We start from the raw sequence: 202,943 nt of genomic DNA, 5'->3' as shown, positions 1-202,943 counted from the left end.
GATCAATGGTCTCCCCTAATTTAAGTAGCTCACCCATCCATTTGAGTTTATTCGTCTGTCTCTTCGTCATCATAAACCTCCTGGATAAATAACGGTGTTAAAGCATCAAGTGCTTGTTCTAATTCTTTTTCAGCGACCCTGTAATCATAGAAAATACCGGCGACCATAATAATTAAATACTCGGTTTGTTTGCCTGTCGCATTCTTTACATAAGTCTTTGCTTGAGTGATATAAAAAGAGAGCATGGTTTCGTCCATACCCTCTTCCCAATGTATATGAGATTTTAATTTCTCAATTAATTCATCCATATTAAGCCCCAGTTGTTGCTTTAACTTCATAACGATAAACTGTTGGTTCAAATGGTGAATAGATTAGTTGTGCATCAAGTAATGAATACAACTTAAACCCTACTCGGTTTGTATTAGTAAATAGTTCTCTTAATACTTCTAATTCTAGTGAACCAGTAACATCTTGAATTTTAAACGAAGAGAAGTCGCCAAAATAGAAAATAGGTGTATCTTCTTGTCCTTCTTTACTGATTTCTTCCTCTTCTTCCACAAGGTATCCTAATAACTTGTAATCACAACCATCTTGAGCCTGCTCTAAAGGTTTTAATAATGGGAAACCATCTTTAGTTTTCATCTTCTCAATTTTTGTAATTGCTGCTGTATTAAGTACCCAGCGGGCTTTTTTACGAACAACTTTTGGCACACTATTTTTCATTGAAACAAGTTGATCATATAATTCAACATCCTCTGCTGTTGGTTTATACTCTACTGCTTTTTTAGCTAGTGCCCCTGGATTGACATTATCAGTTTCATCACCATGAACCATATAACGAACTTCTTTACGAACATAAGCTTTCTTTAATTCATCCATGACAATTTGTTCAATTGGTAAACCTGATTGTTTTAATAATTTTTTCGTTACAGTTGCTAATGCATCAAATTCTGTAGGTTCAAGGTATACTTCATCGAATTCGATGTCTGTTTCAGGGATTGGATTTGAACCTGTACGTTCTTTCTTATGACCTTGCGCTGTAGCCTTCTTAACTAAAATTGGATATTTCATATTACCAGTTGTTTTTACACCTTGGCCAAGTCGACGCAAGAAGTTTTCTTCTTGAGCATAAGTAATAATTTCACTAGCAATGACTTCTGGAACTGTAACTGAGCCATTACCTGCTTCAATACCTAATGCACGTGCTTCCATTTCTGAAATGTTACCAACAACAAAGTTAGCAAATGCTGAACGAATTTCTTTTTCCTTCGCTTTAGTTGATTTTGCATTACGAGTAGATAATGCCGATTTAATAGCTGCCATTGCTGCTTGACGTTGTTCCGGACTTACACCGCCATTACCTGCTAGATTTCCAGACCTTCCTTCTCCACCTTCTCCAGATCCAGATGAGCCTTCATCTCCAGAAGAACCACCTTCATCGCCTTCTCCAGAACCCTCACCTTCGTCACCTTCACCACCATCGTCAATGTTTGCCAATTCATCAGCAACATCTTGTAATTGCTTATTAATTTCATCAATCTCTTCTTGAATAGCTGTTAAATCTTCAGCACGTAATTCTGGATTTTCAATTTGTGTACGTAATTCTGTCAATCTTTCGTTATTTCTTTTTTGTAATGCTAATAATAATTGTTTATTCATTTTAGTTTTCCCCCAGGATTTGATTTATTTGTTTAATCATTTTCATTCGTTGTTCTACTTCTTTACCAATCTCTTTACCACGAACTAATGATGCTTCAGTATCGTCATAAGCTGGTATTGAAACAACCGATATTTCATAAAGTTCTACTTCTTTAATAGTCCTTAATGCTGGTTCAACACTGTAATCCCAATTCTCTTCTGTTATCCAAAAACCAAATGAGCATTGGTTAATATCGCCCCTGGACATACTTTCTGCTAAATCTCGACCAACTGATGTATTAGGTAATTCAATTTCGAATTTCAGACCTTTTTCATCCTCTTCTAGTCTCAATGTACCGCTTTTTGTTCTACCCAAGACATTATCCCAGTTGTGATTGAATAACGCTCTAATATCACCATTCTCAGAAAGAGAACGAGCAAATGCACCAGGTTCAATAACTTCATCAAACCATCCACCAATAGTTGTCTTTGAATTAAACACAGCTGCATAACCCGTTATCTTGGAAGGTTGTTCTTCCGTAGCATCTCTGGTACTTAATTTGGTGATGTCAAATGTCCGTGTTTCCTTTGTCTTTGCCATTTCCATCACCTCCCTTCAATGAATCATCTGTAGCTTGTTTCTCACCAATTTTTGATAAATCATTTGAAATATAAATCGCTTGTGATTCAGGTGTATTTTGCATAGGGAATCCAAGCATATCAGCAACATTATCAGGTGATGTAATACCAGTTCTAACAATGTTGTAAGCAATGTTTGTTTTCATGCTATAAGTAACGAAATCAAGGATATTAATCTTGAATTTAATACGTTTGTCCGAATTTTTGCCGAAAAAAAGAAGACTCAAATGGTCTTCAAAATTTTTCATTATTGGTCTAACTGCCTTGTTATGCAAATACATCATTGCTTGCTCAAGGTCTTCCTTAATCAAAGCTGTATATGTATCCACATTTACACCCAAGAACTTACCTAAATCCTTTTTATATACATTTAGATATGCTAGGGTCTTTTCATCGTCTAGCGGGCTTTTAAGCGTCTCTATTGAATATCCTTTTCCGAGTGGAATCATTTTAACTGACCTTGCATCATCGATGGATTCCAATTGATCTAAAATCTTTTTAATTAATTTGGACTGTGCACCATTCTGTGGATTAATATGAGCATCTAACTTAAGTAAAAATGCTAGTAAACCACCTTTTTTATACTTGTCAGTTAAAGTTTTCTCAGCTGACATAACACCTTCAAGCGTATCCTTACCTAAATCAAGAATACCTTTACCTTTTAGATGATCGGCACCAATATTCTTCACATGTCGAACCATAAATGATGGAATTTCTTCTCCATTTACTTTAAAATGCTCTACCAATCTATCATCTAATTCCGTATAAACATTAGACGCTAAATGTAATTGGTCACCATCCAATACAGGGAAGGTTTCACCTTGAAGTAAATAGGTGTTAGTCATTAATTTAATGAATTCAGATTGTGTAAGATAATTGTTTGGATTTCGCAATACTTTAAGAGCAAAATCATTTTTAATCTCCTTACCATCTTTGTCTTCCACAACAATCTCAGCCAACATCATTTGATTACTTATATCTTGTAGTAATTCATAAACATCACTTGATTCCAAGATATTATCATCACCTGCATATCTACCACCATAACGAACAACATTGTTGAAGATGCCTTCAAACAAGCCGCGTTTTTCTGCTTGTTTAATTAAAAAATTTGAAAACCTATCCCTTAAACCCAATTTCTCACCGCCTTTCAATTAACGAACGTTAAAAGGATCCTAAGCAAGTTTTTGTTCGTATTCTAATTCTATTTTTTATTTGGCCAAAACTTTATAGTTCGTGTTTATCTATAAATATCATCTAAATATTCATCATACTCTCCATCAGGAATAGCATCTTCCATCATATTCAACGTTTCTTTATGGCCAATTAACATGGCTACAAAACCATCGATATGCTCCGGTGACTTACGTTTGGATGGTGTTTTTAAATTATTAATATTTGTGATTATTTTTGCGTTGCTTGCACAATAAATTAACAATTGATTATCAGTTTTAATTCGGTCCTGGAGCAATAAGATTTCAAAATCATCAAATGGCTCATTCATATGAGTTGGATACTGTGGAACTTCTATACATTGAATCCCAAGCATTTCCCACTTTTCAACAAGTTTTTCAGCAAGCGCTGGATCATAATTGATTTGCCGTAAGTCAAAATGTTCGAATACCCACTCCACATATTCATTTACCATTTCTTCATCAACTGTTTTACCAGGACAAATTGTAACGAATCCTTTTTTAGCTAATTCCCGATATGGTACATTTCTTTGCTGCTCTTTATCTTCAATTCCAAACTCCGGGATAAAATACATTTGTTTTACTTTTAGCAATGAAATACCATCATCGTTGAATGTTGGTATATTTATCGATACGCAAGTTAAATCGGTACGCCTTGATAAATCCACACCAATAACACAAGTCAGCCCTTCAACATCTCCCAAATGATCCACAAGCATTTTATCCAGTTGGTCTTTATCAAAATATGTTTCTGCATAGTTAACGAAAACATCCAAATGCTTTGATAAGAACTCGGCCTTATTGAAACTATTGTTTTGAGCTTCTTTAAAGGCATTTTCAAGAAACTCCATGTTAACTGATACATCCATGTTCGGATTAACCATTCGCCAAACATCACGGTCTTCCCAATCAAACTTTTTATTCGGCTCATAGATCATCATGAACCAAGAATCATCTTTGTCCTTATCCAAAACTTCTTTTGCATAGGTATAAATTTGAGTTCCAAGCGAGCCGGTATTCTTCCCTGCTGTGGAAGTGATGATGTTGAGTGGTTCTTCTTGGGCAATTTGCGCTGAACGTAAGTTATCGTATTGTTCACGGTCCATTTGAGCATGAACTTCATCAAAATAATTAATATACGGGTTTTTACCTTCATTACCAGCGTTATCTTTTGTAAGAACCTTGATTACATTTGCATATTTAATATCGTCTTCCACAAATGTATACTTAACTGATTTAATCGTGTCTTCTTTGCCTTTATAAATACGTGTATCTGGACGTAAATCAGGACTATTTTCAATCGTTAATGCAATTGGTCCAGCTGCATTTTGACATTGTTCAAATGTATTAGCGGAAATATAACAATCAGCGCCTTTTACACCTTCTCCGTACATCGCATAAATGACTGGTGAACCGCCCATGATTGTTTTTCCGTTTTTCTTTGGAACTTGCAAATAAGCCGTACGAATTACTCGCACCGCTTTACCATCTTCATTATATTTTTGCCAACCATAAATGTTAGCAAAGTAAAACTTTTGCCATGACTCCAAAATTAATGGCTGTCCTGCCCATTTTCCTTTTGCATGTTTCAAGAATGTTTCTGTGAAATAAATCATTGCATTCGCTTTTTCAACATCGAACCAAATATCTTTTCGTTTCTTCCATTTCTTATATCGTTTGATTGCTAATTTAATAGAATCGGGATATAAGTGCGGGGCTGCATCTACTTCAGAAACGAATGTATCTGCATAATTTGTTTCAAAATCAATCATCGGCTTTTCATCTTCCTAAATTGCAATAATTTGTTGTTATCAGTAGGCTCCGTGGATTCTTTCTCCGCTTTTCCTTTTTCGAGAAGAACACCACTTTTTTTAATTAAATCTTTGTTCTTTCCGTCCAGTCCCAATTGCCCCAAATACTTTGCTTTTTGTTTGGACCAGACTTCTACTTGTTGAGCCAGTGGATGCTTTGATTCTTTCACATCACCGTTTACATTCTTTGTTTTTTGGACAGTCGGAAAGTTTAAATTCTTCCAAAGGCCATATTTGACGGTGTATATCTCAACTGCATCAAGATAAACTTCAATCAATGGATCAAGCGCCGGTGAGTAAGTTCCGGCTTCAACCAAAACATCCATAATACGCTGCGCTTCGATTTCTTTTTTCTTTTCAGCTTCAATTACGACCTTCGATTTTCTGGCCATTCCTTAAATCACCACCTAAAAAAACGAATTTTTTTCAAAAAACCATTTTGAGGTGCGCGTTTGCACCCCCACTCCCTATCCCCCCAGACAGGCAAAGTCAACTTTTTTGATAGGGGGGCTTATAATTTCCAATCAAACTTTTTCTTCTTTTCATATTTTGCAATTGTTTCTCTTTCTACAATTGGATGACATTTAGAACAAAGTGTCATGATATTAGTTGCTTCTAACTTCAATGAAGGATTGATTTTAATTGGTACTATATGATGATGATGTGCTCTCTTACCAAAGACAAACCTTCCACATCGCTGACATAATCCTTTGTCTCGTTCATAACAGAACGCCTTTAAAGCTTCCCATGGTTTTGTACGATAGAATGATTTGTTCTTTGAATAGACAACTGTCTTCTTTTGTTTACGCCTATGATTTAAACAGTATCGTCCTTTATCGATTAATGTCTTGCAGCCTTGCTCAGCACAGTACTTCATGATAGTAATTCAATGATGTCTTCTTTCTTTTTAACATCAGCTGGAATCTCAACGTTAATCGATGCAGCATAATCGTGTAATTGCTTCACTGTCATACCATTTAAATTAACTACTGTCTTATCAGGTTCACTTGATAAATCCATTCCTAAGATCATACTCTCAGGATTAACAGTTACTTCGAATCCTGGTTCTTCACCTGTAGGAACAAATAGACTCTTCTTCTGTTTATTATCCCAATACTCTGTACCTGATATTGTTTTTCTAATTTCAGTAATCATTTTGTTTCACTCTCCTTTTTCTTATGAAACCAATTAGCAATGTTAAAAGTTAATAACACTGGCCATATTACAGTTAAGATACAAATTGTAATTAAACCCGATACTACTGTGATGTCCGCATTCTCTTTATCTTTTTCTACTTCTTTCCTTAAATGAGAATGAAGATCTAATGTAGCATAAACCATACCGAATATTAGATAAGCTAATAACCACAACATTGTCATTCACCACCTATGTAATTTTCGCATAATAAAAAGAGCAACCATGCATCAGTTGCCCTTTCGTCAATTTCTTATGTTATTACTATAATTCATATTTTCAAGAGTTAACATTCATAAAACTGGGTGTCAGTAAAGTGCAAGTTCTTCAGCGAACTTTATTCTTCTTATTATCTCGGCATGTTTCTTATAGATATAACTAGAACTGTAATTCATATCCTCAGCTATTTCTTCTAACGTCATTCCGTCCACATACTTCATTTTTAATATTCGATTGTCCAAACCCCTAAACTTACTAATTAAGATTTTCAATTTATACATATCATTCATCTTATGTGCTAATTCATATTCAATCGCTTCAATACGTTCTTCTACCTTTGCACCTTCCGATTCAGCAGTTAAACGCACTTCCCGCAAATCACCACTGACCCAGCGTTTTAATTCAGCTTTTGTTTTATCTAAGTTGTAATCTAAGTATGCGATTCGTTCTTCTAATTTCTGATAGTCTTTCAGCCAGTCAAACAAATGATGATTCACCTACTTCCTTTGGAGCTTCCACAATTCATTTCACAATACCAGCTTGTACAAAGATGTTTCTCCAAGCATTCTTGGCTCTATGCTTATCAATGGCTTTCGCACGACGAGCAAGATACTTCTTTAATTTCTTTTTCTTATGATTACTCATATCACTCACTCTCCTTCTATGTTTAATCCGTTGTCTTCTATATGAATTAATACGTTGATATTTTTTTACCGCTCGTACTATTTCTCTTATATGATCAAAAAGGGTTTTTACAATTTTAACAGTGCACTCCCAAAATTGTTTCATCATGTTATTGAATTCTTCCATTTCTGGACTGTCCATGATTTCTTGAATCATTTCCCTTTTCTTGTCCTCATCTGGTTCATATAATGCCAATATCATTTTCTCTTCCAAATAACCAAACATTTTCACACCTCATTTCTACTTAAAAACTACAAATCTCATAAAACACGTTTATTTGCCTTTCTAAGACGTTTTACCGTCCACATGACCAAATGTATTAAGAAAGAAGAACAACTTGGTTTTTTCTTAATTTAAAAAGCCATTTTTTCAGCAGATTGAAATTTAATAATGCTTTTCGATTAATATTCACATTCCGGCAAATGAATTAGATATTCTTCTTCATCTTCAAAACACTCTAAGCATTTTTTACAGTGATACATATGACCCACCTACCTTTCTATTCAAATAACGCTTTGGTTACAAGTTATTTAATGCTTCATCTATCACTTGCTTAATTTTCTTTTTACTTACTCCGTTGTTAACATCGTATTCGAAATTAAACCCACACTTACAAGTACGTTTGACTATATTTTCATCAACTTCTAATGTACCCTCACCATTGCCAACGAATTGATTACTACAATTCGGACAGTCGTTAATAAGTGGCGATATTCTCAAGAAATCCATTGCGTTCATTTTTCATCTTCCTCCTTCTACCAAATAACTATTTTGTTTAAAAATGATTTATTAATTCCAACTGAACATTGCTTAGTAATCTATCAGATATCTCTATATAACCAGGATTCAATTCAATACCAATAAAATTTCTATTATGCTTTGCAGCGACACGACCAACTGTTCCTGAACCGAAGAATGGATCCATAACAATTCCTTCAGCTGGCGCCCCAGCTAATATACACGGTTCAATTAATGCTTCCGGAAATGTAGCAAAGTGTGCTTCTTTTAATGGTTTTGTTGATACTGTCCAAACCGACCTTTTATTTCTCTTATCGCGAATTGCTCTAAATGCTTCATGGCCATATTTACCGTTAAAAGAACCTTTCTCTTTGTTTGCTCTTTTCGCTCTTTGTGGCGGGCCAAATGCACCTTCCGAACCTCGAACGTCTTGTTGGCCATAAACTGCTGGCTCTTTAATACTTTCGTGATCGTAATAGTATTTAGGTGACTTACTTAATAAGAAAATATATTCATGTGACTTGGTAGGTCTATCCCTTACACTCTCTGGCATTGCATTTGGCTTGTTCCAAACAATATCTTGTCTTAAATACCAACCATCTTGCTGTAATGCGAAAGCTACTCGCCAAGGTAAACCAATCAAATCCTTTGGTTTTAATCCATCTACTGATTTTGTGACTGAAACAATTCCAGTAACTTGTCCAACACTTTGAAAATGATTGTTACCTGGATTTCCTTTCCCATCTGCATTTCTTCCACGTCCACTTCCAGCGTATGCATCACCAAGATTTAGCCAGAGTGTTCCGTCATCCCTTAATACACGCTTTACTTCTCTAAATACAGATACAAGATTCGATACATACTCTTCTACCGTTTCCTCTAATCCAATCTGGCCATATACCCCGTAATCACGTAATCCCCAATATGGAGGACTCGTGACCACGGTACTCACAAAATTATCCGGAAAAGTTTTTAGTACGTCTAAACAATGTCCTGGATAAACTTTATTTAGCTCCATTCCTTTCCTCCCCTTTCCGACCAAATAACGCTTTTGTTAAATTTCTAGTAATGATTCAAGAAAACTGATTTCCATTTCCTTTGAGATAATGCTCCCTCTTATCCTGCCTAATGAACTATAACCGTGCTTTGTCAGTTCTTTAGTTTCATAAGCGTCCTCACGTTCTTCTAGTTCCTTTATTTTTCTATCAAGATATTGGATTCTTGCTTTTATTTTATCTTCCATAAGCGACTCTCCCTTTTTAATAAAATTCAAATTGTATTAATATCCTGAGCCAAAGCCCAGGACATTTATTTATTCAGCAACTTTTTCATCATCAATAATCTTTAATTGACCAGGAGCAACTTCCGTTGTTCCATCCGGATTAACTTTGTAATCTACACCTTCATGCGGTTCTTCATAGAATTCATCAATCGACATTTGAGAAGGTTCAAGAATGATAGAAACATTTTCACCAGCGAACGGATAAAGTTTGTTAATTTTATCTTTCGTATCACCTTTTACATTAAATTTAAGAACTGTTTTCTTGCTATCACGTTGAATAGAAACGAATTCCGCACCAATCGGTTCAACATCACTTTTCTCCACAGTTAGATGAACAATGGTACCTGGCATTTTTAATAATTCATCAGCATGTGGTAATTCATCACTTAATACATGGAACATTAAAACTTCCTTTTTATCGTCCTTTTGCATTTTCTTGAATAATACGTTCAATTTTACGTTTGTCATGGTTCAGGCTCCTTTTGTATTAGATTGATATTAGGACTAAAGTTTTCCTGTTATTTCTGTACGTTTCTAGCCTTAGAAAGTCTTTCAGCCGCTTTTTGTCTTTGCTCTTCTGTCAAAACTCGTAAATTCTTCATTGTTACTTGTTTTTCTTGAAGAACACCTTTAACAGCTGTTGGTCTTCCACCCTCTTCTTCTAAGGTTTGTAGTTCACATAAATTAGCTAGTTTTCGAATGTGTTTAGGAACAGTAGAGTAAACGTTCCACTCTCCTGTGCTATAGTCAAAAACCAATGTAGTTTCTTGTTCTTCACGAGAATATGCCATATTAAAAAGCTCCTGTTTTAAGATAATGTTTTGCTTGATAATAAAAGTGATAATATATCCAGTTACCGCTGTACTTATTATCTAAATACACAATTTCAAAGCCGTACTTCGCTTTAAATGTATTAAGTCTTCCAAGTAATGCTAACGGATTGTATTTCGAACGATACTGACCTTTTAACATTTTTTCATAGCCTTTAGGGTCTTCCACAATTAGAGTGAATGGAATGTCTTTCGAACGAATCAACTCATTTTCAAACGCTGTTTGAGTATCTTTTTGTAAGTTCCCTGTGATCTCATCCATGTGGGCTTTTCGTTCTACTCGGCTATCTAAATAGATATCACGAGGTATTCCTAACTCTTCACTTTTCGGAATCATACACCCATAATCGCCAGTATCTAATTTTTGAAGCTTTACTGGTATATCCTTTTGATGTAAGTAATCACGAATATGATCATTTACGTTTTCACGAGTATCAATCACGATTGTGAGTGTTTTAAGGATTTTATCTATTTCCTTATCTGTGTAATGGAAACGAATCATTTTGATTCCTCCAGTAACTCTGGGTTTTCATACGCTTGGAAGGAGACTTCTACTTCACCAGTTTTATAATTAACTTGTATACCAGCATTTTCCCTACTCAAATGTTCTATATCGTCGTAAAGTAAATGCTCTCCACAATACGGACACTTTTCCTTTCTGTAATCAAAACCGTACCCATGATTCCCATTTTCAAAAAACGTTTTCCCGCATAATTTATGTTTAATCTTATCCACTATCAATGTTTGTAGCCTTCTCATCTTCATGCTCCTTTCTTTGCATATAAAACCGCACGTTCATATATCTTTCTTGCCATTGCATTTGATTCATCATTTTCAAATTGACGATGATCGTCATAAACATCTATCCAACCGTTATTAGCAAGGACAATCGTCCAATCATAAAACAGCTGCAACGAATCTTCTTCATCAAGTAACCACTTATGTAATTTCTCGTTATGCTGCCATCCGCAAAAGTGATGAAATATCTTCATTAACGTGATTTTTTCCGAACTTTCATCTTTCCAAGATTTAAACCATTCATAAATAGCTTGATAGTTTTGTTCGGCAGCTTGCATAATTTCCGTTGGAATTAAATTTTGCTCTTTTATCGCAACTTGATTATCTTTTTCATCAAGATAGATATTTGCACCTGATTTCCAAATCGCACTTAAAATTAATAAAACCTGCAAATCTATCACCTCTGTTATCAAAAGTTACTTAGAAGTGTTACTAAAAAACACCGAAAATTAGCATGTGTTACTTTTTAGTAACCCACTTGAGCCTTAGAGCCCCAAGGGATTAAAGCACTTAGGTTACTAATGTTACCTATTTTGAGCATTAAGCCCCCTAATAGAATACTTATATATATATTATTTTTTTGTTTATATATATTTTTAGTAACAAAAGTAACAAAAAGAATATAAAAAGTACCTTTAGCCCTTATGTACCAAGGGTTTTAAGACATTTTAAATGGGTTACTTTTAGTAACACTTTTGCTATTTTCGTCGAAATTCAGTAACTTTTGCTGCTTAAAAGTATTTTTTCGGTCTGTTAAAGTAACACCTTTGATGTAATACTTATTTTTACTACCACGTTCTCTTTTGAATCCTTGGGATTCTAAAATTCGGTAAAATGCTCTATTTTTTAATTGATGCTCACCATTTCTAAAACACCAATTGGAATAAACTTCATATAATTCTTTTGCCTCAATTTGAACATCTTCTCTTTTGAAACAACATTCAAACATAAACGGGCCAAGTATATCCATTTCTTCTTTATAATCACCGGTTGCCTTCATTACAGTTGCTGGGTCATTCAGCCCCGATTTCTGCCACTTCAAGCAACCCTCAATCGCCCAATTTAGAATACCTGGCATTTCCAAGCTAATTTTTTCTGGTAATTTTTTATCACGTTTCTCTTTTGGTAGCTGCAGGTTAAACGGCACTAAACGGATACGTCTCCAAATACCTTCATCTACACCTTTAATTACTGGCTTATGGTTTGTAGTAAAGAACACTTTAAATTCTGGTATGAACTCAAAATACTCTTGTCTAAGGAAACGCGCCAATACTGGCTCTCCGCCTGTTATTTGCTTTACAAAAGCTTCTGAGAGTTGTTCCCCCTCTTCACTTTCAATTGCAGATACAAAGCGTGCTCCTACTAATCTAGCGATATCGTTATTGGCTCCAGTTTCTTTCTTCTTAATGAAAGTATCTGATTTAGCTTGTTTACCATATTCGCCTAAAAGGTCCTTAATTGTATTAATAAAGGTCGATTTTCCGTTGGAACCTCCACCAATTAGGAAGACCATTATTTGTTCTGTAATTTCTCCAGTGAGGGAATAACCGATTAATCGCTGCATGTATTCAGTTAGTTCCTTATCCCCTTGGAAAATTTGATCTAAGAAATTAAGCCATTCAGGACATTTTGCATTTTCATCAAACGCGATATTAGTGATTTTGGTTAATCCAAGTTCCCGATCATGTTGCTGCATCTTCCCTGTTTTTAAATCAACAATGCCGTTTTCAACATTGAATAAATATTTATACTTATCAAAGTCCTCACGCTCACCTGGAACCAATGGCATAAGATCCTTAATGCTATTCATTCGGATATTTCTTCTTTCGCACATTCGGGCCCATTTTGTTTCTAATTCATCTTCAGATTTATAAAGACTTCTAAGAACTTTTGCTGTAATTCTTTCAATCTCTTTTTTCGTGTCTAGCTTCCAACGTTTTCCGTCCCATATGTACCAACCGATGTCGCTAACATATTTAATTACATGGCCATATTCATATGCGATACGTTCAGCGTTTCCAAGTTCCGTTAAACGGAATTTCTTTTTCGGCTTGTCTTCCACAACTTCCGCAGCATCTTCATTCATGAAATCAAAAGAAAATTCTTCGAATTGCTGTTTGTTATCTAAAATAGTTGTGGAAGTAGAAGAAATGGCCGTTGCTATCGTTCTTTCACCGTATGTTTCGTTTGTATCACTAAAATGGATAACATCCCATTTATCACGTATAAGGCTTGATTCACGGAACATTGAATCCATTCGAATTGCTGAATTACCTGTCCAGAAAGCTAGGTGATTACATAAAGCAAGATCACTCGCTGAATGGTCCTCATTAACTAGGCTGCCATTGTATAATGAGCGAATTTCATCGCCATTCTTACTGCGGAACATTCTGTCCCATAAAGCTTCATTTGAAATTTTAATTTCATCTTTTTCAAACTCAGCTAAATTCACTCGACCTTGAATATCGCTATCATCAAAATATTTTTCGAATACTTCAGCCAGTTCATCCGTTCGCTCATATACATCATTGGAATTCTCACGATTTCCAGTAAAGGTAAAGAAGCGGCCGTATGAGTAAATTTCTAATCCATGCTTTGTATTCTTCCGTCCAGTACCTAAAACAGATTGTGGAAGGTTCCCTTTGATGATGATGTGAATTCCATTTCCTGACGGTGAAAACTCTGTATAGCTATCTAATGTATCGATAATTTCTGTTGAGAATGCATTTGTTTTTCCGTCCACAACACACTTATCAATATCAATTCCGATGTAATTGTCTTGCCTACTAAATACAAATCCTATCCCGTCATAGTTACCTTCTAAATAGAATTTGACCGCCGTCGCAAATGTTGACCAGGTACGTCTATTATTTGCTTGGGCCATTTCACCAGTTACCTGACACGGAACTTTAGTCTGCTTACCATTTCGTGTTTCGAACTTCCACAAAATCCATTGAGGAAGGGCCTTTAATTCAGCAGGGATTTCATTAAAATTGTATGGATTCTTTTTCATTTCGCCCTCCAAAGTTACTATTCAATAGGTTTATATAAATGAGGTACAATATATGGTTCTTTACCGTCTTCACTATCTTGTACTAACATTGACATTTCTTTAATGCGATGGTGTTTAGGTATTTCATTAACTAGAACTTCGTACCCATTTAATTCTTCAGAAACTTTAATGGTTTCATGCGTATAGTATTTTCCACTCTTTTTAAAGTAAGTAACGTTTACTGTTTTCATTTCAATTCCCCTCATTTCACTGATTTTGGGTATAAAAAAGAGAAGTCGACAAAACCGACCTCTCTATTAAGTTTTATTTAGAATGGTAAATCATCATCGCCAACAGTAATTGGTGGTCCACTTGGTTGAGGCGGAGTTACATTTGATGGTGCCACAAATTTGACTTTAGCAAATGTTTTACCATCCTTATTTGTTTCATGTTTGACATAAGTTAAAACCGTTTTACCTACAATCTCACGGACAACAACATTTAAATCTAAATTCTGTTTACCTTTGTATCCGCAAGCTTTCAAGAATGAGTTACGTTTCTTTTCAGTATCCTCTTTGTAATCCTCAATGTTCGTAGTTAGATATAGAGTGTTATATAGGATTTTTGCTCCTTGATGTTTTTGTTCAATATCTGAACGAATTTCTACATCAAATCCAATAGAGTATTGACCTTTCCATTCGTTTGCTTCAGCAGTGATAATTGTAACTTCATATTTCCCTTCCTCTACCAGACCAAATCCTTGTGATACATTTTCTTCATCGAAATTAATTTTGAAACTCATTATTATTTTCCTCCTTCATTAACTGTAGATGTCATTATTAATTCTTCTTGCACGCAACCTTGACGGTCATCTAATTGATTCTTCGCATATGTGCTATTGGTCGCACTTAGTACAAAACCACGCTCACCATCGCTCTTAACCATTAAACGCCCTACAACATCACATAATCCAAGAACGTTGTTCATGATTTTTTTATTGATTTGTGGATAGCTACGGTTATATTGTTGACCGCTACTATCAATGTATAAATCATCTGTTTCCCAAGCGGTCCATATTAGGTTTGCACCCAAATTCTTTAAGTATCGCAAACTATTAACCACTCGGAATTGCATATATTGATAATCTCCTTGAGATGGGACACCTTTATTTTTACCTTTACTTCCAAGATCAGATAATAAGCAGCGTTCTAATTCACTTATGTTGTCTACCACAATATTTTCGTAAACATTTTTATAATTCTTATCCAAATCAAGAATTAGCTTTTCCCACGCTTCCCATGTATTCGTATTTTCTACATACACAATGTCAATGTTTTCTTGACCTCTTAGTACCTTTGATGTACGATCCACATCTAGTACAAGTGTCTTTCCAGGAAAGTATTTAATAGATGTTGTTTTCCCCATACCAGGTGGGCCATAAATCAAATACGTTTTTTGTACATTTGTAATTTCACTGGCATTAGTTATTTGCATTTTTATACCTCCACAATTGACCGTCTTTTTATTCCAATAATCGGTTCCGTATATCCAGCAATCTCTAACTGTCTCTGAGCTTTTCTAAATACATAATCGATATTTTCATTTTCTTTTATGGATCCATCTGGATTTAAATGTTTATTAGGAATCCATACGTTTTGATTTGTTCCACCTAATGTGAATCGCTTTGCTGCATAGTTTTTGTAATTACGTTTAATAAGTTCTAGCCTTATCCCTTTGTAAACCTGAATCATTTCTAAACTTCCACACTATAAGAAATAGATTCAGGTTTAACCGTTACCCCTGGAACGATTTGTCCATCCTCATCCACAATTACTTTTTCATCACCGATTTTCTGGATTTTGAATTTTTTCTTTAACTCTCCCCATTTGATTTCAGTTTTAATGCAATCATCAAGTTCATTTTCAATGGCATAATCTAATAGTTTGGTTTCATCAGCCTTTTCCGGTGCTTCACTACTCTTTCGAGTCTTGGATTTACCGTAAGGTGTACTAATGGTTTTCTGCTTTGGATCCGCTGCAAGTTGTTCTGCATGATAACGTTGGATATGCCATTCAAAGAAACCAATGCTATCGTGGATGGGATTTAATTCACTTTTTTCCCAATTAGCAATACGTTCACGCTCAACATTTGCTAATTGTACAACCTCTTTTTCTTTATCTTTAAGAGCTGATATTTTACGAAATGCCCAGTTAAGACTTTCTAAATCACTAATTTCAAACTGTTGTTGCTCAGCCACTTGTAATTCATTTACTTCTGCTAATTCAATTGCTTGTAATGAGTTCATCGATATTACCTCCAAAGATATTTTTTATTTGGTTTTTAGTGTGAATAGAATAATAGGTTATGCCGTTTCGCTTAAAATTAGCTCGAAAAGGATAATCAGAACACTCACGTGTTACTACTTCCAAATCTCCTTTTTCGTTCAGAAGTTCTTCAAACAATTCATCAGTTACTTGTACTTCATTTCCAAAGATATTCATAATTCCGTTGTCATAAGCTTTGTTCGCGGCTTGTACATATTCTTCAATCGCTTTAATATCCATTACTGCCATTCCTCCCCTGCAGCTTTTAAGGCTGCTATGCATATGGCCATTGGAACAGTTTGTGCTTGCACTTCTATATCGCTGTATGTCCCATCGGTTTGCGAAACCGATACATTAACCCTATAAAAGCCATCACCATATCCTGTAACGCGCTCAATCGTATAAAAATCAAACTTCTCAATTATTAACCAAGCATCTTGAATGTTTGTACTAAACTTAGGTAATTGTGGATGAACAGCACCTATCGGTGTTTCTACCCACATTGCTTTCAGAATTGATGTTTCAGGTGGTTTAATCCATCCCATAACCTTTTCCGCGACTAATCCGTCAATTGGTTTATCGTTCATTTTTAAACCTCCTAATCTATGAATTTGGAATCATACGTGTTGCACCAGTAAAGCGATGTACCAGGTGCAATTCCTCATTTACCTTCTTAAAAATCAACCAATGTTCTGGATTTAATTTGTAGGACTGAATATGAATCTTTTCACGTTTATTTGGCTTCTTACCGTTCTTCACGCTTGTCCCTCCTTTACACGAAATCAATTCATGCTATAATGACTGTGAATATTTTTACTTAAATCACCTGTTGGCGCAGGTGGTTTTCTTTTTATACAGCTTTAAAACATTCAACATTTTGTTCCGAAATTAAGTATTCTGTTAGATTTCCTTCAAGTACGACATCCTGTCCAAACATAAAATACTTATCATCTTGCTGAATTTCACAACCATAGAAATCTTCAATTGGATGATCAGGTTCCTTAATCTTTTCCTCTTCAGGAATGTCTTCCACAAATATTGCATCGATATTACTAACCCCAATGTGGAATGGTACCTTTCCAGTTGCACCTTCATATTCAATTCCTGATAAAAAACCAAAGTTATTTTTAAATGTTTTAAATTGCGCTGCTGTAAAACTAACCTTTGCACCTGACTTAAAAATCAACGTTACTTCCTTCAATTAACTCACCTCCCTTCGAGCTGAAACCTCACGGTTCATTTCGTATATTCTGCGCTTTGCTTCTAATTCAGTAATAATTAACAACGCTGGATTATTACGCATCTCAGCACATTGCTGACGTACTTGAGATGCTTTCATTAATCTACTTGCGGATAATACTCCGTTCATTTTGTTCACCATCTTTCATCTATTTTTGATAAATAACGACTTCATTTTTCGACATTTTTAAGACAAAAAAATAAAATCCCCTAATCTGTTTTTTTGGTTGTTTTTTTACAGGTTATCCTCGTGTGTAATTTCCCATTTTCAACAAAAACTTCTCTATCATATTTCGACAAAACTTCTTCACGATTAATCGTTTCTACCTCGCCCGATACCCAGTAACCGGATCGAAGTAGAAACTCAGAAAAACCTTCTGGAATTGGGAACTCATACCCATCTAAAGTAATGCTCGTTACTTCAATACCTTCTCTGATTATCAAAATGTATCCCCTCTTCAAGTAGATAATTGAAATTCGCTATTTCTACTTAAAGTAGAGTTGGTATTAAAAAAAATTTGATCATAGCTGATTTCTAAAATCTCACATATCTTTTTCGCATTTCCTATAGTGACCTCGTCTGGATGTTCCTCCATTTTACGATAAGTTTGAACATGAACGTCAAGACTTTTGGCCATATCACGTTGCGTGATTCCTCTTACTAATCTCGCTTGTTTCAAAGTGAAAATCATCACTTTCACCTCTTTTCTTTTCGCTTGTAAACTCATAATAATCTACCTAAAGTAGAATGTCAACAATGAAAAACCGCTAGAATTCTACTTAATTCATTTGTTTTTCGATTTAAAAGTAGAATTTTTTCGACATTATATTGTATAAAATCTACTTTTAGTATAATATTATATATATAAAGTGTACGGAGGTCGCTACAATGAGCATAGGGAAAAATATTAAAAAACTAAGGGACAAGCATAATCTTAATCAAAAAGAAATGGGAGAAATCGCCGGTGTTTCAGATAAAGCTGTATCTACTTGGGAAAAAGGGTTAAAAGAACCAAGAATGGGAGCTATTCAAAAAATCGCTGATCATTTTGGAATTTTAAAAAGCGATATCATTGAGGATCAAGATGCTAAAGTCACTCACATTAGACCTAATCAACCTGAAATTAAAAATAATTGTAAAGCTGTTCCATTGCTTGGAGCAATATCAGCAGGCACTCCTCTTGAAATGGTTGCTGTGGAAGAATGGATTAATGTTCCTGTTGAAATTACAGATTGTCATCCTCATGCTTTTTTATTACGAGTAGTTGGCGATAGCATGAGTAAAGTAATACCACCAAATATGTTAGCGTTGATAGATCCAGATGTTGAAATTAAAAATGGAGATATTGCTGCAGTTGCGGTTAATGGATTCGATGCAACTCTAAAAAGATTTTATAAGTTCCAAGATGGAATTACTTTAGAACCTGAAAGTTATAATCCTGAATATAAAACACAATTTTTTGACTCTAAAACACAAGAACACACTCCTGTTGTAGTAAAAGGAAAATTAGTTTGGTATATGGCACCACTTAACGTTAAATTCTAATTGTAAGAGGTGATTGTTTTGACTAAAGCTGCTATATACATTCGTGTTAGTACTCAAGACCAAGTAGAAAATTATAGTATAGAAGTTCAAAGAGAACGGATAAGAGCATATTGTAAGGCAAAAGGTTGGGATATTTATGATGAATACATCGATGGTGGTTATTCAGGTTCTAATCTAGATCGTCCAGACATTAAAAGGCTTTTAAATGATTTAAAAAAAATCGATGTTGTTGTTGTATATAAATTAGACAGGTTATCTCGTTCACAAAGAGATACATTAGAATTGATTGAAGAACATTTCTTAAAAAATAATGTGGACTTTGTATCTATTACAGAAACATTAGATACATCTACACCGTTTGGAAAAGCAATGATTGGTATATTATCTGTATTTGCTCAATTAGAACGTGAGACAATTGCAGAGCGAATGAGAATGGGACATATTAAACGAGCAGAAAATGGTTTAAGAGGAAATGGTGGAGATTATGATCCATCTGGTTACACAAGAGTTGACGGACATTTAATATTAAATCCAAATGAAGCTAAGCATATTAAAAGAGCTTTTGATTTATATGAACAATACCATTCAATAACTAGAGTACAGGAAGTTTTAAAAGAAGAGGGATATACCATTTGGAGATTTCGAAGATATAGAGATGTTCTCTCTAATACTTTATATATAGGTCAAATAACCTTCGCTGGAAAAACATATAAGGGACAACATGAACCTATTGTTTCATTAGAGCAATTTAAACGTGTACAGGCGCTTTTAAAACGCCATAAAGGACATAATGCTCATAAAGCTAAACAAAGCCTATTATCAGGCTTAATAACATGTTCTTGTTGTGGTGAAAAGTTTGTGGCGTACAGTACTGGTAAATCCAAAGATATTGAATCCAAAAGATATTACTATTATATTTGTAGAGCTAAAAGATTCCCTTCCGAATACGATGAAAAATGCCTAAACAAAACATGGTCAAGAAAAAAACTTGAAGAAGTTATATTTGATGAATTAAAAAATCTAACAGTAAAAAAAAGCACTTCTCAAAAAAAAGAGAAAAAAATCAATTATGAGAAGTTGATTAAAGATATTGATAAAAAAATGGAGCGTCTTCTTGATTTATTCACAAATACTACTAATATCAGCAGACAACTTTTAGAAACAAAAATGGATAAATTAAATTTAGAGAAGGAGCATCTTATTCTAAAGCAACAGAGCTACGAACAAGAATTTTCAATCTCAAAAGATATGATTACAACAATTAATGAATCATTAGAAACAATGGATTTTAAAGCTAAACAAATTATGATTAATACTTTTATACAAGAAATTCACATTGATCATGATGTCGTTGATATAATTTGGAGATGACGTGTTTGACGTTATCTTTTTATGTATTCATTTCGGGCTATTCACACAGCCCAAATAAAAAAAGAGTCTTTCTTCTTAATAGCTTCTATAACACCTTGCGCTGCCAAATCCTGACCAGTAGACAAGGTCCCGTTCCACTGTAAAGAATTTAAGCCTTTTTCTCCTTTTCTTTCAGCGATCCCACGAACAAGTACAGCACATTCACTAACTCTCCCCATCGTTATACACTTTCGGCAATACGTACATACTTTACTGCACCTTTTACATAAAAATGATGCAAATAGCCGCTGCTCTATATTTCCGCAGCGCTGACACATATATTTAGAAGCCTTCTTTATTACACCTTGTACACATACGGCCTCTCTCTTCTTTTTCAAATCTTGTAATGTACCCCGTAAATCTGAAGAGAGTTCCTCTAATAGTAACTGTTTCCCTGTTAACATCAGCAACCACCTCCATCACTACTATAAACCCTTCTCATAATCTCGTAAAAAATCAAAAAAGCCGATAACCTACTTATAAAATAGTAAGCTATCGACTTTATACACATGTTTTATTCGTTTATAAATCCTAGAATCTACCGTATCCTAAGAAATGTTTTTGGTTGTAGCTACTGCTTAAGCTAGCGTAAGCAATCCCTTTATCACCAGCATGAATCATTTGGCCATTACCAACGTAAATACCGATGTGAGATGGACCTGGTTTATAAGTACCTTGGAAGAATACTAAATCTCCAGGTTGTGGGCTACTTACTTTAGAAACTGAATTCCAGTAACCATTAACATCTTGACGTCCTACACCGAAGACGTAAGAAATAAATCCACTACAGTCAAAACCACCGTTTGATGGAGATGCACTTCCCCAAACATATGGCATACCTAAGTATTGTTGTGCTTTACCAATTACGCCAGGAGCTGGAGCTGGGCCTGGTGTTGGTTCTGCTTTTTTCTCTTCTTTTTTAGGTGCTTCTTTTTTAGGTTCTTCCTTTTTAGGCTCTTCTTTTTGAGCTTGTCCACCATTGTTTGCTGGTGCTGCAGGTGCAGCTTGCTCTGCTGGTGCTTGTGCTGTAGGCGCTTGCGCATCTTTAGCAGCTTGTTCTGCTTGTTTTTGAGCAGCAGCTTCTTGTGCAGCTTTTTCTTGTGCTTCTTGTTCAGCAATACGTTGTAATTGTAGTGCTTGTTTTTCAAGATCTTTCAATTGACTTTCCGTACTTGTCATTGAAGTTACAACTGTATCCATTTTACCGCTTAAATCATTTACTGCTGTTGATTTTTTCGCTTTTTCAGCGTCAAGTTCTTTCTTAGCAGTTTCAATTTGAGCTTGTGCTTCTTTTAATTCTTTTTGCTTTGTTTTTACCGTTTCAACATCTTTTTTCACGTTCGCTTGATCTTCTTGTTGTGTTTTCATGATATCTTCGTCAGACTCAAGAATTTTAGAAACAGAAGTTAAACGATCAACTAAATCTGCAACGTTTTTAGAGTTTACAAGAACTTCTGTTACAACGTTCGTATTTGGTTGTTCTTGAAGTGCAACTAAACGTTTTCTTAATAACTCTTCACGTTTTGCAATTTTCGTTTGTAGTTCTGCAATATCTTTATTTTTATTTTCGATTAATTGCTCAGTATCCGCAACTTTTTTCGTTGTTTCATCAAGTTTTGAAGCATTCTCTTGAACAGATTTATCCAAACCTTGAATTGTTTTGTTTAAGTCATTCATTTGTTTTTGTAATACATCACGTTCTTGTTGTTGTTTATGTAAAGTGTCATTTTGTGTATTAATTTGTGATTTCACGTCAGAAATTTTATCTTCTGCAAATACATTTGGTGTTAGTCCTGAAAACATTAACCCTGCAACTAATGCGCAAGATGCCATTTTTAGCTTTTTCATTTTATTTTTTACACCGCTTTCTTTTGTCTTTTTTCCGTATATAACCTATAAAATTTATACCATAATTCGGGATTTTTTTTGCTAATGTTACGCTATTGTAAAACAAATGTAATATTATATGTAACTCTATCGCAAAATATGCATATTTTTGTATATATGTGTAGAATTTTAAAAGCTTTTTATAAGCAAAGAAAAAACGCAAGGTTTCCCTTACGTTTTGTTAAATACACTAATACGAATGAAATCAAAACGTTATTTCATCCATTGCTCAGCCCACTTTTGGACTTCATCCATAACACTTTCTAATGCTTTCCCTTTTTCAGTTAAGCCGTACTCGATTCGAACTGGTACTTCCGGATAAACATTACGAACTACAATGCCTTCGCTTTCCAATTCCTTTAAACGCTCTGATAACATACGATCGCTCATATTCGGTATAATATCTGCGATTTCTCTAAAACGTTTTGACTCTTCAAGCAAAGATTTAATAATTAAGCCAGTCCATTTTTTACTAAGCAAAGTAAAAGCTGACTCAAACTTTGGACATAAACAAGAATTATGCTCCATATGTTTCACCTCTCTTCTATTATAATATAGTTTCTTGTAAAAAGTAAGTTATAAAACTTTCCTCATTATTTTATTTTACGCACATTTTATAATTTCCAAATATTAACTTGTCAACTACACGTAAAATATCCGTAAAAAAACCCTCTTCAAAAAGAGAGCTTTTTATATCTTATTACTTCGTATACCATCCAAGACCTAGTGCACCTTCACCTAAATGCGTACCAATTACAGCACCGAAATAACCTGTGCGGATTGTAACATGGGGATATTTTGCTTCTAATTCTGCCTTCCATTCATTCGCTTCCTCTTCACGTTGTGCATGAATGATAACTGCTTCCATAGGTACACCTTGACTTGCTTGCTCATCAAAAATTTCAACAATTCGTTTTAACGCTTTTTTACGTGTACGAATCTTTTCAAATGGAATAATGATTTTATCTCTAAAATATAAAACTGGCTTCACTTGTAACAAACTACCAATGAAAGCTTGTGCACTATTTAATCGTCCTCCACGTTGTAAATGATGTAAATCATCCACTACAAAATAAGCGTCCATCGTTTTCTTCATTTCATCAAAACGGGCAACGATCTCTTTCGGATTTTTTCCTTCGCTTGCTAGCTTTGCACCTTCACGTACATAGAATCCTTGTACTTCACAACTAATTTCAGAGTCGTACGTATATACATCAATACCCTCTACCATTTGCCCGGCTGTCGTTGCCGTTTGATATGTACCACTAATCCCACTTGAAAGATGAATGCTAATAACCGCATCATAATCCTTAGATAGTTCTTCAAATAACTCAACAAACTTTCCGATTGCTGGCTGAGAAGTTTTCGGAAGTTCTTCTTGCTCACGTACTTTTACATAGAAATCATCTACTGAAATTTCAGCTTCTTCTTGATAAGATTCCGTTCCAAACACAACGTTTAATGGAATCATATATATATTGAGTTCATCACGAATATGCTTCGGTATATATGCTGTACTATCAGTAACAATAGCTGTTTTCATTTGCGTACCTGCCTTATAAAAAAGTTTTTATTCCCTAAGTTTACACGAAAACTAAAAATGGTGCATCCATACATAAAAATGCCGATTTGAAATAATACTTACCATCTCGACAAATTACAACAAAAAGTTGAAATACTCACCAAAAATTTTAACTTATTTATAAAAAATGTTTGAATATAAAAACGCTCGCTTTTAAAATGTAAAGTACTAGTCATTTTGGTAGATAGGGGCGTATACGAGTGTTATTACAATATTTAACAATCAAAGACTACGGTGAGCACGAAATTGTCATTCAAAAATCAAGATTTATTTGTTATGTTAGCAGAGCTACAACCGAAGCAGAAGCTCAAGAATTTATACAAAAAATAAAAAAACAAAATTGGAATGCCACACATAATTGTTCTGCGTATTTGATTGGCGAACAAGATCAAATCCAAAAAGCAAATGATGACGGAGAACCTAGCGGTACAGCTGGCGTACCTATGTTAGAGGTACTAAAAAAACGCGGTTTAAAAGATACCGTCGTTGTCGTTACACGCTATTTTGGTGGCATCAAACTTGGCGCAGGTGGATTAATTCGCGCATATGGAAAATGTACAAGCGAAGGCATTAATCATGTCGGTGTTGTTCAGCGAAAACTAATGCGTGTTATGCAGACCGAAATTGATTACACATTACTTGGCAAAATTGAAAATGAATTACGTAATTCGAAATATGCCATTAAAGATATACATTATCTCGAAAATGTCACATTTGATACGTATGTAGAAGAAGACGGAAAACAAGCATTCACAGATTGGATGATTGAGTTAACAAATGGGAAATGTACAATTACAGAAGGAGATATGTTGTACTTAGAACAAGATGTTATCTAAGAATAACTACATCCTCACCTTTAAAGATTAATGTAGTGAATTACTTTCCTACAAATGAACTAAGGAGATTATATATGGAAGAACGTTATTATCATCTCCAAAATAGCAGAATAAAAAAGAAACGAAGAAGAAAGTTTTTCTACTTCCTTATTTTCGTATTTTTATTTGGTGGTGTAGGACTTTATATATTAAATTCCTACTCTTCTCTCATGGGGATGTATAGTGGTTTTACTCGTCAAAAATCGGACTTGAGAACCGAAGATGTAGAAATTACAAAGGAGCCTTTTACACTCCTCATTATGGGTATAGAAGATTATGCAACGGACGGTCAAAACGGTCGTACAGATTCATTAATGTTTGCGACCGTCAATCCTAAAACTAAAAAGATTTCGCTTATGAGTATCCCTCGTGATAGTCGCGTTCCAATTGTTGGTAAGAACAAAGAGGACAAAATTAACGCTGCGCACGCTTACGGCGGAGAAGAAATGGCAATCAAAACTGTCGAAGGTTTTCTAAAAGTTCCTGTAGACCATTATATTAAAATTGATTTCCAAGGCTTTAAAGGAATTGTTGATGCTGTTGGCGGTGTTACTGTTGATGTCCCATTCGATTTTTGGGAGCGTTCAGACGTGGATTACTACAAAAAAATCGAATTTAAGCAAGGACAACAAGACTTAAATGGGGAAGAAGCACTCGCATACGTACGTATGCGAAAGCAGGATCCAAACGGCGATTATGGTCGGGCCGCTAGACAAAGACAATTACTAGCCGCTGTTGCTCAAAAACTAAATTCAGCCTCTACCGTATTTAAAATTAAAGATTTAACAGCAGTCGTTGGAAAATATATAAAAACTGACATTCCTATTTCAGACGGACTGGCTCTTTACAATAAACTATCTGGATTTGATCCTTCTACAATGCAAACGTTCAAACTTGAAGGAGAAGACAAAAAAATAGGTGGTATTTATTACTTCCTTCCAGATCCAATCGGTGTAGAGACAGTACGTAACGAAATTAAAAAAGAATTAGGAGAAACAGCAAACACTCAAGAAAATCCAACTACAAAAACCGAATCAAACCATTCTTCAAATTCTAACTCTGACGAAAAGGCAAAGAAAGAAACGAATCAGAATCAGAACAAAGCACCAACTGAACCACCTCCTTCTACGAATGCTCATGCAGAGTGGATTATGAGAAATCAGCAATAACAAAAAGAGCCAAATCGCATATGATTTGGCTCTTTTTTATTTACTTATTAAAGTGTTGTAAAATTGCTTCTACAATGCGCTCTGATGCACGGCCATCACCGTAAGGATTAGATGCTTTTGACATCTTATCATGAGCTTCTTTATCTGATAACAACTCATCAGCAAGACCAAAGATTGTCTCTTCGTCTGTTCCTGCTAATTTCAATGTACCTGCTTCAATACCTTCTGGGCGCTCTGTTGTATCACGAAGAACAAGAACCGGTACACCAAGTGACGGCGCTTCCTCTTGTACACCACCAGAATCAGTTAACATTAAGTATGAACGAGCTGCAACATTGTGGAAATCAATTACATCTAGCGGCTCAATTAAATGAATTCGGCTATGATCGCCTAAAATATCATTCGCTGTCTCACGAACAACTGGGTTCATATGAACCGGATACACAACTTGTACGTCTTCATGCTTATCAACAAGACGTTTAATTGCACGGAACATATTACGCATTGGCTCTCCTAAGTTTTCACGGCGGTGAGCTGTCATAAGTACAAGACGATCGTTTCCAAGTGTCTCTAGTACAGGATGACTATATGTTTCTTTTACAGTCGTTTTTAGTGCGTCAATCGCTGTATTCCCTGTTATGAAAATGCGTGACTCATCTTTATTTTCTTTCTGTAAGTTCGTTGCTGATTTTGTTGTAGGTGAGAAATGAAGATCTGCCATGACGCCTGTTAATTGGCGATTCATCTCTTCTGGGTATGGAGAATATTTATCCCATGTACGAAGTCCTGCTTCAACATGCCCTACTGGAATTTGATTGTAGAAAGCAGCTAAACTCGCAATAAATGTTGTCGTTGTATCACCATGTACAAGTACAATATCCGGCTTTGCTTCTTTCATTACTTTATCCAAACCTTCTAAACCACGCGTTGTAATATCAATTAAAGTTTGGCGGTCTTTCATAATATTCAAATCGAAATCTGGCGTAATTCCAAAGATACTTAATACTTGGTCTAACATTTGACGATGTTGCGCTGTTACAGTCACAATCGACTCAATTTTTTCTGGATGTTTTTGCAACTCTAACACAAGAGGTGCCATTTTAATTGCTTCTGGACGTGTCCCGAAAATTGTCATTACTTTTAAACGTTCAGTCATTTCATTGCCTCTTTTCTTTCACTAGTTACAACTTCTATTATGACATATAAGAATATACATGAATACATGCCTTTTTAACGAATAACGGAAAATTCCCTCTTACAAATACTTTCTCTTCCAACCGAATAATAATCTATCTCTTGCTTCTTGACATCCTCAATAGTATAACAATTTCTTCCATCTAATAAAATAGGTTCTCTCATAAGTTGTGCGTACCTTTCTAACGGATAAGCTCGGATAGCCTCCCATTCTGTCATGATAAAAGCCGCACTCGCTCCTCTAATCGATTCATCTATACATTCGCTATATTGTATAGTCTCTCCAAAGATATTTTTCATATTTGGAATCGCTTTTGGGTCATATAGAACTACATCCGCACCTATATGAATTAATTCTTGTATCATAATAAGGGACGGTGCGTCTCTTATATCATCAGTATTCGGTTTAAATGCCGCTCCCAGCACCGCAATCCGCTTCTTGTTCATATTTAATACTTTCTTCGCTTTCTCAATCAATAACAACTGTTGTTTATTATTCACTTCAATGACTGCTTTTAACAAGCGAAAATCATGCGCCACATTCCCTGCAATTTGCACAAGGGCTTTCGTATCTTTCGGAAAACACGAACCCCCATAACCAATGCCAGCATTTAAAAAAGACGCCCCAATTCTCTTATCCATTCCCATCCCTTGTGCAACGTCTAATACATTGGCTCCTACCTTCTCACATATATTTGAAATTTCATTGATAAAACTAATTTTTGTCGCTAAAAAAGCATTCGATGCATATTTAATCATCTCTGCACTTTTTATATTTGTAACATACGTTTTTAAGCGTAATTCACTATACAAATTCTCCACTTTTCGTGCCGCTTCCTCATTATCTGCTCCAATTACAATACGATCTCCCTGAAAAAAATCGTAAATCCCTGAACCTTCCCGTAAAAATTCAGGATTCGATACGATATGTAATTCATATCTATTTTGTAATTTCTCCTCAATCCATCCCCTCATAACATCATTTGTACCTACAGGAACCGTACTTTTCGTAACGACAATAATGTCATTCGTCGCATATGTTCCAATATCGTCACAAGCACTTCGAATATATGTTAAATCCGCTGTCCCATCTAATAAAGATGGCGTTCCAACTGCAATAAATATAAATTCTGCATCGTAAAATGCTTTTACTCTATTTGTTGTAAAAGTTAAACAGTCATTCTCACATGCATCATTTATTAATTCATATAAACCCGCTTCATAAATAGGCAGATCTCCTTGCTTTATCCGTTCAATTTTCTCATCATTTATATCAAAACATGTGACTGAATGGCCTAACATTGCCAATCCTACTCCTGTAATTAATCCAACGTATCCGGTACCTATTATCGTAATTTTCATTTCCTTTTCGCACAGGAATATACAATAGAAAATATACGAATACATAGAATTCTCCCTGTGCTTCCCCCTCTCACATTAAAAATGAGAAAACTCTTTTACTTCTTTATTATATGAATTACTTTTTCCATTCTTTTTTAAGTTTTTGTAAAATTACATGTAAGAATATAAAATGAAACTTTATTCAGTAAGGGGCATCCATCCCCGGCTAATTATTAGTTAAACCAATCAGGCTTTTACAGGAATTAAGATCCCCACCTAACTTCTTTTCTCCAACTGAATTTTGAGGTGCGAACCTTACTGCCCGTTCATGCGGATAAATTCCCACATTTTAACACGGAACTTACTCATTTCTAGGTGTAACACTTATAATACTGAAATAAAAATATTCATTATCGAAAAAAGAGAAAATGTCATATTCTAAAGTCCAATACAATTAACCTTCTCAAACGATTCAACATTCTGTATACAATTGTCATATATTCTATCCGCTTCCATTTACCACACAAAGAAAAAAAGATTGAATTCTAATCTTTTTGTGATACCATATGTTATGAGCCTGTAAATAAACATCATAATTTTCAGATAAATATATTTAAAAAAATTACGTTAGACTATAAAAGGGTGGGGTATTAATGGACTCACAAGTGATTTATGCCATCTTGGCATCTTTCATCACTGTACTCGTCGTTACTCCTTTAGTTATTAAGTTAGCTTTTAAAATAGGAGCAACAGATAAGCCAAACGCTCGTAAAGTGCATCAAAAGATTATGCCTCGTCTTGGCGGGTTAGCGATATTTATTGGTGTAGCTGTAGGATTTGTTGTCGGCGGCTTATACGAACAAAGAATGTTATCGATAACGCTAGGTGCGATTATCATTGTAATCATCGGTATTTTAGATGATATGTACGAGTTATCTGCGAAGGTAAAATTCGGTGGGCAACTACTAGTTGCCATGATGATTGTAAAAAGTGGATTATTAGTGCAAGTATTATATATCCCAATCCTCGGGGATACTGAACTTGGATGGCTTGCTTATCCAATTACAGTATTTTGGATTGTAGGTATTACAAATGCAATCAACTTAATTGATGGCTTAGATGGGTTATCTGCTGGTATTTCATCTATCGTACTTGCAACGCTAGCATATATGGCCTTCACTAGCCCATGGGGCACTGGAGCCGCTATTATCTTACCACTAGCATTAATTACATTAGCAAGTACAATTGGATTTTTATTCTACAACTTCCATCCAGCAAAAATTTTCATGGGAGATACAGGCGCGCTATTTTTAGGATACTGTATTTCTGTTATATCGTTACTTGGATTATACAAAAGTGTAACGTTATTCAGCTTTATCGTTCCAGTTATCATTTTAGGCGTACCTGTATTTGATACGACATTTGCAATTATCCGTCGTATCGTAAATAAAAAACCTATTTCAGCACCAGATAAATCGCATTTACATCACCGTTTACTTGCAATGGGCTTCTCTCATCGTAAAACGGTACTAATTATATACGCATTCGGTATTTTCTTTAGTGTAAATGCAATCATTTTCTCTAGTGCGACATTATGGTTATCCATTATTCTTCTTTTCGTTTTAATCTTCTTTACAGAAATCATTGCTGAAGTAATTGGGCTTGTACATGAACGTTACAAACCACTTATTTCCTTTTATAAAAAAGTGAAAAAACGTGAAGACTAATTGTAGTATAGCCTTTACAATTATGAAATATTCAAATAGCATCCTCTTTCTTATAAGAGGATGCTATTTTTTATTCATCATTTTATATTTCCAAAATATAGATTGTTTGAGAGCCCCACTATTGGAGAAAGATATACATAATAAGAAAAGGATTATATTTTCTTTTTTACATCTTGATTGTCAAACTGAGGGTGAATGTTATGATCAAGCGAGTATTTCAATACGTTATTTTATTTTTAACAATTACTATGTACGCGTCATCTCATGCAGGAGCAACTACAATGACCCCTGCTGAACATCATCCAAATACTGAAACTACCTCTCCTACAAAAAAAATCGCGTACTTAACATTTGATGACGGACCAAACAAATATACTACGCAAATTTTAAACATCTTAAAGGAAAAGAACGGAAAAGCAACTTTCTTTGTTATTGGTGGAAAAGTACCACATTATAAAAAAACAATGCAACGATTAATTCAAGAGGGGCATTATATCGGACTTCACAGTATGTCACACGATGTAAAACGCCTTTACACTGGTGATCCATCCGCTTTAATTACAGAAATGGAACAAACACAAAATATTGTTCAGCAAGTTACAAAATTAAATTCACATCTCGTTCGTGTCCCGTATGGTAGCATGCCTTACTTAAAAAAGAATTACCGTGATGCACTTGTATCCGCCCAGTATAAAATGTGGGATTGGACAATCGATACATATGACTGGAAAAGCTATGACAATCCTTCTGCCATACTAGAAAGAGTACGTAATCAGAGCGATGAACAAGTCGAAGTGATTTTAATGCATGATTCGAGTGTAACCGTACAAATACTGCCTAAAGTAATTGATTACTTACAGTCACAAGGATACAAACTTCTTCCCTATAATCCATCTTCTCACCTCGAAGTGAACTTTTGGAAAGACACAAGATTGTAACAGCTTTAGTGCCTATTTGCTAAAGCTGTTTTATTTTTCTCTTCCCACCCTTCCCATTTTTGTGTAAAATTTTAAATAGTGATGAAGTTTCGAGGTGAATAGAAATGAAACGAATAGATCTCATTTTTAACGCAATACAAGAAGGCAATTATATAGAAGGTGTAACCGCATCAGAACTCGCTACCCTGTTGCAACTAGATCGTGCCAATGTAAGTAGCGACTTAAACAAACTTGTAAAAGATAAACGTTTATTAAAAACAAATACGCGTCCTGTTCGTTTTTATATAGAAACGAACGCTTCGTTGGAAACGCATTCAAAGAAAATGACTTCATTAGATACATTTGCAATTGAAAATACAAGCCTTAAAATCGCAATCGAAAAAGCGAAAGCTTCTATTCTCTATCCTCCAAACGGTATGCATACTTTACTGCTAGGAGAAACAGGGGTCGGAAAATCTATGTTCGCTTCTTTAATGCACGAATATGCAATTGAAGTTGAACAACTTCCTAAAAATGCACCATTTATCGTCTTTAACTGTGCCGATTACGCAAATAATCCACAGCTACTACTGGGGCAGTTATTTGGGATTAAAAAAGGAGCTTATACAGGGGCAAGTGATCAAAAAGGGTTAATTGAAAAAGCACATGAAGGGATCCTTTTCTTAGATGAAGTACATCGCCTTCCTCCAGAGGGACAAGAAATGCTTTTCACCTTTATTGACCGCGGGGTATACCGCCGCCTTGGAGAAACAGAAAACGAGCGTAAAGCACAAGTATTAATCATTACTGCAACAACAGAAGAACCAAATTCATTTTTATTAAAAACATTTACAAGACGTATACCAATGACTGTTACGCTGCCACCACTTCGTGAGCGTACACATAAAGAACGATTTGCTTTACTGCAACTATTTTTCACAAATGAAGCAATCCGTCTGCGAAAAGAAATTCACGTTAGTCCGAATGCAATGCGCGCTTTCGTCTTTTACAATTGCCCCAATAACATCGGGCAATTAAAAACGGATGTACAAATTGCCTGTGCGAAAGCCTATTCTGACCTTGTGACAAAGAAACGTGATTCTGTCTACGTTTCAAGTACAGATTTACCTTGGTATATGAAAGAAGGGCTATTCATTGAAAGAAAGAGCCGTCATCTATACCAAATACCAAATGAAACATTTATATTTACAGGTGATGAAGGTTGGAGTAATCATAAAATAGAGAATGAAAAACGTTCTTCTATTTACGATTATATTGATTATAAATACGAAGAACTTCAAGCTCGCGGTATTGAAGAAGACGAATTAGAATTACTAATAGAAAATGATATTCAAAGCTTTTTCGTACAATATTTTAACCAAATTTCTAAAAAAACAAGTCATGAAAATGTTTTTAAAATTGTGGATCGTAATATCGTTTCCGTATGTGAAAGAATTGCGGAACTTGCTGAAAAGCATTTATCTAAGACGTTTGATGAAAAAGTATTTCTCGCTTTAAGCTTACATGTACAGACAACTCTACAACGTTTGCAAGCTGGGAAACAAATTCATCACCCACAATTAAATCAAATTCGTACGAAATATAAGGACGCTTTTTCCGTAGCTATGCAATGCATTCAACTACTGGAGGACGAATTACAAATAACAATGCCTATTGATGAAGCAGGCTTTTTAACAATGTTCTTCGTTGTTGATCCAATTCCTGCCTCACAAACAGAAGTAAAAGTATTAATATTAGCGCACGGCAACGGCATCGCAACAGAAATGGCAAACGTCGCAAACGAACTGCTCGGCATCGAGGAAGTAACCGGTATCGATATGCCGTTACATGAATCGCCGAAAGATTTCTTAGAGCGTGTGAAAGTGTATATGAAAACACTCCAAAATGTAAATGGACTTCTCTTACTCGTCGATATGGGCTCTCTCGCTTATATTGGTGATATATTAGAAACTGAGTTCAAAATTCCGGTACGTGTTCTTTCCATGACAAGCACTCCACATGCACTAGAAGCAGCTCGAAAAGCTCAACTTGGCTACTCGTTAGATGCATTATATGAAACAGTGAAGAACTTAACACCGTTTTACTTAAACGTACAAGAAGAAAAGAAAAAGCCACTATCACCAATGAAGTCTGTTATTTTAACAGCTTGTTTAACTGGGGAAGGCAGTGCTTTAGCTATTCAAAAAATGTTAGAGAACTATTTGCGATTTGACAAAGACTTAATTGAAATTATTCCGATTAGTATCGTCCATGAAAAAGATTTAACGAAAATGATTGAGAACATAAAAAAAGAGCGGAATATCATTTGTATCGTCACAAATTTCGATGTGCAGGTGCCATGCTTAACATACCATTTCCAAGACATTGTAAACTACACAGCGATTCAGCCAATTCAAGAATTAATTACGTATGAAGAAACATATGCAAAAATGGCTGATATTCTGGAACAACAAATGCAGCGGAACGACGGAGCATTACTTATTAAAACAATTCGTTACGCATTAAATACAATTCAAGAATTAATTTCCTTACAGCTAACTCCTGACAGCTTAATGGGTGTGATTCTGCATATGAGCTGTATGGTAGACCGTCTTCAAAAAGGAGAAAGCCTCCTCCCTCATCCAGATAAAGAGAAACGAAGACAAGATGAGTACTGGATGTATATGAAAGTGAAAAAAGCATTACAACCAATTGAAAATACATTTGAAATACAAATACCTGATGATGAAGTGTTTTATATCATGGACTTCTTCATTAAAAATCAGCCTGTAAAAAATTAATCGAAGCAGTTTTTTAAATATATCGACCGTAACGCGAATTATATTAGCGATTTTCACAATATATCGATTTACCGACAATAACCACTAAAATTTGTACCTTATAGGAAAAAGGGCTGTTCCAAAATATGGACAGCCTTTTTTCTACTTCTTTACTTTTCTGATTCTCCCCCTGATTTCGCCCTTCTTATTCGACTTCGTATAAACATTTACATATACATTTGCCTGAATGATTTCTTGAAGTAGGCTATCAAACGCTCTCCCCTGTAAAGGCCCTTCAAAATCTTCCACATTGACTACACCGGTCACGACTCCTTCATTTACACTAATACCTTGCTTTATTGGGCCAAACAAATTTAAAACCACTGGACCAATTTGATCCGCTTTCCCTAAATGAATTTGGCATGATGTAACTTTTTCGATGTTTTTCAATATGATCCGATATTGTAATTTCTTTAAATCATCACTAAATATAAACTCTGTTACACCATAAGCTTCTGTATTTACAGGAGGTAGTTCCCTCTTCCCTGTTAACCTCGCAAAGAAATGTGTTGTCATACAGGCATTCTCCTTATATAAATTTCCCAGCACTACTTCTACTACTTTATGGTTTATACATAATCATTTATGACTTTTTCAAGTTTTAATTACGAAGAAAAGATTCACATAATCTTTACATTAGAATCGTTCCTTTTTCTTTACTATCTCTTGTATAATGCACGTAGGAAAGCATTATAGGAGGTAGTTTTGAAAAATAACAAATATACTTTTCACACATTATTAGAGATTTTTCTCGTCTCATTTAAATTAGGACTTACTTCATTTGGTGGTCCTGTCGCCCATCTTGGCTATTTCCACCACGAATACATACAAAAAAGAAAATGGATGGATGAACGAAGCTATGGAGATTTAGTAGCACTATGCCAATTCCTTCCTGGTCCTGCTAGCAGTCAAGTCGGTATGGGGGTTGGATTATTAAGAGGCGGGGTATTAGGAGCTATTATTTCATGGATTGGATTCACTCTACCGTCTGTGCTTGTTTTAGTTTTCTTCGCCTCATTCCTTAATCAATTCGACCTTGGAAGTGCTGGCTGGATTCATGGACTAAAACTTGTAGCAGTCGCAATTGTTGCTCATGCCATATGGGGAATGGCGCAAAAATTAACGCCAGACCGAAATCGTGCGACGATTGCTATTGTAACTGCCGCAATCGCCTTATTATGGCCAAGTAGCTGGACACAAGTCATTCTCATTATAGTATCTGGCTTTATCGGCTGGTTTTTATATCGCAACCAACCAATTAGTCAATCTCAAAATATAAAAGTACCTATTTCAAAAACGATAGCAGTTTCTTGTCTCATCTTATTCTTCGGACTATTACTGTTGCTACCAATATTAAGACCGTTCTCATATTACATCGCTTTATTTGATAGTTTCTATCGCTCTGGCGCACTTGTATTTGGAGGCGGACACGTCGTGCTACCCCTTCTTGAAGGTGAGTTCGTACAAAACGGAATGATGACGAAAGAACAGTTCCTAGCTGGATACGGATTAACACAAGCCGTACCAGGTCCACTATTTACATTCGCTTCTTATATAGGAGCTGCGTTAAACGGGACGCTTGGGGCAATACTCGCAACAATTGCAATCTTTCTTCCTGCTTTCTTGCTCGTTATTGGTGTTTTACCATTTTGGGACAGTGTGAGAAAAATATCTTACATACAAGGCGCACTACTTGGAATCAATGCAGCTGTTGTCGGTATTTTATTAGCAGCTTTTTATGATCCTATTTGGACGAGCACAATTATGAACGCTGTAGATTTTGTTTTTGCATCTCTTCTATTTTGCTTGCTCGCTTTTTGGAAAACACCACCTTGGGTTATCGTTATACTCGGAGCCTTTGGCGGATATATCCTATCGATTTTGTAAATAAAAAAACGACGGCATTATGTAGCCGTCGTTTTTCTATTAAAACTTCACAAGTTCTATTCCTTCAGGCAACTCGCTCTCTGTTAAAATACGCAATTCTTTCACACGATCCATTACGTAAGAAGAACGCTTCACAAGCTCTGGATCAATATACGCTGGATGAACCATAATTTCTACCGTTTGTTCACCTTGTACTCTTTCTTTTAACTTCACAAAGTAATCTTCCGTCACACCATCCGCGTAAAAGTCACTGTAAAACACGTCAGAAAACGGGCGTACTGCTCGCTCTTCCTCACAACGACGAATTGGAACATTATATGTAGCCGCTAATCTCTCAAGAACATCGTGCAAGATCGGTAATCCATGCACGTGATGATGACTATCTAAATGAGTTGGTTTTAATCCGTAAGATAGGAATTTCTCAATTTGAGCAGTCCATTCTCTCTCAACTTCTTCTGCATTTAGCTTCCCTTCCCATACGACGCTTTGTTTATGAAACAATCCATCGCTATTTACAAGTGATGGTACGTCTCCAAGAAGAGGTTTCCCTGCCGTTAATACGAGATGTACGCCTACTCCGAGTAGGTTATATTCTTTTGCTAAGCGTACCGCATGCTCTGTTCCTGGCATATTCATCATCATCGTCGTTGAATTTACAAGTCCATTTATATGTCCATCAATAATGCCGTAATTTGTACCTTCTGTAAGACCAAAATCATCTGCGTTTACAATTAACTTAATCATCGTAATACCTCCTAATAGAATAAAAAAAGCGGGCTAAATAGCGCCGCTTTATTTCTCTACCTTTTTAAAGAACTGCGGAAGATATTCTTTATGTGCTTCCAACATTTCATCTAAAATTTGTTTTGCAACTTTATCTGATGGTACAAGTGGATTAATTGTCATAGCAAGCAGCGCTTTATGATAATCTCCTGTAACAGCAGCTTCAATTGTTGTGCGCTCAAATGATTTAATTTGTTGTACTAAACCGCGAACTGGTACGGGAAGATCTCCGACCGCAATTGGTTTTGGACCCTCTTTCGTAATAATACAGTTCACTTCAACAGCAGAATCATGCGGTAAGCTTGCAATTGTTCCATTGTTTCGTGTATTAACAGGCTGGATATCACCTTTATTATTGTAAATAGACGTAATTAAGCTACATGCTGCGTCACTATAATAAGCGCCGCCACGTTTTTCTAATTGTGGTGGTTTAATATCTAAGTTCGGGTCTTTATATAACTCGAATAAATCATCTTCTAATTGTTTTACTACTTCTGCACGTGTACCTTTTTCAACCGAAGCTTCTTTCTCTTCTTCTAACATTTCACGTGTTTTGTAGTAATAACGATGGTATGGACATGGAATTGCACGAAGACCGCGAATAAAGTCTGGCTCCCAGTTAAGTGCTGCAATATTTTCCATCGTAATTTGCTTTTCTGGATCTGTTACAAGCTCTAACACACGATCCATTACACTTACGCCATCTAAATATACGTCTAGTCCGTATACCATATGATTTAAACCTGCAAAATCAACGTGTACACGACTTGCATCTACTTCAAGTAATCTTGCAAGACCCATGCGGATTCCGATTGGAACGTTACATAGACCAACTACTCTTTGAATATTTGTATAACGAAGGACAGCTTCTGTTACCATACCAGCTGGGTTCGCGAAGTTAATTAACCATGCATTCGGACAAAGCTCCTCCATATCCTTACAAATATCTAAAATAACAGGAATCGTTCTCAGCGCTTTGAATAAACCACCAGGACCATTCGTTTCCTGACCAATTACATCATATTTTAATGGGATTGCTTCATCTTTTGCACGAGCTTCTAATAAACCTACGCGAAGCTGCGTTGTTACGAAGTCAGCATCTTTTAATGCTTCACGGCGATCAAGTGTTAAATGTACCTCGATTGGTAAACCAGATTTTTTCACCATACGCTTCGCTAAGTTACCAACGATTTCTAATTTTTCTTTTCCTGCCTCAATATCTACTAACCAAATTTCACGAACAGGAAGCTCATCATAACGTTTAATAAATCCTTCAATTAACTCTGGTGTATAACTAGATCCACCACCGATTGTAGCAATTTTAATTCCAGTCATGCTTTATTCCCCTTTCGCTTCTAATTTTTTATAAAGGTCAATAAATTCTGCTGCTAATTCTTTTACTGTAATCGCATTCATTAAATGATCTTGTGCATGAATTAAAAGAACACTAATCTCTGTTTTTTCTCCTCTTGCTTCTGATTGTATGAGCTCTGTTTGGAAATGATGCGCTTCATTAATCGCTTCTTTCGCCTTCACCATCGCTTCATCAGCCTCTGCCATTTTCCCCTGTTTGGCAAATTGAAGTGCCTCCATTGCAAAGCTTCGTGCATTACCACTATTTAAAATTAATTGGAATGGAATTTGTTCTGCTGTAGTCATCATAATTACCGCCCTCTCTATTATGGTTCAACCGATTGAAATACCCCTTCAGTTTGAACATTTCTATTACATTATTATTTTATGAATGATAGTTTGGTGTTCTTGTAGATGGATTTCATCTTTTTGAACATGATATAAAGGTAGTTGTTCTCACAGACAATCTTATCTGCGAGAACAACCTTTATGTTACATAGGTACAGAGTTGTTATTTCCTTGTGCTGCTGCTTTTTCAGTACGAACAACAGAACGATCGCATAATACAACAAATGGATAATAGATTACCATCGCAATTACAAAGTTGAATAACTGTAGGAGTGCACCTGAAAGATGTCCACCTGTTACAAGATAACCACTAATAATTGGTGGTGTTGCCCATGGAATCATCCCAACTGTTTTTGGTACCCAGCCAATAGATATAGCTGTATAAGAAGTAATTACTAATACAATTGGTGTTATGATAAACGGTAAGAATAAAATTGGATTTAAAATAATTGGTGTACCAAAGATTACTGGTTCGTTAATGTTAAATGCACCAGGACCAATTGATAAACGAGATACACTGCGTAATTGTGCACTTTTCGCTACAATTAACACAACTACTAAGAACGCTAATGTTGCACCAGAACCACCAAGATATACGAAAGTATCAAAGAATGGTTTTGTAACAATGTTTGGAACATCAAATGCAGATGTACCACCTTTGAATAACTTCATGTTTTCCTCTAATGCCGGTAAGTATAATGGCTCAATAATACCACCAACGATATTTGGACCATGTAAACCGAAGAACCAAAGAAGATGAACAAGGATTACAATGATAATTGCACTTGGTAATGTCCCTGCTAAACTTTGCAGTGGTGATTGAATCGTATTAAAGATAAATTCATGAACACTTGTACCAGCTAATTTCACTGCTAATTGAATACCTGCAACTACTGTTAAGATAACAAATGCTGGAACTATAGCTGCGAACGATCTTAAAACTGCTGGTGGTACTCCATCAGGCATTTTAAATGTAATGTTTCTTTGTACAAAGAAACGGAATACCTCAGTAACAAGGAGCGCCACAATAATTGCTACGAATAACCCTTGTGCACCTGTCCAAGCTAAGTTCAATCCGCCTTCTTTCGGTGTTGTTGGCGTAAGAATAATTAACGCACCAAATGAAATAATACCTGCTGACAAACCATCAACGCCGTAAGATTTTGCTAAGTTATAACTTGTTGTAAATGCTATGATTAGTGCTAGAATTGCGAAAGAACCAGTCCACATTCCACCGCCAACTTGTTTCCACGTTTCACCAAACAAACCTTTCATGAACTCTTGGAAAGCTTCAGACGGAAAACCATTAATTAGTGATGCCAATGCACCAACTAAGATAAGTGGCATAACTGCAATAAATCCGTCACGGATCGCAGCTAAGTGACGTTGCGATCCGATTTTACCAGCGACAGGAACAATATATTTCTCCATGAATGCAATAAACTTTTGCATTTCGCTTCCCCCCTAATTATTTTTTAAGTGTTAACGCGTGATCTAAAACTGCTTCTCCATTCATCATGCCGTAGTGCATTGGATTGATAACGTCGATTCCAACGTTTCTCTCATCAGCAAGCGTTTTCATTGAAGAAAGCATGTAACGAACTTGTGGTCCTAGTAATAATACATCTGCTTGATCGATATTTGTTTTTACTGCATCCCCAGATACAGCCCAAATCTTTCCTTCTAGACCGCGAGCTTTTGCAGCCGCTTCCATTTTTGTAACTAGTAAACTTGTAGACATCCCTGCTGAGCAACATAATAAAATATTCATTTGAAAATCCCCCTTGTGTAGTATAAAAAATTTATGTTTATTTATTTTTCTTTACGCTATTTATTAATGCAATTAGCGTGCCAACTTTTTAAAACCACTAAAATCAGCACTTTTTCGACTGTTTTCTTTGTGTGTTAACGCTTTCAATTAGTGTGTCACCAAAAAAACACACAGTGTGTTATAAAACAACACGCTTTTAACACATAACTGTATGAAAATAGATTAGTGTTTAGTTGTCTAGTTGTATTTAAAACAAAAAATACACTAAAAAAATTTTTTGCGCGTGAAAATCTAGTAAAAATAAACCTCTCTTCAATACACTCTTCTATCTATTGTCCAAGCCAACTCTACTAAATTACATAGAATAGAATAAAATAACACAATTCGAAAGGGGATTCCTATGCCAAAACATAGAAAACAGAACAAAATAAAGATTTATAGAATAACAAGCTATAAAAAAGACAAGCGCTCTGAATTAGACTCTGATAAATTTGAACTAGAACAACAGGAAATGGAAAATAAACAAGACAAGCAGGATAAACAGGACAAGCAAGATAAACAGGATAAGCAGAACAAACAAGAACAATCGGAAAATGTAATCATAGTACCCACAAATTCACACAGCTTAGATATATGGGATGAAATTTCTCTTAAAGAAATACAAGCTGGTGAGCATACAAATTTATTTGCAGAACAAAGTAATTATCAAAATATTACTTTGTTACAAGTAAGTGATGTCCGTTTATATTTGGACAAGCAATTACAATTTAGTTCCGTCGATGAGCAAATTTATCATGAAGCACTTGTTCATCCAATTATGTCAAAGGTAATTGATCCAAAACGTGTTCTTATATTAGGTGGTGGCGATGGTCTTGCTTTACGAGAAGTTTTAAAATATGAAACTGTGCTACATGTAGATCTTGTTGATTTAGACGAGGCAATGATTAATATGGCACGTAATGTTCCGGAAGTAGTTTCTTTAAATCAAAGTGCATTTTTTGATAGTCGTGTAAATGTACACGTATGCGATGCAAAAGAATTTCTAAATTCTTCTTCCTCTCTATACGATGTAATTATTATTGATTTTCCTGATCCAGCAACAGAAGTTTTAAGTACTTTATATACAAGCGAACTTTTTGCTCGGATAGCTACATTTTTAACAGAAGATGGAGCATTCGTCTGCCAATCTAATTCACCTGCTGATGCACCTCTTGTATATTGGAGCATCGGTAACACAATCGAACATGCTGGATTGACTGTGAAAAGTTATCATACAATCGTTCCTTCTTTCGGAACTGACTGGGGATTTCATATTGCTGCTAACTCTGCCTATGTACTCGATCAAATTGAACAATTATATGTTGTGCCAACTCCTCGAACATTACCTTCTCTTCTTGCTCCTTTGTTTCAATTTCAAGAAGAACATTTAGAACAACGTAATCTCGCTCTTTTAAACTCAGAATCAAACCTTATCCTACATCAATGTTACAAAAAAGAAATGGAGTTTTGACGATATTATAGTGAGGAGTGCTACTTTATGGAATACTCTACTTTCGGTAAGCATATAATAGTAGATTTATGGGGAGTGGACTTTTCTTTATTAGATGATGTTCACTTTTTAGAATATCATTTAGTTACTGCTGCTGATCGCTCTGGTGCCCATGTTTTAAACGTAAGTACAAAAGAATTCGATCCGCATGGCGTTACTGTTTTAGTTTTACTATCTGAAAGCCACCTTTCTATTCACACTTATCCAGAAAAAAACTTTGCAGCCATTGACTGCTATACGTGTGGTACGACTGTTGAACCGCAAATAGCGATTGATTATATCGTAAGTATATTAAAACCAAATGAGATGCATATAAAAAAGCTAATCCGTGGTATAGGGGAGATTGTTACTACCGATTAAATATCACTCTTACTCATTTGTAAAAAGGAGGATTATAAATACCATCAGTGGAACGAACACTCCACTGATGGTACAGACACATACATAAAAAAACCTTGCATACGCAAGGTTCATTCAGACATCGACATCTTCCTATATAATTCTACAAATTCACTCGCTAATTCCTTCACCGTAATCGCATTCATTAAATGATCTTGCGCGTGCACCATCAGAAGGGTGACTTCGGTCTTTTCACCACCAGCTTCTTTCTGTATGAGCTCCGTTTGTACACGGTGCGCCTCTTTTAATTCCTCTAACGCTTCTTGTAATTTAGCTTCTGCTTCTGTAAATTCTCCACGCTTTGCGCAATCAATTGCTTCCATTGAACAACTTCTCGCATTTCCTCCATGCAAAATTAAGTGAAAAGCCTTCGTTTCTATCGTATCCATTTTAGTTCTTTACTCCCCCTTTTCTTCCGCCAACTTTTGTTTATCCCATATTTTTAAGAACGGTAAATAAATGAAGAATGCCAGTGCAAAGTTAACGAGTTGCAAAATAACACCTGAAATTTTTCCACCTGATCCTAAATATCCACTAAACAGAATAGGTGTCGTCCAAGGTACAGCAGCTCCGCTCGGACGGGCAACTAACCCCCATTCCATCGCAAAGTAAGAAACAATCGTTAACACAACCGGAACCAATATAAATGGAATTAGTAAAATTGGGTTCATGACAATCGGCATACCAAAAGTTACCATCTCATTAATATTAAATATACCAGGTGCAATTGACAATCTACCTAAACTTTTTAATTGCTGACTTCGTGCAAACAATAACATTCCAATAACTAAAGCAAGTGTCGCACCAGATCCGCCCATATAAATCCATAAATCAAAAAACTGTGCAGTAATCGTATTTGGTATATCTTGCCCTGCTTGGTAAGCAACTCGGTTTTGATCCATTAACGACAACCAAACCGGACTCATTACACCACCAACAATAGTAGCTCCATGAATTCCACATGACCAAAGAACATGAACGAGAATAACAGCTATTATTGCACCCCAAAGACTAGCACCAAGTACACTAAGTGGTTCCTGTAAAATTTGCCCCACAATATTATGGATACTGCCAAAAGAAGTATTTTCTATAATTAAGCGTAAAATCCAAATAACCGTTACAACAATAAATCCTGGAACAAGCGCGGCAAATGAACGTGTCACAGCTGGCGGAACTGTCTCTGGCATCTTTATAATTATCTTTTTTTGTACAATAAACCGGTAAAGTTCAGTAGATATAAGTGCAATAATCATTGCTACAAATAACCCTTGGCTTCCCATTAATGCAGCTGGGATAGCACCTTCTACAAGTACACTCTCTTTTGTACTTGGTATAATATATGCAACTTGAAATGGCGTCGCAAGTAAAAATGTCACAAGCGACAATGCCCCGGATGCTAAAGCGTCCACTTTATAATATTCTCCAAGTCTGTAAGCGATTCCAAAAACAGCTATTAAAGCCATTATATTAAAAGTTGCACTAACTGGATACCCCAAAGCCCTCTGCCAATTCTCCCCAAACAAACCTGCCATAAAATCATTATAGCCTGGTATTGGTAAAGCACTAATGATGAGGAAAAATGATCCTATAATTAAGAAAGGCATCGTCAATACAAGTCCATCACGAATCGCTAGCAAGTGCCTCTGTTCTGCAACCTTCCCTGCTACTGGCATCACATATTTCTCTAAAAACCGTACCATCTATCCCACTCTCCTCATGGTTTCATTAACAAAGCTGCTTGCAGGATTGCTTCCCCATTACAAAGCCCGTAATGGACGGACTGAATGACATCAACAGGTATCCCTTTCCCTTTACATAACTCTTTCATTTTCGGTAATAAATAACGTACTTGTGGTCCAAGTAAAAGTACATCAGCTTCATCTATGTGACTATTTACTTCAGAACCTGATACTGCCCAAATCTTTACCTCTATCCCTCTTGCCTCTGCTGCTTTCTCCATTTTCGTAACAATTAAACTGGAAGACATTCCCGCTGCACAGCAAAGTAAAATATTCATCCCTTTTCCCTCCCCCTTTTTCCAAACCTAAGTTACGGTGCATCCTTTGCCACCACTAGGTTACAAATATATATGTCTAGATTTCCTGCTGTATGCCGAGCTTAAAAACAAAAATTTCTCGGTTTTCACGCTATTCCATCTATCATTATTCTCCTAGTAAAGAGGACTCTAACTCGCTATAATAATTCAGTATGATTTTTTTAATTGATAGGAGGATATATTTATGAAGGCATATCGCTTTCCACTTATTTTATTATCTTCTATCCTAATTGGTGGTTTCATTGGTTATTTCATGGGTGCCGATGCAGTTGCTTTAAAGCCGCTTGGTGACATTTTCTTAAACTTAATGTTTACGATTGTTGTACCTTTAGTGTTCTTTAGCATCGCGTCATCTATTGCTAATATGGATGGATTAAAACGTTTCGGTAAAATTATGTCTAGTATGGCTGGGACTTTCTTATTCACAAGTATTTTAGCTGCTATTTTTATGATTATTGTCGTGAAAGTATTCCCGCCAGCACAAGGTGTTGTATTAGAACTAACACAACCTGACAAAGCTGAAAAAGCGGTTAGTGTTGCGGATCAAATTGTTGGTATTATAACAGTATCTGATTTCTCGAAGTTACTATCTCGTGAAAATATGTTAGCTCTTATTTTCTTCTCTATTTTAATGGGGGTTGCAACTTCAGCAGTTGGTGAAAAAGGAAAGCCATTCGCTACATTCTTACAAGCTGGTGCAGAAATTTCAATGAAAGTTGTATCTTTCATTATGTACTACGCTCCAATCGGACTTGCTGCTTACTTCGCGGCATTAGTTGGTGAATTCGGACCACAACTTCTTGGAACTTACTTCCGAGCAGCAATGGTATACTATCCAGCGTCTCTAATTTACTTCTTTGTATTCTTCACGTTCTATGCATACCTTGCGGGTCGCAAACAAGGTGTACAAATATTTTGGAAGAACATGGTCTCTCCTACAGTTACATCACTAGCAACTTGTAGTAGTGCTGCTAGTATTCCAGCGAACTTGGAAGCAACGAAGAAAATGGGTATCTCTTCTGACGTTCGTGAAACAGTTGTCCTTCTTGGATCTACACTTCATAAAGATGGATCTGTTTTAGGTGGCGTATTAAAAATTGCTTTCTTATTCGGTATTTTCAACATGGAATTCGAAGGACCGAAAACATTAGCAATCGCACTTGTTGTTTCTCTATTAGTAGGAACAGTAATGGGCGCTATTCCAGGCGGCGGTATGATTGGTGAAATGTTAATCGTTTCTCTATACGGCTTCCCGCCAGAAGCATTGCCAATTATCGCAGCAATTAGTACAATCATTGACCCTCCTGCAACAGTGTTAAACGTAACAGGAGATAACGCTTGTGCCGTAATGACAGCTCGCCTTGTAGAAGGTAAGAACTGGATCAAAAATAAATTTGCTTAATAAATAGAAAGAGGATGCTCCAAACGAGCATCCTCTTTTTTATTTTAATAGATATATCGGAATAATCCATTCCGCCACAAATTTGTTATAATCTTCACAAATATTCTACATCCATTATCCATTCTCCGTACTATAATCATGTATGGAAAAGGAGATGGATCTAATGACTCAAAGCGCACCAGAATTTAAAGTTTTGCAAAGCATTGCATTCCTTGCTGTCGTTTTGCAAAGTTCCTTATTATATACAATGAATCAAGGAAATGTTTTACTTGAGCAATCCCTCATTATGGGCATGCTATTTAACCTTGCAAAATTCTCAGCACCTGCATTCATATTTATCGTCGGCTTTCACTTAATTCGGCAATATACGAAGCAACTGGCCTACACAGAATATATTTATGAAAAAGCCGCACATTTACTCATTCCTTATTTCTTCTGGTCTATTCTTTACTTATTAACAACAAACGATATGATTACACTACGAAGCGGAATCAAAAGTTTATTACTCGGAACAGCCGCGCCCCATCTTTGGTACGTTATTATGATGTTCCAAATTCACTTATTGTTCCCTTTGCTATGCACACTATTTTATTGGTTTCAAAAACGAACAGAAAATAAAAAAGACATATATAAATATATGACCATCTTTGCTTGTCTATATTTTCTCTTAATGTGGTATTCTTCCCACTACATTTTTAATGGAGAGAAATTGACTAACTCAACCATTTTACATTATACAGATCGTTCCTTCTTCTTCTACTCATTCTATTTCGTCATGGGAGGAATCGCTGCTGTCGCACTAAAAGCGTGGCGTACATTTGTCATGAAACATATCCCGCTTATAACAATGTTATTTTTCGTCTTATTTCTATTCATCAATTATGAGTTATTTAGTTTTTACGGAGCAAACTCTATTCATTTAACCGTTTCGACTTATTTAAAACCGTCTATGTTTTTATATATCGTATGCGAAATTATTATACTTTACGTGCTATCTATTACAATCGTACAACGACGAGGTTTCTTATATAAAGCATTACGATTTATTGGGAGTTACACGTATGGTGCTTATTTAGCTCATTTTTTCTTCTTGCAACTATGTACAAAATTTCTTTCTTTATTCACACTGCAAGAAAACACAATATTATATAGCTTATTATTATTTACAATAACGGCCACAATCTCGATTTCAGCAATGGTCATTTGCAGTACACTACCATTTCATACATGGATTACAGGGCCTTCCCCTACGACAAATATGAAATGGGCTAAGATTGTACTTCGGAAAAATCACGAAAAAGTATTCAAACCATATCTTTGATATAATAGAATTCCATACAAGAAAAGAAAGTAGGACACACCTATGATTAATCAAATTGGACAAATTATGTTATATGTAAATAATCAAGATGAAGCAGTACAATTTTGGACTGAGACAGTAGGATTCCAAATTATTGCGGAAGAAAATAACGGACAAGGCTTTCGCTGGATTGAAATTGCACCAACGAAAGAAGGAGGCACAAGCATCGTCCTTCACGATAAAGCGTTAATTGCGAAGATGCAACCTGAATTAAACTTAAATACACCTTCACTTATGTTCTTCTCTAGTAACTTAGATCAACTGTATAAAGATCTTTCTGAGAAAAACGTTACAGTTGGACAAGTTGTAGATTTACCTACAGGTAGAGCATTCAACTTTGCTGATAATGAAAACAATTACTTTGCGGTAATGGAGCGTAAATAAAAAAGAAGCTATCCTAAAAAAACGGATAGCTTCTTTCATTTTAAGAAACTTGTTCTGCATTCGTTTCCCTATGTTGTATATGACTCGTAATCCAAGCAATTCCGCCAGCAACAACGAGATAGCATAACAATATTAAAATTTGCATTTGTAATTGTGACCAATCTCCTAAAGAGATAACATCTTGTAATCCTCTAAGAGAATGGGACATTGGGAGAAACTGCCCAATTTTGCTAAGAACAGCTATATTTAATTCTCCTGGGAAAGTCCCCCCGCTCGTCGCTAATTGCAAGACTAGAAGCGTTACCGCTAAGAACTTTCCAACAAGACCAAATACCGTTACTAACATAAGAATAAACGTCATGAACGTAAAGGAAATAACGATACTTGATAAAACAAAGAGTGGCACACTTGCAACTTCTAATTTCATAACTCCTAGCACAGCCACATCCACAAGTAATGCTTGAATAAGTCCAATTAAATATACCAATCCTAGTTTATTAATAAAATGTACTGTTCCGCTTACCTTCATATTTTGTCTACGGCCAAGAGGTAAAATATTCGATGCCATAATTCCGCCAACATAAAATGCCAGTGATAAAAAGTATGGTGCAATGCCTGAACCGTAGTTAGGCACATCAGAAACTGTCGACTTCACTAACTGAACCGGCTCTGAGAACATCGTATTACGGGCATCATCATTGCGAACATCCGCTATCTTCTCTGCGCCCTCTCCTAATTTCGTAGAAAGTTCTTTCGCACCATCGTCAAGTTTAACAAGTCCGTCCTCTAACTTATTAGCACCATGATTCAGCTCTGTTCCGCCAATCGCAAGGTGATTTACACCTTCTTGTAATGTTGTAAATCCATTTCCCCACTTCGTAAATCCATTAGCTACATTCGCAGCACCATCTGCTATCTTTTTCGTTCCAGCAGTAGCTTCGCTTAACTTAACTCCGAATGTATTCATACCTTGTTCAATCTTATTCTGACCATCAGCAAGCTTCTTCGCACCTTGTGTCAATTGTTGTTGGCTATTATTTAAAGTGTTTACTGCTTTAGCTAATCCGTTAGAAGTAGCAATGATCTTTTGAAAAGCAGGATCTTGCTGCACTTCTGGATGACTTTTCACGTACTCTTCTAATTGTTGTTTTACACTATTTGCTGCATTGTCCGCTTTCACTTGCCCTTCAGCAAGTTTCTCACTTCCGTTCACCCATTCATTTGTACCAGCACTTAATTCACTAACCCCTGATTGTAAAGTTTTTTCACCTTGAGCTAATAACTCCATACCACTATGAAGTGAGGTTGCCCCTTCACTCAGCTCATTTGCGCCGCCACTTAAGGCAGATTGGCTAGAAGCAAGTTTTTCACTTCCCTCTTTCACTTTTGATGCCCCGTCACTTAAACGATGAATACCATCTGCAAGCTGATTCGCCCCATTTTTTGCATCTGTCGTTCCTTCATGCAGCTTCTCAGCACCATTACTTGCATCACTCAATCCTTGTGCCAAATCTTGAAACTTTGAAAAGACACCTTCTGTATAAGATTTCGTAATACTATTTGAAATTTTTGTTTTCATATTTTCAACAGCTGTCGTTCCAATTTGAGCTGCTACAAAGTTTTTACCCGGATTTACTTTGTACTGAAGCTGCGCTGGCTCTGGTTTCTCATCCATAAGTGTACTTACCTTTTTAGAGAAATCCTCTGGAATCGTAACGACCATATAATACTTATCTTCTTTTAACCCTTCATCAGCATTTTTTTCTGATACGAAATGAAAAGCTAGTTCCTTATTCTCTTTTAAATTTTTGACAAAATCTTCTCCTGCATGAATTGTTTTTTCATCCATCGCAGCACCTTTATCTAAATTTACAATTGCAACAGGTAATTTATCTAATCGTCCATATGGATCCCAATATCCAGCTAAAAAGAATCCTGAATAAATTAAAGGAACGATTAATAAAAAAATTAAAGCAATACGTCCATGTTTATGATGCCACATCGCTTTCCAATCTTTAAATATAAGTTGAATTCCCTTCATGAAACATACTCCTTCTCCTAATTTAACACCATTACAATGGTTTAACAGATTTACTATACACGCCCATTTTCATACTGTATAATACATCTTTAATTATCAATTCATTCCTTTTGGTCTATAGAAAGGAGAGTCAAAATGGAACTTCTTCAACTAAAATACTTTCAGACAGTCGCACGATTAGAACATATGACAAAAGCCGCTGAAGAACTGCATATCGCACAGCCTTCGCTTAGCAAAACAATCGCTAGATTAGAAAAGGACTTAGGCGTCCTATTATTTGATCGCCAAGGTCGACAGATTACATTAAACTCTTTTGGAAAAGTATTTTTAAAACGCGTAGAGCGCATTTTTCATGAATTAAGTGAAGGCGAACGAGAAATTAAAGATTTAGCTGAATTACAACAAGGCTCTATTACACTGGCCGTTTCTATTCCGAGAATATTACCAGAACTACTCGGTTCTTTTTTACTAGAACATCCTAACGTTCGATTCCAACAATTTCTCGCATCTACTCCTTCTATGAAGCGACAACTAGATAATATAGAAATTGACTTTTGCATTTCTTCTGTGCCAATTGAAGGCGAGGAAATTATGTGGGAACCGCTTATTACAGAAGAAATTTTCTTAGTTGTCCCTTCAGGTCATCGTTTATCAGGACGCGAAAGTATCCATCTGCATGAAGTAAAAGACGAACCATTTATTAGTATGAACACTGGTTACGGATTTCGGCACTTAACGGATGAATTTTGTAAAGAAGCTGGCTTCACTCCACATATCGCTTTTGAAGTAGATGAACCAACCGTGATTAGCGACCTTATTAAGCAAGGTCTCGGCATCGCCTTTGTCCCAAGTTTAACTTTATTAAAAAACTCTACTTTAGCATTAAATAAGTTACGTATTATTGAACCCAATTGCGAGCGGACTATCGGATTGAGTTGGTCGAAGAAACGCTACTTATCAAAAACCGCTCAGCAATTCCGTAGATTCGTAATTGACTACTTCTCCAATATTAGAACGTAAAATTATATCGACTTAGTAAAAAATAAAAGGTGCCACCTTCAGAGGATAGCACCTTCTATTTCTTACTCTTCTCCAATTCCATTTCCGCTAAAAGCGGCAATACGTTATCGAAAATATGCGTATTATTATTTTCACCTGTTACGTATCCACCGTAATATCTACTAAATATATTGTCATTTCGGAATGTGGCCATATGATCATATAATTCCTTTGCAAACTTTGTATCACCTGTTTGTAGTACGTACAAGATCGTTAGTCCGTATGCGGCTGGTGATTCATAATTCACAGTTTGTTTTCCCGTTTCTAAATTGTAACGACCGTATAGCTTTCCATCCTCCTGGAACTTCTTCTTGATAAATTCCAAATAAGCAGCTGATGAAAGGCCACCTAAACTTCGATGATATGCAACATATGATTGGTCAATAAGATTTACTTCTTTATCGTACGTAAATGTACCATCTTCTTTATACTCTTTTGGGAATGCCCAGCCATGCCTTGGATAATCCGCTAAAAATTGAACGACTTCCTGATATTGCTGTGCAGAAACTTTGCCGTACTTTTTCATATACGAGAATGCGTGTGGATTTAAGTATGATGTCGTTGCAAAATTATTTTGTTTCCCTGCATCTGCATCATAATAATCAACGTAATAATTATCTTTCTTATTATAACGAATTACAGCGTCACTCAATTGATCTGCCAAGTTTTTATAACGCTCTTCCTTGTACATTTCATAAGCACGATATAATTGTTCTATAATACGAAGATCATCTATAAGTGCATTTGTAGCTGACTGCATTTCTCCCTTTTCAGAGATTTTCCATATAACAATATGCTCCTTATGTACAAAGCTATTTTGAATAACCTTAACTTGTTCATCGAATAACGCTTGATCGTTTTTATCCAATGTATATTGTAGCCATAGTCCTGCTGATTCCGATAAAGCTTCACGGCCTTTCGCTTCACCCGTACCTGCCTGTGTATCCGCTAAACGATATGTGGCAAGCGTCCCATTTTCATTCACCATATGTCTTAAAATAAAATGTTCTGTACGGTTTCCTTGTATAGCTGACCAAAATACAATGCCACCTAAAGCGATTAAGAGAATAACTCCAATCCCTATATATAAACGTTTCCGCAATCTTTTCACCTCCCTAATAAGGCTAGCCTTAATTTTACCAGAACATACGTAAAATTAAAAAAGACAATCTATTAGATTGTCTCCCTTACCTCTATCCCTCACAAGCCTCTTTAGAAGGTCTATATAGCGATGCCACAAGTCGATCATATTCACGACGCGTAATTTCTTTATTATACAGCTTCAATAATAAATCTCTATGCTCTTTTGAAAATGCCATCTTTTTAATGACTTCAGGATACATAAAACATCCTCTCCATTTCACATAAACTTCTTCACCTCGAAAAACAGAACTTATGTTCGCATAAAAGATTATAAAATATTCCTTACTAAAAAACAAACAAAATATTATTAAACATTAACTTCTTTCTATTTAGAATATTCAAACATCATATTACCATATCCACTTTTTAAATACATATATATTTTTGGTAGTTTTTCTGAATAAATCTTCCAATTCAATCAGAAAATAATGGCAAAAAGAAGAGGAGTTTACATATGGATACGGTAACATTAGCAAGAGCATTTTTTGGTTCTTCATTAGCATTCCACATTATCTTTGCAACACTTGGTGTCGGACTTTCATTAATGATTTTTATAAGTGAAATACTCTATCACTGGAAGAAAGATTCCGATTACGCCATTATGGCGAAAAGATGGACGAAGGCTTTTGCCATCCTTCTCGGTGTAGCAATTCCAACTGGAACAATTGTCGGTGTGCAAATCTCACTTCTTTGGCCTGGTTTTGCCAAAATTGTTGGGCAGGTTATTTCTGTTCCCTTTCAAATTGAGATTTTCGCCTTCTTTTTAGAGGCGTTGTTCATGTCTATTTATGTATATGCAGCTGACAAACTACCTCCATTCATGAGATTAATCTCGCTATTCTTCGTCATGATTGGTGCCACGGCATCTGCCGTGCTTATTACATCGGCAAATACATGGATGAATACACCCGCAGGCTTTTCAATGGGGTCAGATGGATCAGTTTTTAACGTTGATCCATGGAAAGCTTTCTTTAATCCGAGTTTTGGTACAAGCGCATTCCACGTTGTGATTACAGCCTATACAACTGGAGCTGCCGTCATTGCCTCTATCGCTGGATTTAAATTATTAAAGAAGAACTTAAGTAAACGTGAAATTGCTTATCATAAAAAGGGACTACTGTTAGGACTCGTCGTGACATTTATTACAGGTGCTACGATGTGGCTTTCGGGACACGAATCAGCGATTGCCTTACATAAGCATTCTCCTGAAAAACTTGCATCTGCCGAAGCTTTATTTGAAACGACATCACATGCACCGTTATCAATTGGCGGAGTTGTAGACCCTAACACACTTGAACTAAACTATGCACTAGAAATTCCGAACATGCTTAGCCTACTAGTGGGACTCGACCCTAGCACCGTCGTAAAAGGACTAAAGGAATTCCCACAAGAAACATGGCCACCATTTTACACACATACACTATTCAACTTAATGGTCGGCACCGCTGCCTTTACTTTTGCAGTTGCAGCAATCGCCCTCTTATATTGGTACTTTGTTTACCGAAAAAAAGGTGCAGAATTACCGAAGTGGCTTCTTTGGGGAGCTGCAGCATGTGGACCAATTATGATGCTCGGTATTGAATTCGGGTGGATTTTCAGCTGTAGTGGTCGTCAACCATGGACCATTTATGGTATGCAACGGACAGTCGACGCTTCTACACGCGCTGATTTTGTCGGTCCTTTATTTATTCTATTCATCATTTTATATATTGGACTCGGCATTTTAACAGTTTTTGTACTACGGACATTCTTTAAGAAACATCCGCTTACAAATGATTTACATCACGAAGGAGGCGATTCTCGTGCATGAGGAAAGTATTGCAATCATCATCTTATGGGCTCTTATTTTCGTATACAGTATATTAGGGTCCATCGATTTTGGAGCAGGTTTTTGGGGCATGGTATACGCAAAACATCCAACGCTCGCTGCCAAACTTGCCAATCGATACTTATCACCAACTTGGGAAGTAACAAATACATTTCTCGTTTTTGTCGTTGTCGCTTTTCTCGGTTTCTTTCCGAAAGCTGCTTTCACCCTTGCGACAGTGATGTTCGTGCCAGTTATGTTAATTTTAATACTCATTGCAATTCGCAGTACATTCATGGTATTTGCTTACTCTCTGCCAAAGTATCAATTCCTCCTTCGGGTGATTTCAGGTATTACTGGGCTCTTAATTCCAGCCTTATTAATTACTGTTTTACCCGTTACAGAGGGGGCTTATATTACAATCTCTGAAGGAAAAGAAGTACTCCTGTATGGAAAACTTCTTTCTAGCCCGGTTATCTACTGCTATATGCTCTTTGGGCTAACTTCGGAACTATTTCTCTCCTCTCTCTTTCTTGCTGATTTTGCGAGAGAGCAAGGTTCAGAAGATTCGTATAGAATTTATAGAAGAAACGCCATCATCCTTGGTCCTGCAACACTCGTTACGGCGATTATCGCCCTCGTTGTAATGGATCCGGAAACACACTGGCTTATGCAAGGACTAATAAAGCAATTCCCATGGTTTACAGTTTCTATCGTTTTATTCGTTATCGGATACTCTTCTCTTTGGTGGACAAACAAGAAGTACGGCACACTAGGATACCCTCGCATCGCCGTTTTAGCGGTCGTCGCTCAATATGCATTTGCAAGTTACGCTTACGGTGTCGCGCATTTACCTTATATCATTTATCCTGATGTAACTGTATTTACAAGTTTTACAACGACAGAAACATTCTATGCATTGCTTATCCTATACGCAATTGGAATCGCAATTTTACTACCAGGATTTATTTTCTTCTGGAATTTATTCTTGAAGGATCGAACTTTTTTGAAGGAAAAATAATATATTCGGGGGAGTCTGTTCCAAAAGGCATTTTGGATGGGCTCCTTTTGTCATCTTTTGTCGATAAGTCGATATATTTTAAAAATCGCTGATATATTTTGAGTTGCGCTGATATATTTTAAGTTGCGCCGATATATCTCCATAATCGCTGATATATTTTGAGTTGCGCCAATATCTCTCCATAATCGCCCATATAAATTTCATTTACTATCTTACTGCCCCCCTAATTTATAGACTCCTCTCACAATAGTTATTTCACTATTCGTGACACTTGTCCTTTCGCTTGAAAAACACATATTCACTTTATTCCATTATATGTCTAGTTCTTCCTATTTTTCGCTGAATATACTACTAATACAAACCTTGAGACAAGCTACATTGGTTTAAGGAAAAGTAGAAAGGTAGGTAAAATATGAGCATTGAAATATGGATTACTATTATTGTATTCTTCTTAACGATGATTGTTATCTTTTGGCGACCCCGTGGCTTAAATGAGGCTTGGCCGGCAGCAATTGGCGCTGGCATTATCTTGATTACTGGACTTGTATCAAGACCAGACGTCATAGATATTATTAGTAAAATTGGCGGTGCCTCTATAACAATATTAGCGACCATCGTTATGGCGGTTATATTAGAAAGCTTCGGCTTCTTCCACTGGTCCGCAGCGAAACTTGCAAATTTAGCAAAAGGATCTGGTCGCCGTCTATACTGGTATATTCAATTATTATGTTTTCTTATGACTCTTTTATTTAATAACGACGGTAGTATTTTAATTACAACTCCAATTTTAATTCTTCTTCTAAAAAACCTTCAATTAAAACCACATCAACAAATTCCTTATTTATTAAGTGGTGCTTTAATCGCTACTGCATCTAGTGCACCAATTGGTGTAAGTAATATCGTAAACTTAATCGCATTAAATATCGTTAATATGACTCTTTACATGCATACTGCTATGATGTTTGTACCTGCAACACTAGGTTTATTATTTATGTCATGGCTCATGTATACAGTGTTAAAGAAAAAGCTTCCTAAAAAATTACCTGTTTCTTCTTATGACATTGAAGAGATTTTCTTCACAAAAAACTTCCATCCACTTAAAGGAACAAAATCTGTTAATACGAAACAAAAACGTACAAAATTTATGTTAAAAGTATTAGGTTTCGTCTTTCTTATGCGCTGTCTTCTATTCGTTGCATCCTTCTTATCGATTCCAATCGAAATTGTTGCTGTACTCGGTTCACTCGTTCTTCTCATCTGGAGATGGTACTACTTACGAACAAACCCAGTCGATATTTTGAAAAAGACACCGTGGCACATTTTAATTTTCGCTTTCTCTATGTATGTAATTATTTACGGGCTTCACAACGCAGGATTAACAACGGCGCTTGTAAATTGGCTTGAACCAGTTGTAAGTCAACATCTACTCTATGCTAGCTTTGCAATGGGCGGACTTGTATCTATCCTCTCTAACGTCTTTAATAATCACCCTGCACTTATGATTGGTACCATTACATTAACAGAAATGGGCCTAGATCCAGTCACATTAAAAACTATCTATCTCGCAAATATCATTGGTAGTGACATCGGTTCACTATTATTACCAATCGGTACGCTAGCTTCCCTCATTTGGATGTATATCCTAAGACAAAATAAAATTAAAGTGAAATGGAAAGATTATTTAAGCGTATCTCTCATCGTAATCCCACTCACAACAGCCGTCACATTATTCCTCTTATACTACTGGGTACAATTATTCTTCGCCTTATAGAAAATAGAAGCCCCCTTTGCTACCGTCTTAGCAAAGGGGGCTTCTTCTATATTTAAGTTAGGTACTACAGTGTGATCAATCAAGTAAAGAGGTGTAACGTGTTATTGGTATAAATGACTACCAGTGTCTTTAAATTCTTTCGCTTTCTCTTTCATCCCTTTTTCAATTGCTTCTGTCGTTTCTAAATCATTGTCTTTCGCATATTCACGAATATCATGTGAAATTCTCATACTACAAAACTTCGGTCCACACATTGAACAGAAATGAGCCGTTTTCGCGCCTTCTGCTGGCAATGTTTCATCGTGATATTCCATCGCACGTTCAGGGTCTAAAGATAAATTAAATTGATCGCGCCAACGGAATTCAAAGCGAGCTTTTGAAAGTGCATCATCACGCTGATGAGCCGTTTTGTGCCCTTTCGCAAGATCAGCTGCATGTGCAGCAATTTTGTACGTAATAACCCCCGTGCGAACATCATCTTTATTCGGTAAACCTAAATGTTCTTTCGGTGTTACATAACAAAGCATCGCCGTGCCAAACCAGCCAATCATCGCCGCTCCAATTGCCGATGTAATATGGTCATAACCTGGTGCAATATCTGTCGTTAACGGCCCAAGTGTATAGAACGGTGCGCCCTGACAAATATCAAGCTCTTTCTCCATATTCTCTTTAATTAAATGCATCGGTACATGCCCAGGTCCTTCAATCATCACTTGCACATCATGTTTCCAAGCAATCTTCGTTAATTCACCAAGTGTTTCAAGCTCAGAAAACTGTGCTTCGTCATTTGCATCTGCAATCGAACCTGGACGTAATCCATCTCCAAGAGAGAACGAAACGTCGTACTGCTTCATAATTTCACATATCTCTTCAAAATGAGTGTATAAGAAGTTTTCTTTATGATGGAATAAACACCACTGTGCCATAATTGAACCACCACGTGAAACGATACCTGTCGTACGCTTTGCAGTAATCGGAATGTAACGAAGTAATACGCCCGCGTGAATCGTAAAGTAATCCACACCTTGCTCCGCCTGCTCAATTAACGTATCACGATACACTTCCCACGTTAAATCTTCTGCAATTCCATTTACTTTTTCCAGCGCTTGATAAATCGGTACAGTTCCAACTGGTACAGGCGCGTTACGAATAATCCACTCACGCGTCGTATGAATATTTTTACCTGTAGATAAATCCATAATCGTATCCGCACCCCAACGCGTTGCCCACGTCATCTTCTCTACTTCTTCTGCAATTGAAGAAGATACAGCAGAGTTTCCGATATTTGCATTGACCTTCACATGAAAGTTACGGCCGATAATCATCGGTTCTGCTTCCGGATGGTTAATATTCGCTGGTAAAATGGCACGACCTTCCGCGATTTCCTTACGAACAAACTCAGGCTCTACTCCTTCACGAATCGCAACATATTCCATCTCAGACGTAATGATACCCTTACGTGCATAATGCATTTGCGTAACATTTCCACCTTGCTTTGCTCTAAGCGGCTGACGATCCATTTGCGGGAAAACAGGCGTATGTTTCAAAGCCACTTTCACACCGTCATCCTCTGGTTTTACTTCGCGCCCTTCGTATGCTTCTACATCTCCGCGCTCCAGGATCCAAGAGTGGCGCGGCGCCTGCAGCCCCTTTTCCAGTTCCACTTTATAAACAGGATCTGTATAAGGACCGCTCGTATCATATACACGAATTGGCGGATTCGGAATACCGTTCGTTTCGCTTTGTTCAATCTCGCGCATCGGCACTTTCATACCAGCGCGTGGTCCATCCACATACACTTTCTTACTTCCTGGTAAACTCGATTTCAATTCAATTTGCTCAGCTGAAACAGACTGTTTCATAACCTTTGTTGCCCCCCTGTACGTGACAAGGACAAGATATGGCCAGCGTATGCCAAAATAAAAAGAGCCAGGTCCATAAAAAAATAAGGACCTGGCTCATAAAGACATCATTATGTAAAGCCGTTAACTTCCCTACGCTGGTACGAGCCAGATCAGGTCCAAAGGGTTAAGAAGTTCACACGCTTCTCTCTCAGCCTACGCATACGTTAGGCACCCCTAGTTTATCACTGATTTAATTTTCAATACTTTCCCATCATACACGATAATCTGAAAAATGCAAAGTTTATTTCTTTTGTTGTTTATGGAATCATCCACGTTAAATAATATGCCTGTACATACGTCATAATACCAACAATAATTACGAAGAATAAACTATGCTTCACTGTAAAGCGGAATAAATCTGATTCTTTTCCAGCAAGTCCAACTGCCGCACAAGCAATTGCAATCGATTGCGGAGAAATCATTTTTCCTGTTACACCGCCCGTTGTATTTGCTGCAACGAGAAGTACTTCAGATACACCGACTTGCTGCGCTGTAATCGCTTGTAAATTCGAGAACAGTGCATTCGCTGACGTATCGGATCCTGTTAAAAATACACCGATCCAGCCTAGGAATGGTGAGAAGAACGGGAATAGTCCGCCAGTTCCTGCAAGTGCTAATGCTAATGTAGAAGATAGACCAGAATAGTTTGCGATAAACGCGAATCCTAATACGAATCCGATAGATAGAATTGGCATCTTAAGCTCATTTATCGTTTCTTTAAATGTTACTACTGCATCTTTTGCACTCATTTTCAAAATAAAGATAGAAATGATACAAGCAATTAAAATTGCTGTTCCCGTCGCTGATAAAATATCTAATTTCAAGATTGCTTCATAAGGCGTCGGTTTATTTACAATTGGCTCTGCTTTCATTACTAAATTGTGTAAGCCTGGAACTTCAAACTTAAACACAAGGCTTTCCAAAGCACCGCCTGGAGCAAATAACGCTTTAAAGAAACTTTGGCTCCAAATGACTACCATCACAGTTAAAATAATGAATGGAGACCATGCTTTTACTACTTTTCCTACCGTTAGTTTCGGCATAGATATCGCCGTTGCTGCTACTTCACTATTTGCTTCTTTAGACTGATAGATTTCTTTCGGCTGCCAAACTTTTAAGAATAGCGATAAACTCACTAAACTTACAAGTGCTGACGTAATATCCGGAAGTTCTGGCCCTAAGAACGTCGCTGTAATGAACTGCGTAATTGCAAATGAGCTACCTGCTACAAATAGAGCCGGCCATGTTTGTCTTACTCCTTTAAATCCATCCATTAAAAATACGATAAAGAACGGAACAAATAATGATAAGAACGGTAATTGATGCCCAGCCATTTGTCCAATTTTATGCGGATCAATACCTGTTACTTGTCCAGCAACTGTAATCGGAATTCCCATCGCTCCGAACGCTACTGGTGCCGTATTTGCGATTAAACACAGACCCGCTGCATATAAAGGATTTAACCCAAGACCTGCAAGAAGCGCTGCGGTAATCGCTACTGGTGCACCAAATCCTGCTGCCCCTTCCAAAAATGCTCCAAATGAAAAACCGATTAAAATAACGAGTAAACGATGGTCATTCGTAATGGATAATACAGATGCACGAATCACATCGAATTGACCTGTTTTCACAGATATTTTATATAAAAATACCGACATAATGATAATCCAAGCAATTGGCCATAGTCCGTATAAGAAACCATATCCCGTCGCTGCCATCGCCATCGTGAACGGCATCTTATAAGCGAATAACGCAACTAAAATTGTAAGTACGACTGTAATTAATCCTGCCACATACCCCTTCATGCGGAAAACTGCTAAAGCTAAGAAAAAAAAGATAATCGGAATAAGTGCGACCGCTGCCGAAATCCAAATGTTTCCGAACGGATCATAAACTTGTGTCCATGTGTTCATTGTTCTCTCCCCCTAAAGAATCCCCTTTTAAATAGAATAACCTCATCAATAGACTATCAGGTCATCATACCTTTAAACCTAAAATAAAAAAACGTCAAAGAAAACGTTTTCATTAATTTTATCACAACAATTTTCATTAAAAAAGATTTTTTTGAAAATTTTATTATTTATCATGAGAATCTTACAAAAACGTCACGTTCTTGTAATGTTCATCGATAGGAAGCTCGCTACATTTCCTGCATAATAAAGGTATAAAAACGGATATTATTTATGAGGTGATATATATGAACGGAAACAAAATATTAGCAGCTTTATCATACTTTAGTGTATTATTTGCCCCTATCTTATTCCCTATCATTGTGTGGATTGTGGGCGATTCTGAAACGAAACCGCACGCAAAACGCGCTCTATGGACACACATCATTCCAAGCATCGCGTCATTTATTGGATTTATTATTCTAGGAATTATGGGTATCGGATCGAATCAACCAGACGTAACACTTGGAATTGGAGCAATGATTGTCTTATGTATTTGTGGCATTATTAGCTTATACTACTTCATTTGGAACATCGTAAAAGGTATTAAAGTGCTGAAAGCTTAAGTTTAAACAAACGTTTGATTAAAACAGTACGCATCATAATAAATGAAATTTTATCGGCGATACGACAATCTTTTAATAAGAAAAAACCGTCCCAAAATACTTTTTGGGACGGTTTTTTTATCTTCTGCGTTTCTTCTTTTTTCTCATCATTTTTTTGCGGCGCGTATTCACTTTATCCGCTATAATGTGAAGCGTACTTGCTACAATAATTCCCATTACGAACGTTACAATTTCAACCTCATGTTCCTTCGCAATTTCTATTAAATTCCCATCAAGCGCGATTACATTTAATAGGAATAAAAACGGAGAAAACACAATTAACATGTATGCAATACGAATCACATCACCAAGTATAATTGTATGTGTAAAGAAGGATCGATGCGGCATGACCTTCTTATACGGATACCAAAATATACGTAGGAACCCCCATTTATTATACGCATTACTATATGTATCTAAATCCGGCGTTAAAAATGAAGTACCTACTAAAAAGCCAATTGCAAAAGTTAATAAAAAATCCAAGTTTGTTAATCCATACGAAAAGAGCATAAACAAAACAACCGGAAGGGATATTAAGTTTATTTTCGTATGCGTTCTTCCTGATGGCATAATGCACTTCCTCGCTTACGTTCGCCCTGTCACCATATGACAGTTCTCAACTACTGATCTAATTTCTGATCGATAAAGGATGTGTCTATATCCGAACCAAACCATTCTGCCAACTTCACTCGTGCCTTATCTTTCACCTCTTCATTGACGTATAACGACGCTTGTAATAGAGCAGCCATTAACGCCCCTAAATCATCTGTATAACCAACTCCAGCAATGAAATCTGGGATGGCATCAATTGGTGCAATAAAATAAGCAAGTGCTCCAATCACAATAATTTTCACTCGCTTTGGAACATCAGGTCTTTGCAAAACGTAAAACAATAATAAACTTGCATAAATGACCGACTGCCCTGCTTGCTTTGCAACATGTTTTGCTTTCTTCCAAAACGCTTCAACTGAAAATTTTTGTTCCATGTAAAAGCCTCCCTATTTTTTTAAAGAAATAAGCTACAATATGTTATCAGTAAAAGTTCATCAAAATTACACATAATCTATCAATGAACTTTCATTGTAACAAACAAACTAAAAAAGAACAAGTGTTCGTTAATTTTTACATACTTCCCTTCATATAATAGGTTTCTAGATAACCACTCACCCATTGTCATTTCTTATTTCTCAACAAGAAAATTTTCACTTTCACTGAACATTCTGCTCTACCTTTGTTATATTTTCTAGTTGACGGACATATAAACGAATGTTAAAGTTTTCTCTGGTAGTGACAAATCTCATACAAAAAATGTAAAATGTTATAGTGTTTCTCAGAAATGAATTTTGTTGTATAATACAGAAATGACGTTATGCTTATGAGCAGCACAAGAAACCAAAAGGGTATGCATAGTTATAGTCGTATATGGGTGAATATAGAACCTCTAATTATGGCCAAGAAAACTATGTATTTTTTATTTTAGCATTTTTCGCTCCAAAATCGACCAAGCCTGATAGAGAAAGGGTGGAAATGGATGAAAGAAACCTTGAAATCACAATTTCAAAATGTGCGTTTCACTGTATTCGTAGCTTTAGCTTTATGGCTGAAGACGTACCTTATTACACGCACAAGCTTTGATTTAAAACTTGAATCTTTCATGCAAGAATTCATTTTATTCCTTAGCCCATTAGCAGCATCATTACTGCTTGTTGGTCTTGCATTATTTGCAAAAGGGAAAAAACGTAACTATATAGCACTTGGAATTAATTTTGTTTTAACAATCGTTCTTGTTGGTAACGTAATGTTCTACGGATTCTACAATGACTTCGTTACTTTACCAGTACTAGGACAAACATCTAACTTTGGAAGTTTAGGTTCTAGTGTGAAAGAATTGTTTAACTACAAAATTATCCTTGCATTTGCTGATATTATTGTATTCTTCATTTTATTGAAGAAGATGAAGAATTTTGCACCGACAGAACGTGTAGCACGCCCAATGCGTTCCCTATACTTCGTGTCAACAGTTGCTATTTTCTTCGCAAACTTAGGACTTGCAGAAGCTGAGCGTCCTGAACTATTAACACGTTCATTCGACCGCGTTATGCTTGTTAAAAACTTAGGTTTATATGTACACCAAGTGTATGATCTTGGCTTACAAGCAAAATCAAGTTCACAAAAAGCTTTTGCTGACGGTAGTAAATTACAGGAAACAGAGAACTACGTAAAAACAACGCAAAGCAAACCAGATCCAAATATGTTTGGTACGGCAAAAGGGAAAAACGTAATTGTTGTCTCTCTTGAGTCATTACAAACATTCTTAATTGGTGCAACAGTTAACGGACAAGAAGTTACACCATTCTTAAACCAATTTACGAAAGAAAGTTATTACTTTGATAACTTCTTCCACCAAACTGGGCAAGGAAAAACATCTGATGCTGAATTCTTAGTAGATACTTCCATGTATCCACTAGACCGTGGTGCTGTATTCTTCACACACGGTAATAACGAATATACAGCAACACCAGAAATTTTACGTGAGCAAGGATATCACACATCGGTATTCCACGCGAACAACGCAACATTCTGGAACCGTAACATTATGTATCCGGCACTTGGTTATGATCGTTACTACAACGAGCTTGACTACAAGATTACGCCAGAAACGAAATTAAATTGGGGATTAAAAGATATCGAATACTTCGATCAATCTATCGATATGTTAAAAGAAGTGAAGCAACCGTTCTATACTCGCTTCCTTACTTTAACAAACCATTACCCATTCACTTATGATGACAGCACAAAATTAATCGATGAATACAATTCTGGTGATGGCGTATTTGACCGTTACATGGTAACTGCTCGCTATTTAGACGAAGCAATGAAACACTTTATTGAACGTCTAAAAGCAGAAGGTATTTACGACAACTCAGTTATCGTATTCTACGGTGACCACTATGGTATTTCTGAAAACCATAACCGTGCAATGGCACAGTTCTTAGGAAAAGAAGAAATCACTGCATTTGACCATATGAACTTACAAAAAACACCGATGTTTATTCACGTTCCAGGTCAAAAAGAAGGTAAAACAATTTCAAAACCAACTGGTGAAATTGACATTAAACCAACAATTCTAAACTTACTTGGTGTAGATTCTACGAATCAAGTTCAATTCGGTCATGATGTATTCTCACCAGAAAATAAAGGATTCGTTGTTCTTCGTGACGGTAGCTTCGTTACAGATAAGTACATGTACACGAACAGTACATTCTACGACCGTACTACTAGCGAAGTTGTACAATTACCAAAAGAAGAATCTCAACCACTCATTGATCGTGCCCAAAATGAATTGAACATGTCTGACAAAATCATTGAAGGTGACTTACTTCGCTTCTCTGAAAGTAATAAGACCAAAACCGGTGAAGTAAAGACAGCTATTAAAGAAGAAAAGAAGAGCGCTGAGTAATCTCAGCCTCTTTTTTTATATTTCTCCATACAATCACTTATATTCATTAACTTTAACATTACATAACCTTTACCAAATATTCACATAGGATTAACGAAACATCTCTATAATAAAATATGTAAGCAAGGTTCTATATATTTCTTATCTCTCATCTGTAATAAGATCCCTTAAAGAAATATATGAATCGTTTATTTCTACTTTCTTATAATTGTCTTTCAATATGTTTTGTTTCCATACACAAAACATTCAATAAGACGATGTCCCTATGAAAGATAGCTACCCTCCTTGTGCAGCATTCCATAAGAATGTTGCTTTTTTTTATTCAAAAGCAGGATTCTTATTTCTCATTTTCGAATTTGTATATACAAAATGCTGTAAATCACTACTACTTCTCTACCATTTACAAATACATATACGTCATATGTAAAGAAGTACTCACATAAAAATTACTATAGTGGTTTTTATTCCAAATGAATGAAAGCTTCACTTTACTTATGCACTTACGAAAGGATGGGACAGAAATTGGCATACGAAAAATTTGTACTATGGAATGATGCAGTTATTGATACAACAAAACATCGCGCGTACATAGAACTTGAAGAAAGAGGCTTGCAGTTTGGAGATGGTGTCTACGAAGTTATTCGCCTATATAAAGGGAACTTTCACTTATTAGATCCGCATATCACAAGATTATATCGCTCCATGGAAGAAATAGAATTATCACTCCCTTTCTCAAAAGCAGAACTTATTATCCTACTTTACAAACTAATTGAAAATAATAATTTCTATGAAGATGGAACGATTTATTTACAAGTATCTCGTGGTGTACAAGCTCGTACCCACACATTCTCATATGACGTCCCGCCGACAATCTATGCCTATATTACGAAGAAAGAAAGACCAGCGTTATGGATTGAATATGGTGTACGTGCTATATCAGAACCAGATACCCGCTGGCTACGCTGTGATATCAAATCATTAAATTTATTACCCAATGTATTAGCCGCTACGAAAGCTGAACGTAAAGGTTGTAAAGAGGCTCTTTTCGTACGAAATGGTACTGTAACTGAGGGAAGCTGTTCTAATTTCTTTCTCATAAAAAACGGAACTCTCTACACACATCCAGCCAATCACCTTATTTTAAATGGCATCATTCGTCAGTATGTCCTTTCTTTAGCGAAAACCCTTCGCATTCCAGTAAAAGAAGAACTGTTTAGCATTCGCGATGTTTATCAAGCGGATGAATGTTTCTTTACAGGAACGACGATTGAAATTTTGCCGATGACTCACCTTGATGGAACTGCCATCCAAGATGGTCAAGTTGGCACTATCACAAAAATGTTGCAAAGATCCTTTTCTCAAAGCTTGTTACAATCCAATATGTCATCTTCTTAAACGCGAATAATTTTTAACCTTTCTACATTCAATATATGTATTTAAATGGAAATCAAGGTGTAATTTATGCCTTGATTTTTTCTTGTAATCTTTTTGTCATATTCAGATTCCCGCATAAGTCTTGACAGTAATCGACATGCTCTTTAGAATTTTTAACAGTTGGTAAATATTTCTTCACTATATTACAGACAGAAAGGAATCGACAAATTATGAAAAAATACCTTGCCGGTCTTGCGGCAGTGTCTGTAGCAGGAGGAGCAGCACCTACACTTGATAGTGTTCAAGCTGCCCCTGAACAAAATACACAAAAAGCTGCTACACAAACTGTCCAAGCTTCCGCATCAAACAACTCATCTTATACGGTAAACACTAGCGTATTACATGTTCGTGCAGGATCAAGTACTTCTCACGACATCATCTCGCGTGTTTATAACGGTCAATCATTAAATGTGATTGGCGAAGAAAATGGTTGGTTCAAAATTAACATTAATGGAAAAACAGGATTTGTTAGTGGCGAATTTGTATCAAAAAATGGAGCAAGCAATTCTAATGTAAGTACAACAGGTGGGAACAATAAAGTTACTGCCGATGTATTACGTGTGCGTACAGCTCCTAACACTTCTAGTTCTGTTTCTGGGCGTGTATATGCAGGACAAACGTTAAACGTTGTCGGCCAAGAAAATGGTTGGGTGAAAATCAACCATAATGGACAAGTAGGTTATGTAAGTGGCGAATTCGTATCTGGCGTTTCTTCTAATGCTGGTTCTTCAAACAACAATACAAATAATAACAACCAAGAATCTGTAAAACCAGCAAGCGGAAACTATACAGTAAATGTATCTTCCCTACGTGTTCGTACAGGTCCTAGCACTTCTCATACAACTGTAGCTTCCGTTACAAAAGGACAAGTTGTGCAAGTTGTTGGAGAAGTTCAAGATTGGTTCAAAATCAATTATGCAGGACAAACTGCTTACGTAAGCAAAGACTACGTAACAAAAGGCGGTTCTAACGATAACGTTACACAAGGAAACAACCAAGATAACAAACAAGAACAAAACAATAATGTAACTGTTCAAACTGGCGGTACTTACGTTGTTAACGCAACATCTCTACGCGTTCGTACAGGCCCTGCTGCTTACCATAGTGTAATTGGTGGCGTGTTAAATGGTACTACATTAAACGTAGTTGGATCTGAAAACGGTTGGTTTAAAGTAAACTATCAAGGAAAAACAGGCTTCGTTAGTAGCGAGTTTGTAAAATTCGTTAAAGGTGGCTCTGCTACTCCTGAACAACCAAAACAACCTGATCAAGGTGCAATTGGTGACTACTACATTAATGCTTCTGCACTAAACGTACGTAGCGGCGAAGGTACAAATTATAGAATCATAGGGGCACTTCCACAAGGACAGAAGGTTCAAGTAATCTCTGAAAACTCTGGATGGAGCAAAATTAACTACAACGGTCAAACTGGTTACATCGGAACACGTTACCTTTCTAAAACACCAGTTGGTGGCGCGGTAGATAATAAGCCTAACAACAACCAAAATAACAATAACAACAATAACAACAATAATACAGGCAATAATAGTGGTGATAGTTCTTCCATACTTGCATATGCAAAAGGAATGCAAGGCGTACCATACGTTTGGGGTGGTACTTCTGCTACTGGTGTTGACTGCAGTGGTTACATCTACCACGTATTTAAGAAATTTGGTCATAACATTAGTCGTCAAAGTGTTGCAGGATATTGGGGTAGCCTACCACAAACTTCAAATCCACAACCAGGTGACTTAATTTATTTCAAAGATACTTATAAAGCAGGTCCTTCTCATATGGGTATTTACCTTGGAGGCGGATCATTTATCCAAGCCGGAGATAAAGGTGTAGCAATCGCTTCATTGAGTAACTCTTATTGGAAGAGCCATTTCTTAGGATACACAAAAGCACCTTAAGTTATATTTTTAGAGCCTTCTAGATTACTAGAAGGCTCTTTTTAATATATGTCACCTATATCCCCGAAAAAATAATGTATCTATTTCCCTATTTCATACACTATATTCTACAAAAACACTCCATAACGTTATCATAATGTATATTTTCACATAAAAAACATAACCTATTTCATGTTTAATCATTTTATATGTGTTTTTTTAAAGAATTTTCTTTTTATTTAAACTTTTCGTTAGACGTTTGACCTCCGATGTCCATTATGATAAGTTACTTAAGATGTTATATTCGTAAACGTATAGACAACTGGTTTATACACTTTTTTTACTATGAGGAAGGAGCATACACTGCATGAATCTTTTATGGGGAATTGGCGGCGTGATTGGAGTATTAGCAATTGCTTTCTTACTATCTTCCAACCGCAAAGCTATTAATTGGCGCACAATTTTAATCGCGCTAGCATTACAAATGTCATTTTCATTTATCGTATTACGATGGGATGCCGGAAAAGCAGGTTTAAAATACGCTGCAGATGGCGTTCAAGGATTAATTAATTTTTCTTACGAGGGAATTAAGTTCGTTGCTGGGGATTTAGTCAACGCAAAAGGCCCTTGGGGATTTGTTTTCTTCATTCAAGCACTACTTCCAATCGTATTTATTAGTTCATTAGTTGCAATCTTATATCATTTCGGTATTATGCAGAGATTTGTTAGTGTCGTTGGTGGCGCATTAAGTAAACTTCTTGGAACTTCTAAAGCAGAAAGTTTAAACTCAGTAACAACTGTATTTTTAGGACAAACTGAAGCTCCAATCTTAATTAAACCTTACTTAGCACGTTTAACAAATAGTGAATTCTTCACTATTATGGTAAGCGGTATGACAGCTGTTGCCGGATCAGTTCTTGTCGGCTATGCAGCAATGGGTATTCCGTTAGAACACTTATTAGCAGCAGCAATTATGGCAGCTCCATCAAGTTTATTAATTGCGAAATTAATTATGCCAGAAACAGAAAAAGTAGATAATAACGTTGAACTTTCTACAGAACGTGAAGATGCAAACGTTATTGACGCAGCGGCACGTGGTGCATCTGAAGGTATGCAACTTGTTATTAACGTAGCAGCAATGTTAATGGCTTTCATCGCATTAATCGCTTTATTAAATGGTCTGTTAGGATTAATTGGCTCTCTGTTCCATATTAAACTTAGCCTTGATTTAATCTTCGGTTACTTACTATCACCATTTGCAATCTTAATCGGGGTTTCTCCTGGTGAAGCTGTACAAGCAGCAAGCTTTATCGGTCAAAAACTTGCAATCAACGAATTCGTTGCATATGCAAACTTAGGACCACACATGGCAGAGTTCTCTGCAAAAACAAATTTAATTTTAACATTCGCAATCTGTGGATTCGCAAACTTCTCTTCTATCGCAATTCAATTAGGTGTAACAGGAACGTTAGCTCCTACTCGCCGTAAACAAATTGCACAGTTAGGGATTAAAGCAGTTATCGCTGGTACATTAGCAAACTTCTTAAATGCAGCAGTTGCAGGTATGATGTTCCTATAAAATGATGCAAAGTCTCCTCTTTCTAAAGAGGGGGCTTTTTATTATATGTTGTATATTTTTTCGATATATATTAAATACTTTATGCTTAAATATAAGAACATTATGATACAATAATTAGTAAGTCTGTTTATTTTTTCTTGCAAAAGAGAGATACTACTTGTTGTTGCTCTCTCCAAAAGAATCTAGTCATCCGGTCTATTTCTTAATAATTGTGCATACTACAAGTATCCTTGCATGAATTACCTTTAAGGAGGAAAGTTTTGTGAAAAATAACTTCTATAAAGTCCTCTCTATGTGGATTTTACAAATTTTATTTTATTTTACAACTGTACATGTAACGCAATATGAGCATGCTCTCATTTTTACAATTATATATGTAATTGTTAATGTACTATTTCTATTATTGACTGATAAAACCGCATTTGTTCTTTTTATATTAGGAACCATTACTTCGGTATTCTATCTGTTCTACCAAGCATGGCTTTACTTATGGAGTACATCGGAACAATGGGAATACATTATTACTCACTTCCTAATGGCAGCAAACTTCTTCATCGTATATATCTCAACTCATTTATTAAAGAAGGTTATTCATGAAAATCAAGAATTAACCAAACGTGTGAGAACGTTAGAACAATACATTGGAGAATCAAAATTATTAACAAGACAAGAATTCGAAAGACGACAAGCATTATTAATCACTGCAATGAATCGTCGTAATGAAACGGGTATTATTATTTACTTTGATTTCACTTCCTTTAGTAAATATACGAAGGAAAGTGTTATGAACCGTGTAGCTTCATTATTAGTTGAAACGATAAGAGATGACTTTGATCTTGCTGCTGAATACGATAATAATAAGCTAGTTATTTTATTACAAAACACAAATGAAGCCGGTGCTGACATTGTAATGAGCCGTCTAAAGCCAAAAATGGAGCAATGGCTTGCTGCTGAAGCGATCCAAGATATACAAATTTCACGCGAGCAAATTGGGAACAAAGGAAAGACGTTATTATGATGACACTCGTTATACTGCTTTTATTCCTTCTGTGTTGCGTACTCGTTTTTTGGATTAGTATCACATTTTCGATTAAGTATATACTTATCTTTACAGCCTTTCTATTCTCTGCCTTACTTGTTTACTATTCTTTCTTAACACTCGCAGGTTTAGTTCACCGAAATAGTAAACGAAAAGATCGTACGCTAGAACATTATCCAAGCGTCGACATTTTAATACCAGCCCACAATGAAGGGGTCGTTATTAAAGATACTTTAGAGGCGATGGCAAAGATTGAATATCCAGGTAAACTAACTGTTTATTTATTAAACGATAACTCTCAAGATGAGACACCTGAAATTGGTGACGATTTTGACAAAGCTTATGCTCATATTCGTCACATTCGTGTTCCAGCGGGTGAACCAAAAGGGAAATCGCGTGTATTAAACTATGGTCTTAGTATTTCAGATGGTGAATACTTCTGTGTGTATGATGCAGATAACCAGCCTGAACCACATGCACTGCGAATGCTTGTAGAACACGCTGAAACAACCGAGGATGCTGTTGGAGCTGTTGGTCACGTTCGTACTGTAAATGAAAACAGAAACTGGCTAACACGAATGATTTCATTAGAATTTCAAATCTTCCAGCTCCTTATGCAATCAGGACGCTGGTTACTATTCCAAACAGGTTCACTAACAGGAACAAATATGCTTCTTCGTCGCTCTGCATTAGAAGAACTTGGCGGCTATGACCCGTATGCAATTGCAGAAGACGCTGAATTAACATTACGAATTACACAAAAAGGCTATCTCTTACCGATCGTTCCAGAATCGATTACATGGGAACAAGAACCTGAGCATTTAAAAATCCTTATTAAGCAGCGTACACGTTGGCTCCAAGGGAACTTGTACATTTTAGAAAAAATGTTTTCTTCCTTAAGTTTCTTTAAAGGAAAACTTCTCGTCCATTCCTTACAACAAGCTTTAGTGTATGTTGTATTTTGGCTATTCTTAATCATTTCGAACGTTTGGTTTGTAATTGGGTTACTCGGGATATTCCAAATTCAATATAGCATTCCGCTACTATTTATGTGGTATGTCGCATATATTACATATGTTTCTCAATTATTTAGTGCCCAGAGTGTGGAACGAACCTTTACACCAACTAATATTTTTATTAGTGTTATCATGTACTTTACGTACGCACAGCTCTTTACGTACTTATTCATTCGCAGCTTAATTTTATACTTACGTGCAAAGAGCAAGAAACAAGTCATTGGCTGGGATAAAACAGTTCGATTCAAAAAAGAAAAGTAAAACTTTAATCAGTGGGAGTTCTCCCACTGATTTTTATTTTGTAAATAAAAATCAGCACAGAGCGCCGTATGCTCTGTGCTGATTTATTGCCGTATAAATTATATATATCAGACAATACCCCTTAGCTGAAAGTAATTTCACGTCCATCCCCCAACGAACGATTGACCTTCATTTATATACGAAAAAGTGATTGCTATTTTTGTAGAACCAATTGCTTCTCTTGCTGTTCTTTGCGCGTTTCAGTCTTAGGTTCCGTGCTTTCTTGGACACTACGATGTGCCACACGTTTCAAACAAATATGCTTCCACTTTCTTTCGTAACGTTTCATTATTCTAGATGTCCCCCTTGAATGCGCTTTAAAACTATTTGAAATCGCTTACAGGAAATAATATAGCACATATACATAAACGTGACAACACATTTCCGACAATTTTTTGTCAAAAATACAAATAGAATCCGCAAGATATCGAACATTGTCGAAATTCATCGATTTATCTTCACATAAAAGGCATACTACTTACATAGTAAAGTATTTTATTTCCCTGACTTGCAATTAGAATTCCTTCTATATAAAAAAGAGCTGATACAAAATCAGCTCTTTTTCCTTCTATTATTTATGACGCTTCATACGCCCCTCTTTTTGTAACTCTTTAAATAATGCTGCCATCATAAAGAAAATAACGAAGACAAATGGGAATGCCGCAATAATAGCTGCCGTTTGCAGTGCTTCTAATCCACCAATATATAATAAGGTAGAAGCTATCGATGCTAAAACGATACCCCAAACCATTTTAATGCGGTTTGGTGGATTTAAACTACCATGTGTCGTTAACATCCCTAAAACGAATGTCGCAGAGTCTGCAGATGTAATAAAGAATGTTGCAATAAGTAGAATACCTAATACCGATAAAGCTGATCCAAAGCTTCCCATCTGATCGAACATAGCGAATAACCCTACTTCTGTTCCCATCTCTTTCACTTTGTCGAAGATATGAGCATCACCAAACAGCTCCATATAAATACCAGTCCCGCCGAAAACAGAGAACCAAAGTGCACCAATTACGGTCGGTACGAGTAACACACCGATAACAAACTCACGAATGGTACGTCCTCGTGAAACACGTGCAATAAACGTACCTACGAATGGTGACCATGCAATCCACCATGCCCAATAGAAAATTGTCCATGACTGAATCCATTGATTTCCGCCTTCATCTAATGGACTTAAACGGAAGCTCATGCTTGGCAATTCCTGAATATAAGAACCAATTGTTGAAGTGAAGTAATTCATAATAAAGTTTGTTGGACCTGCAAATAATACAATAATCATAAGTGCAAACGCCAAAATAATATTCGCATTACTTAAATATTTAATTCCTTTATCAAGACCTGTTTGCGCAGATAACATGAAAAGAACGGTTACGATTGCAATAATAACTAACTGTGTCGGCAATGAGTTCGGGATAGATGTTAAATAACTAACACCACCAGCAATTTGTTTCGCACCAAGACCTAATGATGTTGCAACACCAAACACAGTTGCGAAAACAGCTAACACATCAAATGAATGAGCAATACGTCCATGTTCCCCGCCTTTAAATAACGGACCTACTGTCGCACTAATCGTACTTGCTTTTCCTTTTCTAAAAGTAAAGTAAGCAATACACAGCGCTACAAATGCATATAGTCCCCACGGATGTAATCCCCAATGGAAAAATGAAAAACGTAGTGCAAGACGCGCACTTTCCTCAGTTGCACCTTCTCCAAACGGAGGTGCGTACAAATGGTTTAATGGTTCGGCAACGCCCCAGAAAACTAAACCAATACCCATACCAGCGCTAAATAGCATAGCAAACCATGTCATATAACTATAATCAGGTTCATCATCATCTTTACCTAAACGAATAGAACCGTATTTCGAAACAATTAAAAAGATAGACACACCTAATATAATAGAAACAGAAATAATATAGAACCATCCAAACTTACTAACTAATGCAGTTTGAATTGCGGTTGTTACATTTCCTAAGCTACCTTTTCCAATAATAGATTCGGGAATAATCCCCCAAATTGTAAATGCAATACATAATGTTAATGAAACGATGAATGTTTTTGTCAGTTTCCTCATCAAATCCCCCTTCGTAGGTTTCACTTTTGTAAATAACATAAATTCCGATATGTAAAATCGGATAGAAAACTATAATTTTACGGTGATTTTCTTACTTTCACCTTCACCAACTAGAATTCTTATGGACAGCCTTACCTTCCGTATAATCTTTTTACTCTGCGAGAGCTATAAGATCGAAATACTGCTGTCAAATTGTGCGAGAAAAATGCGGATGGGAATGTGTTTTCCCAAAAAAGGATGTGTTACAGATTTAAAAAAGGGCATTTTTCTTCCTTGCAACCCTTTCTGTTTGTAACAATTATGCGGTTTTTTTGCTAGTATATAGCACGTGTTTATAGTTTCACAAACGAAATGTTTATGTTTATATAACTATATTACCCATAAAACGGTAAAATACTCAAGGAATGTAATCGTTTAGTAAACATCATGTAACACTCCTGTAATATTTTTATTTACACCGAAAAATATATGTTGTATTAAATATTTTGAATATAAGTAGAAACCTACTAATCACATAGAATGAAAAACGCTTTCCTATATTTTTTGTTATATTACAGGATGTTAACGACTGATTACGAATGGTTTGTAATTGTGTGTTTTCCCGAAATCCGAAAAAATCTGTTGCTATAATGAGGACACGAAAACAAACGCAATGGAGGCTATCATGAAAAAATTAATTGGAATAGCAACAGCAGCAGTTTTTGGTCTTGGGATTTTCACATCATCTGCTAATGCAGAAACTGTTGTAACAACAGACGTACTAAATGTACGCGAAAACCCTACTACGGAATCAAAAGTTGTCGGTAAATTACTAAACGGGAATAAAATAGATGTTCAAAATACAGAGAACGGATGGTCAAAAATCACTTTAGATGGTAAAGACGCATTCGTAAGTACAGAGTTTACAAAAAGCATCTACTACGTAACAGCTAACGTATTAAACGTACGTGCTGAAGCGAACACAAACTCAGAAGTTCTTGGAACGCTAAAGAAAGACGATATGATCGAAACAACGAACCAAGTACAAAATGAGTGGTTACAATTTGAATATAACGGGAAAACAGCTTATGTTCACGTTCCTTTCTTAACAGGTACAGCACCTGTTATCGAGAAACAAGAACAACCTGCTCCTGCTAAAACTGTAGCACCAGCTAAAGCACAAGCACCTGCAGCACAAGCAAAACCTGCTGCTAAGCCTGCTGTGAAAGCTGCTGAAACTAGCACACCTTCTGGTGGTCGTGAGTTAACAGTTGTAGCTACAGCATATACAGCTCATCCGAGCGAAAACGGTGGCACATACGGTGGCCGTGTATTAACTGCAATGGGTCATGACTTAACAGCGAACCCAAACATGAAAATGATCGCTGTTGACCCGAAAGTAATTCCATTAGGATCTAAAGTATGGGTTGAAGGTTACGGAGAAGCTATCGCTGGAGATACTGGCGGTGCAATTAAAGGTAACCGTATCGACATCCTACTTGGATCAGATAGCGCTGCTCAAAAATGGGGACGCAAAACTGTTAAAGTGAAAATTTTAAAATAACCAATGACTGCTAAAGCCGGTTCTCTTTGTTGAGAGCTGGCTTTTATTTTTTTATAATAACTATAAGGAGGTTATGTTCATGAATGTACAAGCAAAAGTAGACTGGATCGGTACACCAAAACCGTATATATATAAAGATGAAGTAACATACGACGCTACTTCCATTGACTTTTCACTCGCTGGCGATGACAATCGATATAAATTAATTGTGCTCAGCTTTGAAGAAAATACACACTACAAAATTGTCCAATATGGAATCAAACCCGGCTCACAAAAGCCATTTCCTATCGATATTCCATTCGAACAAAACATGTTACCAATTATAGAACAAATATTACATGATCCATATGTGCAAGCGATATTAAAGGAAACGCGCTCCTAATCGAAAAAAGACTATCTCATATATGAGATAGTCTTTTTATTAACGGTTCGGACCAGATACTTCCTCTGACTTAAGCGTATTATTCGCTCCAAGAGAATGGTACAATATCTTTCCATTTCCATTAACAGTAACGATATGTTCATTATTAAAGCTTTTGAACTTCACAGATCCATCACCATAACGAATATGGTACTCTTCATATGTCGTTACTTTATATTTCGTATCACTTTGATGCTCTACATTACGAATTTCCATTGTTAATAAATCTTCAGTAATTCCCTTTTTGTGTAGATATTGTATATAATCACGGTCTTCCTTATACGATTTCCCGCTCTTATCATAATTATTTTCAATTAGACTAAAATCATTTAATGAAATCGCACGTACGTTATTATAAATGTGATTTCGTACAAAATCACCAACTGCTGAGCTTGATGTTTCTTTCGGGAATTTTAAGTAATACGTGCTTTGGTCTCCAATTTTAACACTTTCAGATTTTATTACACCAAAATCAGTAGTTTTCTCTAAATGTACTTCTACTGTTTCATCTGTGGATACAGGACCCAGTTTATAATTACCATAACTTAATTTCCCACGTTTTTTACCATTTACAAATACGGTTGCATCATTTTCATCAGAAGAAATGCTTACATACTTTCCTTCAAGCGATAAATCTACATTCACTTTCTCGCTCTGTTCATCTGCTAAATCTACTTCTTTCTCTGTTTCTAATTCAGTAAGTTCTGTCTTCGCTGTTGCCTTGACAACATACGTACCTGGGAAGTATGGCCCTAACTCTTTCGAAGTTTTATCACTAGAAAGTTCTGTTTCTTTTTTATCATTCACATATATTTCTGCATTCTTTGCAGTTGTACTAACACTCATATAATAAGATTTCATGCTAAACTTATACTTTGGATATAAGAACCACTCTTTTCCCTCTGCTACAATTTCCCCATCTTTAAACGAATTTTTATCCTTTGTTAACTTTTGATCTACTGTCTCTTTCTGTAAATAAGACAATAATTGTTTATTGTAAGAAGGGTTCTCTTTTAAGTAACGCATGTACGCTTTAATATCCTCTGTCTTAATCTTTAAGCTTGAATCATTTGCTTTCACAAACTCATCAATTGCATTAATATCTTTCTTTTGGAATGCTTCAATCATTACATTTATTTGCTTTTCTTTTGAAAACTTATATGCTCCAAATTTATATGCCCCAAATAATAAAATAATAATAATGGCGAAACCAATAATTAAAAATAAATTTTTCTTACTTTTCACTGATTGTGTCTCGCTTTGTACTTCTGTATATGTAGCGGCAGTGTTATCGACGATTACTTCTACTTTACTCCCACACTCAGGACAAAAGTTCAAATGGTCTGCAACGTTCTTTTTACATGTTCCACAAAACTTCAACGTGCTCTCCTCCTATTTTTTAGCTAACTTCATTCCAACAAATGCTGCTACATATGTCACAATAAAACTACACAAAGTTAAATATACAAATGAATTTTGCATAGATAATACCGTTCCACTTGTTCCAAACAAACTTGTTACAGTCCCTGAAACATCAATTTGGAACTTAGAAATCATATTCATTACAATCATCATAATTGTGTAAGAACCACTGCATACTGCTAATGTAATATACATATTGGCAGTCGATAATTCAGCTAATTTTCTTCCCGCTCTAAACATAAGGAACAATGGAATAATAAGCAGTAATAAACCGTAATGGAATACGTTATTCACTTCATCAAATTCAGCAAGGCTTTCCTGACTTGCTCCTTTTGAAGTCATTATATCTCTAACCACTACGCCATTTACAGAGATGCCTGATATAAATGAAAACGATAATCTGCTCTCAGATGATTTTGATTTCTTACCAATTCCAGTAAACTCCTTACTAAGTGCTGGACTTGATACTTCTAACGGAGCAAAATGAGCCATACTCCATAATTGAGGTGTTAACTCTAATGCTAATAATGTACTTTCAGATTTTAAAGTTGTTATTTCTTTTAATGGTTCAATACTGTCTTCCTTATTTACTAACGCCATAATACAAACTACTACTGCTGTTACTAAAAGTCCTTTTATCATGGCTGAAATACCGTAATAAACAGACGCTCCATATGGCATTAACTCTTGAAATGCTGCTGCCATATTATTTTTGCTTGTATGAGCAATAAATCCTATTAAGATAAATAATGTCCCACATACAAAACCACTCAGTAAACTCTTAATCGCTGAATAGCCAACCGTAATCTTACCTGCTTCTGAAAATGGAATTGCGAAAGATTGTGATGCTATAAAACTTATAATGAATAAAAAGACACCATAAATAATACCAACTGTTGCTGCTATAAAGATTTGATCCTTAATCGTTTTTGCAACACGCTGCTTTCCTAACCAAATTCCTGTACCAGCGAAAATCATAAATGGAATGATTAATAGTAATGTAAATGGAGTATGCCATGATAAAGAAAATATCAATCCGCTATCGTCGCTAGCTGTAAAACCAAGTAAATGATAACTTAACATCGTAGAAGTTGCACTCAAATAAAAGCTTGGCAACATTTCTAATTCTTTCGCAAATTTACTAAACATCTCACTTAATATAGAAGCAAATAATACACTACCAATCCAACCAGCAATTAACATGAGAATACTTGCAACAGCCCCACCAATAAAACCTGTTTTTAAAACAGCTTTATCTGCTGTAAATTTAACTTCAGGCGTACCGTCCATTGTAGGCAATTTGATAGATTGTTCCTTTTTCTTCACAATAAATAAAGAATGCCCACACTTTTGGCAATATAAATTTTGCTGAGCATTTTCACTGCCACAACCTTTGCAGTATCTTGTTCTAACGTTACTGCCTCTATAGCTCCTGCAATCTCCATACTTCCTTCGTTAGGGCAATAGTTTACCTCTTCACCATGTTGATTTCCACATGTGCGACAATACATCTAATTCACTCCCCACTTTGCTTAATCCCACAAACCGGACAGTAAGTAGAGTTTTGATCGATATGTTCATTACATGAAATACAATTTGTCGTTTCACCTTCATGTTCTATCGCTAACATTGGATTAGGCTTTCCACACGAACCACAAAACTTATCATTTTTTGATAAAGGTCCACCACATTCACATGTAGCTTTCTCGCATTGTTGCTTTTGCAGTTCAACAATGCGTTTTCTTGCTTGATAAATAGCTACATCAAATTCTTGAACTGGAGCAATCCTTTCTTGTAGGCTCGCTTCATCTACTCCGTTTCCTCTTAATTGAACGTAGACTCGTTGTCCAATCTCTAATAGAACCTCTGCCTTTTTCTGCATTTGCACTTGCATTTCTTTTTTCAGTTGAGCGATTTCTTGCGCAACTTGTAACTTTATCTTCCCTTGCTCAATTCCTTCTTGTAACTTATTCATTCCACTGCCTAACTTCGTCTGTAAATCTGACAAACCATTTCTCCTTCTATACATATATAGTAATATACAAAATTAACACTATATATTACCATGATTTTCAATTTATGTAATCCAAATTTCATTTTTTCTGTTTTGAGCATTTTTTGTTTATAATGGTAAAGGAAAGAAATATGTGTACGGAGGAATATTATGCTGCAACACTCAATTACGAAAGATGAAATTATGATGATTGCGAATGAGTTCGTTCAAGGACTAGATCCACAGCAAACAGCTGATCAGGAACATGTCGCTACAGCTCGGCACCTATATCGTAGTGGTGTTGTCTACAACGTTGACTTTGATGGTTATACGCTGTCAGGAACTGTAGATGCTGCAGGCAGCGTATATAGCGTCCATATCCCGATTCGTAACGTCGCTGAAAGCTATTGCGATTGCTTTGCACCAACGCAATGTGAGCATATGCTCGCTGTTTTACTATCTGCAGCATCTAGTTTCGGGCAAGTAGGAGATGTATTAACTTTATTTAAAAATAATACGAAACCTTCCCTTCCTCCTATTCGAACTGCAAGACAAGTATTGCAATCATCAGCGTTTGAAGAAACGGATTATAAAAGTTGGCAATCGTATTTTGACAACGAATATGAAACATTTAAAAAAGAACAAGCTCGGCTTACTTATAAACAAATGTATTTTCTTATGAGTATTTTTACAGACTTCTATACGAAACTCGAGCGGAAAGCTCCGCGTATCGTTGCGATACATGAGTTGTTCAGGCTACACGCAGCGCTTTATTGCTTTCAAAAATTATTAGAAGAAATTCAGGACTTCGAAGCAAATAAAACGTATTCTTATCACCAGCCTGTTAACGTCGTTCGCTTATTTGTAGATAAAGTGGAATCCATCGTTCGGGACTTACAAACAGAAGCGATTCCTCCAGAGTCTGAAGCAATTTTGCAAGAAACAGCTCGTCTCGTTCACGAAGTATTCTTCTCCACCGACGCCTATACGCAAGAAAGATTTTTTATTTATCGTCACATATGGAGTGAACTCTTACACAATAAAGAGAAACTGAAAGAAGAAGAAAAGCGAATCGATACGAAAATCAATCCACTTTCCAAAGCATTAGCATCTTCTCATCTACTCTTTTTAAATGACGAAGACCTATTAGCTATGGACTTACTAAAGAAACAGCCTGCTTCTGTTGTAAGTCTGTACTTCTATTGGTTAGAAGAGCTATTAAATACAATGCAGTGGGATCGTGCGAAAAACTGGCTTTCCTTTACGTATAAACAAGTGAAGAAAACGATACATGAGCACGAAAATACGATTTTCATAAAAGATATCGTTCGCTTATTTGTCATCATGTATGAAACGTATGCAACCCATACAAATGAACAAGCCGGACTCGAAATGATTTTGCAAGAGCTATTACCATATAGTTTCGTAAACTATGAGCAATACGTACTCGCGAAAAAGCAATATCGTACATGGGCAGAACTTCAGCTCTTACATGGGTTTGAAGCAATTGAACTTTTGAAAGAGCCACTGAAAGATATTGAAAAGGAAGCACCAGAAGCAGCCCTTCCTCTTTATCACCTTGCTGCTACCGAGGCCATTGAAGAGCGAAACCGCAAATCATATAGACGTGCAGTTCGTTACTTAAAGAAATTACGTACATTATATAAACGATTAAAGCGTACTGATGAATGGGATGCTTTCATTATTCACATCGCAAACTTACATTCACGTCTGCGTGCACTACAAGAGGAATTACGGAAAGGAAAATTAATCGATGATCAATCAAACTGAAGTAACAATTAGGCTCCAGCACGTTAGTCAAGGTTGGTTCCTTTGGGGAGAAGATGACAGCGGTACTCCATTATCCGTAACAAGTTGGAAACGAAATGCATTTACATGGCACTCCACTTCCTTCTACGGCACGTTTCTAAAGGAAGCAACCTTTGAAGGAAAACAAGGTGTTATGCTAACAAACGCACAAGCATTTGAATACATCGCTAATAAACCGATGAACTCCTTTGCCCATATTCAAATGAATGGCCCTATTACAGCACTTACGAAAGATGCGAACGAATTATGGGATGCCTTCACAAGCGGTAGCTTCGTACCTGATATGGAGCGTTGGCCCAAACAACCATCTTGGAAAGTACAAAATACCCCAATCGAAGATGACACATTGACATCTCTTTTCTCGGCCGCGGTAAATGAAAGCATATTACAAGATAACCGTTCAAACGACGGATGGGAAGATGCCAAGAGACTTTATGAACATTACGACTTTACGAAAAGACAATTGGATGCAGCACTACATGAAGAAGATTGGCTTCGAAAAATTGGTTACATTGAAGATGACCTTCCCTTTACAATTGGACTACGGCTACAAGAGCCGCAAGAAGAATTTGAAATGTGGAAGCTTGAGACAATTGTTACACCAAAGCGCGGGGCACATCGCATATATGTATATGAAAGTATCGATTCTTTACCAAAACGATGGCACGATTATGAAGAACGTATTCTTGAAACACAAGAAGGATTCAGTAAGCTCGTGCCGTGGTTAAAAGAAGGCGATGCATTCCGAAGTGAGCTCTTTGAAACAGAAGCGTGGAACTTCTTAACAGAAGCAAGTAACGAATTACTCGCTGCAGGTATTACGATTTTACTGCCATCCTGGTGGCAAAATTTAAAAGCGACAAAACCAAAATTACGTGTGCAGCTGAAGCAAAATGCCACGCAAACGCAATCTTTCTTCGGCATGAATACACTCGTTAACTTTGACTGGCGCATTTCAACGAACGGCATTGATTTATCCGAAAGCGAATTTTTCGAACTCGTTGAACAAAACAAACGGTTATTCAATATAAATGGTCAATGGATGAGACTGGATCCAGCCTTTATTGAAGAAGTACGAAAGCTTATGAACCGTGCCGATAAATATGGACTAGAAATGAAAGATGTCCTTCAGCAACATTTATCAAACACTGCTGAAACAGAAATTGTAGAAGAAGATAGTCCATTTACCGATATTGAAATCGAGCTAGATGGATATTATGAAGAACTATTCCAAAAACTACTCCACATTGGAGATATTCCAAAAGTAGATGTCCCTTCTGCACTAAACGCAACACTCCGTCCGTATCAACAACATGGCATTGAATGGTTATTATATTTAAGAACGCTTGGATTCGGAGCATTATTAGCTGACGACATGGGACTTGGAAAAAGTATTCAAACGATCACTTACTTACTATATATAAAAGAGAACAATCTCCAAACAGGCCCTGCTTTAATCGTAGCACCGACATCTGTTCTTGGAAATTGGCAAAAAGAATTTGAGCGTTTCGCACCAAATTTACGTGTTCAGTTACATTATGGAAGTAACCGAGCGAAAGGTGAATCATTTAAAGACTTCCTTCAATCAGCAGATGTTGTATTAACATCTTATGCATTAGCTCAGCTTGATGAAGAAGAACTTAGTACGTTATGCTGGGATGCTGTTATTTTGGATGAAGCACAAAATATTAAAAACCCACATACGAAGCAGTCGAAAGCAGTACGAAACTTGCAAGCAACTCACAAAATCGCTTTAACCGGTACACCGATGGAAAACCGACTTTCCGAGCTTTGGTCTATTTTTGATTTCATTAATCACGGATATCTTGGCAGCTTAGGACAATTCCAGCGCCGCTTCGTCTCACCTATTGAAAAAGATCGTGACGAAGGAAAAATCCAACAAGTTCAACGATTTATCTCACCATTTTTACTGCGTCGTACGAAAAAAGATCAAACAGTCGCATTAAACTTACCAGATAAACAAGAACAGAAAGCGTACTGTCCACTTACTGGTGAACAAGCTTCCTTATATGAGCAACTTGTTCAAGATACATTGCAAAATGTAGAAGGATTAAGTGGGATTGAAAGACGCGGATTTATATTACTCATGCTGAACAAACTTAAACAAATTTGTAATCACCCTGCTCTTTATTTAAAAGAAACAGAACCAAAAGACATCATCGAACGTTCCATGAAAACGAGCACGCTAATGGAGCTAATTGAAAATATAAAAGATCAAAATGAAAGTTGTTTAATCTTCACACAATACATCGGTATGGGGAACATGCTAAAAAATGTGTTAGAAGAACATTTCGGTCAGCGCGTCCTCTTCTTAAACGGTAGTGTACCAAAGAAAGAACGTGACAAAATGATCGACCAGTTCCAAAACGGAACGTATGACATTTTCATCTTATCGTTAAAAGCAGGTGGAACTGGCTTAAACTTAACCGCTGCCAACCATGTCATTCACTACGACCGTTGGTGGAATCCAGCTGTAGAAAACCAAGCAACAGACCGCGCATATCGTATTGGTCAAAAACGCTTTGTTCACGTTCATAAACTGATTACAACGGGGACACTCGAAGAGAAAATCGATGAAATGTTAGAAAGAAAACAATCATTAAACAACGCTGTCATTACAACCGATAGTTGGATGACCGAACTATCTACAGATGAACTAAAAGAATTACTTGGTGTATAAACAAAAGGAGCTAATCTCAAAAGATTAGCTCCTTTTTCTATTCCAAAACCAATTGCTTATTATAATTCCTGTTAATCCGCCGCATGTATCCAGTAATGAATCTTGCCACATCGGTGTACGATCTCCCGTAGTCCATTGATGAATTTCATCAAATGTTGCATATCCCGCAACGAAAAGAAGAGCATATATAAAACATCTTTTCCTCGAATAATCTGATCGATGAAAAGCGTAATACGTCAATGAACCGAGCATAAAGAACACCATAAAATGCGCACCTTTACGAAGGAAAAACTCAATAAATCCGCCTACACCTTTATTTGCAATGCTAACAGGTGTACCACCGCCATAATCGATAGATACCCATGAAAAATGCTCTTTCACAAACTCAACATTTACATATTGTTCAATATCCGAGCGCATATCCTGCTTTTTATATGGTTGTGCCGAGGAATAGAAAATCAACCCCATCCATAGTAAAACAGGAATCCAAAATAACCATTTACGTTTCATTCTTCCGAAGCCCCTCTCTTAGTCTTTTAAGCGTACCAAAAAAAAGAATAAATTTCACGCCAAAACATGACATTTGCACCCTATTTATAAAGTGAAAGGGGGTGATAAACATGGCAGTCGAAACAATCGTAACGGACTTAACTTTACGTCTTGTCTTAAACAATGGATTAGATCAGAACGGAAAAATAGCTTTTAAGCAAAAACAATTTAAGCGTGTTAAAACAAACGCAAACTTAGAGCAAGTACAAAACGTAGCACGTGCTCTTGCTTCTTTACAAGCATCACCGCTTCACGCTATACAGCTTGTTAGCACATCAGATCTTTCTACCCTATAAGGTTAAAATTTACTTAGTGGGGGGTGTTCATCCCCCGCTAAGTATGAACCAACACCAATCACCCTGCCCGCAATATAGCGGGATAAATAAAAAGGAGGAAATAACATATGCAAGTACTAGAATTAATTTTTGCGAAAGAAGATGGAAAAACAGTTGTTTTTTCTATCGAGAAACCTATCACACCCGTCGATGCACAAGTCGTAAATCAAGTAATGGATACCATCCTTGCCTCATCTGTATTTTCATCAATTAATGAAAATACCCGAAAAAAAGGAGCCCGTCTCGTAGAAAAGAATGTATCTGAAGTTCCAATTAACTTATAAACAAAAAGACGAATCTGCATCATTTTGCAGATTCGTCTTTTTTCTTCGGCATTTCAATCGGAATAAAGATTTTTGAAAAACCGACGCATACATATTTATAATGTTCTCCGCCTATATCAAACTCGGTCGTATATGTTGAGAAGAAAATATAATCATTTCGCTTTGTATAATTCTCGATTAATAATCCAACTTGTGGCTCAACATATTTTTTCGCCAACTTCTTACCAGCCGATGCTAAATCGCCAAGGAGACCTTCTTCATTTTCCTTTTGAACTTCGTCTAGCTTCTTACTTACATCATTACGTTTCATAAACTGCTTCGCTGCCCAATCCGTATATTCACCTTTACTCGGATTACTATTTGCTAAATATACTAGAAGAACAACAACTAGAGCCATAATAATATACTTTTTCTTCATACTATCTCACCGCCTACTCTTTTCTATTTTCATATATATGTACAAGCGATGCAAATTAGAAAGACTAACATCTATTGATTGTAAACGAATAGTCAAAATTTACAATATGAAACAGAATATTAATAATTAATTTACTTAATTCGTATATAATTATATTTGGTATTACTATCATTTATAAGGGAGGAATCAAATTTATGAATGAAGAAAATGATATTATTATTTCTAATTCTACAATGATGCTGGAACCTTACAAGCACCCTTATTATCGCACCAAAATTATCGACAGTAGCGGGAACCATCTTTACTCCTGTCAAACCGCTCTCCAACTCATCAAGCAATCTTGTCTAACCAATGTTCACTCTACTTATCAAGGCAGACGTAATGCAGTCCAAACAAACTTTAAATTCAAACAAAATGTCCCAATTCCAATTAATCATCGAGAATATATTTGTGCTTTTCCGACAGAATCTCCTTCTTCTCCAAACTGTATATGGCTATTTTATAACCATATAGATGACATAGAATTTTTCAAAAAGAGCAAAAAAGCTAACATTCATTTTTCAAATGGCACTACTACAACAATACATATCAGTCCCCATAAGTTAAAACAACAATTATTAAAAGCTGGATACGTATTATCACGTATGAACATGCAAGATTCACTACAATTTAAAAACCTCTTATTACATTTACTACCTTAACAGAATAAGTAGAATGGAAAGCAATATCCCTTGCCTTCCATTCTTATAATCCTATTTATCCTCTTAAGCTATTTCGCATTTTCTCAAGTGCTTGCCGATACACCCACCTCACTTGATAATAAGTCATTTCCATCTCGCTAGCGATTTCCCCCATCGTCTTCCCTACAAAAAAACGTTCGACAATAATATACTTCTCCTTCTCATCTAATACACTCATAAAATCCTTTGCTCTTATTTCAGCATCTTCAAACGTAAAAATCTCCTCATATTCACCTACGTAAACATTCCTTTCTTGCAAGGCAGACTCTTTCTTCAATCTTTCTAATATATAACCACGCACAGTTATAATTGCATATGCAGGAAAACTTCCTTTCTCCGCATCAAATCTTTCATACGCATACCAAAGACCAATTAAACCACATTGATAATACTCTTCATGATCTTGATAAATACCTAGCTTCTTTATTTGATTTACAATCATTCCTTCATACAAAACAACTGTCTCTGTAAAAGTCGCTGGCTTCACACAGTACCTGTTTCTAAAAGGTATACCTCTTTGTTATTCCGCCGGTACCTCCACAATATAAAAATAAAGAAGCGATTTCACTGTGAGTAATTTCAAATACGACCGCCAAAATTTTAAATTACACGAAGTAGAATTTGAAATTCTGCTGGTCGTATTTGAAATAAGGGTAAAAATAAAAAAGGTGACTCTTGGGAGAGTCACCTTTTAGTCCAATCATATTATACCGGTAAACCAGGTAAAAACTTTGCCATCAATACAACAATCGCAGCTAAGAATACTGCCTTAATAAGGAATAAAATGATAATTGGAATAGCTGCTTTCACTTTACTTAATCCTGCTGTAACTTGTAATCCTAACCAAATTAAAACTAAATTCCATAAAGAGAACACTTCGATTGAATTACCGATTCCGTATACAAGTGAGCCTTTCTCAAATAACGGACCTAAACTTGTATACGCAGTTGGTGCAGCACCTAAAATTAAAGCTATAATACCATTAATGAGACCACCAATAATAACAATAATATCCGCGTATACAATAATCATTACTATTTTTTTATAAGAAGTATCATTCCCGTAAAACATCATAAACACTTTATAAATAGCTGCAACAACGAATGTTGCGATCATAACACCTACTGTTCCCCATATCGTACTAGAAACTACATTTGATACAAGCGAGCCCTGTTCTGCAAGTGCACCACCTAATTTCTTTTGCATTTCAATCATCTCAGGTGATGTATACGTAATATACGAATTTAAACCACCTACAAGTCCTTGTAATAGTGCCACTATGAAGAACATGCCCCAAACTTTCTCAGTCGTCTTCATTCTCTCAAACTGTAAGCCAGGAGAAGTCATCATTCCAAACAATGATGGCTTCTCTCCGCCAGCTTTTTGCGTATTCAAATTCGCTTCCATTATAACGCCTCCTTCTATTTATATAACCCGTTCTAACGGGCGGTTCACTTCCTCACATAGAGGCTACGAACCGCCCACTAGAACGGTAATGTATAGTAGAGAGCCCACTCTCTACTACACTACTAACTTATTCATAACGTAATGCTTCAATTGGATCTAACTTCGCAGCTTTATTCGCTGGAATTAATCCAAAGATAATACCAAGTGTCATAGAGAACAGTACGCCTCCAACAACAACTTCCCACGAAACGAGTGGTGGCCATTTCGCAAATGTGGAAACAATATATGCCCCGCCATATCCAAGACCAATTCCGATTAAACCACCTAGAAGCGTTAACATGACTGCTTCAATTAAAAATTGTAATAAAATTTTACTACGTGTTGCCCCAAGCGCTTTACGTATCCCAATTTCGCGCGTACGCTCCGTTACAGATACAAGCATAATGTTCATAACACCAATACCACCAACGACTAATGAAATACCCGCAATACCGCCAATGATCATCGTCATGATGCTAGTGACTTTAGAAACATTTTCTTGTAGTTCTTTTAAATTCACCAGTTCATATTTACCTGGAATTTCACTTGGCTTACGACTATTTAACACATCAACAGCTTGTTTCCCAGCTGCTTCTAAATCGTCTACATTTTTAGCTTGAATTGCGATATTTTGAATATCATCTGTTCCGAATAAAACAGGCCATAATGTAAGGGGGATTAACGCTTCTTCCATTTCAAATCCCATAAACTCATTATCAGATGTATACACACCAATAATTTGCATTGGCTGCCCCTTCATCTCAATAATTTGTCCCACTGGGTTTACGTCCTTAAATAACGTCTCTTCTGTTTTTGTACTAATCATCACAACGTTATTTGCATGAGAAATATCTGATTCACCTAAAGTACGTCCCTTTACGACCTTTACTTTATTAACCGCAAAATATTCATTATCAAGACCAATAACATTCAGATTTGCTTTTTTATCATTTACATCCAATATCTCTGTTGTCGAATTTGTCGTAATAACATGTGAAACATCTTTCACTTGTTTTACTTCCATAATATCCTCTTCTGTTAACTTTGGTATTTCAAATCCGCCTATAGCAAACTCATCATTCATATCTGGTTTAAATTGAATTGGCATAAGGTTATTACCACCAGAACCTGCGAATTTTGACTTCAGCATCGCTTCCCCGCCTTGCCCAATTGCAACGACAGTAATAATAGAACCAACGCCGATAATAATACCGAGCATCGTAAGCGCTGAACGCAGTTTATGAGCTAAAATAGAAGATAGGGCAATTTTTATACTATCTAGTAAACTCATACCGCACACCTTCTATCTTCTGTAATTTTCCCGTCTCGCAGTACAATGCGGCGGGAAGAATACGCTGCTACTTCCTCTTCATGTGTAACCATAACAATCGTTGTACCTTCTGCATTAAGCTTTGTGAAAATATTCATCACTTGCTCACCAGACTTCGTATCAAGCGCACCAGTAGGCTCATCAGCCATAATGAACGTTGGATTATTCGCAATCGACCTTGCAATCGCTACACGCTGCTTCTGTCCACCTGATAATTCATTCGGCAAATGATGAACCCTATCTGACAAACCGACTTTACCAAGCGCTTCCAGAGCCCTTTGACGACGCTCTGCTTTCTTCACACCACCGTATACGAGCGGAAGTTCAACATTTTCGACTGCCGAAAGACGCGGAAGCAAATTAAAGTGCTGAAACACAAATCCAATATATTCATTACGAATTAAAGCAAGCTTTGACTCGTCTGCTGTTAAGATATTCACATCATTCAGCATATATTCGCCTTCTGTTGGACGATCTAAACAACCGATAATATTCATAAGCGTTGATTTACCAGAACCAGACGGTCCCATAATCGAAACGAACTCACCGCTTTGAATTGTTAAACTAATATCATGTAAGATCGGCACTGCCAATTTTCCTTGATAATACGTTTTAGCAATATTATTTAACGTAATCATTTCTCTTTCACTTCCATTCCGTCATACACGTCGTCGGAAGGATTTTTAACCACCTTTTGCCCCACTTTTGCGCCTTCAACAATCTCTGTCCAATCTCCATCAGTAGAACCTTTTTTCACATTTTGTTTACGAAGCTTCCCTTTTTCCTCAACATAAACAAATGCATCATCGCCTTTTTCTACAATGCTCTTAGTTGGAACAGCAATCATCGTCTTATTCTCTAAACTTACTTGCAGAGAAACGTGATAACCTGGAGATAAACCATCTTGACTATCAAGACTTGCTTTATATGTATATTGGGACATATTTTGAGTCGCTTCACCCATACCACCAGCTTGAGCCATCTCTGCACTCGTTGGGAATTCACTTACCTCTGTAATTTTACCTGTCCACTTCTTCTTACTATTTGCTTTCGCAGTGACAGTAAATGTTTGATCTGGTTGAATTTGTGACTTCTGAAGCTCAGTTAACGTCCCTTGAACTTGGAATGGATCTTTAGACGCCACTTGTAAAAATGCTTTCCCTTGACCACCTAACGCTTGAGATGAACTTTGCGCCGCATCTTTATCTAACTTTTGAACGACACCAGTAAAATTACTATAAATCGTAAGCTCTTTCTGCTTTTTACTTAACTCTTCTTTTTGCAACTTCCCTTTTTCTTTCTCTAGATCAGTTGTCTTTTGCGCCATCTCTAACTCACTTACTTGCTCATCCATCGGATCTGTTACTTCTTTCCCAGCTCCGCTATCCTTTGCCTTCTTAATTTCTTTCTTCAACGAATCAATTTTCTTCTTTCCTTGATCATAACGCATATCTGCCATCTTCTGATCAAGCTCAGCTTGCTTCATTTGCAAGTTAATCTCTTCATTATCATAAGAGAATAACTTCGTACCTTTCTCTACCTCTTGTCCTTCTTTCACTGCAATATCTTTCACTTTTCCTTTAGTCGGATCCGCATAGAAACTTTCAATATTCCCTGGTTTCACCTGACCAGAAATTAACTTCGTATTATTAAGCTTTCGCTCCGTTACCTTCTCAAAGCTCACAGCATCAGCAGATGTTGATGCCCCCTTCTTCTTACCTTGCATAATAAAAATATTAACTGCTGCTACAATAACAATTAGTGCAATAACCCCGATGATAATCCATTTCTTCTTCTTGTTTGGAGTACGAACCGTATTTGGTACCATATTCTCTCTCCTTTTATAACTTAATAGTTTAATATAAGAATTGTATAAAACTTTCTGAAAACAGATTACATATTATTACATTCTTTTTACAAAGTTTTACACATCCATTTATATTGTAACAAAAATTCCAATGATTAGAAATATGACATCTTGTCTTTTAAGATAGATTTAAGGAAAGATTATATTAATATAAGAAAAGCCATCCTTTATTAATCAACTCCTTACCAAGATAAATTATTAAAATTATTTTCCTAATTGCACCATTATCATTTTTGTCATATATATTTGACATTTCATTTATCAAATTATAAAATGTCACATATAAATGACATTTCTGATGCACGAGGTCTACAATTATTAATAGGAGGTTTATATTTGAATAACGTTAAACAATATCGAAAATCTGAAGGTCTATCGCAGCTAGAATTAGCTAAAAAAGTTAATGTAGCGAGACAGACAATAAACTTAATTGAAAATAATAAATATAACCCCTCTTTAGCCTTATGTATCGAATTAGCAAAAGCACTACAAACAGATTTAAACAGTCTATTTTGGGAGGGAGATTAAATGATAAAAATTGAATGGAAAGAAAGAGTTTATAATAATTTTGTTGGAACAATGAGTGAAAGAGATGAATATCAAAAACAAGAAATCAATAAAGAATTATCTGTAGCTGGAATTGGTTTATGGTGGTTAAATATGTTGGTAATGCTTATTATGTTACTTGTTGATACTATGAACCACACAATATCTATAGGAACTATATTAGTTTTTCTATCTAATATGATTTATGCTAATTATTTAACATTTAAGCTTAAGAAAAAAGGTTTAAATGAGACTGAATGTGCAACAAAAGAAGAGTATTTGCAACATAAGAAAAAATTAAGAAAAGCGGGCTTAAAAGCAGGTGTACTTTGGGGCTTTCAAATGTTTGTTTTTATGAATTATATCCTTCCCTATGTAGGTTCAGAAGAAATCTCTATTTCTTTATTTGATGTTGGGCTTTGGAGTTGCGGCGGTATATTTTTCGGTGTAACTATGTACATGATTGGTTTATTAAACCTAAAAAAATTATACTAATTAACAAAAATCACTTACACATAAAACTGCAATTTTACATACTTTTTGTTTTTGCTAATATAAAAGCTATCCAATATAACAATTGGATAGCTTTTCAAACAAAATATTACGCTACTTTAGTTTTTTTCCCCTCATGTCCACGTTGAACGATGAACAAGAAGATTGTTGATAAAATTGCACCTGTTAATAGTAAGATGAAGCAACCGTCCCAGCCAGAACGATCAACAATAACACCGATTGCTGCGTTTGCTACAAGACTTCCGCCTACATAACCGAACAGACCACACATACCAACTGTCGTACCTACTGCAAATTTCGGTACTAATTCCATTGCACTTAAACCGATTAAGAACTGTGGTACATAAATTAAACAACCGATAATAGAAACGGCAATACTTACAACAAGTATGCTAGTTGCTTGCCAATATACAAACGTACCAATAACAACTCCGACCATACTAATGATGCATAATGGCATACGCTTTCCTTTAAATAATTTATCACTTAAAAGACCAACTATTAATGAACTTGGAATTGCCATACCTTCAAAGATTGCGTACGCCGCGTGTGCTTCATTTTTTGAGAAGCCTTTAACTGTCGTTAAATAAAGTGGAACCCAGTTAATAACGCCGAAACGAATTAAATACACAAATGCATTTGCAATACATAAGAACCATACAAATTTATTTTTCACTACATACTTCATTAAAATTTCTTTTGGTGACATCTTGTTAGCATTATCTGCTTTTTCAAGATTTTCATAGTCATTACGATACTCATCAATTGGAGGAAGACCTTCTGATTCTGGTGTATCCTTCGCATTAATCCAAACAAGAACTGAGATTACCATTGCGATAATCGCTGGGAAAATAAACACGCCGCCTTGCCAATGATTTTCACCAAAAATAGCTACACCAATTCCGACAAGTGGTGGTACGAGCATTCCGCCAACGTTATGTGAAATATTCCAAATACCTGTTTTCGTACCGCGTTCTTTCTTCGAGAACCATTTCGTCATAACGATACTACAAGGTGGTGCTCCCATACCTTGTACAATACCATTTAGAATAAGTAGTGTAACAATCATTCCAAATGACGATGCAAAACCGAAACAAATATTTACAAGCCCTGATAAGAATAAACCGACTGCGATAAAGCGCTGGGCGAAAGCTTTATCTGACAAATTACCCATAAAGAACTTACTAAATCCATAAACAATTGCCATGATTGAACCTAGTAGTCCAATTTCAGCTGTACTAAATCCATATTCTTGTACTAAATACGTACTTGATAACGTAAAGTTACTACGAACTAAATAATAAGCAGCATACCCAACTGAAATTCCCATCAATACACGAATACGTAATAATTTGTATACTCGATCAATCATATCCGCTGGCAATCTTTCAATTGTAGGTGCTGGCTTGAGCCATTTAAACATATATTTCCGTCTCCTTTTCTCACTTCTGAGAGAGACGCTGTCTATTCCATATCTCGATTATTCCGCTATTTGATATATTTTGGTTTGTTCTTCTAACCGGCTGTCCTTCTATTTCTTTCTCGTTCTTCGCAAACATCGTTGGTACGCCAAACGAAACCTTTTCTAAAATGTGACCCGCTTCTTCTGATAAACAATAATCAATAAATAAATCCGCAATAATACCATTCGGTGCACGTTTTAGTTTCGAAATCGCATTAACAGATAACCCTGTTTGCTCAGGTACAATACTTACAATTGGAAAGCCTCGTTTTTGAAGCATTCTCTGATCTCCCATGAAATTGATGCCTATCATATACTCACCGCTCGCAACAAGTTCCACTGGTATGTAACCATTCACCGTTACTTCACCAACTTGTCCTGCAAGGTTCTTCACATATTCCTTCGCTTCCACTTCACCTAAAGTATCAATAAGTGATTGAAAAAACGTATATGCTGTTCCTGAGACATTTGGATCTGGCATCACAATTTTTCCCTTATATACTGGATTTAATAAATCTTGCCACCTTGATGGATAAGGAAGTCCGAGCGATGCCATTTCTTCATTCCACCGCTCTTTATTAATTGCAATTGCCAGTTTCTCCACTTCATAACCGTACCAATAACCGTCTTTATCTTTAACAGTTTTTGAAATACGGTTCGCATGCTGACTCGTAACAGGAATAGATAGATTTTTTTGCTTCATCATTTGATGCGCGTCTACCGTACCGCCAATAATAATATCCGCTTTCGGATTTCCAGCTTCCTCTTCTACCCTCCGAAGAAGCTCTTCTGTCGAAAGACGAATAAATTCATACGTACAGCCGCGTTGTTTACAAAATGATGAAAGCAAAGCTTCACCAACTTCCTCACGAGCTGCTACATACGCAACAAGATGACGATCATCCAAAATAGGGAGACCACTTTTATTATATTTAATAGAGGTTGTATCTCGAGAGCAACTAGACATCGCTCCTCCAATTACTAGCAAAAAGAAGAAAAAGGCTATCTTTCTCATGACACATTCTCCTTTACAAATAAATTTGCGAGGGAGCTTTTCATATACATAACATTCCCGTTATTATCGCCGAGATATTGCACAACAAAGTAAGATGGATATACAGAAATAGTAAGAATGTCTTCCCGCTCATTCTTTATACGCTTCCCTGTTTTATAAGCGGTAATATAAGCAATCGGTTCATTCTGTGATTGTAATAATTTCTGTATTTCTCCGTAATCTGTAATTTGCTTTGCGTACCGAATCGAATCAAGTATGTGCGTAAGATTCATCGCACGTTCTACATCACCTTGGCGTACTATGACATCCTGCGCTGACGCAAAAAAATCACTAATACGTTCTGGTGTGTAATACAGGCTTAACAAATACGTTTGAAATGCTGAAATCATTGGGTCCGTACCATTCTTTCCGTACACATCAGCCCCGTACTGGAACAAGTCACCTACTGCAAAAGTACGTTTATGTCCATTCAAGTACGTTACTTCTCCAGTAAATACTTGTTCTTGATTCTTAGCTTCTCTCGGTTCTATTTGAATTCGGTCAAAGAATGAAACAATCGTATGCAAACGAACTTCATCCGTTATAACAATTTCTCCCCACTTTTCATGCCTAACCTTCATTTCGGTAGGCAGGGATTCATTCACTCTTTGTAAAACAGTTTGTTTGTCATTCACTATTGTGATTCGATTATATATTTGCTTCTCCATCACATAAAACAAAATAAGAGAAACAATTATACAAAGAACAAACATAAGAATTTGAAATGATAGCCTTTTCATTTCTGCCTACCTCCAAGATAAAAAAACGTTGTTTCGAAAATACCGCATAATTGTTTCATAAATGTATCATTTAACCGCTTTCAAGTTTTTTATGTCTTCCATCCGTCTCGGAAGCAAAAATGTAATAAATATTGTAGTACCAATCTCTTCACTACTCTCAATTCGCATACTTCCGCCCTGCTTATTCATAATCTCCTGACAAATATACAAACCGTAACCATTCCCGTAACTAGAAGGCAGTACCTTCCCTTCTGGTGCTTCATTCCACTCTGCAAGCACACCTTCATCTATACCAATGCCATCATCATGAACAAAAACCTTTGCCTCACGTTCATTTACAATTACATTCATACGAATTTGCGTAGCATCGCTATATTTTATCGCATTATCCAGCACGTTTAAGAAAATCTGTTTCGTCTTATCGAAATCCGCAACAACATGTACATCTGTTAACTCATTTATCACTTCAATCTCAAATTTCTGCAGACGAGGTTTCACAATTGAAACTGCTTCTTCTGCTAATTCCTTTACATTCACAACTGTAGGTGACACTTCAAACGTACTCTTCCCGTACTTTGAAGACTTAAGCAATTCCTCTACAAGTGATAATAAACGCTCACTCTCTACAGCCACATATCGCAGGCTCTCTTTTACATCTTCCTTCGCCTTTAACTTCGGAATTAAATCCACATAGCCAATAATCGCCGTTAACGGTGTTTTTAGCTCATGCGTAATGCGGTCTAAGAAATCTTTCTGCTTCTCTTTCTCCTCTTTCAATTGCTTAATATGCAGCTCAATTCCATCGGCCATCGCATTAAAAGATGCTGAAAGCTGAGCAATTTCCACATATTCATTTAGCTCAATCTTACTTTTATAATCACCATTCGCAAGCCGCTTTGCCATTTGTCTTAACTGATCAATCGGCTTATGAAGAGACTTCGCCAAACGAATTGCAAAGAAAATACCTGCAGCTACGAGACAAAGAGACGTCATTAAGAACGTCCAGCCAACATTTGTTAAAACTTCCTTCTCACCCGTTAACTCATTTATAAAACGAACACTTCCGATGACATCGTTTCCATAATAAACTGGGCTTGAAAACAAAAGAATTGGAGCTGGGTCTCCCTCTTCAAAAACATAAGATTTCTTCCCCTTCAAAGAACTCGCAATATCGATATTCCGATGAAGGAGTGCTCCTTTTTGCGTATCCGCAACAACATCTCCATTCTTCCCAATCATCTGTACACGGACATCCATGCGCTTCGCTAAATACGAAGCAATTAAAAGTGAATTCGGGCCGAGCGTCTCGACCTCTGCTTCCTTCTCTAAATAATTCATTGTATAAATTTGTGCTTCTACACTTAACTTCTCTAAAGAATTTGCCGCGTTATGATACATATTCTTTTCTAACGTAATATAAACAACTGCGTACAAAAGAACAAAAATCGGGATTAACAGTCCCACTATTCCAAACACCATATTCCTTTTTAAAGACATACCATCACCACTTAACAATCTAGTTTATAGCCAACGCCATAAATCGTCTTAATATATTCCCCGCTATTCCCTAGCTTCTTCCGCAGCCTTTGCACCATAATATCAACCGCTCTCGTATTTCCGATATACTCAAACCCCCATACTTTCTCAAGTAACTCATCTCTCATAAATACACGCTGCGGATTTGAAACAAACAACTGACATAAATTAAACTCTCTGTACGTTAACTGAATTTCTTGTCCACTAACATGTACCTTTCTTTCCTTAGGACAGATCGTTATCTCCCCAGCCCCAATCACTTCATGACTTACCGTTACCTCTGTCTTCTTCACACGCCGCGTCATATTCTTGACCCGAAGAATAAGCTCAGCATAATTAAATGGCTTCGTCACATAATCATCTGCACCAAGCTGCAGACCAAGCAATTTATCATTCATCTGACTCTTTGCAGTTAACATGAGCACTGGAATATCCCTATTCTTCTCACGGAACAAGCGAAGCAACTCATACCCATCTGTATCTGGTAGCATAACATCCAAAATCAATACATCCGGCCCTTCATTCCATTTCTCTAAAGCTTCTCTTCCATCAGCCGCCGTGAGCACTTCATACCCTTCCATCTCCAACTGCATCCGAATCAAATTACGAATACTCGATTCATCATCAACTACAAGTATTTTCATTATTCTCCTCCTTCCATCCCGTATTATAGTACAGTTTAGTATAGCAAAAATCATACAAAAAAAGAGAGGGTATTGTCGAACATATTTTGTCGACGATACTCTCTCCTGTTATCTTTTATCTCTTATACGCTCGCAATAATAAATTCAGCACGTCCTACCACTCTATATTCCCCAAAATCGCTTGGTAATATGAGATGATCTCCTTGCTCCAATTGATACCTTTCAGTACCGTGTATTAGCTCGCCTCCTCCATCTATTACACTTAAAAGAAGAAATGGATTTTTTTGCGTTAAGTTAACCACTCCATCTAATTTCCATTTTTCTACTGAAAAATAAGGACATTCAATAAATTTTCTTACATATAAATCTTCTATTTTTTCATATTGAACAGATTGTTGCTTTGAAACAAATGGTGTCTCTATTACTTCCATACTTTTCTCCAGATGGAGTTCACGCAGTTTCCCCTCTGAATCTCTTCTATTATAATCATATAATCGATAAGTAGTATCAGAGTTTTGTTGCGTTTCTAATATTAAAATACCTTCACCAATCGCATGCACTGTTCCACTTGGAACAAAGAAAAAGTCACCTGGCTTCACTTTTACACGTTGTAATAACTTGCCCCATTCTTCTTGTTCAACCAGATTTACTAGTTCATCCTTTGTCTTTGCATGATGCCCATAAATAATCTCAGCACCTTCTTTACAATCAATGACATACCAGCATTCAGTCTTTCCTAGCTCACCATCTTCATTTATACGTGCATATTCATCATTCGGATGAACTTGAACAGATAAGTCGCGATTTGCATCTAAAATTTTTGTAAGAAGAGGGAAGCGATCCCCCTCAATATCCCCAAATAATTCTCGATGATTATTCCACAATTGTCCTAAAGACAAGCCTTTATACTTTCCATTTTTAACTACACTTTGTCCATTTTGATGTGCAGCAAAGGCCCAACATTCTCCCGTTTGTTCTGATGGTATTTCATATCCGAAAGAAGTTAATTTCGTACCACCCCAAATTCTTTCTTTAAAAATGGGTGCAAAAAATAACGGTTCTGTCATGATTAAAATCCTCCATTTTATACGATGTCATCTAATAACTTATGTGCTTCTTCTTTCGTTTGGACAGATATTAATCTCTCTCTATAACTATCATCCATAAGTTTTCTTGAAAGCATTTGAAGAATCTTCAAGTGCTCATTTCCTTCGCTCTCTTTCGGAACTGCAATCATAAAGATTAACTTTGCATCCGTTCCATCTAAACTCTTCCAATCTACCCCTGATTGTTTAATTCCAAATACAACACTCGGTTTTTTTACTGCATCCGACTTCCCATGAGGAATCGCAATATTCATTCCAATGCCTGTACTACTCTCTGCTTCGCGACTCATAATTGCTTGCTTAAACTCAGAATCAGAATGTAAAGCACCTACAGCATTTAATTTCCCAATCATTTCATCAATAATATCGTCACGTGTCTCCCCTGCTAAATTAACATCAATTAGCTCCAGACTCGTTATATCTGTTAATTTCTGAATTTCAACCTTTTCAGCTTTCTTTTCTATCACTAGCTCTTGAACTTCCGTTACTTCCTTTGTTGCTGACACTTCTTTCATTTCTTTTAATTCCTGTACTTCTTCAACTTTTGAAATATCTTTCTTTAATACATTCACGATCACTGCTGTAACAAGAGAACCTACAATAATAGCAACAAAGAACATAAATACGTTATCTACCGCTCCTAGTACCGCAACAATCGGTCCACCATGTGCTACTCTATCTCCTACGTTACCAATCATTGCAATAACTGCACCTGTCATAGAACCAGCCATAATACTTGGAATAACACGTAATGGATCCTGTGCTGCAAAAGGAATAGCTCCTTCTGTAATACCGAATAAGCCCATCGTAAATGAGGCTTTCCCCATTTCCTTTTCAGATTCTTGGAATTTTTTCTTTCCTATAAATGTAGCAAGTCCCATCCCGATCGGTGGAATACAAATTGCTGCTGCAATCGGTCCCATAATTTCATAATTTCCTTCTCCAATCATTGCAGAACCAAATAAGAATGCCACCTTATTTACTGGACCACCCATATCGAATGAAATCATTGCACCTAAGATTAACGCTAAAAGAATCGAACTTGAACCTTGCATACCAGCTAACCAAGCCGTTAATGATTCAAATACTTGTGCTACAGGAGCACCGATAATAAATACAAATGCTAAACCAACAATAAGTGATGTAAATACCGGGATAATAATAATCGGCATAATTGGTTGAATCGCTTTTGGTACTTTTAACTTTTTAATTCCTAAAGCTACATAGCCAGCTAGGAAACCTGCAATAATTCCACCTAAGAAACCTGCCCCACTCTCACTACCATAAAAACTTCCCGTTGCTGCAATATATCCTCCGATCATACCAGGAACAAGTCCAGGTTTATCAGCTATACTATATGCAATATAACCAGCTAGAATTGGAACCATAAATGCAAATGAAGCTCCACCTATTTGCTCAATTGTTTTCCAAAAAGAACCTTCCGGTATTACTAAACCACCAGGGGTTTTCTCACCGCCAAGTGTCAAAGCAATTGCGATTAATAACCCTCCTACAACAATGAAAGGAACCATGAATGATACACCATTCATTAAATGACGGTATATAGGATTTTGTTTTTTTCCTTGCGAGTCATCCCTTGCCTCTTTCACATCTGAATGATAAACAGGAACATTACCCTCTACTACTTTTTGAATGAGCTCCTCTGGTTTACGAATGCCATCTTTAACTCCTACAACTAGTAACTTTTTACCTATGAATCTATCTTTATTTACAGCACGATCTGCAGCTATAATGATGCCATCCGCTTCACGAATTTCTTGCTCAGTAAGTTCATTTTCAACACCTATACCACCTTGTGTTTCAACTTTCATTTGAATTCCTAATTTATCCGCTGCTTTTTGCAAGTTTTCTGCAGCCATATACGTATGGGCAATCCCATTTGGACACGATGTAATCGCTAGTACTTTCATTTTAATCCTCCTCAACCCTTATGTAAACGCCTACAAATACTATATATCAATATTTGATTCATAAAAGTTTTCTTTTTTACCGTAACCTCCGGAAAAAACATTATTTTACCGAAGCAAATAAAAAAGTAAGGCTTCTCGCCTTACCTATTCATATCTTAAATAAGATAAAAACTTCATTATATCCTTTTCCTTTATAAGCTTCTGAACAAAAACAGGTTGTTCACTTATAAAAGATAACTCATGAAATAACTGTTTCGTAACTTCCTTACCATCACTTTTAACTGCTAACATAAATACAAGCGATACTTTCTCTACTCCCCAGTCTAACGGCTCCTTCAGCGTAGCCACTGCAATTGCGGATTGTTGAATTAACTTAGGACTTCCGTGCGGAATGGCGACTCCTGCACCAATTGTCGTTGCTGACATTCTATCTCTAGCAATCGCACTTTCAATATACCCTTTCTCTACATATCCCTTTTCATAAAGAGATCTCGCTAATCTTTCAATTAATTCGTAACGATGCTCTACTTCCTGTTGTAAAAAAACTAAAAAAGGATTTGTATAATTCAATAAAACAAAGTCCTTATTTTCGCTAGATGGTAGTTCATCTAATTTCTTCATAAAATCCTCTAACTTACTTTCTTCACTCCGCTCTAATAAAGGAGATACAACATAATGAGGAATCTTTAACTGTGGAAGATCTATTGTAGAAATAATAAGCTCTACCTTTTTATTTTTCATTAAGTATTCTTCCAAATCGGACTTTGCGATACAATCCATCACATGGACATGCCGGAATTTCCTTTCAATTTTTGTCCGTAATAATTGCGACATCCCTATCCCCATATGACAAACAATAATCACATTTTTTGATACCTTTTTATCATTCAAACGCTCCATTGCCGCCTGAAAATGCAAAGTAAGATAGGCCGCTTCTTCCTCAGGGATTTGTAAACTTAATGATGTATTAATATCATCCAGCTCATGAATTAACATATCAAACATATACGGATACATGCGCTTAATTTCATGAAGCATCGGATTCGAGACAGAAAGATTATATTGCAAACGATTTAATGTCGTGTACAAATGCATCTGTAATCCCTCTACTAAAAATGTATCCTTATCGAAATCGATTTCATTCAATTTAGACATACGATCTATTAAATGCGATACAACTTGTGAAAGCACGGGGCTACTCACATTTAGCTTACTTTTTTCCCATTCATCTTGATAGCGAAATTTCCCACCTAAAATATGAATGGCTAAATAAGCTATCTCTTCTTCAGTAAAATGAACCGTAAAAACAAACTCTAACCTTGTTAAAAAGTCTAATGTCCACCCATACTCTTTCGTCTCTCGCACAATGTTTAAATCATCTGTAGACATTGAAATTGGTTGTTTTAACTTCATCCTCCGCACCATGATTAACGTATGTAATAAAAGATTTTCTAACGTATCATCTGTAAAGAATATAGCGTATCTTTTTTGTAACGCTTTCAATTCAGTCATTACAAATTCAATTTCATGATACAAAAACTGCTCTTTAATAAATTGATTCATTAATTCCCGGTTATGAATTAAATCTGATAGTTTAGCTAATGCTTTCCTCTTATTTCTCTCATCGCCTTCTACCGTTAAGCCTACTCTCTGCTTTAAAATTAACTCTAATTCTAGTTCCTCAAGCCATTTTTCAATTCTATCTAACTCTCTCTTAACCGTAGCTCTATTAACGAAATACCGCTCAGCAAGCTCCTGCACTGTAACTGGCTTAACATTCATCAACAAACTATACGCTATTTGCAACACTCTCTCCTCGTCTGATGCATAGCTTACATTCTGTTTTACAGCATACAATTTATTAAACAAACTCGTCCTATCATAATCCTTAATTTCTAAACAGACACCTAAACCTGGTTTCCGAATAAGAAGTGCATCTGAATACTTCTCTAAATATTCCTCAATCACCTTAAAATCATTACGAATCGTCTTCTCCGAACATCCTACCCTATCAGCAAGCTCCTGCACTAACAAATACTCATTAGACTCAGATAATAAAACTTGTAAAATTTCCTGTTGCCTTTTATTCATCTGCTTCACCTGTTTCTTCTATCCTTTGTACCCAATATGTTACTAACTTAGTGCATTTATCATAACACATTAGTGAATTTCTGAATTAGGGGAATTTATTGTTTGGAATTTGTTCATTTTTACATAAACAAAAAAACCTCAAAAAGTAGTCGAAACTACTTCTTGAGGTTTAAAAAATATTACTTTTCATACCCATTAGGTTTCTTTTGATGCCAATTCCAAGCATGCTCAATGATTGTCTTCACATTTACATACTGAGGATCCCATCCTAGCTTCTCTTTCGCTTTCTGAGAAGAAGCAACTAGACGTGCTGGATCTCCCGCACGACGTGGCGCTACTTCAGCAGGAATTTCATGATTTGTAACTTCACGAACTGCATCAACGATTTCTTTCACGCTGAAACCATTACCATTTCCTAAGTTATAGAAATCACTCTCTCCGCCGTTCTGTAGGTCTTTAAGTCCTAAGAAGTGAGCTGCCACTAAATCTTCAACATGAATATAATCACGGATACAAGTACCATCTGGTGTATTATAATCATCACCAAACATCATAATCTTCTCACGTTGACCTAACGCCACTTGCAGTACAAGAGGAATTAAATGAGTCTCTGGGCGGTGATCTTCCCCAATAATACCATTTGGAGTTGCACCAGCCACGTTAAAGTATCTGAAAATCTTATAACGTAAATTAGAAGCTTGGCTATACCAATGAAGCATCTTCTCGATTGCTAACTTCGTCTCTCCATACGTATTCGTTGGATTTGTCATCGTTTCCTCAGTAATAAGGTCTACATCTACCTCACCATACGTCGCCGCAGTAGAAGAGAAAATAAACTTATCTACCTTAAACTCATCCATTACCTCTAATAAGCAAAGTGCACCATACACATTGTTATTATAATATTGAAGAGGCTTCTCCATACTAACTCCAACTAAAGAATCAGCTGCGAAATGCATAACCGCCTCAATATTTTCTTGTTTAAAAACATCTCTTAAAAATGCTTTATCACGAAGGTCGCCATTATAAAACTTCGCACCTTCCGTAATTGCATCCTCATGACCAGTTTGTAAGTTATCTACTACTACTACAGATAAACCTTCGTCTACTAATTTTTTCACAGCGTGAGAACCGATATAACCAGCTCCGCCGCAGATTAGAATTGAATTCATTGTCTTCCTCCTACATATATTAGGATTTCTTATTCACTTACTTATTATAAAAGGTATACGATTGCTCGTATACCTTTTGTGTACCTTTATTACTTAGCAACGAAATAATCCGTTACATATTGTGCCCAAACTTCATGCCCTTTAGCACTTGGGAAACCGAACTCTTCTGTTAAATAAGGTAAAATAGCTTTCGTTGCTGCATCAGGCCATGCTCCCCAATGATCCACATATGTATAACCATTTTGCGTCGCAAATTGCTTTAACGCCTCAATCGCCTTCGGATAATTCTTCGCACCATACACTGGGTTTGGTGGTTGAATCATAATCGTAGCACCCTTTGCACTAGTAGAAAGTGCTTGAACAAATTTCTGTGTACTCGCAACAGAGTTTCCATTACCAGTTTTACCATTGTCAGTAATAAACGGCGGCTCGAATAAAATCAAATCAGGATTTTCTTTCGCAATCTCTTTATCACGTTTATTCGCAATTAACTCGTCTGTACTTTCACCCTTATATTCCTTTACCGTCACATTCCATAAACCTTTGCCATAAGCAGCTTCTAAATTAGCCGTTAACTTAGCTGCCCAAGCATCTTTTTCAGATGAAGAAGCTTCATCACCAACAATAACAAAATTTACTGCCTTCTTATCCTCAGCAGCTTTCTTTAACTGCTCTTTCACTTCATCTGGTAAATTCTTCGCATATACTTCATTAAAAGATGACTTCGCATCTTGTTTTTTCTCTGCTTTCTTCGCTCCGCTATCTTTCACTTCAGACTTCGTTTTCGTTACTTCACTCGTCTGCCCTGTCGCATTCGCAACTTTCTTATTCCAGTACAATTTACCGCTCACAACCGAAGCGACAAACAATACAAAAATAACTAGGACAAGTACTGCTTTCTTATTCATCGATTCACCTCATCTATTAATCTCACAATATATAATACTAATATAAATTCAAGCAAAAATAAACCCAACTCCTACCAAAGGAGTTGGGTTATTACATATTATTTAGTCACTTCAAGATGCGCTCTTAACTTATTCGTAATATCTTGTTTTGCTGCATCTGGAACATAGTAGTACCAAATACCATCAGCGGCTTTATGACCGTCGCCTGGGATTTGGATTTCTTCACTGTTCTCCATGCAATCTTTATAGTTCTTTTGAATATCAAACATTTGATCTTGCGTTAAACTTGTTTTAACGTTTTTCTCAATTGCTTTTAATACATCACCGTAACTTGCTAGTGAAGATACACTTGCACCTTTTTTAATTACAGCTTGGATGACTTGACGTTGGCGCATTTGGCGGCCAAAGTCACCACGTGGATCTTCATAACGCATACGAGTATATTTTAATGCTGTTTCACCATTTAAATGGATATTACCTTTAGCAAAATGCTGATTTCTCGATGTAAACTCCAAATCGTTATTAACATCAACACCGCCAACAGCATCTACAATATCTTTGAACCCAGCCATGTTTACTTCGATGTAATGATCAACTGGTACATTAAGAAAATTCTCTACTGTTTTTACAGACATATCAATGCCACCGAAAGCATAAGCGTGGTTGATTTTATCTTTTTTACCTTTACCAACAATTTCTGTATAAGAATCACGTGGAATACTTGTAATTTTCATAGATTTTATTTTTGGATTTAAAGTAAATAACATAAGTGAATCTGATCTACCTGTTCCATTATCTTCTTGATCTACACCCATCAATAAAATAGATATAGGTTTATTATCTGCAATCTCTACTTTCTTATCTCGCTTATCAGACTTATCACGATCCAAAGGCTTATGCACTGTATTTAACGCATTAGACACATTAGAATATACAGTATATGCATATACACCACCAGCAATAACAAGAACGCCAATGATACCTAGAACCCAGAATAAAATTTTCTTTTTCATTATTTATACCTTCTTTATATTTAATTATAGGTGATATGATTTAGAAAATCACTTTATTATATCACAGCAACAATAATCTTAAATGAAGTAATTTAATAAAATACCTTTAGAATTCTATGGGTGAGATACAATAGCAGTTACATTCCCAGCTATATTAATATCTTCCATCTTTGCTGGTAGAATAAAATGATCACCTTTCCTTATAGGAAAATCCCCGTCCACGGTACTCAAAATTGCTTCACCATCTATAACACTCACCAATCGAAAATGCTTCTCCTGTTTAATAGTTGCGTTCTCCTTTATTTCCCATTTATAAACACTGAAATATTTTCCTTGTATATATGTAGTCATATTGTAACCATTTTCATTAATAACTTTTAATTCGATTTTATAATCCTCATGTGGGATAGAGGAAACTTCAATGGCCTTCTCAAGATGTAGTTCACGTTTATTCCCAGCTTGATCCATACGATCATAGTCATATACTCTATAAGTTGTATCTGAACTTTGTTGTGTTTCTAAAACTAAAGTTCCTTCACATAATGCATGGATTGTCCCACTTGGAACATAAAAAAAGTCGCCTGGTTTAATTGGAATACGACGTAATAACTGGGTCCATTTTCCGTTATCCACCATTTTTTTGAATTCATCTTTTGTTTTCGCATAGTGACCATAGACTATTTCCGCGTCGTCTTTACAATCAATGATATACCAACACTCTGTTTTTCCTAGCTCTCCATTTTCATTAATTTTTGCAAATTTATCATTTGGATGAACCTGAATGGATAAATCTTTATTAGCATCTAATATTTTTGTTAATAACGGGAATTTTTCAGATTCATAGCATCCAAATATTTCGGGCGATAAATCCCAAAGTCTTTGAATAGTATAACCTTTATATATACCATTTCTAATTATACTTGCTCCATTTTGATGTGCTGAAATCCCCCAACATTCGCCAACAGAATCTGATAATAATTCATATCCAAATTGTTTTAAATTGCTTCCTCCCCATATCCTATCTTGTAGCACCGGTTGTAAAAATAAAGGAGTATCTTTCATGACCTATTTCACCTCTAATAAAATTACATGCTATTATCTTATTATATACTAATAGCTTATTTATATATTATTTTACTGCATAACATGCTTGCTCAATTTCATCCCAATTCATATGGATGCGTACTATATCCTCTTCAACTAACTCTGTACCCGACTGTATCTCTATAAATTCCAAATCATTCACAGCTTTAATAGCATGATAATCTCCAGCATTGATTTCCAAAACATCACCAGGTCGAACCACTCTAAGCTCATTTCCCAGTACGAATACTCCCTCTCCTTTTACAATTGTCCACACTTCACTACGATGATTGTGATATTGATAACTTAGGTTCTTTCCTGCTGTAATACCAATTCTTTTTGTTAAAACCTCATTACCTTTCTCATATTTCTTGTAATCAAGTACTCTATACCATCCCCAGCGTCGCTCCTCGTACATAGGGCGTTGATCCCAATCTCCTACTAATTCCTTTACTCTAGGACTCGCTTCTTTATCTGAAACCAAAATTCCATCTGGGCTTGCAGCCACAACAACATTCGAAAGTCCCAAAACAGATATAGGGATTTCCAGTTCATTTATAATATGATTGTTTTTACAATCATTACTCATATTTGCTTTACCAATTCTCTCTGTTCCCATTTCTTCAGTAAGTGTATTCCATGTTCCTAAATCTTTCCATGAACCTTCATATGGCAATGCTATTATCTTTTCTGTCTTCTCTACAACTTCATAATCAAAACTAATTTTAGGCAATTTTTCATATTGTTTTACTAATTCATCGTATTGTACAGGTAGACCCTTTTGGTCTAATAGGGAAATTATTTTATCTAATTTAAAAGCAAATACTCCACAATTCCACAATGCATTTTGCTCCAATAATTTTATTGCTTCTTCAACATTAGGCTTCTCTTTAAAATGGCTTACAGAAATATAGTTTTGATTATTTTTTTCCACATTAGGAACAATATATCCATATTTTTCAGAGGGATATGTAGGTTTTACTCCCATCAAAGCCATGTCTGCTACCGAATTTTTTAGGATATCTTCCAAATCTAATAAACGTTCAAAAAAACTATCCTCTACGTAAGGGTCTACTGGTAATACTCCAATAACCTCATCTATATCTACATGTTGTTTTGAATATAGGTAGGTTGCTGCCAGTGCAATTGCTGGGAATGTATCACGGCGTTGTGGCTCGATAATGATAGGTGTCTTATTTCCTAATTGGCTATTAATCATATCAACTTGTGATTTACTAGTTGCAATAACCGAATTTTCTTCTAATCCCAATCTTCGTAACTGTCCCCATACTCTCTGTACCATTGATTGCAATTCATTTTGCTCATCCCTTAATACCTTTATAAATTGCTTAGAGCGGGAATCATTTGATAGTGGCCATAGACGTTTTCCCGATCCACCTGATAATAATACTAATTTCATTTTATTACCTCCAGTAGTTCTTTCTCTTCTTTTAAAATTACACTTGGTCTCCCCATAGAATAATATTCAATATCCAATTCCCTCATTTTATCTAGTTCAAAACAGTTTCTTCCATCAAAGATAATTGGTGTATTCATGAGTCGCTTTAATAAAGTGAAATCCATATTTTTAAATTCATCCCACTCCGTTACTATTACAGCAATATCAGCACCCTCTAATGCTTCTTCCATTGATTTTGCATATTTTGTCTTCATATTTAAGTATTTTTTTGCATTTTCCATAGCAATTGGGTCGTATGCTATCACTTCTGCTCCTTCTTCTATTAAGCTATTAACTAAGACAATAGCTGCCGCCTCTCTCATATCATCTGTATTCGGTTTAAATGCTAGACCCAATATGGCTACTTTCTTTTCATTTAAGTTCTTAATTCTGAACTTAATTTTTTCCATCATAATTTTTTGTTGATTATTATTAACTTCAATTACAGACTTTAGTAAATTAAAATCATACTCTACTCCTCCAGCAATTTGGACTAGTGCATGAGTATCTTTTGGAAAACAAGAGCCTCCATAGCCGATCCCTGCATTTAGGAATGCCCTTCCAATTCTCTTATCATATCCCATTCCTTCTGCCACATCCTCTACATTGGCCCCTAACCTTTCACATATATTAGAAACTTCGTTAATAAAACTTATTTTTGTTGCTAAAAAAGCATTAGAGGCGTATTTAATCATCTCCGAGCTGTAAATATCGGTCTTAAATACTTCAATACCTAGAGGCTTATACATCTCTTCTAAAATAACTGCTGTCTCTTCATCTTCAGTGCCAATAACAATTCTATCACCGTGGAATGTATCATAAACTGCTGAACCCTCACGTAAAAATTCTGGATTAGATGCAATCTTAACATCAACATCTTTCTTCAAATTTCCCATAATTGTTCTTTTTACAAAATCATTAGTACCAACAGGTACAGTACTCTTAGTAACTACAACTACATTACTATCAATATATTCCCCTATAGATTGGGCTACACTTTTAACATACTGTAAATTAGCTGAGCCATCCTCCATTTGAGGTGTTCCTACAGCAATAAAAATAATATCAACACCTTTAAATCCTTCTTCATGACTAAAGGTAAATTTTAAGGTACCCTTTTGAATGCTTTCTTGCATTAGCTCTTCTAAACCTGGCTCATAAATGGGTGAAGTACCTTCCTGCATCATTTTAACTTTTTCCTTATTTGAGTCAATGCATATAACCTCATGATTAATAGCCGATAAACATACTCCCGTAACCAGCCCTACATATCCTGTACCCACTACTGCTACTTTCATATCTTAATCGCACACCCTTATAATTTATTTTTATTACATTCAAATACTCATTAAAAATCTACTTTTTCTTTCTTAAAAACAATATAATTTCCTTATTAAGTATAAAAGTACTTATAGAATATATTAAAGTCCCTATACATATTTGTGAAAATAACATAGATGTATTTTCTAAGCTTACTACCCGCCTGAATATTACCAAGCAAATGACCATAATTATTGTACATAAGAGACTAGGTTTTAGGGATTCGAAAAATTCCCACATATTTGATTTAATTTGTTGATTTACTAGCAAGATCTTAATATAATCAAAAATAATCGTTTTAACTAAAATACCTATTGCTAGGACATTAAGTCCATAATCCTTTAAAATACATATCATTATTGTTAAAAAAATAAACGATCCCATATTCAATCTCATTTCTAATTGTGGCTTTCCTAAACCGTTGAATATGGATCCACCTAATGTTCCAATAGAAGTAACTAATCCTACTACTAATAGAACCTGCAAAGGAAATACCGCCTCTATCCACTTATCACCATAAACAAACAAAATAAACTCTCTAGAAACTACTAGTAACCCTGCACATAAAGGGAATGTAAAAAAGGATACCTTACTTATAACCATTAAATATAATTTTCTAACCTTCTCAACATCATTTTGTAAACTTGCTACCTCAGGGAATACAACTCTATTAATTGCACCAGATATATATTGTCTCGCAATTACGCTCCACTGGTATGCCATAGTGTATAACCCTAAAGATTTACTTCCCAAAAATTTTCCTATAAGAAGATAATCTACATTGTTATTTAAATATATAAACATTTGGGAACCTAAGAATTTACTACTATAAGGGATAATTTCAAATATATATCGATAACTAGGTTTTCCAACAACTTGTTTCCCATAAAGTAATAGAAGAATTACCGTTTGGAAAGTTGGCTTTATTACTAGTCTAGATGTAACTGCCCATATTTCTTGATGACATATAGCCAGAACAATAGCCACTACACTACTTGACACTTCAGAGATAACATCAATTATAGTTAGTACCTTAAATTTCTTCTCCCTTATTAATAAAGCCCTTGAAGTAATACCTAATCCACCTATGGCAACACCTATCGATAGTACCTCAATTACTTTACTGACCACTATTTCATTGTAAAATCCTCCTACCAGGTCACTGGTTAATAAGAGAAATATAGCTAACAAGAAAGATGTAAAAATATTCAATACAAATGTTGTATTTATTAATCGTTTATCTATTGTACTTTTAAATATTAAATATGAACTTAAACCCGCGTCTTGGAATACTATAATAAAACCAGCAAAAACATATGCCATACCTAGTATGCCAAATATTTCAGGATATAATAGCCTCGCTAATATTACATTTACCAGCAATCCAACCAATTGGACTCCTATAATATTTAGAATAGACCATAGGGAATTCTTGAGAAAGTTCATGTATATCCTCCTATACTACTTTACAGCGCTTAAATAACATAACATCGTTTTTTCTCCTATAATCCCCCAATTTATTCTCTCTAATTTCTCATTAAAATCTTCATCGAAAAATGTTTTTCGCTTCACATCATAGAGAGATATTAGTAATCCACTATCCTTTTCATAAAGTACTGCTGTATTTTCATCAAAGTACTCTTTCATAAAAGGATTTGCAGGACTAACAACAGGTTTTTTAAAAGATAATGCCAAAATTGCGGAACCTGATGTTGTTATATTTTTATAAGGTAGAACAAAGACATCTGCTACTTTAATTAAATCTGCCACTTCGTTATCCGGGATAAATCTTATATCTTTTATAATGTTTTGGTTATTAATGCCCTCTAAAAAGATTTTTGTCTCCTCATCTGCCTTCCCAGCAATAATTAACGTGGATTTTGAATCATTCATTTGTTGGAAACTCTCAATTAATTCCTCTACACCTTTATACCTTTTTATAGCGCCTAAAAATAAATATACAAAATTATCTTCCGGAATATTATAAACCTTTTTGAAATCCACCCCTTCAAATTTATACACTCCAACATAATCTCCATGCGGAATAATACTAATTTTCACAGGGTTAATATTAAATTCTTGTATAACCAAATCCTTTATAGAATTTGCACAAGTAATTAACTTATCACATTTATTCATTACCCTTTTTCTAACCCACTTTTCATAATTTTTGTATTCATAATGATGTGGATATAAATTGTGAATTGTCCAGATAAATTTGATACCTCTAAATTTCATTAGTCCTATTATCAATAACAATAAAATTGATTTAATTAAAAAGAATAGCCTATTGTGGCTCTGATACAAAGAATGTATCCAGTGCATATGTACAATATCACCTTTTTTTATCTTAAAAATATATCTTTGTCTGAAATTCCTAACATCCACTCCTTTTTTCTCTAAAGAATTTGATAATAAATAATTATACTGATTGGTTTCTGAAGTCTTGGGAAACATCCATACTTTCATAACTAACTCCCTTTATGCCTGAAATTAAAAAGCGATACATTTTATTAACATTAGTCAAAATGTATCGCTTTTTTACTCTCATTATATATTTTTATAATTAATACAAATATTAGAATGAACAGGTAGTATAACTGGTTATGTAAAAACGCCCAATCCGAAAAATTATATATGGCAAGGACAATAATTGAAATAAACATTGCTAATGCTTGTAAAGAAATCTCTTCATTTCCTTTCTTCATTACATTCTTCATTGCCTTCAATTGCATTATTAATAAAACTACAAACGATAACATGTAAAACAATCCACCCTCAGCCCATAATAATAAATAATAATTATGTACTGGGTGAATGTATTTAAATTGATTTGTTCCCATTTTCCCTATTGTATCTACATAATTATTTAAACCTACACCGGTAAATGGGGTACTAAAATCTTTGAAAATTACTTGTAATGAAAATAACGATAAATCTAGCCTATCATAATATTGTTTTACAAAATCTGACTGGGCAAATCTTTCATATAAAACATCAAAGAAAAATATACCTACTACAGTAATTGATATACATATTAAAAATAAATTTAATAGCCTTTGATATATCTTGTTTCCCTTTTTATTTTTAATATTATTATAATAAAAAAAGAATAGAGTAAGGGTAATTAAAAAGAGTAAAATGGAGGTTCTTGCATTCGTTAAAAGAACTCCAGCAGTTAGCACCACAAGAACTATTCCATAATAGATCCTTGAAGTAAATTTTGATTTTTTATTTAATATCCCTACTAATAACATACTAAGTATTAAAACAAGAAAAATTGCAAAAGTAGACGGGTGACCTAATGTACCACTTAAGCCCTGTTCTGTTAAATCTACTCCTTTTCGAAATGGTTCTTGATTTTCTCCTAAAACATGTAAACCAATAGCATCCGATTTTGTTATTTGTATTATTCCCAATAACACTTGCATAATTACGGTTATGCTTAGTCCTAAGAGCATCGTATTCCAAATTTGCTTTAAATTTAGGCTAAGCACCAGCCAAATAAATATTAATGTAAATATATAGCGCACCATTAAGAATGAATAAGCTATAATGTTGTCTACAAAAATAATTGATAATAATCCAATTCCTACATGAACATAGAATATTTTAAGAAGTTTACTTTTTTCAATGCGAATAAATTTTTTCTTTATAATAAAACTATAAAAAGCCCATACTAAAATCAAAATATAGAACTGGTTTACTACAATAGCGGAGGGTAAGCCCCCAATACGGTTTGTATTATATAAATTGAATTCTATATTAAATGATGTTAAAACTACAAATACCATAAATATATATCTTTCAAAACCTATTGATTTAACAATAAAAATAGAAAGAAATAAACCTACTATAACTAATAGCATGGCTATCATTATAGTATTAGAGATATATGCAGCTATACAAAATGCTACAGAAAGAATACTCACCAATAAAAAGGTAAGCAAAATATAAATACTATCCCTACTAATTTGAAACATAATCAGATACCTTCCAACTAATTATTATAAAGTTTTTTATATAATTGAGTTACTTTAACAGCTACCAACTCTGTACTAAAAAACTCTTCAACCCTTTTTCTCCCGTTTTCACCCAATAAATCCAAACTTTGCTGACTTAATTCCATAAATTGAATCATAGATTTTGCTAAATTCTCCTCATTATTTGACTCAACTATATCTCCACAATTACTATCCAAAATAATTTCTGGAGCTCCACCCGAATTTGCTACAATAACAGGTGTTTTCATTGCTAAAGCTTCTATTATTACTCTTCCAAACGGTTCATTATTAGAATAGCTAATAAACAAATCTAAAGATTTCATAACATTAGGTATATCTTTTCTTGCTCCTAAAAACTCTACCTTATCTTCTAACTCCAATTCTATTACTAGCCTTTTCAACTCATCTAAATAACCTTTTTCTTTTGTTAAAATCTCATCTCCCACTATAACTATTTTAAATTTACGAGAAGAATTTTTAATAATTGAAGCCGATTTAATAAGATAGTGGAAACCTTTCCATCTATCTATTCTTCCTACCATACCAATTAAAAATGTATCTTTTGAAATTGATAACTCTGATTTTAAATCACCTTTAATATCCTGTATATTATACAGTTTCAAATCGACCCCATTATATATTAAATTAACTTTCTTGTGTATAGTATTCTTTGAAAACTGATTACTTACTGCATTAGAAATAGTTATAATTTTATCGGATAACCTAGGCAAAATACTTTTAAACAAAACACTCTCATGTATATCACGAACATGCCAAACAGTTTTTTTTCTAGCCAGTTTTCCTCCTATTAATCCATATATAGCGCCTCTATAAGAATTTGTATGAATAATATCAATATGCTCCTGCTTACAAAATCTACGGATATCTCGGATATCTTTTATGAAACCTTTAAAATTTTTAATACTATCTAATTCCATATTAACGACCCTAACTGAAGAGAGGTTTCCCACCATTTTCTGCAACTCAGAGTTAGGAGGTGTTAACAAATATGGTTGCACCATATTATAATCTAATTCTTTCAGAAGATAGTATAAACTATACTCAGCTCCTCCCATAGCTCTAGCATGATCAACAAAAGCAATTTTAATTTTATTCAAATTTATCAGCTCTTTTTCTTTGATAATATATGTAATCCTTAATTACTAAAATAATAAACGATGAATCATTAATTATATACCTTTTAAACATCCTCTTAGGCTCTTGAAATAATCTATACACCCATTCCAGGCCATATTTTTGATAAAACATAGGTGCACGCTTTACATTACCAGCCATAAAATCTATAGTAGCCCCAACACCTATATTAATGTTCGTATTCAATACATCCTTATATTTTGAAATCCAAAATTCTTGTTTTGGTGCACCTAACGCTACTAATAAGACATTTGCACCACTATTATTTATTTTTTTTATAATTTGTATAGATTTTTCTTCTTCATTTATTTCTTCCCTTTTAGGGCTATAAGAGCCAACTATTTCTACATTGGGATACAGGTCTCTCATCTTTTCTGTCGCTAGCTCACCAACACCCTCTGCTGCCCCTAAAAGAAACATCTTAAAATTATTTTCTCTAGAAGTCTCACACATTTTATAGGCTAAATCTACACCAGTTACCCTTTCCGGCAATTCCTTTTTAAGAATTTTTGAATACCAGACAATAGGCATTCCATCTGCAATTACAATTTCCGCATTTTTTAGTATCTCTGCAAATTTATAATCCTTACTAGCTATGACTATATGATCAACATTAGCAGTATGTAAATGAATCTTTTTATTATCCCTTACAACTTCGCCTAAATGGTGAGTTAAATCCTTCAGGTTAATCTTCGCAAAATCCACATTAAACATTTTTTCCGTTTTCATTAATTACTCCCCTGAATAATTTCTATTATATTATTTGCATGTTGCCTCCAGCTAAATTTTTGAGAATGTTCTATTCCTCTCTGAGATAATCTTTTTTGCAGATTATTATTACTGACTATCCTAAAAATCACCTCTGATATATTTTGAATATCATTAGGATTAAAATATTCACATGCATCTCCACCAACTTCTGGTAATGACGCTTGATTTGATGTAGCAACAGGCACCCCTACAGACATAGCTTCTAGTAAAGGTAAACCAAAACCCTCATATAAAGATGGAAATACAAAAACCTTTGCTCCTTTTAAAAGAAATGGCAAATATTCCTCTTCCACATAACCCGTAAAAACCACTTTTTTTGCTATTTTTTCCGGAATAATAAAATCACTATTCCACCCTTTTCTACCCACTATAACTAACTTGCCTTTGTAATTAAATTCATGCACTAATTTCTCAAATGCATAAAATAATGATTGTAAATTCTTCCTCGGCTCTAATGTTCCAATTGCAATTATATAATCCCTCTCTATACCATATTCCCTCAAAATTCGGTCTTCTTTCTCAAGTTTTAAATTTTTTTGAAATGAAGGGGATACACCAAGATAATTAACAAAAATTTTATCTGATGGAACTTTTAAAGCCTTACAGATTTCTTTCTTAGAAAACTCAGATACAGTTATAATATTTTTTAGGTTTTTATTTTTTACAGCTTTTTCTATTAAAGGTTTATAGTAAAAACGCATTCCCTTTGAGATGGTTTCTGATTTTACCCAGGCTACTGCATCATGAATTATTATCGTAAAAGGAAATTGTTGAATAGCTGGAAAACCCAATGTTGTATAATATACATGTTCTGGTCTTATAGCATTTAAAATTTTAGGCATCCAAATTTGGTCTGTAAGAATTCGATTTGTAAAAGGCGATTCATGTACTTGTACTCCTCGGAAATCTATTTCCGTCTTAAGATTCTTAAGAACTTTCAAACCACCTTTAGCGCATAATATAATAAATTCATTCTGTTCCCTTAGCGCCTTGTTACTAAGAAAGTTTTCTAAAGTTTGAATTGCAACTCTCTCGATCCCTGTGATTTTTTTTTCACTTCTAATAATTGTTAAATCAACAGCAATTTTCATATATATTCTATCCTTTACTAAATACTAGTAAGCATCATTAGGCTTAAACATGATTTTAATAGTTTTTAAAATTATTAAACAATCGTACTTCAAACTCCTATTTTGTATATATTGCAAGTCCAGCTCTACCATTTCTTTAAATCCTAAATTATTTCTTCCACTCACTTGCCAAATCCCTGTACATCCTGGTGTTACCAATAACCTCTGCTTATCATAGTTTGTATATTCTTCTACTTCACGTAATAAAGGTGGCCTTGGTCCTACAAGACTCATATCACCCTTCAACACATTGATTAATTGCGGCAATTCATCAATGCTTGTTTTACGTATAAATTTACCTATCCTTGTAATCCTTGGATCTTCTTTAATTTTAAACATGGCACCAGAAGCCTCGTTATATTTTAATAATTCATTTAGCTTCTCTTCTGCATCCGTCACCATAGAGCGGAATTTATACATATGGAACTTATCGCCGTCTTTCCCGACACGAATTTGTTTGAAAAATACAGATCCTTTCGGGTCTTCATATTTAATTAACGCTGCTACAATAAGTAAAACAGGAGATAATAAAATTAAACCAATTATTGCTCCAATAAAATCCATGCAACGTTTAGCTACCAAATACCCTTTACGAGCATTTACTTTTTCCTTATTAATTTCTAGCTTTTCTTTTTCCCCTAACTCTTCACTTGATATTCTTACCAAGGTCAAAACGCTTCCACCTCACTTTATACATATACATTTTCTTTTTTCACAAGTTCATTCATATAATCTATCAATTCTTTTTTTAGTTCTTCATGCTGAAGTGCCATCTCAATCGTCGTCTTAATAAATCCAAATTTCTCTCCAACATCATAACGAGTCCCTTCAAAATCATATGCGAACACACGTTGAATTTCATTTAATCGTTGAATTGCATCTGTTAACTGAATCTCTCCACCAGCACCTGTTTGTTGATCTTCAAGGAACATAAAGATTTCTGGTGTTAATACATAACGTCCCATAATTGCTAAATTTGATGGGGCTGTACCTTCTGCTGGTTTCTCCACAAATTGACGTACTTGATAACGACGATCGTTTTGTTCCACTGGATCGATAATACCGTAACGATGTGTTTCATTTTCTGGCACTGTTTGTACACCGATAACTGACGATTGTGTTTCTTCGTATTGATCCATTAATTGACGTAAACATGGTGTTTCTGCTTGTACAATATCATCACCAAGTAATACCGCGAATGGTTCATTTCCAATAAATTTACGTGCACACCATACTGCGTGTCCAAGTCCTTTCGGCTCTTTTTGTCTTATGTAATGAATATTAATCTTTGACGAAGCTTGTACTTTTTCAAGTATTTCATGCTTTCCTTTTTCTAAAAGGTTTTGTTCTAATTCAAAGGAATGATCAAAATGATCTTCAATCGCACGTTTTCCTTTTCCAGTAACAATAATAATATCTTCAATTCCTGATTCTATCGCTTCTTCTACTATGTATTGAATTGTCGGTTTATCGACGATTGGTAACATTTCTTTCGGCATCGCTTTCGTTGCTGGTAAAAATCTCGTCCCAAGACCAGCTGCTGGGATAATTGCTTTTCTTACTTTTGTCAATTTCAGTCCCCCGTATCTATTTATTTATATGTAACAATAACAAAAACCCTACCTATAGAGTCATTCTTATAACTCCATAGGTAGAGTTTCTATTAGAAATAAATTATGGGCATCTAACCCACCCTCACGTCACACTCCCGACGACAAGCGTCTAAGGTAGGTTCGAAATAAAAATTTCTACCCACAGTACAACCGAGTGCCTCCGTTGATAACGGTTAGGAGACATCACCAGTCCTTTATTTAAAAAATACCGAACAATTTTTTACGACGAATTTGTTCTGGATCTTCTTTATAAATTGCTTTCCCGCTAATTATTAAATATGGATTCTCCCTTAAATCATTCATAACACTTGCGCCGAATTCTTTCTCAATTAATTCATAGCTTTCTGCTAGATAAAATCCTCTTGATGTTGTATTATGCGCATCTGATGCGATCATATGGGTTAAATTATGCTCGACAAGTTGTAGCGAAAACTTTTTGATTTTTTTACCAAACTTACCTAGTAAACTACCTGCAGTTACTTGTGTTAATGCACCTTTATTGACAAGGTTATATAACTTATCTGGCCTCTCGATTAACTCGGCATTACGTTCGGGATGAACGATAATTGGAATCATTCCTTTTACACGTAGTTCATAAAATAGTTGTTCTGCATAACGAGGTACATGATTAGATGGAAATTCAATGAATATGTATTTGTTTGTTTCATTTAAAGTAACGATTTTATCAGCTTCATAGTCTTCTAATATGTCACCATATAGCCTGACCTCTTGCCCCGGTAAAATGGTAAGTGGAATATTATGTTGTTGCAGTTCATCATTTAGTTGTTTTACTTGATGAATAATTGAGGTACGTTCATTTATATATTTTCCATTTTGATGGTGTGGTGTTGCAACAATTGTATGAATACCTTCCTCTATTGCCTTTTGCGCCATCACTAAACTATCTGTTACTGTCTGTGCACCGTCATCGATACCAGGTAAAATGTGACAATGTAAATCTATCATTTGTTTCATCCTCCCTTTCACATATAAATCTTTTTTCCCTTGAATATGAGACATCTCATATTCAAGGGAAAAAAGGAGATATGTTCTTCTCATATCTCACTCTTTCAATTAATTTGCACCGTAGTAATAATATAAGCTTTGTTCACGTTCACGATCATTCAGAACAACGCCTAACAGTTTACCTTTCGCTGATTCTAATAAACCTTTTGCTTTTACTGCAGCTTCTTTTTCTGTCGATTCACTACGAACGACAAGAATAGAAGCATCACATACATTTGCCATAATTTGCGCATCTGTAACAGCTAAAATTGGCGGTAAATCAAAAATGACTAAATCGTACATACTGTATGCTTGTGCAAGAAGCTCTTGCATCGACTTCGAACCTAACAATTCTGCTGGATTGGGTGGAATTGGACCACAAGCTAAAAAGTGCAGATTATCAACTGATGTCGTTTGTACACATTTCTCTAAACGTTCACTATGTGTTAATACGTTCGTCAATCCGAAAATATTATCGACTTGAAACATTTGATGCATCGCTGGTTTACGCATATCTGCATCAATTAATAATACTTTCTTTCCTTGTTGGGCAAACACGACCGCCATATTCGACGTTGTCGTTGTTTTTCCTTCACTTGGGTTTGCAGATGTTACCATTAACGAATGTAGATTTGTATCAACAGCTGCAAATTCAATATTCGTTCGAATATTACGATATTGTTCTGAAATTGGTGATTTCGGTTGTTGATGAGCAATTAATTGACGACGTTGACGATGATTTTTTTTCTTTTTAAATAAATTAAGAGCCAATTGTTTGTCCCCTCACTTTTCTTGATGATGGAGCGTGTGATTTCACGTTCATTGTTTCTTCATCCATACGAGCTACAATACCTAACACTGGTAAGCCAAGTAAGTTTTCTACATCTTCTTCTTTTTTCACTGTGTTATCTAAGTATTCTAGTAAGAATGCTAGACCAACTGAAGCCATTAAACCAACAACAAAGGTAATTACTATATTTAACATTGGGCGTGGTTTAATTGGAGATTGATTTTCTGCAACTTCTGCTTTAGATAGTACTGTTACGTTATCTACACTCATAATTTTTGCAACTTCACCTTTAAACACTTCTGCAGTTGCATTGGCAATATCACGCGCTACTTTCGGATCTTTATCCTCAGCTGTTACAGAAATGACTTGTGAATCTTTTTCATTCGCAACATTAATCTTCTCTGTTAAAGCTTGTGGTGTCATTTTTAAATTTAATTTTTCATTCACTTGATCTAAGATTACTGGACTTTTAATAATAACCTTATATGTATTTGTTAATTGAATATTCGTTTGAACTTCACCAGCTTGAATCATTGCCCCTTCTTGCTTCTTCTGGTTCACAAGAATTTGCGTAGAAGATTGATAGATTGGTGTCATGAAGAAGAAGCTAATGATAGCACTTACTATAGCGGCACCAAAGGCGATTACGAGGATCATCGCTAAACGTTTTTTTAAAATATGAAATAACTCTTTCAAACTAATTGTTTCTTCCATAAGTTCCTCCAACTTTCTAAAATTTGCACATAAGAAAAATTATAACATATAAATCTTACATTTTTTATTTTGAATATTTTAGTTCTACATTTATTGACATCAAGCAAATATAATCTTACAAAATAATCTTAAATATGACAACACATTCCAACGAATTTCCAAAATTTCTATTGTATCATTTTTTTCATATAATGCAATAAGGAATTTTATAAAAATTCAAAAAAAGCTGATAAAAACATTTATCAGCTTTCTCATTTACTATTCTATACATTATTTCCTAATAATATCCATATTGTTCTTTTTCTTCTCTTTTATCATTTAAGACGACACCAAGTAATTTACCGGACGCTTTGTCTAATATTTGCTTCGCTTTTACAATTTTATCTTTTTCTGTTTTTTCACTGCGTACGACAAGTACGATTCCATCGCATTTGTTCGCTAGTATTTGTGCATCGGTAACCGCAAGAACCGGTGGTGTGTCGATTAGAATAATATCAAACATGTTATATGCTTCTAGTAATGTCTCGTCCATTATTCGGCTACCTAATAGTTCAGCTGGGTTTGGCGGGATTGGACCTGCCGCCATTAAGTATACATTCTCTATATCTGTTTTTTGAATACATTGCATCAGTTTCGCTTGTCCTGATAATAGGTTCGTTAATCCATTTGAATTGTGAATGGCAAATAAGTTTTGAATCGTTGGCTTACGCAAGTCAGCTCCAATTAATAAGACTTTCTTTCCTTGTTGTCCTAAAACAACTGCTAAGTTTGCGATTGTCGTTGTTTTTCCGTCGCCTGGATCTGCCGAGGTAACAATAATAGAACGAACATGACTATCTACAGATGTAAATTCAATGTTTGTACGAATGTTACGATATTGTTCTGCAACACGTGATTTAGGCTCTTTATGCGTAATTAATTGTCGTAATGGTTTTCTTTTCTTTCTCCCGAACATATTAATAGTCTCCTTTTGTGAAATGCGACATTTCTCCTTTTTCTCTCTCTATGCTCGATTTCATACGTCTAATTAATATTTTGTATCACTGATTTCCCTACATCTCATCTTAATCAATATCATTCTACTTTGTCTTATATGAACGCCTTTACAATATGACAATGACTTTACTTCTTTTCTGCCTTTATCATTTATCCTAATTTTCGTATAAATAATAAAGTAATTATATGGCAATTATCTTCCATACACAAGTAATTTTCTGACTAGTTCGCATTTTAACAATTACACCGATGTATAGTGGAAATAAAAAATCTCCTTGCATTTTCACAAGGAGATTTTTTATTTCTGTTATTCTTTTTTATCACCAATCGCAAATGTAATTTCAGCTTCACATGCGACTTCACCATCTACTGTTGCGATTGCTTTTCCTTTTCCGATTGGACCACGTACACGTGTCATTTCTACTTCTAGACGAAGTTGATCACCTGGACGTACTTGTTTTTTGAAACGACAATTGTCGATACCAGCGAAGAAAGCAAGTCTTCCACGGTTTTCTTCTTTCTTTAATACCGCAACTGCGCCGACTTGTGCTAATGCTTCTACAATAAGTACACCGGGCATAACTGCATAGTCAGGAAAGTGCCCGTTAAAGAATTCTTCGTTTGCGGATACATTTTTAATTCCAACCGCTCTTTTTCCTTCATCTACTTCTAATATTTTATCAACAAGTAAAAATGGATAGCGGTGAGGAATGATTTCTTTAATTTGTTCTATATTTAGCATATAACAATCGCCCCTTTTGTAATATTGGTCTTACCACTTGGACATATTGTTTATTATCCCATTTTGTTTATTGTTTGTCATTATAAAGTGAAACTTTAATATCTTTTCAGCTTTATATGTAAAAAAATGCACACACTCTATTCTCTTAAAATAGTTGCATATTTCAGCAACTGACACGGAGGTAGAAAAGAGTGTATGCCCAAATTAGGGAAAGGCAATATGTACTGAAACATGATTTGCCTTAATGTCGTATTCGACTCATTATATTATAAACGTTTTCAAATAAGGAAATATTAAATTTAACCATATATATGAATATTTTACCTATTTCCTTCGTTTTTCTTTATTTTTCTTCTATTTTCTCAATAAATCAAAATAAAATAAAAAAATGAAAGAATAAAAAAACAAAAAAAGAACTTCGGTTAACACCTTAGTTCTTCTCATTTTTCCTACTATTTGCGAGCTAATAATAAGTGGGGGATACCCCCACTTATTAAAGTTTCACTTTATCGTAAAGCACGCTTTGGTAATTTATCGATATTCTCTAACATAATACCTGTACCAACCGCAACACATTGCATTGGGTTTTCAGCAATTAATACTGGTACTTTTAGTTCTTCTGCTAGAAGCATGTCGATACCGTGTAGTAAAGCTCCACCGCCTGTTAGAATAACACCGCGGTCGATAATGTCCGCAGATAGTTCTGGTGGCGTGCGCTCTAGTACGCCTTTTGCAGCTTGTACAATGATAGCCGCGTCTTCTTTTAGTGCTTCTGTAATTTCTTCAGAGCATACTGTAATTGTACGTGGTAAGCCCGTTACCATGTCACGTCCGCGAATTTCAAGCTCTTCGCTACGTGCACCTGGGAATACTGTACCAACTTTAATTTTAATATTTTCTGAAGTACGTTCTCCAATTAATAGCTTATACTTACGTTTAACGTAGTTTAAGATCTCCATATCAAACTTATCGCCAGCCATTTTGATAGAGGAAGAGGTAACAATATCACCCATAGATAGTACAGCAATATCTGTTGTACCTCCACCAATATCAACAACCATGTTACCGCTTGGTTGGAAGATTTCCATACCAGCACCAACTGCGGCTACTTTTGGTTCTTCTTCTAAAAATACTGTTTTACCACCTGAACGTTCAGCAGCCTCACGAATTGCTTTTTGTTCTACTGATGTGATATTTGTTGGACAACAAATTAAAATGCGAGGTTTTGAAAAGAAGCTCTTCACGTCCAATTTGTTAATGAAATACTTTAACATTGCTTCTGTAATTTCGAAATCTGCGATTACACCATCTTTAAGCGGACGAATTGCTACAATATTACCAGGTGTACGTCCCACCATACTTCTTGCTTCTTCACCTACTGCTAATACTTTACCTGTGTTACGATCAATTGCCACAACAGATGGCTCATTTAATACAATACCTTTGCCTTTAACATGAATTAATACATTAGCCGTACCTAGGTCAATTCCGATATCTCGCGCAAACATTCCCGTCATTTCCTCCTCGATATTCAAAATCAGGTTACACCCGAATTCTTTTACACCTAATTTCTGATTTTATCATAAATTTAACAGAAACGTAATATTCGCAAAAAGAATTCTTCTGAAAAATATTACCGAATTGAAACGGAATGTTTGCGATCGCATATTTATTGACGGACCGGCTTTTCTACATCTTCTTTTCTATACTTTTGTTTTGTTGCTTCTCCGCCTCTTAAATGACGAATAGACTTATGATAATCAAGAATTTCTTTCACTTCATTTGCGAGCTCTGGATTAATTTCTGGTAGACGTTCCGTTAAATCTTTATGGACTGTACTCTTTGATACCCCAAATTCCTTTGCAATGACACGCACTGTCTTTCTTGTCTCCACGATATACTTACCAATCTTGATAGTTCTCTCTTTGATGTAATCGTGCACACCACTCGCCTCCCTAAATTGGATGTGAGAAGTGTGAAATGAGCCTCGCTGCATACGACTAAGAAGTAAGTGTGAGTGCTGTTTGTAAGCGTTAAACATTCTTGGATTTATAATGAAATGATTCACGATTTCTCACCTCAAACACTCTCTTTGCTTTGGTTTATACCATTGTATTGCCCGCACTACTGATATATGCTACATGTTCACTATTTTTGCGGACTAAGTTAAGAAAAATTACGTTTTTTTGTGAGAAATACGTTAACAGTGACTATTTTGGCGAAAAAAATGACACCTTGTATATAAGGTGTCATTCTTCTCGTTCCAACTCTTCTTCTAACAATTGATGGTGGGGAACCTCTTTCTTACCGGCAATATAATAATATAAAGTGAATAAAACAAACAATAAAATAATAGCAGTCGACAGAACAAATAAAATTGACACAGTATCCCCTCCTGTTTGTAATATATATTCGAGAATCTCGTCATATTTCCTTGTTATTGCAACTTTTTTCTCGAAATTGAGTATTTTTATATAAAGTGAAACTTTAATCAGTGGGCGCCATTTCCCACTGATTATTAGCCTTCACCAATCGGGCTTTTACGGGCAGTTGACCCCAGGCCTAACTTCTTAGCTTTCACTGAATTTTGAAGTAGGGGTCTTACTGCCCGTTAATGCGGGGTAAAAGTAAAAAAATCAGCTCTCTAGTGAGAACTGATTTTTTCACTTTCTTATTCTTGTGAAGAAGAACTGTTAGATGATTCTGTAGAACCATTTGTTGATTTTTCTTCTTTCTTCGGTTCTTCTTTTTTGTCACTAGTCGAACCGCTTGTTGATTTTTCTTCTTTCTTCGGCTCTTCTTTTTTGTCACTAGTCGAACCGCTTGTTGATTTTTCTTCTTTTTGAGACTTATCTTCTGTTTTACTTTCTGGTTTCGTGCTTGTTGACTTCTCTTCTTTTTGAGATTTTTCATCAGCCTTTTTACCAGAAGCATTCGTTGCTTTTGCAGCACCCGCATCAGCTTTAATTTCTGCTACTGACTTATTTAAGTAGCGCTCAGGGTTCACAGCCACGTTGTCTTTACGTACTTCAAAGTGAACGTGAGAACCTGCTTCTTTATTCATTGCACTTAGACCGGATTTTCCTAATACTTCACCTTGTGCAACTCGTGCACCTTTTTCTACTTTCACACTGCCTAAGCTTTGATAAGAAACTGCTACACCATTTCCGCTATCAACTGTTACAACATAACCAAGAAGTGAATCTTTTTCAGCTTTCGTTACTGTACCACTTAAAGCAGCAGCTACATCGAATTCTTTTCCATTCTTCGCAGCAATGTCGATTCCTTTATTTGGGGAATATGTGTTGTTATAAAAGACAAGTGCTTTTTCTTGTTCCGCCTCAGTTGCTGCATCTTCATAGAATTTCTTCTGTACGACTACTTCCGCATTAGCGGCAGCTGGCATTTTCACTACTTCTGAAGATTTCGTTACTGGTACTGCTGGATCTTCCGATTGTGTATACGGTGTTGCTTGATCTTGGTTCGGAGTCTTCTTTGGATTAGCCCCCTGGAACCATAGCGCAACCATTAAAATTACCGCTGCACAAGCAATGTACAGTGCTGGAAACACCCATCTTTTTTGAAATAAATGTACTACCTTTTGCGACTTTTTATTATTTCTTCCTCGCATTCCATCATCACCTCAGCAATCATTTTGAACAATATTCACGTATCCTATACAACCTATAACTAATTACTTTTCGACAAAATCTGTAAAAATATGTATAAGAATTGTAAAATTTCCGAGGAAATGATAGAAAAAATAAAAAACTGAGCACTTTCGGCTCAGTTTTTAGTCCAATTGTTTCTTTTTATATACGATTAAACATGCAATAAGTGAAATAACGAGCCACACTCCAACATTTAGCATATGCCCACTAATACTACTAAACCCAGCACCCTCCACTAAGCTTTTAATCGCTTTTTCAAGATGAGATGTTGGAAGATAACTAATCATCGTCTTAATTACTTTATTTTCAACCATTGGCTCAAATTGTACAGCTAAATACATCGTCATTAATATTGGCATTCCAATTAGTGATGTTTGCGGGACAGACTCAGCTAATAATCCAATCACTGTTCCAATTAAAATGAATAGAATTGTTCCACATAAGAAAATAAATGCTAGCAATAAGAGATTGCCACTTAATTGATCTAAGATGAATAAGTTTACAATGGAAATACCTAACGTTAAACATGCTGTTAATATACTTTTCCCAAGAAGAACTTCAACAGAAGAAGCTGGTGATAGCATTAACACACGTAACGTATGTTTTTCTTTCTCTTCTGCAATTACCATTGATTGAACAAACCCTGCTACAAATAGAAAGGACATTAAAGTAATAATGCCAACTCCTGCCTGTCCTTCTCCAAATCGGCTAAATATAAATGCAAATATAATTGGTAAAGATGCCATTAACAAAACTTGTGAATTTGTCTTAAAATCCTGTACTTCTTTTCTAAAAATAGCTGATACACGTCTCATTGAAAATGTCATTATAATCCCCTCCCAGTAACTTCAATAAAGATATCGCCTAACGTTGGCTCATAAGAATGAATGGATAATAGTTCTCCTTTTTTCATCCACTCTGAAATACGTTTTGCACCTAATTCATCTTTTTGTACCGTTTCTTTCTTCTTATCCTTTAACACGACTTGTATTTGATCTTTCGCGTATTGTAAGCGAAGGTTCTCCGGTGTATCAAGCGCTACAATTTCTCCGCCACACAGAAAGGCAATGCGGTTACAAAGCGTTTCTGCTTCATCCATGTTGTGCGTCGTTAAGAAGATCGTCGTTCCTTCTTTATTTAAGTCTTTTAAGATTTTATGAATGTTTTGTACGTTAACTGGATCGAGTGCAGATGTTGGTTCATCTAAGAAGAGAATATCTGGTTTATGAAGGATTGCTCTAGCTAATGTAACGCGCTGCTTCATTCCTTTTGATAGTTTCTTTACTAATGTTTTCTTATCATCTAATAAGTTCACTTGCGCTAACACTTCATCAATCCGCTCTTTTTTGCAATCGTATAAGTCACAAAATAATAGTAAGTTATCATAAATGCTAAGTCTTTCGTATAAGCCGCTATTGTCTGTTAAAATACCAATTCGTTTATAGTCGATGCTGCTTGGTCCGGTAATATCTTTACCTAGTACCCTCACTGTTCCAACGCTATGCAGCAATTGAGAAGTTAAAATCTTTACTGTTGTTGTTTTTCCAGATCCACTCGGCCCGAGGAATCCAAAAATTTCTCCTTGCTTCACTTCAATATTTACATTTCGAAGTGCCGTTTTTTCGTTGAAACTTTTCATTACATCTTTCATTTCAATTGCCAATGTCATCTCGTCATCCCCTTTGTTTTTTCTTTTATAGATGAAAGTCGCTTTAGCGCTTTTCGTTTGTTTGTTTCGCTTTTCTTGACTCAATCATATGAAAAACAAAAGGGTTACGCAGTAAAATACCGGTAAAAGGAGTATTTTTACCGGTGAATGAATCGTATTTTAAGCTTATTGGAGCAATTTTTATAGCCCAATCACACCTTTTAATTCATCCATTCGTCCTTTTGAAAGCGGGATTGAACTTTTTCTTTCATCATCCAAAATTAAGCTGAAACTGTTACGAGTCCACGTAATGACTTCTCGTACTCTTTGTAAATTCACAAGGTACGAGCGATGACATCTAAAGAACCCGAACCCTGTTAATCTCGCTTCTAGTTCACTTAATGTTAATGCACATACGAAATCACCTTCGCGCACATGGATATGTGTCACTCCGTTTTGCGTTTCAATAAAATGAATTTCCATCGGATCAAGTAAAATGATTTTATCGTTCACTTTCGCTGGAATTCTTTCAAGTTTCATTTGCGGAATCATTTGAACAACCTTTTCTTCATCCACCTCTTCAATTTCTTCTTGTTCGATTTCTATTTTCTTCACACCATCATTGTTTAATATGTATACATCTTCTGTTAACGAAAGGGCGTCCGATAGAAAGGATGACGTTATAAAAATCGCCTTTCCTTTCTCCTTCATTGCCATAATCGCTTTTCGAATAATAATCGTACTCTCTGTATCTACATTTTGCTCTGGTTCTTCCAAAATAACTAAATCCGGATTGTGAATCATAACACGCCCAATATGAAGACGACGTTTCTCTGAAAATGATAGTTTTTCTATTTTAACGTTTAATTTATCTAAGAGGCCAACATATTGTACGACTTCTTCCGTGCTCATATTTGATTCATAAAGTCCTATTAAGAACTTGAAGTATTCCTTTACCTTCAAACGTTCGTATGCTTCATCTTTCAAAAAACAAAAACCGATGCGGGAATAATTTTTCTTTCCAATCGATTCTCCCTCAAATAGCACGTTGCCAGTTGAAGCTTCTTCCTCACCAATAATGATGCGGTGCAATACTTTAGCTGTATGGTTATTACATTGCAAAACAACGCATTGTCCCTTCTCAACCTTCAGTTCAACTGCCGGTAACTGGTTCGTCTTCCCTAATTGTCTCAACTCCAATAACGCCATTCTGTCTCCCCCAAATACTTTTTATCCTATTATACCAAACAATTAATGGAAGATTTAGATATTTTATGAAGTATCATAAAAAGAAGGCTATCCAAATGAAAGGATAGCCTTCTTCTCTAGTTTTGCTCTACATACGTCTTGAGCTGATCACGCAGCGCTCTCTTTAAGAATTTCCCTACAGATGTTTTCGGAAATTCTGCTTTTAGTAAAGCATACAGATCTTCTCTTTCTACTGCTTGTCCCTCTTTTAGTACAACGCAAGTAAACGGGACGTTTTTCATGCAGCACCGCCACAACAGATGCTTCTAACACTTTATCGTGCGACACTAAAGCATTTTCTAAATCTACGGAAGAAATCCATTCGCCTCCACTTTTAATTCAGTCTTTCGTACGATCAGCAATCTTAATACATCCTTCCGAATCAACCGTGACAATGTCTCCTGTATAGAGCCAACCGTCTTTCATTGATTCTTCTGTACGTTCATCCTTATAATAGCTTCCAGCGATCCATGGGCCCTTTAAACAGAGTTCTGTCACCACTGAACATTGACGATTTTTTTAATATATCTATTAACCTATCCACTAACAAAAGAAAACCGTCCCAATATACCTCTTGGAACGGCCTCTTTTCCCCCTACTTCTTCACCATCAACTTTCCTTCATAATCATTCATCGACTTTATTTCGACACCCTTATAATAATGAGCAACGATATCTGTATATTTCTTACCTTCCGCCGCCATGCCATTTGCTCCGTATTGGCTCATGCCAACGCCGTGACCGAATCCCTTCGTTGTAACGACGATTTTATCCCCTTCTTGTTTCCATGTGAAGTCAGAAGAGCGTAAATCTAACTTTTCACGAACTTGCTTTCCTGTTAATGTTTTCCCTTGAAATGCTACATCTTTTACTCGCTTTCCTTCCGTAAGATCTTTAATATTTCCAACCTTCCCGTCTGCCAACACCTTCACACCGAGACGTTTTTGAAAGTCAGCTACTGTAAAGGTTTGCTCGCTCGTAAATTTTGGAGAGGCTTGATCCCACGGACTATCTACGCTCTTTAAGTACGGATAATCATTTCCCCAATAATCAGCTGCATTTTCTGTCCGGCCATTACTCGTTGAGAAGAAGGATGCTGAGATTGGTTTTCCATCATACGTTAAAACTTGTCCTGCGGTTTTCGAAACAGCTTCTTCGATTTTCTTCAAATTATTTTCGTAGTTATTACCCCATTGTTTCTTCAATTCTTCTTTACTTTTGTACACTTGATCTTTCACCGTATCTGTCACGTCCGCATTGTTTTTCTTTCCTCCGCTTAGCATACGCTGTACCACAAATGTTCTCGCTGCTAATGCCTGCGCCTTTAGCGCCTCTATTTCAAAACTGGCATTCATCTCAGAAGCTACTACACCGGTCACATACTCCTCCATAGGTAATGTATCTACCTTTTTCTGTTTCTCACGATATACAGCAACTTGAACCGCTGTATCCACTTTCCCTGGAGCTGGTATACTTTCTATCGCTGGAGGAGTTTTAGAAGCTGCTTCTTCCCCTACTTTTGCTTTCGCAAACGGAATAACAAGAGCAGCAGGTACAATGATAACGAGCGCTATGAGAAGCGCTACTGTGATAAAAAGTGGCTTTGAAAATTTCATCTTATTTCCCCCAATATCCAAAAGCTTTACTCCATTCATTCTTATGGAACAACTCTTCCTTTTAGAACATACTTAAGGGGGAAGCAGCTAAAACGGAAATTTTCTAAATATTTTTACTGGTACGTGCATAAGTATAGAATTTATTGACTATAACAGTAATAACCCAAAAAAATAGTCCCTACGTCAAAAGACGTAGAGACTATTTCAATTAAGCGTGAAGATCAGAAACTTCTTGTTCTTTCACTTCTTCTACTTTTTCGTTTACACGTTCAATAGTTGCACCTAATGCAGCTAATTTCTTATGGAAATCTACATAACCACGGTCAAGATGCTTTAACTCAGTTACACGAGTGTAACCTTCAGATACTAAACCAGCTAAGATTAATGCAGCAGCAGCACGTAAGTCAGTTGCGCCTACTTCAGCACCTTGTAAGCTGTTTGGACCGTTCATAATAACAGAACGACCTTCGATTTTAATATCAGCATTCATACGACGGAATTCTTCAACGTGCATAAAGCGGTTTTCGAATACCGTTTCTGTAATCATACTTGTTCCATCAGCTTGTAGTAATAATGCCATCATTTGTGATTGCATGTCTGTTGGGAAACCTGGGTGAGGCATAGTTTTAATATCAACCGCTTTTAACTTATCTGGGCCGATAACACGTACACCTTCATTTTCCTCAATAACTTTAACACCCATTTCTTCCATTTTCGCTGTAATTGAGCGTAAATGTTCAGGTACAGCATTTTCAATTAAGATGTCTCCACCAGTAATTGCCGCTGCCACCATGAATGTTCCCGCTTCAATACGGTCAGGAATAATAGAGTGGTTTCCACCATATAATTTATCAACGCCTTCGATACGAATCGTTCCAGTTCCAGCTCCGCGTACTTTCGCTCCCATCGCATTTAAGAAGTTAGCTAAGTCAACAATTTCTGGTTCTTTCGCTGCGTTTTCAAGGATTGTTGTCCCTTTTGCTAATGTAGCTGCAGACATAATGTTTTCTGTCGCGCCCACGCTTGGGAAGTCTAAATAAATTTTAGCTCCTTTTAGTTCTCCCTCAACGTATGCCTCAACAAAACCATTACCAACCTGTACTTTTGCTCCCATTGCTTCGAAGCCTTTTAAATGTTGGTCAATTGGACGTGAACCAATTGCACATCCACCAGGAAGTGCAATACGAGCACGGCCGTTACGTGCAAGTAATGGTCCCATTACTTGAACAGATGCACGCATTTTACGTACATATTCAAATGGTGCTTCAATGTTTAGTTCTTTAGAAGCATCGATTGTTACTTGGTTATTTTCAAATACGACTTCAGCATTTAAATGACGTAATACCTCATTAATTGTGTATACATCAGACAAAACTGGTACTTCAGATAGTACATTCTTTCCATCACTCGCTAATAGGGCTGCAGCGATTATAGGTAATACAGCATTTTTTGCGCCCTCAACACGCACTGTGCCGTTTAACCGCTTTCCGCCACGGACGATGATCTTTTCCAAATTATTCCCCTCCGTGTCCTTTTTTCAGTATCTATTCACTCAATACTCAGAAGTTATGATCGGTGTGCCAACCACAATTGTATCTTTGTTGTCTGTAGAACGTATTGCTATTTGCACATTTATTTTCTCTCTATTTGTTGAAAGAGCGTCATCCCACTTTTTATTGTATGCGGAGACTGACACAAATGCTCTTTCTTCTATCTGTTCGATCGCTCTTGCTGAAAGATCTTTCAAAAACTGATTGGTTTTATTTTGCAAAACACCTTCAATCTTATCATTCAGTACACCTTGAACACAAGTGTAAATTATAGGTTTTTCACTAAAAATTTTATTTGTTTTCTGAATGTACTTCGGGTCCCATTTCGCCCCGCTTACTTCAAAAATAATGAAAGTGTTTTCTTTAGTATTTTCCTTACTCCATGTTACTACTACTCGTTCTTCATAAGAAGAAAACTTTTTATAGGATGTAGCTTTATATCCATCTGGAGATTGCTCTAATTCCCACTTTTGAATATTCGCCTTGTCCTTCACATCGTTTAACAACCTTTGAAACGTATGTATATTAGAAATTGTTTTTGTTTCTCGCGCTAACCATGACCACTTCTCTACTTTAGCATCATTTTTCTCTAAAGTTGCAATCATGCTCTCCATTTTCTGTTCATCGCTGATCGGTTTCATCTCTCTATATCCAACCAAAAATAAAACAACACTTATCATAACAATAAGAATGGCTTTAAGCTTCAATTTCATCCCCTCCTACCCCCATTGTTAACGGAGATATGAGGTTCTATACACTTACTTTACTAAATACGTTAAACTCTTTGAATAGCCTAAATAATCAAGGAAAAAGTTACTTACAGATGTCCCAATTGCAATTGTAATTAGGATGAGTAACACTCGCGTCTGCATCACTTTTCCAGACTTCATTAAACGCTCAATGTGAACACCTTGTAAGGCCCACCACGTAATGGTAATAAACAATAAATGCGAAACAATGGCAATCAGTGCTTGTTGCCCTAAAAGATGTGCCAAAAAATCGACCCCTTTTTACCCAGCTACTACTTACGAAATACTATAAAAACGATACCATGATAAGTAGGAGCCACACTTTTTCAAATACAAATAAACATCTTACATTTCACATCGTAATTTGCTCTCAAAAAACATATACCTACATGCATTTTCAATTGTAATTCACACAAAATAAAAAGCGCAGAGTAACAACTCCACACCTTTTATTTTCACTATTGTACCACGTTCCCTAAGAAGAAGAAATCCTTCATTAATGGAAAATATTCATAAAAGAAATTGTATCCAATCATCGGCATAATCCCTAGTATTACAATCGAGATTGCACAAAGGCTCATAACAACCTTTATATTCAATGGCAAACGAATTTTCTCTTCCACTTCTCCCGTCCGGAAAAACATTTGCTGTAGAATACGGAAATAATATACGAATGAGATGACTGTAGTCCCCATCATAATAGAAGCTAGTACGTAATGAGCTGGCTCTACATGCAGTGCACCTAAAAAGATGTTAATTTTCCCGATGAAACCAGCTGTTCCTGGTATCCCGGCCAACGATAAAATAAAAATCGTCATTACTATCGCTGTAAATGGCGACCTTTTATATAATCCAGTGAAAATGGTGATATTTTCTTTGTCGCTTTGTAAGATTAAGCCGTGGATAATCGCAAATGCGCCTATATTCATAAGCATATACGCAAGCATGTAAAACCACATGCTATCCATCGCAAATGGCGATAATGCGACAAGCGGAACGAGTAAATACCCCGCATGTGCGATTCCCGAATAGGCAAATAGGCGTTTTACGTTATATTGCTTTAACGCTACTACGTTTCCAATAATCATCGTAATACTCGCTAGTACTGCAATGTATATGCTCATACGTCCGTATAAAGATTGCATGTCTCCTTGCACCGATACACTTGCAAAAACCATGAGAAACAGACGAATAATGAGTAAGAATCCAGCAATTTTAGAAATCGTCCCGAGAAAAGCAGTAACAGGTGTAGCCGCTCCCTCATACACATCTGGTGCCCACATATGAAACGGCACTGTCGCAATTTTAAACGAGAGTCCAACGAGTAATAGTAGAAATGCGAGAGCTAACAATAACTGAATACCACCAGCAAGCTCCCCTGCGAATACTTTTTGCATGTCCACGATATTAGTTGATCCTGTAATACCGTATAAATAACTCATTCCAAAGAGCGTAATTGCCGTGCCAATACCTCCATTAATGACATATTTCATGGCCGCCTCGTTTGACGCACGGTTCCTTTTTCGTATTCCTACTAAAATATATGAAGAAAGTGAAAGCAATTCTAAACCGACGAAAAGTGTAATGAAGTCAACACTAGAAGCCATAAACATAGCCCCAAGAAGTGCCATTAAAAATAAGTAATAATATTCTCCCTTATCTTCAATTGGATTCTTCTTATCATCGCTCATGGCGGTGCATAAGATGAGGGCCGCTCCGCCTAATAACAACGTTTTAAACCCTTTTGAAAACCCATCTAACACAAACGATCCATTTAGAATATCTCCTGTCGGTTCATCGTATAGCGTGATTAACGACACGATTGCTAATATGACGGCTGCGATTGCACTAAGCGCTACATATCTATGATTCAACTTAAAAAACAAATCACATATGGAAAGAAGGATGGCAGCTCCGAGAATAATGAATTCTGGCACCATGAGATGCCATGATAAGCTAAGTAACGTATTCATATCCATCCTACTTCACCCCCAATGTTTTCAATGTATTTTGAAGCGGATCCCCTAGTATTTCTGGCATTACTCCAATTGCAATAATGCAGAAGATAAGTAGCAATATAGGCACATACTCCCAACCGTGTATATCAGCTTTCGCCTCCCACTCTTTCTTACCAAATGTTACTTGAAGTGTCGCTCTCAATACGTATACAGCGGTTAAAATGATGCCAAGTACACCGACTGCAGCAATGACTGGCTCCCCTTGGAATAAACCGAGAAAAGCAAGAAACTCGCTAACAAATCCAGACATTCCTGGCAATCCAAGCGATGCCATTCCTCCCGCTAAGAAGAAGCCGCTAAGTACCGGGACACTTTTTGCGAGTCCGCCAAGCGCTGTAATGTCCGAAGTTCCAAAGCGCTGTTCTATAACGCCAAGTAAGAAAAAGAGTAAGGCTGCAATTAAACCGTGAGACACAACTTGGAATAGTGCCCCTTGTGTACCTGGTGCATTTAACGCCGCAAGGCCCATTAATACGATGCCCATATGCGAAATACTAGAGTAAGCAAGTACCTTCCGGAAGTCCGTTTGGATGAGCGCTAAGAAGGCTCCGTACAATAAATTAATGACTCCTAAAATCGCAATAAGCGTTGCAAACTCGCGAAAGTATTCCGGGAATAGCCCCTTTCCGAAACGAATCATACCGTATGCCCCAATCTTCAGTAAAACGCCCGCATGAAGCATAACTACAGCCGGATGCGCTTCAACATGCACATTGACCATCCAGCGATGTAGCGGGAAAACGGGTAGTTTAATCGCAAAGGCAATCATTATGGCAAGAAACAAACCGAACTGTAAGCTGCTTGAGACAGCCATTCCTCCCCCAGCACCTACACTCGTTAATATTTCTTTAAGCTCTGTAATATTTGTTGTACCTGTTTTTGCAAATAAAACTGAGAAAACGATGAGTAAAATAGCGGAGCCAATACCGTTATATATTAAATAACTATAAGCAGCCTTTTCACTCGACAATTTCCCCCACTTCCCAATTAATAAAAACATTGGAGGCAACGTAATTTCAAAGAAGATAAAGAACAACATTAAATTTTGAGCAGCGAAGACGCCGAGCATCCCTATTTCTAACATGAGTAGCAGCATATAAAAGGCTTTCAAGTTTCTTTTAATAGTAAATGCCGCAATTGCTGCAAGCATCGCTAGAAGGGCTGTCAGCACCATCATAACGAGCGATAAACCATCAATGCCGAGCTCGTAATAAATGGAAAACCATCTTTTATCCACCGCTGCAAGATCCCCAAATTTAATCCATTTCACTTTTTCATCAAATAGCGATAAACTTTTTCCAGAAGCGTATGTACAAGCGAGAACGATAGCGATTCCAAATGGAAGCGCCGTTCCAAATAAACCAAGCGCTCGCACAGTACGCGATTCTTTTTTTGGCGTTAATACAAGTAAGAGAATTCCTAAAAGCGGGGAAAAAATGAAGAACGTTAATAACAAATCATTCATCGTAAATCCCCTCCCGTATAGAGCAAAATAATGACGAGTACTGCAAGCGAAACAGCTGTTACAGTGCCGTACACTTGTACATTTCCGTTTTGGAGTCTAGAACCGAGTCCGCTTAGCCCTTTAATTAGACTCCCTATTAAAACGGCAATTCCTTCGACTACATACACCTCAAATAAGCGAAGCACATGGGCGATTCCCTTCGTAATAGGGAGCACCGTCATATTGTATAGTTCATCCACATAATATTTTTCTTTCAAAAGGTTATAAAGAGGTGTTCCATCGCCACCAGCCCAATCTCTAGAAATAGATTTCTTGCCATATATGAAATATGCGAGAGCGATTCCTGCAAATGAAACGATAGTCGCTACGATCATAATCCAAACTGGTCCGTGTGCCTCTCGCACTTTAAATGCTACATCTTTCGTAAGCCAATCCCCGAGGAATGTCCCAAACCATGGTGTATTCATATAACCCGCCACTACGGCGAGAATGCCAAGGACGATCATCGGATACGTCATAACGCGGGGCGATTCATGCACATCTTCCTTTGTCTTTACTTCCCCAGTAAAGACAAGGAAGTAGAGCCGGAACATGTAGAATGCTGTTAAGAACGCTGCAATTACTGCTAATATGAATAAAACGTAATTGCCATTCATCCAAGTCGCCGCTAAAATTTCATCTTTACTAAAGAAACCCGAAAGGAGCGGAACCCCGCTAATTGCAAGTGTACCGATTAAAAATAGTGCACCCGTTACTTTCATCTTCTTCTGTAAACCGCCCATTTTATTAATGTCTTGCGTATGCACTGCATGAATGACACTTCCTGCCGCCAAAAATAGTAGCGCTTTAAAAAAAGCGTGTGTCGTTAAATGGAAAACACCAGCTACATAACCAGCAGACCCTAACGCAAGCATCATATACCCGAGCTGACTAACTGTAGAATAAGCAAGCACTCTCTTTATGTCCGTTTGTACAAGACCGATAGAAGCCGCAAAGATCGCAGTGAAAGCTCCAACGATTGCCACCGTCTGCATCGCCACTGCACTTGCTGAAAATAGTGGAAACATCGTCGCCACTAAATATACGCCAGCTGCGACCATCGTCGCTGCATGAATAAGTGCCGAAACAGGCGTCGGCCCCTCCATTGCATCTGGTAACCACGTATGAAGCGGGAACTGACCTGACTTCCCCATCGCCCCGATAAAAATTAATATCGCCGTTATTGTAATCATCGTAGGGGTAAGATCCCCCGTATGAATCGCCCTAAATATTGCGTCATATTCAAAACTACCTGCATGCCAGAAAATTAAGATCATCCCAATAAATAAACCGATATCTCCAATACGAGTCATAATAAAAGCCTTTTTCGCAGCAGCCTTCGCTTCTTCTTTAAAGAAATAAAAACCGATGAGTAAAAATGAACCAAGGCCGACTAACTCCCAAAATATATAAAGCTGTAATAAATTCGGTGATATAACGAGCCCAAGCATTGCAAATGTGAAGAGCCCTAAATAGGCATAAAAGGTTGGTAATCTTTCATCACCTTTCATATAACCTTTCGAATACACATGTACAAGTAAACTCACAAGTGTAACGATAAACAGCATTAAAGCCCCTAATGCAGTCACTTCAAAGCCAAATGATATATCAATATCTCCCGTTCTAAGCCATACCCACTTATGCTTCAATCCTACTTTCGAAAACCGTTCTACTAATACAAGTACCGCAAATATAAAGGAGAGAAAGACGAGGAAAATACTAAGTACACTGCTTCCTTCTCTAATTTTCTTCCCGAATATAAGTAATAAAAAAAACGAAACAAGCGGGAAAAGCGGTATGAGCCATGCATAATCGATCATTGTTTCCTTCCCCCTTTTCGGTCACAATGTTATCCTTTGAGCGTATCCATTTCATCTACATGAACCGTCGTACGATTACGATACAAAGCAATTAAAATGGCGAGTCCTACCGCCGCCTCCGCTGCTGCTACAGCCATCGTAAACAGAGAGAAAATTTGCCCTGTTAAATTTGGGAACAAACCTAATTTACTAAACGCTACTAAATTCAAATTGGCCGCGTTAAGCATTAATTCAATACAAACTAATACAATCACTGTATTTCGCTTCGTTAAAGCTCCAAACAAACCGATGCAAAACAAAATAATCGCAAGCGTTAAATATGCAGAAGCTGGAACGCTACTCATTGGAATCCTCCTCTTTCTCATCCTTCTTCGCAAGTATAATCGCGCCAACAAGTGCTACAAGTAAAATGACTGATGTTAACTCAAATGGAATAATATATTTCGAATAGAGAAGTGTACCGATTTGAAGTGTGTTTTTTTCATGGAGAGGTAAACTTCCTTGTGTGCTTTCATTTGCAAAATCAATATTGTTAACAGCGAAATACATAACTGCCCCAAATGCTACAACCGCAAAGAAGATAATCCATTTTCGAAGAGTAAGACGCGATTCATTTTCTGCGTTATGTTGCGTTAACATAATGCCAAAAATCATAATAATTGTAATCGCACCGGAGTAAAGTAAAATTTGTGCAACTCCGATAAATTCGGCCGATAAAAGAAAGTACAAACCTGCGATACTAAGAAATGTCAGAACGAGAGCTAGCATCATATGCATGACTTTCGTTAAGTTCAACATAAGAACACCGCCGATAATTGCAGACAAGGATAGTATGAAGAATGCTACAAACTCGCCATTCATGCTTTATTCTCCTTCCTGACGTTTTCGTCGTTTTCGTCAAGCCACTGCAAATTTTTAAATAAATCATCACGTGAATATTCCGCGAGCTCAAAGTTATTTGTCATAACAATCGCCTCTGTCGGACAAACTTCTGTACATAAATCACACAGAATACAAATTTCAAAATTAATATCATACGTGTCGATAATTTTTCCTTTTTTCGTAGGATCCGGATGTTTTTTTCCTGTTAACTGAATACAGTCTGTCGGACAAATGTTGGAGCATTGGTTACAAACAATACACTTTTCTGGATAAAACTTTTGAATGCCTCGAAAGCGGTCTGGCAACGGCAACGGTTGATTCGGATAATCGTAAGTCACCTTCTTCTTACTCAAATTGCTTAATGTATATTTTAATCCTTTAAATAGTCCTTTCATCTCTTACTGGCACCCCCCTCATAGATTAGAAGAATAACTCCTTAATCAATGCCGTTAAGAAAATATTCGCAAGTGCAATTGGCAATAATACTTTCCAGCCAAACTCCATTAACTGGTCACCTCTTATACGCGGAAACGTAACGCGGAACCAAATTAATAGAAAGACTACACTGCTAAATTTCAAAGCAAACCATACAGCTCCTGGGATAAACCCAAGGAACATAACTGGATTCCATCCGCCTAAAAAGAGCACTGTAATTAAAGATGCCATTCCGAAGAAATATACGTACTCTGAAAGCATGAAAAACGCCCAGCGAAACCCTGAGTATTCCGTATGATATCCAGAAACAAGTTCCGACTCTGCTTCTGGTAAATCAAACGGCGTCCTATTTAACTCTGCTACCGCTGCGATTAAGAAAACGACGAAACCGATTGGCTGCACGAAAATGTACCAAACATTCTCCTGCGCTGCTACAATTTCATTTAAATTCAGGCTACCAGCTAACAAAACGACGCCAATTACACTCATTACAAGCGGAATTTCATAAGAAATCATTTGCGCTGCCGCACGCATCCCTCCTAAAAGGGAATATTTATTATTTGATGCCCACCCTCCGGTTACGACACCAATCGTCGTAATGCCAGAAACAGCAATGTAATACAGTAAGCCTACGCCAATATCCGCGAACTGAAATTTATCAGTAAACGGGATGACTGCAAGCACCATAAATGCCGGTGCGAATGCAATGACAGGCGCTAATATAAACAACGGTTTATCTGCCGCTTTCGGAATACTATCTTCTTTCAATAATAGTTTTAAAACATCAGCTACCGTTTGCAGCAAGCCGAATCGGCCCCCAACTTGGTTTGGTCCAATCCGCCCTTGCATAAAACCCATCACTTTCCGTTCTGCCAAAATACCATATGTAACGAAGCCAAGGACTGCAAATAATAGAAGCACCGCTAATCCGAAAAAAATGAAGAAATTCGTCCAGCTTGAAGGTGATTGTAAGAGCGTTTCAATCATTAGCCATCAACCTCCCCAAGTACAATATCAACTCCACCTAAAATCGTAATTAAATTGGCGATGTTTTCACCTTTCAATAACTTCGGTAAAATTTGCAAATTGTAAAAAGACGGCCTGCGAAACTTCAAGCGGTACGGCTCTTTCTTTCCATCACTAGCAATATAGCAACCAATCTCTCCTCGCGGCGATTCTATACGGACGAACGCTTCCCCTTTAGGCGCCTTAATGATTTTCGGCACTTTCGCTAGCACAGCTCCGTCTTTCGGGAACTGTTGGACAGCTTGCTCAACAATTTTTAATGACTCCTCAATCTCTTGCATGCGGCAAACGTAACGATCCCAAGCATCTCCCACACTCCCAACAGGAATATCGAAATCAAAACGATCATAAATGGAGTACGGTTCATCCTTGCGAAGATCCCAGTTTACTCCGGTACACCGCAAATTCGCTCCGCTTAAAGAATACGAAATCGCTTCTTCCGCGCTATATATACCAACGCCTTTTACGCGATTTAAGAAAATCTCATTACCGCTAACGAGATCATGATAACCTGCCAATTGCTCTCGCATATACGGAACAAACTCTTCCACTTTTTCAATCCAACCGTCCGGCGCATCCCACTTTACACCCCCGACTCTCATATAGTTAAAAGTAAGACGGGCACCGCATAATTCGTTTAATAAATTTATAATCATCTCTCGTTCACGAAACGCGTATAAAAACGGGCTGACCGCTCCTATATCAAGAAGATTTGTCCCCCACCAAACGAGGTGGCTCGCAATCCTTCCAAGCTCCATTGCAAGTACTCGTAAGTATTCGGCCCGCTCCGGGATTTCAAGCCCCATCATCGTCTCGACAGCATGGCAAATGACGTAGTTATTCGTCATGGCCGATAAATAGTCCATTCGATCTGTATAAGGGATAATTTGCGTATACTGTAAGCTCTCGGCAATCTTTTCGGTCCCGCGATGCAAATATCCAATAACTGGTGTAGCTTCTTTAATAATTTCCCCGTCAATCTTAATAACAAGCCTGAACACACCATGCGTACTCGGATGCTGAGGCCCTACATTCAAAAGCATTTCTTCCGTACGGATCATAAGCTACACCTCCACATCATACGGTTCATAATCTTTCCTAAGCGGATACCCTATCCAATCATCAGGCATTAAAATACGTGATAAATTCGGATGTCCCTTAAATACAATGCCGAGCAAATCATACGCTTCTCGCTCTGGCCAGTCCGCTCCTTTCCAAAGCGCTGCAACCGACTCTACTTCTGGTGCTTCCCTATCCAACTTCACCTTCACCGCTACTGACTGTTTCTTTCCATATGAAAATAAATGAACATATACTTCCATATGTGTCACAAAATCCGTCGCATGTAGCTCTGACATATAATCAAAAGCAAGTCCTTCATGGAATCGCAGTAATTCCATCACTTCATAATATTTTGCGGGATCCACAACAAGAGTCGGCACGTCTTTTGAAAGTTTATTAATGTAGGAATCTACTAATGCATCCTCTCCTTTTTCCCCCTTAATAAATTCAACATACTGATTTAAATACGGCTGATTCACGGATGGCTCTTCCGGCTTCAGCTCCTCTTCCTTCTTACCTTCAGCGCCCTTTGTCTTTGCTCTTGCAGCCGCAGCCGCTTTTGCTTTCGCTGCTGCTTTTGCCTTCGCCTTTTCATCTCCCGAATCCTCATCACCTTGAGAGGCCTTCTGCTTCGCTAACGCCGCTGCTTTTGCCTTTGCGGCCGCCACGGCCTTGGCTTTCGCCTTAGCCTTGTCCTCTTCCGTTACTTCTTCTGTTCCTTCTCTTTTTTGCTTTGCTAATGCTGCCGCTTTTGCTTTTGCCGCGGCGGCTGCACGTCGTTTTACTTCTTCCACAGTCATACCATCATTTTTTGGTAGCGCTTTCTCTTTTTCTCGATTTTCTTCCTCAAGTTTACTTATTTCCGCATCATGTTTCGCAACGAGACGCTTTCTCGCCTCTTCTTTCGCATGCCTAGCCGCTTCTCTTTTCAAATCCTCTAGGTCTTTATTTGGATCACTCATTTATTCGTCACCTGCTTTCCCGTCTTTGCCTCGTAACGAATTTTTTCTTTCAATTTATTAATTCCATAAATTAAAGCAGCAGGATTGGGTGGACAACCAGGAATATACACATCCACTGGTACAATTTGATCCACACCTTTCACAACAGCGTACGAATTTACATATGGGCCACCTGCTGTCGCACAAGATCCCATTGCAATAACCCATTTTGGTTCGGGCATTTGATCGTATAAACGCCGAACAATAGGAGCCATCTTCTTCGTTACTGTTCCCGACACAATCATAACGTCCGATTGCCTTGGCGATGTCCGAAAAAATGACCCAAATCGATCTAAATCGTAATGTGATGAACCTACTCCCATCATTTCAATTGCACAGCATGCCAGTCCGAATGTCATCGGCCATAAAGAATTGCTTCGTGCCCATCCTTTTAACTGCTCCAATGTAGAAAAAAAGATATTTCGTTCTAATTCCGCCCGCTCATTTGGATGTAATTCCTCAAAATTTATAACCATTGTAACACCTTCTTTTTCCAAGCATACGCTAATCCAACTAGCAACATTACAACAAAGATGAGCATTTCAATCAGTGCAAATAAACCGAGCTTGTCATATGCAACAGCCCATGGATATAAAAATAAAGTTTCTACATCAAAGATGACAAACAATAAAGCAAAAATATAATAACGAGCATGAAACCGAATATTTGCATCATGAAAAGGCTCAATCCCACTCTCATACGTCGTCGCTTTCGCTGCACTTGGTTTGTTTGGACGCAGCATCTTTCCTAATGTAAGAGCCACTACCGGCAGCAATATACCTAATAGCAAGAAAATCAAAACGATCATATAACTATTTTCATATACACTTGCCATTGTGAAACCCTCCCCCCTGAATTAAGAACAAGTTCACTTAGTAAACAATATGTCCTAGCTGCAGTAATTATTATTTTTAAATTTTTCTAAATAATGCAACTATTTTAATCATTATAGCAAACTTCAAATTCCTATGTCGATATATTGGGGACCGAAACGAGAATTATTAAAATCTATTTTTATAACTCGCTATACCTGTGTAAAATAAGTATAGAAATTATATATATGTTTCAAGAATCAATAAAAAATAAAAAGAGGAATTTATATGTATATACCGTGGGTGAGATAAATGAAAAAACAAACACATGTAAGTATTCTTATAAGCATTATATTGTTATCTATAGCGATTCATTACGTGGCAATGCCTTTTCTATATGAATACTCATTTCCTTTTCAAATATTAATTGGAATGAGTACCTTATTCATTGATATTATCGCTTGTAGTTATATACTTTATTTTTCAAATAGGAAAGAAGGGTTACCTCGTTTATTTTGGACCATTTTATCTGTTGGAACTCTCTCTTATTTCATTGGTGATATGGTCGTTGCCTATCAACGTTTAATTTTAAAGGACTATTATACATTCGTTGATCCGTCCGATTTTTTTTACTTACTTTTTTTAATTACCTTTGCATTTGCGTTTCTATATGAAATCATCTATAACCGCGATTTATTAGAAAAGCTTTTTATGATATGTGATATTTGTATTATTGTTACAGCACAATTCACTTTAAGTTACTACTTACTTATTGAACGCACCATTCACGTTTCTTCAACATCCTATATCGACATATTTGTTCAACTTACCTATCCAATGGCCGATTTGCTCTTTCTTCTCATAGGAATCAATCTGTTATTCAAGCCATTATCCTTATTATCCAAAAAAGTTGGTGCGCCTCTTGGCAGTGCTTTAATTTTATATGCTACTACAGATGCGATTTATGCTTATATCAAATACTTCATACCCGAGTATTCTATGTTTACAATTACTCCTCTCTATCAAGTAACTTTAGTACTAGTAGCAATCGCCTGTATTCTGCATACAAAAGAACCCGAAAGACAAGAGCAAGTACTATTAACACCTAAACTTGGGGAATCGATCAGATTGTCATTACCTTATATTTCTGTAGTAATGCTTATTGTTTTTATACTAGTTGAATATGTTTTTGCACCTATTGTAGTAATCGGGCTTATAATAACTTTCTCCTTCGTTCTCATACGCCATAGTTTAGTTCGAAAACAAAATAAAATATTATTACTAGCTCAAATGCAATTCAACTCAGAACTCGAAAAACAAATTGAACTACGTACAGAAGATTTAGTAGAACAAAAAAATGAACTATATCATAACCAACAGATGTTTAAATCTTTATACGAGCACCATCCAGATCCAATTTTCACATTAGACTTGTACGGTAATTTTCTCAACGTGAACAACGCTGGTACCACTTTACTCGGTTATCAAACGAATGAATTATTAAAGCAACCATACTATTCACTTACGTATGAAGAAGATTTGGAAGAAATCATTAATGCCTTTCATCGAGTAAAAAAAGGGAAATCTATTTCTTTAGAAGTACGGGCATATCATAAGAATAGGGATATTTACTACTTGCATGTTACAGCAGTTCCTATCTTTTTAAAGGATCATATTTCTGGTGTTTATTTAATGATTAAAGATATTACGGAAAGCAAACAACAACAAGAACAAATTAATTTTCTAGCATATCATGATACTTTAACAGAGCTTGCAAATCGCCGTGCATTTCATCAATATGTAGAACAAGCAATTGCTCGATCCGAAATATCAAAAAGGCCTTTTGCTGTTATGTTTCTCGACCTAGACCGCTTTAAGGTTATTAATGATACCCTCGGTCATAGGGTAGGAGACCTTCTATTAATTGCCGTAGCAAAAAGACTAGAAAGACTATCGACACCAAATATGAAGCTCGCCCGGCTAGCCGGGGATGAGTTCACAATCCTTATCGAAAATTATAAAAAAAGACCCGATGTGAAAAAAATAGCTGATACGATTGTAGCAGCCATGAACGAACCATTCGAAATTGAAAGTCAACATTTACAAATCTCACCGAGCATCGGGATTGCAATATATCCTGAAGCAGGTGAAGATCCATTATCCATTTTACAGCATGCTGATATGGCCATGTACGAAGCAAAAAATAAAGGAAAAAATGGTAGCTCCCTATACACGAAAGAATTGTATAAAAAAATGGAACGAAAAGCTCGAATTGAAAAAGATTTACCACTCGCTTTAGTAAACGAAGAGTTTTATCTCGTTTATCAACCACAAATTGATATTACGACGAAAAAGATTATTGGTGCTGAAGCATTACTACGCTGGAAACACCCACTCCTAGGTGACATTCCGCCATGTGAGTTCATTCCAATTGTAGAAGAGACGCCACAAGTCGTTCCGCTCGGTCATTGGGTATTAAAAGAATCTTGTCGCCAGTTAAAAATATGGCATACTTTCGGCTACACAGATTTAAAAATAAGTGTGAACTTATCCGCAAAAGAGTTTCAGCAAGAGAATTTAATCAACAACATTTCACAAATACTAACAGACATTAAAGTCGATCCAAAGCATGTAACACTTGAGCTAACAGAACGCATTGCAATGATTGATGAAAAAGAAACATTATCAAGACTAAAACAATTAAAGGAATATGGTATTCAAACGTCCATTGATGACTTCGGTACCGGCTATTCTTCTCTCGCTTATTTATCAATTTTCCCTATTGATACGTTAAAAGTACCGAGAGAATTTACACAACTAGCCGATCATCGACCTGAGGAAAGAGCTATCGTTTCCACTATCCTTTCCCTTGCAAATACTTTAAACCTCTCTGTCGTTGCTGAAGGAATTGAAACAGAAAAACAACTTAAGTTTCTACAAAAGAACAACTGTAAATATATGCAAGGTTACTATTTCAGTAAACCACTTACTAGTCATCAATTTATAAAATTTCTACAAAAAACACCCAGTATGAACCAATAGCTCATACTGGGTGTTTTTATAGTGTCGGAATTGTTTTCTCGTAATACTCCTCTGCAATTTCTTCATAAAAAGCTGCTGACGTCGTATAAAAATATGGAATTAGCCATAGGAATCCAATCCCTAACGTAATACAACTTAATATAAACCAACCAATAAAGCTTAAACATAAAATGAAATACTCCATCTTATGTCCATTCATCATACGACGACTTTCTGTAATAGCTTGATTTATGGAATAATCAGGATGATCATTTATTATAAAGTACGTCATCGCATAAGAAAATGATTTAATAATGCCTGGAATAATAAATAATAAAAACCATAAGAAAATATAAATGTTCACTACTATATATAATAAAAATGACTTTATAAACTTACTTCCTTCTGTAAACCATCTGAATATATGCCCAATACTCGCTTCTTTTTCACGAATGATATGTAGTGCTAAATGATAACCACCTAGCGTTAATGGACCTACCATCAATATTGTAATAACGTCTACTGAAAGTGAGTTATTTACTTCTTTCCAATCCCAAAATTGAAAGAAAATGAAATCAATACTAAAACTAAAAGCTGAAATAAGAATCGAAATCAGTAATGTTGCCCCGACAGCTAATCCCCATTTCCCTTCTAATGAATCTAGCGCTTCTCCTTTTAAATCACTAATCATATTGTTCCTCCTATACGTAATAACTCTATTAGTATAGCATGTTCCTACTACAATTCATCTTTTGAAAGATAGCGATAAAAATGCGCTGTCGTTGTACTCATATACGGGCTAAGCCAAAGAAAACCTATTCCAAGTGTTAAAATCGCTAAAATACCCCATCCTATAAAACTGAGCCATAAAAGAAATAAATCTAACTTATGTCCCTTCATAAGATGCTTACTTTCTTTCATTGCTCGTGACACACTATACTCTGGATTTTCAATCATTACATAGTACGTCATCGCATAAGAAAAATACATCACAATCATAACAACGATTGAAATAGCTAATAGTACAAAGAAAGCGATAGTAAACGACGTATTTCCTTCTTCACCGAAAAATGCGAATAAGGCTACTAGCAACATTGGAATCCATGTACCTGTATATAACAAAATCGCAAGCATTGCCCACATCGTTTTCATCATTCTTTTAAAGCCACGAAACCCTTCGAATAAGTGATCTACTTTAGCACCTTCTCGTTTACTCATCTGTAAAAATACATTTGTATAACCGTATGATGTAATTCCATACGATGCGTTACTCAAAATTATTATGATGCAATAAAAAATACCAAATGTAATACCTGCTCCAATTGATATTGTTTCCTCTTCAAGTGAACCTGTTAAACCAGCAAATAGTAAAAATATAATAACTCCTGGAATTAAAAGTATAAGCATTGCAGCCATTGAAACAACATAACTTAAAATAAAATATAAAATCGTTGATCCAACACCTAGTCCCCATTTTCCCTTTAAAGAGTGCAACGCTTCTCGTTTCATTTCACCGATCATTTATTCATCCCCTTTATAAATTGTTGTACATTCTCTACTTATACAAGCATCAATATAATTATACCATTTTTGTAAAATTATCCATGAACTACACAAAAAAATCCGTAAAGGCAAAGCCTTTACGGATTTTTTATTTCATATCGGAAACGTTTAAACGGTTCACAGCACGTTGTAATGCCATTTCTGCACGTCTAAAGTCAACATGTGCTTGTTTATCTTGCATACGTTGCTCAGCGCGACGCTTCGCTTCATTTGCACGATGGATATCGATATGGTTTGCTTCTTCAGCAGATGATGATAATACAGTTACTTTATCTGGACGAACTTCGATAAAGCCACCGCTTACTGCTACATAATCAGTGTGTCCACCATGTTTCAGACGAACTGCACTAATTTTTAATGGTGCAACAGTTGGAATGTGACCTGGTAAGATCCCCATTTCCCCACTCTCTGCTTTTACGCTTACCATTTCTACTTCTTTTTCGTAAACCGGTCCATCAGGAGTTACAATACTGACTGGAAATGTCTTCATAATTCGTCCCTCCTAAGGCCTTACGCCATCATTTTCTTCGCGTTTTCAATAACTTCTTCAATACCACCTACAAGACGGAATGCATCTTCTGGAAGGTCATCATATTTTCCTTCTAGAATTTCTTTAAATCCGCTAACTGTATTTTTTACAGGTACGTAAGAACCTTTTTGACCTGTAAACTGCTCAGCTACGTGGAAGTTTTGAGATAAGAAGAATTGAATACGACGAGCACGATGTACAACTAACTTATCTTCTTCAGATAACTCATCCATACCTAAGATAGCAATGATATCTTGAAGCTCTTTATAACGCTGTAAAGTTTGCTGTACTTGACGAGCTACTTCATAATGCTCTTCTCCTACGATTTCTGGAGAAAGTGCACGAGATGTAGATGCTAATGGATCTACGGCTGGGTAAATACCCATTTGTGTTAAACGACGCTCTAAGTTTGTTGTTGCATCTAAGTGAGCGAACGTTGTAGCTGGTGCTGGATCCGTATAGTCATCGGCTGGTACATATACCGCTTGGATAGACGTGATAGACCCTTTATTTGTAGAAGTAATACGCTCTTGTAATTGACCCATTTCTGTTGCAAGTGTCGGTTGGTAACCTACCGCAGATGGCATACGACCAAGAAGGGCAGATACTTCAGAACCTGCTTGCGTGAAACGGAAGATGTTATCGATGAACAATAGTACGTCTTGTCCTTGCTCATCACGGAAATGTTCAGCCATTGTTAAACCTGTTAATGCAACACGTTGACGTGCTCCAGGTGGCTCATTCATTTGTCCGAATACCATCGCAGTTTTCTTAATTACGCCAGAATCGCTCATTTCGTGGTATAAATCGTTACCCTCACGAGTACGCTCACCTACACCAGCGAATACAGAGATACCACCGTGTTCTTGGGCGATGTTGTTAATTAATTCCTGAATTAATACAGTTTTACCTACACCGGCACCACCGAATAGACCGATCTTACCACCCTTAATGTAAGGAGCAAGTAAGTCTACTACTTTAATACCAGTTTCAAGAATTTCTACTTTAGTAGATAATTCTTCGAATGCAGGTGCTTGACGGTGAATTGGATCACGGCGTACATCGGCAGGAACCTCACCATCTAAGTCAATTGCATCACCTAATACGTTAAATACGCGACCAAGTGTTGCATCACCAACTGGTACAGAGATTGCTTTACCAGTATCTTCTACTTCTGTACCACGAACAAGTCCGTCTGTGGAAGACATTGCAACTGTACGAACTGTATCATCACCTAAATGAAGTGCAACTTCAAATGTTAAGTTAATGCTTGTTCCGTTTTCGTTGCTTTGTTTTACCGTAAGGGCGTTGTAGATTTCTGGTAGCTTTCCGCCATCAAACTTAACGTCTACAACCGGACCCATGATTTGCGTAACGCGCCCTTTATTCATCGGGTTCCCTCCTAGCTTTCTTTTAATTAGCCAACTTGCTACGAGCAGTTAGCTTTTAATTTTTTATTGGTTTATAGCTTACGCGACTCTTTTGAAAGAGTCGCCTACGCTTTTTATTACTACTCTAACGCTGCTGCTCCACCAACGATTTCCGTAATTTCTTGCGTAATCGCTGCCTGACGCGCACGGTTGAATGAAAGTGTAAGTGAATCGATAACTTCCATCGCGTTGTCTGTAGCACTCTTCATTGCTGTCATACGCGCTGCGTGTTCACTTGCTTTACCGTCTAGTAATGCACCGTACACTAAGCTTTCTGCGTATTGTGGCAATAGTACTTTTAAAATTTCTTCTTCAGAAGGTTCGAATTCATAAGCTGTCGTCGGTTTGTCAGACGCCACATCAGTAAGCGGTAAAATTTTATTTTCCGTTACTTCTTGTGAAATTTTACTTACGTAATGGTTGTAGTAAATATACAGCTCATCATAAGCACCATCTGCAAACATCGCAATTGCTCGAGAAGCAAGATCTTTAATATCAGTAAATGATGGGTGGTCAGATAGTCCAACTACTTCATCAATGATATTAAAGCCGCGACGTTTTAAATAATCACGTCCTAGTCGGCCAAGCACAATAATTGAATATTGGTTTGAATCCATATTATGACGTTCACGAATTACGTTACTTACTGTACGTAATACGTTACTGTTATAACCACCTGCTAGTCCGCGATCAGATGTAATAACGATGTACCCTGTACGCTTTACAGGACGCGCATTTAGCATCGGATGATTAATTCCTTTACTTCCTTGCGCAATGCTCGCTACTACTTCTTGAATCTTTTCCATATACGGAACGAAAGATTTAGCATTTTGCTCTGCACGGTTTAACTTAGATGCAGATACCATCTCCATTGCTTTCGTAATTTGACTCGTTTTCTTTGTCGAGTTAATCTTCGCTTTTATATCGCGTAAAGATGCCACAGGTTTTCACCACCTTTTTTCCGGAAGTTGGCACGATTAGTAAGAATTCTCTTCCTAATCTACGTTGCAAGATATTCTTGCTCATGATTGAAGGAAAAGAATAGGTGCACCTACTCTTTTCCTTTACATAACCGTCAGCAATCTCAAAACTTGAGATGCCTTTTATATATTATCTAGCTCCAGTGGCTTGAACGAGCCTCTGGAGCTTTTATTCATTACTCAGAAGCTACGAATACTTTTTTAAATCTATTAATAGCTGCTGCAAATTTGTCGTCATCCGCAAGTTTCTTAGTTGTGCGGATTTCTTCTAATAAGTCAGTCGCATTAGAATCTAACCAAGCATGGAATTCTTCTTCGAAACGAGTGATATCTACTACTGGGATATCATCTAGGAATCCACGTGTTAAAGCGTAAAGAATGATAACTTGTTTCTCTACACGTAATGGTTTGTGTAATCCTTGTTTTAATACCTCAACAGTACGAGCACCACGGTTTAGTTTCGCTTGAGTTGCTTTATCAAGGTCAGAACCGAACTGAGCGAACGCTTCTAACTCACGGTAAGATGCAAGGTCAAGACGAAGTGTACCTGATACTTTACTCATTGCTTTAATCTGAGCAGATCCACCTACACGAGATACAGAAGTACCCGCATCGATTGCTGGACGTACGCCAGAGAAGAATAGGTCAGATTGTAAGAAGATTTGTCCATCCGTAATAGAAATTACGTTTGTTGGGATGTAAGCTGATACGTCCCCTGCTTGTGTTTCGATGAAAGGTAGTGCAGTTAAAGAACCGCCGCCTCTTGCATCACTTAATTTTGCTGCACGCTCTAATAAGCGAGAATGTAAGTAGAATACATCCCCTGGATATGCTTCACGACCTGGAGGACGACGTAATAGTAATGAAAGCTCACGGTAAGCCGCTGCTTGTTTTGATAAGTCATCATATACTACTAATACGTGTTTACCATTGTACATGAACTCTTCACCCATTGTTACACCAGCATAAGCAGCTAAGTATAATAATGGAGCTGGTTGAGAAGCTGATGCAGTTACAACGATTGTGTAATCTAATGCACCGTGCTTACGTAGTGTTTCTACTACGTTACGTACAGTTGATTCTTTTTGTCCGATAGCTACATAGATACAAATCATATCTTCATCTTTTTGGTTAATGATTGTATCAAGTGCAACTGCTGTTTTACCTGTTTGACGGTCACCAATGATTAACTCACGTTGACCACGGCCAATTGGTACAAGAGCATCGATCGCTTTAATACCTGTTTGAAGTGGCTCATGAACAGATTTACGATCCATTACACCTGGTGCTGGACTTTCGATTGGACGAGTGTTTGTTGTATTGATTGGGCCTAAACCATCAACTGGTTGACCTAATGGGTTTACAACACGACCGATTAGTTCTTTTCCTACTGGTACTTGCATGATGCGACCAGTACGACGAACTTCGTCACCTTCACGAATTTCTGTGTAAGGTCCTAAAATAATGATACCTACGTTGTTTTCCTCTAAGTTTTGTGCTAGTCCCATAACGCCGTTAGAGAACTCTACAAGTTCACCAGCCATAACGTTATCAAGACCATGAGCACGCGCAATACCGTCACCAACTTGGATAACTGTACCAACATCACTAACTTCGATTTCAGACTGATAGTTCTCGATTTGTTGCTTTATCAGTGCGCTAATTTCTTCAGCTCTGATGCTCATGTGCTTCACCCCTATCTATTCTTCATTAATTCACGCTGAATACGTGCTAATTTTCCTTGTAAGCTTCCGTCGTAAATGCGATTTCCAATACGTACTTTAATGCCGCCTAGTAAATCTTCATCTACAACATTTTTTACGCGAATTGCATCTTTTCCCGTTCTCTTTGCAAATGCTTCTGCAATGTTAAGCTTCTCTTCTTCTGATAGAAGACGAGTAGAATATACAGTTGCGTCGGCTACGTTACGTTCTTCATTAGCAAGAACAACATATTCATCTGCAATTTCAGGTAAGATATCAATGCGTTTGTTATCAATTAAAATATATAACGTATTTAAAATAGATTCAGAAACAGATCCGAATACGTTCGCAAGAAACGTTTTCTTCTGCTCTTTTGAAATGTTCGGTTGCGTTAAAAAGCTATGTAGTTCTCCGTTCTTTACATAAACGTTTTGTACAAGGCGTAATTCCTCTTCAAACATTTCTAATACGTGTTTTTCTTTTGCAATTTTAAAAAGAGCGACAGCATAACGTTTTGCTACAATCCCATTGCTCATCGCGCTTCTCCTACTTCTTTAATATAATCGCGAATTAACTTAACTTGATCTTCTTCTTTTAACTCTTTTTCAATTACTTTAGAAGCAATTTGAACAGATAAAGAAGCGACTTGTTCTTGTAAAGCAGCAATCGCTTGCTCTTTTTCGCGTTGAATTTCTTGTACAGCAGATGCTTTAATTGATTCTGCTTCTTCTTTCGCAGCAGCAACAATAACATCTTTTTGATCTACAGCTTGTTTTTTCGCTCTTTCGATTAACTCTTGTGCTTCAACACGCGATTGTTTTAACATTTCACGTTGTTCTTCTACTAATTTCTTCGCTTCAGCGTTACTTCTTTCTGCAGCGTCGATTTCATTAGTAACATGCTCTTCACGCTCTTTCATAATTCCCATTAAAGGGCCCCACGCGAATTTGCGTAGCATTACTAATAGAAGTAAGAAAATGAACAATGTATAAGCAATCGTTCCAAATGGAATGGAAGCCCCTAATAATAAAGTTGGCACAAGGATTCACTCCCTTCAAAATATCTAAATTGATCATATGAAAAAAAAAGACATACGTTTCGTTCATAAAGCAATGGCGAAGAAAGTTCGGAAAAACACTCTTCGCCATCTATGTAAGGGGAGTCTCCCTTATTTGTTCATTACGATGAATGCAATAACTACACCGATGATTGGAAGTGCCTCAACTAAAGCAACCCCGATGAACATAATTGTTTGAAGCGCGCCTTTTAATTCTGGTTGACGAGCAACACCTTCGATTGTACGTGATACGATAAGACCGTTACCAATACCTGCACCTAATGCTGATAAACCAATTGCAATTGCAGCTGCGATTACACCTAAACTCATTTAATTTGTCCTCCTTTGTATTATAAAAAAATAAATTTTTTCTTACTTAAATTATATTAATGGTCATGGCTTACTTTATGAGCCATATAAACCATCGTTAACATAACGAAAATAAATGACTGGATTGATCCAACGAATACACTGAATCCCATCCATGCTAACATTGGTACAAGCGCACCTAATGCTCCAAGGAATGATGCCCCGCCTAACTTAGCAAGTAATCCTAATAAGATCTCACCTGCATAAATGTTACCGAATAAACGAAGACCTAACGTTAATGTGTTAGCAAACTCCTCAATAACCTTTAATGGGAATAAGAATTTCATAGGTTGGAAATAACCTTTTACGTATTCTTTCGTACCCTTCATCTTAATTCCATAATAATGGGTGAGGGTAACTACCATCACGGCTAATGTTAATGTAACTGCTGGATCAGACGTTGGTGATCTCCACCATGCAATATGTTCGCCAGCCTCAACTGTTGAATACATGAATGGTAAACCAAGGAAGTTCGATACGATGATAAACATGATAAGCGTAACGCCAAGCGTTAAGAAACGTCCACCTGTTTTCCAGTCCATCGTACTATTGATAATCCCTTTCACGAAGTCAAACACCCATTCCATGAAGTTTTGCATCCCGGTTGGGCGAAGGGCTAAACTGCGAGTTCCGATAACAGCGATTAAGAAAACTATAACTGCTGCTACAGTAACCATCATAACTGATGACAAATCGAACGTTAAACCTAGAAATTTAACTAATTTACCGTGTTCCACTAGTAATTCACCTCTCTTCCCTGCTCTTATACTCTAAATAAAGAAAATCTATGATCATGACAAGGTATCCTGTCAGCAATCCTACACCTAGGCCCCACATCGCGATTAACTCTTGATATTTGGCTGCAAATAAAATTAATAATCCAATCGTGGCGAATCTCGAATATGTACTTACCGCTGTCGCCTTAAACTTCACGTTTTCTCCATTTGTTACGCGATCCAACAGCTTGTCTGTTCTACGTGCAATGATGCGCAAACTAAGAAAACTGAAAATCGTTCCGATAATCAGCCCAAGAAATACATCCTTGTAAGAGGTGAATCCCCATCCTAGCACTAGAAGCGCAAGCAAGTAGTACATATATTTCTTTTGTCTTTGGACAAGTCCATGTACGTCTATCATCATTGCTCTCCCGAATAGTAATGTCGAATGAGTCGAATCATTGCGTATATCCCTGTTCCTAATCCGAGTAATAACCCTATAATAAGAAACAATGGAAACGTTCCAACCTTACTATCAATCCACTGCCCACCAAAGATTCCAATAAGAATAGAACCGACTAACTGAGCAAGAATACCTGACATTAAAGCATAAGCTTTTATATGGCTGCGATCGTTTTTTTGCAAGGATTCATCCCTCCAATATGTAACCCTCATTCACGATGTGTTAATAATAACTCATTTTTTTGCATAAATCCTATACAAATTAAAAAGTTTACATTTTCGTCACGGAATAGATGTATTTTTGTCACTGAAAGCCCTACCATCTATCCCCGTTGTTAGCATACAATAGGGTATTAACAGTGTCAACGAGAAATCGTAAAAAATCAAAAAATTTGAGTATTAGTCATTTCCTCCCAAAAATGAAAACGTTCCCCTTCTAAATACTGGTTAGAGATATGCAATTTCTAGCAGTTTTCTCATTATAATAGAAGGAAATGTTCACAAGTTTGTCACTATTATATTTTTACGATATAACGCTTTCCTTCCATAATATAGTGCTCTTTAGACGTAAGACTTCTATATTATATGTGGTGTGTATTCAACTTATGTTGTATATACTATGTATATTTATCCCCCCTCCCCTACCTCATCATAGTACAAAAAAACGAGAGGGAAATCCCCTCTCGTCAGTTGTCTTACTTCGTTCCGAATAAACGGTCACCAGCATCACCAAGACCTGGTACTACATATCCGTGATCATTTAATTTCTCATCTAATGCTGCTACATAAATATCAACATCAGGATGTTCTTCTTGTACTACTTTTACTCCTTCTGGAGCTGCAACGATACACATTAATTTAATTTGTTTTGCACCGCGCTTTTTCAGAGAGTTAATTGCTTCAGCTGCAGAACCACCTGTTGCTAGCATCGGATCTAGTACGATAAAGTCACGTTCTTCTACATCCGTTGGAAGTTTCACATAGTATTCTACCGGTTGTAACGTTTTAGGGTCACGGTATAAACCAACGTGTCCTACTTTTGCTGCTGGAATTAATTTCAGAATTCCATCAACCATTCCTAAACCTGCACGTAAAATCGGAATTAAACCAAGCTTTTTACCAGCGATCACTTTTGTTGTCGCTTTGCTTACAGGTGTTTCAATTTCAATGTCTTTAAGTGGAAGATCGCGAGTAATTTCGAAAGCCATTAAACTTGCTACTTCGTCCACTAATTCACGAAAATCTTTCGTACCTGTATTCTTATCGCGAATATATGTAATCTTATGTTGAATTAACGGGTGATCAAATACATACAGTTTTCCCATGTGAATCTCTCCTTTAGATGATATTCATGCGTTTGCACGCTTTTTTACACTATTTACGATTGTAAAGAAAACGCTACTAATATTCAAGGGCAAATTTGGCAAAATCATGATTTTACGATGAATCTATCTAGTATCTTTACCAATTATGGGAGCTGTATCCTTCATTATATCGCCAAAATTTATTCATCATTTGTATACATACTTAAAGAACAATATATGTCCAAAAAAAAAACTGCCAAAACAATTACGTCTCAGCAGTCTTCTTTAATCTATTATAGGTCTGTGTACATTGGGAATTTGCTCGTTAACGCTTCTACACGCTTACTTGCTTCTTCTAATGCAGCTTCATTTTCATGATTTTTTAATGTGTAAGCAATAAGTGACGCAATTTCATCCATTTCTTCTAAACCGAAACCACGAGATGTTACAGCTGCCGTACCGATACGTACACCGCTTGTTACAAATGGGCTTGCTGTTTCAAATGGAATTGTATTTTTGTTCACTGTAATACCAACTTCATCTAACACGTGCTCTGCTACTTTACCTGTGATTTCTAAGTTACGAACATCAATCAGGATTAAATGATTGTCTGTTCCACCAGAAACAAGTGTAAGTCCTTCTTTTTGAAGACCTTCAGCTAAGCGATTCGCATTATTAATGATATTTTGTGCATATGTTTTAAAATCATCTTGTAGTGTCTCACCAAATGCAACAGCTTTTGCAGCGATTACGTGCATAAGTGGACCACCTTGAATACCAGGGAAGATTGATTTATCAATTTGTTTTGCAAATTGCTCTTCACATAAAATCATACCACCACGTGGACCACGTAATGTTTTATGTGTTGTCGTTGTAACGAAATGCGCGTGTGGTACTGGGTTTGGATGTAAACCAGCAGCTACTAAACCAGCGATATGTGCCATATCAACCATAAAGTATGCACCCACTTCATCTGCAATCTCACGGAATCGTTTGAAATCGATAACACGAGGATATGCACTTGCACCTGCAACGATTAATTTTGGTTTATGTTCTTTCGCTTTTGCTAATACATCATCGTAATTAATACGGTGAGATTCAGCATCCACGCCATATTCTACGAAATTATATTGTACTCCACTGAAGTTAACAGGGCTTCCGTGTGTTAAGTGACCACCATGAGATAAATTCATACCAAGTACTGTATCGCCTTGCTCTAAAATCGTAAAGTATACTGCCATGTTCGCTTGTGCACCAGAATGTGGTTGAACATTTACATGCTCTGCACCAAAAATTTCTTTCGCGCGGTCACGTGCGATATCTTCCACTACGTCTACGTGCTCACAGCCACCATAGTAACGTTTTCCAGGATATCCCTCAGCATACTTATTCGTTAAAACAGAACCTTGCGCCTCCATTACTGCTTCACTTACGAAGTTTTCCGAAGCAATTAACTCAATCTTTGAACGCTGTCTTCCTAGTTCTGCCTCAATTGCAGCAAATACCTTTTCATCTTGACGTTTTAAATGATCCACCAAAATCCCCCTTTTCTGAACGAATTACATCGATTCCCAATAGTTTTTTCTCATTTATTCAGAAAAAACGAAAATTCAGGTTGTAATTCTTTCGAACCTTCATGTTTTCAACTACATTCTAACATGACTTTCTATATCATAAAAGAAAAAAAAGACCGAAAATCGGTCTTTTCTTTCTTCTATTATAAAGTCAGACTACATACCTTTTATCTTTCGATATAAAGCTATTATGCGACTTTATAATTTTTCATGTCTAACGGCAAGTTATAGTCTCTTCCTTCGCCGCATAAACAGCACGTGCTCCACCAATTAGTTTTCCACGTGTCGTTGCCATCGTTACATGCGCACTTCCAATTTCCTTCACACCTGTACGAACCGGAACAGCTACATGCTTTAAATGCATACCAATAAATGTATCACCAATATCCATTCCTGCATCTGCTTTAATAAACTCAATTACTACCGGATCTTTCAAATTGTGATACGCATATGTTGCTAATGCACCACCTGCTGATCTAACAGGCGTAACTGTTACAATTTCAAATTGATATTTCATCGCCAACTCTCTCTCAACTACTAAAGCACGGTTTAAATGCTCGCAACATTGAAACGCCAACTCAATACCTGTTTGTTCTTGAAATTGTTTTAACTCAGAAAAAATCGCCTCTGCTACTTCCATCGTTCCTGATGTCCCAATTCTTTCTCCTAGCACTTCGCTCGTGCTACACCCCACTACAAAAATTTGTCCACTTTGTAATGAAGCTTGTTCTTGGAAATCAGCAAGCGAAATTTGTAACTGTTCTCTTACCTTTACGATTTCTGTCATTACGCCTCTTCCTTTCACAGGTTGGTTCACCAAATTATATTTCATACTACTTCTAGTTAGAATCTATTACTTTGTTTCGTATGTTTTAATTTTCCCTACGCGGTTTTCGTGACGACCACCTTCATAGTCAGTTGTTAACCAAATTTTTGCGATGTCACGTGCTAGACCTGCACCAATTACACGCTCGCCCATTGCTAACATGTTCGTATCATTATGCTCTCTCGTTGCTTTCGCACTGAAAGTATCATGAACTAATGCACAACGAATACCATTTACTTTGTTTGCTGCAATTGACATACCGATGCCTGTCCCACAAACTAAAATACCACGATCTACCTCGCCATTCGCTACCATTTCCGCTGCTGGAAACGCAAAATCAGGGTAATCAACAGAACCAGCTTCACATTCACAACCTAAATCAATATATTCAATATTTAACTCTTCTAATAAACTTACAAGTTCTTTACGGATATTCATACCGCCGTGATCAGATGCTACTACTACTTTCATTTTTACCCCTCCAAAGTTTCAATCAATTATCTTCATTTCTCACTCGTTACCTTAACGGAACGAAGTAATCTCCAATATCGTATTATACACGAAACATCAACCTTCTGAATGTTTTTTCAGTAAAGTTTGTACAAGTTTTTCCATCTCTTCTAACGTTTCTTTATAAATAGAAAGTGAACCGCCAAATGGATCTGAAATATCCTTACTTATCCCCTCAGTTACTCCATATAATGTATCCACTTTCTTTTCAACACTCGGATAATGCCCAAGTACAATTTGCTTATGGTTTTCCGTCATTGTTACTACAATATCTGCCCAATCAATCAAAGCTTCATTTATCTGTTGCGAAGCATGATCGATTGTAATTCCCTTTTCAGCTAAAGCTTCCTTTGCATATATCGACGCATCACTTCCAGGATAGGCGAAAACACCAGCAGATTGCACTTCAAACTTCCCTTCTCCATGATGACGAAGTAACGCCTCAGCCATCGGGCTACGGCATGTATTTCCAGTGCAAATAAATAACACTCGTTCCATCCAAACCCACCCCTTTTCTTCTTTTTCCTATCTTTCATCATAACGTACATAAGAATAGAACAAAAGAAATGTGAATATACGAAAGGCGCATTTCTCTTATATTTTTTCTAAGAAAAATGCGCCTTATCCACATATATGTGAAACCCTATTTCCAAGTGCCTAGAGTATTTTAACATACATAGCAAGCGTACTACAAAACAAAAGAAGGAATCCATTTCATATGAAACGGATTCCTCTTATACAATAATTATTTCATTGTAACTTTCATTACTTCTGTTGAACCTTTTGTAGCTGTTACGCCTACAGTTGTTTTAATAGACTCAGCTGCATCTGTGTTTGTAATAACGATTGGAGTAATTGTACTTTTCGCTTTTTCACGGATTAATTCTAAGTCGAATGAGATTAATTTATCTCCAGCTTTTACAGCTTGGCCTTCAGAAACGTGAGCTTCGAAACCTTCGCCTTCCATTTTTACAGTTTCTAATCCAACGTGGATTAAAATTTCTGTACCGTTTTTCGCTTTAATTCCTACAGCATGTTTTGTGTGGAATAATTGTACGATTTCACCATCAACTGGAGATACAACTAGACCTTCAGTAGGATCGATTGCAACACCTTCACCCATCATACGACCAGCGAATACTGGATCTGGTACTTCTTCAATATTTTTCACTGCTCCAGTTAATGGAGCTACGATTGTTTCTTCATTTGTTTTTGAACCAAAACCGAATAATTTTTTAAACATAGGATAGTCCTCCTCATAATTTACCTAAAAGTTTATAGGGCAATCCCTAGTAAAACTCGGGATACATGTAAGACTTCATACTTCGAATATTATACTGTAAAAACGCTTTCGAAATAAATTACGTCATTACTAATAGACTCTTATTGTAGCTCTTTGCAAAATTCCAGTCAATTCTGATTGTCTGAATAACAATAAGAAGTTAACTTCTACTTATATTTTCTCTTTTTTTACCCGACTTGTCTAGAGGTCTTTACTACATTTTGCTTTTTGTCGCTAATTTGTAAAATTATTTTCAAACTTTTTTCGAAACCTACTTGACTAAAGTAAGTAACTATTTTATTATTACTTACATAAGATAAGTTAATAACTTTTAGGAGGGTTTTTGAAATGATGGATGTCGGTCTTCTTATTATTCGTCTTATTATAGGTATTACATTCATGGGTCATGGTGCTCAAAAACTATTTGGTTGGTTCGGCGGTTACGGTTTAAAAGGAACAGGCGGCTGGATGGAGTCAATCGGTTTACGTCCTGGTGTATTCATGGCATTTATGGCTGGCGCAACTGAATTATTAGGTGGCTTCTTATTCGCATCAGGTATTTTCACTGCAATTGGTTCATTATTTATCGTTGGAACAATGTTAATGGCAATCTTCACTGTTCACGGAAAAAATGGTTACTGGGTAACACAAAACGGATATGAATACAATTTAATGTTAATCGCTGTTGCTGTCGGAGTAGCTTTAATCGGACCTGGGGCATACGTTTTATTATAATTTTTATCTTGAATTCGAGATTATTTAGACGGAACTTACTTCGATCACAATGAAGTAAGTTCTTTTTATGTAATAAAAATATTATTTTCAGCAGGAGTTTTCCACTAACATCTTGTAAACAAACAATAAGTCGTCATATTTAGAAAGGGGATTTTACGCATGTTATCCATTAATCCAAATGAACAAACGGAAAAAGAGAATTACAAATTATTAACGGGAAGTATCATTCCACGCCCTGTCGCATTCGTTACTTCTGTAACAAAAGACGGCGTATTAAACGGAGCACCGTATAGCTATTTCAATATTGTCGCTGCTAATCCACCACTTATCTCAGTTTCTGTACAACGAAAAGCAGGAACACCGAAAGATACTTCTCGAAACGCAATCGAAAAGGGTGAGTTTGTCGTACATATTTCTGATGAATCTTACGTAGAAGCAATTAACGAAACAGCGGCTAACCTCCCGCCAAATGAAAGCGAAATTGAACTAGCAAAACTAACACCAATTGAAAGTGATGTTATCTCCGTTCCAGGTGTAAAAGAAGCAAATATTCGAATGGAGTGCGTACTAGAACGCGCAATCCCTCTTGGCGGAACAGAAGACTCACCAGCTTGCGATCTACTAATCGGACGCGTCGTTCGTTTCCACGTCGCAGAACACCTATACGAAAACGGCCGCATTCATGCAGAAGGACTAAAACCAGTAAGCCGTCTAGCAGGACACAACTACGCAAAACTAGGAGAACAATTTGAATTGGTAAGGCCTATCTAAAAGTGGAAGTGGCCCGCTTAGCTCTGACCGGCTAAGGTTCTCTCGCACAAAAGGTGCTTTTTACCTTTCGTGCGGGAGGTTGTTAGATGCGAAGAGCTAGTCGCTGGAACCGGACATATCTAAAAGCGGAGGCGGCTCGTTCAGAATCGCAGGGCATTGGAGCTCTCGACCTTGAAGTGCTTTTTGCTTCGAGCGAGAGAGCGAATGTAACTCAATTACTTCCATCACTCAAACATCAAATCCCCTGCTATTTAGCAAGGGATTTTATCATTGTAATTCTTCCTTTTTTTCCTCTAAAGTAGATACTTTCTCTTTTTTCGGTTTCCCAAGCTTAATTACTAAGAAATATAGGGAAAGCAATGTAATAAGAAAAACGATTATAAACGGATACGGAGAATAAAAGGCACGCGCTGCCTCCGTTTTTCCCGCAACAAACTTCAATGACTCAATATCTAAAAACTCAGCAAACATTTGTACACCGAGCATACTAAACCAAAAAACAAAAAAACTAATAATAATACCAAAAACTTGCTTCAATCTCGTCATTCATCTCATCCTTTCTATATCTATAATTTTTTAGCGCAATCAGTATAGTATAAATAAAACTATGCACAGAAAGGAGCTATCTTACCATTCGCGAATTAACTTCATCCAACCTAAAATTGAAATTTGCAAAATAATACCCCAAATAACAAGCCGTATTAACCACCTAGGGAAAAAAGTTAAAAATCGAATATACCATTCCAATAATTTATTCATAACTCCCTCCTATTTAAAATTATATAGGAAAAAGGAGATATAATCCAAATCCAACGAGAATGATACCACCTACTATCTCGCCATATGTGCCGAGCATATCTTTTGCATGTCTACCAATTAATAAACCAATCCACGCTAATAACATACTAACAAATCCAAAAAGTAATATCGTAATAATTGTCTGCGCCCCGTAAATACCAAGACTAAGGCCTACTGAAAAACTATCTATACTAACGCCAAATGCAAATACGAATAAACTAATTCCAATAGGGGCCGTTCTAGTCTCTTCATTCTCCAAAATAGATGAATACACAATATAGAATCCTAGTCCAATTAATAAAATAGCACCTGCAAAATGTGCAATGTCTCCATACTGTTCTGATAAAAAACGACCTAATACCATCCCTATAAATGGCATGATAATATGAAATATCCCTATAGTCATACCGATATACAGGATTTGTCTTAACTTTAAGGTCATCATCCCCATACCAAGACTCACCGAGAACGCATCCATCCCTAAAGCGAATGCCATAATTATTAAAGGTATTAGCTGTTCAAACGTCATTCATGTCCCTCCTCGGACGTGCTACTTCAAAATATGCTTATCCGAGGAGAAATATTCGGTTTGCTAATCGTACCTTACGATTCAGTAATAACCTGATGGCCTGCCGCTTTCGTTAAGCGATTCATAATGGCATTCCCTATTCCTTCATTCGGGAATGATTCACTAAAAATAACATCCACTTCACTTGCATCAAACGTTCTAAGTACATCATATAATTTAGTCGCAACGCTAGCTAAATCGCTTCGAACACCACAAGATAATACAACATCCGCGCTATATACATGCTGATATTCTTCCGTCGTTAATACACCTACTTTAAATCCTTCTTCCTTTTTCTTATCCACAATAAGCTGAATAAATTCACGTGAGCCCTCAACAATACTAAGCGGCGCTTTCGGTGCATAATGTGTATATTTCATTCCAGGTGATTTCGGTTTTTCCTTCTCATCCTTTAAAGCCGGATCTAAAGAAACAGTACCGATTACCGCTTCTAATTGTTCTTTCGTAATCCCACCTGGGCGTAATATCGTTGGAACCTCGCTCGTACAATCAATTACAGTCGATTCAACACCTACTCCCGTCGCACCACCATCTACAATACCTGCAATTTTCTCATTTAAATCTTCATATACGTGAGAAGCTAGTGTCGGACTTGGGCGCCCAGAGCGATTCGCACTCGGTGCTGCAACAGGCACATTTGCCTCTTCAATAAGAGCAAGCGCTACTGGATGATCAGGCATTCTTACTCCAACCGTATTAAGTCCTGCCGTCACCTTCTCTGAAATCCCTTCTTTTCTAGGTAAAATAATTGTTAACGGGCCTGGCCAAAAATGCTCCATTAACTTCTCTGCAACTGGCGGGATTTCTTTCACAATCCCATCTAACTGTGATTTTGTACCGATGTGGACAATAAGTGGATTATCACTCGGTCTTCCTTTCGCTTCAAAAATTTTCGCGATTGCTTCATCATTCATCGCGTTTGCACCTAGTCCATATACCGTTTCTGTAGGGAAGGCAATCGCCTCATTTTCCCTTAATAATTTTGCTGCTTCTTGTAACTGTGGATAATATTTTTTTCTTTCCACAACATTATCCACAACCCACATATTTGTATGCATTTTTTCCCACGTCCTTTTCTACCCTGAAATACTTGTCTATTTTTAGTTTACTATGAGATTTATCCAAAAGACAAACAAGGTTTATCCACAAAATGTGGATAAACCTAATTAATCCGTGGATAACTTTGTGAATAGCTGACAATTTAGTATTATTGCATTTGGCTCTTTTATATTTTTACAAAAGTGTTCTAACTGTCGAATTCCCTCTGGTACGTTTTCTTTCTCTATAGTAACAAAGTCAAAAAACTGAAAGATTGTTATAGATTGTGGATGATTTGTTAGTAAGTACAATTGTCGAATATTTTTTTCGTTCATATACTGCAAAAACATTTCAAAAAAATATAAGAAAGTCTGTTTATCCACATTAGGTGTGAATAAACAAGAACGAATCAGTGCGTGTTCTTCACTTTGTTCATATCCGATGACAGCCCGTATTTCTTCCGCCTCTTCCAAAATCATAAATTGCGCGTACAACTCATTTATTTTATCATCTTTTTTATTAGCTTGTCCGAAAAAAGAATGCAATCTTTCCACATCTGTTTTCGTAGCAAAATATACTTTCTTCATAGTAAATCCCTCCTCTTTGTTATATATGAGAAGGGACCTACTAATAGTACTATTTAGAGAATAAAGATGTAAAAGCTTCTACAATAAATAACTTAACTTCTGGCTTTTCTTCTTCCTCCTCTACTTTTACATACTCATTTTGTTTTTCTTGCTTTTGTTCCACAGGTTTCTCCACTTTTTCCACAGCTTTTGTTTCTTCTTTACTTACAGGTTGTTCTTCTACTTTTGTTTCATTTTTTACTACTTTCTTTTCAGAAGCTGTTACTTTTTTTGCGACTTCCTGCTTTACAGCTTTCTTTTCTTTCACCTCATCCTCTTTTTTCTCTTCTGTATTTACTACTTCTTCATCATCTATTTTTTTTACTTGCTCCTCTTCAGGAGATTCAGCCTTCACAACATGTTCTTCTTTCCTTACAGCTGTACCACTTGAAAAATCTAAGAAACACATCGGTGGAAATAATACACACCACCAGTTTGCCCCTTCCCCTTCCCCAATTGTAATCAATACCGCCTCATATTCCCCTGCTGGATAAATAAAATTACCATATACCTTTGTAGGGAACTTTACATTCTTACTAAATTTCACTTGAAATGAATCTTTACTTCCTTCTTTTTTCAACGTATTTGCCACTGTTTTTTCGATTTCTGGAATATGACTTTGAATGACTTTACGTGCCTCTTCAAATGAAGTTAAATCTGCTACCCATCCATCAATTTGTGCTTTTACTTCATCACGCACTTTGCGCTTTAAAGCCTGATCTTTATCTGAATCACTATTTGCTAAAATCCGTAATCGAACGGCCTCTTTCGGAATAACTGAAGGCCCTTTCGCATCAGCTTTCATATATCCAAACTGCACAAGCAACTGTGCACCAATTAATAATAGAAGAAGATAAGCAATAACTTGTTTTTTCATTTCCTCCACCGTCCCTTCTACAAACAGTGTGGACAGACTTTCATCTTTCTAAACTATTAAATTCAAAATCTATATAAATTTTTCCACAAAAAAATAGAGTAAGGTGTGAACCTTACTCCATCTCTGCAAATACCATACGATCTTTTCCATTAATATCAAAAACAACCTCAACATGAGCATGTGGAAAAGCTTGTTGTAACAACCCTTTTACATCCTCACCTTGCCCTACTCCAATTTCAAATGCCACAATTGCTTTCTTCTGCAACACATTCGGCAACTCTTCCATAAAACGGCGATAGAAATCTAATCCGTCTTCACCGCCAACAAGTGCTCTCTTTGGCTCATGCTCTTTCACCACAGGAGAAAGGCCACGCCAATCCTCTTCCGGTATATATGGAGGGTTTGAAACAACAACATCTAACTTTTGACCTGTTTTATAAAATGGTGACAATAAATCACCATGATAGAACGTTACTTCTGCGCCCAAAGTTTTTGCATTTTCTTTTGCAACTTCAATTGACTCTTGTGCAATATCTACTGTATACACATGAAGATTTTTATTTTCTAAAGCAAGCGTAATAGAAATCGCTCCACTACCTGTACCAATGTCCGCCACATGTAGTTTCTCATCGCCAAAATGACGCTCGATTCTTTCTAACACTCCCACTATAAGCTCTTCTGTTTCCGGTCTGGGTATTAATACTTCTTCATTCACAAAGAACGACCGTCCATAAAACATTTCATAACCAATCATATATTGAATAGGAATACCTTCTACATGCTTGTGAATAAACTCCGTAAAACTCGTTTCTTGTTCCACAGTTATTTCTTCACGCATATTCATGAGCATTCCCGTTCTGTTCGTCTTTAATACATGACAAAGGACAAGTTCTCCCGCATTTTCATCTCGTCCATTTCCCTGTAAAAAAGAAGAAGCCCATTTCAGGGCTTCATAGACACGCATTACTCAGCTGCCTCCATCTTTTGAGCCTGATCTTCCATCACTAAGGCATTGATGAAATCATCTAACTTACCTTGTAAGATTTGATCTAGCTTTTGAATCGTTAAACCGATTCGATGGTCTGTAACGCGGTTTTGCGGGAAATTATACGTACGAATACGCTCTGAACGATCACCCGTACCAACAGCTTGTTTACGGTTTTGATCATACTCAGCTTGCGCTTCTTGTCTAAACTTATCATAAACACGTGCGCGTAATACTTTCATCGCTTTTTCTTTATTCTTGATTTGTGATTTCTCATCCTGACACGATACAACTACACCAGTCGGTAAATGCGTTAAACGTACCGCTGACATCGTTGTATTAACACTTTGTCCACCAGGACCACTAGAAGCAAACGTATCAACACGAACATCTTTTTCATGAATACTAATTTCTACTTCTTCTGCCTCTGGTAATACAGCTACAGTTGCTGTAGATGTATGAATACGTCCACCAGATTCCGTTTCAGGAACACGTTGTACACGGTGAGCACCATTCTCGAATTTCAGCTTCGCGAACGCACCTTTACCGTTAATCATAAAGATAATCTCTTTATATCCACCTAACTCTGTATAGCTCGCTTCGATAATTTCAGTTTTCCAACCTTGTACCTCAGCATAACGGCTATACATACGATATAAATCACCAGCAAATAAAGCGGCCTCGTCACCACCAGCAGCACCACGAACCTCAACGATAACGTTTTTATCATCATTAGGGTCTTTTGGAACAAGTAAAATTTTCAGACGCTCTGACAATTCTTTATCTTGCCCTTCTAATTCAGAAACCTCTTCTTTTACCATGTCACGCATATCAGCGTCTAACTTATCTTCTAACATTGCTTTTGCATCTCTTAATTGCTCACGAACATCTTTATACTCACGGTACACCTCTACCGTTTCCTGCATATCAGATTGTTCCTTTGAATACTCACGAAGCTTATTCGTATCACTAATAACCTCTGGATCACTTAACAATTCATTTAACTTCTCATAACGATCTTCTACAGCCTGCAAACGATCTAACACACCATTCACCTCTACATCCTAGTATCTAATACAAATAGTATATGGTACTTAATCAAAAAAACGCAAATTATATTTAAAAGCGTAAGCGGCTTGCTCAGAATCGCAGGACATTGGAACTCTCGACCTTGAAGCGCTCTTTGCTTCGAGCGAGAGAGTGAAATGGCCGGAGATTCTAGCCGCTGGAGCTAGATAATATTTAAAAGCGCAAGCGGCTTGCTCAGCTCTGACTGCTAAAGTTCTTAGCTGTACGAAGAGCTGGCCACCAATCTTCATCTATTTTCGAAAAAAACCCGCTCTACATAGCGAGTTTCATTTATCTTTGTTTTGTAGGTACTGCATGACAATGACGACAACGTGGTTCATACGATTCTGAAGCCCCAACTAAAATAATTGGATCATCAAATGCCGCTGGTTCTCCATCGATTAAACGTTGCGTACGACTTGCAGGAGATCCGCATGCAGAACACACTGCCTGCAACTTAGTTACATGTTCAGCAATCGCCATCAGCTGAGGAACTTGTCCAAATGGTAGACCACGGAAATCTTGGTCTAATCCAGCTACAATGACACGATAGCCACGATTTGCCAATACTTGCACCACTTCCACAATGTCCCCATCAAAAAATTGTACCTCATCGATTGCAATAACATCCATTTCTTCTGCTACATGGTTAAATATATCTTTTGAAGCTGAAACAGGAACTGCTTTAACCTTTAATCCATTATGTGATACAACATCTTCTTCACTATAACGATTATCAATACATGGTTTAAATACAATCGCATGTTGTTTCGCAAATTGCGTACGTCGTATACGGCGGATGAGCTCTTCTGATTTTCCAGAAAACATACTCCCGCAAATCACTTCAATCCAACCATTTTGATTCATTAAGTACATTGAGCTCTCCTTTCATCTACTTTCCTAATCCAAAGTAGGGTAAAGGTTTAATATTTTTGCAAAAAAAACAGACAAGCGAATACATACACTTGCCTGTTTTATGTTCTTTATTACTTGATACCGTATTTCTTATTGAAGCGGTCAACACGTCCGTCTGCAGTAGCAAACTTCTGACGTCCAGTGTAGAATGGGTGAGAATCAGAACTGATCTCAATTTTTAGTAATGGATAAGTGTTACCATCTTCCCACTCAACAGTTTCGCTAGAGCCTTTAGTAGACCCGCTTAAGAATTTGAAGCCTGTGTTCGTGTCCATAAATACAACTTTATTGTAATTTGGATGGATTCCTGCTTTCATTCTTTTCATCTCCTTCCGCCCTGAATCATTTTCGAAACAGAGTTTTTCATCTTCAGCTGCTTGCACAACTATATTGATGAAACACATATGATGAAATTATAACAAGGCTAACTCCATTTTGCAACTACCTGTTTTTGTCTTTTTAAAATTTAAAAGCGCAACCGGCTCGTTCAGAATCGCAGGACATTGGAGCTCTCGACCAAGAAGCGCTTTTTGCTTCGACCGAGAGAGCGAAATGGCCGGAGATTCTAGCTGCTGAAGCTGGATATAATTAAAAGCGCAAGCGGCTCTTTCAGAATCCGGGACACTTCAAACTCTCGACCCAAATATAATTTTTATCTCAAAAAATAAAATTTTTCCCATATATTACTCTCTCTAATATTCCCTTAAAAAACATAAAAAACTCGCTTACTACGAAATAAGCGAGTCCCAATCTTTTCCCTTTACTTAGTTGTTACATATCTTTTTGAGTCTGCAACAATGTTTTGTAAAAATTCTTCATTTGTCTTTGTTTGACGAAGTTTACGTAAGAAACCTTCGACAAAGTCTGGTGTATCACGCATTGTTTTACGAATACCCCATAGCTTGTCTAAATGTTCTTTCGGAATTAATAGATCTTCTTTACGTGTACCAGAACGGCGAATATCAATTGCCGGGAAGATACGACGCTCAGCTAATGAACGATCTAAGTGAAGTTCCATATTTCCAGTTCCTTTAAATTCTTCGTAAATTACATCGTCCATACGAGATCCTGTATCAACAAGCGCTGTTGCTAAAATCGTTAAGCTACCGCCTTCTTCAATATTACGTGCAGCTCCAAAGAAACGCTTCGGTCTATGGAAGGCAGCTGGGTCGATACCACCCGATAATGTTCTACCACTTGGTGGAATAACAAGGTTGTAAGCTCGCGCTAAACGGGTAATACTATCCATTAAAATGATAACATCTTTCTTGTGCTCTACAAGACGCATTGCACGTTCTAACACAAGTTCCGCTACTTTAATATGATTTTCTGGTACTTCATCAAAAGTAGAGCTTACAACATCTCCTTTAACAGAACGTTCAATGTCTGTTACTTCCTCTGGACGCTCATCAATTAAAAGTACAATTAATTCAGCTTCCGGATGATTTGTTGTAACACTGTGTGCAATTTCTTTTAATAGACTCGTTTTACCAGCCTTTGGAGGCGCGACAATTAAACCACGTTGTCCAAATCCAACTGGTGCGATTAAATCCATGATGCGTGTCGGTAACTTTTTCGGTTCCGTTTCCAATTTCATTTGGCGATCTGGGTATAATGGTGTTAATGCAGGGAAATGCACACGCTCTTTTGCTGACTCTGGATCATCTCCGTTTACAGCTTCAACTTGTAATAATCCAAAATAGCGTTCATTTTCTTTCGGAGGTCGTACTTTACCAGAAACCTTGTCTCCATTACGTAAATCGAAACGACGAATTTGCGAAGCTGAGATATAAATATCTTCTGAGCTTGGAGAGTAGTTAATAGGACGTAGGAATCCAAATCCTTCTGATTGAATAATTTCTAATACGCCTTCCATGAAGAAGAAGCCTTCTTTTTCTGCTCGAGCTTTTAAAATGGCGAAGATTAACTCTTTTTTCGTTAATTTGCTATAATACGAAATCTTAAATTCCTTCGCAAGCTCGTATAACTCTTTTAATTTCATGTTTTCTAATGCTGCAATTGACAAATTCATTCAGACACCACACTTTAACGTTATTCTCTTTTCACATGGGTAAAGGGAAAAAATACGGAAGGCAAATAATTAATAATGAAAGGCAATAAGTTCAAGTAGGGTAATATTCACTATTGTAACCCTTTTATCTAGTTTTAATCAATACGTTGAAACACAAATACAAGAAGCGAAGACAAGAAAATTTGTCTTCGCTTTTATTTAACCTAGTTCCAGTAGCTAGTATGGTCAGGAGCTACAATGCCTTCCCCTTCTCAGCAAGCCACCTCCGCTTTTTACTCAATCCAGTTCCAGCGGCTAGAATCTCCGGTCATTTCACTCTCTCGCTCGAAGCAAAAAGCGCTTCAAGGTCCAGAGTTCCAATGCCCTGCGATTCTGAACGAGCCGCTTCCACTTTTTATTTAATAACCAAGTTCGGTTTTTTATTCAAGCTATGACGTCCGTCTACGAAGCGTACTGTGCCTGATTTTGCACGCATAACAAGGGATTGTGTTGTTCCTACGCTACCTTTAAATTGAACGCCGCGTAATAGTTCTCCGTCTGTTACGCCTGTTGCCGCAAAGATTGCATCGTCACCTTTTACTAAGTCTTCCATGCGAAGGATACGATTTATATCTTCAATACCCATTTTTTTACAACGAGCTAATTCAGCTTCATTTTGAGGCAGAAGCTTTCCGTGGATTTCTCCACCTAAACATTTTAATGCAACTGCTGCTAATACACCCTCAGGTGCTCCACCAGAGCCGAATAAAATATCTACACCTGTGCGATCAAATGCAGTGTTAATTGCTCCAGCCACATCGCCATCGTTAATTAATTTAATACGAGCACCAGCTTTACGAATTTCTTCGATAATCGCTTGATGACGTGGACGGTTTAAAACTGTCGCTACAACATCTTCAATATCTTTATTTTTCGCTTTCGCAACCGCACGTAAGTTATCGATAATAGGCGCATCAATATCGACCGCCCCAACCGCTTCTGGGCCAACCGCGATTTTATCCATGTACATGTCAGGAGCATGTAACAAATTACCATGATCTGCAATTGCAATAACAGCAAGAGCATTCCATCCACCAGCTGCTACGATGTTTGTCCCTTCTAAAGGATCAACCGCAACGTCTACACGTGGTCCATATCCTGTACCTAATTTCTCTCCGATATACAGCATTGGTGCTTCGTCCATCTCGCCTTCACCAATTACAACTGTACCTTTCATCGGGATTGTATCAAATACATCACGCATAGCTGATGTTGCTGCACCGTCTGCCTCATCCTTTTTCCCGCGCCCCATCCAACGCGCTGATGATAATGCTGCAGCCTCTGTTACACGTACTAACTCCATAGATAAACTTCTTTCCACGATAATCCCTCTCCTTTAAGTCTTTATATTTCTGCCGTATTTTGTGAACCGTGTTTCTCTACAAAGTATACTTCCGCAAGTAGTGATGCTTCGCTTCCCCCTTGCGGAAGTATCACTTATGCGTTCTTCATCTCTTCAATTTCTTGGCTTGTCATTTGTTCTCGCCAAATATTTGCGCCAAGACCTTTAAGCTTGTCTACTATATTTTCATAACCTCGATCAATATGCTCAAGTCCGGTTACTTCTGTAATTCCATCCGCCATTAACCCTGCAATAACAAGAGCCGCTCCAGCTCGCAAATCACTTGCTTTCACTTTTGCGCCTTGCAATAAAACAGGACCAGTTACAATTGCCGAACGACCTTCCACTTTAATTTGTGCATTCATACGACGTAATTCATCAATGTGTTTAAAGCGTGCGCCGTAAATCGTATCCGTTACAACACCCGTTCCGTGCGCCTTTGTTAAAAGCGTTGTAAATGGTTGTTGTAAATCTGTTGGGAATCCTGGATATACAAGCGTTTTTATATCAACTACTTTTAACCTTCTATTACCGTTCACTGTAATTTGGTCATCGTTCGTTTCAACTTGGACACCAGCTTCTCTTAACTTCGCTGTAACTGACTCTAAATGCTGAGGAATCACATTATCAACCGTTATTTCTCCTCCTGATGCAGCTCCTAAAATCATATACGTACCCGCTTCAATACGATCCGGAATGATCGTATGGTGACAACCGTGCAGTGAATCCACACCATCAATTCGGATTACATCTGTGCCCGCACCTTTAATGCGTGCACCCATGCTTGTTAACAATGTAGCTACATCAATAATCTCTGGTTCTTTCGCTGCGTTTTCAATAACAGTTCTACCTTTCGCTCGCACAGCTGCTAGCATAATATTAATTGTAGCTCCTACACTAACAACATCTAAATAAATACGTGCCCCGTGCAATTCATCTGCTCTTAAATAAATCGCACCCTGTTCATTCGTAACATGTGCACCTAACGCTTCAAATCCTTTAATATGCTGATCAATAGGCCTCGGTCCTAAATGACATCCACCTGGAAGCCCAATAACAGCTTTTTTAAAACGGCCAAGCATCGCACCCATTAAATAATAAGAAGCACGCAATTTTTTCACTTTTCCATTCGGTAAAGGCATTGCAACCATGTTAGAAGGATCGACTATCATCTCTTCCTCCTGTCCATAAGCTACTCTTCCTCCAATCTCCTCTAGCAAGTCTCCTAACATTTTCACGTCCGAAATATTAGGGACACCACCAATAGTTACTGGAGTATCTGCTAAAATTGTCGCTGGAATTAGTGCAACGGCGCTGTTCTTTGCACCACTCACTCGAATTGTTCCATTTAAAGCTCTTCCGCCTTCAATTAGCAATTTTTCCATATTGAGCTCCCTTCTTGTGAATGTATTTACTTTCTATATCCTTATAGAAAGCTCCCCTTAAGAATCTCAATCACTCTTTCCACCCTAACACTCAATAAATAGGAAACCATTATCTTCATTTCTCCCGTAGTACGAATAGATAAAGATTAACTATTCATCGAATTTACATTATCAATTTAGATACATTATCACATTTATTAATAGGACTATGCACATTATTTTCTATTTCAAAAACAAAATGATAAAAATCTTTCGACTTGTTCACGCTTTCATTATACAACGAAAGGAAACCGTCTAAAAGACTAGACGGTTTCCAAAACGGAATTTTATTCTTACGCTTTACCGTTAGAACCGAATTCACGCATTTTACCAGCAACAGTTGCTTTAATAGCGTCGCGGCCAGGTCCAATATATTTACGAGGATCGTAAACTTCTTGGTCTTTGCTTAATGCTTCACGAACAGCTTTTGTAAACTCAATTTGGTTCTCAGTGTTTACGTTAATTTTTGAAGTACCTAAAGAAATAGCTTTTACGATATCAGCAGTTGGGATACCAGTACCACCGTGTAATACTAAAGGTACGCCAGTGAAGTCACGAACTTGTTCCATTTCAGCGAATCCTAAGTTAGGCTCACCTTTGTAAGGACCGTGTACAGAACCTAAAGCTGGAGCTAGGCAATCGATACCTGTTGCTTCAACAAGGTGCTTACACTCTGCTGGATCAGCGTAAATTACGCCTTCAGCGATGATGTCGTCTTCTTGTCCGCCAACTGTTCCAAGCTCAGCTTCAACAGATACGTTACGAGCGTGTGCGTATTCTACTACTTTTTTAGTAGTTTCAACGTTTTCTTCGAATGGGTGGTGAGAAGCGTCGATCATTACAGATGTGAAACCTGCATCGATTGCTTCTTTACATTTTTCGAAGCTTGAACCATGGTCAAGGTGAATCGCTACAGGAACAGTGATGTTCATTTCTTCGATTAAAGCTTTAACCATAGCTACAACTGTTTTGAAACCAGTCATATGACGAGCTGCACCCTCAGATACACCTAGGATTACAGGAGACTTTTCTTCTTCCGCAGCAGCTAAGATAGCTTGAGTCCACTCTAAGTTGTTCATGTTGAATTGACCAACTGCGTATTTTCCTTCTAGTGCTGTGTTTAGCATTTCTTTCATAGAAACTAAAGGCATGGTGAATCCTCCTAAAAAACGTTTTTTGTATCCGATAAGTTCTTATCGCTGGTAGTATGACCAGAATAAGGTAAAATATGTATATTTACATACCGGACTTTTTTCTACACTCAATAGGATAACAACTTGTACTCAAAAACTCAACCGTATTCACCTGCTCAATAGTCCATGTAAACGCTTTTTTCCATATTTTTTATAAAAAATTCATTTTTTACGCCTCTACAGCAAGCTGTTCTCTCACCGCTTGACGAATCTCATCAATATCAAACGGTTTAGCAAAGTGCATTAAAGCTCCTAAATCTTTCGCTTCTTGGATCATATCAAGCTCTCCATAAGCAGTCATTAAAATTACTTTAATACTCTCATCAATTTCCTTTACATGTTTTAAAATCTCTATACCATCCATACCTGGAATTTTCATATCTAACACTACTAAATCTGGATTATCTTTTTTCACGATATCTAAAGCTTGAAATCCATTCGCTGCTTGGAATGTCTGATAACCTTCTTTTTGGAACACTTCATGTAATAGCACACGAATGCCATATTGATCATCAACGATTAAAATTTTACCTTCCATAACTCCCAACCTTTCTGTGTAAATACAAGATTTAAAGCTTCTTATATCTTAACGATTAATTTTCGCTATTCTTTGGCAAATTCCTTCCTATTCTTTCTTATTTTACCGTTTCCTATTTTGTTATGCTACCCTTCGATTTCACCTTTCTAAAAAAATAAACTATAATGAAAGCCGGTAAACACGTACGAAAGGGAGTAACATTATGTTAAAAATTTTTTCAACTCAATTAAGTGGTTATTTCTCCAGAGTTTCTCAAAAAGAAGAAATGAATATAGAAGATAGCGCCCGTCTACTTGCTCAAGCATTAGTTGGCGACGGTTTCATTTATTTACATGGTACAAATGAAATGGAGGGCGTTGTCGCTGAAGCATTATTCGGTACTGAGCCAATGAAGCAAGCAAAACGATTATTTGAAAATGGTAAAGAAGTAGAAGTAACTTCTGCAGACCGTGTACTTCTTATTAGCCGTTTTTCAACAGATGAAGAAGTTGTAGCAATGGCAAAAAAACTTCAAGCTGATGGACACTCTATTGTCGGCATCTCTGCTATTCAAGAAGGTACTGAATCACTAGAACAATATACAGATGTACATATTGATACTAAGCTGTTAAAAGGCCTTATTCCAGACGATGAAGGCAATCGCTACGGATTCCCAAGTTTAATGATAGCTTTATTTGCATATCATGGGATCAAATTTACAATCGATGAAATGTTAAATGAATATTAAAAAAAGCGCCCTATTTCAGGCGCTTTTTTTATTACTTGCTCTCTTTATTCGTAATAGAAGCACTTACGAAGTCATGGAACAATGGTTGTGGACGGTTTGGACGAGATACAAGTTCTGGATGGAACTGTGCCGCCACGAACCAAGGGTGGTCTTTTAATTCAATGATTTCAACTAGACGACCGTCTGGGCTTGTACCAGAGAATACAAATCCTGCTTTTTCCATATCCGGACGGAATTGATTGTTGAACTCATAACGATGACGATGACGCTCATATACAACCGGCTCGTTGTAAGCATTGTAAGCATTTGTTTCTTCAGCAAGCTTACATGGGTATAGACCAAGACGAAGTGTGCCACCTAAGTCTTCTACATCTTTTTGTTCTGGTAATAAGTCAATGATTGCATAAGGTGTGTCAGGATTAATTTCAGAAGAGTTAGCTCCTTCTAATCCTAATACGTTACGTGCGAATTCGATTGATGCAAGTTGCATACCTAGGCAAATTCCTAAGAATGGAACTTTGTTTTCACGAGCATATTGAATTGCAACGATTTTACCTTCTACACCACGATCGCCGAATCCACCAGGTACAAGGATACCATCTGTGTCACCAACTAATTCTTGTACGTTCTCTGGTGTTACGTGCTCAGCGTTTACCCATTTCACTTCTACATCTGTGTCGAATGAATAACCCGCATGACGAAGTGCTTCTACAACAGAAATATATGCATCTTGAAGCTCTACGTATTTACCAACAAGAGCAATTTTTGTTTTCTTAGAAAGGTTACGTACTTTATTAACTAGCGCAGTCCACTCTGTCATATCTGCAGCTGGATTGTCTAATTTTAAGTGATCGCAAACGATTTGGTCCATATTTTGTTCTTGAAGAGATAATGGAACCGCATATAAAGTATCTGCATCGCGTGCTTCGATAACTGCTTTTGTATCAATGTCACAGAATAATGCAAGCTTGTCTTTCATATCTTGAGAAACAGGCAATTCTGTACGAACAACGATAATATTTGGTTGAATACCTAAGCTGCGAAGCTCTTTAACGCTATGTTGCGTTGGTTTTGTTTTCATTTCACCCGCTGCTTTTAAGTACGGGATTAACGTACAGTGAATGTACATTACATTGTCACGACCGATGTCGCTCTTAATTTGACGGATTGCTTCTAAGAATGGTAGAGACTCGATGTCACCAACAGTTCCACCAATTTCTGTAATAACAACATCCGCGTTTGTTTCGCGACCAGAACGGTATACACGCTCTTTAATTTCGTTAGTAATGTGAGGAATAACCTGAACTGTTCCTCCTAGGTATTCACCACGACGCTCTTTTTGAAGAACTGAAGAGTAAATTTTACCTGTTGTTACGTTGCTGTATTTGTTTAAGTTGATGTCAATGAAACGCTCATAGTGACCAAGGTCTAAATCAGTTTCTGCACCATCATCTGTTACGAATACCTCACCGTGTTGGTATGGGCTCATAGTCCCTGGGTCTACGTTAATGTATGGATCAAACTTTTGAATCGTTACGTTTAAACCACGATTTTTTAAAAGTCTTCCAAGAGATGCTGCTGTAATACCTTTTCCTAAAGACGATACTACACCGCCTGTTACAAAAATATACTTAGTCATGAAAAAGCTCCCTCCTATTTTGCTGTTATATAATCACCGTTGCAAAGCGCAACGTATGTAGATAACACTGTATCCATCTTATTGTTAGACTCTTTTTATTTTCTAAACAAAAAACAAAAAAGAAAATTGCTCCCCTCATCACATAAAGTAATAAGTAGGGAGCAATTTTCTTTTATATTTACACTTTAAAAGTATTATCGTCCTTTTTTAAAGAGCCCAAAAATGATTCTACATGGACGATAATGAAAAGTCAAGAACTACAGTTCTTCCTCTTCTTCTTCTTCAGCTTCAGCTTCATCGTACTCAAGTTCTTCTTCGGCGAAGTCATCGTCATCATCTTCATCTAAATCATCAAGATCATCGTCGTCTCCGTCTTCTTCTTCAAGAACCTTGTCCAAATCTTCTACCTCTTCTTCATTTGCGTCTGCATCGTCGAAGTCTTCATCTTCTTCGATGTAGTCGTCAAAACCGTCCTCTTCAACTTTACGTTTCTTCTTCGGTTTTGGCTGAGGTAAGATTTCTTCATCAATTTGCTCATATGGGTACCAGCTACGTAGTCCCCAACGATTTTCTCCTAAATTAATGAAACGTCCATCGATGTTTAAATCTGTATAAAATTGTGCGAGTTTCGCATTAACTTGCTCTTGAGATAGTCCCAGCACTTGAGCGATTTCTCGAACCAACTCGTTGAATGTCGTTGCTTGTCTTTTATCCCCTAAAACGCTATGTACAACTTCAATCATTGAACATTCTTTTAGCTCTTCTGGTGAATATTGCTTAAAATTCACTTATGCGGCACTTCCTTTCTTCAAATATAACCTTATATATAACGGTCTGCTTAAAAAAATCCATACTATTCATTATAAACAAAAGTCGCACAAATATGCTACAAAAAAAACGGGAAACTTTAATATGATAATAAAATTATAATTTGTCTATTCCTTATTTCGGAAACATATGCGCTCCTTGCAGTACATACCTAATTTGCATTTCTGTATATTCTTCAAGCGTATACAGTTTTTGCAGGGCCCAACGTCTAAATCCCCACATTTGTCCTTGTATGAAAATGTTATGTGCAAGAAGCTGTATCTCTTTTTTATTTAATGTAAATGTCCCATTTTCTGTACACTGCTCTAAAATATTCTCAAACATTCCGACCATTTGAAACTCTTTTTCTAATACATATGGGAGTGATTCTTTCGGTAAAAAACGTACCTCTTGATACATAATTAATACTTCTTCTTGCAATTCATCCATCACTTTAAAATAATTCTTTATCGCTATCTTTAAGCTTTCTATACTTCCCTTCTCTGTACACACTACTTCCTCTAATCTTTCTTTTACATGTTCATAAATACTATCACAAACTAAATATAAAACATCATCTTTTGTACGAATGTACTCATAAAGTGTTCCAATACTAAACCCAGCCGCCTTCGCAATCTCTCTCGTTGTTGTACGTGGGAACCCTTTTTGCTTAAACAATTGCACCGCACCTTTAATCATTTGTTCACGTCTTAACGCAACTAATTTTTCATCTTTCACGGACGCATGTACATTATGTTTAACCATCCCCTTCACCTCTCTCTATTATTTTTTGGAAGGAAAAAGCGTAGGAAAATACCTACGCCTTTGCTCCTACTTCGTTAACATACGAGAAATTACAAGCCTTTGAATCTCTTGTGTTCCCTCATATATTTGTGTAATCTTTGCATCGCGCATATAACGCTCTACTGGATAATCTTTCGTATAACCGTAACCACCAAATACTTGTACCGCTTCAGTCGTCACCTTCATCGCTGTATCGCCTGCAAATACTTTTGACATCGCTGACTCTTTCCCATACGGAAGCCCTTCCGATTCAAGCCAAGCCGCTTGATATGTTAGAAGACGCGCCGCCTCCACATCCGTTGCCATATCTGCAAGTTTAAAGCCAATTCCTTGCTGCGCCGCAATTGGTTTCCCAAACTGATGACGCTCTCTTGCATACTCTACAGAAGCATCTAAAGCCCCTTGCGCAATACCGACTGCTTGCGCGGCAATACCATTACGGCCGCCATCTAATGTTTGCATCGCAACTTTAAATCCTTGCCCCTCTTCCCCTAGTAGGTTCTCTACAGGAATACGGCAATCTTCGAACATAATTTCAGTTGTTGGTGAAGAGCGAATCCCTAACTTGCTTTCCTTCTTCCCAACTGAAAATCCTGGTGTATCACTTTCCACAATAAACGCGCTCGTACCACGCTGCTTCGATTCGGGATCAGTTAACGCAAAAACAACATAAATATCAGCAATACCGCCATTTGTAATAAAGATTTTCGATCCATTTAAAATGTAATGGTCTCCATCTCGTTTCGCAGTTGTCCTCATTCCGCCAGCATCTGAACCAGAACTTGGTTCCGTTAAACCGTATGCGCCAATTTTCGCTCCTTCTGCCATCGGTCGTAAAAATTTTTGCTTTTGTTCTTCCGTTCCAAATTTAAAAATTGGCCAACCAGCAAGTGAAGTGTGTGCAGACAGCGTTACACCTGTTGAAGCACAAACACGAGATAATTCTTCGATAGCAATTACATACGCTAAGTAATCGCTTCCAATTCCGCCGTATTCTTCAGGCCACGGAATGCCGGTTAAACCAAGCTCTGCCATTTGATCAAATAGTGCACGATCAAATCTCTCTTCTTCATCACGCTCAGCTGCTGTCGGTGCTACTTCGTTCTTAGCAAAATCCCGAACCATTTTTCTTATCATTTCATGTTCTTCTGATAGTTTAAAATGCATTCCCGTCTCCCCCTTGTCCTTTTATAAAGCTCGACTAATAACAAGTTTCTGTATCTCACTCGTTCCTTCATATATTTGCGTGATTTTCGCATCACGGAAAAATCGTTCTACTGGATAGTCTTTCGTATAACCGTAACCACCAAATACTTGCACCGCTTCAATCGCAACTTCAACAGCCGTCTTAGAAGCGAATAATTTCGCAATAGAAGCTTCTTTACCGCATGGTAATCCTTGCGCTCTTAGCGATGCCGCTCTGTATACAAGTAATCGCGCTGCTTCTACACTAGTCGCCATATCTGCAAGTTTGAATCCGATTCCTTGCTGCGCCGCAATTGGCTTGCCGAATTGCTCACGCTCTTTCGCATAATCAATCGCACATGCAAGCGCCGCTTCCGCGATTCCTAATGCCTGCGCTCCGATTCCAATTCGTCCAACATCTAAATTCGCCATTGCCACCTTAAATCCTTGTCCTTCTTCACCAAGTAAATTCTCGGCCGGCACTTTCATATCTTCAAACGTAAGTTGTACCGTGCGAGAACCAAGAAGTCCCATTTTATGCTCATCTTTGCCGATAACTAAGCCTGGTGTATCTTTCTCTACTATAAATGCAGAAATCCCACTTTTTCCTGCCTCTGGATTTGTAGAAGCGAATACAATGTATGTACTTGCTTCACCGCCATTTGTAATAAATACTTTCGATCCATTAATAATGTAGTGATCGCCTTTCTTTACAGCTCTTGATTTCAAACTCCCTGCATCTGATCCTGCATTTGGTTCTGTTAATGCAAATGCACCTAAATATTCGCCAGTCGCAAGTTTAGAAACATATTTCTGCTTCTGTTCTTCTGTTCCAAAATATAAAATCGGGTTCATTCCAACTGACGTATGTACAGCTAAAATTACACCAACCGTTGCACTTACCTTTGAAATTTCCTCAATTGCTAAAATGTAAGAAATAAAATCCATTTCTGCCCCGCCATATTTTGCAGGCGCTGGAATACCCATTAGTCCAAGCTCACCCATCTTCTGCAAAATCTCTTTCGGGAACACCCCTTGTTCCATACTAGGAACAAAGGGAGCTATTTCCTTCTGCGCAAAATCTCGAACCATTTTCCTCATCATTTGTTGCTCTTCAGTAAAATGAAAGTTCATGTACTCCGCCTCCGTTTGCTATATATCTTTTTAATAATTTGGTAAGACCACTATTTTAATAAAAGGAGGACTTTATTCGTAAACGTAGAAACCACGGCCTGTTTTACGTCCTAACCATCCTGCGTTCACATACTTGCGTAATAATGGACATGGGCGATATTTACTATCTCCTAATCCTTCATGCAACACTTCCATAATGTATAAACATGTATCTAAACCGATAAAATCAGCTAATGTAAGTGGTCCCATCGGATGATTCATACCTAGTTTCATTACTTCATCAATCGCTTCTTTCGTCGCTACACCTTCATATAACGTATAGATCGCTTCGTTAATCATCGGTAATAAAATACGGTTCGATACAAATCCTGGGAAATCATTTACTTCGACTGGCACTTTCCCGATTTTTTTCGTAATATCTTCAATTGTTTCATACACCTCATCATCTGTAGCTAAACCACGAATAATTTCAACAAGTTTCATAACTGGAACTGGATTCATAAAATGCATGCCAATTACTTTTTCTGGGCGTTTCGTTACTGCTGCAATTTCAGTAATTGGTAGAGAGGACGTATTCGTCGCTAAAATTGCGTGTTCTGGAGCGATTTCATCTAGATTCGCGAAAATTTTCTTTTTAATGTCCATTTTCTCAACAGCCGCTTCAATAACAAGATCCGCTTCCTTCACACAATCTAAATCAAGCGTTACTGTAAGGCGATTTAACGTCGCTTCCTTTTCTTCTTCCTTCATGCGCCCTTTTTCTACTTGACGCGCTAAGTTTTTCGTAATAATAGCCAATCCTCTGTCTAATTTCTCTTGTTTTAAATCTTGTACCTTCACATCATATCCTGCCATTGCACATACTTGTGCGATTCCCGAACCCATTTGTCCTGCACCAATTACAACTATTTTTTGTACACCCATTCTTTCTTCCCCCTTAATATAAATTGTTAATAAATCAAAAATCACCTACACGTAAATTAACAAACTTCAATCATAATTGCGTCACCTTGACCGCCACCGCTACAAATAGAAGCAATTCCAATTCCGCCGCCGCGCTGCTTCAGTGCGTGGATAAGTGTAACGATAATACGCGCTCCACTTGCTCCAATTGGATGTCCCATTGCCACTGCGCCGCCATTTACGTTCAATTTATCTGGGTCAATTCCTGCAATCTCTGTACTTGCAATTGCTACCGCTGCAAATGCTTCATTAATCTCGAATAAATCGATATCTTCAATTGTCTTGCCTGTTTTTTTCAACAATTCGTTAATTGCATAACCTGGCGTTCTTGGGAAATCTTTAGACTCCACTGCAATTGCTGTATGTGCCAAAATTGTCGCTAATGGCTTTCTTCCTTCTTGCTTTGCTCTGTCTTCGCTCATTAATACGAGCGCAGCACCGCCATCATTTAGTCCAGGAGCATTACCCGCTGTCACTGCCGACGTCTTATCAAATACAGGTTTTAATTTCGCTAATTTTTCAATCGTTGTATCCGCGCGTGGCGCCTCATCTTTTGCAACGACAATAGGATCGCCTTTTCTTTGTGGAATCGTTACTGGCACGATTTCCTCTTCAAAACGTCCTTCTTTATGCGCTGAAACCGCACGCTGATGGCTACGATAAGCCCATTCATCTTGCGCTTCGCGAGAGATTCCATCTTCCTTCGCAACTTCTCCGCCATAAACACCCATGTGTATACCTGAAAATGCGCATGTCAAGCCGTCAGCAACGTTTAAATCGATGATTTCGTTGTTCCCCATTCTGTATCCCCATCTTGCACCTCGTAAAATGTAAGGACTGTTACTCATCGACTCCATACCGCCAGCTACAATTAGTGATTGATCGCCAGTACGAATAATTTGATCCGCTAACGTAACCGCACGAAGCCCTGATGCACAAACTTTATTCACTGTTTCCGTCTGTACTTCCCAAGGGATTCCAGCAGCCCTCGCAGCTTGGCGCGATGGAATTTGCCCCTGTCCCCCTTGAATAACCGTTCCAAATATAACTTCCTCAACATCACTAGCAGAAACATTTGCTCTCTCAAGCGCTGCTTTAATTGCAATTCCCCCAAGTTCTGTCGCCTTCACGTCTTTTAAAGATCCTCCAAATTTCCCAACCGGTGTTCTTGCAGCACTTAAAATAACTGTTTTACTCATATCTATTTCCCCCATCTCTTTTTTTAGCACCGAGCGCTCGCTCGGTGTTCTTACGTTGAGAAGAGGTGCAACGATTGCACCTCTCTCTAAAGTTGTATTCATGCTTGCAGATTACATCGCTTCTTTCTTCTGTCCGATAACAGAGCGTTCTAAAATCTCTGTTACATCAAGAGTTTGAACCTTCTCTTCTACTTCTTTCGCTTTCGTCCCATCGCTAATCATCGTTAAGCAATATGGACAACCTGTACCGATAATGGATGGTTGCACAGCTAGTGCTTGTTCTGTACGAGCAACGTTAATACGTGAACCTGCTGTCTCTTCCATCCACATTAAGCCACCACCTGCGCCACAGCACATTCCGGTTTCACGGTTACGTGCCATTTCTACAAGATTCACACCAGGAATTGCTTTCAAAATATCGCGTGGCGCTTCGTATACTTCGTTGTATCTTCCTAAGTAACAGGAATCATGGTACGTAACTGTTTCCTCAATAGCGTGAACAGGTTTTAAGCGTCCTTCCTTCACCCACTGAGCTAACAATTCTGTATGATGATAGACTTCTGCTTGCAAGCCAAAGTCTGGATACTCATTTTTAAATGTGTTATAAGCGTGAGGATCAATCGTAACGATTTTCTTCACTCCTGCTTTTTCAAATTCCTCGATATTCTTTGTCGCCATCTCTTGGAAGACAAATTCATTTCCAAGACGTCGCGGTGTATCTCCAGAATTCTTTTCTTTATTACCAAGTATCGCGAATGAAATACCTGCTTCGTTCATTAACTTCGCAAACGATATCGCAATCTTCTGACTACGATTATCATATGATCCCATTGAACCAACCCAGAATAAATATTCGAACTCCTCGCCAGCTTTCGATTTTTCTTTTACAGTTGGAACCGTTACTTCATCATCACCTTGGCGCCAAGTTTCACGCTCTTTACGGTTCAGTCCCCACGGATTCCCTTGACGCTCGATATTTGTCATCGCACGCTGCGCTTCCGCGTCCATCTTTCCTTCTGTTAGAACGAGATAGCGGCGTAAATCAATGATTTTGTCAACATGCTCATTCATAACCGGACACTGATCTTCACAGTTACGGCACGTTGTACAAGCCCAAATCTCTTCCTCTGTAATAACATCTCCGATTAAACTCGGATCGTAAGCAAGCGTTGTAGCTGCTGATTCTTGTTGCCCTTTCCCAGCTGCCATCATCGCTAACTGATTTCCTTGTGTATTATTAAAAGCAACTACTGGAACCCACGGTGCTTTTGATGTCACTGCTGCTCCTTTATCAGTTAAATGATCGCGAAGTTTTAAAATTAAATCCATCGGCGATAACATTTTCCCTGTCCCTGTTGCCGGGCACATATTTGTACAGCGACCACACTCTACGCAAGCGTATAAATCAATAAGCTGATTTTGTCTAAAGTCTTCGATTTTACCAACACCAAATGTTTCTTGCGTTTCATCTTCAAAGTCAATCTTTTCAAGTTTCCCTGGATTTGAAAGACGTCCGAAGAAAACGTTAACTGGTCCCGCAATTAAATGCGCGTGTTTTGATTGTGGAACATACACTAAAAACGTTAACAAAATTAGTAGATGCACCCACCAAGAGAAATAGAACACAGAAATGGCTGCGGTTTCATTTATCCCCGAGAAAACGTAAGCGATTGCAGAAGCGATCGGTTCACTCCATGAAAGCTCCTCGCCGTGCCATATAATTCCCATCCCATTACCGAGTAGCACAGAAATCATTAAGCCACCAATAAAGATAAGAACAAGGCCTGATTTGAAATTACGTTTTAAACGAACTAGCTTCTCAACATAACGTCTATGAAAAGCCCAAAAGACTGCAATTAAAATAACAAGTGTGACAATTTCCTGGAAGAATGTAAATGCAGGGTATAGTGGTCCAAGTGGAAGATGTGATCCTGGTGCGAGTCCTTTCCAAACGAAGTCAATTGCTCCAAATTGGACAAGAATAAATCCGTAAAAGAACATAACGTGAATAATGCCGCTCTTCTTATCTTTCAGCAGCTTTTTCTGACCGAAAACATTGACCTTAAGGAGATCCCAACGCTCTTTAAAACGACGGTCAAATTCAATCTTTTTTCCTAACTGTATGTAGGCCATCCTCGTCCGTATAAGATACACAAACAAATATCCCGCATAAGCAATAACAGCAATGGCAGCCAGCCAATTAATGATCAGTAAGCTATTCATTTTTATGCTACCCCTCTCTTTGTAAGCTCTCTTTATTTTTTAGAATCTTCAAAAACATATAATTTTCTGAATTTTATCCCCTGTCTTCATTATATAATGAGTGAGCATTCAGTCAACAGTTTTTTGTTATACAACAACATATTTTTTAATAAAGCTGTTTATTTCGGTGAAACTATAAAGTGAAACTTTAATCCGTAGGGGGTTGTTTCCTCTCGCCTGATTCCTTTAAGTAAGCCTAATTTTTAAGTAGGAGGCTTACCGCCCCTTAATATGGGATAAGGTGAAGCCAATCGGGATTTTCCGGGCAGCCAGTAAAATGAAGGCGAAAAGAATGCAAAGGAGGGAATTCACTTATGTTCTTCTTATCTCTCTTGTTAATATGCGTTACTCTTTGGATTACAATTGACCTTTTATATGGGAGGATTCTTCATTTAAAGCGTGTGCGCTCTCGTACTTTCCCTTTACGTCAAAGTAATTTTCACCTTTATACATACGGTCAAGATTTATATGATGCTTTATTTACTGATATACAACAAGCAAGGCACCATGTGCACGTTTTATTCTTCATTGTAAAAAACGATAAAATCAGTCGTGAATTTTTAAAGTTACTTATCGATAAGGCACAGGAAGGAATTGAAGTAAGACTTTTACTCGATCGATTGGGAAGCCATTATTTATCAAACGAGGCAATTCGTTCCCTACAAAAACACGGCGTCTCTTTTTCATTTTGTCATAAAGTGAAATTTCCTTTTCCGTTCTTTTCTGCAAATCAAAGAAACCATAGAAAAATTACAGTTATTGACGGGAAAATTGGTTATATTGGTGGGTTTAATATTGGAGAAGAATATTTAGGGCATAATCAAAAATTAGGATTATGGCGCGATTATCATTTACGCCTTACAGGAGAAGGAATACAAGATTTACAAAAGCAATTTTTACATGATTGGCTCGACGATACGAACCAAAATTTATTAGATTCACCTCTTTATTTTCCTAAGCAACAACCAGGAATCATTCTACATCGTTTTATCCCTACTGATGGTGCCTATTTGCAAAATACATTTTTACATTTAATCGAAAGTGCGGAAAAAGAACTCTTTATCGGTACACCATATTTCATTCCTGGGAAGAAAATTATGAATGCATTATTAAAAGCGCGAAAACGTGGGGTCCAAATCACGGTTCTCGTTCCAGAAAAAGCGGATCACGCCCTTGTTCGCGAAGCAAAATTCCCATATTGTCGAAAGTTAATACAAGCTGGGTGTAATATTTACGCATTTCAACAAGGTTTTTTTCACGCTAAAGTTATTATAGTCGATGATTATATTTGTGATATTGGAACTGCAAACTTTGATATGAGAAGTTTATATATTAACCATGAAATCAACTGCCTTTTATATGATAAACATTTTATACAAACAGTAAAAAACAAATTCCATGAAGATCTAGAAAATGCGTCATTACTTTCCTTTAAAGATGTTAGCCCGCATTCTCTTATTGATAGGGGAAAAGAATGGGTAGGAACGATACTTGCTTTCTTTCTATAGGAAAGATAATGGATAAAGGAGATGTATTCATTATGATTATGCGTTTCGGATATGTCTCACATGCAATGGCACTCTGGGACTGTTCTCCGGCTAAAACGATGACATTTACAAGCTTTCAAAAGCTTAATAAACAAGAACGAGAAGATAAATTATACGATGTTACACGGCAAAATCTCGAGCATACAATACGTATTCTTCATTACAATATAGCGCATGAAATTCCATTATATCGCTTATCTTCTTCCATCGTCCCACTTGCAACGCATCCCGAAGTCGAGTTTGATTATATCGGTGCATTTACACCGTTTTGGCGTAAAATTGGGGCATTAATTAAAGAACACAATTTACGAGTAAGTTTTCATCCAAATCAATTTACGCTATTTACAAGCGACAAGCCACATATTACAACTAACGCTATTACAGATATGGCCTATCATTATAAAGTATTAGATGCAATAGGAATTGCAGATTCTTCTTATATTAACATCCATGTAGGTGGTGCCTATGGAAATAAAGAACAAGCAGTTGGACGTTTCCATGAAAACATAAAAAAACTTCCTGCACATATAAAAGAGCAAATGACGCTTGAAAATGATGATAAAACATATACAACTGCTGAAACTTTATCGATTTGCCAAAAAGAAAAGATTCCATTCGTATTTGATTATCATCATCACATGGCAAACCTTTGCGAGGAACCGCTAGAAGTGTTACTCCCTGCAATTTTTGAAACTTGGTCACATACAAATGTCCCTCCTAAAGTTCACATTTCCTCCCCTAAATCAAAAAAAGAATTTAGGGCTCACTCTGAATATATTGATTTAGAGTTTATTAAGCCTTTCTTACACATTGCAAAAAAAATCAACCATAATTTCGATATTATGATTGAAAGTAAACAGAAAGATTTAGCAATGCTGCAATTAATACATGAATTATCCTCTATAAGAGGGATAAAAAGAGTAAATAGCTCAACATTACAATGGTAAATTGTAATGTTGAGCTATTTTTTTCAAAAAAAGTAATTTTTATAGTAAAAAACAACCTATTGTATATGCTATGATTGGAATTAGCATTTTCCACCTGCGATTCAACTTTATTGAAACGGAGCCATAATATGATTAATCAAAAAAAATATGTACACTTTGTCACGATGTATATAATTATATTTTCCCTTTGGATATTTCTTATCCCTAAGGACTTGAATATAAAAGAAATTGGAATTCTCTTCTTATTTTGTTTTGCTGCACTCTTTTCTTGCTATTGCTTATATAAAGCTATTAAGAAAATGAAGCGTAGTGATAAATTATTTTGGGTTTTATTACTCTGCACTTGCATATGCGGACTAACTATGGAAATAACTTTATTCCTTCATTCACTTTCTATATATGATCAAGTCATATTCTCATATAAGGCATTGCCCTTTTTCATCATACAATATATTTTGCTCTTTTCTGGGTTTGCTATCAAATTCATAAAACATTACTCTATTAGAGGCCTTGCTCAATTTTCATTCGATAGCATCTTTATTGTTATTATGAATATTTATTTTACCTTAACTTTTATTTTGGACCTCTCAAGCTTTCGTATGTTAACAACAGATCACTGGGTTTTAATTGGATACTTTATTGCACAAGCATTAGTAATTTACGCCGTTATTAGCCTATATAGACGAGAACAATATTCTGCTAGCAGAATTTCATTAATTATCGGTTTTACTATCATACTTGTGTACGGGTATATACATCTGTTCCAACTAAACATGGGGATGAAAACTTCTTCTGAAGTCTCTTATTTAGTACATACTGCTTCAATTTTATTAATTGGTTTATCTTCCATACTATACATTTTGGACAAACCAATGCAGCATGAAACGAAAACAAAGTATTATCGATTTGATTATGTGCGCTTTATATTACCCTATTTCAGTATAATCATTACTTTTTCCTTTATTCTTATTCAACCTTGGGATGATAAGTTCATGCTAATCGGTCTAGTATTATCACTCATCTTATTATTCCTACGACAACTTTACATGTGGAAAGATAATCAAGCACTAATCGATACATATGAACAGTTGACTACACAACTAGAAGGCAAAGTAGAAGAGGGTGCATCTGCGTTATCAAAGAGTGAACAACGCTATAAATCATTATTCGAAGATCATCCTGATGCCGTTTTCTCTTTAAATATGGATGGTATTTTCCAACAATCTAATACAGCTTGTGAAAGCTTATTTACTGCCTACTATTGTGAAGTAGAAAGCTATTCTCTTCTACACTTTATTGACTCAAAAGACCATGATCTACTAAAGAAAGCTTTACAAATAACAAAAGAAGGTAGACCACAAACTTTAGAAGTTCGCACAAAAGAAAAAGAAGGCTATTACTATTACCTTCACGTTACACTCATCCCTACTTTCATAAACAAAGAAGTTGTTGGGATGTTCGGCATAGCACGTGATATTACAACTTTATATGAAAAACAAAAACAAGTAGAACATTTAGCCTTTCATGATGCACTGACTGGATTACCAAATCGCCGAAAGTTTGAAAAAGATTTAAAGAACATTTTAAATATAGCTCAAACTAGCGCAAATGATGTTGCCGTCATGTTCCTTGATTTAGATCGATTCAAAAAAATTAACGATAGACTTGGTCACGACGTCGGAGACCTATTATTAATTGAAGTAGCAAAAAGGTTACGCAGTTGCTTGCGTTCGAAGGATATCGTTGCTCGCCAAGGCGGAGATGAGTTTACAATTCTATTACCAGATATGTACTCAGAAAAAAGTGCTGCTTTTATAGCTGAACAAATTTTAACCATTTTAAACAAACCATTCTTCATTAAAGACGAAGAACTATCTATTACACCGAGTATCGGTATTGCCATGTATCCTGATTACGGAACCGATGTTACTGAATTAATGAAAAATGCCGATATGGCTATGTATCGCGCGAAAGCAAATGGGAAAAACAGATTTGTTTTCTTCTCAAAAGAAATGAGTATCGCCCAAAATGAAATTCAATTCTTAGAAGGCGAACTTGCAAAAGCATTACAACAAAATGAATTTTTCCTTGAATATCAGCCACAAGTAAGTACGAAAACAAAACAAATTATCGGTTTTGAAGCATTAATTCGTTGGAAGCACCCAAAACTCGGCATCGTGTCTCCTGCCCAATTCATTCCTCTAGCGGAGGAAACCGGATTTATTATTGAACTTGGAAATTGGATTTTACGTACGGCTTGCTTAGAGGCAAAAAGATGGCATAATCAAGGGTTTTCTCACTTAAAAGTTGGTGTGAATTTATCTGTTGTTCAATTTAACCATGCAGATTTAATCCCTACTATTTCAAAAGTGTTAGAAGAAACCGAACTAAAATCAGAAGCACTAGATATCGAAATCACAGAAAGTATCGCAATTAATCAAAATCAATCTGTCATTTCCAAACTAGAACAGCTTCAAAATCTCGGTATTCAAATTTCAATCGATGACTTTGGAACTGGTTATAGTTCTTTAGCTTATTTAACAAAATACCCAATCAACACATTAAAAATTGCTCGAGAGTTTATTTGCGGAATTACAAATAGTCCTTTAGAGGAAGCGATTATCTCCTCCATCATTACACTATCTAAAGAACTAAATTTAGAAGTTATTGCAGAAGGTGTAGAGACGGAAGAACAATGGAAGTTTTTATATGAACAAAACTGTGACCACATTCAAGGATTCCTTATTAGCAAGCCTGTTTCTAGTAAAGACGTTTGGATGTTACTACACAAAAAAACAACCGTCTAAGTAAGACGGTTGTTTTTTAATATTCAAAAGGTAGATCTCCAGCTAATTGTACCTCTTGATCATTATGAGAAATTACTTGGCTTTTCTCTAATGCTGTATCACCTAATGAAATACCCCATGCCATTGCTAACGTTAATAGGCTACCAATAAGTAGTTTCTTCATATTCCATCACCCACATTTTTTATTTTAATATATCATGAAATTTTATCCATATCCTATGCAATTATGCATATCCATTTTTTGGGTTATCTATCTACTGATTTTATCTGCGAGCGCTTCTTTATATGCATGCATTTCTAATATATCAAAAAAGAAACTTGCCTTTTTATATGCATCTTCAATCTCTACCTCATCATACCCCAATTTTCCTAGGCATTCGCCTCTTTGATAATATAGCTGTCCAATTAATGCCATACTATTAATTCGGCATGATATTTCAATTGCTTTATTCACTTGATAAAGTGACCCTTCATATTGCTCGTCTAAGTATAATGCTTTTGCATGATTATATCTTACCTTCACGTCGAATTCTTCATTATCATGCAATGTCTCTAATTGTTTTAATATATCTTCAAATAACTCAATACTTTTCTTAAAATAATTATTTTCAGCATAAATATTTGCAATTGCATTCTCTATATAGAGATTTTGGTATACGTCTATTCCAGCTAATTGTTGGTTTAACAATTTTTTTAATTCTAAAATACAATATTCGTAATCGATTTTCTTCAATATGTAAGCTGCTACATGATATTGCCATTGAAGAAACTGCTGGAATTCAGGATGATATTCTTCCTTTTTTAGCTCATTCCATACTCTATTATAAATCTCTTTATATTTTTTTTGCTTACACAGCATAATGACTTGATCTTTAAACTGTTTTTTTCTTTCAATATCAGAATAAATAAGTACCTCATAAAAGTGAATAATGGGAACTTGTAACTTCGCTGCAATGCCTTGCAATATATCCATACTTGGGTATACCGCGCCCGATTCAATTCGACTCACTTCCGATTGATGACATATGTTATCGGATAACTGCTTTTGTGTTAATCCTCTCATCACCCTAATTTTCTTAATTTCACTTCCTAGTTTTTCTGCGTGCATACTTACTCACCATCCCATTATAACAATCTAATTTTTTAAGTTGTCATACCACTACAATAATGTGAATTCGACAATTTTTGATATGAAATAATGCATAATATATATAAAATTCGGCAAATTTTTCATACAATCCATCTCACATAATATAATAGACTAGTAATTTTATAGATAAATTATAGAAAATTTGCCCGTGCTTTCGTTACATTCGGTCTTCTTTATCCTTTATCAGCAGAAGCTATTCACACCCAAGAATTAGATAGAAATGAAGTAAAAGTTGAAATCGCTCAGCCTAGTTTAACGATTTAAAAATTAACACAACCTCAAAATGATATAAAAATATATGGCGAAAAAGTATTTAAAGGGTGAGATAAACGAGGCTAAAGCTCAACAAGAGTGAGTGACAACTGAAATGAATGTAGATTCCCAACCTACAAATAAAGAAACAAAAGAAAATCAAACCGAAGTTCACCTTGCACAAACTTACAAAAATTACAAAGTATATTGCCAAGATTTTATTGTAAAAGTAGATAAAAATGGAGTAATTACAACTGTTAGTGGTAAAATTGTCCAAAATTTAGACCAACAACCTAATCTTACTATAACAAATTTTTTGTCGAAAAATGAAGTAAAATCTAAATTACGCGATATACTTCAAATTCTGAGCGATGCGACTGCGACGAAACTCTCTATTGAAATACTTGTTTATAAGAAAAAAAGAAGTTTACCACTCATAGGTAAACTTCTTTTCATATCCATCCCTTTTCTTCCGCAATTGTAATTGCCTCAATTCTATTTTTCGCATCAAGCTTCGTTAATACTTCAGAAATATAATTACGTACTGTACCAGGCGAAAGATAGAGCGCCTTCGCAATTTCATTTGCCGTCTTTCCTTCTTTCGCAAGTAGCAATACTTCTTTTTCACGATCTGATAACGGATTTTGCTCCTGCCATAAGCCGAACATCAAATCTTGAGAAATCTCTCGCTTTCCTTTCATTACATTACGAATCGCTGCAGCTAAATCTTCACTTGGGCTATCTTTTAATAAATATCCGTGCACGCCAGCTTTCATTGCTCGTTCAAAATATCCAGGGCGCGCAAATGTTGTTAAAATCATTACTTTGCATGCTGATTTTTCTTTCTGTAACGTTTCCGCAACATCTAATCCGCTTTGAATTGGCATTTCAATATCCATAATGCTTACATCAGGTTTTAGCGATTCAATTAGTTTTAACGCCTCTTCCCCATTGGCAGCTTGCCCAATTACTTCAATATCATCTTCTAGATCAAGTAGGGCCCCTAATGCACCACGAAGCATCCGCTGATCTTCTGCAATAATAATTCGAATCATGCCCTCACCTCATCTTTTCCTGTTCTAATGACAACTGGTACTTTTACTATCAATAGTGTCCCTGGATTGATTGTGCCCAGTTCAACAAACCCGTCAATAAGAGCGATGCGCTCTTTCATACCACGAATGCCATTTCCATCATGGTTTTGATCTGCTAAACCAACTCCATTATCTTCTACTGTCAAAATTAATTCACCTTGTGATTCTAGTACAGAAACTGTGCAACGCGTCGCTTTACTATGCTTTACAACATTCGTCACAGCCTCACGTAAACACATTCCTAAAATATTTTGTTCAATTGGTGATAACGAACTTGCACTCGTTTCTTGTTTTATTTCTAATTCAATAGTAGCAGCTTGTAAGATTGCTTTTATTTGCTCAAGCTCTTCTTCCACTGTAATCATACGCATATCAGAGATTAATTCCCTTAGCTGCTTTAAAGCGGTACGAGATGTTTGTGTAATTTCCTTCGCTTCCGCACTTGCACGCTCCGGATTTTTAACAATTAACTTCTCCACGAGCTGACTTTTTAAAGTAATGAGTGATAACGTATGTCCTAACGTATCATGAAGATCTCTTGCAATCCGCTGCCGCTCTTCACGTTTTACTAAGTCTTTAATTTGCTCATTCGCTTCGTTTAATTGATTTCTTAACATCTTTTTTTGATTAAAGTTGCGCATACCAAATGGCGTAATAAGCATTAAAATAAACATCGGAACAATATTCACTAAACTTGTAGTTGATATTTGATTCATATTTACAAATATAAACATTCCAAGCATTACAGCTAACAAACTTAACAACACTCGAAACTCTTTCTTATTTGGCGCAAACCCTATCGCACTTGCTGTGAAAAAACCAAAGAATATCATGAAGGCATTATAATAAAAAGCAAATAGCAGTGTGAGTATCATTTGCATACATGCCCATAAAACGAAAGTCTTATTAACAAAATAAAGTTGACGGTATGTGATAACAAAAAGTATCAACATACCACTCCCCATTACAAGCTTCCATCCCGATGCTTGTGCTAGATGGTAAATTGGAAATAACAGATACACAAGCCACATATACGGGAAGAAACCCATCTGTTTCGGAAAAATCTCAATCCTCTTCTTCTCTATCATTTATACCGCTTCCTGTCTTTTTCTTATATATATTGATATTACAACAAATATAAGGAAATAACCTCCTAGTACCGCGATATTTTCCCAACCAACTGATTTTCCAGCTACAATATCCCATGCACCGCTTCCGAAGTGATATGTTGGTGTCCATTCACCAATCGTTCTTAATATTTTTGGGAATACTTCAATCGGCATCCATAGGCCACCAATTACAGCTAGACTCATATTTAAAATATTCGCTAAACCCGCTGCTGCATCTGCCTTTTTAATAGAACCTATTACTGTTCCTAACGCTAAAAATGGTGTTACACCTAACAACAACCATAATCCAGCGCCAATCCATTGCCCTACTGTTAACTCGACATGATTAATTAATATTCCTGCGATAAAGATAACTAAGATTGAAAAAGCATTCACTACAGTTTGAGCGATGATTTTGGCTGTTATATATGCCCCCTCTGGAAGTGGTGTAATTTTTAACAAATGTGTCCACCCTTGCCCCTTTTCCTGAGAAATCCTTACACCGAAACTAAAAAGTGCCGTCCCTACAATACTAAAAGTCGCCATTGAGATTAAATAATGCGCTTTCCAAGCATCTCCGTTTTGTGGCACTTGAATAACATTTGTGAAAATGTAGTAAAACATAACTGGCATTAGTAATGAGAAAAAGATAAACAATTTATTACGAAACGTACGTAAAATTTCTATTTTGCATTGCATCCATAAAGCTCTCATGCGATTCCCTCCTCCTGATTTGCGATAAACTGTTCAAATGCTTCATCAAGACTTCCACGTTCAACTGAAACATCTGTTACAGGTAAGTTCTTTTGATAAATTGCTTTTAAAGTTTCATCTGTATCTTCAGTTGTTAAAGTGAAGTGCCCTTCGTTTGACTGTACTTCGGTTACGTTTGGTAATTCTTTTAGTAATTTTGCAGGAATACTTTCCTTCGAATAAAACTTGATTGTTTTTCGCGAAATCGTCGCCTTCATCTCATCTGGTGTACCATCTGCGATAATCTTTCCATTCGCAAATAATAAAATGCGATTCGCCAATGCATCCGCTTCTTCTAAATAGTGCGTTGTTAAAATAATTGTTTTCCCTTCACTTGCTAACTTTCGAATTGTTTCCCAAAACGTTCTTCGAGACGTAATATCCATTCCAACTGTCGGCTCATCTAAAAATAACAAATCAGGATTTCCTGCAAGTGCGAGTGCAAAGTTTAATCTTCTTTTTTGCCCACCTGATAATTTCTCACATCTTTGCTTTCGCTCCGATTCTAAATTTGATAACTGTAGCAACGTTTCTTTCGCTACCGGATTCGTATAATAACTACGGAATAACTCAATTGCCTCTTCTACTGTAATGCTATCAATGACACTTACTTCTTGTAGCATCGCACCGAGGCTATTACGAACATCTCTATGCTTGGGACTCTTTCCAAATATAGAAACAGTTCCTTCCGTCGGATCCTTTAATCCAAGCATCATCGACATCGTCGTCGTTTTCCCTGCACCATTCGGTCCAAGTAGTGCTACTATTTCTCCTTTATTCACATGAAATGAAACCTTATTTACTGCCTTTTTATATTTAAATTTTTTAGAAACACCATTTACTTCTATAATCTTTTCCATCTCTCCACCCCCGCTGTTTCTTATATTTACATTGTACGTGTTGGAAAACTTAGGAAACAGTATGATGCGTCATGACATCGATATGACAATTGTCATGTATTCCTTATGAGAGGAATCAGCCCACATACCGCAAGCGAGTAGCAGGACGAAAATAAACATGATACAATCGGGTAAGATATACATTCGAGGAAGGACAGTGGTTTTCATGATTATTCGTAATGAACAAGATTTAGAAGGCTTACGAAAAATCGGCCGCATCGTTGCACTTGCACGTGAAGAAATGAAAAAAGAAGCGAAGCCAGGTATGACAACGAAAGAGCTTGATTTGATCGGTAAAAAAGTATTAGATGAGCATGGTGCTATTTCTGCACCTGAAAAAGAATATGATTTCCCAGGTGTAACTTGCATCAGTGTAAACGAAGAAGTTGCTCACGGTATTCCAGGAGATCGCGTATTAAAAGAAGGCGACTTAGTAAATGTCGACGTATCTGCTGCACTTGATGGCTATTATGCAGATACAGGTATTTCATTTGTACTTGGAGAAGATGAAGCAAAAGAAAAGCTTTGCCAAGCAGCGGTTGATGCATTTTGGGCAGCAATGAAAAAGGTGAAAGCTGGTTCCAAACAAAACCAAATTGGTCGTGCTGTTTCAAACTTTGCACATAAAAATGGATATAATGTAATTCAAAACTTAACTGGTCACGGTATTGGTCTTAGCTTACACGAAGCACCAAACCACATTTTAAGCTACTTTGACCCAATGGATAATGCGCTTCTAAAAGACGGTCTTGTTATCGCTGTAGAACCATTCATTTCTATGAAGGCTGATCACATTATCGAACGTGGCGATGATGGTTGGACATTCGTTACACCTGATAAAAGCCTTGTTGCACAATGTGAACATACAGTTGTCGTAACACGCGGCGAGCCGATAATCTTAACAGAAATATAAAATTAAAAATGACCGTTTTTTAGAATTTTTCTACTAAAACGGTCATTTTTAATTTTTGGAAAATATTTGTTAAACTGCTGTTGAACTCTTTAACATTTAAGTATATAATCTTTAGCGAAGGTTATTCATAATCATCTTCAAGAGAAGATAACACTATTATCAAAAGGGATACCTTCTTTTTCACTATGTAAAACAGCTTCAAAAATGACCGCAGTAATGATTTAGTCGAATATTACAAATACCTTATATCCCACTAAATCCGAAAAGGAACTGTACCATCTTAACTTCGGTCCACAAATCGTACAACTCTCTCTAGGCAAAAAGTTAATTTTCATAAATGTAATAAGTGACATTCTTAAGATACAATTATCTCAATTTCATATTACATAAATGAATATTTTCAAAGTGCATATTGTCTTCAACCTAACCAAAATCAACCCTATTCAGATTTTTCCACACAAATTTAAAGTAAAAAACAAACTTTCAACTTGGGATACATTACTTTGGTTAGCATGTATCGTAAAACTTACCTTTATGACTATTCAGTTCATAACACATTCATAAGAAAATGCTCTTGTATATAAAGGTCTGATATCGTTCCTTGTATCAGCATACTTTCGACATTTTTTGTCGAATTATGTATATTCCAGATTTTTACGTTACATTATATATATGCCTTTGATTAAGTGTCTGTTCTGTCAGAGAATGTACATAGAAACGGAGGGATATTAGCAACAAATACTTTATAACAATTAACTTTTTTTATATTCCATTTGTTCATGTGGAATATATTCCTCAGTGAACAAATGAATGTTCAAAGGAGGCACAATGAAAAAACTTTTCAATATATGTTTAATTGTATTTGTACTATTTTCACAGTTTATTAGTTTCCCGTACAATCAGGCAAAAGCTGAGACTTTAAAGGAAACTTCATTATTTGACACTGTTGAGATGAAAGATGCAACGGATCACATTATTGACGAAGCAAAAAATCCTAACAACTTAATAAAGATAGGATCAACCATTCAAGTAGAATATGCTTGGTCAATAAAGGATCAACAAGTTGTACATGCAAACGATACAGCGATAATTCAAATACCACTTGCATTAAAAGTATCTAAAGATTTGCAAGGAGATTTAGTAACAGATCAAAAAAATATTGGTCAATATTTTATAACAGCTAAAGATAATAAATTAAAGCTGATATTTAATGATCAAGTAGAAAATTCTAAAGATGCTAAAGGAAAAATCAAAGTTGATACTGTGTTTAACCCAACTTTAAAAACTGGAGAAAAATCAGTTCAAATCGCTTTCCCTTTAGGAACACTGGTGCAGCCTATATCGGTTCCTGTTCAAGTAGAAGATTCTAAAGAAGATAGCACCGAACAGGATACTAATAAACAAGTGCAAGATCCAGTAGCTAAACCTGTTACTGGTAATACGGAGCAAGATTCAGCAACTAAACCTGCTACTGACAATCCGGAACAAAACCCAGCAACTAAAGCTACTGACAATCTGGAACAAAACCCAGCAACTAAACCTGTTACTGGTAATACGGAGCAAGATTCAGCAACTAAACCTGCTGCTGACAATCCGGAACAAAACCCAGCAACTAAACCTGCTACTGACAACCCAGAACAAAAGCTAACAAGCGATCCTGCTGAGAATACAAATTCAGGTCCAAAGCAAATAACAACAAACCTTTTAACGGGTGTAAAGTTGACGGACAAAGACGGAAAACCATTTACAGAGGATAACCGTCCAAGTACAGATTCCCCTGCCAATATCGAGTTTACATGGGAACTTTTAAAATCAATGAATGTGAAAAGCGGAGATTACTATATTTTTGATCTTCCTAAACATTTTAAGATTTACAATACAATTAACAGTCCTTTATACGATAGTGAAAACAATCCAATTGGTAATTTCACTGTTACAAAAGATGGAAAAGTCACTATGACATTTAACGATTATGTTGAAGAACATCCAGATGTTGGTGGTAACCTACAATTAAAGACAGAATTTAATAAAGCTGAAATTAAAGGTACAACAACACAAGAAATTCCTTTCCCAATTAAAGATAAAGATGTTTCTATTACAGTTGACTTTAAGCCTAATGTACAAACAACTACGAATAAAAAAGGGTTACCTGATAGACCAATTAATACAAATGAAATTAATTGGACAGTAGAGATGAACAAAACGAAAGACACTCTTAAAAACGCTGTTTTTAAAGATAACATTCCACCAGGCACAAGCTTAAATAAAGATTCTATTAAAGTTTATTATTTAGAAGTTGATGTTAATGGGAACGTAACACGTGGTAAAGAGGCTGATTCAGCAGATTACAAAGTTAGTTCATCAGAGGGCTCAAAATTGGAGATTGCTTTTAAAGATTCTATCAATAAAGCATATCAAATTGAATATGCAACAAAAATTACTGATGAAAACGTAAAAAGCTTCCAAAATAACGTTACGATAACGAGTGATAATCAAAAGCAACAAAATGCAAGCTCTACTGTAACGGTTTCTCGTGGTACACATTTAAACAAAACAAGTAAGTATGATCCAAAGACGCAAACGATTGAATGGACAATTACTTACAACGGTGATCAAAAAAATATCAAAAAAACAGATGCACTTTTAAAAGATATTTTTGACGATACACATGAACTAGATGCAAATTCTATCGTTGTGAAGAACGCTTCATACGATGATAAAGGAAGACTTGTAACAGGCGACACTGTTAATAATTACACTGTAAGTAACAAGAAGAATGGATTCGATTTACAGTTTAATGAGGATATTAATAGTGCTTATGTAATTACCTATAAAACAAAGCCAACTGATAGTATCATAAAAGATGGAAAAGTAAAAAATACAGTTACAGCTGATAATGACTCAAGTAAAGAAAATGAGGCTGGCTTCCAGCAGCAAAATATTATTAAATCTAATAATAAAGCTGAAACAAACTATAAAGACAAAACAACAACCTGGACAATTGCGGTAAATAATAACAACTATCCATTAAACAATGCCATCATTACGGATACCTTTGATCATGGTGGATTACAATTAAAAGATAATAAACTAGAAATTAAAGACGGAGATTATACCCTTCAAGCTAAGACTGACTATGTTTTAGATGTAACAGATAAAGGTTTCAAAATTACCCTTATAGGTACATATCAGTCTAATATGACAAAGACATTAGTCGTAAAATATACGACAGACTTTGACTATACAAAATTAGAAAGTGGTAAAACTTCATTTAAAAATACAGGTAACCTATCTTGGATAGATGCAGGGTCCAATCCACAATCAAATAAAGTTGAAGCAGACTTTGATCCTGATGCTTTCACAAAGGCGAATGGATATAAATACGGTTCTTATAACGCCCAAACGAAAGAAATCACTTGGATAATAGGTTTTAATTATAATAATGTTGAGATTAAAGATCCATATGTTATAGACGTAATACAAGATAAACAAAAGTTAGTACCAGGATCCATTGAAGTACGCGATATGATTTTAAATGGAAGCCCGAATAATGCAAGACCTGGTGATGCCGTATCACCTAAAGAGTATGAACTTGAAGAACCTACAGATAAAAATAAAAACACCCTAAAGGTTCATTTCAAGCAATCAATTAATTCACCTTACTATATTATCTTTAAAACAAGCCTCGATGGTGAACTTATCCAAGGTACCTACAAAAACGAGGCAGAGTTAAAAGATGGCTCTAAAATTGTAAACACCCTTAAAGGTGACACTCAAGTAAATAAAGGTGGCAGCTTTGTTACTAAAAAGGCTGTGCAAGACGACAACTATATTAATTGGAGTATTGCAATTAACGAAAGTCAATCAACCATTGCAGACGCAGTTGTAACAGACGATCCAACAGACAATCAGGTACTTGTGGCAGATTCATTCCACTTATATCCTACAACTGTTGATCCATATGGAAATTTAACAAAAGATACAGCAAATGAATTAAAACAAGGAACAGACTATAAGTTAACGATCACAACAGACAATAATACTGGAAAGCAACATTTTGAAATTGCTTTCTTGAAGAAAATTGATCGAGCTTATATTTTAGAATATCGCTCACTTATTAATGCAGACGATAAAGAAAAAGTGAGTAATAAAGCAAAAATCGCTGGCAATCAGTTAACAGTTAAGAATACAGAAACTGTTGAAACGATTGAAGTGAGAATGTCTTCCGGTTCAGGCGGAGGATCTGCTACTAAAGGGCGCGGAAACCTTGAAATTATAAAGGTAGATAACGACAATAAGAAAGTACCATTGTCCGGGGCAGAATTTACTTTATACGATCGTACAGGAAAAACCGTTATCCGCGAAATAACAACAGACAAAGATGGTATCGCTAAGTTTAATAACTTAAAGCGCGATAAATATTTATTAAAAGAAACAAAAGCTCCTGAAGGCTATGTAATTAGCTGGGATCTAAAACAGGGAAAAATTGTTGAACTTGGTTCACAAGAGACTACAACATATACACTTGCAAATAAGAAATTTGTCGGTAAAGTAGTTTTCACAAAGTCTGATGACCTGAATAAAAACGTAACACTGCAAGGTGCCGTTTTCACACTACTTGATAAAGACAAAAAAATAATTTCAGAACACGAAAAATTAACAACAAATGATAAAGGTCAAATTACTGTAGATAATTTAAAACCAGGAACGTACTACTTACAAGAAACAACTGCTCCTGAGCATTATAAATTAGACAGTACACCTATTCAATTTACAATCAAAGAAGATCAAACGACTGTAGTATATCGAACTGCAACAAATAGTTTGCTTCCAGGATCGGCCATTTTAACAAAAGTCGATAAAGACGGAAAAACTTTAGCAGGCGCGGAGTTCAGTGTACGCGATCGACATAACAATATAATTCGTGGATATGAAAAACTAACGACAAATGATCAAGGACAAATCGAAGCAAAAGATTTACGTCCTGGAGACTATCAATTTGTTGAAGAAAAAGCACCTGAACACTATGACATAGATAAAAAACCAATTGAGTTTACAATTGTAAAAAGTCAAAAGAAAGCAGTTACTGTTACAGCAACGAATCACCTCATTAAAGGTGGCGTCACTTTAACAAAAACTGATGATATCGATAATAAAACTACTCTTGCAGGTGCTGTATTTAAAATTGTTGATGCTAATGATGAAAAGAAAGTCATTCGCGAAAATGTAAAAACTGGCGCAGATGGTAAAGTAACTGTTAAAGACTTAGAGCCTGGTACGTATAAATTTATTGAAACAGAAGCTCCTAAGGATTATGTGTTAAATGCAAACCCTATTGAGTTTACAATCGATAAAAGCCAACAGTCTTTTGCTACTGTTACGGCAACAAACAGTTTAAAAACAGGCGAAGTCGAATTATTAAAAGTTGATGAATTTGGTGATAAAAAACCTCTAGAAGGTGCCGTATTTAAAATTGTCGATTTAAATAATAATGACGTTCGTACTGACTTAACTACAGATGCTGATGGAAAAACAAAAGCTGATAAGTTACGCCCTGGTAACTATAAG

At 36.5% G+C, this 202,943-nt stretch carries 202 protein-coding genes, 4 pseudogenes and 1 riboswitch (1 of these 207 cut by a window edge); of the genes and pseudogenes, 43 read left to right on the top strand and 163 right to left on the bottom strand.

Annotation, left to right across the window (positions count from 1 at the left end; translation table 11 throughout):
* Positions 1-47: 47 nt before the first annotated feature.
* The 32 genes from CER22_RS05075 to CER22_RS04925 form a co-directional block, all read right to left on the bottom strand.
* The gene (locus CER22_RS05075) at positions 48-308 is read right to left on the bottom strand and encodes a head-tail connector protein (protein ID WP_088608331.1); all 261 of its coding nucleotides are present in this window, start codon (positions 306-308) and stop codon (positions 48-50) included.
* Between the two features lies 1 nt (position 309).
* A complete protein-coding gene (locus CER22_RS05070; protein WP_088608330.1) occupies positions 310-1,659 on the bottom strand; it encodes a phage major capsid protein in 1,350 nt (449 codons plus the stop codon).
* Position 1,660: 1 nt separating this feature from the next.
* Positions 1,661-2,239 (bottom strand): HK97 family phage prohead protease, encoded by a 579-nt coding sequence (locus CER22_RS05065; protein WP_088608329.1) that lies wholly within the window; start codon positions 2,237-2,239, stop codon positions 1,661-1,663.
* Positions 2,208-3,413, bottom strand: a complete 1,206-nt coding sequence (locus CER22_RS05060) for a phage portal protein (protein WP_088608328.1) — start codon at positions 3,411-3,413, stop codon at positions 2,208-2,210. Before CER22_RS05060 ends, CER22_RS05065 begins: the two co-directional genes overlap by 32 nt.
* A gap of 104 nt (positions 3,414-3,517) precedes the next feature.
* Positions 3,518-5,242: a terminase large subunit gene (locus tag CER22_RS05055; protein WP_088608327.1), complete on the bottom strand. Its 1,725-nt coding sequence runs from the start codon at positions 5,240-5,242 to the stop codon at positions 3,518-3,520.
* Positions 5,239-5,673 (bottom strand): P27 family phage terminase small subunit, encoded by a 435-nt coding sequence (locus CER22_RS05050; protein WP_088608326.1) that lies wholly within the window; start codon positions 5,671-5,673, stop codon positions 5,239-5,241. Before CER22_RS05050 ends, CER22_RS05055 begins: the two co-directional genes overlap by 4 nt.
* Positions 5,674-5,792: 119 nt before the next feature.
* Positions 5,793-6,158, bottom strand: a complete 366-nt coding sequence (locus CER22_RS05045; protein WP_088608325.1) for an HNH endonuclease — start codon at positions 6,156-6,158, stop codon at positions 5,793-5,795.
* On the bottom strand, positions 6,155-6,436 hold the full coding sequence (locus CER22_RS05040) for a hypothetical protein (protein WP_088608324.1): 282 nt from the start codon (positions 6,434-6,436) through the stop codon (positions 6,155-6,157). The genes CER22_RS05045 and CER22_RS05040 overlap by 4 nt, the downstream gene beginning before the upstream one ends.
* Positions 6,433-6,654, bottom strand: coding sequence for a hypothetical protein (locus tag CER22_RS05035; protein ID WP_088608323.1), 222 nt, complete (start codon positions 6,652-6,654; stop codon positions 6,433-6,435). The genes CER22_RS05040 and CER22_RS05035 overlap by 4 nt, the downstream gene beginning before the upstream one ends.
* A 129-nt stretch (positions 6,655-6,783) precedes the next feature.
* Positions 6,784-7,179, bottom strand: coding sequence for a DUF1492 domain-containing protein (locus CER22_RS05030; RefSeq protein ID WP_088608322.1), 396 nt, complete (start codon positions 7,177-7,179; stop codon positions 6,784-6,786).
* 37 nt (positions 7,180-7,216) lie between these two features.
* Complete coding sequence (locus CER22_RS05025) at positions 7,217-7,339, bottom strand: DUF3983 domain-containing protein (RefSeq protein ID WP_088608339.1); 123 nt, start codon at positions 7,337-7,339, stop codon at positions 7,217-7,219.
* A gap of 558 nt (positions 7,340-7,897) precedes the next feature.
* Positions 7,898-8,116, bottom strand: coding sequence for a DUF3797 domain-containing protein (locus tag CER22_RS05015; protein WP_088608321.1), 219 nt, complete (start codon positions 8,114-8,116; stop codon positions 7,898-7,900).
* A gap of 37 nt (positions 8,117-8,153) precedes the next feature.
* Positions 8,154-9,134: a DNA-methyltransferase gene (locus tag CER22_RS05010; RefSeq protein ID WP_088608320.1), complete on the bottom strand. Its 981-nt coding sequence runs from the start codon at positions 9,132-9,134 to the stop codon at positions 8,154-8,156.
* A 36-nt stretch (positions 9,135-9,170) separates the two neighbouring features.
* A complete protein-coding gene (locus CER22_RS05005) occupies positions 9,171-9,359 on the bottom strand; it encodes a hypothetical protein (RefSeq protein ID WP_088608319.1) in 189 nt (62 codons plus the stop codon).
* Positions 9,360-9,428: 69 nt separating this feature from the next.
* On the bottom strand, positions 9,429-9,866 hold the full coding sequence (locus tag CER22_RS05000) for a hypothetical protein (RefSeq protein ID WP_088608318.1): 438 nt from the start codon (positions 9,864-9,866) through the stop codon (positions 9,429-9,431).
* Positions 9,867-9,916: 50 nt separating this feature from the next.
* On the bottom strand, positions 9,917-10,189 hold the full coding sequence (locus CER22_RS04995; RefSeq protein WP_088608317.1) for a hypothetical protein: 273 nt from the start codon (positions 10,187-10,189) through the stop codon (positions 9,917-9,919).
* A gap of 1 nt (position 10,190) precedes the next feature.
* Complete coding sequence (locus CER22_RS04990; RefSeq protein WP_088608316.1) at positions 10,191-10,730, bottom strand: ERCC4 domain-containing protein; 540 nt, start codon at positions 10,728-10,730, stop codon at positions 10,191-10,193.
* Positions 10,727-10,987 carry a hypothetical protein gene (locus CER22_RS04985; RefSeq protein ID WP_088608315.1) on the bottom strand — a complete coding sequence of 87 codons (261 nt, stop codon included), beginning with the start codon at positions 10,985-10,987 and terminating at the stop codon, positions 10,727-10,729. The genes CER22_RS04990 and CER22_RS04985 overlap by 4 nt, the downstream gene beginning before the upstream one ends.
* 2 nt (positions 10,988-10,989) lie before the next feature.
* Positions 10,990-11,418: a hypothetical protein gene (locus CER22_RS04980; RefSeq protein ID WP_088608314.1), complete on the bottom strand. Its 429-nt coding sequence runs from the start codon at positions 11,416-11,418 to the stop codon at positions 10,990-10,992.
* 266 nt (positions 11,419-11,684) lie between these two features.
* Entirely contained in the window at positions 11,685-14,039 is a 2,355-nt protein-coding gene (locus tag CER22_RS04975) for a phage/plasmid primase, P4 family (protein WP_088608313.1), read from the bottom strand.
* 17 nt (positions 14,040-14,056) lie between these two features.
* Positions 14,057-14,269: a hypothetical protein gene (locus tag CER22_RS04970; protein ID WP_088608312.1), complete on the bottom strand. Its 213-nt coding sequence runs from the start codon at positions 14,267-14,269 to the stop codon at positions 14,057-14,059.
* A 77-nt stretch (positions 14,270-14,346) separates the two neighbouring features.
* Positions 14,347-14,820, bottom strand: coding sequence for a DUF669 domain-containing protein (locus tag CER22_RS04965; RefSeq protein ID WP_088608311.1), 474 nt, complete (start codon positions 14,818-14,820; stop codon positions 14,347-14,349).
* Between the two features lie 2 nt (positions 14,821-14,822).
* Positions 14,823-15,512 carry an AAA family ATPase gene (locus CER22_RS04960; protein ID WP_088608310.1) on the bottom strand — a complete coding sequence of 230 codons (690 nt, stop codon included), beginning with the start codon at positions 15,510-15,512 and terminating at the stop codon, positions 14,823-14,825.
* Between the two features lie 2 nt (positions 15,513-15,514).
* Positions 15,515-15,769, bottom strand: coding sequence for a hypothetical protein (locus CER22_RS04955; RefSeq protein WP_088608309.1), 255 nt, complete (start codon positions 15,767-15,769; stop codon positions 15,515-15,517).
* Between the two features lie 2 nt (positions 15,770-15,771).
* Positions 15,772-16,323 carry a host-nuclease inhibitor Gam family protein gene (locus CER22_RS04950; protein WP_088608308.1) on the bottom strand — a complete coding sequence of 184 codons (552 nt, stop codon included), beginning with the start codon at positions 16,321-16,323 and terminating at the stop codon, positions 15,772-15,774.
* A complete protein-coding gene (locus CER22_RS04945) occupies positions 16,301-16,582 on the bottom strand; it encodes a hypothetical protein (protein ID WP_088608307.1) in 282 nt (93 codons plus the stop codon). The genes CER22_RS04950 and CER22_RS04945 overlap by 23 nt, the downstream gene beginning before the upstream one ends.
* A complete protein-coding gene (locus CER22_RS04940) occupies positions 16,582-16,929 on the bottom strand; it encodes a BC1872 family protein (protein WP_088608306.1) in 348 nt (115 codons plus the stop codon). The genes CER22_RS04945 and CER22_RS04940 overlap by 1 nt, the downstream gene beginning before the upstream one ends.
* 16 nt (positions 16,930-16,945) lie before the next feature.
* Positions 16,946-17,101: a DUF6906 family protein gene (locus CER22_RS32925; protein ID WP_165915393.1), complete on the bottom strand. Its 156-nt coding sequence runs from the start codon at positions 17,099-17,101 to the stop codon at positions 16,946-16,948.
* 91 nt (positions 17,102-17,192) lie between these two features.
* Positions 17,193-17,543, bottom strand: a complete 351-nt coding sequence (locus CER22_RS04935) for a YqaI family protein (RefSeq protein WP_088608305.1) — start codon at positions 17,541-17,543, stop codon at positions 17,193-17,195.
* On the bottom strand, positions 17,544-17,711 hold the full coding sequence (locus tag CER22_RS32920; protein ID WP_179211910.1) for a hypothetical protein: 168 nt from the start codon (positions 17,709-17,711) through the stop codon (positions 17,544-17,546). It lies immediately after the preceding gene.
* An 80-nt stretch (positions 17,712-17,791) separates the two neighbouring features.
* Positions 17,792-18,025, bottom strand: coding sequence for a hypothetical protein (locus CER22_RS04930; protein ID WP_016126418.1), 234 nt, complete (start codon positions 18,023-18,025; stop codon positions 17,792-17,794).
* A gap of 14 nt (positions 18,026-18,039) precedes the next feature.
* Entirely contained in the window at positions 18,040-18,309 is a 270-nt protein-coding gene (locus tag CER22_RS04925) for a helix-turn-helix transcriptional regulator (RefSeq protein WP_229143311.1), read from the bottom strand.
* Between the two features lie 161 nt (positions 18,310-18,470).
* Here CER22_RS04925 and CER22_RS04920 point away from each other — a divergent pair, with 161 nt between their 5' ends.
* Positions 18,471-19,127 carry a LexA family protein gene (locus CER22_RS04920; protein WP_088608304.1) on the top strand — a complete coding sequence of 219 codons (657 nt, stop codon included), beginning with the start codon at positions 18,471-18,473 and terminating at the stop codon, positions 19,125-19,127.
* Between the two features lie 9 nt (positions 19,128-19,136).
* On the top strand, positions 19,137-20,498 hold the full coding sequence (locus CER22_RS04915; RefSeq protein WP_256943713.1) for a recombinase family protein: 1,362 nt from the start codon (positions 19,137-19,139) through the stop codon (positions 20,496-20,498).
* Between the two features lie 44 nt (positions 20,499-20,542).
* On the opposite strand, the pseudogene CER22_RS04910 reads toward CER22_RS04915, so the two are convergent.
* The 4 genes and pseudogenes from CER22_RS04910 to CER22_RS04890 all read right to left on the bottom strand — a co-directional run.
* Positions 20,543-20,941: pseudogene (locus CER22_RS04910) on the bottom strand (DNA/RNA helicase); the annotation flags it as partial.
* A gap of 127 nt (positions 20,942-21,068) precedes the next feature.
* A complete protein-coding gene (locus CER22_RS04905) occupies positions 21,069-22,385 on the bottom strand; it encodes a C40 family peptidase (protein ID WP_088608301.1) in 1,317 nt (438 codons plus the stop codon).
* A 252-nt stretch (positions 22,386-22,637) separates the two neighbouring features.
* On the bottom strand, positions 22,638-22,952 hold the full coding sequence (locus tag CER22_RS04900; protein ID WP_088608300.1) for a winged helix-turn-helix transcriptional regulator: 315 nt from the start codon (positions 22,950-22,952) through the stop codon (positions 22,638-22,640).
* Between the two features lie 172 nt (positions 22,953-23,124).
* Positions 23,125-23,967: a DegV family protein gene (locus tag CER22_RS04890; protein ID WP_088608299.1), complete on the bottom strand. Its 843-nt coding sequence runs from the start codon at positions 23,965-23,967 to the stop codon at positions 23,125-23,127.
* Between the two features lie 239 nt (positions 23,968-24,206).
* Between CER22_RS04890 and CER22_RS04885 the strand changes: the two genes are divergently transcribed.
* Both CER22_RS04885 and CER22_RS04880 read left to right on the top strand, forming a co-directional pair.
* The gene (locus CER22_RS04885) at positions 24,207-24,842 is read left to right on the top strand and encodes a YigZ family protein (RefSeq protein ID WP_000926678.1); all 636 of its coding nucleotides are present in this window, start codon (positions 24,207-24,209) and stop codon (positions 24,840-24,842) included.
* A gap of 74 nt (positions 24,843-24,916) precedes the next feature.
* A complete protein-coding gene (locus CER22_RS04880) occupies positions 24,917-26,050 on the top strand; it encodes an LCP family protein (protein ID WP_088608298.1) in 1,134 nt (377 codons plus the stop codon).
* Positions 26,051-26,090: 40 nt separating this feature from the next.
* Here the strand turns inward: CER22_RS04880 and wecB are convergent, their stop codons facing one another.
* Positions 26,091-27,206, bottom strand: a complete 1,116-nt coding sequence (wecB, locus tag CER22_RS04875) for a non-hydrolyzing UDP-N-acetylglucosamine 2-epimerase (protein ID WP_088608297.1) — start codon at positions 27,204-27,206, stop codon at positions 26,091-26,093.
* Positions 27,207-27,280: 74 nt separating this feature from the next.
* The gene (locus tag CER22_RS04870; protein ID WP_097889561.1) at positions 27,281-28,651 is read right to left on the bottom strand and encodes a UDP-glucose dehydrogenase family protein; all 1,371 of its coding nucleotides are present in this window, start codon (positions 28,649-28,651) and stop codon (positions 27,281-27,283) included.
* Between the two features lie 587 nt (positions 28,652-29,238).
* Here CER22_RS04870 and CER22_RS04865 point away from each other — a divergent pair.
* The 3 genes from CER22_RS04865 to CER22_RS04855 all read left to right on the top strand — a co-directional run bounded on the left by CER22_RS04865 (position 29,239) and on the right by CER22_RS04855 (position 34,030).
* Positions 29,239-30,312 (top strand): glycosyltransferase family 4 protein, encoded by a 1,074-nt coding sequence (locus CER22_RS04865; protein WP_000378314.1) that lies wholly within the window; start codon positions 29,239-29,241, stop codon positions 30,310-30,312.
* Positions 30,313-30,512: 200 nt separating this feature from the next.
* Positions 30,513-31,250: a polysaccharide deacetylase family protein gene (locus tag CER22_RS04860; RefSeq protein WP_088064806.1), complete on the top strand. Its 738-nt coding sequence runs from the start codon at positions 30,513-30,515 to the stop codon at positions 31,248-31,250.
* Between the two features lie 104 nt (positions 31,251-31,354).
* Positions 31,355-34,030 carry a PRD domain-containing protein gene (locus CER22_RS04855; protein WP_088608296.1) on the top strand — a complete coding sequence of 892 codons (2,676 nt, stop codon included), beginning with the start codon at positions 31,355-31,357 and terminating at the stop codon, positions 34,028-34,030.
* Between the two features lie 141 nt (positions 34,031-34,171).
* On the opposite strand, the gene exsM is transcribed toward CER22_RS04855, so the two are convergent.
* Positions 34,172-34,585: an exosporium regulatory protein ExsM gene (gene exsM, locus CER22_RS04850; RefSeq protein ID WP_048542536.1), complete on the bottom strand. Its 414-nt coding sequence runs from the start codon at positions 34,583-34,585 to the stop codon at positions 34,172-34,174.
* A gap of 189 nt (positions 34,586-34,774) precedes the next feature.
* On the opposite strand from exsM, the gene CER22_RS04845 reads away from it, so the two are divergent.
* Positions 34,775-35,956, top strand: a complete 1,182-nt coding sequence (locus CER22_RS04845) for a chromate transporter (protein ID WP_088608295.1) — start codon at positions 34,775-34,777, stop codon at positions 35,954-35,956.
* Between the two features lie 39 nt (positions 35,957-35,995).
* Here CER22_RS04845 and chbG read toward each other — a convergent pair whose 3' ends face one another.
* The 5 genes from chbG to CER22_RS04820 form a co-directional block, all read right to left on the bottom strand.
* Positions 35,996-36,700, bottom strand: a complete 705-nt coding sequence (chbG, locus tag CER22_RS04840; RefSeq protein ID WP_088064809.1) for a chitin disaccharide deacetylase — start codon at positions 36,698-36,700, stop codon at positions 35,996-35,998.
* Positions 36,701-36,748: 48 nt separating this feature from the next.
* On the bottom strand, positions 36,749-38,074 hold the full coding sequence (celF, locus tag CER22_RS04835) for a 6-phospho-beta-glucosidase (protein ID WP_000145757.1): 1,326 nt from the start codon (positions 38,072-38,074) through the stop codon (positions 36,749-36,751).
* Positions 38,075-38,077: 3 nt separating this feature from the next.
* Complete coding sequence (locus tag CER22_RS04830; protein ID WP_000989050.1) at positions 38,078-38,401, bottom strand: PTS lactose/cellobiose transporter subunit IIA; 324 nt, start codon at positions 38,399-38,401, stop codon at positions 38,078-38,080.
* Positions 38,402-38,584: 183 nt separating this feature from the next.
* Positions 38,585-39,892, bottom strand: coding sequence for a PTS cellobiose transporter subunit IIC (celB, locus tag CER22_RS04825; RefSeq protein ID WP_088064810.1), 1,308 nt, complete (start codon positions 39,890-39,892; stop codon positions 38,585-38,587).
* A gap of 16 nt (positions 39,893-39,908) precedes the next feature.
* Positions 39,909-40,211, bottom strand: coding sequence for a PTS sugar transporter subunit IIB (locus CER22_RS04820; protein WP_001023569.1), 303 nt, complete (start codon positions 40,209-40,211; stop codon positions 39,909-39,911).
* Positions 40,212-40,611: 400 nt separating this feature from the next.
* Between CER22_RS04820 and CER22_RS04815 the strand changes: the two genes are divergently transcribed.
* Both CER22_RS04815 and speD read left to right on the top strand, forming a co-directional pair.
* A complete protein-coding gene (locus tag CER22_RS04815; protein WP_088608294.1) occupies positions 40,612-41,721 on the top strand; it encodes a polyamine aminopropyltransferase in 1,110 nt (369 codons plus the stop codon).
* A 27-nt stretch (positions 41,722-41,748) separates the two neighbouring features.
* The gene (gene speD / locus CER22_RS04810; protein WP_088123753.1) at positions 41,749-42,120 is read left to right on the top strand and encodes an adenosylmethionine decarboxylase; all 372 of its coding nucleotides are present in this window, start codon (positions 41,749-41,751) and stop codon (positions 42,118-42,120) included.
* A gap of 110 nt (positions 42,121-42,230) precedes the next feature.
* Here the strand turns inward: speD and CER22_RS04805 are convergent, their stop codons facing one another.
* The 3 genes from CER22_RS04805 to CER22_RS04795 are packed head-to-tail and all read right to left on the bottom strand — an operon-like array spanning position 42,231 to position 44,176.
* On the bottom strand, positions 42,231-42,548 hold the full coding sequence (locus CER22_RS04805; protein ID WP_087983153.1) for a PTS lactose/cellobiose transporter subunit IIA: 318 nt from the start codon (positions 42,546-42,548) through the stop codon (positions 42,231-42,233).
* Positions 42,549-42,557: 9 nt separating this feature from the next.
* Entirely contained in the window at positions 42,558-43,859 is a 1,302-nt protein-coding gene (gene celB, locus CER22_RS04800) for a PTS cellobiose transporter subunit IIC (RefSeq protein WP_088608293.1), read from the bottom strand.
* A gap of 14 nt (positions 43,860-43,873) precedes the next feature.
* Positions 43,874-44,176 carry a PTS sugar transporter subunit IIB gene (locus CER22_RS04795; RefSeq protein ID WP_001023540.1) on the bottom strand — a complete coding sequence of 101 codons (303 nt, stop codon included), beginning with the start codon at positions 44,174-44,176 and terminating at the stop codon, positions 43,874-43,876.
* Positions 44,177-44,399: 223 nt separating this feature from the next.
* On the opposite strand from CER22_RS04795, the gene CER22_RS04790 reads away from it, so the two are divergent.
* The 3 genes from CER22_RS04790 to CER22_RS04780 all read left to right on the top strand — a co-directional run bounded on the left by CER22_RS04790 (position 44,400) and on the right by CER22_RS04780 (position 47,361).
* Entirely contained in the window at positions 44,400-45,617 is a 1,218-nt protein-coding gene (locus CER22_RS04790; RefSeq protein ID WP_048542556.1) for a dicarboxylate/amino acid:cation symporter, read from the top strand.
* A gap of 163 nt (positions 45,618-45,780) precedes the next feature.
* A complete protein-coding gene (locus tag CER22_RS04785; RefSeq protein ID WP_088608292.1) occupies positions 45,781-46,938 on the top strand; it encodes an acyltransferase in 1,158 nt (385 codons plus the stop codon).
* Positions 46,939-46,980: 42 nt separating this feature from the next.
* Positions 46,981-47,361, top strand: coding sequence for a VOC family protein (locus CER22_RS04780; RefSeq protein WP_088608291.1), 381 nt, complete (start codon positions 46,981-46,983; stop codon positions 47,359-47,361).
* Between the two features lie 40 nt (positions 47,362-47,401).
* On the opposite strand, the gene CER22_RS04775 is transcribed toward CER22_RS04780, so the two are convergent.
* Positions 47,402-49,402, bottom strand: coding sequence for a YhgE/Pip domain-containing protein (locus CER22_RS04775; protein ID WP_088608290.1), 2,001 nt, complete (start codon positions 49,400-49,402; stop codon positions 47,402-47,404).
* Positions 49,403-49,537: 135 nt separating this feature from the next.
* Between CER22_RS04775 and CER22_RS04770 the strand changes: the two genes are divergently transcribed.
* Positions 49,538-50,422 (top strand): LysR family transcriptional regulator, encoded by an 885-nt coding sequence (locus CER22_RS04770; protein ID WP_088064816.1) that lies wholly within the window; start codon positions 49,538-49,540, stop codon positions 50,420-50,422.
* 55 nt (positions 50,423-50,477) lie between these two features.
* On the opposite strand, the gene CER22_RS04765 is transcribed toward CER22_RS04770, so the two are convergent.
* Positions 50,478-51,563, bottom strand: coding sequence for a transcriptional regulator (locus tag CER22_RS04765; RefSeq protein WP_142293428.1), 1,086 nt, complete (start codon positions 51,561-51,563; stop codon positions 50,478-50,480).
* 91 nt (positions 51,564-51,654) lie between these two features.
* A complete protein-coding gene (locus CER22_RS32915) occupies positions 51,655-51,804 on the bottom strand; it encodes a hypothetical protein (protein WP_000283173.1) in 150 nt (49 codons plus the stop codon).
* A gap of 254 nt (positions 51,805-52,058) precedes the next feature.
* Between CER22_RS32915 and cydA the strand changes: the two genes are divergently transcribed.
* The 3 genes from cydA to CER22_RS04745 all read left to right on the top strand — a co-directional run bounded on the left by cydA (position 52,059) and on the right by CER22_RS04745 (position 56,203).
* On the top strand, positions 52,059-53,414 hold the full coding sequence (gene cydA, locus CER22_RS04755; RefSeq protein ID WP_088608288.1) for a cytochrome ubiquinol oxidase subunit I: 1,356 nt from the start codon (positions 52,059-52,061) through the stop codon (positions 53,412-53,414).
* Entirely contained in the window at positions 53,407-54,432 is a 1,026-nt protein-coding gene (locus tag CER22_RS04750) for a cytochrome d ubiquinol oxidase subunit II (protein WP_000544164.1), read from the top strand. Before cydA ends, CER22_RS04750 begins: the two co-directional genes overlap by 8 nt.
* 412 nt (positions 54,433-54,844) lie before the next feature.
* Positions 54,845-56,203, top strand: a complete 1,359-nt coding sequence (locus CER22_RS04745) for an arsenic transporter (protein WP_088064818.1) — start codon at positions 54,845-54,847, stop codon at positions 56,201-56,203.
* 101 nt (positions 56,204-56,304) lie between these two features.
* Here the strand turns inward: CER22_RS04745 and thiC are convergent, their stop codons facing one another.
* Together thiC and lldP are read right to left on the bottom strand one after the other, a co-directional pair.
* Entirely contained in the window at positions 56,305-58,065 is a 1,761-nt protein-coding gene (gene thiC / locus CER22_RS04740) for a phosphomethylpyrimidine synthase ThiC (protein ID WP_088608287.1), read from the bottom strand.
* A gap of 112 nt (positions 58,066-58,177) precedes the next feature.
* Positions 58,178-58,293: riboswitch (TPP riboswitch) on the bottom strand.
* 71 nt (positions 58,294-58,364) lie between these two features.
* The gene (gene lldP / locus CER22_RS04735) at positions 58,365-60,020 is read right to left on the bottom strand and encodes an L-lactate permease (protein WP_088064819.1); all 1,656 of its coding nucleotides are present in this window, start codon (positions 60,018-60,020) and stop codon (positions 58,365-58,367) included.
* 284 nt (positions 60,021-60,304) lie between these two features.
* Here lldP and CER22_RS04730 point away from each other — a divergent pair, with 284 nt between their 5' ends.
* Positions 60,305-60,622 (top strand): DUF4870 domain-containing protein, encoded by a 318-nt coding sequence (locus CER22_RS04730; protein ID WP_087983179.1) that lies wholly within the window; start codon positions 60,305-60,307, stop codon positions 60,620-60,622.
* A gap of 117 nt (positions 60,623-60,739) precedes the next feature.
* Here the strand turns inward: CER22_RS04730 and CER22_RS04725 are convergent, their stop codons facing one another.
* Both CER22_RS04725 and CER22_RS04720 read right to left on the bottom strand, forming a co-directional pair.
* Positions 60,740-61,231, bottom strand: a complete 492-nt coding sequence (locus tag CER22_RS04725) for a metal-binding protein (RefSeq protein WP_088608286.1) — start codon at positions 61,229-61,231, stop codon at positions 60,740-60,742.
* Between the two features lie 50 nt (positions 61,232-61,281).
* Positions 61,282-61,647, bottom strand: a complete 366-nt coding sequence (locus CER22_RS04720; protein WP_000435500.1) for a YkvA family protein — start codon at positions 61,645-61,647, stop codon at positions 61,282-61,284.
* Between the two features lie 545 nt (positions 61,648-62,192).
* On the opposite strand from CER22_RS04720, the gene CER22_RS04710 reads away from it, so the two are divergent.
* The 6 genes from CER22_RS04710 to CER22_RS04680 all read left to right on the top strand — a co-directional run bounded on the left by CER22_RS04710 (position 62,193) and on the right by CER22_RS04680 (position 71,342).
* Positions 62,193-64,121 (top strand): LTA synthase family protein, encoded by a 1,929-nt coding sequence (locus CER22_RS04710; RefSeq protein ID WP_088608284.1) that lies wholly within the window; start codon positions 62,193-62,195, stop codon positions 64,119-64,121.
* 510 nt (positions 64,122-64,631) lie between these two features.
* Complete coding sequence (locus CER22_RS04700; RefSeq protein WP_088608283.1) at positions 64,632-65,516, top strand: D-amino-acid transaminase; 885 nt, start codon at positions 64,632-64,634, stop codon at positions 65,514-65,516.
* Positions 65,517-65,725: 209 nt separating this feature from the next.
* Positions 65,726-67,468, top strand: coding sequence for a C40 family peptidase (locus CER22_RS04695; RefSeq protein ID WP_088608282.1), 1,743 nt, complete (start codon positions 65,726-65,728; stop codon positions 67,466-67,468).
* A 346-nt stretch (positions 67,469-67,814) separates the two neighbouring features.
* Complete coding sequence (locus CER22_RS04690; protein WP_088608281.1) at positions 67,815-69,026, top strand: NupC/NupG family nucleoside CNT transporter; 1,212 nt, start codon at positions 67,815-67,817, stop codon at positions 69,024-69,026.
* Between the two features lie 262 nt (positions 69,027-69,288).
* Positions 69,289-70,044, top strand: coding sequence for a diguanylate cyclase domain-containing protein (locus CER22_RS04685; protein ID WP_088608280.1), 756 nt, complete (start codon positions 69,289-69,291; stop codon positions 70,042-70,044).
* Positions 70,041-71,342 (top strand): glycosyltransferase family 2 protein, encoded by a 1,302-nt coding sequence (locus CER22_RS04680; protein ID WP_088608279.1) that lies wholly within the window; start codon positions 70,041-70,043, stop codon positions 71,340-71,342. Before CER22_RS04685 ends, CER22_RS04680 begins: the two co-directional genes overlap by 4 nt.
* Before the next feature lie 610 nt (positions 71,343-71,952).
* Here the strand turns inward: CER22_RS04680 and opuD are convergent.
* On the bottom strand, positions 71,953-73,470 hold the full coding sequence (gene opuD, locus CER22_RS04670; protein ID WP_088608278.1) for a glycine betaine transporter OpuD: 1,518 nt from the start codon (positions 73,468-73,470) through the stop codon (positions 71,953-71,955).
* A gap of 664 nt (positions 73,471-74,134) precedes the next feature.
* On the opposite strand from opuD, the gene CER22_RS04660 reads away from it, so the two are divergent.
* Together CER22_RS04660 and CER22_RS04655 are read left to right on the top strand one after the other, a co-directional pair.
* The gene (locus CER22_RS04660) at positions 74,135-75,013 is read left to right on the top strand and encodes a cell wall-binding protein EntA (protein ID WP_088608277.1); all 879 of its coding nucleotides are present in this window, start codon (positions 74,135-74,137) and stop codon (positions 75,011-75,013) included.
* A gap of 79 nt (positions 75,014-75,092) precedes the next feature.
* On the top strand, positions 75,093-75,395 hold the full coding sequence (locus CER22_RS04655; RefSeq protein ID WP_046955548.1) for a DUF3910 family protein: 303 nt from the start codon (positions 75,093-75,095) through the stop codon (positions 75,393-75,395).
* A 39-nt stretch (positions 75,396-75,434) separates the two neighbouring features.
* Here CER22_RS04655 and CER22_RS04650 read toward each other — a convergent pair whose 3' ends face one another.
* The 3 genes and pseudogenes from CER22_RS04650 to CER22_RS04635 form a co-directional block, all read right to left on the bottom strand.
* Positions 75,435-76,814, bottom strand: coding sequence for a zinc ribbon domain-containing protein (locus CER22_RS04650; RefSeq protein ID WP_088608276.1), 1,380 nt, complete (start codon positions 76,812-76,814; stop codon positions 75,435-75,437).
* A 12-nt stretch (positions 76,815-76,826) separates the two neighbouring features.
* Positions 76,827-78,367: pseudogene (locus tag CER22_RS04645) on the bottom strand (zinc ribbon domain-containing protein).
* Positions 78,368-78,372: 5 nt separating this feature from the next.
* Positions 78,373-78,864, bottom strand: a complete 492-nt coding sequence (locus tag CER22_RS04635) for a zinc ribbon domain-containing protein (RefSeq protein WP_088608273.1) — start codon at positions 78,862-78,864, stop codon at positions 78,373-78,375.
* 156 nt (positions 78,865-79,020) lie between these two features.
* On the opposite strand from CER22_RS04635, the gene CER22_RS04630 reads away from it, so the two are divergent.
* Positions 79,021-80,640, top strand: coding sequence for an SWIM zinc finger family protein (locus CER22_RS04630; RefSeq protein ID WP_088608272.1), 1,620 nt, complete (start codon positions 79,021-79,023; stop codon positions 80,638-80,640).
* The gene (locus CER22_RS04625) at positions 80,624-83,380 is read left to right on the top strand and encodes a DEAD/DEAH box helicase (RefSeq protein WP_088608271.1); all 2,757 of its coding nucleotides are present in this window, start codon (positions 80,624-80,626) and stop codon (positions 83,378-83,380) included. Before CER22_RS04630 ends, CER22_RS04625 begins: the two co-directional genes overlap by 17 nt.
* Positions 83,381-83,404: 24 nt before the next feature.
* Here CER22_RS04625 and CER22_RS04620 read toward each other — a convergent pair whose 3' ends face one another.
* Entirely contained in the window at positions 83,405-83,890 is a 486-nt protein-coding gene (locus CER22_RS04620; RefSeq protein ID WP_088608270.1) for a VanZ family protein, read from the bottom strand.
* Between the two features lie 110 nt (positions 83,891-84,000).
* Between CER22_RS04620 and CER22_RS04615 the strand changes: the two genes are divergently transcribed.
* Positions 84,001-84,225 (top strand): DUF1659 domain-containing protein, encoded by a 225-nt coding sequence (locus CER22_RS04615; protein ID WP_088608269.1) that lies wholly within the window; start codon positions 84,001-84,003, stop codon positions 84,223-84,225.
* Positions 84,226-84,332: 107 nt separating this feature from the next.
* Complete coding sequence (locus tag CER22_RS04610; RefSeq protein WP_001197599.1) at positions 84,333-84,548, top strand: DUF2922 domain-containing protein; 216 nt, start codon at positions 84,333-84,335, stop codon at positions 84,546-84,548.
* 19 nt (positions 84,549-84,567) lie between these two features.
* On the opposite strand, the gene CER22_RS04605 is transcribed toward CER22_RS04610, so the two are convergent.
* Positions 84,568-84,966, bottom strand: coding sequence for a DUF4359 domain-containing protein (locus tag CER22_RS04605; RefSeq protein ID WP_000731403.1), 399 nt, complete (start codon positions 84,964-84,966; stop codon positions 84,568-84,570).
* Between the two features lie 194 nt (positions 84,967-85,160).
* Between CER22_RS04605 and CER22_RS04600 the strand changes: the two genes are divergently transcribed.
* A complete protein-coding gene (locus CER22_RS04600) occupies positions 85,161-85,667 on the top strand; it encodes a competence protein ComK (RefSeq protein ID WP_048542596.1) in 507 nt (168 codons plus the stop codon).
* A 55-nt stretch (positions 85,668-85,722) separates the two neighbouring features.
* On the opposite strand, the gene CER22_RS04595 is transcribed toward CER22_RS04600, so the two are convergent.
* The 5 genes from CER22_RS04595 to CER22_RS04575 form a co-directional block, all read right to left on the bottom strand.
* On the bottom strand, positions 85,723-86,193 hold the full coding sequence (locus CER22_RS04595; RefSeq protein WP_088608268.1) for a sigma-70 family RNA polymerase sigma factor: 471 nt from the start codon (positions 86,191-86,193) through the stop codon (positions 85,723-85,725).
* Between the two features lie 218 nt (positions 86,194-86,411).
* Entirely contained in the window at positions 86,412-87,113 is a 702-nt protein-coding gene (locus CER22_RS04590; RefSeq protein WP_088608267.1) for a Yip1 family protein, read from the bottom strand.
* Between the two features lie 127 nt (positions 87,114-87,240).
* Positions 87,241-88,443 (bottom strand): ABC transporter permease, encoded by a 1,203-nt coding sequence (locus CER22_RS04585; RefSeq protein ID WP_061679380.1) that lies wholly within the window; start codon positions 88,441-88,443, stop codon positions 87,241-87,243.
* A complete protein-coding gene (locus CER22_RS04580) occupies positions 88,440-89,120 on the bottom strand; it encodes an ABC transporter ATP-binding protein (RefSeq protein WP_048542605.1) in 681 nt (226 codons plus the stop codon). Before CER22_RS04580 ends, CER22_RS04585 begins: the two co-directional genes overlap by 4 nt.
* Positions 89,117-90,310 (bottom strand): efflux RND transporter periplasmic adaptor subunit, encoded by a 1,194-nt coding sequence (locus tag CER22_RS04575; protein ID WP_088064836.1) that lies wholly within the window; start codon positions 90,308-90,310, stop codon positions 89,117-89,119. Before CER22_RS04575 ends, CER22_RS04580 begins: the two co-directional genes overlap by 4 nt.
* Before the next feature lie 375 nt (positions 90,311-90,685).
* On the opposite strand from CER22_RS04575, the gene CER22_RS04570 reads away from it, so the two are divergent.
* Both CER22_RS04570 and CER22_RS04565 read left to right on the top strand, forming a co-directional pair.
* Positions 90,686-90,877 carry a helix-turn-helix transcriptional regulator gene (locus CER22_RS04570; protein WP_088064837.1) on the top strand — a complete coding sequence of 64 codons (192 nt, stop codon included), beginning with the start codon at positions 90,686-90,688 and terminating at the stop codon, positions 90,875-90,877.
* Positions 90,878-91,390: a DUF3278 domain-containing protein gene (locus CER22_RS04565; RefSeq protein ID WP_088608266.1), complete on the top strand. Its 513-nt coding sequence runs from the start codon at positions 90,878-90,880 to the stop codon at positions 91,388-91,390. It begins immediately after the preceding gene.
* A gap of 106 nt (positions 91,391-91,496) precedes the next feature.
* Here the strand turns inward: CER22_RS04565 and CER22_RS04560 are convergent, their stop codons facing one another.
* The 50 genes and pseudogenes from CER22_RS04560 to nuoA all read right to left on the bottom strand — a co-directional run bounded on the left by CER22_RS04560 (position 91,497) and on the right by nuoA (position 142,911).
* Positions 91,497-92,831, bottom strand: a complete 1,335-nt coding sequence (locus tag CER22_RS04560; protein WP_088608265.1) for an MFS transporter — start codon at positions 92,829-92,831, stop codon at positions 91,497-91,499.
* Between the two features lie 19 nt (positions 92,832-92,850).
* Positions 92,851-93,885 carry an ABC transporter substrate-binding protein gene (locus CER22_RS04555; protein ID WP_088608264.1) on the bottom strand — a complete coding sequence of 345 codons (1,035 nt, stop codon included), beginning with the start codon at positions 93,883-93,885 and terminating at the stop codon, positions 92,851-92,853.
* Positions 93,882-94,664, bottom strand: coding sequence for a DUF3919 family protein (locus tag CER22_RS04550; RefSeq protein ID WP_048542611.1), 783 nt, complete (start codon positions 94,662-94,664; stop codon positions 93,882-93,884). The genes CER22_RS04555 and CER22_RS04550 overlap by 4 nt, the downstream gene beginning before the upstream one ends.
* Before the next feature lie 66 nt (positions 94,665-94,730).
* Positions 94,731-96,161, bottom strand: a complete 1,431-nt coding sequence (locus CER22_RS04545; protein ID WP_088608263.1) for a sensor histidine kinase — start codon at positions 96,159-96,161, stop codon at positions 94,731-94,733.
* An 11-nt stretch (positions 96,162-96,172) separates the two neighbouring features.
* Positions 96,173-96,844 (bottom strand): response regulator transcription factor, encoded by a 672-nt coding sequence (locus tag CER22_RS04540; protein ID WP_061679386.1) that lies wholly within the window; start codon positions 96,842-96,844, stop codon positions 96,173-96,175.
* Between the two features lie 122 nt (positions 96,845-96,966).
* Entirely contained in the window at positions 96,967-97,911 is a 945-nt protein-coding gene (manA, locus tag CER22_RS04535; protein ID WP_088608262.1) for a mannose-6-phosphate isomerase, class I, read from the bottom strand.
* A gap of 17 nt (positions 97,912-97,928) precedes the next feature.
* Entirely contained in the window at positions 97,929-99,881 is a 1,953-nt protein-coding gene (locus tag CER22_RS04530; RefSeq protein ID WP_088608261.1) for a fructose-specific PTS transporter subunit EIIC, read from the bottom strand.
* 144 nt (positions 99,882-100,025) lie between these two features.
* Complete coding sequence (locus tag CER22_RS04525) at positions 100,026-101,972, bottom strand: BglG family transcription antiterminator (RefSeq protein WP_088608260.1); 1,947 nt, start codon at positions 101,970-101,972, stop codon at positions 100,026-100,028.
* Positions 101,973-102,151: 179 nt separating this feature from the next.
* Positions 102,152-103,144 (bottom strand): UDP-glucose 4-epimerase GalE, encoded by a 993-nt coding sequence (gene galE / locus CER22_RS04520; protein ID WP_001084637.1) that lies wholly within the window; start codon positions 103,142-103,144, stop codon positions 102,152-102,154.
* 89 nt (positions 103,145-103,233) lie between these two features.
* The gene (locus CER22_RS04515; protein ID WP_088608259.1) at positions 103,234-104,052 is read right to left on the bottom strand and encodes an SGNH/GDSL hydrolase family protein; all 819 of its coding nucleotides are present in this window, start codon (positions 104,050-104,052) and stop codon (positions 103,234-103,236) included.
* Positions 104,053-104,150: 98 nt separating this feature from the next.
* Complete coding sequence (tagU, locus tag CER22_RS04510) at positions 104,151-105,065, bottom strand: polyisoprenyl-teichoic acid--peptidoglycan teichoic acid transferase TagU (RefSeq protein WP_088608258.1); 915 nt, start codon at positions 105,063-105,065, stop codon at positions 104,151-104,153.
* 114 nt (positions 105,066-105,179) lie between these two features.
* Entirely contained in the window at positions 105,180-106,127 is a 948-nt protein-coding gene (gene manA / locus CER22_RS04505) for a mannose-6-phosphate isomerase, class I (protein ID WP_088608257.1), read from the bottom strand.
* Positions 106,128-106,194: 67 nt separating this feature from the next.
* Positions 106,195-107,568, bottom strand: a complete 1,374-nt coding sequence (locus tag CER22_RS04500) for a sugar phosphate nucleotidyltransferase (protein WP_088608256.1) — start codon at positions 107,566-107,568, stop codon at positions 106,195-106,197.
* On the bottom strand, positions 107,565-108,905 hold the full coding sequence (locus tag CER22_RS04495) for a UDP-glucose dehydrogenase family protein (RefSeq protein ID WP_088608255.1): 1,341 nt from the start codon (positions 108,903-108,905) through the stop codon (positions 107,565-107,567). Before CER22_RS04495 ends, CER22_RS04500 begins: the two co-directional genes overlap by 4 nt.
* Positions 108,906-108,963: 58 nt before the next feature.
* Complete coding sequence (locus CER22_RS04490) at positions 108,964-110,373, bottom strand: lipopolysaccharide biosynthesis protein (protein WP_088608254.1); 1,410 nt, start codon at positions 110,371-110,373, stop codon at positions 108,964-108,966.
* A 15-nt stretch (positions 110,374-110,388) separates the two neighbouring features.
* Positions 110,389-111,396, bottom strand: a complete 1,008-nt coding sequence (locus tag CER22_RS04485) for a glycosyltransferase family 4 protein (RefSeq protein WP_088608253.1) — start codon at positions 111,394-111,396, stop codon at positions 110,389-110,391.
* 50 nt (positions 111,397-111,446) lie between these two features.
* Positions 111,447-112,910: an O-antigen ligase family protein gene (locus CER22_RS04480; protein ID WP_088608252.1), complete on the bottom strand. Its 1,464-nt coding sequence runs from the start codon at positions 112,908-112,910 to the stop codon at positions 111,447-111,449.
* Between the two features lie 17 nt (positions 112,911-112,927).
* Complete coding sequence (locus CER22_RS04475; RefSeq protein ID WP_088608251.1) at positions 112,928-114,049, bottom strand: glycosyltransferase family 4 protein; 1,122 nt, start codon at positions 114,047-114,049, stop codon at positions 112,928-112,930.
* On the bottom strand, positions 114,042-114,815 hold the full coding sequence (locus tag CER22_RS04470; protein WP_088608250.1) for a WecB/TagA/CpsF family glycosyltransferase: 774 nt from the start codon (positions 114,813-114,815) through the stop codon (positions 114,042-114,044). The genes CER22_RS04475 and CER22_RS04470 overlap by 8 nt, the downstream gene beginning before the upstream one ends.
* The gene (locus CER22_RS04465; protein ID WP_088608249.1) at positions 114,815-115,948 is read right to left on the bottom strand and encodes a glycosyltransferase family 4 protein; all 1,134 of its coding nucleotides are present in this window, start codon (positions 115,946-115,948) and stop codon (positions 114,815-114,817) included. Before CER22_RS04465 ends, CER22_RS04470 begins: the two co-directional genes overlap by 1 nt.
* A 24-nt stretch (positions 115,949-115,972) precedes the next feature.
* Complete coding sequence (locus tag CER22_RS04460; RefSeq protein WP_088608248.1) at positions 115,973-116,659, bottom strand: sugar transferase; 687 nt, start codon at positions 116,657-116,659, stop codon at positions 115,973-115,975.
* A 17-nt stretch (positions 116,660-116,676) separates the two neighbouring features.
* A complete protein-coding gene (bpsC, locus tag CER22_RS04455; protein WP_088608247.1) occupies positions 116,677-117,558 on the bottom strand; it encodes a UTP--glucose-1-phosphate uridylyltransferase BpsC in 882 nt (293 codons plus the stop codon).
* Positions 117,559-117,798: 240 nt separating this feature from the next.
* On the bottom strand, positions 117,799-118,566 hold the full coding sequence (locus CER22_RS04450) for a tyrosine-protein phosphatase (RefSeq protein ID WP_088608336.1): 768 nt from the start codon (positions 118,564-118,566) through the stop codon (positions 117,799-117,801).
* 108 nt (positions 118,567-118,674) lie between these two features.
* Complete coding sequence (locus tag CER22_RS04445; protein ID WP_088608246.1) at positions 118,675-119,376, bottom strand: CpsD/CapB family tyrosine-protein kinase; 702 nt, start codon at positions 119,374-119,376, stop codon at positions 118,675-118,677.
* Positions 119,366-120,109: a YveK family protein gene (locus CER22_RS04440; protein ID WP_088608245.1), complete on the bottom strand. Its 744-nt coding sequence runs from the start codon at positions 120,107-120,109 to the stop codon at positions 119,366-119,368. The genes CER22_RS04445 and CER22_RS04440 overlap by 11 nt, the downstream gene beginning before the upstream one ends.
* Positions 120,110-120,386: 277 nt before the next feature.
* Positions 120,387-121,064, bottom strand: a complete 678-nt coding sequence (locus CER22_RS04435; RefSeq protein ID WP_088608244.1) for a CpsD/CapB family tyrosine-protein kinase — start codon at positions 121,062-121,064, stop codon at positions 120,387-120,389.
* Between the two features lie 348 nt (positions 121,065-121,412).
* Positions 121,413-121,847, bottom strand: a complete 435-nt coding sequence (gene fabZ / locus CER22_RS04430) for a 3-hydroxyacyl-ACP dehydratase FabZ (RefSeq protein ID WP_000931959.1) — start codon at positions 121,845-121,847, stop codon at positions 121,413-121,415.
* Positions 121,848-122,353: 506 nt separating this feature from the next.
* Positions 122,354-123,355 (bottom strand): rod shape-determining protein, encoded by a 1,002-nt coding sequence (locus CER22_RS04425; protein WP_000457990.1) that lies wholly within the window; start codon positions 123,353-123,355, stop codon positions 122,354-122,356.
* 161 nt (positions 123,356-123,516) lie between these two features.
* A complete protein-coding gene (spoIIID, locus tag CER22_RS04420) occupies positions 123,517-123,789 on the bottom strand; it encodes a sporulation transcriptional regulator SpoIIID (protein ID WP_000544012.1) in 273 nt (90 codons plus the stop codon).
* A 307-nt stretch (positions 123,790-124,096) separates the two neighbouring features.
* Entirely contained in the window at positions 124,097-124,231 is a 135-nt protein-coding gene (locus CER22_RS04415) for an ABC transporter ATP-binding protein (protein WP_087985966.1), read from the bottom strand.
* Positions 124,232-124,518: 287 nt separating this feature from the next.
* Complete coding sequence (locus CER22_RS04405; protein ID WP_088608243.1) at positions 124,519-125,478, bottom strand: M23 family metallopeptidase; 960 nt, start codon at positions 125,476-125,478, stop codon at positions 124,519-124,521.
* Positions 125,479-125,640: 162 nt separating this feature from the next.
* The gene (locus CER22_RS04400) at positions 125,641-126,345 is read right to left on the bottom strand and encodes an ABC transporter permease (protein ID WP_000144456.1); all 705 of its coding nucleotides are present in this window, start codon (positions 126,343-126,345) and stop codon (positions 125,641-125,643) included.
* Entirely contained in the window at positions 126,345-127,187 is an 843-nt protein-coding gene (locus CER22_RS04395; RefSeq protein ID WP_000170848.1) for an ABC transporter ATP-binding protein, read from the bottom strand. Before CER22_RS04395 ends, CER22_RS04400 begins: the two co-directional genes overlap by 1 nt.
* A gap of 180 nt (positions 127,188-127,367) precedes the next feature.
* On the bottom strand, positions 127,368-128,375 hold the full coding sequence (locus tag CER22_RS04390) for a LytTR family transcriptional regulator DNA-binding domain-containing protein (RefSeq protein WP_088608242.1): 1,008 nt from the start codon (positions 128,373-128,375) through the stop codon (positions 127,368-127,370).
* 116 nt (positions 128,376-128,491) lie between these two features.
* Positions 128,492-128,906: pseudogene (locus tag CER22_RS32415) on the bottom strand (AMP-binding enzyme); the annotation flags it as partial.
* Between the two features lie 103 nt (positions 128,907-129,009).
* Complete coding sequence (gene spoIID, locus CER22_RS04375; protein WP_088064859.1) at positions 129,010-130,029, bottom strand: stage II sporulation protein D; 1,020 nt, start codon at positions 130,027-130,029, stop codon at positions 129,010-129,012.
* A gap of 208 nt (positions 130,030-130,237) precedes the next feature.
* Entirely contained in the window at positions 130,238-131,542 is a 1,305-nt protein-coding gene (gene murA, locus CER22_RS04370) for a UDP-N-acetylglucosamine 1-carboxyvinyltransferase (protein WP_000411269.1), read from the bottom strand.
* 39 nt (positions 131,543-131,581) lie between these two features.
* Complete coding sequence (locus CER22_RS04365; protein WP_371399543.1) at positions 131,582-132,286, bottom strand: YwmB family TATA-box binding protein; 705 nt, start codon at positions 132,284-132,286, stop codon at positions 131,582-131,584.
* A 51-nt stretch (positions 132,287-132,337) separates the two neighbouring features.
* Entirely contained in the window at positions 132,338-132,574 is a 237-nt protein-coding gene (locus CER22_RS04360; protein WP_000940744.1) for a DUF1146 family protein, read from the bottom strand.
* A 212-nt stretch (positions 132,575-132,786) separates the two neighbouring features.
* The gene (gene nuoN, locus CER22_RS04355) at positions 132,787-134,301 is read right to left on the bottom strand and encodes an NADH-quinone oxidoreductase subunit NuoN (protein ID WP_141555619.1); all 1,515 of its coding nucleotides are present in this window, start codon (positions 134,299-134,301) and stop codon (positions 132,787-132,789) included.
* Positions 134,302-134,308: 7 nt separating this feature from the next.
* Complete coding sequence (locus tag CER22_RS04350) at positions 134,309-135,811, bottom strand: NADH-quinone oxidoreductase subunit M (RefSeq protein ID WP_088608240.1); 1,503 nt, start codon at positions 135,809-135,811, stop codon at positions 134,309-134,311.
* Positions 135,808-137,670 carry an NADH-quinone oxidoreductase subunit L gene (gene nuoL / locus CER22_RS04345; RefSeq protein WP_088608239.1) on the bottom strand — a complete coding sequence of 621 codons (1,863 nt, stop codon included), beginning with the start codon at positions 137,668-137,670 and terminating at the stop codon, positions 135,808-135,810. Before nuoL ends, CER22_RS04350 begins: the two co-directional genes overlap by 4 nt.
* A 29-nt stretch (positions 137,671-137,699) precedes the next feature.
* Positions 137,700-138,014: an NADH-quinone oxidoreductase subunit NuoK gene (gene nuoK, locus CER22_RS04340; RefSeq protein WP_000100078.1), complete on the bottom strand. Its 315-nt coding sequence runs from the start codon at positions 138,012-138,014 to the stop codon at positions 137,700-137,702.
* A complete protein-coding gene (locus CER22_RS04335) occupies positions 138,007-138,531 on the bottom strand; it encodes an NADH-quinone oxidoreductase subunit J (RefSeq protein ID WP_001012824.1) in 525 nt (174 codons plus the stop codon). The genes nuoK and CER22_RS04335 overlap by 8 nt, the downstream gene beginning before the upstream one ends.
* The gene (gene nuoI, locus CER22_RS04330; protein WP_000677191.1) at positions 138,528-138,947 is read right to left on the bottom strand and encodes an NADH-quinone oxidoreductase subunit NuoI; all 420 of its coding nucleotides are present in this window, start codon (positions 138,945-138,947) and stop codon (positions 138,528-138,530) included. Before nuoI ends, CER22_RS04335 begins: the two co-directional genes overlap by 4 nt.
* 25 nt (positions 138,948-138,972) lie before the next feature.
* Positions 138,973-139,974 carry an NADH-quinone oxidoreductase subunit NuoH gene (gene nuoH, locus CER22_RS04325; RefSeq protein WP_000573437.1) on the bottom strand — a complete coding sequence of 334 codons (1,002 nt, stop codon included), beginning with the start codon at positions 139,972-139,974 and terminating at the stop codon, positions 138,973-138,975.
* A complete protein-coding gene (nuoD, locus tag CER22_RS04320) occupies positions 139,974-141,074 on the bottom strand; it encodes an NADH-quinone oxidoreductase subunit NuoD (protein WP_000621434.1) in 1,101 nt (366 codons plus the stop codon). Before nuoD ends, nuoH begins: the two co-directional genes overlap by 1 nt.
* A gap of 3 nt (positions 141,075-141,077) precedes the next feature.
* Positions 141,078-142,037 (bottom strand): NADH-quinone oxidoreductase subunit C, encoded by a 960-nt coding sequence (locus tag CER22_RS04315; protein WP_088608238.1) that lies wholly within the window; start codon positions 142,035-142,037, stop codon positions 141,078-141,080.
* Complete coding sequence (gene nuoB, locus CER22_RS04310) at positions 142,034-142,552, bottom strand: NADH-quinone oxidoreductase subunit NuoB (RefSeq protein ID WP_000236331.1); 519 nt, start codon at positions 142,550-142,552, stop codon at positions 142,034-142,036. The genes CER22_RS04315 and nuoB overlap by 4 nt, the downstream gene beginning before the upstream one ends.
* On the bottom strand, positions 142,543-142,911 hold the full coding sequence (gene nuoA, locus CER22_RS04305; RefSeq protein WP_000179270.1) for an NADH-quinone oxidoreductase subunit NuoA: 369 nt from the start codon (positions 142,909-142,911) through the stop codon (positions 142,543-142,545). Before nuoA ends, nuoB begins: the two co-directional genes overlap by 10 nt.
* A 289-nt stretch (positions 142,912-143,200) precedes the next feature.
* Here nuoA and CER22_RS04300 point away from each other — a divergent pair, with 289 nt between their 5' ends.
* Positions 143,201-145,930: a putative bifunctional diguanylate cyclase/phosphodiesterase gene (locus CER22_RS04300; protein WP_088608237.1), complete on the top strand. Its 2,730-nt coding sequence runs from the start codon at positions 143,201-143,203 to the stop codon at positions 145,928-145,930.
* A 16-nt stretch (positions 145,931-145,946) separates the two neighbouring features.
* Here the strand turns inward: CER22_RS04300 and CER22_RS04295 are convergent, their stop codons facing one another.
* From CER22_RS04295 to CER22_RS04200, 19 genes are all read right to left on the bottom strand, one after another.
* Entirely contained in the window at positions 145,947-146,600 is a 654-nt protein-coding gene (locus CER22_RS04295; protein WP_088608236.1) for a DUF975 family protein, read from the bottom strand.
* A 47-nt stretch (positions 146,601-146,647) separates the two neighbouring features.
* On the bottom strand, positions 146,648-147,430 hold the full coding sequence (locus tag CER22_RS04290) for a DUF975 family protein (RefSeq protein WP_046955511.1): 783 nt from the start codon (positions 147,428-147,430) through the stop codon (positions 146,648-146,650).
* A 130-nt stretch (positions 147,431-147,560) separates the two neighbouring features.
* Complete coding sequence (gene atpC, locus CER22_RS04285; RefSeq protein WP_000847206.1) at positions 147,561-147,962, bottom strand: F0F1 ATP synthase subunit epsilon; 402 nt, start codon at positions 147,960-147,962, stop codon at positions 147,561-147,563.
* Between the two features lie 20 nt (positions 147,963-147,982).
* Entirely contained in the window at positions 147,983-149,392 is a 1,410-nt protein-coding gene (gene atpD / locus CER22_RS04280) for a F0F1 ATP synthase subunit beta (RefSeq protein WP_001032603.1), read from the bottom strand.
* A 119-nt stretch (positions 149,393-149,511) separates the two neighbouring features.
* A complete protein-coding gene (gene atpG / locus CER22_RS04275; RefSeq protein ID WP_000157696.1) occupies positions 149,512-150,372 on the bottom strand; it encodes a F0F1 ATP synthase subunit gamma in 861 nt (286 codons plus the stop codon).
* 215 nt (positions 150,373-150,587) lie between these two features.
* Complete coding sequence (gene atpA, locus CER22_RS04270; protein WP_088608235.1) at positions 150,588-152,096, bottom strand: F0F1 ATP synthase subunit alpha; 1,509 nt, start codon at positions 152,094-152,096, stop codon at positions 150,588-150,590.
* Positions 152,097-152,107: 11 nt separating this feature from the next.
* A complete protein-coding gene (gene atpH, locus CER22_RS04265) occupies positions 152,108-152,650 on the bottom strand; it encodes a F0F1 ATP synthase subunit delta (RefSeq protein ID WP_000064683.1) in 543 nt (180 codons plus the stop codon).
* Positions 152,647-153,153, bottom strand: a complete 507-nt coding sequence (gene atpF / locus CER22_RS04260) for a F0F1 ATP synthase subunit B (protein WP_001142625.1) — start codon at positions 153,151-153,153, stop codon at positions 152,647-152,649. Before atpF ends, atpH begins: the two co-directional genes overlap by 4 nt.
* A gap of 129 nt (positions 153,154-153,282) precedes the next feature.
* Positions 153,283-153,501, bottom strand: a complete 219-nt coding sequence (atpE, locus tag CER22_RS04255; protein ID WP_000052064.1) for a F0F1 ATP synthase subunit C — start codon at positions 153,499-153,501, stop codon at positions 153,283-153,285.
* 56 nt (positions 153,502-153,557) lie between these two features.
* Positions 153,558-154,277, bottom strand: coding sequence for a F0F1 ATP synthase subunit A (atpB, locus tag CER22_RS04250; RefSeq protein ID WP_048542682.1), 720 nt, complete (start codon positions 154,275-154,277; stop codon positions 153,558-153,560).
* A gap of 7 nt (positions 154,278-154,284) precedes the next feature.
* On the bottom strand, positions 154,285-154,677 hold the full coding sequence (locus CER22_RS04245; protein ID WP_000567600.1) for an ATP synthase subunit I: 393 nt from the start codon (positions 154,675-154,677) through the stop codon (positions 154,285-154,287).
* Positions 154,677-154,901 (bottom strand): AtpZ/AtpI family protein, encoded by a 225-nt coding sequence (locus tag CER22_RS04240; protein ID WP_001171220.1) that lies wholly within the window; start codon positions 154,899-154,901, stop codon positions 154,677-154,679. The genes CER22_RS04245 and CER22_RS04240 overlap by 1 nt, the downstream gene beginning before the upstream one ends.
* Before the next feature lie 26 nt (positions 154,902-154,927).
* On the bottom strand, positions 154,928-155,041 hold the full coding sequence (locus CER22_RS04235; RefSeq protein ID WP_048542683.1) for a DUF4024 domain-containing protein: 114 nt from the start codon (positions 155,039-155,041) through the stop codon (positions 154,928-154,930).
* 372 nt (positions 155,042-155,413) lie between these two features.
* Positions 155,414-156,043: a uracil phosphoribosyltransferase gene (gene upp, locus CER22_RS04230; RefSeq protein ID WP_000517539.1), complete on the bottom strand. Its 630-nt coding sequence runs from the start codon at positions 156,041-156,043 to the stop codon at positions 155,414-155,416.
* 272 nt (positions 156,044-156,315) lie between these two features.
* Positions 156,316-157,557 (bottom strand): serine hydroxymethyltransferase, encoded by a 1,242-nt coding sequence (glyA, locus tag CER22_RS04225; protein ID WP_000349796.1) that lies wholly within the window; start codon positions 157,555-157,557, stop codon positions 156,316-156,318.
* Between the two features lie 253 nt (positions 157,558-157,810).
* Positions 157,811-158,428, bottom strand: a complete 618-nt coding sequence (locus CER22_RS04220; RefSeq protein ID WP_095205689.1) for a TIGR01440 family protein — start codon at positions 158,426-158,428, stop codon at positions 157,811-157,813.
* Between the two features lie 21 nt (positions 158,429-158,449).
* Entirely contained in the window at positions 158,450-158,893 is a 444-nt protein-coding gene (rpiB, locus tag CER22_RS04215) for a ribose 5-phosphate isomerase B (RefSeq protein ID WP_000869917.1), read from the bottom strand.
* A 96-nt stretch (positions 158,894-158,989) separates the two neighbouring features.
* Positions 158,990-159,430, bottom strand: a complete 441-nt coding sequence (locus CER22_RS04210; RefSeq protein ID WP_048542685.1) for a low molecular weight protein arginine phosphatase — start codon at positions 159,428-159,430, stop codon at positions 158,990-158,992.
* 247 nt (positions 159,431-159,677) lie between these two features.
* Positions 159,678-160,175 (bottom strand): PTS sugar transporter subunit IIA, encoded by a 498-nt coding sequence (locus CER22_RS04200; RefSeq protein WP_087985978.1) that lies wholly within the window; start codon positions 160,173-160,175, stop codon positions 159,678-159,680.
* A 387-nt stretch (positions 160,176-160,562) separates the two neighbouring features.
* Here CER22_RS04200 and CER22_RS04195 point away from each other — a divergent pair, with 387 nt between their 5' ends.
* Together CER22_RS04195 and CER22_RS04190 are read left to right on the top strand one after the other, a co-directional pair.
* Positions 160,563-160,949: a DoxX family protein gene (locus tag CER22_RS04195; protein ID WP_088608234.1), complete on the top strand. Its 387-nt coding sequence runs from the start codon at positions 160,563-160,565 to the stop codon at positions 160,947-160,949.
* A gap of 159 nt (positions 160,950-161,108) precedes the next feature.
* Positions 161,109-161,720 (top strand): flavin reductase family protein, encoded by a 612-nt coding sequence (locus tag CER22_RS04190; protein ID WP_073517195.1) that lies wholly within the window; start codon positions 161,109-161,111, stop codon positions 161,718-161,720.
* Between the two features lie 267 nt (positions 161,721-161,987).
* Here the strand turns inward: CER22_RS04190 and CER22_RS04180 are convergent, their stop codons facing one another.
* The 15 genes from CER22_RS04180 to spo0F all read right to left on the bottom strand — a co-directional run bounded on the left by CER22_RS04180 (position 161,988) and on the right by spo0F (position 175,184).
* On the bottom strand, positions 161,988-162,266 hold the full coding sequence (locus CER22_RS04180; RefSeq protein ID WP_048542692.1) for a DUF3935 domain-containing protein: 279 nt from the start codon (positions 162,264-162,266) through the stop codon (positions 161,988-161,990).
* Between the two features lie 81 nt (positions 162,267-162,347).
* Entirely contained in the window at positions 162,348-162,479 is a 132-nt protein-coding gene (locus CER22_RS33590; protein WP_255288440.1) for a hypothetical protein, read from the bottom strand.
* 19 nt (positions 162,480-162,498) lie between these two features.
* Positions 162,499-163,047, bottom strand: a complete 549-nt coding sequence (locus CER22_RS04175; protein WP_048542694.1) for a manganese efflux pump MntP — start codon at positions 163,045-163,047, stop codon at positions 162,499-162,501.
* 74 nt (positions 163,048-163,121) lie between these two features.
* Entirely contained in the window at positions 163,122-164,165 is a 1,044-nt protein-coding gene (locus CER22_RS04170) for an L-threonylcarbamoyladenylate synthase (protein WP_048560279.1), read from the bottom strand.
* Positions 164,166-164,273: 108 nt separating this feature from the next.
* Positions 164,274-164,732, bottom strand: a complete 459-nt coding sequence (locus tag CER22_RS04165; protein WP_088608232.1) for a mechanosensitive ion channel protein — start codon at positions 164,730-164,732, stop codon at positions 164,274-164,276.
* A 49-nt stretch (positions 164,733-164,781) separates the two neighbouring features.
* A complete protein-coding gene (gene spoIIR, locus CER22_RS04160; protein WP_088608334.1) occupies positions 164,782-165,648 on the bottom strand; it encodes a stage II sporulation protein R in 867 nt (288 codons plus the stop codon).
* Positions 165,649-165,760: 112 nt separating this feature from the next.
* On the bottom strand, positions 165,761-166,612 hold the full coding sequence (gene prmC, locus CER22_RS04155; RefSeq protein ID WP_088608231.1) for a peptide chain release factor N(5)-glutamine methyltransferase: 852 nt from the start codon (positions 166,610-166,612) through the stop codon (positions 165,761-165,763).
* On the bottom strand, positions 166,612-167,679 hold the full coding sequence (gene prfA, locus CER22_RS04150) for a peptide chain release factor 1 (protein ID WP_002096180.1): 1,068 nt from the start codon (positions 167,677-167,679) through the stop codon (positions 166,612-166,614). The genes prmC and prfA overlap by 1 nt, the downstream gene beginning before the upstream one ends.
* Before the next feature lie 313 nt (positions 167,680-167,992).
* Positions 167,993-168,577, bottom strand: coding sequence for a thymidine kinase (locus CER22_RS04140; protein ID WP_000281084.1), 585 nt, complete (start codon positions 168,575-168,577; stop codon positions 167,993-167,995).
* Between the two features lie 110 nt (positions 168,578-168,687).
* Positions 168,688-168,933, bottom strand: coding sequence for a type B 50S ribosomal protein L31 (locus tag CER22_RS04135; protein ID WP_000643447.1), 246 nt, complete (start codon positions 168,931-168,933; stop codon positions 168,688-168,690).
* A 443-nt stretch (positions 168,934-169,376) separates the two neighbouring features.
* Positions 169,377-170,648 carry a transcription termination factor Rho gene (gene rho, locus CER22_RS04130; protein WP_001053898.1) on the bottom strand — a complete coding sequence of 424 codons (1,272 nt, stop codon included), beginning with the start codon at positions 170,646-170,648 and terminating at the stop codon, positions 169,377-169,379.
* 394 nt (positions 170,649-171,042) lie between these two features.
* Entirely contained in the window at positions 171,043-172,008 is a 966-nt protein-coding gene (glpX, locus tag CER22_RS04125) for a class II fructose-bisphosphatase (protein WP_000442336.1), read from the bottom strand.
* 116 nt (positions 172,009-172,124) lie between these two features.
* Positions 172,125-173,414 carry a UDP-N-acetylglucosamine 1-carboxyvinyltransferase gene (gene murA / locus CER22_RS04115; RefSeq protein WP_088608230.1) on the bottom strand — a complete coding sequence of 430 codons (1,290 nt, stop codon included), beginning with the start codon at positions 173,412-173,414 and terminating at the stop codon, positions 172,125-172,127.
* Between the two features lie 332 nt (positions 173,415-173,746).
* Complete coding sequence (locus CER22_RS04110; protein WP_001131858.1) at positions 173,747-174,604, bottom strand: class II fructose-bisphosphate aldolase; 858 nt, start codon at positions 174,602-174,604, stop codon at positions 173,747-173,749.
* A gap of 211 nt (positions 174,605-174,815) precedes the next feature.
* The gene (gene spo0F / locus CER22_RS04105) at positions 174,816-175,184 is read right to left on the bottom strand and encodes a sporulation initiation phosphotransferase Spo0F (protein ID WP_000398593.1); all 369 of its coding nucleotides are present in this window, start codon (positions 175,182-175,184) and stop codon (positions 174,816-174,818) included.
* 202 nt (positions 175,185-175,386) lie between these two features.
* Here spo0F and CER22_RS04100 point away from each other — a divergent pair, with 202 nt between their 5' ends.
* The gene (locus CER22_RS04100; RefSeq protein WP_088064869.1) at positions 175,387-175,911 is read left to right on the top strand and encodes a DUF2529 domain-containing protein; all 525 of its coding nucleotides are present in this window, start codon (positions 175,387-175,389) and stop codon (positions 175,909-175,911) included.
* Positions 175,912-175,942: 31 nt separating this feature from the next.
* Here CER22_RS04100 and pyrG read toward each other — a convergent pair whose 3' ends face one another.
* The 8 genes from pyrG to CER22_RS04060 all read right to left on the bottom strand — a co-directional run bounded on the left by pyrG (position 175,943) and on the right by CER22_RS04060 (position 185,865).
* Positions 175,943-177,550: a CTP synthase gene (pyrG, locus tag CER22_RS04095; protein WP_000170450.1), complete on the bottom strand. Its 1,608-nt coding sequence runs from the start codon at positions 177,548-177,550 to the stop codon at positions 175,943-175,945.
* A gap of 257 nt (positions 177,551-177,807) precedes the next feature.
* On the bottom strand, positions 177,808-178,338 hold the full coding sequence (gene rpoE, locus CER22_RS04090; protein ID WP_048542705.1) for a DNA-directed RNA polymerase subunit delta: 531 nt from the start codon (positions 178,336-178,338) through the stop codon (positions 177,808-177,810).
* 154 nt (positions 178,339-178,492) lie between these two features.
* Positions 178,493-179,122: a TetR/AcrR family transcriptional regulator gene (locus CER22_RS04085; protein ID WP_048542708.1), complete on the bottom strand. Its 630-nt coding sequence runs from the start codon at positions 179,120-179,122 to the stop codon at positions 178,493-178,495.
* A gap of 66 nt (positions 179,123-179,188) precedes the next feature.
* Complete coding sequence (acdA, locus tag CER22_RS04080) at positions 179,189-180,328, bottom strand: acyl-CoA dehydrogenase AcdA (protein WP_088064870.1); 1,140 nt, start codon at positions 180,326-180,328, stop codon at positions 179,189-179,191.
* 21 nt (positions 180,329-180,349) lie between these two features.
* Entirely contained in the window at positions 180,350-181,480 is a 1,131-nt protein-coding gene (locus CER22_RS04075) for an acyl-CoA dehydrogenase (protein ID WP_087985984.1), read from the bottom strand.
* Between the two features lie 72 nt (positions 181,481-181,552).
* A complete protein-coding gene (locus CER22_RS04070; RefSeq protein ID WP_088608229.1) occupies positions 181,553-182,404 on the bottom strand; it encodes a 3-hydroxybutyryl-CoA dehydrogenase in 852 nt (283 codons plus the stop codon).
* Positions 182,405-182,460: 56 nt separating this feature from the next.
* Entirely contained in the window at positions 182,461-183,744 is a 1,284-nt protein-coding gene (locus CER22_RS04065; protein ID WP_097889523.1) for an acetyl-CoA C-acetyltransferase, read from the bottom strand.
* Between the two features lie 9 nt (positions 183,745-183,753).
* Complete coding sequence (locus CER22_RS04060) at positions 183,754-185,865, bottom strand: heterodisulfide reductase-related iron-sulfur binding cluster (RefSeq protein ID WP_001086763.1); 2,112 nt, start codon at positions 185,863-185,865, stop codon at positions 183,754-183,756.
* A gap of 353 nt (positions 185,866-186,218) precedes the next feature.
* Between CER22_RS04060 and cls the strand changes: the two genes are divergently transcribed.
* The 3 genes from cls to CER22_RS04045 all read left to right on the top strand — a co-directional run bounded on the left by cls (position 186,219) and on the right by CER22_RS04045 (position 191,205).
* Positions 186,219-187,412, top strand: coding sequence for a cardiolipin synthase (gene cls / locus CER22_RS04055; RefSeq protein WP_088608228.1), 1,194 nt, complete (start codon positions 186,219-186,221; stop codon positions 187,410-187,412).
* Between the two features lie 32 nt (positions 187,413-187,444).
* Positions 187,445-188,398, top strand: a complete 954-nt coding sequence (gene uvsE / locus CER22_RS04050) for a UV DNA damage repair endonuclease UvsE (protein ID WP_141542779.1) — start codon at positions 187,445-187,447, stop codon at positions 188,396-188,398.
* A gap of 128 nt (positions 188,399-188,526) precedes the next feature.
* Positions 188,527-191,205 carry a DUF4084 domain-containing protein gene (locus CER22_RS04045; RefSeq protein WP_088608227.1) on the top strand — a complete coding sequence of 893 codons (2,679 nt, stop codon included), beginning with the start codon at positions 188,527-188,529 and terminating at the stop codon, positions 191,203-191,205.
* Positions 191,206-191,221: 16 nt separating this feature from the next.
* Here CER22_RS04045 and CER22_RS04040 read toward each other — a convergent pair whose 3' ends face one another.
* Both CER22_RS04040 and plcR read right to left on the bottom strand, forming a co-directional pair.
* Positions 191,222-191,368 (bottom strand): quorum-sensing peptide PapR, encoded by a 147-nt coding sequence (locus CER22_RS04040; RefSeq protein WP_000734732.1) that lies wholly within the window; start codon positions 191,366-191,368, stop codon positions 191,222-191,224.
* 87 nt (positions 191,369-191,455) lie between these two features.
* Positions 191,456-192,313, bottom strand: a complete 858-nt coding sequence (gene plcR, locus CER22_RS04035) for a transcriptional regulator PlcR (protein WP_087985989.1) — start codon at positions 192,311-192,313, stop codon at positions 191,456-191,458.
* Positions 192,314-192,481: 168 nt separating this feature from the next.
* Here plcR and CER22_RS04030 point away from each other — a divergent pair.
* Positions 192,482-193,028, top strand: a pseudogene (locus CER22_RS04030) (M4 family metallopeptidase); the annotation flags it as partial.
* 31 nt (positions 193,029-193,059) lie between these two features.
* On the opposite strand, the gene CER22_RS04025 reads toward CER22_RS04030, so the two are convergent.
* Genes CER22_RS04025 through CER22_RS04010 form a run of 4 tightly spaced genes read right to left on the bottom strand, consistent with a single transcriptional unit; the run spans position 193,060 to position 196,423 of the window.
* Positions 193,060-193,662, bottom strand: coding sequence for a response regulator transcription factor (locus tag CER22_RS04025; protein WP_000619263.1), 603 nt, complete (start codon positions 193,660-193,662; stop codon positions 193,060-193,062).
* The gene (locus tag CER22_RS04020) at positions 193,659-194,789 is read right to left on the bottom strand and encodes a sensor histidine kinase (protein ID WP_088608226.1); all 1,131 of its coding nucleotides are present in this window, start codon (positions 194,787-194,789) and stop codon (positions 193,659-193,661) included. The genes CER22_RS04025 and CER22_RS04020 overlap by 4 nt, the downstream gene beginning before the upstream one ends.
* Complete coding sequence (locus CER22_RS04015; RefSeq protein ID WP_064470371.1) at positions 194,790-195,524, bottom strand: ABC transporter permease; 735 nt, start codon at positions 195,522-195,524, stop codon at positions 194,790-194,792.
* Positions 195,521-196,423 (bottom strand): ABC transporter ATP-binding protein, encoded by a 903-nt coding sequence (locus tag CER22_RS04010; protein WP_088608225.1) that lies wholly within the window; start codon positions 196,421-196,423, stop codon positions 195,521-195,523. Before CER22_RS04010 ends, CER22_RS04015 begins: the two co-directional genes overlap by 4 nt.
* 157 nt (positions 196,424-196,580) lie before the next feature.
* On the opposite strand from CER22_RS04010, the gene map reads away from it, so the two are divergent.
* Together map and CER22_RS04000 are read left to right on the top strand one after the other, a co-directional pair.
* A complete protein-coding gene (gene map / locus CER22_RS04005; protein WP_002096176.1) occupies positions 196,581-197,375 on the top strand; it encodes a type I methionyl aminopeptidase in 795 nt (264 codons plus the stop codon).
* A gap of 828 nt (positions 197,376-198,203) precedes the next feature.
* Positions 198,204-202,943: the 5' portion of a SpaA isopeptide-forming pilin-related protein gene (locus CER22_RS04000; protein ID WP_142293427.1), read on the top strand. Its footprint extends 4,695 nt past the window's final position; 4,740 of the gene's 9,435 nt are visible here — the first part of the coding sequence; its start codon is at positions 198,204-198,206; its stop codon lies beyond the right edge, outside the window.

It is taken from the genome of Bacillus sp. K2I17 (assembly GCF_002209985.1).
Lineage (GTDB): Bacteria > Bacillota > Bacilli > Bacillales > Bacillaceae_G > Bacillus_A > Bacillus_A wiedmannii.
Note: the sequence above shows the minus strand (reverse complement) of the source record. Positions and strands in the feature narration are given on the sequence as shown.

Coding starts and splice junctions, on each gene's coding strand:
- CER22_RS04100 (WP_088064869.1), top strand. CDS start 175,387: ATGTTAAAAATTTTTTCAACTCAATTAAGTGGTTATTTCTCCAGAGTT.
- tagU (WP_088608258.1), bottom strand. CDS start 105,065: ATGAAAAAGAAAATTTTATTCTGGGTTCTAGGTATCATTGGCGTTCTT.
- nuoH (WP_000573437.1), bottom strand. CDS start 139,974: ATGATTGAAACGCTCTTACAATCACCTTCAAGCTGGACGAATTTCTTC.
- CER22_RS04610 (WP_001197599.1), top strand. CDS start 84,333: ATGCAAGTACTAGAATTAATTTTTGCGAAAGAAGATGGAAAAACAGTT.
- CER22_RS04855 (WP_088608296.1), top strand. CDS start 31,355: ATGAAACGAATAGATCTCATTTTTAACGCAATACAAGAAGGCAATTAT.
- CER22_RS04525 (WP_088608260.1), bottom strand. CDS start 101,972: ATGAATAAAAGGCAACAGGAAATTTTACAAGTTTTATTATCTGAGTCT.
- spoIIR (WP_088608334.1), bottom strand. CDS start 165,648: ATGAAAAAACAAGTTATTGCTTATCTTCTTCTATTATTAATTGGTGCA.
- CER22_RS04575 (WP_088064836.1), bottom strand. CDS start 90,310: ATGGTACCAAATACGGTTCGTACTCCAAACAAGAAGAAGAAATGGATT.
- CER22_RS04400 (WP_000144456.1), bottom strand. CDS start 126,345: ATGACATTTTCAATGAGACGTGTATCAGCTATTTTTAGAAAAGAAGTA.
- CER22_RS04710 (WP_088608284.1), top strand. CDS start 62,193: ATGAAAGAAACCTTGAAATCACAATTTCAAAATGTGCGTTTCACTGTA.
- CER22_RS04870 (WP_097889561.1), bottom strand. CDS start 28,651: ATGTATTCGTATATTTTCTATTGTATATTCCTGTGCGAAAAGGAAATG.
- CER22_RS04660 (WP_088608277.1), top strand. CDS start 74,135: ATGAAAAAATTAATTGGAATAGCAACAGCAGCAGTTTTTGGTCTTGGG.
- CER22_RS04110 (WP_001131858.1), bottom strand. CDS start 174,604: ATGCCTTTAGTTTCTATGAAAGAAATGCTAAACACAGCACTAGAAGGA.
- CER22_RS04015 (WP_064470371.1), bottom strand. CDS start 195,524: ATGAGAGCTTTATGGATGCAATGCAAAATAGAAATTTTACGTACGTTT.
- exsM (WP_048542536.1), bottom strand. CDS start 34,585: ATGACAACACATTTCTTTGCGAGGTTAACAGGGAAGAGGGAACTACCT.
- CER22_RS04490 (WP_088608254.1), bottom strand. CDS start 110,373: ATGAACTTTCTCAAGAATTCCCTATGGTCTATTCTAAATATTATAGGA.
- CER22_RS04860 (WP_088064806.1), top strand. CDS start 30,513: ATGATCAAGCGAGTATTTCAATACGTTATTTTATTTTTAACAATTACT.
- CER22_RS04300 (WP_088608237.1), top strand. CDS start 143,201: ATGAAAAAACAAACACATGTAAGTATTCTTATAAGCATTATATTGTTA.
- CER22_RS04135 (WP_000643447.1), bottom strand. CDS start 168,933: ATGAAAGCAGGAATCCATCCAAATTACAATAAAGTTGTATTTATGGAC.
- CER22_RS05040 (WP_088608324.1), bottom strand. CDS start 6,436: ATGATTACTGAAATTAGAAAAACAATATCAGGTACAGAGTATTGGGAT.
- CER22_RS04730 (WP_087983179.1), top strand. CDS start 60,305: ATGAACGGAAACAAAATATTAGCAGCTTTATCATACTTTAGTGTATTA.
- CER22_RS05070 (WP_088608330.1), bottom strand. CDS start 1,659: ATGAATAAACAATTATTATTAGCATTACAAAAAAGAAATAACGAAAGA.
- CER22_RS04295 (WP_088608236.1), bottom strand. CDS start 146,600: ATGATTAGTGATTTAAAAGGAGAAGCGCTAGATTCATTAGAAGGGAAA.
- CER22_RS04785 (WP_088608292.1), top strand. CDS start 45,781: ATGACTCAAAGCGCACCAGAATTTAAAGTTTTGCAAAGCATTGCATTC.
- celB (WP_088064810.1), bottom strand. CDS start 39,892: ATGCAAAAGTTTATTGCATTCATGGAGAAATATATTGTTCCTGTCGCT.
- CER22_RS04925 (WP_229143311.1), bottom strand. CDS start 18,309: ATGAGTTTACAAGCGAAAAGAAAAGAGGTGAAAGTGATGATTTTCACT.
- CER22_RS04865 (WP_000378314.1), top strand. CDS start 29,239: ATGGACTCACAAGTGATTTATGCCATCTTGGCATCTTTCATCACTGTA.
- nuoB (WP_000236331.1), bottom strand. CDS start 142,552: ATGGTTATAAATTTTGAGGAATTACATCCAAATGAGCGGGCGGAATTA.
- plcR (WP_087985989.1), bottom strand. CDS start 192,313: ATGCACGCAGAAAAACTAGGAAGTGAAATTAAGAAAATTAGGGTGATG.
- CER22_RS04045 (WP_088608227.1), top strand. CDS start 188,527: ATGATTAATCAAAAAAAATATGTACACTTTGTCACGATGTATATAATT.
- speD (WP_088123753.1), top strand. CDS start 41,749: ATGGAATACTCTACTTTCGGTAAGCATATAATAGTAGATTTATGGGGA.
- CER22_RS04995 (WP_088608317.1), bottom strand. CDS start 10,189: ATGGCATATTCTCGTGAAGAACAAGAAACTACATTGGTTTTTGACTAT.
- CER22_RS04495 (WP_088608255.1), bottom strand. CDS start 108,905: ATGAAAGTAGCAGTAGTGGGTACAGGATATGTAGGGCTGGTTACGGGA.
- CER22_RS04880 (WP_088608298.1), top strand. CDS start 24,917: ATGGAAGAACGTTATTATCATCTCCAAAATAGCAGAATAAAAAAGAAA.
- CER22_RS05000 (WP_088608318.1), bottom strand. CDS start 9,866: ATGACAAACGTAAAATTGAACGTATTATTCAAGAAAATGCAAAAGGAC.
- CER22_RS04890 (WP_088608299.1), bottom strand. CDS start 23,967: ATGAAAACAGCTATTGTTACTGATAGTACAGCATATATACCGAAGCAT.
- CER22_RS04790 (WP_048542556.1), top strand. CDS start 44,400: ATGAAGGCATATCGCTTTCCACTTATTTTATTATCTTCTATCCTAATT.
- cydA (WP_088608288.1), top strand. CDS start 52,059: ATGGATACGGTAACATTAGCAAGAGCATTTTTTGGTTCTTCATTAGCA.
- rpiB (WP_000869917.1), bottom strand. CDS start 158,893: ATGAAAGTAGTAGTAGCATCTGATCACGGCGGTATGAATATCCGTAAA.
- prmC (WP_088608231.1), bottom strand. CDS start 166,612: ATGCGTGTCTATGAAGCCCTGAAATGGGCTTCTTCTTTTTTACAGGGA.
- CER22_RS04565 (WP_088608266.1), top strand. CDS start 90,878: ATGATAAAAATTGAATGGAAAGAAAGAGTTTATAATAATTTTGTTGGA.
- manA (WP_088608262.1), bottom strand. CDS start 97,911: ATGACAGAACCGTTATTTTTTGCACCCATTTTTAAAGAAAGAATTTGG.
- chbG (WP_088064809.1), bottom strand. CDS start 36,700: ATGATTAAGTTAATTGTAAACGCAGATGATTTTGGTCTTACAGAAGGT.
- CER22_RS04630 (WP_088608272.1), top strand. CDS start 79,021: ATGCTGCAACACTCAATTACGAAAGATGAAATTATGATGATTGCGAAT.
- CER22_RS04550 (WP_048542611.1), bottom strand. CDS start 94,664: ATGAAAAGGCTATCATTTCAAATTCTTATGTTTGTTCTTTGTATAATT.
- CER22_RS04780 (WP_088608291.1), top strand. CDS start 46,981: ATGATTAATCAAATTGGACAAATTATGTTATATGTAAATAATCAAGAT.
- CER22_RS04605 (WP_000731403.1), bottom strand. CDS start 84,966: ATGAAGAAAAAGTATATTATTATGGCTCTAGTTGTTGTTCTTCTAGTA.
- opuD (WP_088608278.1), bottom strand. CDS start 73,470: ATGAGGAAACTGACAAAAACATTCATCGTTTCATTAACATTATGTATT.
- CER22_RS05025 (WP_088608339.1), bottom strand. CDS start 7,339: ATGAGTAATCATAAGAAAAAGAAATTAAAGAAGTATCTTGCTCGTCGT.
- CER22_RS05045 (WP_088608325.1), bottom strand. CDS start 6,158: ATGAAGTACTGTGCTGAGCAAGGCTGCAAGACATTAATCGATAAAGGA.
- CER22_RS04950 (WP_088608308.1), bottom strand. CDS start 16,323: ATGAACTCATTACAAGCAATTGAATTAGCAGAAGTAAATGAATTACAA.
- CER22_RS04465 (WP_088608249.1), bottom strand. CDS start 115,948: ATGAAAATTGCTGTTGATTTAACAATTATTAGAAGTGAAAAAAAAATC.
- CER22_RS04655 (WP_046955548.1), top strand. CDS start 75,093: ATGAATGTACAAGCAAAAGTAGACTGGATCGGTACACCAAAACCGTAT.
- CER22_RS04725 (WP_088608286.1), bottom strand. CDS start 61,231: ATGCCATCAGGAAGAACGCATACGAAAATAAACTTAATATCCCTTCCG.
- spoIID (WP_088064859.1), bottom strand. CDS start 130,029: ATGAAATTTTCAAAGCCACTTTTTATCACAGTAGCGCTTCTCATAGCG.
- CER22_RS04170 (WP_048560279.1), bottom strand. CDS start 164,165: ATGCATACAAATATGTGGGTTGTGGATAATGTTGTGGAAAGAAAAAAA.
- CER22_RS04775 (WP_088608290.1), bottom strand. CDS start 49,402: ATGAAGGGAATTCAACTTATATTTAAAGATTGGAAAGCGATGTGGCAT.
- CER22_RS04680 (WP_088608279.1), top strand. CDS start 70,041: ATGATGACACTCGTTATACTGCTTTTATTCCTTCTGTGTTGCGTACTC.
- CER22_RS04600 (WP_048542596.1), top strand. CDS start 85,161: ATGAATGAAGAAAATGATATTATTATTTCTAATTCTACAATGATGCTG.
- spo0F (WP_000398593.1), bottom strand. CDS start 175,184: ATGGAAGGTAAAATTTTAATCGTTGATGATCAATATGGCATTCGTGTG.
- CER22_RS04480 (WP_088608252.1), bottom strand. CDS start 112,910: ATGTTTCAAATTAGTAGGGATAGTATTTATATTTTGCTTACCTTTTTA.
- map (WP_002096176.1), top strand. CDS start 196,581: ATGATACAATCGGGTAAGATATACATTCGAGGAAGGACAGTGGTTTTC.
- CER22_RS04530 (WP_088608261.1), bottom strand. CDS start 99,881: ATGAAAGTACTAGCGATTACATCGTGTCCAAATGGGATTGCCCATACG.
- acdA (WP_088064870.1), bottom strand. CDS start 180,328: ATGCATTTTAAACTATCAGAAGAACATGAAATGATAAGAAAAATGGTT.
- CER22_RS04795 (WP_001023540.1), bottom strand. CDS start 44,176: ATGAATATTTTACTTTGCTGTGCAGCGGGAATGTCTTCCAGTTTAATT.
- CER22_RS04235 (WP_048542683.1), bottom strand. CDS start 155,041: ATGGTAGGGCTTTCAGTGACAAAAATACATCTATTCCGTGACGAAAAT.
- atpE (WP_000052064.1), bottom strand. CDS start 153,501: ATGAGTTTAGGTGTAATCGCAGCTGCAATTGCAATTGGTTTATCAGCA.
- CER22_RS04700 (WP_088608283.1), top strand. CDS start 64,632: ATGGGACAGAAATTGGCATACGAAAAATTTGTACTATGGAATGATGCA.
- CER22_RS04290 (WP_046955511.1), bottom strand. CDS start 147,430: ATGATCGGTGAAATGAAACGAGAAGCGTTGCACTCTTTAAAGGGAAAA.
- CER22_RS04040 (WP_000734732.1), bottom strand. CDS start 191,368: ATGAAGAAACTACTTATTGGTAGCCTATTAACGTTAGCAATGGCATGG.
- CER22_RS04335 (WP_001012824.1), bottom strand. CDS start 138,531: ATGAATGGCGAGTTTGTAGCATTCTTCATACTATCCTTGTCTGCAATT.
- atpD (WP_001032603.1), bottom strand. CDS start 149,392: ATGAATAAAGGGCGCGTTACGCAAATCATGGGTCCGGTTGTAGACGTT.
- CER22_RS04720 (WP_000435500.1), bottom strand. CDS start 61,647: ATGGAACAAAAATTTTCAGTTGAAGCGTTTTGGAAGAAAGCAAAACAT.
- celB (WP_088608293.1), bottom strand. CDS start 43,859: ATGGTACGGTTTTTAGAGAAATATGTGATGCCAGTAGCAGGGAAGGTT.
- CER22_RS04245 (WP_000567600.1), bottom strand. CDS start 154,677: ATGATAGACGTACATGGACTTGTCCAAAGACAAAAGAAATATATGTAC.
- nuoN (WP_141555619.1), bottom strand. CDS start 134,301: ATGAATACGTTACTTAGCTTATCATGGCATCTCATGGTGCCAGAATTC.
- CER22_RS04220 (WP_095205689.1), bottom strand. CDS start 158,428: ATGAAATATAATTTGGTGAACCAACCTGTGAAAGGAAGAGGCGTAATG.
- CER22_RS04200 (WP_087985978.1), bottom strand. CDS start 160,175: ATGTTTAAAAAATTATTCGGTTTTGGTTCAAAAACAAATGAAGAAACA.
- CER22_RS04435 (WP_088608244.1), bottom strand. CDS start 121,064: ATGTTCGGGAGAAAGAAAAGAAAACCATTACGACAATTAATTACGCAT.
- CER22_RS04450 (WP_088608336.1), bottom strand. CDS start 118,566: ATGATAGATTTACATTGTCACATTTTACCTGGTATCGATGACGGTGCA.
- nuoA (WP_000179270.1), bottom strand. CDS start 142,911: ATGGCAAGTGTATATGAAAATAGTTATATGATCGTTTTGATTTTCTTG.
- nuoI (WP_000677191.1), bottom strand. CDS start 138,947: ATGAAAGGACTATTTAAAGGATTAAAATATACATTAAGCAATTTGAGT.
- CER22_RS32915 (WP_000283173.1), bottom strand. CDS start 51,804: ATGTATCCTGAAGTCATTAAAAAGATGGCATTTTCAAAAGAGCATAGA.
- fabZ (WP_000931959.1), bottom strand. CDS start 121,847: ATGCTAAATATAGAACAAATTAAAGAAATCATTCCTCACCGCTATCCA.
- CER22_RS05005 (WP_088608319.1), bottom strand. CDS start 9,359: ATGGAAGATAAAATAAAAGCAAGAATCCAATATCTTGATAGAAAAATA.
- CER22_RS04695 (WP_088608282.1), top strand. CDS start 65,726: ATGAAAAAATACCTTGCCGGTCTTGCGGCAGTGTCTGTAGCAGGAGGA.
- manA (WP_088608257.1), bottom strand. CDS start 106,127: ATGAAAGATACTCCTTTATTTTTACAACCGGTGCTACAAGATAGGATA.
- CER22_RS04195 (WP_088608234.1), top strand. CDS start 160,563: ATGATGGATGTCGGTCTTCTTATTATTCGTCTTATTATAGGTATTACA.
- CER22_RS33590 (WP_255288440.1), bottom strand. CDS start 162,479: ATGAATAAATTATTGGAATGGTATATTCGATTTTTAACTTTTTTCCCT.
- CER22_RS05035 (WP_088608323.1), bottom strand. CDS start 6,654: ATGTTGTGGTTATTAGCTTATCTAATATTCGGTATGGTTTATGCTACA.
- upp (WP_000517539.1), bottom strand. CDS start 156,043: ATGGGAAAACTGTATGTATTTGATCACCCGTTAATTCAACATAAGATT.
- CER22_RS04555 (WP_088608264.1), bottom strand. CDS start 93,885: ATGAGAAAGATAGCCTTTTTCTTCTTTTTGCTAGTAATTGGAGGAGCG.
- atpC (WP_000847206.1), bottom strand. CDS start 147,962: ATGAAGACATTTCCAGTCAGTATTGTAACTCCTGATGGACCGGTTTAC.
- CER22_RS04560 (WP_088608265.1), bottom strand. CDS start 92,831: ATGTTTAAATGGCTCAAGCCAGCACCTACAATTGAAAGATTGCCAGCG.
- atpH (WP_000064683.1), bottom strand. CDS start 152,650: ATGAGCAATGGGATTGTAGCAAAACGTTATGCTGTCGCTCTTTTTAAA.
- murA (WP_088608230.1), bottom strand. CDS start 173,414: ATGGAAAAATTGCTAATTGAAGGCGGAAGAGCTTTAAATGGAACAATT.
- cls (WP_088608228.1), top strand. CDS start 186,219: ATGTTCTTCTTATCTCTCTTGTTAATATGCGTTACTCTTTGGATTACA.
- lldP (WP_088064819.1), bottom strand. CDS start 60,020: ATGAACACATGGACACAAGTTTATGATCCGTTCGGAAACATTTGGATT.
- CER22_RS04920 (WP_088608304.1), top strand. CDS start 18,471: ATGAGCATAGGGAAAAATATTAAAAAACTAAGGGACAAGCATAATCTT.
- CER22_RS05055 (WP_088608327.1), bottom strand. CDS start 5,242: ATGATTGATTTTGAAACAAATTATGCAGATACATTCGTTTCTGAAGTA.
- CER22_RS04690 (WP_088608281.1), top strand. CDS start 67,815: ATGAATCTTTTATGGGGAATTGGCGGCGTGATTGGAGTATTAGCAATT.
- CER22_RS04070 (WP_088608229.1), bottom strand. CDS start 182,404: ATGGGTGTACAAAAAATAGTTGTAATTGGTGCAGGACAAATGGGTTCG.
- CER22_RS04975 (WP_088608313.1), bottom strand. CDS start 14,039: ATGAAAAAGAATCCATACAATTTTAATGAAATCCCTGCTGAATTAAAG.
- CER22_RS04940 (WP_088608306.1), bottom strand. CDS start 16,929: ATGAACGATAAACCAATTGACGGATTAGTCGCGGAAAAGGTTATGGGA.
- CER22_RS04485 (WP_088608253.1), bottom strand. CDS start 111,396: ATGAAAGTATGGATGTTTCCCAAGACTTCAGAAACCAATCAGTATAAT.
- nuoK (WP_000100078.1), bottom strand. CDS start 138,014: ATGAGTAGCGTTCCAGCTTCTGCATATTTAACGCTTGCGATTATTTTG.
- CER22_RS04425 (WP_000457990.1), bottom strand. CDS start 123,355: ATGTTTGCGCGAGATATCGGAATTGACCTAGGTACGGCTAATGTATTA.
- CER22_RS04350 (WP_088608240.1), bottom strand. CDS start 135,811: ATGAATGATTTGTTATTAACGTTCTTCATTTTTTCCCCGCTTTTAGGA.
- CER22_RS04820 (WP_001023569.1), bottom strand. CDS start 40,211: ATGAATATTTTATTATGTTGCTCAGCAGGGATGTCTACAAGTTTACTA.
- CER22_RS04315 (WP_088608238.1), bottom strand. CDS start 142,037: ATGAGTGATCCAAATAAAGACCTAGAGGATTTGAAAAGAGAAGCGGCT.
- CER22_RS04545 (WP_088608263.1), bottom strand. CDS start 96,161: ATGTCTTTAAAAAGGAATATGGTGTTTGGAATAGTGGGACTGTTAATC.
- CER22_RS04065 (WP_097889523.1), bottom strand. CDS start 183,744: ATGAATACAACTTTAGAGAGAGGTGCAATCGTTGCACCTCTTCTCAAC.
- CER22_RS04395 (WP_000170848.1), bottom strand. CDS start 127,187: ATGACATTGGCAATTGAAATGAAAGATGTAATGAAAAGTTTCAACGAA.
- CER22_RS04140 (WP_000281084.1), bottom strand. CDS start 168,577: ATGTACTTAATGAATCAAAATGGTTGGATTGAAGTGATTTGCGGGAGT.
- CER22_RS04905 (WP_088608301.1), bottom strand. CDS start 22,385: ATGAAAAAGCTAAAAATGGCATCTTGCGCATTAGTTGCAGGGTTAATG.
- CER22_RS04175 (WP_048542694.1), bottom strand. CDS start 163,047: ATGACGTTTGAACAGCTAATACCTTTAATAATTATGGCATTCGCTTTA.
- CER22_RS04900 (WP_088608300.1), bottom strand. CDS start 22,952: ATGGAGCATAATTCTTGTTTATGTCCAAAGTTTGAGTCAGCTTTTACT.
- CER22_RS04075 (WP_087985984.1), bottom strand. CDS start 181,480: ATGAACTTTCATTTTACTGAAGAGCAACAAATGATGAGGAAAATGGTT.
- CER22_RS04210 (WP_048542685.1), bottom strand. CDS start 159,430: ATGGAACGAGTGTTATTTATTTGCACTGGAAATACATGCCGTAGCCCG.
- CER22_RS04960 (WP_088608310.1), bottom strand. CDS start 15,512: ATGCAAATAACTAATGCCAGTGAAATTACAAATGTACAAAAAACGTAT.
- CER22_RS04190 (WP_073517195.1), top strand. CDS start 161,109: ATGTTATCCATTAATCCAAATGAACAAACGGAAAAAGAGAATTACAAA.
- CER22_RS04060 (WP_001086763.1), bottom strand. CDS start 185,865: ATGAATAGCTTACTGATCATTAATTGGCTGGCTGCCATTGCTGTTATT.
- CER22_RS05065 (WP_088608329.1), bottom strand. CDS start 2,239: ATGGCAAAGACAAAGGAAACACGGACATTTGACATCACCAAATTAAGT.
- nuoL (WP_088608239.1), bottom strand. CDS start 137,670: ATGATCGATTATGCATGGCTCATACCGCTTTTCCCGCTTGTTTCGTTT.
- nuoD (WP_000621434.1), bottom strand. CDS start 141,074: ATGATCCGTACGGAAGAAATGCTTTTGAATGTAGGGCCTCAGCATCCG.
- CER22_RS04585 (WP_061679380.1), bottom strand. CDS start 88,443: ATGAGTTTACTAGATAGTATAAAAATTGCCCTATCTTCTATTTTAGCT.
- CER22_RS04590 (WP_088608267.1), bottom strand. CDS start 87,113: ATGGAAGCGAATTTGAATACGCAAAAAGCTGGCGGAGAGAAGCCATCA.
- CER22_RS04830 (WP_000989050.1), bottom strand. CDS start 38,401: ATGATGACTACAGCAGAACAAATTCCATTCCAATTAATTTTAAATAGT.
- CER22_RS04165 (WP_088608232.1), bottom strand. CDS start 164,732: ATGAAGAAAGTATATTTTGCTACGAAAACAGATGTGGAAAGATTGCAT.
- CER22_RS04965 (WP_088608311.1), bottom strand. CDS start 14,820: ATGAGTTTCAAAATTAATTTCGATGAAGAAAATGTATCACAAGGATTT.
- CER22_RS04770 (WP_088064816.1), top strand. CDS start 49,538: ATGGAACTTCTTCAACTAAAATACTTTCAGACAGTCGCACGATTAGAA.
- CER22_RS04615 (WP_088608269.1), top strand. CDS start 84,001: ATGGCAGTCGAAACAATCGTAACGGACTTAACTTTACGTCTTGTCTTA.
- CER22_RS04470 (WP_088608250.1), bottom strand. CDS start 114,815: ATGAAAACGGAAAAAATGTTTAATGTGGATTTTGCGAAGATTAACCTG.
- CER22_RS04815 (WP_088608294.1), top strand. CDS start 40,612: ATGCCAAAACATAGAAAACAGAACAAAATAAAGATTTATAGAATAACA.
- CER22_RS04180 (WP_048542692.1), bottom strand. CDS start 162,266: ATGACGAGATTGAAGCAAGTTTTTGGTATTATTATTAGTTTTTTTGTT.
- CER22_RS04500 (WP_088608256.1), bottom strand. CDS start 107,568: ATGAAATTAGTATTATTATCAGGTGGATCGGGAAAACGTCTATGGCCA.
- CER22_RS04970 (WP_088608312.1), bottom strand. CDS start 14,269: ATGAAAACAGTAAACGTTACTTACTTTAAAAAGAGTGGAAAATACTAT.
- wecB (WP_088608297.1), bottom strand. CDS start 27,206: ATGACTGAACGTTTAAAAGTAATGACAATTTTCGGGACACGTCCAGAA.
- galE (WP_001084637.1), bottom strand. CDS start 103,144: ATGAATTCAATTCTAATCTGCGGCGGAGCTGGTTATATCGGTTCTCAC.
- thiC (WP_088608287.1), bottom strand. CDS start 58,065: ATGAAACAGTCTGTTTCAGCTGAGCAAATTGAATTGAAATCGAGTTTA.
- CER22_RS04540 (WP_061679386.1), bottom strand. CDS start 96,844: ATGAAAATACTTGTAGTTGATGATGAATCGAGTATTCGTAATTTGATT.
- CER22_RS04390 (WP_088608242.1), bottom strand. CDS start 128,375: ATGGCGTTATTGGAGTTGAGACAATTAGGGAAGACGAACCAGTTACCG.
- celF (WP_000145757.1), bottom strand. CDS start 38,074: ATGACTGGAATTAAAATTGCTACAATCGGTGGTGGATCTAGTTATACA.
- atpA (WP_088608235.1), bottom strand. CDS start 152,096: ATGAGCATCAGAGCTGAAGAAATTAGCGCACTGATAAAGCAACAAATC.
- CER22_RS04010 (WP_088608225.1), bottom strand. CDS start 196,423: ATGGAAAAGATTATAGAAGTAAATGGTGTTTCTAAAAAATTTAAATAT.
- CER22_RS04620 (WP_088608270.1), bottom strand. CDS start 83,890: ATGAAACGTAAATGGTTATTTTGGATTCCTGTTTTACTATGGATGGGG.
- CER22_RS05075 (WP_088608331.1), bottom strand. CDS start 308: ATGGATGAATTAATTGAGAAATTAAAATCTCATATACATTGGGAAGAG.
- CER22_RS04025 (WP_000619263.1), bottom strand. CDS start 193,662: ATGATTCGAATTATTATTGCAGAAGATCAGCGGATGCTTCGTGGTGCA.
- CER22_RS04020 (WP_088608226.1), bottom strand. CDS start 194,789: ATGATAGAGAAGAAGAGGATTGAGATTTTTCCGAAACAGATGGGTTTC.
- CER22_RS32920 (WP_179211910.1), bottom strand. CDS start 17,711: ATGAACGGAGTATTATCCGCAAGTAGATTAATGAAAGCATCTCAAGTA.
- uvsE (WP_141542779.1), top strand. CDS start 187,445: ATGATTATGCGTTTCGGATATGTCTCACATGCAATGGCACTCTGGGAC.
- CER22_RS04580 (WP_048542605.1), bottom strand. CDS start 89,120: ATGATTACGTTAAATAATATTGCTAAAACGTATTATCAAGGAAAATTG.
- CER22_RS04990 (WP_088608316.1), bottom strand. CDS start 10,730: ATGATTCGTTTCCATTACACAGATAAGGAAATAGATAAAATCCTTAAA.
- CER22_RS05010 (WP_088608320.1), bottom strand. CDS start 9,134: ATGGAGCTAAATAAAGTTTATCCAGGACATTGTTTAGACGTACTAAAA.
- CER22_RS04745 (WP_088064818.1), top strand. CDS start 54,845: ATGAGCATTGAAATATGGATTACTATTATTGTATTCTTCTTAACGATG.
- CER22_RS05050 (WP_088608326.1), bottom strand. CDS start 5,673: ATGGCCAGAAAATCGAAGGTCGTAATTGAAGCTGAAAAGAAAAAAGAA.
- CER22_RS04985 (WP_088608315.1), bottom strand. CDS start 10,987: ATGAGAAGGCTACAAACATTGATAGTGGATAAGATTAAACATAAATTA.
- CER22_RS05015 (WP_088608321.1), bottom strand. CDS start 8,116: ATGAACGCAATGGATTTCTTGAGAATATCGCCACTTATTAACGACTGT.
- CER22_RS04085 (WP_048542708.1), bottom strand. CDS start 179,122: ATGGTTAAACATAATGTACATGCGTCCGTGAAAGATGAAAAATTAGTT.
- rho (WP_001053898.1), bottom strand. CDS start 170,648: ATGAATTTGTCAATTGCAGCATTAGAAAACATGAAATTAAAAGAGTTA.
- CER22_RS04405 (WP_088608243.1), bottom strand. CDS start 125,478: ATGCGAGGAAGAAATAATAAAAAGTCGCAAAAGGTAGTACATTTATTT.
- CER22_RS04515 (WP_088608259.1), bottom strand. CDS start 104,052: ATGAATAAGAAAGCAGTACTTGTCCTAGTTATTTTTGTATTGTTTGTC.
- CER22_RS04945 (WP_088608307.1), bottom strand. CDS start 16,582: ATGGATATTAAAGCGATTGAAGAATATGTACAAGCCGCGAACAAAGCT.
- CER22_RS04625 (WP_088608271.1), top strand. CDS start 80,624: ATGATCAATCAAACTGAAGTAACAATTAGGCTCCAGCACGTTAGTCAA.
- CER22_RS04440 (WP_088608245.1), bottom strand. CDS start 120,109: ATGGAAGAAACAATTAGTTTGAAAGAGTTATTTCATATTTTAAAAAAA.
- CER22_RS04955 (WP_088608309.1), bottom strand. CDS start 15,769: ATGATTCAGGTTTACAAAGGGATAAGGCTAGAACTTATTAAACGTAAT.
- pyrG (WP_000170450.1), bottom strand. CDS start 177,550: ATGACTAAGTATATTTTTGTAACAGGCGGTGTAGTATCGTCTTTAGGA.
- CER22_RS04805 (WP_087983153.1), bottom strand. CDS start 42,548: ATGGATACGATAGAAACGAAGGCTTTTCACTTAATTTTGCATGGAGGA.